Below are 226828 nucleotides of genomic sequence, written 5' to 3' on the forward strand. Positions count from 1 at the left end.
GAGCGAAGCGACGGGGGTTGATCTCGGGGCGAGCGAAGCGACGGGGGTTGATCTCGGGGCGAGCGAAGCGACGGGGGTTGATCTCGGGGCGAGCGAAGCGACGGGGGTTGATCTCGGGGCGAGCGGAGCGACGGGGGTTGATCTTGGGACCAGGACACCGCACGACCGCACCATCGTCTTGGAGGAGGTCACCGTCGTCGGCCGCGACGGTCCGGCACCGGACCGGCTGACCGCCCGCGCGATCCCCGGCGAGGTCACCGTGCTCACCGGGCCTAACGGCGCGGGCAAGTCCACCGCCTTCGACGTCATCCTCGGGCTCACCCCGGCCACCTCGGGCCGGGTGCTCATCGGGGACACCGACATCGCCGATGCCGATCCACAGACGTGGTGGCCCCAGGTGTCCTGGCTGCCGCAGCGACCGGTGCTGCTGCCCGGCACGGTGCGCGCCAACCTGGAACTGTTCGGACCGCTGACCGATCTGGAAAGCGCCTGCCGCGATGCGGGTTTCGACGAGGTGCTGGCCGCCCTGCCGGACGGCCTGGAGACCCGGCTCGGGCGCGACGGGGTGGGCCTGTCGCTGGGTCAGCGGCAGCGGTTGGGGTTGGCCCGCGCGCTGGGTTCGGCAGCCGCGGTACTGCTGCTCGACGAGCCGACCGCACACCTGGATGCCGGCACCGAACGCCGGGTGCTGGCCGCGATCGGTGCGCGGGCGCAGGCGGGGGCGACGGTGCTGATGATCGGGCACCGCGCGCCGGTGCTGGCCGCGGCGGACCGCGTGGTCACCGTGGGAGGTGCCGCCCATGTCCCCTCGTGACGTGCTGCATCTGCTGCGTCCGCGCCTGCCGCGGCTGCTGCTGGCGGTGCTGTTCGGCACCCTGGCGTTGGGCAGTGCGCTGGCCCTGGCGACGGTGTCGGCCTGGCTGATCACCCGAGCCTGGCAGATGCCCCCGGTGCTGGACCTCACCGTCGCGGTGGTCGCGGTGCGTGCGCTGGGCATCTCACGCGGTGTGTTCAGCTACTGCGAACGACTGGCCATCCACGACACGGCCTTACGGTCGGCCGGCGCCGCCCGGGTCGGCTTGTACCGCCGGCTGACCGAGCTGCCGCCCGACACCGCGCTGCGCCTGCACAGCGGTGAATTGGTGGAGCGGGTCGGCAGCTCGGTGGACGAACTGGCCGATGTGCTGGTCCGGGCGGTGCTGCCCGCGTGTGTGGCCGTGCTGCTGTCGGGGGCGGCCGTGACGATCATCGCGCTGATCGCACCCGTGGCCGCAGTGGTGCTGGCCGGCTGCCTCGTGTTGGCCGGGGTGGTGGCGCCGTGGTTGGCGGGCCGGGCCGGCACATCGGCCGAGCGGCTGGCCGCGCAGCATCACAGCGCCAGGGACACCGCGGCGATGCTGGCCCTGGAGCACGCGGCCGAGTTGCGGGTGGGTGGGCGAATTACCGAGGTGATCGCCGAAGCCGAACGCCAACAACGGCATTGGGGCCGACAGCTGGACCGGGCCGCGACGCCCAACGCGCTGGCCGCCGCGGCATCCACCGCCGCCGTCGGGGCCGCGGTGCTCTCGGCGGCGGTGATCGGGATCAACCTGGCACCGGTCACCGCACCCACCACGCTGGCCATCCTGATGCTGGTGCCGCTGTCCGCATTCGAGGCGACGGCGGCATTGCCCGCGGCCGCGGTGGCGTTGGTGCGGGCCAGGATGGCCGCCCGGCGCATCGGTGAGATCACCGACGCGACCCCGGATGACCGCCGGCGGCCGGAAACACCGGAGGTGGTGCTCGATCCCGGCGAACGGCTGGCCGTGCTGGGGCCCAGCGGCAGCGGTAAGACCACCTTGTTGATGAAAATTGCCGGTGAGTATCCCGAAAATCCGCTGACCGCGGCATTTTTCGCCGAGGATGCGCACCTGTTCGACACCACGGTGCGGGATAACCTGCTGGTGGCGCGCGGTGATGCGACCGATCACGAGCTGCTGACCGCGCTGGACCGGGTGGGCTTGCGCGACTGGTTCACCGGTCTGCCCGACGGGCTGAACACCATCCTCACCGGCGGCGCGGCGGCGGTATCGGCCGGGCAGCGCCGGCGGCTGCTGCTGGCCCGCGCGCTGATATCGCAGTTTCCCGTGGTGCTGCTCGACGAGCCGACCGAGCATCTCGACGAAGCCGACAGCGACCGGTTATTGCACGGGCTGCTCACCCCCGGCGCCCTGTTCGGCCCCGAACGCACCGTCGTCGTCGCGACCCATCACCTGCCCGCGGACATCGCCTGTCCGGCAGTGCAGTTACGCGCCGGCGGGTACCCTGACCAGTCATGAGCTCCTTCGGGCCGTACGGCGAGCAATACCCAGGGCAGCAACCGGGCTCGTATCCACCGCCACCACCGCAGCCCTACGCCGGCTATCCGCCGCCGCCGCTGACGCCGCGTAACGGACTGGGCATCGCCGCGCTGATCCTCGCGGTGCTGGGACTGTTGTTCTCCTGGACCATCGCGGGCGGAATCATCCTGGGAGTGGTCGCGCTGATCATCGGTTTCCTGGCCCGGGGCCGCGTCAAGCGCGGCGAGGCCACCAACGGCGGGCTGGCCGTCTCGGGAATCGTGTTGGGCGCGTTGGCAATCGTGCTGGGTTTGGTGTTCATCCCGATCTGGATCGGGTTCTTCTCCCAGCTGGGCATCGGCGACTATGTGAGCTGCATGGAGCAGGCCGGCAACGACCGGGCCGCACAGGTGCAGTGCGAGAACAACTTCCGCGACAAGGTCGAAACCGATTACGGCGTGACGATCACGCCCAAGCCTTAGCTGCCCAGCGCCGGGCCGGCTGCAGACCGTCGAGCACAGCAGCGCCGCCGATCGAGGTGCTAGCGCGGCGGGAAGTACTTGATGATGCCTTCTTGCATCACCGTGGCCACGATCTGTCCGTCAGCGCGGAAGAAGTGCCCATTGCTCAGGCCCCGGGAGTCCGACGCCACCGGTGACGACGTCGCGTACAGCATCCAGTCGTCGAACCGCACCGATTGGTGGAACCACACGGTGTGGTTCATCGTCACCGCGAAGATCCGGTCGAATCCCCACGACAGCCCGTGCCGGGTGATGATCGGGTCGAGCACCGTGGTGTCCGACGAATACACCAGGGCCGCGGCGTGCAACACCGGATCGTCGGGCATCGGCCCGTCGGCGGTCAGCCACACCCGGTTGTGATCCAGCTGCCCGCCCTTGTCGCGCATCACCCACGCCGGGTCGTTGGTGTAGCGCCACTGAATGGGTTTGAGCGCGGCGACGAACAGCGGCACCGTCTCCTCGTATCCGACCAGCAGTTCGTCGATGGTGGGCAACGTGTCCGGGTGCGGCACATCGGGGAACTCGGCGTTGTGCTCCAGACCGCGGCCGCCGGCCAGATGCGATACCAGCGCGGTACCCAGCAGGGCGCCTTCCTGGGTGACATCGACCCGGCGGTTGGCGAACCGGCGCTCATCGCGCAGCCGAACCACGGTGAATTCCAGGTCTTTGGTCGGGTCGCCGCCGGCGATGAAATGCATCGACAACGTGGTCGGCGGCAGCCCGGCGGGCACGGTCCGGCCGGCGGCGACGAACGCCTGGGCCATCATCTGGCCGCCGAAGGTCCGGACCGGGTTGATGCTCGGGTGGGTTCCGGTGAACCTGTCCGGGTTCGCCCCGTCCGGGGTGAGGTCAAGGACCGTCAGCAGTTCCTGCAAGTGCTCTGCCGACAAAAGTCCCCCATTGGTCTGCGCGTGTGGCTACGCGTGGTCGTCCTCGCCGATCCGGTGCACGTGGATCAGGTTGGTCGAGCCTACTGTGCCGGGTGGGGCACCCGCGACGATGACCACCAGGTCACCGCGCTTGTACCGGCCCAACCCGAGCAGTGACTCGTCGACCTGTTTGATCATGTCGTCGGTGGTCGCCATGTGCGGGACGATGAATGTCTCGGTACCCCAGGTCAGCGCGAGCTGGCTGCGCACCTCGGGCAGCGGGGTGAAGGCCAGCAGCGGCAGCGGGGTGTGCAGCCGGGCCAGCCGGCGCACGGTGTCGCCGGACTGGGTGAACGCCACCAGCGCCTTGGCGTCCAGCCGTTCACCGATATCGCGTGCGGCGTAGGAGATGACGCCGCGCTTGGTCCGCGGTGTGTGGGTCAGCTGCGGAACAGCGGTCGAGTTGTCCTCCACGGCCGCGACGATGCGCGCCATGGTGCGCACCGTCTCCAACGGGTACTTGCCCACCGAGGTCTCCCCCGAGAGCATCACCGCGTCGGCACCGTCGAGCACGGCGTTGGCGACGTCGGACGCCTCGGCGCGGGTGGGCCGGGAGTGCTCGATCATCGACTCCAGCATCTGGGTGGCCACGATGACGGGTTTGGCGTTCTCCCTGGCCATCTGGATGGCCCGCTTCTGCACCAACGGCACCTCTTCGAGCGGCAGCTCCACACCGAGGTCACCGCGGGCCACCATGATGGCGTCGAAGGCGAGCACGATGGCCTCGAGGTTGTCCACGGCCTCGGGCTTCTCCAGCTTGGCGATCACCGGCACCCGGCGCCCCACCCGGTCCATCACCTCGTGCACCAGCTCGATATCGGCCGGAGAGCGCACGAAGGACAAGGCGACCAGGTCGACGCCCAGCTGCAGCGCGAACTCCAGGTCGGCGATGTCCTTCTCGCTCAACGCGGGCACCGAGACGTTCATGCCGGGCAGCGACAGGCCCTTGTTGTTGCTGACCCGGCCGCCCTCGGTGACGGTGCACACGACGTCGTTGCCGTCGACGTGTTCGACGACCAGTCCGACGTTGCCGTCGTCGACCAGGAGGCGGTCGCCCGGGGCGGCGTCGTTGGCCAGCTGCTTGTAGGTGGTGGACACCCGGTCGTGGGTGCCCATGAAGTCTTCGACGGTGATCCGGATCGTCTCACCGGCCTGCCACAGGGTGGCGCCGGTGGCGAACCGGCCCAGCCGGATCTTCGGTCCTTGCAGGTCGGCGAGCACGCCGACCGCGCGTCCGGCGGCATCCGATGCCGCCCGGACACGCCGGTAGTTGCCTTCGTGGTCGGAATGCTCACCGTGGCTGAAGTTCAGCCGGGCGACGTCCATGCCGGCTTCGACCAGGGCTTTCACCATCTCGTCGGTGCCGGTGGCGGGACCGAGGGTACAGACGATTTTTCCGCGTCTATTCACGTCTCGGAGCATAGTCATGATCGATTCAGAAGACCATTCAGAACGGATAGACCCGGGTCAGGCCGGGTCGCTCGAAATCGAGACGGCGCTAGACGGCGGCGAGCGGCAGCGTGCCCGGCCGCACCGGTGCCGGCAGGTCGGATTCGCCCATCAGGAACGCGTCCACCGCATGCGCGGCACTGCGCCCTTCGGCGATAGCCCACACGATCAACGAAGCGCCGCGGTGGGCGTCCCCACACACGAACACCCCGGGTGCATCGGTCTGCCAGTCCGAACCGCAGGACAGCGTGCCGCGTTTGGTCAGCGTCAGGTCCAGCCCGCCCAGGAGCGCCATGTGCTCGACGCCTTCGAAGCCGATGGCCAGCAGGGCCAGATCACACGGGATTTCCAGCGGCTCGCCGACCGGGGTGATGATCCGCCGCCCGTTGGCGTCGCGTTCGACCTTGACCTCGGCGATCTCCATGGCGCGCACGTTGCCGCGGCCGTCATCGACGAAGCGCTGCACGGCGACCTCGAAGCGGCGCGCGCCGCCCTCGGCGTGGGCGGGCGAGGTCCGCAGCACCAGCGGCCAGGTGGGCCACGGGCTCACGGACTCGTCGCGCAGTTCCGGTGGCGCCGGGTTGTAGTCCAGCTGGGTCACCGACAGCGCCCCCTGCCGGTGCGCGGTGCCCAGACAGTCCGCGCCGGTGTCGCCGCCGCCGATGATCACCACGTGCTTGCCGGCGGCCGACAGTTCGGAGGCGCCGTCGCCCTCGCATTCCTTGTTGGCCGGCACCAGGTGTTCCATCGCCAGGTGCACCCCGTTGAGGTGGCGGCCCTCGACATCGTTGTCGCGGGCACGCAGCGCACCCACGGCGAGCACCACCGCGTCGTACTGTTCACGCAGCCGCTCGACCGACAGGTCCACACCCACTTCGCAGTCGGTGACGAAACGCGTTCCCTCGGCTCGCATCTGGGTCAGCCGCTGGTTCAGCGTCGACTTCTCCAGCTTGTACTCCGGGATGCCGTACCGCATCAACCCGCCGATCCGGTCATCGCGTTCGTAGACGGTGACGTGATGGCCGGCGCGGGTGAGCTGCTGGGCCGCGGCCAGTCCCGCGGGACCCGAGCCGACAACGGCGACGCTCTTGCCCGTCGAGATCGCCGCGGGCTGCGGCTCGATGCTGCCGTCCAGCCAGGCCTGGTCGGCGATGGTCTGTTCGATCCGTTTGATGGTGACGCTGCCACCGGTCTGCTCGTCGGCGATGGACAGCACGCAGGCCGCCTCGCAGGGCGCCGGGCACAACCGGCCGGTGAACTCCGGGAAGTTGTTGGTGGCATGCAACCGGTCGATGGCCGCGTCCCAACGGCCTCGGCGCACCAGGTCGTTCCATTCCGGGATGAGGTTGCCCAACGGGCAGCCCGCGGTACCGGAGTGGCAGAACGGGATACCGCAGTCCATACAGCGGCGCGCCTGCTGGGACACCTCGGCGGCACGCTTGCGGGGCTCCTGGGACTCGTAGACCTCGCGCCAGTCGCCGACACGTTCGTCGACGGGGCGTTTGGCCGCCTCCCGTTTGACGACCTTCAGGAATCCGGTGGGATCAGCCACGGCTCGCCTCCATGATCGCGGTGTCCACGTCGCGCCCTTCGGCTTTCGCCATCCGGGTGGCCTGCAGGACACGCTGGTAATCGGTCGGCATGACCTTGGTGAACTGGGCGCTGCGCCGCGGCCAGTCCGAGAGCAGCGACCGCGCCACCGTGCTGTCGGTGTACTGCGCGTGCCGTGCGACGACGTCGTGCAGCCAGCTCAGGTCCTCGGGTTCCAGACGCTGCAATTCCACCATCTCGGTGTTCACCTTCGCCGGGTCCAGGCCCAGCACGAAGGCGATACCGCCGGACATGCCCGCGCCGATGTTGCGGCCGGTGTCCCCCAGCACCACCACCCGTCCGCCGGTCATGTACTCGCAGGCGTGGTCGCCCACGCCCTCCACCACCGCCAGCGCACCGGAGTTACGGGCGCAGAACCGTTCACCGGCCCGTCCACGCAGGAACACCTCACCGGACGTGGCGCCGAACACCAGCGTGTTGCCTGCGATGACATTGTCCTCCGGCAGGAACAGCACGTCGTCCGGTGGCCGGACGATCACCCGACCGCCCGAAAGACCCTTGCCCACATAGTCATTGGCGTCACCGATGAGTTCCAGGGTGATGCCGGGCGGCAGGAACGCGCCGATCGACTGTCCCGCCGAACCGGTGAGGGTGACGTGGATGGTGTCGTCGGGCAGCCCGGCGGCGCCGTAACGACGGGTCACCTCCGCGCCCAGCAGGGTGCCCACGGTGCGGTTGACGTTGCGCACCGGCAGTTCCAGCCGGACCGGATGGGCGTCTTCGAGCGCGCCTTCGGCCAGCTGGATCAGTGTCTGGTCCAGCGCTCGCTCCAGTCCGTGGTCCTGATCGCGCAAGCGGCGCCGCTGGGTCAGCTTGGCGCCGTGCGGATCGGTGGGGTGCGCGAAGATCGGGCTGAGGTCCAGACCGCGGCTCTTCCAGTGCGCGACACCGTCCGCGGTGTCGAGGACCTCGACGCGGCCGATCGCCTCGTCGAGGCTGCGGAAGCCGAGTTCGGCCAGATAGGTCCGGATGTCCTCGGCGATGAACCGGAAGAAATTCTCCACGAACTCCGGTTTGCCGTTGAATCGGGCCCGCAATTCCGGGTTCTGGGTGGCCACACCCACCGGGCAGGTGTCGAGGTGACAGACCCGCATCATGATGCAGCCGGCCACCACCAGCGGTGCGGTGGCGAACCCGTACTCCTCGGCGCCGAGCAGCGCGGCCACCATCACGTCCCGTGCGGTGCGCATACCACCGTCGCACTGCACGGTGATGCGGTCGCGTAACCCGTTGAGCACCAAGGTCTGCTGGGTGTCGGCCAGGCCGATCTCCCACGGCGCCCCCGCGTGCTTGAGGCTGGTCAGCGGCGCCGCACCGGTTCCGCCGTCGTACCCGGAGATCAGCACCACGTCGGCGTGCGCCTTGGACACCCCGGCGGCGACGGTGCCGACCCCGACCGAGCTGACCAGCTTCACGTGGATACGGGCCTGGTCGTTGGCGTTCTTGAGGTCGTGGATCAGCTGCGCCAGGTCCTCGATGGAGTAGATGTCGTGGTGCGGCGGCGGTGAGATGAGCCCGACGCCCGGCGTCGAGTGCCGGGTCTTGGCGATGTTCGGGTACACCTTGTAGCCCGGAAGCTGGCCGCCCTCACCCGGTTTGGCCCCCTGGGCCATCTTGATCTGGATGTCGGTGGCGTTCACCAGGTAGTCGCTGGTGACGCCGAACCGGCCCGAGGCCACCTGCTTGACGGCGCTGCGACGCTTCGGGTCGTAGAGCCGGTCGACGTCCTCCCCGCCCTCACCGGAATTGGAGCGACCGCCGATGTTGTTCATCGCGATGGCCATGGTCTCGTGCGCCTCGGCCGAGATGGATCCGTAGCTCATCGCACCGGTGTTGAACCGGGCCAGGATGGCGTCGACCGGTTCCACTTCCTCCAGGGCGACCGGTGGCCGGACCCCCTTCTTGAACTCGAAGAGCCCGCGCAGGGCGCCGCCCTCACGGTTGAGCCGGTTCACCTCCTCGGAGTACTTGGCGAAGATGTCCCGCCGTCCGGTCCGGGTCGAATGCTGCAGCAGGAAAACGACTTCCGGGGTGAACAGGTGCAATTCGCCGTCGCGGCGGAACTGGTACTCACCGCCCACCGACAGCCGGCGGTGAGCCCGCTCGGTGGGGTTCTCCGGGTAGGCCCGGCGATGCCGGAACCGCACCTCTTCGGCCAGCACGTCCAGTCCGACGCCGCCCAGCTGCATCGGGGTGCCGGTGAAGTACTCGTCGATGACCTCGCGGTCGATGCCGATGGCCTCGAAGGCTTGCGCGCCGGTGTAGGACGCGACGGTCGAGATGCCCATCTTGCTCATCACCTTCATGACGCCCTTACCGAGCGCCTTGAGGTAGTTGCGCACCGCCGCCGCCGGTTCGATACCGGTGAGCTCACCCTCGCGGATGAGGTCCTCGATCGATTCGAAGGCCAGGTACGGGTTGACCGCTGCCGCACCGAAACCGATCAGCATGGCGATGTGGTGGACCTCGCGGGCATCCCCGCTTTCCACCACCAGGGCCACACTGGTGCGCTCCTTGGTGCGCACCAGGTGATGATGGACCGCCGACACGGCCAACAACGACGGGATGGGCGCCTTGCGGTGATCGGAATCGCGATCCGAGATCACCAGGGTGCGGGCACCTTTGGCGATGGCGTCGCAGGCCCGGGCCCGCAGGTCCTCCAATGCCTCGGCCAGCCCCTCACCACCGCGCTCCACGTCGTAGAGGGCCCGCAGCACCGCCGTGCGCAATCCAGGCTGCTCACCGTCGTCGTTGATGTGCACGATCTTGTTCAGCTCGTCGTTGTCGAGCACCGGCCAGCTCAGCATGATCTGGCGCGCCGACGCCGCAGTGGGTTCCAGCAGGTTCTGCTCGGGCCCCATGACGCGCCCCATGGACGTCACCACGGCCTCCCGGATCGCATCCAGCGGCGGATTGGTGACCTGCGCGAACAGTTCCACGAAGTAGTCGTAGAGGGACCTGGACCGCTGCGACAGCACGGCCGTCGGGGTGTCGGTGCCCATCGAACCGAGCGGCTCGGCCCCGGAGGCGGCCATCGGGGTCAGCAGCAGGCGCAGCTCTTCCTCGGTGTAGCCGAACGACACCTGCCGGCGCACCACGGATTCGTGATTGGGTTGCACCCGAGCCCGATCCGGCAGGGTCTTGAGATCCAGCAGACCGGCGTGCAGCCATTCGTCGTACGCCTCGGCGGAGGCGAGCTGATCTTTGATCTCGTCATCGGAGACGATACGGCCGGCGGCCGTGTCGACCAGGAACATCTTGCCCGGTTCCAGCCGCCCCTTGGCCACCACCTCGCCGCTCGGCACGTCCAGCACGCCGCTCTCGCTGGCCAGGATGATGCGGTCGTCGATGGTGCGCCACCAGCGTCCCGGCCGTAAACCGTTGCGGTCCAACACCGCACCGACGACGGTGCCGTCGGTGAAGGTGACACAGGCCGGCCCGTCCCACGGCTCCATCAGCGAGGCGTGGAACTGCCAGAAGGCCCGTCGCTGCGGGCTCATCGTGGTGTTGTTCTCCCAGGCCTCGGGGATCATCATCAGCACGGCGTGCGGCAGGCTGCGCCCGCCGAGGTGCAGCAGTTCGAGCACCTGGTCGAACGACGCCGAATCCGAGCCTTCGTTGGCGCAGATGGGCGAAAGGCGGCTCAGGTCACCGGGAATGAGCGAGCTGGCCAGTTTGGCCTCGCGGGCGTGCATCCGGTTGCGGTTGCCGCGGACGGTGTTGATCTCACCGTTGTGCGCGACGAACCGGAACGGGTGCGCCAGCGGCCACGACGGGAAGGTGTTGGTGGAAAAACGGCTGTGCACAATCGCGATGGCGCTGTTACAGCGCTCGTCGCGCAGATCGGGGAAGAACAGCGGCAGCTGCTTCTCGGTGAGCATGCCTTTGTAGGCCATGGTGCGGCTGGACAGCGTCGGGAAGTACACCTGCCCGGTTTCGGCCCGCTTGCGCAGCGGGTACACCCGGCGGTCCAGATCCAGGCCACCGATGCGGGCCCCCGGTGCGGCGACGAAAAGCTGCGCCATGTACGGCATGCAGCTGACCGCGCTCGCGCCGACATCGGCACCGGCAGGGTCGACCGGAACCTCGCGCCAGCCAAGGACGTTCAGGCCCTCCTCGACGGCGATCGCCTCGATGTCAGCTCTGGCGGTAGCGCGTTCGACGGGGTCCTGCGGCAGGAAGCAGATACCGGCGGCGAAGGTGTTCTCGCCCTTCTCGTTCGGCCCGGGGAGCTCGAAATCGACAACAGCCCTGAGCAATTCGACGGGAAGCTGGAGCAGTATCCCGGTGCCGTCACCCGTGTTGGGTTCGGCACCGACGGCACCGCGGTGCTCCAGGTTCTCCAACGCGTCCAGCGCATCCGTCACCAGGGCGTGCGAACGACGCCCCTGGATGTCGGCGATCATGGCGACGCCGCATGAATCGGATTCGTTGACCGGGTCGTAGAGACCCTGCGCGTCGGGGAGTGCCGAGAACAGCAACTGAGGTACCTCCGCAGTCTTGGAGATGATGTGCAGGGACTGCGTCGGCCCGAAAAGTCAGTGTATCAGCGCAGACACCCGTCTACCCAGCCGAAAGCGTGGGGACCAGCGGGAACCCCGGCCAGTTACGCACCACGGTCCAGACGGCGGCCGCCACGACGACCGTGACGGTGGCCGCAACCGGCATCAGCTGTTGGCCCCGTCGCCATCGCACCACCAGCCACGCCAGCAACAGGGGCAGACCGACCAGGAGGAAGACGTTGTCGACGACCGCGGCCCCGATATTGCCGGTGAGCAGATCATGGGTCATCCGCAGACCACCGCAGGCCGGGCAGTTCAGGCCGGTCAGCAGCTTGAATGGGCAGCCGGGGAACAGGAAGCCCGGCTTGTGCGGGTCGGCGAGACCGATATAGGCCAGACTGCCGGCCACGGCCACGCCGGTGCCGATGAGTACCGGCTTCGATGCCGACGGAACCTTAAGTTCCATCGCGAAGGGGGCGGCCCTGCGGGTCGCGGACCTTGTCGGTGAGCAGCAGGACAGCGTCGATGATGCCCCAGATGACCGCACCCAACCCGCAGGTGACCAGGCCGACCAGCAATTGGGCGATACCCAGGCCGGTGTAACCGAGGTAGATGCGGCCGATGCCGACCAATCCGAACAGGCCGAGCAACTGCAGCAGGCCGGCGACCACCTTGGATTTGTCCGAATAGGGCTCCCCGGTCAGCGGGTGCCGGCCGTAGGGCGCCGTCGGGTCGTAATAGGCACCCGGGGGCGGGTAGGGCGGGGGGTACTGCGGCGGATACTGCGCTCCTCCCGGCGGGGGCGGCGGGATCCTGCCCGGATCGACACCATAGGGCGGCTGCTCGGTCATGGATTCAGGATGCCAGAGATCGACTGGCCGATAGTGAAGTACGTGGGTTATGGGGCGATTGCCCGCCCCCGAGCGACTGTCGCGCGGCAACCGCTTGGTGTGCCGATGACGACCGGCCTCAGCCGTCGGCGGGTTTCACCGCCAGCACCGGCTTGCGGCACTCCAGCAGCAGCTGCTGAGACACACTGCCCAGCAACAGCTTTCCCACTGGATTACGGTGCCGGATGCCGATCACCAACAACTCGGCCGCCGGGCGGTCCATCGCGTCGAGCAGCTCGTCGACGGGGTCCGCCCCCACCGGCTGTGACACCTGGTAGCGCACGCCGGAGGCCGCGAGGTGCTCCTCCAGGTGGTGCAGCGCGCCGGACTGGGCGAAGCCGGGATCGGCCAAGGCCTCCCCCTTGGTCGCGTTGATCACCAGCACGTCGGCATCGCGCAGCCGGGCCTCGCGGAGGCCGTGCTCCAGCGCGGCCTGGCCGAATTGGTCCGCGGTGTAACCGATGACGATCATGCGTTGGCCTTCTCTTCCAGGTCACGATCCGCGCTGCCGGCGGGCTTGCGCACCAGGCGCAGGATCAACGGCAGCGCGATCAACAGCAGCATGCACACGTATACCGCGATGGCCACCGGCTCGGTGAACAGGTTGCCCCAGTCACCGCCGCCCAGCTGCAGGCTCTGGCGCAGCTGCCGCTCGATCCGCGGGCCCAGGATGACCCCGATGATCAGCGGCAGCACCGGCAGCCCGAACCGGCGCATCATCAACCCGAGTAGGCCGAACACCAGCAGCAGGGCCAGGTCCAGCGGCTGCACGTTGACGGCCAGCGCGCCGAGGGTGGCGAAGAACAGGATGCCGGCATACAGGTACGGCCGTGGGGTGCGCAGCAGCTTCGCCCACAGTGGGGCCAACGGCAGGTTGAGCACCAGCAGCAGGAAGTTGCCGATGAACAGGCTGGCGATCAGTGTCCAGATCAGCAGCGGTTCCTTCTCGAACAGCGTGGGTCCGGGCTGGATGCCGTAGGACACGAACGCCGTCAGCATCACCGCGGCGGTGGCGTTGGTCGGCAGGCCGAGCGACAGCATGGGCACCAAAGTGCCTGCCGCAGAGGCGTTGTTGGCCGCCTCCGGGCCGGCGACACCTTCGATGGCACCCTTGCCGAACTCCTCGGGATGTTTGCTCAGCTTCTTCTCGGTGATATAGGACAGGAACGTCGGCAGCTCCGCGCCGCCGGCGGGCAGGGCACCGAACGGGAAACCGTAGGCGGTGCCGCGCAGCCACGGCTTCCAGGACCGCTTCCAGTCCGACCGGCTCATCCACGGTCGTCCCACCGGGATCACGTCGGCGGGCCGGCGACGCAGATGCGCAGACACCCACAACGCCTCACCGAGTGCGAAGATGGCCACCGCGACGACCACGATGTCGATCCCGTCGGACAACAGCGGCAACCCGAAGGTGGCGCGCGGCTGTCCCGTCATGAAGTCGATCCCGATGATGCCGATGGCCAGCCCGAGCAGGAGTGAGATGGCTCCGCGCAGTTTCGATTCGCCCAGCACGGCGGTCACCGCGACCAGGGCGAACAGCATGATCGCCAGGTACGACGGGGCTCCGAGGGTGACCGCGAACCGGGACACCGCCGGGGCGAACGCGGCCAGCAGGACGGTGCCGATGGTGCCCGCGACGAACGACCCGATGGCGGCGGTGGCCAGGGCCTGCGCGGCGCGCCCGGCCTTGGCCATCTTGTTGCCCTCGATCGCGGTGATCACCGACGACGACTCACCGGGGGTGTTGAGCAGGATGGAGGTGGTCGACCCGCCGTACATGCCGCCGTAGAAGATGCCGGCGAACATGATGAACGCCGCGCTGGGGCTGACGTTGTAGGTGATGGGCAGCAGCAGCGCCACCGTCATGGCCGGGCCGATACCGGGCAGCACGCCGACGGCGGTACCCAGCAGCACGCCGATCATCGCGTACACCAGGTTCATCGGGGTGGCCGCCTCGGCGAACCCCTGCAACAGCCAGTTGAAGTTTTCCATCTACAGGATCCCGTCCAGAATGCCTGCGGGCAGCGGGATTCCGAGCCCGGAGTAGAACGCGTAGAAACTGCCGACCGCCAGCACCGTGCCGATCACCAGGTTGCGCACCCAATGCCGGCTGCCCAGAATCGTTGCCGCACCGGCGAACAGCAAGGCGCCGGTGATCGCCCAGCCCAGCGGCTCGACGGCGACGATGACGCCCACGAACAGCGCCACCAGCAACCCGACGGTGCGCCAGTCGGCAGGACTGTCCGGGTCGACGTCCTCGCCGCCCTCCATCTGCCCGACCGATCCGCGCTCGATCGCGATGCCCAGCGCGCCCGCGAGCAGGATCAGTCCGATGCCGATGACGATCGGAAAGAACTTCGGCCCCACCGGATCCACCTTGGCGAAACCGGCGGTCAGTCGCAGCGCGTCGACGATCAGGAACCCGCCGACGGCCACCATGACGACGCAGATCAGATATTGCGAGCGGTCGACGGTCTTCACAGCAGACCCAGCTCGGTCAGCGTCGTCGACACCCGGTGATCCTGGTCGGCGAGGAACTGTTCGAACGCCGGGCCGGTGAGGAACGCGTCACTCCAGCCGTTACGCACCAGCGCCTCCTTCCATTGGTCGGTGCCATGCAGGTCGGTCAGTGCCCGCACCATGGCGTCGCGGGCGTCGTCGGAGATTCCGGGCGGGGCGAGCACCCCGCGCCAGTTGGTGAAGGTCAGGTCGATCCCGGCCTCGGTGAGGGTGGGCGCGTCGATGCCCTCGACGCGTTCGGTGCCCGACACGGCCAGCACCCGCACCTGGCCGGCCTCGATCTGATCGACGTACTCCCCCAAACCCGAAGTGCCGACCGCGATCTTGCCGCCCAGCAGCGCGGTCAACAGATCACCGCCGCCGTCGTAGGTGATGTAGTTGACCCGTTTCGGGTCGACGCCGACGGCGCGGGCGGTCTCCATCGGGAACAGGTGATCGGGTCCGCCCGGCGACGATCCGCCGCCGACGGTCATCCGCGCCGGGTCGGCCTTCCAGGCGGCGACGAAATCGGCCATCGTCCGATACGGCGAATTGGCCGGGACCAGAATGCCTTCCTGCTCCTCCACCATCTTCGCCAGCGCGGTGGCATCCGAGGCTCGCGCGGTCGAACCGTTGGTGTAGGTCGCGCCGACCACCCCGAGCCCCATCATCATCATGAGGTCGTCGTTGCCTTTTTCGTTCATCAGGCGGGCCATGGCCACCGTGCCGCCCGCGCCGATCACGTTGAAAACCTCGACACGGCCGGTGATATCGGTGTCTTCCATGATCTTCACCGCGGTCCGCGCGGTCAGGTCGTATCCGCCGCCGGGGCTGTTGGGCACCATCATCCGCAGCCGGTGCAGCCCGGTGGTCTGCTCACCGCGGGTCACCCCACAGGCCGTCAACAGCAGCGCCGCCACCAGCAGCACGGCCAGTCCCGCTCTGGAACGCACGGTCATCCCCCATCGTCGATGTGATGTTCGGCAATACTGGACCCATCGGGTGACGTGGGTCACGCATGAGTTCGCAAAGGAAGTTGTGGTCGTTAAGTTCACGAAGCCGCCGTTCAAGGGCAGAAGTCTGGCCGGCCAGTTCCTGCTGTTCCAGCTGCTGGTGGTGGCGGTGGTGCTGATCGCGGTGGCCGCGGTATCGGTGGCCCAGTCCATCCGGGAGTTCCGCGATGTCCGCGGCCAGCGGATGATCGCGGTCGCCGAGAACGTGGCGTCCACCCCGATCGTGCGGGACCGCGTCGAAAAGCACTGGACCGACCCGTTCATGGGCCAGGTCCTGGCGCCCGACGTGGACCGCGCCGTGGCGCTGTCCGGAGCGGGCCTGGCCGAGATCCTGGACCCGGCCGGGGTGGTGCGGGTGTCCTCGGATCCCGACCGGATCGGTGCTCGCATGGACCTGAACATCAGCCTGGCCGACGAGGGTCGGGCATGGTTCGGCGACGGCGATATCGCCGGTGTGCGAAACCTGATCGGTCAGGTGCCGATCCTGGCCGCCAGCGGCGCGGTGCTGGGCATCGTCTCGGTCAGCGAGCGCTACCCCACCGTGTGGGAGCTGCTCGGCGGCGCCGGCGAACGGCTACTGCTCTACCTGGGACTCGGGGCGGTGCTGGGGCTGGCCGCGTCCTGGCTGCTGTCCCGCCGGATCAAGCGCCACACCCGCGGGCTGGAGGTCACCGAGATCGCGGGACTGGCCGACCATCGAGAAGCGTTGCTGCACAGCATCCGTGAGGGTGTGGTGGCCGTCAACCCCGACGGGGTGGTCACCGTGCTCAACGACAGCGCCCAGGAACTCCTCGGACTGGACGCCGACGCGGTGGGCCGACGGGTCGACGAACTGGGACTGGGACAAGCCGTGGTCGACTTCCTGATGTCGGGTGAGGAGGGCCACGACGCGATCATCGCCACCGGCAGCCATGTGCTGGCGCTGAACCGGCGGGCCGCCAACAGCCAGGGCAGGCGCATCGGTACCGTCACCACCATGCGTGACAGCACCGAATTGGCGGCGCTGCAAGCGCAGTTGTCCTCGCATCGCAGCGTCACCGACACCCTGCGTGCACAGACCCACGAATTCGCCAATCAGCTGCACACCATCTCCGGACTGGTGCAGCTCGGCGAGTACGACGCCGTGCACGAACTCGTCGGTACCCTGACCCGTCGCCGTGCCGAGATCAACGATGCTGTCACCCAACGAGTTTCCGATCCGGCGGTGGCCGCGCTGCTGATCGCCAAGACGTCACTGGCCGCCGAGAACGGGGTCACCCTGGTGCTGGACCCGCACAGCCGGCTGCGGGCACTGCCGCCGGCCACGGCCACCGACGTGATCACCTTGCTGGGCAACCTGATCGACAACGCCGTGGACGCCTCGGTGGGCGCGCCGCGGGCCGAGGTGCACGTGACCGTGCGCGACGACGACGGCCTGACCATCACCGTCACCGATTCCGGGCCGGGGGTGCCACCGCACCTGCGCGAATCGCTGTTCGCACGAGGGGTGACCTCCAAACCTGACGTCCCCGGCGGCCGCGGTATCGGGCTGGCCCTGGTCCGGCTGGTCACCACCCAGCACGGCGGGCACGTCGAGATCGAGGACGCGCCCGGCGGCGGCGCGTCGTTCGTGGTGCGGCTGGCCCATGCGTGACGTGCTGATCGTCGACGACGATTTCATGGTCGCCGAGATTCACCGCCGGTTCGTCGAGCGGATCGACGGTTTCCGGCCGGTCGGGGTGGCCCGCACCGGCGCCGAGGCGTTGGACGCCGCCGCAGAGCTGCGGCCGGATCTGATCCTGCTGGACGTGTACCTGCCCGATATGTCGGGCCTGGCGGTGTTGCACCGGTTGCGCGCGGAGGGCAACCGGGTCGGCGTCATCATGATCACCGCGGCCAGGGAGCTGGACACGGTGCGCGGCGCGCTGGACGGCGGCGCGGCCGACTACCTGATCAAACCGTTCGAATTCGACCAGCTGCGCGCCAAACTCGCGGGGTTCGCGGCCCGCGCCGAAGCACTGGCCGCCGACGGCGGTGCCGACCAGTCGATGATCGACGCGTTGTTCAGCGGTGCCGCCCCCGTCCCGACGGCCGTGCTACCGAAAGGCCTCGGCGCCGAAACCGGTCAGCTGGTGCTCGACGCGGTGCGCACCGCCGACGAGGTGTCCGCCGCCGAGTGCGCCGATCTGGTGGGCATCTCCAGGGTCAGCGCCCGTCGTTATCTGGAGCACTACCTGAGCACCGGCCTGCTGGAACTGCGCCTGCAGTACGGCGCGGGCCGCCCCGAACGCCGCTACCGCAGCGCCGATCAGCGATCGAACCCCGGATAGCCCGACCACCGATAGGATCCCCGCATGGTGCGGCGATGTCTGGCGCTCGCCCTGGCGCTGGTGGTCGCCGGCTGCGCGCCCACGATCCAACCGGCCGCACCCGAGGCCGGCGGTGCGCAGGCCGACGCCATCATGCGGATCGTGCGCGACACGATGACCGAGGCGCACCTCAAAGCGGTGATCGTGCGGGTGACCGTCGGCGGCAGGGAAGTGCTCACGAAGGCGGTCGGCGAGTCGATGACCGGTGTCCCGGCCACTCCTGCCATGCATTTCCGCAATGGCGCCGTGGCGATCTCGTACGTGGCGACACTGCTACTCATCCTCGTCGAGGAGAAAAAAGTCGGCCTCGACGACAAGCTGGCCACCTGGCTACCAGACGTTCCGCATGCCGACCGCGTCACCCTGCGCCAGCTTGCCCAGATGACCTCCGGTTACGTCGACTACGTCATCGGCAACACCGCCATGAACGAGGCTCTGTACGCAAATCCGTTCCGGCATTGGACAGCCCGGGAACTGCTGGATTTCTCGGTGCACCAGCCGCTGCTCTACGAGCCAGGCACCAACTGGAATTACGCCCACACCAATTACGTGTTGCTCGGGCTGGCGCTGGAGAAGGCCACTGGGATGGACATGCCGACACTGTTGTCCGAGAAAGTGCTTCGCCCACTGGGTTTGACCAGCACCGCCGACGCCGACACCCCGGCCATCCCGGCCCCGGTGCTGCACGCGTTCAGTTCCGAGCGCCGAGCGGCCCTCCAGATTCCCGCGGGCACCGCGTTCTACGAGGACACCACCTTCTGGGATCCGTCCTGGACCCTCACGCACGGCGCCATCCAGACCTCGAACATCTACGACCTGGAGGCCACCGCCGTCGGGATCGGCTCGGGTCGACTGCTGTCCACCGACTCCTACCGGGCGATGGTGTCCACCGCGCTGCGCGGCACCACCCACGCCCAACCGGGCTGCACGACGTGCGCGGCGATGAACGACGGCTACACCTACGGACTGGGCCTGGTGATCTCGGGGAACTGGCTGATGCAGAACCCGATGTTCGCCGGCTACGCGGCCACCGAGGCGTACTTGCCGGCACGCAAGATCGCCGTCGCCGTCGCGGTCACCTTCGCCCCCGACGCGTTCGACGATCAGGGCGACTACCGCAACGAAGCCGAGACACTGTTCCGCAGGATCGGTGCCGAACTGGCACCCGGGGATGCGCCGCCGGTGCCACCGGCGAAATAATGACGCGGTGGCATCCAAGGTCCTCTTCCTCTACAACGAACACCTGGCTTCCGAGGCCCTGCTCGGTGAGGCGTTCACCGAGCAGGGTTTCGACGTGCACACCTTCGAGGTGGTGCCGGCGGAGCGGATCGAGGACCCCGCCTGCGAGGTGAGCTTCCCCGCCGCTGCCGACTACGACGTCATCGTCCCGTTGGGGGCGCGGTGGCCGGTCTACGACGAAGCGCTGCGCCGCACCTGGGTGGGCGCGGAGACCCAGTTGTTGCACGACGCCGCCGATGCCGGGGTTGGCGTGCTCGGCGTGTGCTTCGGCGGCCAATTGATCGCGCAGGCGTTCGGTGGCTCGGTGTCGCGGGCGCCGGTGGCCGAGATCGGTTGGACCGATATCAGCACCGACCGACCCGACCTGGTGCCGGCCGGCCCGTGGTTCGAATGGCATTTCGACCGCTGGACGTTGCCGCCCGGCGCGATCGAGGTCGCCAGGACCGCCAACGCATCACAGGCATTCGTGCTGGGCCGCGCCCTGGCGCTGCAGTTCCACCCCGAGATCGATCACGGACTGCTGGCCTTGTGGCTGGCCGGTGACCGCGACGGGGAGGTGATCGGCCACGGCCTCGACCATGACGAAATACTTTTCCGCACGGCGCAATTGAAGGACGACACGGTAGCGCGGGTGCGCACTCTGGTCGACGGGTTCCTCACCGAGGTGGCCCGTCAGCCGTGCCCCAGTTCATGAGCCAGCGCCGCCTCGATACCGGGGCGGCGGAACCGGTGCCCCAGCTCGAGCAGCACACCGGGGCGCACCCGCTGGTCGGCCTCGGCGAGCTCACGCACGCCCTGTTCGCCCAGCAGGAGCCGGGGACCGAACGACGGCACCGGCAGCAGCGTCGGGCGGTGCAGTACCCGGCCCAGCGCGGCGGTGTACTCGGCGTTGGTCACCGGTTCGGGCGCCACGGCGTTCACCGGCCCGGTGAGCCGCTCGTCGTAGAGTGCGCGGTGGTAGACGTCGAGCAGGTCGTCCAGGCCGATCCACGACAACCATTGCGCGCCGCTGCCCAACCGGCCGCCGAGCCCCGCCGCGAACAGTGGCCGTAGCAGCCGCAGCGTACCGCCGGCGGCCGATTGCACCACGCCGGTGCGGATATTGACCACGCGCAGGCCCGCCGCCGCGGCCGGGCCGGTCGCGGCCTCCCAGTCGGCCACCACGTCGGCCAGGAAACCGGCACCGCGGCCGCTGCTTTCGTCCAGCTCGACCGAGCCGCGGTCATACCCGTAGAACCCGACCGCCGAGGCGGCGACGAACACCTTCGGTCCGCCGTCAAGGGTCCGGCCGGCCAGCTCGGCCAACGCCCGCGTCGGCTCGATCCGGCTGTCCCGGATGGCCTTTCGATGTTCGGCCGTGAAGCGCCCCGCAATGGATTCACCCGCCAGGTGCACCACCGCGTCCACACCGGCCAGCAGTCCGGGATCCGGCGACGACGGATCCCATTGCCGCTCTTGCGGTCCGGTCGCGCAACGGCGCACCAACCGGATCACCCGGTGGCCACCGGTGGACAGGAACGCCGTCAGCGCCGACCCGACCAGGCCACCGGCGCCGGTGACGGCGACGGTCAGCGAACCCAGGCCCGCCGCGGTGGCATCACGGTGGGCCGCCAGGTCGTCGGCGAGTTGGGCGTGCCGGTAGACGAACATCGGCCGCAGCGCCGCAGCGGGCACCACGGTGTCGACCCGGTCGAATACCCGCGTCGAACCCGGTCCGGCCGAGGCGAACTCGTGCGTATGCCGCCACTGCCCGACCACCCGGGCCGGCCAGGACCGCGGCCCGTCGGAGTCCAGGGCGTCGACGAAGCGGTGCGGCGGGTCATAGGCGGCCGGGTCGTGGCGCGCCACCCAGCGCAGTCCGCCCGGCAAACCCAGCACCGCCCGGCCGTCGGCCAGTGACGATGTCTCGGAGACCACCGTCATGGGTTGCCACGGCGGCACCAGCCGCCGCATGGCGCCCGGGCGGGTGTGCCAGTCGAAGACGACGTCGAGCGGATGGTCGACCACGCTGTGGTACTCGATGCCCATCGTGATTGCCCCCTTCGCTGTCGGGGTATCTGGTCCTACGCTGGTGCTGTCCCCATCGAAACTACCGCGATGAAAAAGGTTCTCCGCCGCCGAACCGGATTGGGCAGGTTCGCCGACCGCCGCGATGCCGGCCGGGCCCTGGCCGGACTCCTTGCGTCCTACCGGGGACGCACCGATGTGCTGGTGCTGGGGCTGGCCCGGGGCGGGATCCCGGTGGGCTGGGAGGTAGCCGCTGCCCTGCACGCCCCGTTCGACGCGTTTCTGGTGCGCAAGCTCGGGGCGCCGGACTGGCCCGAGCTCGCGATGGGAGCGCTGGCCGGCGGCGGCGGGCTGGTGCTCAACACGGACGTGATACGCAGCCTGGACGTCAGTGACAGCCAACTTCAGGCGACGATCCGGGCCGAGACCGCCGAGCTGCGCCGCCGGGAGCGCGTGTACCGCGGTGACCGGCCGCCACCGGAGCTGGCGGGCCGCACGGTGATCCTGGTGGACGACGGGGTCGCGACCGGTGCCAGCATGTTCGCTGCCGTGCGCGGCGTGCGGGCAGCCGGATGCGAATCGGTGGTGGTGGCCGTGCCGGTGGGTGCGGAATCGACCTGCCGCGCGCTGCGCGCCGAGGCGGACGCCGTGCTGTGTGTATGCACCCCGCCGGATTTCAGCGCTGTCGGCCAGCTGTACGACGATTTCCGGCAGACCGGCGACGACGAAGTGCGCCAGCTGCTGGCGACCCCGACCTAGCTCTTGGGCTCCACGTCACTCTTGGTGTCGGCATCGCTCGCTGTGTCGGCGGCGCCGTGCTCTGCGTCAGTGGATTCTGCCTCGGTCGCCAGACCCGACTCCGCTTCCGCCTCGACGGCTTCCGGAGCCTCGGCCGTCTCCTCGTCCGGGTAATCCTGAACCGCCGTCTCGGCTTCCTGGCCGGTGGCGTCGCCGTCGGTCACGGCGTCATCGTCGGCGTCGTCGGCGTTACGGCGCGACCGGTCCCGCAACGCATCGACGATGAGCAGCAGCACACCGATCACGCTGGCACCGATACAGACCCAGGCAATCAGCTCGTTGCTGGTGACGACGGCGGCCACCAATGCAGCCAGGCCGATGACGGCAAGGACGAGCGCGATGATCAACATTGATCGAACTTAGCCGGTTGTCGGACCGGTCAGTTGTTTCCGCGGTTGAACTGGTTGAAGCCGCCGGAATCGTTGGCCGCACCGGTATCCACCGGGGCGGCCGAACCACGCTGGCCGAGCTCCTCGAGCTGCGATTCCAGGTAGGTCTTCAGACGGGTGCGGTACTCGCGCTCGAAGGTGCGCAGTTGCTCGAGGCGACCTTCCAGGACCGTGCGCTGCTGGTTGATGGTGCCCATGATCTCGGAGTGCTTGCGCTCGGCGTCGGCCTGCAGGGCGTCGGCCTTCTCCTGGGCCTGACGCAGCTGCGTCTCGGACCGGGTCTGGGCGTCCGACAACAGCGCATCGGCGCGCTGGCGGGCGTCGGCGACCGTGGTCTCCGCGGTGTGGCGCGCCTCGCTGACCAGGGCGTCGGCCTGGGCACGGGCGTCGGAGAGCAGCTTCTCGGACTCCGCCTTGGCCGAGCTGGTGAGCCGGTCGGCGGTGTCCTGGGCCAGGCTGAGCACCTTGGCGGCCCGCACGTGGTGGTCTTCTGAGACCGGAGCGGCCGGCGCCTGGACGACGGGCTGCGGCGCCTCGTAGACCGGCTGCTGCACCACGGGCTCCGGCTCGGGCTCGGGCTGGTAGGCGGGGATGGACTGGGTGGGCTGGGCACCGCCCGCGCGGGCGCCGGCCAGCTCCTGGTCGAGCTCGGACACCCGCTGACGCAGGTCGGCGTTCTCCTCGATGAGCCTGGTGAGCTCGTTCTCCACCAGGTCGAGGAACGCGTCGACCTCGTCCTCGTTGTAGCCGCGTTTACCGATGGGCGGCTTACTGAATGCGACGTTGTGAACGTCGGCTGGTGTGAGCGGCATCGTCTGCCCCCTTGAAGTCTGGACCGTCAACCGGTTTCAAAGTGTAAAGCGTAGGTACGAGTAACTGGCGTCCATCCTGTCACAGCAGACCCGGCGGTTGCAGAGGAGGTTGATAATTAAGAGCTAATTTCAATCTTCTCCGCTGGTAGCCGGCCTGCCAGGGGGTTGCGGACGGGCCTCAGCCGGCCGATCCGGCCGCGGCCCCGAAGGCCAGCTGCATGCCGATGAAGGCGACCAGCAACAGCACCATGATGGACAGGTCGAAGCGCACCGCACCGATGGTCAGTTGCGGAATCAGTCGACGCAGCAGCTTCACCGGCGGGTCCGTGACGGACAGGATGAGCTCGAGGATCACCACCGTGACCCCCTTGGGGTGCCAGTCCCGGCTGAACGACCGGATGAACTCCACGACCACGCGGGCGATCAGCAGGAGCCAGAACACGAACAGCGCGAAACCCAGGATTTCGAAGAACAGCGCCAACTGAAGCCGACCTCACTACGGCGGAAACACGATTGCGAACCGATGGGAGCGGGACCCTCGGAAAACCCCACGAAAAGGTCATGGAAAGCCCCTGCGAAATCAGCCTACCCGGCAGCTGCCGGGCGCCCGCTCCTACTGGTAGGAGTAGAAGCCGGCCTCGGCGATCCGGCGCCGCTCCTCGGCCGTCACGTCGACATCGGCCGGCGAGAGCAAAAACACCTTGGTGGCCACCTTGTCGAACGAGCCACGCAGGGCGAACGCCAGCCCGGCCGCGAAATCGACGAGGCGCTTGGCGTCCGCGTTGTCCATCGACACCAGATCCATGATCACCGGCGTGCCGTCGCGGAACCGCTCACCGATGGTGCGGGCCTCGCTGTAGTCCTTGGGGCGCAGCGTGGTGATCTTGGCCAACGGGCTGCCGGCCTCGAACAGCTCGGCCATCCGGCGCGGCTCCATGGCCAGCGCACCACGGGTGGCGGCGGCGGGGAACCGCGGCGCGGGACGGTCGAACTCGCGCGGGGCGCGCAACCGGCCTTCGAATCGCGGTGAGTCGTATCCGCCGCGGTAGCCACCCGGCGCCATGTCCATCTCGCGCTCGTATTCGCGCGGGCCGCGATCGTCGAACGCGCGACTGTCGCGGTGCTCCCGGCCGTAACCCTCGTCCTCGAAGCGGTCCTCGGCGCCGCGGCGGGCGTAGCTGCGCGCGGGCCGCTCGTCGTCGTAGTAGTCGTCCTCGTAGTCGTCCATCGGCGCCATACCGAAGTAGGCCTTGACCTTGTGCAGTGTGCTCATCGCCTGCCCCTTCTGCTGCTGATGTCTGTGGTGTCTGTGATGAAGATGTGACTGGAGTGACTACTCAGGGTGACGTTAGCGGGCGTTGCCCCATCAACGCGGTACCGACACGCACACACGTCGATCCGTGTCGCACAGCTATCTCCATATCCCCGGACATGCCCGCCGACAGGCCCAGCCGGTGGGCGAACGACCGCTGCACGCGGTCACGCTCGGCGGCCAGTTGGGCAAATGCGTCTTCGGCATCCCAGCCCAACGGCGGAATGCCCATCAGCCCAGCGAATTCCAGCGCGTCGATGGCATCGGCGGCGGCACCCAGTTCCAGCACCTGGTCGGGCGCGCCGATCGGAATCCCACCGCGGGCGGGGTCGCCGTCCAGGCTGATCTGCAGGTAGATCCGCAGCGGCTCGGTGCGCCGGCCCGCCGCCATCTCCTGTTCTGCCGCACCGCCGAGTGCCGCGATCAGCCGGGCGCTGTCCACCGAATGCGCCGCGTAGGCCCAGCGGGCCACCGCGCGGGCCTTGTTGCGCTGGATGCTGCCGATCATGTGCCAGCGGATCCGCTCGCCGGGGAACTGCGCGGCCACGGTGTCGACCTTCTTGGCCGCCTCCTGCTCACGCGATTCGCCGAAGTCATTGCAGCCCAACCGATGCAGGATCACCACATCGGAGGCTGGGAAGAATTTGGTGACCGGCAGCAATTCGATATCGCGGACATCGCGGCCGGCCGCCTCGGCGGCGGCGGACAGCCGCGCCCGAACCGCGGCCAGTGATCCGGCCAATTCCACGTCGCGATGCGTCTGGTCGGTCATTCCATCCACACCAACGACGCCAGCCGGCCGGTGGGTGCCCCGCGTCGATGACTGAACAGCTGACGGTCCTCGACGGTGCAGCGCGGGTCGATATCGATGGCGGTGATCCCCAATGTGGTGAGTTGTCTGGCGATTCCGGCCCGGATGTCCAGACCGGGGGTGCCCTTGGCGGTGGTGGTGCGACTACCCGGCAGGGCGGCCTCGACATCGTCGGCCATGGCGGCGGGCACCTCGTAGTTGCGGCCGCTGACCGCCGGCCCGAGCAGCACCGAGATATCGGCGACCGTGGCGCCCAGGCCGACCATGGCTTCCACGGTGCGCGCGACGATGCCGCGTTGGGCGCCGACCCGGCCGGCGTGCGCCGCACCGATGACGCCGGCGCGCGCGTCGGCCAGCAGCACCGGGACGCAGTCGGCGGACAGCACCGCCAGGGCCAACCGCCGCGTGGTGGTCACCAACGCGTCGGTGTCGTCGACCGGCGAACCCGGGTCGCCGTCGACCACCACGACATGGTCGGAATGGACCTGATTCATCCAGACGACGGCCTCGGCGCCGATGGCGTCGGCCAACCGCGTGCGGTTGGCCGACACCGCTGCCGGATCGTCGCCGACGTGGTCGCCGAGATTGAAGGAGTCATACGGTGGCCGCGAGACACCGCCCCCGCGGGTGGTGGTGACCCGCCGAACCCGTACGGGCACGGTGTCTAGTGGCGCATGAACGGCGGCACGTCGACGTCGTCATCAGAGATGCCGCCGTCATCGGGACCACCGATTCGGACTGTGGCGCCGTTGGTGTGCCCGGCGGGAACGCTGACCGCGTCGGCCGGTTCGAACACCGAGGACCGCACGTTGCCCGACGCTCCGGGCGCAATCGTCTGCGCGCCACCGGTGACCGGCTTGCGACTGGGGGTGACGCTGTCGAATCCGGCGGCGATGACGGTGACCCGCACCTCGTCGCCCAGTGAGTCGTCGATGACGGTGCCGAAGATGATGTTGGCGTCGGCGTGGGCGGCCTCCTGCACCAGCGAGGCGGCCTCGTTGATCTCGAACAGGCCCAGGTCGCTGCCGCCGGCCACCGACAGCAGCACGCCCTGGGCGCCCTCCATCGAGGCTTCCAGCAGCGGCGAGTTGATGGCGATCTCGGCGGCCTTGAGCGCACGGCCGTCGCCGCGGGCCGACCCGATGCCCATCAGCGCGGTGCCCGCGCCACTCATCACACCCTTGACGTCGGCGAAGTCGACGTTGATCAGACCCGGGGTGGTGATCAGGTCGGTGATTCCCTGCACGCCGTTGAGCAGGACCTCGTCGGCGCTGCGGAAGGCGTCCATCAGCGAAACGGCGGCATCGCCCATCTGCAGCAGCCGGTCGTTGGGGATGACGATCAGGGTGTCGCAGCTCTCGCGCAGCGACTGGATGCCGTTCTCGGCCTGGTTGGAGCGGCGCTTGCCCTCGAAGGAGAACGGCCGGGTGACCACGCCGACGGTCAGCGCGCCGAGCTTGCGGGCGATGGACGCCACCACCGGCGCGCCGCCGGTGCCGGTGCCGCCGCCCTCACCGGCGGTGACGAACACCATGTCGGCGCCGCGCAGCAGTTCCTCGATATCGTCCTTGGCGTCTTCGGCGGCCTTGCGGCCCACCTCGGGGTCCGCACCGGCACCCAAGCCCCGGGTGGAGTCCCTGCCGACGTCGAGCTTGACGTCGGCATCGCTCATCAGCAGCGCCTGCGCGTCGGTGTTGATGGCGATGAACTCCACGCCCTTGAGGCCGTGCTCGATCATTCGGTTGACGGCATTGACGCCGCCGCCGCCGATGCCGACCACCTTGATGACGGCGAGGTAGTTATGCGGGGGGGTCATCGGTTGCCTTCCTCCCAGAATGTCCGTGGGTCCTGTGGCGAAAAACCCTCAACCTCAACCATAGGTTTAAAGTTATGTCAAGTAGTTCCGCGCAAACAGAACGGTAGGGCGACGATGCCGTATCGCGCGTCAGGCGCGCCGGGGTGTCGCTCGGGTTTTATTTCACCGTCGGCAGATCCGGGCTGGACACGTCGTAGGTGCGTCCCGGCTGGGTGAGCAGCGCCGCGAGCTTGAGCGCCTTCTCCTCGGTGCGATCGTTGGTGCCCCACACCACCGTCCGACCGTCGATCAGGGTCAGCGTGATCGCGGCGACCGACGGTGCGGCGATCCGGCTGACCTGTCCGGCCACCTCCGGCGGCAGCGAGGTGAGCACCTGCAGCGCCGCCTTGGTGGCGGGATCCTTCGGGCCGGGAGTGTCGGTGTCCAGATAGGCCAGCCCCGGTGGCGGCGGCCCGGTGAAGAAGTCGACGCCGTCCTTGTCATAGAGGTGCGGGCCGTCCGGAAAGTCCTTGACCACCAGCGGTACCCGTTCCACTACGGTGATCCGCAACGTCGACGGATACTCGCGCTGCACCCGCGCGCTGGCCACCCGACGCAGCGTGGCCACCCGCTCGGCCACCGCATCGGTGTCGACCTGGAGCAGCGGGGTGCCCGCCGGAACAGCTGCCGCGGCGCCGACCTCATCCTCGGTCAGCACGCTCAGCCCGGTGATCACCGTCGCCCGCACCGACATGACCGGTGTGAAGTACAGCACCAGGCCCAGACCCACCACGACCACCGACAGCAATGCCGTCCACATGAGCAACTTCAGGCCCCGGATGACGCGGCGGGGCGGCGCAGGCCGTTGCGGCTCGGCGCGGCCCGCGACCTTCCGCTTGGCCTCCCGGCGCGCCTGTTCGATGGCCATGGCGCGGGCCTGCGCGGCCCGGCGTTCCTCCCGTTCCCGCCGCGCCCGACGCCGCGGACCCTCGAAATCCTGCGCCGAATCCGGCGCCGAAGCAGCTGCTGCCTCGGCGCTGTCGGGAGCCGGCGGGGTGTCCGCCGGCTCCGCGGCCTCGGCGGTGTCGGTCTCGTGTTCGGGCTCGGTCATCACCACACCGGCCTGCGCTGCAAGGCGTCGAGAATCTCGCGACCGAGCAGGGTGACGTCACCGGCGCCCATGGTGACCACCACGTCACCGGCTGCGGCCAGCTGCGCCACCCGGTCCGCGACCGCCGAGAAGTCCGGGACATAGTGCACCGGCGCACTGACGTGCTCGACGATGCTGCGCCCGCTGACGCCCGCGATCGGCTGCTCGCGGGCGGCGTACACGTCCAGCACGATCACCTCGTCGGCGGCGCTCAGCGCGGTACCGAACTCGCGCGCGAAAGTCTGTGTCCGCGAATACAGGTGGGGTTGGAACACCACGATGGCCCGGCCCTTCGATTCCCGGGCCAGGGTGTGCACCGCCGACAGCGCGGCCGCCACCTTGGTCGGGTGATGTGCGTAATCGTCGAAAACCCGCACCCCGGCCGCCGTCCCGACCAGTTCGAAGCGCCGCCGCACCCCCTCGAACGCCGCAAGGGCTTCCAGCACGACATCCGATTGGGCGCCGGCTTCGATCGCGGCCAGCAGCGCCGCCAGTGCGTTGAGTGCCATGTGCCGGCCGGGCACCGCGAGCCGCATGGTGCGCGGGGCGGCCTCCCCCGCCAACCGCACGGTGGCGACCGCGGTGGTGCCGTGCTGTTCCCAGTCCAGCAGTTCACCGGCCAACTCCGGCCGGCCCGCCACGTCGCCTCGGCTGCCATAGCGCAGTACCCGGATCCCCAGCGCCGCAGTGCGTTCGGCGAAGGCGGCGGCACCCGGGTCGTCGACGCAGACCACCACGGCCCCACCCGGTTGCAGGCGCTCCATGAACGCGTCGAACACGTCGACATAGGCCTGTTCGCTGCCGAAGAAATCCAGGTGGTCGGCTTCGATATTGGTCACCACCGCGATATCCGGTCGGTACTCGACCAGCGAGCCGTCGCTCTCGTCGGCCTCGGCGACGAAATACGGGCCGCTGCCGTGATGAGCGTTGGTGCCCGCCGCGCCCAACTCACCCCCGACCGCGAACGACGGATCGAATCCGCAGTGCTGCAGCGCGACGATGAGCATCGACGTGGTGGTGGTCTTGCCGGCCGTGCCGGTGACCATCAGCGTCTTGTCGCCGGCCATCAGCTTGGCCAACACCACCGGGCGCAGGATGATCGGGATACCCCGGCGGCGAGCTTCCACCAGTTCGGGATTGGTCTTCGGGATGGCCGCGTGCGTGGTCACCACCGCGGTGGGGCCGCCCTCGAGCATGTCCAGCGCCGCCGCGTCGTGACCGATCCGGATCTCGGCGCCGCGGGCGCGCAGGGCCGCGACACCCCTCGACTCCTTGGCGTCCGACCCTGACACCTGGCCACCGCGGTCCAGCAGGATCCTGGCGATCCCGGACATGCCGGCGCCGCCGATGCCGACCATGTGCACCCGGGCCAGCTCGGGCGGGAGTTCTTTCATCGCAAGCTCTTCCGACCGGCGCGACCCTGCCGGGCCACTTCCAGCGCCACCTCGGCCACGCTCCGGGCGGCGTCGCGATGGCCGGCCAGCGCCGCGGCGGAGGTCATCCGGCCGAGCCGCTCGGCATCGGTGAGCAGCGGGACGACCTGGTCGGCGATGAATCCACCGGACAGGTCGGCGTCGTCGACGAGCAGGCCGCCACCGGCCGACACCACCGGCAGTGCGTTGAGGCGTTGCTCACCGTTGCCGATCGGCAGTGGGACGTACACCGCGGGCAGCCCGACCGCGGTGACCTCGGCCACCGTCATCGCACCGGACCGGCAGATCGCCAGATCGGCCGCGGCATACGCCAGGTCCATCCGGTCCAGGTAGGGCACCGCGACATACCGGCCGGTCCCGCTCAGCTCGGGCAGGTCGACGGTGTTCTTCGGGCCGTGTGCGTGCAGCACCGAAATACCCTTGCCGACAAGTTCTTTGGCCGCAGCAACGACGGCGCGGTTGATCGACTGAGCTCCCTGGGAGCCACCGAAGACCAGCAGCACCACGGCATCGTCGTCGAATCCGAAGGTGGCGCGGGCCTGCGCACGCAGCGCCGCGCGGTCCAGGGTGGTGATGCTCGCCCGCACCGGCACCCCGACCACCTCGACATGCCGCAAGCCGGGCTCGGGGACCGCGGAGAGCACCCGCCGGGCCGACCTGGCGCCGACCCGGTTGGCCAGGCCGGCGCTGGCGTTGGCCTCGTGGATGACCACCGGCACCCGGCCCCGGCGCAGCCCGGGTCGAGCCGCCAGGTACGCAGGCAGCGCGACGTACCCGCCGAACCCGATGACGACATCGGCGGCGATCTCGTCGAAGACCGCCCGGGTCTGCCGGATGGCGGTGCGCACCCGCCACGGCAACCGAACCAGGTCTCCCGACGGTTTGCGCGGTAACGGCACCGGCGTGATCAGCCGCAGGTCATAGCCGCGTTCGGGCACCAGCCGCGTCTCCAGACCGCGGGCCGTGCCCAGCGCAGTGATCCGGACGTCGGGCTCCAGTTCGGTGAGGGCATCGGCGACGGCCATCGCGGGTTCCACATGCCCCGCCGTCCCGCCTCCGGCGAGAACGACCGATATCCCCGAACTGCTCACCCGTAACGCTGACCTTCCAATGCGCGGGCGCGGCGGCCCTGCTGACGTTGTCCACCGGCGCCGGCACGGCCGGACGTGGCCGGCTGGCCGGAGCGCTGGCCGCCTCCATGATGCCTTGCGCGTCGTCCCGCCCTGTCGGCCGGATGCTCGGTTTTACGCCCGGAGCCGATGGCCGCTTTGGCCGGCGCCTTGGGCGCGGCCTTCTGCGGTTTGCGGGCCGGCTTGTCGGCCTTGGCACGCATCCGGTCCTTGGCGATGTCGATGCGGGGCGGAACATAGGGCTCCGGCAGCGGCAGGCGCAGTATCCGGTTGACCCTGTCGTCGCGGCCGGCCCGCAGCGCGGCCACCGCCTCGGGTTCGTGGCGCGCCGCGTTGGTGATCACGCCGAGAATGAAAAGCGTTGTGGCCGTTGATGTTCCACCGGCAGAGATGAGAGGCAACTGCAGGCCGGTGACCGGCAGCAAGCCGATCACGTAGCCGACGTTGATGAACGCCTGCCCCAGCACCCACAGCGTCACGGTCGCAGTCAACAGCCGCAGGAACGGATCGGCCGACCGACGGGCGATACGCATGCCGGTGTAGGCGAACAGCCCGAACAGGCACAGCAGCCCGGCGGCGCCGATATAGCCGAGTTCCTCCCCGATGATGGCGAAGATGAAGTCGTTGTGCGCGTTCGGCAGATAGTTCCACTTGGCCGTCCCCTGCCCGAGGCCGTCACCGAATACGCCGCCGTTGGCCAAGGCGTAGCGGGCCTGGCGCGACTGGTAACCCGAGCCCATGGCGTCGGCGCCCGGGTTCAGCCAGGACTGCACCCGGTCGGAGCGGTAGCCGCGGGACATCGCCAGGACGGCGGCGGCGACCACGGCCGCGGCCAGTGAGCTGACGAAGACCCGCAGCGGCAGGCCCGCATACCAGAGCAGACCGAGCAGGATGATCGCCAGTGACACCGTCTGCCCGAGGTCGGGCTGCAGCACGATCAGGGTGGCCGCGAGCAGCGCGGCAGGCACCAGCGGCACGAGCATCTCGCGCAGCGAGGCCTGCTCCATGCGCCGGGCCGCCAGCAGATGCGCGCCCCAGATGGCGAAGGCGATCTTGCACAGCTCCGAGGGCTGCATGGAGAAACCGGCGACGACGAACCAGCCGCGCGAACCGTTGGAGTAGGTGCCGATGCCGGGCACCAGCACCAGCGCGATCAGGAAGACGGTGAAGGCGAAGGCCGGCAGGGCCAGCCGGCGCATCAGAGCGACCCGCATCCGCAAGGCGATGTAGAAGGCCACCAGGCCGACGCAGGTCCAGAGCACCTGCTTGCCGAAGATGGTCCACGGCGAACCGCCCTCGTCGTAGGAGTGCACCCCGGAGGCAGACAGCACCATGGTCAGGCCGAGGGTGATCAGCAGCCCGGTGACCGCGATGATCAGGTGGAACGACGTCATCGGCCGGCCCAGCCACATCCCGAACCTGGTCCGCGGCTCACCCTTGAGGGGCGTTTCTTTCGCGTCTTTCGCGGTGTCGGCCGGCTCGGGGCTCACGTTCGCGTCGGCTTTGCTGGAACGCCGCAGCCTTGACCGCACCGCGGTCAGCAAGCCGACCTCCGGCAATTCACACAAGTCACAGGTGTAACACCCGCCCCACTAGTCCCCTGCACCCCAGGATCTTCCCCCGGGTCGCCCTGCCGGACGGGGACATCGGTGGCGTGTCGCGATAACGATCGGGCAGCAAACGCCCTGAGCTCCCGCGGCGCCTACGCGCCGACTTCACCTCAAGCGCGGCGCCTACGCGCCGACGGAACCTGAAGCGCGGCGCCTACGCGCCGACGGCACTCAGCCATTCGCCGTAGAACAGCGCCACACCCAGCCCGCACGAGATCGCGGTGAGCAGCCAGAACCGGATGATCACCGTGGTCTCCGCCCAGCCCACCAGCTCGAAATGGTGGTGGAACGGCGCCATCCGGAACACCCGGCGGCCCGTCGTGCGGAACGCCAGGATCTGCACGACCACCGAGGTGACCTCGGCCACGAACAGCGCGCCCAACACCACCGCCAGCATCTCGGTGCGGCTGGTCACCGACAGGCCCGCGATGATGCCGCCCAGCGCCAGCGAACCGGTGTCACCCATGAAGATTTTCGCCGGAGCGGCGTTCCACCACAGGAATCCGACACATGCCCCGGCGGTGGCGGCGGCCACCAACGCCAGGTCCAGCGGATCGCGCACGTTGTAACAGCCGAGTCCGGGACTGGTCGCGCAGGCGTTGCGGTACTGCCAGAACGTGATCAAGACGTACGCGGCGCTGACCATCGCCATGGCGCCGGCGGCCAGCCCGTCGAGGCCATCGGTGAAGTTCACCGCGTTCGACCAGGCGCTGACGAGCACCACGACGAACACCACGAACACCAGCGGCGCCAGCGTCACGGTCGCGATCTCCCGGACATAGGACAACCCGGCACTGCCAGGGGTCAGCCCGTCACCGTTGCGGAAATGCAGCACCAGTGCGCCGAACAGGATGGCCGCGCCCAGCTGGCCGACCGTCTTGGCGGTCTTGTTCAGGCCCAGGTTGCGGGAGCGACGGATCTTGATCAGGTCATCGACGAAGCCCACCACGCCCAGCGCGGTGGCCAGACCCAGCACCAGCAGCCCGGATGCCGACGGCCCCTCACCGCCGAAGGCCAGTCCCACCAGGTGGGTGCCCAGATACCCGGCCCAGATGCCCGCGACGATGGCGACGCCGCCCATCGACGGCGTGCCGCGCTTCTTGTGGTGACTGGCCGGGCCGTCCTCACGGATCTCGTGTCCGAAGCCGCGCCGGGTGAACAAGCGGATCAGGGCTGGGGTCAGCATGATCGACACCGCGAGGGCGATGGCGACCGCGATCAGGATCTGTTTCATGCTTCGGGCCCGGTACCCGTGTCGCCACGCTGCTGCCCATCGGCAGCCAGGGCGTCCGCCAGCGCGCCCAGCCCGGCCGAGTTGGAGGCCTTCACCAGCACCACATCACCGTCGGCGAGTTCGGCGCGCAGTAACTCCAGTGCGGCGTCGGCGTCGGGGACCAGGACGGACTCACTGCCCCACGACCCCTCCATCACCGCCCCCTGGTGCATCGCACGCATCGTTCTCCCTGCTCCGACAACAATCAGTCGAGAGACATCTAAGCGCACCACCAGCCGACCGATGCGATCGTGTTCGGTTATCGCGTCATCCCCCAGCTCGGCCATCTCGCCGAGCACCGCCCAGCTGCGCCTGCGCTCACTCGCCGAACGCGCCATCCAGGCCAGCGCCTTGAGCCCCGCGGCCATCGAGTCCGGGTTGGCGTTGTAGGCGTCGTTGATGACCGTGACCCCGTCGGCCCGCGTGCTCACCTGCATCCGCCGCGCCGACACCGGGGCGGCCCCGGCCAGGGTGTCGGCCACCTGCGCCAGGGTGGCGCCGCATTCGAGCGCCACGGCCGCGGCCGCCAGCGCGTTGGACACCTGGTGCTCGCCGTGCACGGCGAGCGCGATATCGACTTCTTGGTTGCCGGCATGCAGGGTGAACCGTGGCCTGGCCACCTCGTCCAGGGTCACCGGCCCGGCCCACACATCGGCGCCGGCGGCCCGCGACACCCGGACCACCCGCGCGGCGGTGACATCGGCCATCGCCGCCACGGCGGGATCGTCGGCGTTGAGGACCACCACCCCGGACGCCGGGACCGATTGCGGCAGTTCCGATTTCGTGGCCGCGATCACCTCGCGTGAGCCGAACTCGCCTAAATGCGCGGTACCCACGTTGAGCACCACCCCGATCGACGGCGTCGCGATGGCGGCCAGCGCGGCGATATTGCCGGGATGACGCGCCGACATCTCCAGGATGAGGAAGTCGGTATCGGCGGTGGCGCGCAGCACCGTCCAGGGATGCCCCAACTCGTTGTTGAACGACCCCGGCGGGGCGATCACCTGCCCCAGCGGGGCCAGCACCGCGGCGAGCAGATCCTTGGTCGAGGTCTTGCCCGACGACCCGGTCACCCCGATGATCCGCAGCTTGCCGGCGGTCAGCTCGGCGGCCACCGCGGCGGCCAGCCGGCCCAGCGCGGCCAGCACCGCGGCACCCGACCCGTCGGCGTCATGTTCCAGTGCTCCCGAGGAGTTGTCCGGGTTCTCGGCGGGCGGCACCACGATGGCAGGCACCCCGACCGGCCGGGCCGCCAGCACCGCCACCGCCCCGGCGGCCACCGCCGCCGGCGCGAAATCATGACCGTCGGTCCGCGCGCCGGGCAGCGCCAGGAACAACCCACCGTCGGCGACCGCCCGGGAATCGAACTCGACGGTCCCGGTGACCCGGGTCTGCTCGGCATCGGCGCGGCTGATGCCGGACAGCTCGCCGCCGACGATATCGGCGATCTGTGCCACGGTCAGCGGGATCATGCGTCCTGCCTCAGCTTCTCCAGCGCGGCCGCCAACTCCTCGCGGTCGTCGAACGGACGAGTGTGCCCGGCGGCGGTCTGGCCCGACTCATGCCCCTTGCCCGCGATCAGCACGATGTCACCGGGACGGGCCCAGGCCACCGCATGGTCGATGGCGGCCCGCCGGTCACCGATCTCCACCACCTCGGCGGGCAACCCGACCGTTCCGACGAGCACGGCCGACCGGATGGCGGCCGGATCCTCGTCGCGCGGGTTGTCATCGGTGACGACCACCAGGTCGGCCAGTTCGGCGGCCACCCGCCCCATCGGTTCCCGCTTGCCGGGATCACGGTTGCCGCCGGCACCGAACACCACCGCCAGCCGACCCGCCGTCTGCGGCCGCAGCGTCTGCAGCACCGCCTCCAGCGCGCCCGGCTTGTGGGCGTAGTCGACCAGCGCCAGGAAATCCTGGCCGCGGTCGATGGCCTGCATCCGGCCCGGCACCGCGGCGGCGCGCAGGCCGGGGGCGCTCTGCTCCGGGGACACCCCGACCGCGTCGAGCAGCGCCAGCGCCAACAAGGCGTTGGCCACGTTGTAGCGGCCGGGCAGCCCGATGCGCAGCCGGTGGTGCACACCCGCCGGGTCGACGGCGACGAATTCCTGCGTGCCCTGGCCGATCGACTGCGCGTCCTCGATGCGCCAGTCGGCCTCGACGCCGGTGATACTGACCCGGACCGGATCCACCGAGCGGGCGGCGATCTCCCGGCCCCACTCGTCGTCGACGCACACGACCGCGCGGGCAGCGTGGGTGGGCGAGTTCGGCTCGAACAAGCGGGCCTTGGCGTTCAGGTAATCGGCCATGGTCGGGTGGAAGTCCAGATGATCACGGGACAGGTTGGTGAAGCCGCCCACCTCGAACGCCACGCCGTCCACGCGGCCCTGGGCCAGCGCGTGGCTGGACACCTCCATGACGACGGTGTCGACCCCCTGCTCGGCCATGAGCGCGAACAGCGCCTGGAGGTCGGGTGCTTCCGGGGTGGTCAGGCTGCTCGGCTGGTCCCGCCCGTCGATCCGGATGCCGACGGTGCCGATCAGCCCGGCCACCCGCCCGGCCGCGCGCAGCCCGGCCTCCACCAGGAAGGTGGTGGTCGTCTTGCCGGAGGTGCCGGTGATGCCGATGACACGCAGCTTGCGGGTGGGATCGCCGTACACGGCGGCGGCCACCTCGCCGAGCACGCCGCGTGGGTGCGGATGCACCAGCACGTCGGCGGTATGACCGTCGGGCAGCAGGGCCAGCCCGGCCGGGTCGGTGAGAATCGCCACCGCGCCGGCGGCGAGCGCGTCGGCGGCATGCCGGGCGCCGTGCACCCGGGACCCGGGCAGGGCGGCGAACAGGTCACCCGGCACGACGTCCTGGCTGCTCAGGGTGACACCGGTGACCCGGGTTCCTGCGGCGTGCGCGCCGCCGGCGCCGATGTGCGCGGCCAGCGTTGCGAGCAGTTCGCCGGTGGGATGCGAGGGACGCAGTTTCATGGCCTTGCCACAGTACCGGTCGGGTTCATCGCCGGCGGTCGGCGTGAGCCGCGCTCAATCGGCCTGCAGGATCAGCGGCGGTCCCGGATCCGGCGACAGCGGCACGTTCTCCCGCTGCAGCAGCCACGCGGCGATGTGATGGAACAGCGGCGCCATCGTGTTACCGGGTTGGCCGTCGGCCGTGCGGTGCGGGTTGTCAGCCATGATGCCGACGACGTAGCGCGGATCGTCCGACGGCGCCATGCCGGCGAAGGTGATCCAGTAGTGGTCGTCGTAGTAGCAGCCGCACGCCGGGTTGATCTGCTGGGCGGTGCCGGTCTTGCCGGCGATCTGATACCCCTCGACCGCCGCCGCCGAACCGGTACCCTGCTGGATGCCGCGCGGGTCCTTCTGCACCACGGCGCGCAACATGTTGCGCACGGTCTGCGCGGTCTGCGCGGAGACCACCCGGATCCCTTCCGGCCGCGGTTCGTCGGCCCGGCTGCCGTCGGCGGCGATCACGGACTTGATGATCCGCGGCGGGATGCGCACCCCGTCGTTGGCGATTGCCTGGTACATGCCGGCCATCTGCAACAAGGTCATCGAAAGGCCCTGTCCGATGGGCAGGTTCGCAAACGAGCTGCCCGACCACTGGTCGATGGGCGGGACCAGACCCGAGCTCTCCCCCGGCAGGCCGACGTTGGTGCGCTGGCCGAGACCGAACTTGCTGAGCATGTCGTAGAAGCGCTCCGGCCCGACCCGCTGCGCCAACATCAGCGTGCCGACGTTGGAGGACTTTCCGAACACGCCGGTGGTGGTGTACGGCATCACGCCGTGCGCCCAGGCGTCGCGCACGGTGACTCCACCCATGTCGATCGATCCCGGAACCTGCAGCACCTCATCGGGATTGGTCAGCCCGAGCTCGATCGCAGTGGACGCGGTGATGATCTTGTTGACCGATCCCGGCTCGAACGGCGAGGACACCGACGGATTGCCCATCTGCCGGCTGCCCTGGCGGCCGAGGTCCTGGCTCGGGTCGAACGTGTTGTCGTTCGACATCGCCAGCACCTCACCGGTTTTCGCGTCCAGGACGACAGCCGACACGTTGTTGGCGCCGGAGGCTTCCTTGGCCATCTGGACCTGCTGCTGGACGTAGTACTGGATGTCGTCGTCGAGCGTGAGCTGCACCGTCGAACCGTTGACGGCATCGTGCTTGTTGCGCATGCTGCCCGGGATCATCACGCCGTCGGATCCCCGGTCATAGGTGACCGACCCGTCGGTGCCGGCCAGTTTGGCGTCGTAGGAGTCCTCCAAGCCGAGCAGGCCGTGGCCGTCCCAGTCGATGCCGCCGACGATGTTGGCCGCCAGCGATCCGCCCGGATACTGCCGGATGTCCTGCCGTTCGGTGCCCACCTCGCGGAACTTGGTGGTGATGGCGTCGGCGACGGCCGGGTCCACGGCGCGCGCGAGGTACACGAACGAGTCCTTGCCGGACAGCTTCTTCAGCAGCGTGGCCGCATCGGGTTTGTTGTTGAGCCGGGTGGCAACCTCGGTGGCGATGGCGCGCAGCCGCTGGTCCGGGTCCGGCGCCTCGGGGTCGGCGGCCTTGGCCTCTTCCAATTGCTTGCGCACCTTGACCGGCTGGAAGGTCAGGGCCCGGGCCTCGATGGTGAAGGCCAGCTTGTCGTCGTTGCGGTCGACGATGCTGCCGCGCACCGCTTTCTGCACGTCGGTGACCTTGAGCTGCCCGAGCGCCTCGGCGCGCAGCCCGGCGGCGTTGGAGATCTGCAGGTTGAACAGCTGCGCCGCGGCCACCACGAGCACCAGGAAGATGACCACGTTGCCGACCCGGTGCCGGAAGACGAACGACGAACTGCGCGAACTGCCGTCGTTACCGCCCACAAGCGGCTGACGGATCCGCCGTTCGGTGGCCGAGTGTTCGCCGGTGGCGGCAGCCGTGCGTCGCTTGACGGGTTGGGCGGCGGGCTTCTTCTTCTTGCCGATCATGCGGGGGCGCCCAACGGGACCACCGGGGCGGGCTGTTCGACGCCGCCGACCGGGCCCGGCTGCGCGGGTAGCGGTGCCGGCAGGTGCGGTGCGCCGTCAACCGCTGCCGGCGGAACGGCCTCCGGCGCGATGGGCGCTGCGGCGGGTGCAGGGGCTGCGGCGGGTGCGGGAGCCGGGGCCATCTGGGGCACCGCCTCCGGCGTGCCGGGCAGTGCCGGCACCGCCGCCTGCGGGGCGGCCACCAGCGGGGCCGCGGGCGCCGCGGTGGCGGGCGAGGGCAGCCGGACCACCACTTCCCGCGGGTCCACCACTCGGGGCCCGGGCGGGGCGGGCGCGGCGGCCGGGTTCTGTCCTGCCGGGGCGGCAGCCGGGTTGGCCGGCTGGTTGGGCCGGTTGGTCACAGCAGGTGCCGGGCTGTCATCGGGCAGCGGGGCGTTCAACGGTGGCGGGGGCACCCCCTCGGCCGGTTTGGGCGTGCCGACCACCATCCAGTTGCCGGTCGGGTCCTGCACCAGGTGCGCGGTGTCGCGGGACGGGATCATGCCCAGGTTCCGGGCGGCCTCCGCCAGCGCCGGGGCGGCCTGGGCCTCCAGCACGTCGCGCTCGAGTGCTTCCTTCTGCTGCAGCAGCGCCTGATTCAGCTCACGGGCATGGCCCAACTGGTACGACCGCTCGGCGGCGTCGGTGGACAGCCACAAAGTCATGCCCAGCCCGATACCCAGCGCGCCGATCACCAGCACCACGAACGGCACCCGCGCCACCATGGCGCGCGGGTTCAGCTCGATCGAGGCCAGCCGGGTGATCAGCCGCTCGCGCAGTGGGGGCCGAACAATCTTGGGCGCCTTGGCTTTCCGCGCCTTGGCTCGCGCCTTGGCCTGCTTGGCACTCTTGGCCATGGTCGGCGCGGGCGAGCTGCGTGGGATCGGGCTGGTGTGCGGCGCCGACCGCTGCGGACGGTGGGTGCGCGGCTCGGCCGCCGGTCGCCGCGGGCTGCGGCGACGGGCGGCGGGCTCCGGCTGCCGTTTACCGGCCCCCTCGACCTTCTTCCCGGGGACCTTCTTCCCGGGCTTCTCGGGGTTGCCCCGCCGGCGCCCATCGGCGCTGGGCACCGGTGCGGATCGCTTGACCTTCATGAGTCATCCTTTCCGGCAACCTTTTCCAGAGCACGCAGTCGGACCGACGCGCTGCGCGGGTTCCGATCGATTTCGGCGGCGTCGGCCTGCTCGGCCCCGCGGGTCAACGCGACGAATTCGGCCTCGTAGCCGGGCAGTTCGACCGGCAGCCCCGGCGGTGTCCGGGAGGTCGTGGCCGCGGTGAACAGGCGTTTGACGATTCGGTCCTCCAGCGACTGGTAGGCCATCACCGCGATGCGGCCGCCGCCGGCCAACGCGTCCAGCGCGGCCGGTATGGCGGCGCCGAGCGAGTCGAGCTCGGCGTTGACGGCGACGCGCAGGGCCTGGAACGTGCGCTTGGCCGGGTGACCGCCGGTGCGCCGGGTGGCCGCCGGGATGGCCTCGTACAGCAGCTCGACGAGTTCTGAGGTGGTGCGCAGCGGGGCTCGCTCCCGGCGCCGCACGATACGTCCGGCGATGCGGCCGGCGAATTTCTCCTCGCCGTACTCGCGCAGGATGCGGGCCAGCGCCTTCTCGTCGTAAGTGTTGAGGATCTCGGCCGCGGTCAGGGCGGAGTCGGGATCCATCCGCATGTCCAGCGGGGCGTCCTGGGCGTAGGAGAAACCGCGGTCGGCGCGGTCGAGCTGCATGGACGACACGCCCAGGTCGAAGAGCGCGGCGTCCACCGTGGGTTCGGCCCGGTCGGCCCAGTATCCGTCGTAGCGGGTACGCACGAACGTCATCCGGTCACCGAACGGCGCGAGCCGTGCGGTGGCGATCGCCAGGGCGTTCGGGTCACGGTCCAGCCCGATCACCCGCAGGCCGGGGAATTCGGTGAGGAAGCGTTCGGAGTGTCCGCCCGCGCCGAGGGTGGCGTCCACCAGCACGGCGCCGGTGCCGTCGGCATGCTTGCGGGTCAGGGCCGGGGCCAGCAGTTCGACGCAGCGGTCGATCAGGACCGGGACGTGGCCGTACTCGGACAAGGCGACTCCCCTGTGGTGGTGATGCCGAGCCCCTGCAGCGAGGTCTCTGACCGAAGTGGACCTGGCGTCGGGGAAGTACGCCAGGGCCGGTTCGGGCAGAGGCCACGCTGCACGGGCATCCTGATCAGAGAATGTCGCGAAGAGTGTCATCGCTGGCCGCGGAGAAAGTCTCTTCGTGGGCGTCCTGGTATTCCTGCCACGCTTGCGCGTCCCAGATCTCCAGGAAGCGAATCGAACCGGTCACCACGCACTCCCGGGAGAGGTTGGCGTAGCGCCGGTGTTCGGCGGACAGGGTGATCCGGCCCTGCGCGTCGGGGTGCTGCTCGTCGGTGCCGGCTGCCAGGTTGCGGACGTATGCGCGCTCCTGCGGGCTGCCCCGCCGAGCCTTGTCGTCCAGCTCGATGATCATCGACTCGAATTCGGCGCGGGGATAGACAGCAAGGCTGCGGTCTTGACTCTTGGTGACCATCAACCCTCCTGCCAGTGCGTCGCGGAATTTGGCGGGCAACGTCAGTCGCCCCTTGTCGTCGAGTTTGGGCGTGTAGGTGCCGAGAAACATCTCGCCACCTCCCGCTGCTCCGGAGCCCCGGCCGCTCCGTTGTCAGCCACTTTACCCCACAATCCCCCACCAAGCGCCATTTGCTACCACAAAATTGGTGGCGCGCCCCACCATGCCCCGCTGGATTGCCGGAAGCTCGGCCCGACGGCACCGTCAGCACCGCACAGCCCGCCGAGAAGACGCAGGTCAGGCCGTATCGCCGCAGATGGCAGCGCGGTGGGGGAAAGTGGGGCGCGAAGACACGGGCCGACCCGGCCAGCCCCACCCGAGCGGACACGCCGCAACAAAAAAGGGGCAGTTCCTTACGGAACTGCCCCTGAGCCGAACGGTGTCACTCGTCGAAGCGACGCCGGAAACGGTCTTCCATTCGAGCGGTGAACGAGCCGCCGCCGGCCTTGCCGCGCTTACTGCGCGACGGTCCACCCGAGGGAGCGGACTTGTCGACGGGGCCGGCCACCCGCGGTCCGGTCACCGCGAACACGACGCCGCCGAACATCAGGATGAAGCCGATCACCGACAGGACCGGGAAGCTGCCGATCATGGTGGCCTTGAACGCCACGCCCGACACCAACAGCGCCAGACCGATGACGAACAGTGCCGCACCCTGGAGACGACGCCGGGTCGACGGAGCGCGCAAGGTGCCACCCCGGACGCTGGACGCGAACTTGGGGTCTTCGGCATACAGCGCACTCTCGATCTGGTCGAGCATGCGCTGCTCATGATCGGAGAGTGGCATCCGTCCCTCCTCAGGATCGATGCAGCGTCGTTGCAGCCGCGGCCATGTCGTCAGAGTCTTACGTCCGCACGTACGGACGCTTAATAACCATGATACGAGGTCGATCTGACCCGTACCACCTACTTGGCCCACGATTGTGCGGTGCGCGCCCTATGACGTCCGCCACGAAACCCCTCCCGGCCGGCGAACCGGGACCGCATCCGATAATGAAGAGGTCCGAACGCACGGATCCGACACGCATAACCGAAGGGCACCCGTTGGCGACGTATCTGGTGGATCTGTCGCCTGCCGCGATGCAGCGGCGACTGAACGAGGCGCTCACGGTCTACGTCGACGCCATGCGCTATCCGCGCGGCACCGAGGGCCAGCGCGCCGCGATGTGGCTGGAGCACAGCCGGCGCCCGGGCTGGAAAGGCGTCGCCGTGATCGACACCGGCGACACCGGTCCAACCGTCGGCACCGACACCGACGCCGATGGAATTGTCGGCTCCGCCGACACCGATGGAATTGTCGGCTCCGCCGACGGTGACCTGGTCGGCATCGCCTACGGCTATTGCGGTGCGCCCGACCAGTGGTGGCAGCAGCAGGTGGTGCAGGGGCTGCGCCGTGTCGGCACCGACCAGGCCCACGTCGCCGCCCTGATGTCGAGCTACTTCGAGCTCACCGAGCTGCACATCCACCCCCGCGCCCAGGGCCGCGGGCTGGGCGAGGCGCTGCTGCGCAGGCTGCTGTCCGGCCGGGCCGAGACCCACGTGCTGCTGTCCACACCCGAGATCAACGGCGAGGCCAACCGGGCCTGGCGGCTCTACCGCCGCCTCGGGTTCACCGATGTGATTCGCGACTACCACTTCGCGGGGGATCCGCGCGCGTTCGCGATCCTGGGCCGGTCACTGCCGCTCGACGGCCCCGATCTGGCACGATGACCGGGTGCCGCGCCGCCTCCGAGCCCTGGTCCTGCTGCTGCTGATCCTCACGCCGCTGGCCGTCGGCTGCGTACGGGTGCGCACCTCGATCACGGTCTCCCCCGACGACCGGGTGTCCGGACAGATCGTGGCCGCGGCCAAGGCCCGCAACGCCGACGACAAAGGTCCGCAGCTGCTGAACACGCTGCCGTTCAGCAACAAGGTGGCCATTTCGGAGTACAACCGCGGCGATTACGTCGGCTCGCAGGCTGTGTTCTCCGATCTCACCTTCGCCGAGCTGCCGCAGCTGGCCAACATGAACCGCGACGCCGCCGGGGTGGACATCTCCCTGCGCCGCGCCGGCGAGCTGGTGATCCTGGAGGGCCGGGTCGACCTGACGACGTTGAACGATCCCGATGCCGACGTCTCGATGAGCGTGTCGTTCCCCGGCGAGGTCACCTCGACCAACGGCGACCAGGTGTCCAGCGACGTCGTCGAATGGAAACTCAAGCCGGGCGTGGTGACCACCATGAACGCCCAAGCCCGCTACACCGACCCCAGCGCCCGGTCGTTCACCGGCGCGGCCATCTGGCTGACCATCGGATCGTTCGTCGTGGCCGGGATCATCGGCGCGGTCGCCTGGATGGCCCGCGACCAATCACCCAAGGTGGGCGATGCGAGCTGACCGGCTACCTACGCTTTAGGCTGAAAGCCGTCGAGGCCGAATTCGGGGCAGGAGAAAGGGGCGCCCGCTGACCGTGGAAACAGCGGCACCATCAGCAGTGCAACTGGTCGACGCCGTGCTCGCCCAGTTGCGTACCTACCTGTCCGAGCGACGGCAGGACTGCGCATACATCGGCCCGGAATACGCCGAGCTGACCGCAGCACTCGAGGAATTCGTGCTGCGCGGCGGCAAACGGATCAGACCGTTGTTCGCCTACTGGGGCTGGCGCGCGGTGGCGGGCCAGGACCGCGACCCCGCTGTCGACGACGCCAAGGCGTTGCGGCTGTTCTCGGCGCTGGAATTGCTGCACGCCTGCGCACTGGTGCACGACGATGTCATCGACGCGTCGGCGACCAGGCGCGGCCTGCCGACCGTGCACCGGCATTTCACCGAGCTGCACCGCGACCGGAACTGGCACGGTTCCAGCGAACAGTTCGGGCTGTCGGCCGCCATCCTGCTCGGTGACCTGTCGCTGGTGTGGGCCGACGATATCGTCGCCACCGCCGACCTGTCCGTGCAGGCGCACGCCCGGGTGCAGAAGGTCTGGTCGGATATCCGCACCGAAGTGCTCGGCGGGCAGTTCCTGGACATCGTGGCCGAATCCAGCGGGGCCGACTCGGTGGCCTCGGCGATGACCGTCAACACCTACAAGACCGCGTCGTACACGGTGTCACGGCCACTGCAGCTGGGTGCGGCCGCTGCCGCCGACCGTCCGGATGTGCAGGCCATCTTCCACCAGGTGGGCACCGATCTGGGAGTGGCCTTCCAGCTGCGCGACGACGTGCTCGGAGTGTTCGGCGATCCCGCCGTCACCGGCAAGCCGTCCGGCGACGACCTGCGCTCCGGCAAGCGAACCGTGCTGCTGGCCGAGGCCGTCGAGCTGGCCGAGAAATCCGATCCGGTGGCCGCCAAACTGCTGCGAACCTCGATCGGGACGGACCTGTCCGATGCCCAGGTCCGCGAACTGTGCCTGGTCATCGAGGCGGTGGGCGCGCTGGCCGCGGTCGAGGACCGCATCGACACCCTCAACCGCCGCGCGCTCGACGCGCTGGGTGCCGCACCGATCGACCCGCACGCCAAGATCGGCCTTGCCGAGCTGGCGGGCCTGGCGTCCAACCGGTCCGCCTAGGAGCATGACCACCCCGACGGCGATCCCGGCGCACGACGGCCCGGCCGGCGTACTGCGCCGGCAACTGGCTCGACTGGGAGCGTTCGCGACCTCACCCGAGGCCGGCCCGGCCCGGATGGGTTTTCTGGGCGCCGTGATGATCACCGCGGGCGGTCTCGGCGCCGGCAGTACCCGGCTGCACGATCCGCTGCTGGAATCGCTGCATCTGTCCTGGCTGCGGTTCGGGCACGGCCTGGTGCTCTCGTCGGTGCTGCTGTGGGGCGGCGTCGCGCTGATGCTCATCGCCTGGCTGGGCCTGGGCCGGCGGGTGATCGACCGGTCGGGCGGTGTGTCGGAGTACACCATGCTGGCCACCACGGCGTTCTGGCTGACGCCGCTACTGCTGAGCGTGCCGGTGTTCAGCCGCGACACGTATTCCTACCTGGCCCAGGGCGCCCTGCTGCGCGACGGTTTCGATCCCTACGTCGTCGGCCCCGTCGACAACCCGAACTCGTTGCTGGACAACGTCTCCCCCATCTGGACCACCACCACCGCGCCGTACGGGCCGGCCTTCATCCTGGTGGCCAAATTCGTCACGCTGATCGTCGGCAACCACGTGGTCGAGGGCACCATGCTGCTGCGGTTGTGCATGCTGCCGGGCCTGGCCCTGCTGATCTGGGCCGCTCCCCGGGTGGCACGCCATGTCGGCGCCAACGGTGCAGTGGCGCTGTGGATCTGCGTGCTCAACCCGCTGGTGATCATCCACCTGATGGGTGGCGTGCACAACGAGATGCTGATGGTCGGACTGATGATGGCCGCCATCGCCCTGACCTTCGGCGGCCGCCCGGTGTGGGGGGTGAGCCTGATCGCCATCGCCGTGGCGGTGAAGGCCACCGCGGGCATCGCGTTGCCGTTCATGGTGTGGGTGTGGACCCGGCAGCTGCGCGAGCGGCACCACCACGGCCCGGTGAAGGCGTTCGCCATGGCGACGGCCGCCTCGGCGGCGATCTTCGTGGCCGTGTTCGCGGTGCTGTCGTGGCTGGCCGGGGTGGGGCTGGGCTGGCTGACGGCGCTGGCCGGGTCGGTGAAGATCATCAACTGGCTGACCATCCCGACGGCGGTCGCCAACGTCATCAACACCGTTGGCGGACTGTTCGTCACGGTGAACTTCTACGCCGTGCTGGACATCACCCGGATCATCGGCGTCGCCGTGATCGCCATCAGCCTGCCGCTGCTGTGGTGGCGGTTCCGGCACGACGACCGGGAGGCGCTCACCGGTATCGCCCTGGCGATGCTCGTCGTGGTGCTGTTCGTGCCCGCGGCGCTGCCCTGGTACTACACCTGGCCGCTGGCGGTGCTGTCGGCACTCGCCCAGTCGCGGGCCGCGATCGCGCTGATCGCCGGCTTCTCGACGTGGATCATGGTGATCTTCAAACCCGACGGCTCGCACGGCATGTACTCGTGGATCCACGTCGGCCTGGCCACCGCGTGCGCGGTCGGCGCCTGGTACCTGCTGGCGAAGGCGCCCGAAGGCACCCGTCAGTAAGCCACGACGGCGGAGCCGTCAATAGGCCACGACGGCGGAGCCGTCAGTAGGCCACGACGGCCGAGCCGTCAGTAGGCCATCGCCTGAGCCCGCCGGATGACCTCGCGCGCCTGATGTGAGTGCAGCGCGTCAACCGGCCGGGCGTTGGTCTGCCGCTCGGTGCTGCCGTCGCGGCTGATGGTAAGCGACGGATCCGGGGCGAACAACCACCGGATGATCTCGGTCTCGTGGTAACCGCCGTCCTGCAGCACCACCAGCAATCCGGGCAGCGGTTTGACGACGTGCCCGGTGTCGTCGAAGAAGATCTTGGGCACCACCACCGCCCCGTTGCGCCGGACACCCACCAGATGACCGTCGCGCAGCTGTTGCTGCACCTTGGTCACCGGGATGCGGAGAAGGGCCGACACCTCGGCCAGGTCATAAACGGATTCTTCGGGGTCCAAGACGTCGTCGGCCGCCGGAATGCTGCTCACCGCACTGAGTCTAAGGCTGCGAGCACCTCTCGTACCATGTGTTCGGTGGACACCTACCAGCGCGCGGACCCGCTCGTCGGCACGGTGCTGGACCGCCGCTACCGGGTGGACGCGCCGATTGCCTCCGGTGGCATGTCCACGGTGTACCGCGGGCTCGACATCCGGCTGGACCGGCCGGTCGCGCTGAAGGTGATGGATTCCCGCTACGCCGGGGACCAACAGTTCCTGACCCGGTTCGAGCGTGAGGCCAAGGCGGTGGCGCGGCTGAAGCACCCGGCCCTGGTGGCCGTGTACGACCAGGGCGGTGGCGGGCTCGGCGAGCCGGCGCCGTTCCTGGTGATGGAACTCATCGAGGGTGGGACGCTGCGCGAGCTGCTCAACGAACGCGGCCCGATGCCGCCGCACGCGGTGGCCGCGGTGCTCGCCCCGCTGTGCAGCGGGCTGGCGGTGGCGCACGCCGCAGGGCTGGTGCACCGCGACATCAAGCCGGAGAACGTGCTGATCTCCGACGACGGCGAGGTCAAGATCGCCGACTTCGGTCTGGTGCGTGCCGTCGCCGAAGCCGGAATCACCTCGACCAGCGTCATTCTGGGCACCGCGGCGTACCTGTCCCCCGAACAGGTCGGCACCGGGGAAGCCACCCCGCGCAGCGACGTGTACGCCGTCGGCGTGCTGACCTACGAGCTACTCACCGGGCGTACGCCGTTCACCGGCGACACCGCGCTGTCGGTGGCCTATCAGCGGATGGACCAGGATGTGCCACCGCCGAGCGCCGGGATCGCCGGGGTGCCGCGGCAATTCGACGATCTGGTGGCCCGGGCCACCGACCGCGACCCGGCGGCACGGTATGCCGACGCCGGGGAACTGGCCGACGCGCTGGCCGACGCCATCGACGAACTCGGGCTGCCTCCGTTCCGGGTGCCCGCGCCCCGGCAGTCTGCCCAACACCGGGCGGCCACCCTGTTCCACAGTCGGGTATTCGACAACCGGGCGGGCACCGAGCGGGTGCCCAATCCCACCCGGGAGTACGGGGCCGACTTCGCCCAGGACCTCGACAGCGCGCTGGCCGAGCCGGAGACCGAGCCCGAATACTCGCCGGTGCCAGAGCAATTCGCCGGAATCGGCTTCGACGAGTTCGACTGGGCGCGGCAGCGGGCCAGGCGCACTTTGGCGTGCTGGGTGCTGGTGCTGCTCATCCTGACCGGGTTGATCGCGACCGGCGCCTGGACCCTGGGCAACAACCTGCCCGGGTTGTTGCACTGACCCTGCAGGCTAGCCGCGGAGCATTTCGGCGACCAGGAACGCCAACTCCAGCGACTGCTGGGTGTTCAGCCGCGGATCGCAGGCCGTCTCGTACCGACCGGCCAGATCGTCGTCGGAGATGTCCTGCGCGCCGCCAAGACATTCGGTGACGTTCTCCCCGGTGATCTCCACGTGGATGCCGCCCGGGTGGGTGCCCAGCGCGTGGTGCACCTCGAAGAAGCCCTGCACCTCGTCGACGATGCGGTCGAAGTGCCGGGTCTTGTACCCCGTGGAGGACTCGTGGGTGTTGCCGTGCATCGGATCGCACTGCCAGATCACCTGATGCCCGGAGGCCTGCACCTTCTCGATGATCGGCGGCAGCGCGTCGCGCACCTTCTGATTGCCCATCCGGCTGACCAGGGTGAGCCGGCCCGCCTCGTTGTGCGGGTCGAGGCGCTCGACGTACTCGACGGCCAGCTCGGGCGAGGTGGTGGGGCCGATCTTGATTCCGATCGGGTTGGCGATGGTCTCCACGAACGCGATGTGCGCGCCGTCCAGCTGCCGGGTGCGCTCGCCGATCCAGACATAGTGCGCGGACAGGTCGTACAGCCGCGGCTCGTCGAACTCGTTGGACAACCGCAGCAGGGCCCGCTCGTAGTCGAGCACCAGAGCCTCGTGGCTGGCGAAGATCTCGGCGGTCTGCAGGTTGCGGTCGTCGACCCCGCACGCGCTCATGAAGCGCAGCCCGCGGTCGATCTCGCCGGCCAGCGCCTCATACCGCGCCCCGGCCGGCGAGTTGGCGACGAACTCGCGGTTCCAGTCGTGCACCTTCTGCAGCGACGCCATCCCCGACGAGGTCAGCGCGCGCACCAAGTTCATCGCGGCGCTGGCATTCGCATACGCCCGGACCAGCCGCGACGGGTCGTGGTCGCGCACCGCGGCGTCCGGGGCGAATCCGTTGACCATGTCGCCGCGGTAGGACTTCAACCCCAGCGCATCGATATCGGACGAGCGCGGCTTGGCGTACTGACCCGCGATCCTGGCGACCTTGACCACCGGCAGGCTGGCCCCGTAGGTCAGCACGACCGCCATCTGCAGCAGGGTGCGGATATTGGCCCGGATGTGCGGTTCGGTGTTGTCGACGAACGTCTCGGCGCAGTCGCCACCCTGCAGCAGGAAGGCCTCACCGCGGGCGACCGCCGCCAGCTGGACCTTCAACTTCTCGATCTCGCTCGGGACGGTGATCGGCGGCACGCTCTCCAGCACCGTCCGCATCGCCTTGGCCTGGCCGGCGTCCCAGCTGGGCTGCTGCAACGCCGGCTTGGCCAGCGCGGCGTCGAGCCGGTGGCGCAGGTCCTCGGGGAGCGGCGGCAGATCCGGCAGCTGGTCGATGGGTACGTCGACGGTCCAGTTCACCGCTCTATGGTAACCGCGCCACCGGGCCGATTTGACCGGCCATACCCGCAGCTCAGGCCCGTACCGCCCAGTCCCCTTCCCGCTCGTCGGCGGCCATCAGCCGGTACCGGCGCAGGTTGTGCCGCGCGTCGACCAGGGCGTCGTGCGAATCGGTGGGCCGCGGAGGCATCCGCGGGTTGCCGAGGTGCTCCCAGAGTTGGCGCAGCTCCCTGGTGAAGCGTGGCATCGCCGGCGGCAGGTCGGTCATCGGGCCCCACAGCTGACACAGCACCACGTGGTCGTAGGCGCCCACCCAGGCCCACAGCTCGATCGGCTCGTCACCGTCGATATCGAAGAAGTCCTCCAGCTCGGCCCGGATCTGCCTGCGCGAGCGCCACAGCTTCGACGACGGCGACGGCAGCTTGGGCAGCACGTTCTTGCGCACCCAGCTGCCGGCCCGGTCCGGGTCGAATTCGGTTGATATCGCGTAGTATTCGCGACCGTCCTCGGCCACCACCCCGATCGAGATGAGTTCGATGGTGCGGCCGTTGTCGATGAACTCGGTGTCGTAGAAATAGCGCATGTCAGTGGCCCCCCTTACTTGCCAGCGGCGCTGCGGGCGCTGGCGCGGCATGGATCTCGCGATCCAGTTCCTCGTTGACCAACACGTCGTCCGGGAAGTGCGGTTCACCGGCGACCACGTGCTGCACCCACAGCTTGGCCTGGACCACCGGCCGGCGCAGCCGCCGCTCGCGCTCCAGCGCCTTGTGCATCTTGCGGGGCCGGCTGGTGTAGCGCCAGCGCGCCCACGGCGCGTGCGGGCGGGACAACCGGATCGCGCCGAGGAACAGCAGCGGCGTGATGAACATGCCGACCAGACCGGTCCACACCTTGCCCTTGAGTAGCACCACCACGGCCAGCGCCAGCGTCAGCACGGCCATCGCGATGACGGCAGTCCGCGCCTCCCAGGTGTCGTCGGCCCGCCAGATCCCGATATCGAAGAAGGACAGCGGGTTGAATCCCAGCACCAGCAGCCCGGCCACCGCGATGGCGACGAACACCGCGTCCACCGAGGTGCGGCCGTCCTCGGCCCAGTACACGTCCTGCAGGTGCAGGATCAGCGCGAACTCGTCGAGCACCAGCGCCGCGCCGATCCCGAAGAACACCGCGGCCACCGTGAATTCCGGCACACCACCGTTTACCGCGAGGGTCACCATGGACACTCCGGAAACCATCACCAGGATCACCCCGATGACCGCGTGGTGCAGGTGGACGCCGCCGCCGACCGAGAGATTGCGCGGTTGCCACCACTTGCGCGGCGCGTCGCCGGCCGGGTGGCTGCGGATGTACCGGACGATGAGGCGGGTCAGGAAGAACGTGAGGATGAATGCGATCAGGCAGCACAACAGCGGCAGGCGATCGCCGGTGACGAAGTCGAGCTGGACGCGCGGGTGCACGGTCGAGAAGATACGCCGACCAGCAACCGGAATGTGTCACCAGGCGTCCTGCGCCGGCCGGCGCGCCGGGCCACACGGATAGGCTGGTCGACGAAATGAGCACTCAGGCGGGTTTACGGACGACCGTGGCATGGCGGTTGTTCCAGCTGCTGACCCTGGCGGGCCTGGCCTGGGCCGGCTGGCGGCTGCTCGGCCACCCCCCGTACCGAATCGATATCGACGTCTATCGGATGGGCGGCCAGGCCTGGTTGGACGGCACCCCGCTGTATGCCGACAGCACCAAGTTCCAGACCCAGGCCGGCCTCGACCTGCCGTTCACCTACCCGCCGCTGGCGGCGATCGCATTCGCCCCGTTTGCCTGGCTCACCCTGCCCGCCGCCAGCGCGGCGATCACCGTGACCACGCTGGTGCTGCTGATCATCTCGGTGACGATCGTGTTGACCCGGCTGCGGGTCGCGGCCACCTGGCAGCAGCGCGCCTGGCTGGCCGCAGCCCTGGTCGCCCCGGCCGTCGTGTTCCTGGAGCCGATCCGGTCCAACTTCGCGTTCGGTCAGATCAACGTGGTGTTGATGACGCTGGTGATCGCCGACTGCGTGCCCAAGCGCACGCCGTGGCCGCGCGGTCTGCTGCTCGGCCTGGCGATCGCCGTCAAACTGACCCCCGCGGTGTTCCTGCTGTACTTCCTGCTGCGCCGCGACGTGCGTGCGGTGGCGGTGACGGCGATATCAGCGGTCACCGCGACGCTGGTGGGCTTCGTGCTGGCGTGGCGGGATTCGTGCGAGTACTGGACCGAGACGCTGCGCGACACCAACCGCATCGGCACCGCGACGCTGAACACCAACCAGAACATCTCGGGCACCCTGGCCCGGCTGGGTCTTGGCGAGGAGCAGCGTTTCCTGCCCTGGGCGGTGGCCTGCTGCCTGGTGCTCGCATTGACCGGCTGGGCGGTGCACCGGCTGCTGCAGCGCGGCGGCGACCCGGCCGACGGTGGCGAGCCGGTGCTCGCGCTGATCTGCGTGGCGATGTTCGGGCTGGCGGTGTCGCCGGTGTCGTGGTCGCACCACTGGGTGTGGATGATGCCGGCGGTGATCGTCACCGCCGTGGTCGGGTACCGCCGACGCCGCCTGGCGCTGGTGCTGGTGAGCGCGGCCGGGCTGGCGCTGATGGTGTGGACGCCGATCACGCTGCTGCCCGAACACCACGAGACCGCGGCCTCGCTGTGGCGCAAGCTGGCCGGCGGTTCCTATCTGTGGTGGGCGCTGATCGTCATCGCGGTGGCCGGCGCGAGCGCACCGGCGGCGAGCGGCGCGCTCGGCGGCAAGGCGCCCAAAGCCGCCAAGGCCGTGGATACGACCGCGGCGGCGGCGACCTGACCCGGTGAGCTAACCGGCCTTGGCCACCGGAGCGGGGGTCTTGCCCTCTTTGACGTCGGCCGCGTACAGGTCGACGTACTCCTGACCGGACAACCGCATCAGTTCGTACATCACCTCGTCGATCACGGCACGCTCGATGAACCGGTTACCGGCCAGCCCCTCGAACCGACTGAAGTCCATGGGCTTGCCGAAGCGCACCTGCACCCGGCCGAAATGCCACATCTTGTCGCCCGGCGGGTTGACCACGTCGGTTCCGATCATCGCGACGGGAATCACCGGGATGCCGCTTTCCAGCGCGATCCGGGCCAGACCGGTCTTGCCCTTGTAGAGCCGACCGTCCGGCGAACGGGTGCCCTCGGGGTACATCCCGAGCAATTTGCCCTGGGAGAGGATGCGCTGGGCGGTCTGCAGGGCAGCCTGGGCCGAGTCGGCGTCGGTGCGGTCGATGGGCACCTGGCCGGTGGACGAGTAGAAGAACTTGGTGAGCTTGCCCTTGATCCCGGTGCCGGTGAAGTACTCGGCCTTGGCCAGGAAGGTGATCCGGCGCCGCACCACCAGCGGCAGGTAGAAGCTGTCCGCGACGGCCAGGTGGTTGCTGGCCAGGATGACCGGGCCCGAATCCGGAACGTATTCCAGCCCTTCGACTTTGGGCCTGCCGAGCAAACGCAGCAGGGGGCCCATCAAGATGTATTTGTAGAACCAGAAAAACACGTTGCCTCCCGCGCCGCACGCCTTGACAGCGTTCCGCGACAACTTTACCCACGCATTGTTACGACGACCACATGGCAGGTGCCGGGGAATCAACCCCGGGGGCGAGCGCAGCGACGGGGAACCAGCCCCGGGGGCGAGCGCAGCGACGGGGAACCGGCCCAGCCGATCAGTCCTCGACGTCGACCCGGATGGATTCGTAGCGGCCGGGCGCCTTGGGGGGCTGCTCACCGTCGGCGGGGGGTGGCGGCGTGGAGCCCGGCGGCGACGGCGGTCCGGCAGAGTCGGGGTCGCCGACGACGGCGCGCACGATGGCCAGCAGCGCGATGCTGTGCTCGGCGATGACCGACAACAGCGGATGCTGTTCACCGGCGACCAGGGCGGCCAGCGCGCACACCGGGCACCAGACCTGCTGGCATCTGCCCTCACCGGCGCCTGCGGATGCGGCCCGGGCCGCGGCCAACCGCACCGCGGGGTCGAGCCGGTCCAGGATGGCCTGCGCTAGCTGCCGCAGTTCGGGGCTCACGTCCGCATGCCGCCGCCGGGCGGCGTCGGGATCTGGGCCTTCCCCTGTCACTCCGGCCATACCTTTCGATCGGGGCGGAATCGCACCGTGAGTTCAGTACCCCGCAATTGCGCGTCCATGACGATGCAGCGCCGCAAAACCGACGCCAACCGGACGCGGCGGCGCATCCCGCCGGAGCCGATGATCAGATCGTCGTCGACCCGGCCCAGTGTCAACGAGCCGGGGTCAACCTGCGGCAACTGTATCCGCATCCGGTAGACCGCTTCGAGCCCAGTTCCCGATTCGCGGTCCACCACCGGCTTGAGCGGACCGGGCGGCGGCGCCCCATCGCGCCGCCGGGACTGGGCGAGCAGCTCGGCCAGCGCCTTGGGGCCGATGGGCTCGCCGGCCAGGTGCGGCACGAGCACCAGCTGCACATCGCCGATCGCGGTGTCCAGCTGCTCGAGCACGGTGCGCTGCTCGGCGATCCGCTCGGTGTACCAGTCGAACGCCGGGTGCTCCGGCAGATTGGTGTACTCGTACGAATCGTCTTGGATCAGCACCTGGTTGACCAGTAACTCGGCCACCCGCACCCCCATCAGCGTCAGCGAGCCGATGGTGCGGATCGCCTCGGCCGCCACCACTCGCTCCGGGGTGAGCACCAGGTGCGCGCTGACCCGTTCGGCATCGGCGAGCAGCGCCGACAGCGCGTCGGTGCCGTCGGCGATCCGTTCCAGCAGCGCCACCACCGCCGCCGATGCGGCATCGCCGCCGCGCATCGACAGCCGACGGTGCCGAGGCCAGATCCGCTCCAGGTACAGCCCGAACGTCGCGGGCAGGGTGAGCATGCGCAGCGCGTCGGCGGTGGACGCGCAGTCGACCACCACGTGATCCCAGTGGCCGGAGTCGGCCAGCTCCCCCACCTCGTGCAGGCCGAGCACCTCCTGGACGCCCGGCATGGCCGAAAGTTCTTCCGGGGCAACATCACCCAGATCAGACTCGGGGAAACGTTCGGCCAGCGGACCGGCCACGTCGCGCCACTGATGCTCCAGCACGGCCAGCGTGTCCAAGGCCAGCGCGTCCAGGAAGCCGGTGTCGACATCGGCCAGCACCCGGGTCGGCACCCTGGTGCCGGTCGGTGCGACCGGCACCCCGAGCACGTCGCCGGTGGAGTGCGCCTGGTCGGTCGACACGATCAGCACCCGCTGACCGCTGCGCGCTTCGCGCACCGCGGTGGCGGTCGCCAACGTCGACTTGCCTACCCCGCCCTTCCCGACGAACAGGCTGATGCGGGCGGGGGCGGACACTTGCTCGCCATTCAGCTCACACCCACCTCGACTCGCTTCTTGAGGTCCTTGAGCGCGGTGTCGGTGAGCCGGCGTTCGGCCTTGCGCTTGAGCAGGCCGATCATCGGGATGAGCAGGTCGACGGACAGTTCGTACGTGACGTCCGTTCCAGAACCCTTGGGCGACAATCGATATGCGCCCTCCAAGCCGCGCAGCAGCGAGCTCGACACCAACGTCCAGGTCACCGATCTACGGTCGCCCGGCCACTGGTAGGACAACACCATGGTGTCCTTGAGCACGGCCGCGTCCAACACCAGGCGCGCCGTCTTGGGGTTACCCGCGGGGTCGGCGTCGAGCACCTCGGCTTCCCTGTACTCGGCCACCCATTCCGGATACGAGCCGATATCGGCGATCACGTCCATCACCGTCGAGGGATCGGCATCGATGTAGATCGTCTGCGCCGTCTTCTCCGCCACGCCCAGAAATGTACCCGCACCGCCGAACGCCCTGCTCGCTATCAGGACAGCCGCGATACCCCGACCGGCCGGTGCTGCTCGAGGCGGGTCTTGACCTCGAACGCCATCCGCTTGCCCGCCACCCGGCGGGTGTGGTTCAGCTTGGCCAGGTCCAGCCGGGCCAGGTCGTGCGCGCTGGCACCGGACGGCTCGGCGTGCAGGAAATAGTGCAGGATGACCCCGTCCATCATGGTCTCCAGCCACACCTCCATGGTTCCGGTGAGTGCGCCGGCGACGGTCCAGCGCACCCCGGCCGGGCCGCGGTCCTCGACGACCGTCAGGCGCAGATCCGGCCACCACCGCCGCCAGCTCGCCGGGTCGCCCACCGCGCGTCCGACCTCGGCAGGATCCGCGCATACGAACGTCTCGTCGGAGATCTGCACGCTGTTCATGGCTGTCAGCATCACACACGCGGTACCGCCGGTCCGACGGGGGCGACTAGGCTGACCGGCGGATGCCGGAAGTCATCCGTCACCAGCATTGACGAGGGGCCAGAATCGTGCGTGAGTACAGCGTTGCCGCAACGTTCCAGATCGGTGAGTCCGACACCGTCGTCGACGCCGTATACGCGCACGAGGCCCAGGATCCCGGCCACGTCATCTTCCAGCGTCAGGTCGACGGCCGCTGGACCGATATCACCTGCGCCCAGGCCGCCGAGCAGATCCGTTCCGCGGCCCTGGGTTTGATCGCCGAGGGCGTACAGCCCGGCGATCGGGTGGCCATCCTGTCGGCCACCCGCTACGAGTGGCCCATCATCGACTTCGCCATCCTGTCCGCCGGCGCGGTGACCGTGCCGATCTACGAGACCAGCTCGGCCGAGCAGATCCGCCACGTGCTGGCCGATTCGTCGGCCGTGCTGGTGATCGCCGAAACCGATGCGCATGCCGACCGGGTGGAGCAGCTGCGCGATCAGGTGCCGCAGGTGCGCAAGGTGCTGCGCATCGCGGGGACCGGTCCGGCGGCGCTGGACGCACTGGCCGAGGCGGGTAAGGGCATCGACGCCGCCGAGTTGGAAAACCGACGCTCCGGCATAAGGTCGGCCGATCCGGCCACCCTGATCTACACCTCGGGAACCACCGGTCTGCCCAAGGGCTGCCAGCTGACACACGCCAACCTGCTCTCCGAGATCCACGGCGCCAAGGCCAGCTTCCCCGATCTGTTGGTCAAAGGTGAGCGGCTGCTGGTGTTCCTCCCCCTGGCCCACGTGCTGGCCCGGGCGCTGACCGTCGCCGCCTTCACCAACAAGGTCACCCTCGGGTTCACCAGCGATATCAAGAATCTGGTCCCGACATTCGGGGTGTTCAAGCCGACGCTGGTGGTGTCGGTGCCGCGGGTGTTCGAGAAGGTGTACAACACCGCCGAGCAGAACGCCGTCGACGGCGGGAAGGGCAAGATCTTCGACCTGGCCGCCACCACCGCGATCGAGTACAGCCAGGCGCTCGACAAGGGGGGACCCGGCCTGGTGCTCAAGGTCAAGCACGCGGTGTTCGACCGGCTGGTCTACGGCAAGCTGCGCGCCGCGCTCGGCGGTGCCTGCCGCGCCGCGATCTCCGGCGGTGCTCCGCTGGGTGCCCGGCTGGGCCACTTCTATCGCGGTGTCGGCCTGACCATCTACGAGGGCTACGGCCTCACCGAGACCAGCGCGGCCATCACCGCCAACCAGATCGGCGCGCTCAAGGTCGGCTCGGTAGGAAAGTTGTTGCCGGGCAACAGCATGCGTCTCGGTCCCGATGACGAACTGCTGGTCAAGGGCGGTGTGGTGTTCGGCGGCTACTGGCGCAACGACGAAGCGACCAAGGAAGCCTTCACCGATGGCTGGTTCCACACCGGCGATCTCGGCGCGATCGACGACGACGGGTTCCTGACCATCGTCGGGCGCAAGAAGGAGATCATCGTCACCGCCGGCGGCAAGAACGTCGCCCCGGCCGTGCTGGAGGACCGGCTGCGGGCGCACCCGCTGATCAGCCAGGCGATGTGTGTCGGTGACCAGCAGCCCTATATCGCGGCGCTGATCACCATCGACCCGGAGGCCTTCCCCGGCTGGAAGCAGCGCAACAGCAAGGATGCCGCCGCCACGGTGGCCGACCTGGCCACCGACCCGGATCTGCTCGCCGAGGTGGAGCTGGCGGTCAAGGACGCCAATCAGGTGGTGTCCAAGGCCGAGGCGATCCGCAAATTCCGGATCCTGCCTGTCGATTTCACCGAGGACACCGGCGAGCTGACCCCGACGCTGAAGGTGAAGCGCAAGGTGGTGGCGCAGAAGTTCGCCGCCGATATCGACGCGCTGTACGCCTAACTCCCCTCGGCGCTCGCCGCCGCGCCGCTGAGCAGTCGGTGCAGTCGCGCCCCCTGGGCGCTCCACTGCCAGTTCCGCACGGTCCACTGCCGGCCGGCCGCGCCCATTGCCGCGGCCGCGTCCGGGTCGGCCAACACACCGCTGACCGCGGCGGCGACCGCGCCGACATCGGTCCCGTCGACGACGATGCCGGTCTCCCCGTCGCGCACCGTTTCCGGTGCCCCGCCGGAGCGCCCGGCGACCACCGGCACACCGCACGCCGAGGCCTCCAGGAACACGATGCCCAGCCCCTCGACGTCCAGGCCGGCGCCCCTGGTGCGGCACGGCATGGCGAACACGTCACCCATCGCGTGATAGGCGGGCAGCTCCGCACCCGGCACACCGCCGGTGAACACCACATGCTCGGCCACCCCGGCCTGGTGGGCCAGCTTGTGCAACGTGTCGCGGTAGGGTCCGCCGCCGACCACCACGAGGGCAGTGCCCGGCACCGCGGCGCGGATGGCGGGCAGCGCGCGGATCAGCATGTCCTGGCCCTTGCGCGGCACCAGCCGCGACAGGCATACCACCACCGGCCGCTCCCCCAACCCGTGCCGGGTCCGCAACGCGGCGCGCGCGGCCGGGTCGGGGGTGAACCGGTCCACGTCGACCCCGGGCGACAGCCGCTCCAGGTGGGCCCGCGGCCCGAACGCCGAGGCGAACCGGCCGCGGGTGTAACTGCTGACATAGGTGACGATGTCGGTCTCGTTGCCGATGCGCCGCAACGCGTTTCGGGCCAGCGGCAGCATCGACCAGCCCACCTCGTGGCCGTGCGTGCTGGCCATCACCCGGGACGCGCCCGCGGCCCTGGCCAGCGGGGCCAGCAGCGCCAGCGGGGCCGCCGCACCGAACCAGACGGTTTCGATGCCGTGTTCGGCGATCAGCGCGCGCATCCGGTTGGCCACCGACGGCTCGGGCAGCATCAGGGTGGTCGGATGGCGCACCAGCCGGTAGCCGGCGGCCGCGGCATTCTCGTCGTAAGCCGCGCACTCCTTCCATTTCGGCGCGTAGACGGTCAGCTCGTGCCCGCCGTGGGCCAGCAGTTGCCCGACGAAGGCCTCCAGGTAGGACTGGATACCACCGCGGCGCGGCGGAAAGTCGTTGGTTACCAGCAGCACCCGGGTCATCGCGCCAAGGCTATCCGCTCATCCAGTTCCGCCAGCCGGCCAGTACCTGGTCCAGGTCGGCGCCCAGGGTGTCCCGGACCGCGTCCGCCACGTCGGGGTGGCCGGGCTCGCTGGCCCGTAGATACAGTCGCTTGAGCGTGGCGGCGCCGTAGCGGGTGGCGACATAGCGGGCGAACCACCAGGCCCGGTCGTAGGCGGCCGAGCGTGCCTCGCCCACACTGTCCAGGTCGGCATCGGTGGGCAGCCGCGCGAGTGCCGCCGCGGCGGCGGGGCCGGGCAGCGGGGCCGGCGGCCGGCCCACGAAGTCGGCCACCCCCTCGGCCAGCCAGCGTGGGGCATCGGCGGCGGTGTGCGCCCGTGCCGCGTAGTGAAACAGTTCGTGGCGCACCACGATTCGCAGCGAGGCCGGACTCATGGCGGCTGCCCCCGGCGCGAACACGATGCCGTCGGCGGTGGTGGCGGCCGCGATATCGGGACCGTCGAAACCCAGCACGCGGAACTGTTGGTCGGTCTCGGTGGCGACCACGACGATGTCCCTGGGCCAGTCCGGTCCCCAGAACGCGGTGACGGCCGCCGCGGCGTCGCCGAGCTCGGCGGCGATCCGGTCCAGCAGCGGCTGGGTGCGCGGCCCGCCGAGGCTGCGCAGGCGTGCGGTGCGGCCGTCCGGCAGGGGCAGCGAGCGGGTCTGCGCCGATTCGACCGAGGACGAGGTCACCGAGGAGGTCGAGTCGGTGCGGGTGGGCGCGACGCCGGCTTGCTGGCAGCCGGCCAGCAGTGCCGTGGCCACCAGGGTCAGCGCGACCCGCGCGAGATCAGTAACGGCGGACTTCAGTAACGGCGGACGTTGTAGATCGGCGCGTTGTTGACGGGCGCGATCCGCACCGGCACACCGAAGGTGGATGCGTGCACCATCATGCCGTCACCGATGTAGATGCCGACGTGCGAGGCGTCGGAGTAGTACGAGATGACGTCACCGGGCTGCATCTGATCGGTGGACACCGGCTGGCCGCCGGCGGCCTGCGCGTAGCTGGAGTGCGGCAGTGAGATGCCGGCCTGCTGGAACGCCCACTTGACCAGACCGGAGCAGTCGAACGCGCCGGGCCCTTCGGCGCCCCACGAGTACGGCGAGCCGATCCGGGTGAGCGCGGCCTGCACGGCAGCCATGCCTTCACTGGTCCCCCCGGGCGCCGGAACAGCGCCGTCGGGCGGCGGTGCGACGTCACCGGGCGGGATGGCCTCCGGAGGCGCGGCGAGCACGGCCGGATCCTGCCCCGGCAACGCCGCCGGGGGCGGCGCGTCGGCCGGAGCGGGCGCAGCGGGCGCCGGCGGGATGGCGGCCAGCGCCTCGCGCTGGGCCGGGGTCAGCACCTGGTACTGCGACTTGACGACGGCGATCTGCACCTGCAGTTTGCTTTGCTTGGACTGCAGATCGGCGCGCACCGCGGCGGCCTGCTCGGCGGCCGTCTTGGCGTCGGCGGCCGACTGCGCCGAGGCCGTCTCGGCCTGAGCGGCGCGCAAACTGGTGGTCCGGAAGTTCTGCATCTGCGACGACATCTCGGTGGCCATCACCCGCTGCACGGCAAGCTGATCGATCAACCCCTGCGGCGAGGCGGCGGTCAGCATGGCGTCGAGACCATCGGTACGGCCGCCCATATATTGGGCGGCGGCAACCTTGTTGACCGAGCTCTGGAATGTTGCCAGCTGCTGCTTGGCCGCTTCGGCGTCTGCGAGGTCGGACGCGTGCTTGGCTTCCGCGGCACGCTGCGCTGCCAGCTTGTTGTCCAAATCCAGCTCGGCCGCGTGCATGGCTTCGGTGGTCTCCTCAGCCTGTCGCGACAGCTCGTTGAGCTTTGCCAGTGCGTCATCGGCCGGGTCGGCGTGCACGCCGCCGGCGAGTGCGCCGCCGAGGAGCACCATGCTCGCTATCACACCGGCCAGGGGTCGCTTGACGCCACGCTTCGGTCGGTCTGTGCGATCAGGCCTCAAGGTTTCGCGTCCTTAAACTGCTTACGAGCCGGCTCGAACTCAATTAGGTCTCAGATAGGTTACGAAACGGCATCGGGCTTGTCCAACAGGAGACGCAAATTTAACAGCCGATCCGGATGAATTTTTGCCTCCGCGGAAGTGTGCGTGTCATCACGCCACACCTGTTGTACCACCTCGGTTCTCCGCGCGCCTGATCGGGACCAACCGCAGCCGCGGGGCCAACCCGGCGTCGGCCAACACTTCCAGGGCCCGGCGCTCGTCATCCAGCAAACTCTCCGGAACTCCGAGGAGCACGCTGACCACGCAGTCCTGGCATCCCGGTCCGCGCACCGCGCAGTCGTCGCAGTCGATCACCACCGTGCCGGTGTCGATGTCGGGTTCCCGAGAATCATCGGCGGGTCGTTGTCGTCGTTGTCCATATGTCACGTCAGGTCCTCTCTGATCTGTCAGTGCCCGCACCGTAACGAGGGCCACCGACAGATCCCGGCGCTGTCGGTAGCGCGGGTTACCGTCACCGACGTGTCGCAGCTGAGCTTCGCCGATGTCGAGCCGCTCGCCGACATCGCGCTGGCCGACACCACCTTCGTCGTCGTCGACCTGGAGACCACCGGTGGCCGGGCTACCGGGGACGGCCATGACGCCGTCACCGAGATCGGCGCGGTCAAGGTGCGCGGCGGCGTCGTGCTCGGCGAGCTGGCCACCCTGGTGGACCCGGGCCGCGCCATCCCGCCCCAGATCGTCCAGTTGACCGGAATCACCTCGGCGATGGTGCACGACGCACCGCGGATCGACAGCGTGCTGCCGGCGTTCCTGGAGTTCGCCCGCGGCGCGGTGCTGGTCGCCCACAACGCCGGGTTCGACATCGGATTCCTGCGTGCCGCCACCGAGCGACTCGGGCTGACCTGGCCACGGCCGCCGGTGCTGTGCACGGTTCGGTTGGCCCGCCGGGTGCTCACCCGTGACGAGGCGCCCAGCGTCCGGCTTTCCGCACTCGCGCAGCTGTTCGGCGCGGCCACCACGCCCACCCACCGCGCGCTCGACGATGCCCGCGCCACCGTCGATGTGCTGCACGGACTCATCGAACGGGTCGGCAACCAGGGCGTGCGCACCTACCCGGAGCTGCGGTCCTACCTCCCGGACAAAACCGCACCGCAGCGCCGCAAGCGGCACCTGGCCGCCGGTATCCCCGGCCGGCCAGGGGTGTACCTGTTCCGCGGGCCCGGCGACGAGGTGCTCTACATCGGCACCGCCGTGGATCTGCACCGCCGGGTCAGCCAGTACTTCACCGGCGCCGACCCACGCACCCGGATGAAAGAGATGGTGGCCCTGGCCACCCGGGTCGACCACGTCGAGTGCGCGCACGAACTGGAGGCGGGAGTACGCGAACTACGGCTGCTGGCCGCGCACGCGCCGCCGTACAACCGGCGTTCCCGGTTTCCGCGCCGCCATTGGTGGATCGTGCTGACCGAGGAGGCGTTCCCGCGGTTCTCGGTGGTGCGGGCCCCGCGCAGTGAGCGGGCACTGGGCCCGTTCAGCGCCCGGGCGGACGCCGTCGCGGCGGCCGAGATCCTGAGCCGCGGAACGGGTGTGCGCACGTGTACGGCACGGTTGTCACGCACCGCGCGGCACGCCTGCGATCACCACGAACTGGCGCCGTGTCCGGCCCCGCGCGGGGCCGACGCCGCCGGATACGCCGCGGCCCCGCAGGCCGCCGCCGCACTCATCGCCGGCGCGGACAGTGCGGCATTCGGCACGGTGCTGGCTCAGATCGAGGCGCTGGCCGCCGCGCACCGCTACGAGAGCGCCGCCCGGCTGCGCGACCACACCGCCGACACGGTGGAGGCGGTGTGCCGCGGTCAGCGGTTGCAGGCGCTGGCCGCCGTCGACGAACTCGTCGCGGCCCGCCCCGACGGGCGCGGCGGCTGGGAGCTGGCGGTCATCCGGCACGGGCAGCTGGCCTCGGCCGGCTGTGCGCGCCGCGGGGTGCCGCCCATGCCCGTGGTGGACGCGATTTGCGCTGCGGCGCAGACGATCCTGCCGGAGCCCGCGCCGCTGGGCGGGGCGCTCGTCGAAGAGACCGGGTTGATCATGCGTTGGCTGGCCGGGCCCGGCGTGCGCATCGTGCGGGCCGACCGGGGCTACGCCAGTCCGATCGGGTCGGCCGCGCGGTGGGCCGGCTGGGCCGCGCACGCCCGGTCGGCCCGGCTTGCCGCCCGACAGCACGACGGCGCCGAACTCACCGATGACCGTTTCGGCATCGACCCACCGCCGCGAAAGGCCTACCCACCTAGGCTTTCTGGGTGAACTGAACCCACTTGGCCAGCAGCTGCTCGGCGGCACCGGAGTCGATCGCCTCGGTGGCGCGGCGCAACCCGGACTCCCAGGCCGGCACCCACTGGGCGTCGCCGGAGAGCCCGGCGTGGGCCACCATCGCGCCGGCCGCGTTGAGCACCACCGCGTCGCGGACCGGACCTTGGGCGCCGCCCAGCACCGCGCGTACCGATGCGGCATTGGCCTCGGCGTCACCGCCGATCAGCTCGCTCAGGTCGGCTCGCTTGAACCCGAACGCGGCCGGGTCCAGCGTGAGCCGCTCCACGGTGCCGGCCTGCACCCGCCAGATGGTGCTGGTCGTCGTCGTGGTCAGCTCGTCGAGACCGTCGTCGCCGTGCACCACCAGCACGCTGGATCCCCGCGCGGCGAACACACCGGCCATCACCTCGGCCAGGTCACCCCAGGCGCAACCGATCAAGCCGGCCCGCGGAGAGGCCGGGTTGGTCAGCGGGCCAAGCAGATTGAAGACGGTCGGGACGCCGATCTCGCGGCGCACCACCGACGCGTGCCGATAGGACGGATGGAACTGCGGGGCGAAGGCGAATCCGATCCCGACCTCGCCGAGGCTGCGGGCGACATCCTCGGGACCGAGGTCGATCCGCACGCCGAGGGCTTCCAGGGTGTCGGCACCACCCGACAGCGACGACGCCGCCCGGTTGCCGTGCTTGATCACGGGTACCCCCGCCGCGGCCACCACGATCGAGGCCATGGTGGATAGGTTCACCGTATTGGAGCCGTCGCCGCCGGTGCCGACGATATCGACGGCCGCGTTGCCGACCGCGTCGGCGGGCAGCCGGCGGGCGTGCTTGAGCATCGCGTCGGCCAGCTCGCGTACCTCGGCGGAGTTGGGTCGCTTCATCTTCATCGCGACGGCGAAACCGGAGATCTGAGCGGGCGTCGCCGCACCGGTCATGATCTGGTCCATCGCCCAGGCCGCCTGCCCCCGCAGCAGATCCTGGTGTGTCGTCAGCAGGCCGAGAATCTGCGGCCAGGTGGATACGTCGGCGGAGGGTTCGGCGAGAGGCACCAGGTGATGTTATCGCCTGGCCGGGGGCACCCCGGCGGCCCGATCACGGCCGGATCGGCACCCGATCGCGACACAACCTCGACCAAATCGGAACCCGGGTGGAGTTAATCAACTACAAAGCGTCATACTTGCACCTGTGACGAGCGCTGTAGGGACTTCCGGAACCGCGATCACGTCTCGCGTACATTCGCTGAACAGGCCGAATATGGTCAGTGTCGGCACCATCGTGTGGCTTTCCAGTGAGCTGATGTTCTTCGCTGGGCTGTTCGCGATGTACTTCACCGCGCGAGCCCAAGCACACGGCGTCTGGCCGCCGCCCCCCACGGAGCTCAACCTGTGGCTGGCCGTGCCGGTGACCGCCGTGCTGATCGCCTCGTCGTTCACCTGCCAGATGGGCGTGTTCGCCGCCGAGCGCGGTGACGTCTTCGGCCTGCGCCGGTGGTATGTCATCACGTTCCTGATGGGCGCGTTCTTCGTCGGCGGCCAGGGCTACGAGTACTTCCACCTCGTCGAGCACGGCACGACCATCCCCGGCAGCGCCTACGGTTCGGTCTTCTACCTGGCGACCGGCTTCCACGGGTTGCACGTCATCGGCGGTCTCGTCGCCTTCATCTTCTTGCTCGCGCGTACCCGCATGAGCAAGTTCACGCCGGCCCAGGCCACCGCAGCGATCGTCGTGTCCTACTACTGGCACTTCGTCGACATCGTGTGGATCGCCCTGTTCGCCGTCATCTACTTCGTTCGGTGATCCAGTCGATGAGAAGGGGTTCGATGACCACCAAGTCTCGCCGTCGGTTGCACCGGCGCCTGTCAGCGGCGGTGCTGCTGCTGATCGGCCTCGGTGCTGCGGGGGCCGTCGCGGCCACGCTGACCCCCACCCCCCAGGTGGCGGTCGCCGACGAGTCGTCCTCGGCGCTGCTGCGCACCGGCAAGCAGCTGTTCGACACCTCGTGTGTCAGCTGCCACGGCGCCAACCTGCAGGGCGTGCCCGACCGCGGCCCGAGCCTCATCGGCGCGGGCGAGGCGGCGGTCTACTTCCAGGTGTCGACCGGACGTATGCCGGCGATGCGCGGTGAGGCCCAGGCCCCGCGCAAGGATCCGGTCTTCGACGAGCACCAGATCGACGCGCTCGGCGCCTACGTGCAGGCCAACGGCGGCGGCCCCGTCGTGCCGCGAGATGCCAACGGGCACATCGCCGATCAGTCGCTGCTGTCCGGCGACGTGGCCCGCGGTGGCGACCTGTTCCGGCTGAACTGCGCGTCCTGCCACAACTTCACCGGCAAGGGCGGCGCACTGTCCTCGGGTAAGTACGCGCCCGATCTCGGTGAGGCGGCCAAGGTGCCCGCGCAGGTCTACAGCGCGATGCTCACCGGCCCGCAGAACATGCCGAAGTTCTCCGACCGTCAGCTCTCCCCGCAGGAGAAGGTCGACATCGTCAGCTATGTGCGGGAAGCGGCGGCCACCCCCAGCCCCGGCGGCTACGGCCTCGGCGGGTTCGGCCCGGCGCCTGAAGGTATGGCTGTCTGGATCATCGGGATGGTTGCCGCGATCGGTATCGCGATGTGGATCGGAGCACGTGCATGAGCGGTGACATCAAGGGCACCGATACCCCCGGGCAGACCGGCGTCCCCGGTCAGCCGACCGATGCCGAACTGGCGACCATGTCGCGCGAGGAGCTGCTCGAACTCGGCGGCAAGCTCGACGGTGTCGAGATCGTCTACAAGGAGCCGCGCTGGCCCATCGAAGGCACCAAGGCCGAGAAGCGGGCCGCGCGGACCGTCGCGTACTGGCTGCTGCTGGGCGGGTTCTCCGGCCTGGCGCTGCTGCTGGTCTTCCTGTTCTGGCCCTGGGAGTACAAGCCCTACGGCTCCGAGGGTGAATGGCTCTACTCGCTGGCCACCCCGCTGTACGGTCTGACGTTCGGGCTGTCCATCCTGGCCATCGGCGTCGGCGCGGTGCTGTACCAGAAGAAGTTCATCCCCGAAGAGATCGCCATCCAGGACCGCCACGACGGCCGGTCGCCTGAGCTGCACCGCAAGACCATCGCGGCCCAGCTGGGTGACGCGCTGGATTCCTCGACCATCAAGCGGCGCAAGCTGATCGGGCTGTCCCTGGGCATCGGGCTCGGCGCCTTCGGGCTGGGCACGGCGGTCGCCTTCCTCGGTGGTCTGATCAAGAACCCGTGGAAGCCGGTGGTGCAGACCGCCGAAGGTAAGAAGGCCGTGCTGTGGACCTCGGGCTGGACGCCCCGGTTCACCGGCGAGACCATCTACCTGGCCCGCGCAACCGGCCTGCCGGGTGAGTCGCCGTTCGTCAAGATGCGCCCGGAGGACATCGACGCCGGCGGTATGGAGACCGTGTTCCCGTGGCGCGAGTCCGACGGTGACGGCACCACGGTGGAGTCCTCGCACAAGCTGGCCGAGATCGCCATGGGGGTGCGCAACCCGGTGATGCTCATCCGCATCAAGCCCAACGACATGGGCCGGGTGGTCAAGCGGCAGGGTCAGGAGAGCTTCAACTTCGGTGAGCTGTTCGCCTACACCAAGGTCTGCTCGCACCTGGGCTGCCCCTCGTCGCTGTACGAGCAGCAGACCTACCGGATCCTGTGCCCCTGCCACCAGTCGCAGTTCGACGCGCTGCACTTCGCCCGCCCGATCTTCGGTCCGGCCGCTCGTGCCCTGGCGCAGTTGCCCATTACCATCGACAAGGACGGCTATCTGGTCGCCAACGGCGACTTCATCGAACCCGTCGGACCGGCATTCTGGGAGCGCAAATCATGAGCCCTGACCTTGCCAAGCTCGCCGCCCACCAAGGCGATGCGATCGACTCACGGTTCCACCCGTCGGCCGCGGCTCGCCGTCAGCTGAACAAGGTGTTCCCCACCCACTGGTCGTTCCTGTTGGGTGAGATCGCGCTGTACAGCTTCATCGTGCTGCTGCTCACCGGTGTGTACCTGACGCTGTTCTTCGATCCGTCGATGGCCGAGGTCACCTACAACGGCGTGTACCAGCCGCTGCGCGGTGTGCAGATGTCGCGGGCCTACGAGACGGCACTGGACATCAGCTTCGAGGTACGCGGTGGCCTGTTCGTCCGGCAGGTGCACCACTGGGCGGCCCTGCTGTTCGCGGCGTCGATCATGGTGCACCTGGCCCGCATCTTCTTCACCGGCGCCTTCCGGCGTCCGCGTGAAGCGAACTGGGTGATCGGCTCGCTGCTGTTGATCCTGGCCATGTTCGAGGGGTTCTTCGGTTACTCGTTGCCCGACGACCTGCTGTCTGGCACCGGCGTCCGCGCCGCCCTGTCCGGCATCACGATGGGTATCCCGGTCATCGGCACCTGGATGCACTGGGCGCTGTTCGGCGGGGACTTCCCCGGCGACATCTTCATCCCGCGCATCTACGCCCTGCACATCCTGCTCATCCCGGGCATCATCCTGGCGCTGATCGCGGCGCACATGATGATCCTGTGGTTCCAGAAGCACACCCAGTTCCCCGGCCCGGGCCGGACCGAGAACAACGTGGTCGGCGTGCGCGTCATGCCGGTGTTCGCGGTGAAGTCGGGTGCGTTCTTCGCCATCATCACCGGCATCCTGGGCCTGATGGGCGGCCTGCTGCAGATCAACCCGATCTGGGTGCTGGGGCCCTACAAGCCCTCGCAGGTGTCGGCCGGTAGCCAGCCCGACTTCTACATGATGTGGACCGACGGCCTGATCCGTCTGTTCCCGCCGTGGGAGATCTACATCGGCAACCACACCATCCCGCAGCCCTTCTGGATCGCCATGGGCATGGGTCTGGTCTTCGGTCTGCTGATCGCGTGGCCGTTCCTGGAGAAGAAGTTCACCGGCGACGACGCGCACCACAACCTGCTGCAGCGTCCGCGCGACGCACCGGTCCGGACGGCCATCGGCGCGATGGCGGTGTCGTTCTACATCCTGCTGACGTTTGCCTGCATGAACGACATCATCGCGCTGAAGTTCCACATCTCGCTCAACGCGACGACGTGGATCGGCCGCATCGGCATGGTGGTGCTGCCCGCGATCGTCTACTACATCACCTACCGGTGGGCGATCAGCCTGCAGCGCAGCGACCGGGCGGTGCTGGAGCACGGTATCGAGACGGGCATCATCAAGCGCCTGCCGCAGGGTGCCTACATCGAGCTGCACCAGCCGCTCGGCCCGGTGGACGAGCACGGCCACCCGATTCCGCTGGAATACCAGGGCGCGGCCCTGCCCAAGCGGATGAACAAGCTGGGCTCCGGCGGCGCGCCGGGTTCGGGGAGCTTCCTGTTCCCGGATCCCGTCGAGCAGCACGACGCGCTGACCGAGGCGGCCCACGCCGCCGAGCACAAGGCGCTGACTGCTCTGCGCGAGCGCCAGGACAGCACCAACGGTTCCAACGGGCACAACTAGTTCGAAACCGCGAAAGGGCCCGCACAGCGAAAGCTGTGCGGGCCCTTTCGTTTTGCTCCAGTCGGCGCCGCCACTCCCCTCCCCCGGCAGACAATCCCGGCACCACCCGAATGTGGGTGCTATGCACGTCGAGACGCGGGAAGGTGTGCACCGGGCCCACACTCGGGTACGGGCGTGGTCGCTGCCCGGCTCCGCCGGACCGGACGAATGTGGGTCGAGACACGAGAAAGCGGGCAGAGGGCCCACACTCACGAAGCGGCCGTAGCCCGAGCGGTGACCAGAAGGCGCGCCGCTAGACGCTGGCGGGCCCGGTCACCGCGTGCAGCTCACGCAGGTAGAACCACGGCACCGCGGCCATCCCGACCGTGATCAGGCCGGCCACGCCGTACGCCACCCAGGCAGTGGTATCGCTGCCGGTGGCCATCAGATAGGTGCCGATACCGACGGCGAGCACCCCGGCGCCCACCGCACAGCCGATGCCCGTGGTGCATCGCAGGTACACCTCGTCGACGATCGCGGGCAGCGACGGGCGGCGCCCCTCGGACGCGGTCGACACCGTGCCCGCCCGACGCCGGCCCCCGGGCTGACCCGTGATGGCGGCGATATCGTCGGCGGCCGAGCCGCTGCTGCCGGCGACCCCGCGCTGGGGCCGTTGGCTGCTGTCCCTGCGGGCCCGGATGAGCAACGGGATGGCCGCAGCGATGACGGCCGCGGACACCCCGATCACGGTGTAGAGCACCCACGGCGTGTCCGAGCCGGACAGCTCGGCACGTACCGAACCGCGTCCGCTGCTCAAGTCGACCAGCGCGACGGTGGCCGCCACCCCGGCACCCAGGGCGAGCAGCCAGACGCCGGCGCACACACCCAGCAGGATGCGGTCCAGGTTCTCCGGGCCGGACAATCGTCTCTCGTCGCGCATCAGCAGCTCGTCTGGGCGGCATTGCCGGTGTTGGAGGACAACACCGTGCCGTCACTGGTCGTGATGGAACAGTTCAACCGGCTCACCAGGAACAGGCTGGAGGCTTGCACCGAACCGACCTCGGACTGCGAGATCGGCGTGACCGTCAGCGACCACGGGATGTACACGTTGCGCTGGGTCCGGCTGCGGCCGGACGCGTCGATATAGGTGACGGTGATGATGTCGCCGGGCGCCTTGGTGCCGGTCACCGAGTAGGTCACCTGCCGGGGCCCGGGGGGCGCGGTGCTCGTCGGGGGCGGCGGGGGTGCCGTCGTGGTGGCCGGTGGCGGCGCCTCGGTGGTCGCCGGCGGTGGCGGTGGTGGGGGCGGCTCCTGGGTCACCGTGACCGTCTCCGGCGGCGGTGGTGGCGGCGCCTCGGTGGTCGGTGGCGGCGGCTCAGGGCTGGGCGGCGGAGGCGGTGTGGTGGTGGTGGTGATCTCGTCCTGCACCGGCGGCGCCGACGTGGTGGTGCTGGTCGACGGCGTGGCCAGATTGGTGTTGTCGGTGCGGGTCACCAGAACCGCGACCGAAGCGACCAGTGCGACAGCCGCGATGATGGCGACGACGCCGACGACCCAGGGCCACCGAGGCGGGGCGTCGGGGCTGTCGTCGACCGCGGGATCGTAGCTGTCGTAGTCGTACAACGCCGGATCCGGCGGAACGTACGGCGCGCTGACGAACTGTTCGGATTCCGGTGCCGAATACGCCCGCGAATGGATGTCCGTCTCACCGGTGCTCGGTGCCGGGTCGTCGCCCGCACCGGGTTTGTCCGGTCCTGAAGGCCCGCTCATCTCCAACTAACCCTCGGCCTGTCCGTCTCGAATGCTGCCTCGGCAACACTACCCAACCAGGTGCGCGAGCGGATCAGGCGACGCGGCACGTCAGAGAACTGACGCATGGTTGTGACCTGGGCGCGGTCAGTGCTTCTCGGGGCCGATGTAGTACTCGAAGACCAGGCCACCCGCGGTGAACAGCACGAAGCAGATGCCGGCCACGATCAGCCACGGTAGCCACAGCGCGGCACCGACGGCCGCCGTCGAGAAGGACAGCGCGATCAGCACCGGCCACCAGCTGTGCGGGCTGAAGAAGCCCAGTTCGCCGGCGCCGTCACTGATTTCGGCGTCCTCGTAGTCCTCGGGCCGGGTGTCCAGGCGCCGGGCGACGAATCGGAAGAAGGTACCGGTGATCAAGGTCAGACCGGTGGTCAGCACCAGTGCCACCGTGCCCGCCCACTCGATGCCGCCGGTGGCGAACAGCGCGGTGAGCACGCCGTACACCACCGCGGCCAGGGCGAAGAAGGCCGTCAGGAATTCGAACAACCGCGCTTCGATATGCATGAGTGGTCCTTACTTGCTCGCCTGCACGGGCACGCCGACCTGCTCGCCGCGCCGGGTGTCGAACGGATGAGTGGTGACCGCCACCGGAGACTGGTTGATCGCCTGCAGCGCTTCGGCATTGGTCTTACCGGCGATGCGCTGCTGCAGGTAGGCCTTGAAGTCGTTGGGCTCCACGACGCGCACCTCGAAGTTCATCATCGAGTGGTACGTGCCGCACATCTCGGTGCAGCGACCGACGAAGGCGCCGGTCTCCTGAATCTCGCTGACCTGGAAGACGTTGTCGGAGTTGTTCGCCTTCGGGTCGGGCATCACGTCACGCTTGAACAGGAACTCCGGCACCCAGAACCCGTGGATCACGTCTGCCGAGGCGATCTGGAATTCGATGCGCTTGCCCTTGGGCAGCACCAGGACCGGGATCTCGGTGGACGTGCCGAGGGTCTCCACCTTGTCGAAGTTCAGGTAGGTGCGATCCTCGGGGTTGAGGCCACGGATGGCGCCGACGCGCTCCTCGCCGTGCTCGTCCACGCCCTCGGGCTTGGACGTCATGGCGGCCTTCTTCTCCGGGTCCGCGCCGTCGTAGCTGAAGGTGCCGTCGCCGAACGCGATCTTCTGGTAACCGAACTTCCAGTTCCACTGGAAGGCGGTGACGTCGATGACGACCTCGGGGTTGGGGTCCTTGTGCAGCATCCGTTCCTGCACCACGACGGTGAAGTAGAACAGCACCGAGATGATGAGGAACGGCACCACGGTCAGCACCAGTTCCAGCGGCATGTTGTAGCCGAACTGACGCGGCAGCTCGGTGTCGGTGGCCTTCTTCCGGTGGAAGGCGCTGGCCCAGAAGATGAGGGCCCAGACGATGGCGCCGACGACGAACGAGGCGATCACCGACCACACCCACAAGTCGCGGTTGAGCTTGCCTTCTGGCGTGATTCCGGTGGGCCAACCGAGGCCGAACACCTCCTGCCAACTGCACCCGCTGAGCAGGACCGTCAGCCCGCCCAGGACCAGTGACAACGCCACCAACTTGTACCCGCGAGCGGTCACGTTGGCGCCTCCTATAGAAGTCGGTGGACCGCCGTGCGGTCGGTCGGCTCTGTATGTACTACGCAGCGTAGACCACCGGTGCGCGAACCCGCGAAGCGACCTGCCAACTCGGGCTTGACCCAGGTTGTTCGGCATACTGGCCCGGTGTGCGGACTGCTGGCCTACCTGACTGACCCGTCCGTTGAGATCTCCCCGGCACTGGTCGACGCGGTGTCCGGAGCCTCGCATCTGATGCGCCACCGAGGTCCCGACGAACCGGGCACCTGGTCCGACGACGACGTGGTGCTCGGCTTCAACCGGCTGTCGATCATCGACATCGCCCACAGCCACCAACCGCTGCGCTGGGGACCCGAGGACGCCCCGCAGCGCTATGCGCTGGTGTTCAACGGCGAGATTTACAACTACCTCGAGCTGAGGGAGGCATTGCGCGACGAGTTCGGCGCGGTGTTCCACACCGAGGGCGACGGTGAGGCGATCGTCGCCGGATTCCACTACTGGGGCACCGAGGTGCTGTCCCGGCTGCGCGGCATGTTCGCCTTCGCGCTGTGGGACACCCAGACCCGCGAGTTGATCTGTGCGCGCGACCCGTTCGGCATCAAACCGCTGTACCTGGCCAGCGGCCCGGGCGGCACCGTGCTGGGCAGCGAGAAGAAATGCCTGGTCGAGCTGGCGCCGACGGCCGGACTGGACCTGGACATCGACGAGCGCGCGGTACAGCACTACACGGTGCTGCAGTACGTCCCCGAACCCGAGACTCTGCAGCGCGGCGTGCGCCGGCTCGAATCGGGCAGCTACGCCAGGATCCGGCCGGGCCAGGCCCCGGTGGTGACCCGCTATTTCCGTCCCACGTTCGCCCCGGTGCCGTTCATTGCCGGCCAAGAGCAGGCCCGCTACGACGAGATCACCGCCGTGCTCGAGGATTCGGTCGCCAAACACATGCGCGCCGATGTCACCGTCGGGGCGTTCCTGTCCGGCGGTATCGATTCGACCGCGATCGCCGCGCTGGCGATGCGGCACAACCCGCGGCTGATCACCTTCACCACCGGGTTCGAACGCGAGGGCTTCTCCGAGGTGGACGTCGCCGTGGCATCCGCCGAGGCCATCGGCGCGCGGCACGTGACCAAGGTGGTCAGCCAGGAAGAGTTCGTCGCCGCACTGCCCGAGATCGTCTGGTATCTCGACGAGCCGGTGGCCGACCCGGCGCTGGTGCCGCTGTTCTTCATCGCCCGCGAGGCCCGCAAACACGTCAAGGTGGTGCTGAGCGGCGAGGGCGCCGACGAACTCTTCGGCGGTTACACGATCTACCGGGAACCGTTGTCGCTCAAGCCTTTCGACTACCTACCCCGGCCGGTGCGGCGCTCACTGGGCAAGGCCGCCAAACCGCTGCCCGAAGGTATGCGCGGCAAGAGCCTGCTGCACCGCGGGTCGCTGACGCTGGAAGAGCGCTACTACGGCAATGCGCGCAGCTTCTCCGACGCCCAGCTGCGCGCGGTGCTGGCCAAGTTCAACCCGGAGTGGACGCACACCGACGTCACCGCGCCGTTGTATGCCGCGTCGCAGGGCACCGACCCGGTGGCCCGCATGCAGCACATCGACCTGTTCACCTGGTTGCGCGGCGACATCCTGGTCAAGGCCGACAAGATGACCATGGCCAACTCACTGGAGCTGCGGGTGCCGTTCCTGGACCCCGAGGTGTTCGCGGTGGCGTCCCGGCTGCCGTACGAGCAGAAGATCACCCGCACCACCACCAAGTACGCGTTGCGCCGCGCACTGGAGCCGATCGTGCCCGCGCACGTGCTGCACCGCGCGAAGCTGGGCTTCCCGGTGCCGATCCGGCACTGGTTGCGGGCCGGCGAGCTGCTGGATTGGGCGTACGCGACGGTGGCCGCCTCGCAGACCGGCGAGCTGATCGACCTGGCCGCGGTGCGGACCATGCTCGACGAGCACCGAGCCGGCGAGGCCGATCACAGCCGCCGGTTGTGGACGGTGCTGATCTTCATGCTGTGGCACGCCATCTTCGTGGAGGGCAGCGTCACCCCGCAGATCGCCGAACCCACCTACCCCGTCCAGCTCTGATCCGCCCAATTGACCAAACGGGCGCGAAAGTGCGAGTAACTCGCGCCCGTTCGTCGATCTCGGCGGAAGATCAGGCCAGCGCCGAGGCAATCTCCGCGGCCGCGTCGGCACCGTAGGCATCGCCGAGGCGCACCAGTGCGGTCTCGCGGTCCCACGTCCACTCCTGCGGACCGGTGGCCTCCAGCACCAACACCGCCACCAATGAGGCCAGTTGAGCCGAGCGCTCCAGGCTCAGCCCGGCGGAACGGCCGGTGAGGAATCCTGCGCGGAAGGCGTCGCCGATGCCGGTCGGATCGGCCTGATGGGTCTCGGGGACGACGTCGACGTGCACGAACGTTCCGTCGGAGGACACCAGGTCCACCCCCTTGGCGCCCAGCGTGGTGACCCGCAGGCCGATCTGGCGCATCACCTGCGCTTCGCTCAGGCCGGACTTCTGCAGCAGCAGGTCCCACTCGTAGTCGTTGGTGAACAGGTAGGTGGCGCCGTCGATGAGGCCGCGGATCTCGTCGCCGTTGAGCCGGGCCAGTTGCTGGCTCGGGTCGGCCGCGAAGGCCAGCCCCAGGCTGCGGCACTCCTGCGTGTGGGCGAACATGGCTTCCGGGTCATTGGCGCCGACGATCACCAATTCCGGTGTGCCCGTACGGCTTACGACGTCAGTCAGCTTGATGTTCCGCGCCTCGGACATGGCGCCCGGGTAGAAGGAGGCGATCTGGGCCATGTCCTCGTCGGTGGTGCAGACGAACCGGGCGGTATAGGACTGATCGGAGATCAGCACGTTGTCACAGTTGACGCCGTGGTCGGTGAGCCAGCGCCGGTAGTCGGTGAAGTCCGAGCCGGCGGCGCCGACCAGGGCCGCCTTGCCGCCGAGCACCCCGATGGCGAAGGCCATGTTGCCGGCCACCCCGCCGCGGTGGATGACCAGATCGTCGACCAGAAAGCTCAGCGACACCTTCTGCAAGTGCTCGGGCAGCAGCTGCTCGGAGAACTTGCCAGGAAACTTCATCAGATGGTCGGTCGCAATGGAACCGGTCACCGCAATGGTCACGAGTCGCCCTTCATTTTCATTAACGAATCTAAGTAGCGTACGGGTGTGTGCCAGGGGCATATCCGTCCCGGTGCGCTAGCCTGCCTGAAAGTCCACCGGCCAGTCCAAGCCTAGACACCGAAACGTAGCCGATGTCCTATCCGCCTCCGGGCCCACCGCAGCAATTCCCCCCGCACCAGGTCTCCGCCGCGTACCCGGGCATGCTTCCGCCACCGGTGCAGTATCCCAAGCGCAGGCGCTGGCCGCTGGTCGCGGCGATCGTGGGCGTCCTCGTGGTGATCGCGGCCGTGGCCGGGATCGTCCTGGTCGGGGGCCGCCACGACATCCGGCAGCCGATCACCGCGGCCACCGCGAAACCGGCCATCCAGCAGTTCCTCGACGCGCTGGCCGACGGGGACGAACAGACCATCGCCCGGCACACCCTCTGCGGGCTCTACGACGCGGTGAAGAACCGGGATGCCGACCTGGCGCTGGCCGATATGAGCGGCGACGCGTTCCGCAAGCAGTACAAGCGCGTCGAGGTGACCTCGATCGACAAGATCGTCTACCTGTCACCCAACCAGGCGCAGGTGCTGTTCAGCATGAAAGGGACACCCGCCCCGTCGGGGCGGATGCCCTCATCAACATCCTCGGGTGGCGAGCGCCAGGCCGTCGCCCAACTGCTCGCCCAAGACAACCAGGTCCTGGTCTGCAGCTACGTGCAGCGCACCGATCAGATCAATTGAACGAGTCGCCGCAGGCGCAGGAGCCGGTGGCGTTCGGGTTGTCGATGGTGAAACCCTGCTTCTCGATGGTGTCGACGAAGTCGATGGTGGCGCCCTGGACATACGGCGCGCTCATCCGGTCCACGGTCAGCGCCACGCCACCGAAATCGGCGGTCAGGTCACCGTCGAGGGTGCGGTCGTCGAAGAACAGGTTGTAACGCAGGCCGGCGCAGCCACCCGGCTGCACGGCGATGCGCAACGCCAGGTCGTCGCGGCCCTCCTGGTCGAGCAGCGCCTTGGCCTTGGCGGCGGCCGCGTCGGTCAGCACCACACCGTGGGTTTCGGTGGTGGTGTCGTCCTGAACAGTCATTGCTTCTCCTGAGTGCTGGTCACGCAATCGCGATGTAATCAACGGTACCTTGTCCGGGCGCTATTCCCGACTCTCACGGCCAACCGCGGGCGGTGCGCTCGGCCAATCCGGTCAGCTGGTTGGCGGCATCGGCGATGGCGCGTTCCACGGACCTGGCGTACTCGGTGATCGAGTGGGCGGCGGTGATACCGGCTCCGGTGAGCGCATCGGGCCCCAGCGTCACCTGACCTGCCAGCACCAGCACCGGCGTACCGCGGCGCCGGGCGCCGGCGGCCAGCGCGCTGACCACCTTTCCGTGCAGCGACTGGTCGTCGAACCTGCCCTCGCCGGTGATGACGAGGTCGGCGGCGGCGATGTCGTCGGCCAGGTGGGTGTGCTCGGCGATCACGGCGGCCCCGGATTCCCGGCGGCCGCCGAGCGCCAGCAGGGCCGCCCCGATACCGCCGGCCGCGCCGGCCCCCGGTCGATCGGCGATGCCGGGGCCGAGTTCGGCCGCCCACTCGGTGAGCCGGCGTTCCAGCACCTGCACGGTTTCCGGGTCCGCGCCCTTCTGCGGGCCGAACACCGCCGCGGCACCCATCGGACCCAGCAGCGGGTGCTCGACATCGCTGGCGGCGATCAGGTCGACACCGGCCAGCCGTTCCCGCGCCGACGCCAAGCTCGACCGACCGTCACTGCCCGCGGGCGCAGCCAGCGCCTCCACCAGGCCCCGTCCTCCGTCGGTGCAGCTGCTGCCGCCCAGCCCGACGGCGATCCGTTTTGCCCCGGCATCCAGCGCCGCGGCGATCAGCTCGCCGACTCCCCTGCTGTGCGCCGCCAGCGCGGTCCGTACCGTCGGCGGTCCGCCCAGCAGGGTCAACCCGCAGGCCTGCGCGCATTCCAGATAGGCGGTCTCACCGTCGAGTACCCAGTGCGCGGTCACCGCCTCGTCCAGCGGCCCGCTCACCCGCGCGGTCCGTAGCCCGCCCAGTCTGCTGGCCAGCACCTCCACGAACCCCGGACCGCCGTCGGACTGCGGGGCCAGGGTGAGGTTGTCACCGGCGCGTGCTCGCCCCCAGCCCGCCGCGATGGCCTCGGCGGCCTGCACCGCGGTCAGGCTGTCACCGAAGCAGTCCGGGGCCACCAGCACACGCATCCGGCCAGCGTAGGGTGTGCGATCCGGAGCCGCATTCCAAGCAATTGCGCAGCGGAAGTACCCTGTGGGCGTGAATCTGCTGGGCCGTAAGAAGGACAATCCGCAACCCGAGGACGCCGACACCTCGGCTGCCGCACCGGCGACTGCCGCCGGTGACACCGGACTGACCGCGCCCAAGGGCCGGCCCACCCCCAAACGCAGCGAGGCCAGCCGCAAGCGCGGGCCGGTCGCCCCCGCGCCGCTGACCGCCGCCGAGGCCCGCAAGCGCCGCAAGGAGCTGGCCGCGTCCAAGCCGAAGCTGACCCGCGAGGAGCGCAAGGCCGAGAAGGTGGCCCGGCGCGCGGCCATGACCGAGCGCCGTGAGCGGATGATGGCCGGTGACGACGCCTACCTGCTGCCCCGTGACAAGGGCCCGGTGCGCCGGTACGCCCGCGATATCGTCGACTCCCGCCGCAACCTGCTCGGCCTGTTCATGCCGGTGGCGCTGGCCCTGGTGCTGATCACGCTGGCGGTGCCCGCGGTCGAGGTGCAGCGCTGGGTGTCCTACGGGATGCCGGTGCTGCTGGTGGTGATGGCCATCGACGGTGTGCTGGTGGGCCGCCGGGTGAACCGGATGGTCGACGAGAAGTTCCCGTCGAACACCGAGAGCGGATTCAAGCTCGGCTTCTACGCCGCCAGCCGCGCTTCGCAGCTGCGCCGGATGCGCGCGCCGCGACCGATGGTCAACCGCGGCGACGACGTCTGACACGCGTGCGGGTACTGGTCCTCGGGGGGATCCGTTCGGGCAAATCGCAGTGGGCCGAGGCCGATATCGCCGCAGGCGTGGGCACCGCCCCGGTCCGCTATCTGGCCACCGGCCGCACCGACACCGGTGACCCGCAGTGGTCCCGCCGCGTCGACGCCCACCGCAGCCGCCGGCCCGCCCAGTGGTCCACCGTCGAAACCCCCGATGTCGCAGGCGCATTGCGCGCCGACACCCGCACCGCGACGCTGGTCGACGATATCGGCGGCTGGCTGACTGCGGCGATGGACCGGCGCCACGCCTGGACCGGCGGGTCGGTGTGCGCCGACGTCGACGAACTCTGCGCGGCAGTCACAGGATTCGATGGGAAGCTGACGCTGGTGAGCCCCGAGGTCGGGCTCACCGTGGTGCCCGCGACCGCGGGCGGTCGGCTGTTCGCCGACGAACTGGGCACGCTGAACCAGCGGTTGGCGGCGCAGTGCGACCGAGTGGTGCTGGTGATCGCGGGCCAGCCTCTAGTGGTGAAGGAGCCGACCAGGTGACCGCTTTCCCCGGGATCGTCGCACCCGATGCGGACGTGCTGCGGGCGGCGCAGGCCCGCCAGAACACCCTCACCAAACCACCGGGGGCGCTGGGCCGGCTGGAAGACCTGTCGGTGTGGGTGGCGTCGTGTCAGGGTGTCTGCCCGCCACGGCAGTTCGCGCGCGCCCGGATCGTCGTGTTCGCCGGGGACCACGGGGTGACCGCGTCCGGTGTGTCGGCTTTCCCAGCCGAGGTCACCCCGCAGATGGTGGCCAATTTCGCGGCCGGCGGCGCGGCCATCAACGTCATCGGCGACGTGGCGGGCGCCTCGGTGCGCGTCGCGGATATCGCCGTGGATGCAGAACCGCTGAGCCCGGCGATCGGCGCGCACAAGGTGCGCCGCAGCAGCGGCAACATCGCGGTCGAGGACGCGCTGAGCGCCGAGGACACCGCGGCGGCCATCCAAGCCGGCCGCACCATCGCCGACGAGGAGGTCGACGGCGGCGCCGACCTGCTCATCGCGGGCGATATGGGCATCGGAAACACCACCGCCGCAACCACATTGATCGCCGCGGCGACACGGTCGGAACCGGTTGCGGTGGTCGGGCGCGGCACCGGCATCGACGACGCCGGCTGGGCCCGCAAGGTGTCGGCCATTCGGGATGCGCTCTACCGGGCCCGCGGTGTCACCGCCGACCCGGAGGCGCTGCTGCGGGTGTGCGGCGGCGCCGATCTCGCCGCGATGGCCGGGTTCCTGGCCCAGGCGGCGGTGCGGCGCACGCCGGTGCTGCTGGACGGCGTGGTGGTCACCGCGGCCGCGCTGATCGCCGACCTGCTGGCTCCCGGCGCTCGGGCGTGGTGGCAGGCCGGGCACCGCTCGACCGAGCCCGCGCACACGCTGGCCCTGGACCATCTGGGTCTGGTGCCGATCGTCGATCTGGGCATGCGGTTGGGCGAAGGCACCGGCGCGGCGGTGGCCCTACCGATCGTGCGTGCCGCGGTCGCGACGCTGGCGTCGATGTCCACCTTCGACGAAGCTCACGTATCCGGCGCGTGATCGGTTCGCTCGCTTCGGCTTTCGCGTTCGGCACGGTGCTGCCGATCCGAACGAGTCACGCGTTCGGCCGGGGTGCGCTGACCGCCCTGCCGGTGGTCGGCGCCGCACTGGGCGTGCTGACGGCCCTCACCGTCTGGGGCGCGTCGCAGTGCTACGGCGCCGGAGCGTTGCCCGGGGTGCTCGCGGTGGCCGTGCTGTTGTTGGGCACCCGCGGCCTGCACATCGACGGGCTGTCGGACACCGTCGACGGGCTGGGCTGTTACGGCCCGCCCGAGCGCGCGCTGGCCGTGATGCGCGGCGGTACCGCGGGCCCGTTCGGGGTGGCGGCGGTGGTAGTGGCAATCGTGCTGCAGGGCTTGGCTTTCGGCGCGGCCGACGGCGCCGCCGTGGTGATCGCGGTGACGGCTGGCCGGGTGGCCATCGTGATGACCTGTCGGCGCGGGGTGCCCGCCGCGCCGGGCAGCACGCTGGGCGCGTTGGTCGCCGGTTCGCAACCCCGGTGGGTGGTGGCCGGCTGGGCACTGGTCCTGGCCGCGGCCGCGGTGCCGGCCACCGCACTGCCGTGGCTGGGCCCGGTCGTGGTGCTGACGGCGCTGACGGTCACCGCGGTGCTGGTGGCCCACTGCGTGCGCCGGTTCGGCGGTATCACCGGTGACGTGCTGGGCGCGGCCTGCGAGGTGACCACCACGCTGGTCGCCCTGGGCCTCGCGGCGGCGTGAGTACAGTTGGAGTGGTGATTGCGCTGGGTGACCACTTCGCCCGCACGCTGCCGGAACTGTCCATCGCCTGGCAGGCCCAAGCCCCCGACGCTCCGACACTGCTGGTGCTCAACGAACCGCTCGCCGCCGACCTGGGCCTGGATGCCCAGTGGCTGCGCAGCGACGCCGGACTGGGTTTCCTGACCGGCACCGCGCTGCCCGACGGCGCCGCGCCGGTGGCACAGGCCTACGCCGGTCATCAGTTCGGCGGCCTGGTGCCCCGCCTCGGCGACGGCCGCGCGTTGCTGCTCGGTGAGCTTCCCGACGGCCGCGACCTGCACCTCAAGGGGTCGGGCCGGACCCCGTTCGCCCGTGGCGGTGACGGCCTGGCCGCGGTCGGTCCGATGCTGCGCGAGTACGTGATCAGTGCGGCGATGCACGCCCTGGGCATCCCGACCACCCGCGCGTTGGCGGTGGTGGCGACCGGGACGACGGTGCATCGGGAGACCCCGCAACCGGGCGCGGTGCTGGCCCGGGTGGCCCGCAGCCATCTGCGCGTCGGCAGTTTCCAGTACGCGGCGCTGACCGGTGACGCCGAGCTGGTACGGCGGCTGGCCGACTACGCCATCGCCCGCCACCACCCCCAGGCGGCCACCGCCGCCAACCCGTATCTGGCGCTGCTGGAGGCGGTGATCGCGGTGCAGGCGGCGCTGATCGCGCGGTGGATGGCCGTCGGGTTCATCCACGGCGTGATGAACACCGACAACATGACCATCTCCGGCGAGACCATCGACTACGGGCCGTGCGCGTTCATGGAGGCCTACGACCAGGAGACGGTGTTCAGTTCGATCGACAGCTGGGGCCGCTACGCCTATGGCAACCAGCCGGCGGTGGCCGCGTGGAACCTGGCTCGGTTCGCCGAGACGCTGCTCCCGCTCATCGACCCCGACACCGACCGCGCGATCGGCACGGCCACCGACGCGCTGGGCACCTTCAAGGACCACTACGAGCGCGAGTTCGACGCCAGGATGAGCGCCAAACTCGGTGTGGCACAGACAGATCCGCAGCTGGTTGCCGAACTGCTCACCCTGCTGCAGGCGCACCGTCCGGATGTCACCTCGTTCTTCCGCGGGCTGAGCCGCGGCACGGTCCCCGACGGGTTCGGCGACTGGGCGCGCCGGTGGCGGGAACGGGACCCGGACACCGCGGCGATGGACCGGGTCAACCCGATCTACATCCCGCGCAATCACCTGGTCGAGGAGGCGCTGGCGGCGGCCACCGCCGGGGATCCGGGTCCGGTGCGGGACCTGGTTGCCGCGGTGCGGGAGCCGTTCACCGAGCGTCCCGGCCTGGCCCGCTACGCCGAGCCGGCCCCGGCCGAGTTCGCCGCGTGCTACCGGACATTCTGCGGCACCTGACCACCCGTCGTCCGGGACCCGCGGTACCGCATAATGCAGGGATGCCTACGCCCGGGACGACCACGCCCACCATGCGCGCCGTGACCTGCCACGCCGGCACCCTCGACGTCGCCGACCTGCCGGCCCCGCGGCCGGCCAAGGGCCAAGTCGTCATCGACGTCGCCCGGGCCGGGATCTGTGGCTCGGACCTGCATGCGCGCCTGCACGCCGACGAGCTCAAGGGCGTGATGGACGAGATCGGGTATCCGGATTTCATCACCAGCGCCGCCACCGTCGTGCTGGGGCACGAGTTCTGCGGTGAGATCGCCGAACGCGGGAAGGGCACCCCGCGGGCGTTGAAGGTCGGCACGCCGGTGGCGGTGTTCCCGATGCTGCGCTCCCACGGCGGCGTGCACATGACCGGGTTGTCGCCGCTGGCGCCCGGCGGGTTCGCCGAACAGACGCTGGCCGAGGCATCGATGGCGTTCGCCGTGCCCAACGGGCTGTCGATGGATATCGCGGCCCTGACCGAACCGATGGCGGTCGCGCTGCACGCCGTGCGCCGCAGCGACATCTCGCGCCGCGACACCGCGGTCGTCATCGGCTGCGGTCCGCTGGGCCTGGCCGTCATCTGTCACCTCAAGGCCAGGGGTGTCGGCACGATCGTCGCCAGCGACTTCTCCCCCGGCCGGCGGGCGCTGGCACGACGCTGCGGCGCCGACGTGGTGGTCGACCCGGCGGTCGACTCCCCCTACGACGCCGCCGCGGCCAAGGGCATGATCACCGAGGCGCCTGCCCTGTTCGAGCTCGCCGTCGGGTCAATGGAGAAACTGCGCAAGGTGCCCGGCTGGGTGCACCTGTACCGTCTGGTCGACTCACTCGGCGGGGCGAATCCCAAGCGCCCCATCATCTTCGAGTGTGTCGGCGTGCCGGGGATGATCGACGGCGTCATCGCCGCGGCGCCGCTGGGCACCCGGGTGGTGGTCGTCGGGTTGTGCATGGGTGAGGACAAGCTGCGCCCGTCGATGGCCATCGGCAAGGAGATCGACCTGCGGTTCGTGTTCGGCTACACCCCGCTGGAGTTCCGCGACACCCTGCACATGCTGGCCGACGGCACCCTCGACGCCGCGCCGCTGATCACCGGCACCGTCGGACTCGACGGTGTGGCAACGGCTTTCGACGAACTGGGCGACCCGGAAAAGCACGCCAAGATCCTGGTCGATCCGCGCAGCACCGCCACCGCACCGGTCTAGCCGAGTTTGGCCATCCAGCCGTGCGTGTCGGCGAAGGTGCCGCGCTGGATCCCGGTCAGGGTGTCGCGCAACGCCATCGTCACCTCACCGGGCTGTCCGTCGGCGATGGTGAATTCGCCGTCGCGGTGCTTGACGTGCGAGACCGGGGTGATCACCGCGGCGGTGCCGCACGCGAACACCTCGGTGATCTCACCGGCGACGGCCTTCTTCTGCCATTCCTCGACGTCGATCTTGCGCTCCTCGACCGCGAAACCCGCGTCGGTTGCCAACTGCAGCAACGAATCCCGGGTGATGCCGGGCAGCAGCGAACCGGACAGCTCCGGGGTCACCAGCCGGGCCGTTCCGCCGCTGCCGAACACGAAGAACAGGTTCATCCCGCCCATCTCTTCGACATAGCGGCGTTCGATGGCATCCAGCCACACCACCTGATCGCACCCCTGGTCGGCGGCCTGCGCCTGCGCCAGCAGCGACGCCGCGTAGTTGCCGCCGAACTTCGCGGCACCCGTGCCGCCCGGCGAGGCGCGCACGTACTCGTGCGACAACCACACGCTGACCGGCTTGATCCCACCCTTGAAGTACGCGCCGGCCGGTGAGCCGATCACCAGGTAGCGGTAGGCGTTGGCGGGCCGCACCCCCAGCCCGGGCTCGGTGGCGATGACGAACGGCCGCAGGTACAGCGATTCCTCGCCGCCGGCCGGCGGCACCCACTGGTGGTCGACGGCGATCAACTGCCGCAGCGATTCCAGGAAGATGTCGGTGGGCAGCTCCGGGATGGCCAGCCGGCGCGCGGAGGCCTGCAACCGCGCCGCGTTGGCCTCGGGCCGGAACGACACCACCGAGCCGTCGGCCCAGCGGTAGGCCTTGAGGCCCTCGAAGATCTCCTGCCCGTAGTGCAGCACGATCGCCGACGGGTCCAGCTCCAGCGGCCCGTACGGCAGCACCGCCGCGTTGTGCCAGCCGTCGGCCACGCTGTAGTCGATGGAGACCATGTGGTCGGTGTGATAGCGGCCGAATCCGGGATCGGCCAGGATGCCGGCCCGTACCTCGTCGCTTGCCGGTGACGTGTTGCGGGCAAGCGTGAATTCGAGGGGACCGTCTGTCATGGTGTGAATTGTATAACCCGGTGGCTAGCCCTTTTCGCGCGCCGACCGCGCGTTATCGGGTGCGCGCCGGCACGAACGGCGGCGCGACGACTTCGCATTCCAGCGGGCGGCCGCGGACGTCGACGACGACGGTCTGCCCGTCGGCCACCCCGGCCGCGGTGTCGATCAGCGCCAGCGCGATGCCGACCTTCAACGTGGGCGAGAACGTTCCGGACGTAGTGACGCCGATGGCCTGATCCCCCGGAGCCAGCACCGTCAAGTCGGCCCGCAGCACCCCGCGGCCCAGCGCCTTGAGCCCGCGCAGGGTCCGCCGCGGGCCGGCCTGCTTCTCGGCCAGCAGCGCGTCGCGGCCCCAGAAGGCCTCTTTCTTCCATCCGACCGCCCAGCCGGCCCTGGCCTGTACGGGTGAGATGTCCAACGACAGTTCGTGGCCGTGCAGCGGGTAGCCCATCTCGGTGCGCAGCGTGTCGCGGGCGCCCAGGCCGGCCGGCTCCCCGCCGGCGGCGCGCACCTGCTCCAGCAGCGCATCCCACACCACGCCGGCGCGATCCCATTCGGGCAGCAACTCGTACCCGTGCTCACCGGTGTAGCCGGTGCGGCACACCCGGACCGCCACGCCCGCGTAGTCCGCGTCGGCATAGCCCATGTAGTCCATCTCGGTCGGCAGCCCGAGCGCGCCGAGCACGTCGGCCGCTTTGGGGCCCTGTACCGCCAGCACCGCGTAGGACCGGTGCTCGTCGGTGATGGTCAGTCCGGGCGGCGCGTGCCGCTGCAGTTCGGCGACCACGGCGGCGGTGTTGGCCGCGTTGGGCACCAGGAAGATCTCGTCGTCGGCCACGTAGTAGGCGATCAGGTCGTCGATCACCCCGCCAGATTCGTTGCAGCACAACGTGTATTGCGCCTTGCCCGGGCCGATCCTGGTCAGGTCGTTGGTCAGCGCCGAGTTGACGTAGGCCGCCGCCCCCGGGCCGCGCACCAGCGCCTTGCCCAGATGGCTGACGTCGAATAGCCCGACGGTGCTGCGGGTCGCGTTGTGTTCGGCGACGGTGCCCGCATAGGACACCGGCATCAGCCACCCGCCGAACTCGGCGAAGCTGGCACCGAGCGCGCGGTGGCGATCCTCCAATGGGCCCTGCAGCACTGTCTCACTCACAATCCCCCACCCTAGAGGGGATCGCGCTGGCACACTTGCACGGTGGTCGATTTCGACGCCCTCGAGGCAGCGGGAATCGCCGATGCGCGCCGGCGCGCCCCGCTGATCGAATATCTGGACGGGCTCGGGTTCACCGCCGCCGAGATGGTGGAGGCCGAGGGCAGGGGCCGGCTGTTCGGCTTGGCAGGCGATGTCCTGCAGTGGTCCGGACCGCCCGAATACTGCCTGGCCGACGCCGCCGCCGAGATCGGGGTGCCGCTGGCCGATGTCGAGCGTGCCTGGGCAGCGCTGGGCCTGACCGTCACCGACTGCTCCACCAAATCGCTGAGCCGCGCCGACGTGGAGGCGCTGCGGACGTGGGCCGAGATGCGGCTGGTGGTCGGCGATGTCGCCGCCACCGGCTTGCTGCGGGTCATCGGGTCGGGGATGGCGCGGTTGGCCGAGGCGGAGTCCTCGATGATGCGGGCCACCTCCCCTGACGTCCAGATCGAGGTCAGTCACGACGAGTTCGCCACCGCTCGGGCATACCGGGAGGCGGTCTCCTACCTGCCGCGCATCGGCGCGACGATCGACGCGGTGCACCGCCAGCATCTGATGAGCGCGCGCACCTATTTCGAGCATGTCGTGCGGGGTGGGTCGCCGACGGTGGTGTGCGGCATCGGTTTTGCCGATCTGTCCGGGTTCACCGCCCTGACCCAACTGCTCAGCGCCGCCGAACTGACGGACCTGCTCAACGATTTCGTGTCCACCGCGGCCGATGTCGTGCACGGCGCCAACGGCCGGGTGGTGAAGTTCATCGGCGACGCGGTGATGTGGGTGAGTTCCACCCCGGAGTTGCTGATGGACGCTGCCATCGCCCTGGTCGGCAACACCAGGGCCCAAGCGGCGGGGCTGCGGGTGCGGGCCGGTCTGGGTTATGGCGAGGTGCTGGCGATCAGCGGTGACTACTTCGGCAACCCGGTCAATCTGGCGGCCCGGCTGGTCGCCAGCGCCGAGCCGGGCCAGATCCTGGTGTCATCCGCACTGCACGCCGAACTGCCCCGCCACGATTTCGCGCCGTCGCGCTCGTTCACCCTGAAAGGTTTCGACGCACCGGTCACGGCGCATCCGCTGCTGTGTCTCTAGGGTGGAACATCGTGAGCAGCGCATCCGGATACCAGGCCCCGTCCGTCACCCTCAGCTCGTCCCTGCCCCGCCGGGGCACCGCCGATGCCGTCCTCGTCGTCGGCGTGGTGTCCGGCGACGACGGACCGCGCGTGCTGGGCGAGCACCTCGACGCCGCCGCCGTGGCCGCCATCGAGTCGGGGCTGCAGGCCCTGGGCGGCACCGGCGGCGAGGGCCAGCAGCACCGACTGGTCATCGCCGAGCTGCCGGTGGCCAGCGTGCTGACCGTCGGGCTGGGCGAGGATCGCGACGTGTGGCCCGCCGACAACCTGCGCCGGGCGGCCGGCAACGCGGCCCGCGCGCTGGACAAGGTCGCCACGGTGGTCACCACACTGACCGCCCTGGACCTGGAGGCGGTGATCGAAGGCCTCATCCTGGGCGCCTACCGGTTCACCGAATTCCGCAGCGACAAGACCGCACCCAAGGACAAGGGGCTGTCCAAGATCGTCGCGCTGGCCGCAGACACCAAGGCAGCCACCAAAGCCGCCCTGCAGCGCGCGGTGGACATCGCCACTGCGGTGGCGACCGCCCGCGATTTCGTCAACACCCCGCCAAGTCACCTCTTTCCCGCCGAATTCGCCAAGCGTGCAAAGGCTTTGGGCGAGGAAGCCGGCCTCACGGTCGAGGTGCTGGACGACAAGGCGCTGGCCAAGGCCGGCTACGGCGGCATCATCGGCGTGGGCCAGGGCTCGTCGCGGCTGCCGCGGCTGGTGCGGCTGACGCACAAGGGGGCGGGCCGCAGAGGCAAAAAGGTGGCGCTGGTGGGCAAGGGCATCACCTTCGACACCGGCGGCATCTCCATCAAGCCGGCCGCCAACATGCACCACATGACCTCCGACATGGGCGGGGCGGCCGCGGTGATCGCCACCGTCGTGCTGGCCGCCAAGCAGAACCTGCCCATCGACGTCGTCGCCACGGTGCCGATGGCCGAGAACATGCCGTCGGCCACCGCGCAGCGGCCCGGTGACGTGCTGACCCAGTACGGCGGGATCACCGTCGAGGTGCTCAACACCGACGCCGAGGGCCGGCTCATCCTGGCCGACGCCATCGTGCGCGCGTGCGAGGACGATCCCGACTACCTGATCGAGACCTCCACCCTGACCGGTGCGCAGACCGTCGCCCTGGGTGCCCGCACCCCCGGCGTGATGGGCAGCGACGAGTTCCGCGACCGGGTCGCCGAACTATCCCAGGAGGTCGGCGAGAACGCCTGGCCGATGCCGCTGCCGGAGGAACTCAAGGACGATCTCAAATCGACGGTGGCCGACCTGGCCAACGTCAGTGCGTCCCGCTACGCGGGCATGCTGGTGGCCGGGGTGTTCCTGCGTGAGTTCGTCGCCGAGGGTGTCGAGTGGGCTCATATCGACGTCGCCGCGCCGGCCTACAACACCGGTGGGCCCTGGGGGTACACCACCAAGGGTGGCACCGGGGTGCCGACCAGGACGATGTTCGCCGTCCTGGAAGATATCGCCCGCAACGGCTAGAGCAGTCGGCCCCGGGCGGCCCGGCGCAGCACCGCCGGCGCCACCCGGGCCAAACCGTACGCCAGATGCGCCTCGGCGGTCACCGGCGCGACCGCCTTGTCACCGCGCACCGCGGCGACGACAGCCCGGGCCACCTTCTCGGGACCATAGCCGCGAGCGGCGAACGCCCTCTTGGCCTGTGCCCGTTTGACGTCCAGCCCCTGGCGCTTGGCGGCGGGCACGTCGAAGCGGGTGCGGTCCACGATGCCGGTCTTGACGACGCCGGGGCACAGCGTCGTCACACCGATTGCGGCCGAATGCAATTCGGCGCGCAGACAGTCGGAGAACATGAACACCGCGGCCTTGCTGGTGGCGTAGGCGTTCACGGCGGCAATGGGCGTGAACGCCGCCATCGAGGCGACGTTCACGATGTGGCCGCCGGTGCCCCGCGCCACCATCGCGGGCGTGAATGCCCTGCAGCAGTTCACGACTCCGCCGAAATTGATGTCCAGCACCCTGTCGTACTGGTCGGGCGGGGTGTCCAGGAAATAGCCGCCGTGCCCGACACCGGCGTTGTTCACCAGGATGTCGGGGACACCGTGCGCGCCGCATACCTGCTCGGCGAAGCGGGCCACCGCTTCGGCATCGGCGACATCCAGCTGGTAGGCGTGCGCCGTCCCACCCGCGGCGGCGATCAACCGGGCGGTCCGTTCGGCACCGGCCAGATCGATATCGCTGACCACCACTTCGGCTCCCTGCGAAGCGAATTCCAGCGCGGTGGCCCGGCCGATCCCGTCACCGGCCCCGGTCACCGACACCAGCGTGTGGGCGAACGGCGGCCTGCTGTCACCGACCCGGGCCCTGGCCAGCTCGCGGGCCGCCGGCTGCCCGTCCAGGTGGTCGACGAGTTCGGTGACCGCTCTCGCCACGACCTGCGGGTGCGACATCGGGGACCAGTGCCCGGCCTTGAGATCGCGCCGCCACAGCGTCGGCACCCACTGCGCAACGGCGTCGAACACGTAGGGCCGGACGAACGGGTCGTCGGTGTTGACGATCAGCTGCACCGGCACCCCGACGTAATGGTCGGTGCGGCCGGTGGACAGGCTGCGGAAATAGTTGGCGGGGTACACCTTCATGCTGCGGGCGGCGTCGCGGGCGAACCCGTCGGCGTGGTGGATCGACTCGGGCGTTATACCGTCGCGCAGCAACTGGCGTCGCATGGCGCCGCGGGCGAAGGCGAACCGGATGGCCGCCGGGGCGAGCACCGGGGTGGAGAACGCGCCCATGTACGCCAGCCGGGCCAGACCGTCGACGGCCCTGGCGAAGGCCTTGGGCCGGTACGGGCGTTTCAGCCCTGTGACGGCGAACCGGTGCAGGTGGTCGGCACTCGGCCCGGACACCGAGGTGAATGACGCCACCCGCGTGGTGGATTCGGCGCGGGCGAGGTATTCCCACACACCCACCGAACCCCAGTCGTGGGCCAGCACGTGCACGGGGGCGTCGGGGCTGACTGCCGCGCTGACGGCGGCGAAGTCGTCGGCATAGTGGGCCATGGTGTACGCCGAAACCGGTGCGGGCGCATCGGATCCGCCGACCCCGCGATTGTCGTACCGGATCACCCGGAACCGGTCGGCCAGCAGCGGCACGACGCCGTCCCACAACACATGCGAGTCGGGCCAGCCGTGCACCAGCACGACGGTGGGCCCGTCGGGGTTGCCCTCCTCGTACACGGCGATGCCGGTGCCGTCGGCACTGTGCACGTGATGCCGGCGCTCGGGCGCCTCACTCGTCGAGTTCACTGCGCAGCGCCCGTTGCCGTTCGATGCGACGACGGGCGTCGTAGTCGCGCATCCGTTGCGGATAGCCGACCTTCTGCACGTCGTAGACCGGGATGTCGAGCTGGCGGTTCAACCGCCGGGCGCCGGCGTAACCGCCGGTACGGCGCCGGGTCCACTCACCGTCGGCGGCCACCAGCACCACGGTCACATCGGTGACGGTGGTCTTGGGTTCGACGAATGCCTCGACGCCGTGATGGGTCGCCACCCACTGCCGCAGGTAATCCAAGTCGGCGGCGGAGCGCGACCCGCCGCCCGAGCCACGCCATTTATCGAAAAGTCCCACGCGGCGTAACTCCTCTCTTTGTCACCTTCGATGGTGCCAGAGCGACGAGTCCGGACGTCTGCGACGACCGAGCGCAGCGGACGTGACAGGATGGGTGTTGCATCGCATTGCCCCGTGACGTCGACTGCTCGAGGAGTCAAAACCAATGGCCATCTCCGTCCAGATGCCCGCACTCGGTGAGAGCGTGACCGAAGGGACCGTCACGCGGTGGCTCAAACAAGAAGGGGACACCGTCGAGGTCGACGAGCCGCTGCTGGAGGTGTCCACCGACAAGGTCGACACCGAGATCCCGGCGCCGGCCTCGGGCGTGCTGACGAAGATCATCGCCGCCGAGGACGATGTCGTCGAGGTCGGTGGCGATCTGGCGCTGATCGGTGAGGCCGGTGAGTCCGCCCCGACCGGCGATACCGCGCCCGCCGAGGAAGCCGAGCCCGAACCCGAGCCCGAGCCGGTCGCCGAAGAGGCCCAGCCGGAGCCCGAGCCCGAGCCGGAGAAGCCTGCAGCCGCCGCGAGCGGCGAATCCACGTCCGCCGCGAGCGGCGAATCCACGTCCGTGAAGATGCCCGAGCTCGGCGAGAGCGTCACCGAGGGCACCGTCACCCGGTGGCTGAAGAAGGTCGGCGACACCGTCGCGGTCGACGAGCCGCTGGTCGAGGTGTCCACCGACAAGGTCGACACCGAGATCCCGTCCCCGGTGGCCGGCGTGCTGGTGGCCATCACCGCCGAGGAGGACGACGTGGTCGCCGTCGGCGGCGAGCTGGCCAAGATCGGCGCCGAGGGCGCCGCATCTGCCCCCGAACCCAAGCCCGCGCCGGCCCCGGAACCCAAGCCCGAACCCAAACCCGAGCCGGTGGCAGCCACCCCGCCACCGCCGCCCGCGCCCGCTCCCCCGGCTCCGGCCCCGAAGCCCGCACCGGCCGCCGCCCAGAGCGACGATGCCGGCTCGGATGCCAGCCCGTACGTCACCCCGCTGGTGCGCAAGCTCGCCGCCGACAACGGCGTCGACTTGGCATCCGTCACCGGCACCGGAGTCGGTGGCCGGATCCGCAAGCAGGATGTGCTCGCCGCCGCGGAGGCCAAAAAGGCTCCCGCACCCGCCGCCCCCGCGGCAGCGGCCCCGGCCGCCAAGGCCCCCCAGCCTGCCGCCGCCACCCCGGCGCCGGCATTGGCGCATCTGCGTGGCACCACCCAGAAGGCCAACCGGATCCGCCAGATCACGGCGAAGAAGACTCGCGAAAGCCTGCAAACCACAGCGCAATTGACGCAGACGCACGAGGTCGACCTGACCAAGATCGTGGCGCTGCGGGCCAAGGCGAAGAAGAGCTTCGCCGAGCGCGAAGGCGTCAACCTGACCTTCCTGCCGTTCTTCGCCGTCGCCGTCGTCGACGCGCTCAAGGCGCACCCGAACGTCAACGCCAGCTACAACGAGGAAACCAAGGAGATCACCTACTACGACGCCGAGCACCTCGGCTTCGCGGTCGACACCGAACAGGGTCTGCTCTCCCCCGTCGTCCACAACGCCGGTGACCTGTCGCTGGCCGGGCTGGCCCGGGCCATCGCCGATATCGCCGCCCGCGCCCGCTCGGGCAACCTCAAGCCCGACGAGCTGTCCGGTGGCACCTTCACCATCACCAACATCGGCAGCCAGGGCGCCCTGTTCGACACCCCGATCCTGGTGCCGCCGCAGGCCGCCATGCTGGGCACCGGCGCCATCGTCAAGCGCCCGCGCGTCGTGGTCGACGAGAACGGTAACGAGTCGATCGGCGTGCGTTCCGTCGCCTACCTGCCGCTGACCTACGACCACCGCCTCATCGACGGCGCCGACGCCGGCCGCTTCCTCACCACCATCAAGCGGCGGCTTGAAGAGGGTGCGTTCGAGGCCGACCTGGGTCTCTAATGCCGATGCAGGGGCCCGGCGTGATCGCGATCGCCGGGTCATCGGGGCTCATCGGATCGGCGTTGACGACGGCGTTGCGTGCCGCCGATCACCGGGTGATCCGCATCGTGCGCCGCGCACCGGGCAACGCCGACGAGCTGTTCTGGAACCCGGCTACCGGTGACTTCGACATCGACGGGTTGGTCGGTGTCGACGCCGTGGTGAACCTGTGCGGCGTGAACGTCGGCTCGCGGCGCTGGTCGGGGTCCTTCAAGCAGAGCCTGCGGGACAGCCGGATCGGGCCTACCGAGGTGCTGGCCGGCGCCGTCGCCGACGCGCAGGTCCCGGTCCTGCTCAACGCCAGCGCCGTCGGGTTCTACGGTGACACCCGCAACAAGGTCGCCGACGAGACCGCGCCCCAGGGTCAGGGTTTCCTGGCGCAGTTGTGCGCGGACTGGGAGGCGGCCACCGAGCCCGCCGTCGAGGGCGGGGCGCGCGTCGTACTGGCCCGCACCGGCCTGGTGCTGTCCCCGTCCGGCGGGGTGCTCGGCCGGCTGCGGCCGCTGTTCAGCCTGGGTCTGGGGGCCCGGCTCGGCAATGGCCGTCAGTACTTCCCGTGGATCACGCTGGAAGACCAGGTGCGGGCCCTGCTGTTCGCCATCACCCATGACGAGCTGACCGGTCCGGTCAACTTCACCGGACCCGCGCCGGTGACCAACGGTGCGTTCACCACCGCGCTGGGCCGGGCGCTCAACCGTCCGACGCCGATGATCGTTCCGGGTATCGCGTTGCGCGCGGTGCTCGGCGAGTTCGCCGACGAGGGCCTGCTGTTCGGGCAGCGCGCCATCCCGGCGGCACTGGAACGAGCCGGATTCCGGTTCCACCACAACACCGTCGGCGAGGCCCTGGCGTATGCCACCCGCACCGCCCCGGCCGGGTAACTTGGCTGCTATGTCGTCCATCCGATCGTCGACCGCACCGCTTGAGATCAGGCAGCTGGGGACGATCGACTACGCCGAGGCGTGGGCGCTGCAGCGCGAGATCGCCGATGCCCGGGTGGCCGGCGGGCCCGACACCCTGTTGCTGCTGGAGCATCCGGCGGTGTACACCGCCGGCAAGCGCACCCTTCCCGAAGAGCGCCCGACCGACGGCACCCCGGTGGTGGACACCGACCGCGGCGGCAAGATCACCTGGCACGGACCCGGTCAGCTGGTCGGCTATCCGATCATCGGCTTGACCGAGCCGCTCGACGTCGTGAATTTCGTTCGGCGCCTTGAGGAAGCACTCATCACGGTGTGCGCGGACCTCGGCGTCGAGGCGGGCCGGGTCGAGGGCCGGTCCGGCGTATGGGTGCCGGGCACCCCGGCCCGCAAGGTCGGGGCCATCGGCATCCGGGTCGCCCGCGGGGTGACGTTGCACGGCTTCGCGCTGAACTGCGATTGCGACCTCGGCGCGTTCGGCGGCATCATCCCCTGCGGCATCTCCGATGCGGGCGTCACCTCGCTGAGCGCCGAGCTGGGGCGTCGGGTCGAGGTGAAAGATGTCACTGACGCCGTCGCCGATGCGGTGGCAGGCGCTTTGGATGGACATATCCGCGTAGCATTACCGTCGTGAGCATTCCGGAGGGCAGCAGCGTAGCGACCGGGGGAACGGCGCAGCCCGAAGGCCGCAAGTTACTGCGCCTCGAGGTGCGCAATGCCGAGACCCCCATCGAGCGCAAACCGCCGTGGATCAAGACGCGGCTGCGCACCGGCCCGGAGTACACCGAACTGAAGAACCTGGTGCGCCGCGAGGGTTTGCACACGGTGTGCGAAGAGGCCGGCTGCCCCAACATCTACGAGTGCTGGGAAGACCGCGAAGCCACCTTCCTCATCGGTGGTGAGCAGTGCACCCGCCGCTGCGATTTCTGCCAGATCGATACCGGTAAACCCGCCGAACTCGACCGCGACGAGCCGCGCCGGGTCGCCGAGAGCGTGCAGGCGATGGGGCTGCGGTACTCCACGGTCACCGGGGTGGCCCGCGACGACCTGCCCGATGGTGGGGCCTGGTTGTACGCCGAGACCGTCCGCCAGATCCATGCGCTGAACCCGAATACCGGGGTGGAGTTGCTGGCCCCGGATTTCAACGCGATCCCCGAACAGCTCGAAGAGGTGTTCGCCTCCCGCCCAGAGGTGTTCGCGCACAACGTCGAAACCGTGCCGCGGATCTTCAAGCGGATCCGCCCGGCATTCCGCTACCAGCGCAGCCTCGATGTGATCACCGCCGCGCGGCACTACGGACTGGTCACCAAGTCCAACCTGATCCTGGGTATGGGTGAGACCATCGACGAGGTCCGTTACGCGCTGGCCGACCTGCACGAGGCCGGCTGCGACATCGTCACCATCACCCAGTACCTGCGTCCGTCCCCGCGCCACCATCCGGTGGAGCGATGGGTGCACCCGGACGAGTTCGTCGAGTTGTCGGCCTTCGCCGAGAGCCTCGGCTTTGCCGGTGTGCTGGCCGGACCCTTGGTGCGGTCCTCTTACCGCGCGGGCCGGTTGTACGAGCAGGCGGCGCGCGTGCGTCCGCCTGTTTCCTGAGCCGTATCCTCAGGGCTATGGCGAAATCGCGTACCCCCGCCCAGAGCAAGGCCGCCAAGGCTGAGGCCAAAGCCGCCCGCAAGGCGGCGTCCAAGCAGCGTCGCAGTCAGCTGTGGCAGGCGTTCCAGATCCAGCGTAAAGAGGACAGCCGCCTACTGCCCTACATGGTCGGCGCGTTCGTGCTGATCGTGGCGGCGTCGGTGGCGCTGGGGCTGTTCGCCGGCGGCTTCACCGCCTACATGCTGATACCGCTGGGCGTCGTGCTGGGTGCCCTCGTCGCATTCATCATCTTCGGCAGGCGCGCGCAGAAGTCGGTGTACCGCAAAGCCGAGGGGCAGACGGGTGCGGCGGCGTGGGCGCTGGACAACATGCGCGGCAAGTGGCGGGTCACCCCCGGCGTCGCGGCGACCGGGAACTTCGACGCCGTGCATCGGGTGATCGGCCGTCCCGGCGTCATCTTCGTCGCCGAGGGATCGCCGTCGCGCGTCAAACCACTGCTGGCTCAGGAGAAGAAGCGCACCGCCCGGCTGGTGGGCGAGGTGCCGATCTACGACATCGTGGTCGGCAACGGTGAGGGCGAGGTGCCGCTGTCCAAGCTGGAACGGCACCTGATGAAACTGCCGGCGAATATCAACGCCAAGCAGATGGATGCCCTGGAATCCAAGCTGGTGGCCTTGGGCTCCAAGGTCGGGCCGGCGGCCATGCCGAAGGGCCCCCTGCCCAACGCCGGCAAGATGAAGGGTATGCAGCGTACGGTCCGCCGCCGGTAACTTTCCCCGCGAACGTCGACTACTGCTCGAAAACTCCTGCTTAGTTCGCGCACGCCTTCACGTTCGGCGGCGTAGGGAACCGGACTCGGCGTGCGTGCGTCAGTGCAGGCATGGAGTGGCCATTTCTCGGTACCGAGGCCGTCGCCGCTGGGGCGGTCAATCGATATCAGCTGGCGACGCGCCACGACCAGCTGTTCCGCAACGTCTACGTGCCGAAAGGCGCCGAGCCGTCACCGGTCGACAAGGCCGTCGGCGCCTGGCTCTGGTCGGGCCGGCGCGCTATCCCGGCCGGTTTGTCCGCCGCAGCGCTGCATGGAGCCGAGTGGATCGATCCGACATCACCCGCCGAACTGAACCAACCGAGCCGGTTCAAGACCACGGGAATCCTGTTGCACAGCGACACTCTGGCGCCGGAGGAGATCTGCCGAGTGGGCGGCATCCCCGTCACCACGCCGGCGCGGACGGCGTATGACCTGGGCCGGCGTCCGGGTACCACGACGGCGGTCATCCGGTTGGATGCGTTGATGCAGGCCACCGGGCTGAAGCCGGCGGACATCGCGCTGACCGCCGACCGGCACCGCGGCGCGCGCGGGATCATCGACCTGCGCGCGGCCATCGAACTGTCCGACCCCGGCGCCGAATCACCTCAGGAGACGCGGACGCGGCTGGTGCTCACCTCGGTTGGGTTGCGCCCGACGCATACCCAGATCGAGGTGTACGACGGGTTCGGGTTCGTCGCGCGGATCGACATGGGGTGGCCGGCGTGGCAGGTCGGCGTCGAATACGACGGGACACAGCATTGGACCGATGCCCGGGTACGCAACCGCGACATCGATCGCCAGGCCGAACTGGAACGGCTGGGCTGGCGGATCATCCGGGTGAACGCCGACCTGTTGCGGCACCGTCCCGCCGTGTTGATCGGCCGGGTACGGGCGGCGCTGCTCTGCGCCGGCGCCAACGTCAACTCGTGCGCGACATCCGGGCGAAAACTCGCGCGGTAGTCGACGTTCGCGGGGAAGGAGTCAGCGGCGGACGACGGCGGTGGCCGTCGCCCGGTCCTGCAGGCCGCGCAGATCGGTGTCGGTGAACAACGGCGGCACCACCAGCGCGATCAGCAGGCCGCGCCCCACGGCCCGGCCCAGTCCCACATAGTCGCGACGGCCGTCGACCGGGACGACCATCAGCCCCATCGCCAATTGCCCCGGACTGAAACCGAACAGCCGCACCGACAGCACGCCGAGCACGAACCACACCACGAGCACGGCGGTGGACAGCGAGGCCATCGAGATCCAGCCGAACGTCATGCCGAGGGCGGCCAGTCCGTATCCGATCAGCCAGTCGATGAACAACGCGGCGGTGCGGCGGCCGAACCGGGCGACGGAGCCGGGCCCGTTTTCGGGCATGCCCAACCGCTGCCCTGGATACTCTCCGGTCTCATACCCTGGCTCCGGTCCGGACAGCCAGGACGCGATGTCGCGCGCCATGCGCCCAAGCATAGAGTGCACCCGATTGCGTAACGTCCACGCAACATATGGTTGATCGGGGGGCAACATCATTTCCCTAGCGTCACCGGCGGGTAACCAGTCAAAGGAGATCACTCAGTGGCAGAAAAGACAGCGGACGACCTCTTCAAGCTGATCAAGGACGAGAACGTCGAGTACGTGGACATCCGTTTCTGCGATCTGCCCGGTGTCGTCCAGCACTTCTCGATCCCGGCATCGGCCTTCGACGAGAGCGTGTTCGAAGACGGCCTGGCGTTCGACGGCTCGTCGGTCCGCGGCTTCCAGTCGATCCACGAATCCGACATGATGCTGCTGCCGGATCCCGACACGGCACGCATCGACCCGTTCCGGGCTGCCAAGACGCTGAACCTCAACTTCTTCGTCCACGACCCGTTCACCCGCGAGGCCTACTCCCGCGACCCGCGCAACGTGGCCCGTAAGGCCGAGAACTACCTGGCCAGCACCGGCATCGCCGACACCGCTTACTTCGGCGCCGAGGCCGAGTTCTACATCTTCGACTCGGTGAGCTTCGACTCGAAGATCAACGGCACCTTCTACGAGGTCGACTCCGAGTCGGGCTGGTGGAACAGCGGGGAGCCCTTCGAGGCCGACGGCTCGGCCAACCGCGGCTACAAGGTGCGGCCCAAGGGCGGCTACTTCCCCGTCGCTCCGTACGACCACTATGTGGACCTGCGCGACGAGATGTCCACCAACCTGCAGAACGCCGGTTTCACCCTGGAGCGCGGCCACCACGAGGTCGGCACCGCCGGGCAGGCCGAGATCAACTACAAGTTCAACACCATGCTGGCCGCCGCCGACGATGTGCTGCTGTTCAAGTACATCATCAAGAACACGGCGTGGGCGAACGGCAAGACGGTCACCTTCATGCCGAAGCCGCTGTTCGGTGACAACGGCTCGGGCATGCACGTGCACCAGTCGCTGTGGAAGGACGGCAAGCCGCTGTTCCACGACGAGTCGGGCTACGCCGGCCTGTCGGATCTGGCCCGCCACTACATCGGCGGCATCCTGCACCACGCCCCGTCGCTGCTGGCGTTCACCAACCCGACGGTGAACTCCTACAAGCGTCTGGTGCCGGGCTACGAGGCCCCGATCAACCTGGTGTACAGCCAGCGCAACCGGTCGGCCTGTGTCCGTATCCCGATCACCGGCAACAACCCGAAGGCCAAGCGCCTCGAGTTCCGCTGCCCGGACAGCTCGGGTAACCCCTACCTGGCGTTCGCGGCCATGCTGATGGCCGGTATCGACGGCATCAAGAAGAAGATCGAGCCGCAGGCCCCGGTCGACAAGGACCTGTACGAGTTGCCGCCGGACGAGGCCGCCAACATCCCGCAGGCCCCCACCTCGCTGGCCGCCGTGATCGACCGCCTGGAAGAGGATCACGACTACCTCACCGAGGGTGGCGTGTTCACCGAGGACCTGATCGAGACGTGGATCAGCTACAAGCGGGAGAACGAGATCCTGCCCGTGCAGATCCGCCCTCACCCGTACGAGTTCTCGCTGTACTACGACGTCTAAGTCGGCTTAGTCGGCACCGCGACGGGGCCCCGGGATTTTCCCAGGGGCCCCGTTTGCGTCTGCACTCGATGTTCTCCTGCCGTAGGCTCACGGACCTGTGAACCTCGACGAATTCTGTTCGTCCGACCAGTGGAGCATGCTCATCGCTGCGGCTGAGCACTCCAAACTCGCTGCCGCACTGGGCGGCTTCCTCATCACCGCGATCGCGTTGTACCTCAAGGGCGATGTGCGAGAGAGCGTGCACACCCTCGCCCTGTTCTCCTCGGCGGTACTGGTCTTGGTTCTCAGCGCCTTCGTATCCGGCACCGTCGTCGGCACGGTGGTGCCCGAAGGCGCTCAACGCGACGGGATCTGCGCCATCGCCTGGGCTCAGGGCGCGCTGGCCACCAGCATGCTGGCGGCCGGCACGGCGGCATTGTTCGGGGGTCTTGGCTGGCTGCTGGCCGGACATGCTGTCGAGAAGCTGGCCGCACCGGAGGCCGCGCCGTCGAACGGCTACCGGTTCCTGACCGGGCTCGGCAGCTGGCTCACCTTCGCCGCAGCGCTGACCACGACCCTGCTGCTGAGCGAAACATCAATCGACTACCTGCATTTCGCGTTTCACGGCCGGCCCGAACGATGGCTCGTCGGGCTCGTCGTGCTCGGCGCGGCAGCGGTGGTGCTGACGTCGTTCGTCCTCGTGTTACGCGCCCCCGGTGAACAATCGTCGTTGGGCGCCCTGAAGGTGGCCACGGTGTGCGTCGTCGTGCTGGGCGTGGGCGCGTCCTGGCTGTCGATGACGCTGGCCCGGTTCCCGAAGGACTGGCTGACCTCCCCCGCGCCACCGATCGTCCTCATGGTGCTTGCCCTGACCTTCGCCCTGCCGGCCGTGATCGCCGGCGCGATCTGCTTTTCCGCGCCCAGCGCACGCGGGATGTGAACCGGCCGGCGACCGGGAGGGTCCACCGGACGGTCCATGTTTTGTAGGGTCGACCCTATGGACAACCTGAATACTCGCTTGGAAGCATTCGCGCCGACGGTGTTGAGTCTGGTCCGTATCGTGTTTGGTTTTCTGTTCACGGCTTTCGGCACCTCGAAGCTGTTCGACTGGCCCATCGCGATGGGCATTCCTACGGGTAACTGGCCGGCCTGGTACGCCGGTCTGATCGAGTTCGTGGGTGGCCTGCTGATCATGACGGGACTGTTCACCCGCATCGCCGCGTTCGTCGCCTCGGGCGCGATGGCGGTCGCCTACTTCTGGCAGCACCAGCCGCTGGCCTTGTGGCCCATCGTGGATCCGCAGTACGGCGGTAACGGCGGTCTGCCGGCGATCCTGTTCTGCTTCGTCTTCTTCTTGCTGGTGTTCACCGGCGGCGGGCCGTACGCGCTCGACGCGCTGCGCAACCGGACACCCCAACCGTCCAAATAACCGGACTGTAGTCCTAATATTTGTCGCATGGCATCGCCTGATCTTGAAACCAAACTGACGTCTCTTACCCCGATCGTGCTGTCGGTGTTCCGCATCATCGTCAGCCTGGTGCTCCTCACCCACGGCGGGGCCCACCTGTTCGGATGGCCGGCAGACATGCAGGCACCCGTCGGCAACTGGCCGTTCTGGTACGGAGGTGTTCTCGAACTCATCACCGGCGTCCTACTGCTGGTCGGGCTGTTCACCCGCGGTGCGGCCTTCCTCGCATCGGGCGCAATGGCTTTCGCGTACTTCAGCCAGCACGCTCCGGAGAGTTTCTGGCCGCTGATCAACAACGGCGAGTCGGCGCTGCTGTTGTGCTTTGGCTTCTTCCTGCTGGTCTTCACCGGCGGCGGCACGCTGGCCGTCGACGCGGTAGTCAAATGCAAGGGCTGAACTCAGCGCGCTTCCCGAGTGCGACGGACTCGAAGCGCCGAACCCAGTCGTAGAGATAACCGGACCGTAGTCCTATTATGGGCGGCATGCCATCGCCTCAGATTGACGCCAAGCTCAATGGACTCGCACCGGTCGTGCTGTCGGTCTTCCGGATCGTGTTCGGCCTGCTACTCACCGTGCACGGAACGTCGAAGCTGTTCGCCTGGCCGATCCCACCGGGTGCCGGTGGCGCGGTTCCCGTAGGCACCTGGCCGTTCTGGTACGCCGGCGTCCTCGAGCTGGTGCTGGGCCTGCTGCTGATCGCCGGCCTGTTCACCCGAGTGGCCGCGTTCATCGCCTCCGGCGAGATGGCGTTCGCGTATTTCACCCAGCATCAGCCCACGGCGCTGTGGCCCATCGAGAACGGCGGCGAACTGGCCGTGCTGTACTGCTTCGGCTTCTTCCTGCTGGTCTTCACCGGCGGGGGCGCACTGGCCGTCGACGCGGCACTCAAGCGCAAGGGCTGAGCTCAGCCCGCTTCCCGACGAGTTTGCGGACGGCCACCGCCGGTGGTCCGTCCAGCCGCCGCAGCCGGTCGTGCGCGTCGCCGCTGATCACCTCGAATAGCAAACCTGTCAACCGGCTGTATCGGTCGGGAGCGGCGTTGCCGCAATCGGGTACTAAACGCGCCTTACGCGTGCGTCAAAGGCTATCGTCACCCCATGAACGACGCACGGATCTGCGGCCACGCCCGATATGTGGGCCGGATCGGTGCGCTCGCGGTCGCCCTCGGCATCGGGGTGGGCCTGACCGCCCTGCCGGCGGTGGCCTGGGCCGAGCCCGACACCTCGTCGGCCGAGACGTCCGGCACCGGCACGGCCGGCACCGCGGGTACCCCCGATACCGGGAGCACCACTGCGGCCGAACCGCAGACCGCGGCGGCGACGGTCACCGCCGCGGAGATCAAGTCCGACACCGAGCAGAAGTCCGACAAGCCCACCACCAAGAAGAACCGAAAAGCGGCGCCGCGCAGCAGTACCCGCACCGCAAAGAAGGCCGCACCGAGCACCGAACCGCAGACCACCAGCACGGCCACTGCGCCGGCGGCCAAAGCCGCGACCAGCACGGCTGCGGCGGCCGCCCCCGCCACCGCACCATCCGCTCCCACCGTGACTGCCGCGGTCAGTTCCGTTGTGCAGCAACCGGCTCCGACGCTCGCGCCCAGGCCCACGACGCCTCCCCTGGTCAAAGCCGTCCAAACCTTCCTCACCGCACTCACCGCCCCATTCCTCGGCGGCGGGTCGGTTCCCCACCTCGAGTTCCCCGGCCTGTGGGTGCTGATGGCCGCCGCCCGCCGTGAACTCGGGCTCTCCGATACCCCCGTCGATACCACCGCCCGCAGCACCGAGACCCAGACGGTCAGCGCGTTGAGCCTCACCGCAGCCGCCACCGCCACGGTCACCAACCAGCCGCCACAACCCGGCACCACCACGCTGGGCAACCCGGATCCCACCACCGGTGCGGTCACCGGTCAGGTGCACGCCACCGACCCCGAGGGCAAGGCGGTGACCTTTGCGTTGGTCACCCCGCCGACGCTGGGCACCGTCAAGTTCAGCTCCACCGGCGCCTTCACCTACACCCCGACCGCCGCGCAGCGCGTCCAAGCCGGCCTCGGTTCGGTTCCCGACGCGGTGTTCCGCGTGACCGCCTATGACGGCAGCACCGCCAAGGTGCCGTTCGACGTCTCGGTGCCGATCGACCCGACCCCGGTACAACTGCTCAGCCCGGTCGGCGCCGGCCAGTCCACCGCCGTCGCGGCCACCAATACCCGGGCCTACCTCACCAACTCCGCGGCCGGCACGCTGACGGTGGTCAACACCCTCGACGGCACCGTCGTCACCACCATCACGGTCGGCACCAACCCCACAGCGGTCGCGGTCCGGCCGGACGGCAAGTACGTCTACGTCGCCGACACCGCGGGCAAGACCATCTCGGTGATCGATGCGGCCACCAATACCGTCAAGCGCACGATCGGCACCAGCGCCACCCCGACCAGCCTGGCCATCAGCCCCTCCGGCGGAACCCTGTTCATCGGCAACGCCACCGGCAAGGTCGCCAAGTTCAGCACATCGACCAATTCGATCACCGGCTGGATCAGCAATACCGTCGGCGCCACGTCGGTGGTCCTCAGCCCCGACGGCAAGAAGCTCTACGCCACCACACCGGCGGGGGTGGCGGTGTACACGACCTCGTCCTGGACCAATTCTGCGAAAGTTCTTGCCATACCGGGGACTTCACCTACCGCCGTGGCGGCAGGCACGGACGGGTCACGGCTGTACGTGGTGACCGACGGCAGCACCGTCAAGGTGCTGGAAACCGCCAAGTACACGGTGGTGGACCAATTCCAGACCACCGCGCCGGTGCGGGCGGCGACGGTCAACAAGGACGGCTCGCTGCTGCTGGTCACCGCGACCACCGGCGAGGTGACGGTCTACAACGCCAAGACCAACGCCCTACTCACCACGCTCGACACCGGCGACACCGTGAGCGGAATCGCCGCCAGTCCCGACGGCATGCAGCTCTACACTGCCGGCGGTAGCGCCATGCGGGTGGTGTCCCTGGTACCCACCAACACCAAACCCGTTGCGGACAAACCGATCACCACATCCAGCGCGGTCACCGGCGTGGTCAGCGGTTCCACCGGGGTCACCGACGCCGACGCCGATCCGCTCAAGATCACCGTGCTCAGCGCACCGGTGCGCGGCAAGGTCACCTTCAGCAGCGACGGCACGTTCACCTACACCCCCACCGCCGCCGCACGGCACAAGGCGGCAGCCGACACCGCGCCGTCCACCGATCTGTCCGACAGCTTCACCTTCACCGTCGACGACGGTCGCCGCGGGGTGGTGCAGCAGACCATCACCGTCACCGTGGTCCCGGCCAACAAGGTGCCGACGGTGAAAACAACTGTGGGTAAAGCTAATTCTTCGACCGGTGTGATCACCGGGTCGGTGAAGGGCACCGACGGCGACGCCGACCGGATCTACTACGAGGGCACCGTATCGACACTGCAGGGCACCGCGGTGGTCAAGGCCGACGGCACCTTCACCTACACCCCGACGATCACCGCGCGGCACGCGGCCGCCGCGGTCACCGGACCCACCCACGACACCTTCACCGTCACCGTCGACGACGGCCACGGCGCGGTGCTCCAGGTGCCGGTCACCGTCAACGTGTTGCCCCGCAACACCGCCCCGACGGCGGCCACCGTGAGCACCCCGGCGGTCAGCGCCTACACCGGCCGGGTGACCGGCCGGCTCACCACCACCGACGCCGACGGCGACACCCTCACCTACACCTCCGCCGGCCCAGCCAAGGGCACGGTGGTGCTCAACCCCGACGGTTCGTTCAGCTACACCCCGTCCGCGGCCGCCCGGGCGGCGGGCACCAGTACCGACACCTTCGCCGTCACGATCAGCGACGGGCACGGCGGCAGCCGGGCCGTCACCGTGACCGTCGCGGTGACCGCCTCCACCCCGGGCAACGACCTGCCCGTGGCCGCGACCAATGCCTATGTGGCGACGGTCGATTCGTCGACGGGCGTGGTCACCGGCCAGGTGAACGCCACCGACAGCACGGCCCTGACCTATCTGCTCAACTCCACCATCGCGAGCACCGTCGGGTCGGTAGTGGTCAATGGCGACGGCACCTTCACCTTCACGCCGAGCACCGCCGCCCGGTATCACTCGTGGTTCACCCCGCAGGCGGACGTGGCGACCTTCACCGTCGCCGCGTACGACGGCCGAGACGGCATCCCGGTCGATGTGGCCGTGCCGATCACCGCCCTGCACCCCGACGCCGACGGCACCCTGACCCTCGCCGAACTGAAAACCCTGGCCGGCACCGGGGATGTCGATGTCAGCAAGAACGCCAATGGCACCGTGCGCAATATCGACGGCACGTTCACCGTCGCGACGGTATCGGACGCGGCGTCGGCGGCCGCGGTGCTCAACAAGGTCGCCGCACTGCTGGGCGCTCCCGCCGGTTTCGCCGACGCGTCGCGGATCGCGGTGTCCAGCAACGCTTTCGGCGGCGACGTGTTCTATCGGCTCACCCAACGAGTCGGCGGGCTGGAGGTGCTGGGCAGCGAGGTGGTGCTGGCCACCGACAGCACCGGCCGGGTGACCGGGCTGGTGAGCAACTACGACTCCGCGCTCGGCAGCGTCAACACCACGCCCACCCCGTCGCTCGGGCACGCCGCCGACGCCGAGGCCATCGTCCGCAACGACCTGCTGACCGGCCTGGCCGGCACCCCCAGCCAGGCCACCAAGGACGCCTTCCTGGCCACCCTGCAGCTGACCACCGATCTGGTGATCTACGACCAGGATGTCAGCGAGAACCTGAACACCCTGGCCCGGTTCCACCCGGCCGCGCTGGCCTGGCGGGTGGTGGTCGACTCGGCCCCGGACAGTCCCTACCCGTCCGAGGGCGTCACCTATTTCATCTACGCCAACGGCAGCAACGCCGGCACCATCTTCTCCGAATTCTCCAGTGCGCAACAGGCGTTGAGCCCGCTACGGTCCAGCGGCACCGACCTGCTCGGCGCCACCCGCACCGTCGGCGCCGGTAATACCGGGTCCGCGCTGGTGCTCAGCGACCCGACCCGCAATATCACCACCTACACCACCACCTACGTCAGCAGTGGCTGGCCCGGGCAGCCCAGCATCCCCGGCACCACCGTCACCTACACCACCAGCTGGGGCACGGCCGCGGTATCGGCGCAGGCCAACATGGCCCGCGTGTACGACTATTACTCGACGGTGCTGGGCCGGACCTCCTTCGACGACAACGGCGCGCCCATCGTGCTCAGCATCGACTACAACCCGAGCGGATCGGCGGCAGCGGGTTGGCGCAACGCGGCGTGGAACGGCTCGGAGTTGGTGTTCGGCGACTCCGGCGCCACCCAGGCCGCCCTGGATCTGGTCGGGCACGAATACACTCACGCGGTCATCCAATACGTCAACGGACTTGCCTATCTCGGTGAGTCCGGCGCGCTGAACGAAGGCTACGCCGACATCATGGGCGCCCTCATCGAGAACAAAACCGGGAGCGGCCGTTGGCTTTTCGCCGAAGACGCGGCCGGCAACCCGTATCGCAGCATGCAGGACCCGTCGGCGTACGGTCAGCCCGAGACGTACGGCGGCCGCTACGTGGATCCCTGCGGGTGCCACGACAACACCACCGACGACTTCGACTACGTGCACAGCAACAGCGGGATCCTGACCTTCGCCGCGTACAAGATGATGGACGCCACCAAGAACGAGGTGTCCGGCGAGCAGTGGGCGCGGGTGTTCTACGAGTCGCTGTATCGCATGCCGTCCACGGCCCGGTTCGTCGACGCCCGCTACGCGGTGATCGCCAGCGCCCGGGCCAACGGATTCACCGCGAGCCAGATCGCGGCGATCAAGACGGCCTTCGACGCGGTCGGCGTGACAGCCTCGGCGCTGTGAGCCCGGCTAGTCCCCGAACACCTTGCGCACCACGGCTTTCGCCCGCCGGGTGACGCGCAGATAGTTGTCCAGGAACTCCCCGCCGTCGCCGTTGGCCCACCCGGACGCCAGGGCGACGGCGTTGAGTTGCCGGCCGGGACCGGGCAGTTGGTCGGTCGGCTTGCCGCGCACCAGCACCAGCGCGTTACGCGCCCGGGTGGCGGTCAGCCAGGCCTGGCGCAGCTGATCGACGTCACCTTCGGCGATCAATTCGGCGGCGCCGATCGCGTTCAGCGTCTGCAGCGTGGAGGTGTTGTGCAGCGCCGGAATCTTGTCGGCGAACCGCAGTTGCAGCAGCTGCACCGTCCACTCCACATCGGCCAGCCCGCCGCGGCCCAGCTTGGTGTGGGTGTTCGGGTCGGCACCGCGCGGCAGCCGTTCGGCGTCCACCCGCGCCTTGATCCGCCGGATCTCCTGCACGGTCTCCGGCGAGATACCACCCTCGGGGTAGCGGGTCTTGTCGATCATCTGCAGGAACCGCTCCCCCAGCTCGGGGTCGCCGGCCACCTTGTGCGCCCGCAGCAGGGCCTGCACCTCCCACGGCTGGGCCCACTGCGCGTAATACGCCTCGTACGAGGACAGGGTGCGCACCAGCGGGCCGTTGCGGCCTTCCGGGCGGAGGTTGGTGTCCACCTCCAGCGGCGGATCCGAGCTCGGCATCCCCAGCAGGCTGCGCACCTGTTCGGCGACCCCGACCGACCAGCGCACCGCGGCTGATTCCTCGACGCCGTGCACCGGCTCGCACACGAACAGCACATCGGCGTCGGACCCGTAGCCCAGTTCGCCGCCACCGAGCCGGCCCATCCCGATCACCGCGATCCGAGCCGGTGGGCCGCCCTGCGGTGACCGGTCGCGAATCACCGCGTCCAGCGCGCACTGCAGCACCGCCACCCAGATACTGGTCAGCGCGTGGCACACGTCGGTGACATCGAGCATGCCGAGCAGATCGGCGGACGCCACCCTGGCCAGTTCGCGGCGGCGCAGGGTGCGCGCCGCGGCGATGGCCCGGGCCGGGTCGGCGTGCCGGGCGGCCGACGCGACCAGGGCGCGTGCCACGCTGTCCGGGTCCACCTCCAGCAGCTTGGGCCCCTGTGGTCCGTCCGCGTACAACTGGATCACCTCGGGCGCCCGCATCAGCAGGTTCGGCACATAGGCCGACGTGCCGAGCACCCGCATCAGCCGTTTGGCCACCGCGCCCTCGTCGCGCAGGGTGGACAGGTACCACCGCAGATCGCCCAGTTCCTCGCTGATCCGGCGGTAGGACAGCAGCCCAGCATCCGGGTCGGGGGTGTCCGAGAGCCAATCCAACAGCGTGGGCAGCAGTACCTTCTGCACCTGGCCGCGCCGGCCGCCCTCGCTGGACAACGCCGCCAGGTGGGTCAGCGCGCTCTGCGGGCCTTCGTAACCCAGCGCGGCGAGCTGACGCTCGGCGGCCTCGGTGCTCATCACGTCGAAGCCTTGGTTGCCAACCGATTCCAGCAACGGCTGGTAGAAGAGCTTGGCGTGCAGCCGCGACACTCGCAGGCTCTGGCGCCGGAGTTCCTCGCGCAGCACCCCGGCGGCGTCATGGCGGCCGTCGGGCCGGATGTGCGCGGCGCGGGCCAGCCAGCGCATCGCCTCCTCGTCGTCGTCCTCGGGCAGCAGGTGGGTGCGTTTGAGGCGCTGTAATTGCAGCCGGTGTTCCAGCAGGCGCAGGAACTCGTAGGAGGCGGTCATATTCGCGGCGTCGTCCCGGCCGATGTACCCGCCCGATCCGAGTGCGGCCAGGGCATCCACCGTCGACGACACGTGCAGCGACTCGTCGTTGCGGCCGTGTACCAGCTGTAGCAACTGCACCGCGAACTCGACATCGCGCAGGCCCCCGGTGCCGAGTTTGAGTTCGCGGGAGCGCACGCCGGCGGGTACCAGTTCTTCCACCCGGCGCCGCATCGCCTGCACGTCGGGCACGAAATCCTCACGCTCACAAGCGGTCCAGACCATCGGCATGAGCGCGGCGATGTACTGCGCGCCGAGGTCGGCATCGCCGACGGCGGCGCGTGCCTTGAGCAGCGCCTGGAACTCCCAGGTCTTGGCCCAGCGCTCGTAGTAGGCGATATGCGATTCGAGGGTGCGCACCAGCTGGCCGCGTTTGCCCTCCGGGCGCAGGGCCGCATCCACCTCGAAGAAGGTGTCGCTGGCAAAGCGCATCATCTCCCCGGCCACCCGCGTGGTGACGGCGTCCGCGGTCTCACCGACGAAGATGACGTCCACATCGCTGACGTAATTGAGTTCGCGCGCACCGCATTTGCCCATCGCGATGACGGCGAGTGTGGGCGCAGGGGTGTCGGTACCGCACACCGTGTTGGTCGCCACCGCCAGCGCAGCGGCCAGGGCGGCGTCGGCCAGGTCGGACAGGTGCGCGCCGACGGTGCTGAACTCCAGCACCGGTTCGTTCTCGACGGTGGGCGCCAGGTCCAGTCCGGCCAGCACCAGCAGCCGGTCCCGGTAGAGGGCGCGCAGCGAGGCCTGCACCGACCGGGTGTCGGTGGTGCTGCACGCGACCGCGACGAATTCGTCGCGCAGTTGGGCGGCGCTGGGCAGGGTGCCCTGGCCGGTCAGCAGATGCCAGGACTGCGGCCGGGCCACCAGGTGATCACCGAGTGCCAGCGATCCGCCGACCACCGAGAACAACCGGCCGCGCAGCGCCTTGTCCTTGAGCAGCGCCCGGTTCAGCTCATCCCAGCCGTCACCCAGTTCGTCGGCCAGCCGCACCATCGTCAGCAGCGCGGCGTCGGCGTCGGGCGCCCGCGACAGCGACCACAACAGTTCGACGTACTCGTCGGTGTTCCAGCCCAGCCGGTCCAGCCGGTCGCGCGCCGGCGCGTCGACGAGGCCGAGCCGTCCTACGCTGGGCAGCTTCGGGCGCTGGGTGGCTGGTTTTGGCACCCAACGAGGCTACCTGGGGCGAGCGAAGCGACGGGGATCGGCTTCCTGGGGCGAGCGAAGCGACGGGGACCTGGCTACAGCGACAAGTAGTTCTTCAGCTCGAACGGGGTGACGGTGCTGCGGTAGCTCTCCCACTCGGTGCGCTTGTTGCGCAGGAAGTAGTCGAAGACGTGCTCCCCCAACGCTTCCGCGACCAGTTCGGAGTGCTCCATCTCGGCCAGCGCCACGCCGAGGCTGCCGGGCAGCTCCTTGTATCCCATGGCGCGGCGTTCTTCGGCGGTCAGGCTCCACACGTTGTCCTCGGCCTGTGGGCCCAGGGTGTAGCCCTTCTCGACCCCACGCAGGCCGGCGGCCAGCAGGACCGCGAACGCCAGGTACGGGTTGCAGGCCGAATCGGGACTGCGCACCTCGACACGACGGCTGGACGCCTTGCGCGGGGTGTACATGGGCACCCGCACCAGGGCCGACCGGTTGGCCGCGCCCCAGGACGCCGCCGTCGGCGCCTCGCCGCCGTGCACCAGCCGTTTGTAGGAGTTGACCCACTGATTGGTGACGGCGCTGATCTCGCTGGCGTGCTCGAGGATGCCTGCGATGAACGACTTGGCGACATCGGAGAGTTGCAGCGGGTCGTCGGGGCTGTGGAAGGCGTTGGTGTCACCCTCGAACAGGCTCATGTGGGTGTGCATGGCCGAGCCGGGATATTCGCTGAACGGCTTGGGCATGAACGACGCCCGCACACCGTCGGCCAGCGCGACCTCCTTGACGACGTAGCGGAACGTCATCACGTTGTCGGCCATGGACAGGGCGTCGGCGTAGCGCAGGTCGATCTCCTGCTGGCCGGGCGCGCCCTCGTGGTGACTGAACTCCACCGAGATGCCCATCTGCTCCAGCGCATCGATGGCATGCCTGCGGAAGTTGGGTGCGGCGTCGTGCACGGCCTGGTCGAAGTAGCCGCCGTTATCGGCGGGCACCGGTACCGAGCCGTCATCCTGGCCCGGCTTGAGCAGGAAGAACTCGATCTCGGGATGCACATAGCAGGAGAAGCCGAGGTCGCTGGCCTTGGCCAGCTGGCGGCGCAGCACGTGCCGGGAATCCGCCCAGGACGGCGACCCGTCGGGCATGGTGATATCGCAGAACATCCGCGCCGAGTAGTGCTTACCGGCGCTCGTCGTCCACGGCAGTACCTGGAAGGTGGACGGGTCGGGGCGCGCCACGGTGTCCGATTCGGAGACCCGGGCGAAGCCCTCGATCGAGGAACCGTCGAAGCCGATGCCCTCTTCGAATGCGCCTTCCAGCTCGGCCGGCGCGATCGCCACCGACTTCAGGTATCCGAGGACGTCGGTGAACCACAGCCGCACGAACCGGATATCGCGTTCCTCCAGCGTGCGCAGCACAAATTCCTTCTGGCGGTCCATGAGCGAAGCCTAGGCAGCGGCTGTTAAATCCGTGTTACACACGTGTCGCGGTTTGGTCGGCGGGGCTCAGCAGCGCAGGCCGGCCGGCGGTGGGGTCAGGCCGACCAGGAAGTTCACCACCGCCGTGTCGACGCAGGCGTCGCCGTTGAAGACGACGGTGTGTTGCGTGCCCTCGAAGGTGATCAGCGAGGCGTTCAGTTCACGGGCCAGGTCGACCCCGGCCTGGTACGGCGTGGCCGGGTCGTGGGTGGTGGACACCACCACCGCCTTCCCGGTGCTCAGCGGCGACGCCTGGTGCGGCACGGTGGTCGCCGGGACCGGCCACAACGCGCACATGTCGCGGGGTGCGTAACCGGTGAAGGTGCCATACTCCATGAACGGCGCGGCGGCCCGCGCCCGCCGGTCGGCCTCGGCCCACACCGCGGGGTCGGTCGGGTACGGCGCGTCCACGCACCGAATCGCGGCGAACGCATCCTGCTGGTTGCCGTAGTGGCCGTTCTCGTCGCGGTGCCAGTAGTCGTCGGCCAACGTCAGCAGGTCGCCGGCGTCGGTGCCGCGGGCCAGGCCGAGCAGCCCGCTGGTGAGGTACTTCCAGTACCGCTGGGTGTAGAGGGCGTTGGCGGTGCCGGTGATGGCGTCGGCGTAGCCGAGTCCGCGCGGGTCCGAGGTGCCGCCGGGGCGCTGCACCAGCGGGTCGATCAGTTGGTGGTAGCGGGCCGAGAACTGGGCGGGGTCGGTGCCCAGCGGGCAATCCGGAGAGCGCGCGCAGTCGGTGGCGTAGTCGGTGAACGCCTCCTGGAAGCCGGCCAGCTGGTTGATGTTCTCACTGATCGGATCCGATCCGGGGTCGACGGCGCCGTCGAGCACCATGGCCCGGACCCGGTCGGGATAGCGGTCGGCGTAGGTGGCACCGAGTTCGGTGCCGTAGGAGAACCCGAGATAGTTGATCTGCTCGTCACCGAGCGCGGCCCGCACCACGTCCATGTCCCTGGCCGCCGACGCGGTTCCGACGGTGGCCAGGAATTCACGGCCCATCCGGTCCAGGCAGGATTGGGCGAACTGCCGGTAGACGTCTTCGATATGGGCCACCCCGGCGGGGCTGTAGTCGGCCAGCGGCTCGCGCCGGTAGGCGTCGAATTCGGCGTCGGTGCGGCACCGCAGTTGCGGTGTCGAATAGCCGACGCCGCGCGGGTCGAAGCCCACCAGGTCGAAACTCTGCCGGATGGCCGTGCCGTCCAACGCGGCCGCCATGCCGGCCACGGTGTCCACCGCCGACGCGCCAGGACCGCCCGGGTTCACCATCAGCGTGCCGATGCGCTGCCCGGTGGCGGGCACCCGGATGACGGCCAATTGCGCTTGCGCCCCTTGGGCATCGCCTTGGGCATCTGGCGCATCCCAGTTGACGGGCACCGGCACGTCGGCGCATTGGGCGCTCGGCAGCGCCTGGGTCACCAGCGGACTGGCCGCGAAGAACCGCTGACAACTGCCCCACACCGCAGGACGGCCGTAGCTCGACTCCGGTTCGGCCTGCGCGGGTGCGCACAACACGCCAGCCGTGATGGGGAGGGCCAGCAGCACCGCGACAATCCTGCCCGCCAGCCACATGGCGCTCATGTTCGCACAGCGAATCGGCGGGGTCTTGGCGGGTGTCGGTGCGGTGACGATCAGCAATCAGACAGTGATGTGGCCGTTATCTCTAGCACCGGGCCCCTGGCGGCGGCACCACCACGTCCACAAGGTATTTCGCGGCGATATCGTCCACGCACGTGTTGCCCTGGAACACCACGGTGTGCTGAGTGCCCTCGAACGTCAGCAACGCCCCGCCGAGCTGCTTGGCCAGGTCCACCCCGGCCTGGTACGGGGTGGCCGGGTCGTTGGTGGTGGACACCACCAGCGTCGGCGGCAGGCCCGACACCTTGAGCTGATGCGGCGTGGAGGTCGGCGGCACCGGCCAGAACGCACAGGTGCCCAGCGGGGCGTGTCCGGTGAAGTCGCCGTAGCTCATGAACGGGGCGACCTCGCGGGCCCGGCGGTCCTCGTCGACGACGGTGGCGCGGTCGGTGATCGGCGGCTCGTCGACACAGTTCACCGCGACCCGCACATCGGTCGAGTTGTTGTAGTGACCGTCGGCGTCGCGGCCCATGTACAGGTCGGCCAGCGCCAGCATGGTGTCGCCACGGCCGTTCTTCAGCTCGGTCAGCCCCTTGGTGAGGTGGCGCCACAGGTTCGGCGAGTACAGCGGCAGGATGGTGCCCACGATGGCGTCGCTGTAGCTCAGGCCGCGGGGGTCCTTGGTCGGGGCGGGCTTGTCCACCAGGGGGTTCACCAGCGAGTGGTACACGTCCACGGCCTTGGCCGGGTCGGTGCCCAGCGGGCAGTCCGGGTTGGTGGCGCAGTCGGCGGCGTAGTTGTCGAAGGCGGTCTGGAACGCCTTGGCCTGGCGGATGTCGGCCTCCACCGGATCGGCGTTCGGGTCCACCGCGCCGTCGAGGATCATCGCGCGCACCTTGTCGGGGAACAGTTCGGCGTAGGTGCCACCGATGCGGGTGCCGTAGGAGTAGCCGAGGTAGGTCAGCTTGTCGTCCCCGACGGCCTGCCGCATGGCGTCCAGATCCTTTGCCACACTGACGGTCCCGACGTTCTCCAGGAATTCGTCGCCCATCTTCTGCTGGCAGCGCGCCACGAAGTCCTTGGTCTCGGACTCGATGTGGGCCACCCCTTCGGGGCTGTAGTCCACCTGCGGGTCGGCCCGCAACCGGTCGTTGTCCTCGTCGGAGTTGCACCACAGCGCCGGTTTGGAGGAGCCGACGCCGCGCGGGTCGAAGCCGACCAGGTCGAAGCGCTGGCGCACCGACTCGGGCAGGGTGCCCACCAGCGACACCGCCGACTCGACACCGGACTCCCCCGGCCCGCCCGGGTTGATGAACAGGGTGCCGACCTTCTGCCCGGTGGCCTTGAAGCGAATCATCGCCAGTTGCGCGACATCACCGTCGGGCTTGTCGTAGTTCACCGGCACCGAGATGAAGCCGCACTCGGCGCCCGACGGGATCCGCGACTCACCGGAGGACGCCTTGCACGGCGCCCACTGCACCGGACTGCCGGGGCGCGGCGCGGAGATGACCGCTCGCCCGTCGACGACATTGCTGCATGCTGTGACGACGAGCAGCACCGAGGCGGCCGCGAGAATGCCGCGCGTGAACTTCATGGCTGACCATGCTGCCATGGGTCCCCATCGGGGCTGGTGAGGCTACCCCGTGGCGTCCAGCAACTCGTCGAGGGCGACCGCGAAATCGTCGGCCATATCCCACAGGTCAGGCAGCAATTCCGGGCAGGAGATGATGCCGACGTCGAGCTTGCCGTTGAGCGACATGACGGTGATGTTCAGTCCCGAGCCGTGGAAGATCGGGCCCAGCGGGTACATCGATTTGACCTCGCAGCCGAGCAGGTACAGCGGGACCTGCGGACCCGGCACGTTGGAGACCACCAAGTTGTGCACGGGCACCGCCGCCGACAGGTTGCTGCGGGCGTAGACGCGCATCGCGATGCCGAACACCGCCGGGGCGGCGAACTGCGACCAGTCCTGCAGCAGGGTCGCCCCGATCGCCGAACTATGTTGTTTGGCAACGGAATTGGCCGATGCAATGGCCATCAACCGCTCGCCCGCATCGTCGATGTTGGTGTGCAGGGACGAGAACATCCCCGACACCTGGTTGCGGCCGGGCCGGTCGGACTTGTCGTGCACCGAGACCGGGATCATCGCCACCAACGTGGAATCGGGCAGTTCGCCGCGATCGAGCAGGAAGCGCCGCAGCACGCCGGACACCAGCGCCATCACCACGTCGTTGACCTTGACCCCGAAGTGGGCCCGCACCTTCTTGATGTCGTCGAGATCCAGCTCGGCGAAGGCGATGTTGCGGTGCCCGGTGACATTCGCGTTGAACGCCGTCTTGGGGGCAGCGAACGGCGCGGCCATGGTGAGGCCCTTGGTGGCCCGGCGCGCGGTGTCGATGACGGTCGAGACGGTGGAGGGCAGTACGTTCATCAGCTTCAGCGGGCGGGTGGCGAATCTGATGGCGCCGTTGACCGCGATCTCCAGTTCGGACGCACTACCCGCACCGGGAACCGGGTCCGGCGGCGGCGCGTCGGGTTCGGTGCTGCACAGCGTGGACATCAGGTTGGCGCCGGTGACCCCGTCGACGGCGGAGTGGTGCACCTTGGTCATCAACGCCAGCTTGCCGCCGGCGTGCGCGTCGGTGCCCGCAACGTTCTCGATGACCCACATCTCCCACAGCGGGCGGCTGCGGTCCAGCGGCAGCGACGCGATGTGCCCGCAGATCTCGGCGAGTTCGGCGCGCCCACCAGGGGCAGGCAGCCCGATCCGGTGCAGGTGGCGCTGGACGTCAAATTCGTTGTCCTCCACCCACACCGGGTGATCCGGATTGAATCTGCTGTCGGCGAGTTTCGCCCGGAATTCGGGCATCGCCTTGACCCGCATGGCGAGCTCGTCGCGTAACCGGTCGAAGGTGTAGCCGCCGGGCACCGTCGAGGTGTCGAGCTCCAGGATGGAACACACATGCAAGGGCTGCGCTGCGGTTTCGAGGTACAGGAAGCTGGCGTCGAGTCCGCTCAGTCTTTGCATGACGCCGATGGTAGGTGGGGACTGCGGTGATGTGAGGAAATCCACTCAACCCGTCATTCACGTTCGCGATCTCGGGTGGCACACTGGCTGTGTCAGACGACCCGGGGACCGAGCAACGGCCTCGAGGATCAACCCGACAACACATATCGAGGGACAATGATGTCTGAGCAGTCGGTCTATGGTGCGACCAGCACGAGCACTGCCACCCCGCGGACCAAGGTCCGCACCCATCACCTGCAGAAGTGGAAGGCCGAAGGCCACAAGTGGGCCATGCTCACCGCCTACGACTTCTCCACCGCCCGCATCTTCGACGACGCCGGCATCCCGGTGCTGCTGGTCGGGGATTCGGCCGCCAATGTCGTCTACGGCTATGACACGACGGTGCGGGTCACCGTCGACGAGCTGATCCCCCTGGTGAGCGCCGTCGTGCGCGGAGCCGAACATGCCCTGGTGGTGGCGGATCTGCCATTCGGCAGCTACGAGTCCAGCCCGGCGCAGGCCCTCGCGACGGCGACGCGGTTCATGAAGGAAACCGGCGCTCACGCGGTGAAGTTGGAGGGCGGCGAGCGCGTGGCCGAGCAGATCGCCACCCTGACCCAGGCCGGTATCCCGGTCATCGCCCATATCGGCTTCACCCCGCAAAGCGTCAACAGCCTGGGCGGTTACCGCGTCCAGGGCCGTGGCGACGCCGGCGATCAGACCATCCACGACGCGATCGCGGTGGCCGAGGCCGGTGCGGTGGCGGTGGTGCTGGAGATGGTGCCCGCCGAGCTGGCCACCCAGATCACCGGCAAGCTGACCATCCCCACCGTCGGCATCGGCGCCGGTCCCAACTGCGATGCGCAGGTGCTGGTGTGGCAGGACATGGCCGGACTGACGTCGGGCAAGACCGCCAAGTTCGTCAAGAAGTTCGCCCAGATCGGCGACGTATTGCGCAGTGCTGCAACGCAATACGCCGACGAGGTGGCTGCCGGGGTGTTCCCGGCACAGGAGCACTCCTACTAGGAAAATTCCGGGGCACGCTTGCCGAGGAACGCCGCGATGCCTTCTTTCCCGTCCGGAGCGGAGGCATTCGCGGCGATATGGCGCGCCTCGTGCTCCAGCTGGGTCTCATAGCCCGCGGAGTAGGTACTCAGCAGCAGCTTCTTGACCGAGGCGTAGGAGCCGCGCGCACCGGCAGCCACCTTGGCCGCCAGCGCTTCCAGCCACTGGGGCAGCTCGGCGTCGGGCACCACCTCGGTGACCAGACCCCACGCCAGCGCCTCGGGAGCCTTGAGCACCCGGTTGGTGATCATCAGGTCCTGCGTGCGGCGCAGTCCGATCAGGCGTGGGAGCACATAGGACGCACCGCCGTCGGGGCTCAGACCGGCCTTGGTGTAGGCCATGGTGAACGACGCCGATTCGGCAGCCAGCACCAGGTCCCCCGAGACGCCCAGCGAGAAGCCGGCGCCGGCGGCCACGCCGTTCACGGCGGTGATCAGCACGGCGTCCATCCGGGCGAAGGTCGACATCGCGCGGTGCAGGTCGTCGGCGATGCCCTTGACGAACACTCCCGGATCCGGCGCGGCGGCCATGGCCTTGAGATCGCCGCCCGCGCAGAAGAACCGGCCGGCGCCGGTCAGGGTGACCACCTTGGTGCCCGGGCTGTCGCACAGCGCGGCCGCGGCGGCCAGGTCGCGGGTCATCGCGTCGTTCATCCCGTTCGCCGCGTCCGGCCGGTTCAGCACGATGCTGGTGACGGGCCCGGACTGGGTAAACGTCAGCGTCTCGAATTCGCTCATGCCCAAACGGTATTACGTCGCCGCTGCGGTCTGTAATGCGAGTCGGGTTTCGGCGGTGGCCCGCAGCGCCGCGAAATCACCGTCGTACCCCAGGGTGCGCAACGCGCCGTCGGCGCTGATCCACGGTTGGTCCGGTGGGCAGGCCCCGTCGTCGGACCGGCGATTGATGGCCGATTCGGCAAGCCGGAATGGCAGATCATCGGCGTCGGCGGGGCCTGCGCACTCGGCGATCACCGTCGCAGCCAGGCCGCGGTAACGCTCGCGTAGTTCGGCCCGCCGGCGGCGGAACTGTCCGAACCGGTCCACCCGGAGCTCGGGCAGCAGGTACAGCGCGCCCAGGTTCCATCGACTGCGGCACAGCTGGGCGACGTCGGCGACGATCAGCGTGTACAGCTGCCCTGCGGCCGGGCCGCCCTCGCTGTCGAGTTCGGCGGCCAGCCGCAGTGGTGACTCCACCGTGCCGGCCAGCAGGGCGTCCAGGATGTCGTCCTTGGTGGCGAAGTGGTGATAGAGCGAGGCCTGGCGCATACCGACGGCGTCGGCGATCCGCCGGGTGGAGGTGTTGGCGTATCCGTGTTCGGTGAACAGTTCTGCCGCGGCGTCGAGGATCTCATCACGCGGCGTATGCCCTGGCCTGCGCGGTTGCTCCAACCTCGGACGTCCACGGCCATCGGTGCTCATCGGGCCATTGTGACACCGGACCTAATTTCTATCAGTTGATAGAAATTGTCACCTGGCCGTAACAATGCCGTCACGAGCACGGAATGCGCACCCTTAAAACTTTCAAGTGACAGTTAAGGAGGCCCGGCAGATGGCAGGAACGAGTTCGACCGAGGGCGCGCGGTCCCATGCCCGCGCCCAGGCCGCCACGGCGGCGCTGCGCGTACCACCCACCCCGGACGGGGTGACCGAGCTGCGCTGGGCCGAGGTCGTCCCGGCGGGTTCCTATGCCACCGCGGTGCTCGGCCGCGGAACCCGGCTGCGGCTGATCGACCCCGCCGGCGGCGCCTGTGCTCACCTGCTGCTGTTCCGCGCCGACGCCCCGTGGGAGCGGCTCAACGTGGCCGACACCGTCAAGGTGCCCTGGCAGGCGTACCTCGGCACCGGCCATCCCCTGCTGTCCGATCAGGGCCGGGTGCTGGCCACCGTCGTCGCCGACACCTCGGGCCATCACGACACCCTGTGCGGACCGACCCCGGCCGGGCAGGCGCAGCTACTGCTGGGCGTGCATAAGCACGGACTGGACATCCGCGATGTGGCACCGTCGGTGTCCTTCTTCAAGGGCACCCATGTGCAGGCGGACGGCGGTATCGCCTTCACCGGCACGGCGGGACCAGGCGGTTCGGTCGACCTGCTGGTGCATCTGCCGGTGGTCGTCGTGGTGTCCAACAGCGCGCACCCGCTCGACCCCGAACCCGCAGTGACCGATCTGGACGTGCTGGCCTGGCGTGCCGACGACCAGTTGCACACTCCCGTCAACGACGAGCCCGAATACCTGCGCGCCCTGTTCAACACCGAAAGCACCTGGGCCGCTGCACGAAACGGAGACATCTGATGACCACGTTCGAGGTGGCCGCGCGCGCACCCTGGTCGGCCATCGTGCCCGCAGGCCACACCCTGCAGATCGTCGACCTGCACGGCAACCAGGCCGTGGACACCCTGTTCTACGGCGTCACGCAGGGCCGCCCCGACCCGGCATTGCGCTACAACGCCCAGACAACCGTTGCCGCCCAACGCAATATCTTCCTGTCGACAGGTTCGGTGCTGCGCGCCTCGGACGGCACGGCGTTGATGACCATCGTGGCCGACGAGGTCGGCAACCACGACACCATCGCCGGTGCCTGCTCCAAGGAGTCCAACACACTGCGCTACGGCCACCACACCGTGCACCAGCACGCCTGCGCCGAGAACTTCCTCGCCGAGGCCACCCGCTGGGGCATGGGCAAGCGTGACATCGTCTCCAACGTCAACTTCTTCATGTACGTGCCGGTTGAGGACGACGGCACCCTGGGCATCGTGGACGGCCTGTCGGCGCCGGGCAAGTCGCTGACGTTGCGCGCCGAAATCGACACGCTGGTACTGGTATCCAACTGCCCGCAGATCAACAACCCGTGCAACGGTTTCAACCCGACACCGGTGCAGATGGTGATCGCGTGAGCACGTGCGTCGTCGAGGTGCTACGCCCCGGCATGCTCACCACGGTGCAGGACTGGCCCGGCCGAATCGGCTTCTGGCACATCGGCGTTCCTCCCTCCGGACCGATGGACGACCTGTCGTTCCGGATCGGGAACCGGGTGCTGGGCAACGCCGAAGGCCTGGCCGGCCTGGAATGCACCCGCAGCGGGCCCGCGCTGCGCTTCCCCGACGGCGGCCGGGTATGCGTAACGGGCGCACCGGTGCCGGTGACGGTGGACGGTATCCGGGTGCCGCAATGGCAGTCGGTGACCGTGCCCGCCGGTGGTGTGCTCGACGTCGGCACGCTGTCCGGGCCGGGTATGCGGTGCTACGTGCTGGTGGCCGGTGGCCTGGTGGAGCCCGAATACCTGGACAGCACAGCGACATTCACCCTCGGATCCTTCGGCGGACACGATGGCCGGGCGCTGCGCGCCGGTGACGCGCTGCAGGCGGACACCGATCCGGGACCACACCACGACCGGCCCGAGCGCGACGCCAGGGCCGCCATCGACGAACAGCCCAGCATCGGGCACCGCTGGGAAATCGCGGTCACCGAGGGACCGCACGGCGCACCAGAGTTCTTCACCCGCGCCGATATCGACACCATCATCGGCACCGATTACACGGTGCACTTCAACTCCGACCGCACCGGTGTCCGGCTGGAAGGGCCCAAACCGCAGTGGGCCCGCACCGACGGCGGTGAGGCCGGCCTGCACCCGTCCAATATCCACGACAACGCCTACTGCGTGGGCGCGCTCGACTTCACCGGTGACACCCCTATCCTGCTCGGCCCCGACGGCCCGAGCCTGGGTGGCTTCGTCTGCCCCGTCACCGTCGTCGGCGGCGATCGCTGGAAACTGGGCCAACTCGCACCCGGCGACACGGTGCGATTCGTCCCGGTGCGCGCCGACCGGGCGCCCTCGCTGCGCAGCATCGACATGGACCGTCGGGCCTCGATGCCGTGGGTGCAATCCAGCGGCGGCGACGGCGATGACGGTGTGCTGAGGCGGTTCAGCGCCGCCGACGGCACCGAGGTGACGATGCGCCGCGCCGGGGACGGTGGTGTGCTCGTCGAATACGGACAGATGGTGCTCGACCTGGTGCTGCGGGCCCGCGTACACGTGCTCTACGAACACCTGCTGGCCCAGGCCGTCCCGGGGGTGACCGAGCTGACGCCGGGGGTGCGCTCCCTGCAGGTGCAGTTCGACCCCGCCGTGCTGTCCATGGCCGAGGTGGTCGACCTGATCGCCCGAACCGACGAAAGCCTGCCCGCCTCCACCGAACTGGTCGTGCCCAGCCGGACCGTTCGGCTCCCGCTGTCCTGGGATGATCCGGCCACCCGCGAGGCCATCCAGCGGTACATGCACGGGGTGCGGGCCGATGCGCCGTGGTGCCCGTGGAATATCGAGTTCATCCGTCGCATCAACGGCCTGGCGGACGTGGCACAGGTCTACGACATCGTGTTCGACGCCGAGTATCTGGTGCTGGGCCTGGGTGACGTGTACCTGGGCGCGCCGGTGGCCACTCCCCTGGATCCGCGCCATCGGCTGGTCACCACCAAGTACAACCCGGCCCGCACCTGGACCCCGGAGAACGCCGTCGGGATCGGCGGGGCCTATATGTGCGTCTACGGTATGGAAGGCCCGGGCGGTTACCAGTTCGTCGGGCGCACCACCCAGGTGTGGAATCACCGGCATCCGGCCGACTCGCGATCCTTCGAACCGGGCACGCCGTGGTTGCTGCGGTACTTCGACCGGATCAGCTTCTACCCGGTGAGTGCGGACGAGCTGCTCGATCTGCGTGCGGACATGGCGGCCGGGCGCGGGCAGGTGCAGATCGCCGACGGCACGTTCGACCTCGGTGACTACCGCGGGTTCCTGGCCGCCCACGCGGACTCGATCGCGAGCTTCCGTGCGCAGCAAGCCGCGGCGTTCGGCGCCGAGCGGCAGGCCTGGGATCGCGCCGGCGAGTTCCGGCGAGCGGGCTGAGCCGTTTGTTCACCTGGATGTGGGAACCTGTTCACGACTTTCGACAGTGACTTCGTCCAGACAAAGGTGAAAATGCCTGCTGCCAAGCCCAAGACCGCCCGCTACACCGAGGTGGAGCGCAAGTTCGACGTGCTGGAGACCACGGTGTCCCCATCGTTCGAGGGGCTTGCGGTGGTGACGCGGGTCCAGCATTCGCCGACCCAGACGTTGGAGGCGGTCTACTACGACACCGCCGGCTATGACCTGGCCGCACGCAAGATCACGCTGCGCCGGCGCACCGGGGGCAGCGACGCCGGCTGGCACGTGAAACTGCCCACCACCGCCGCCGACACCCGCACCGAGGTGCGGGCCGCGCTGGCCGACGCGGTGCCCGACGAGATCCGCGACGTGGTGGCCGCGATCGTGCGGGACCGTCCCCTGCAGGCGGTGGCCCGGATCACGACGCAGCGCTCGGTGTCGCTGTTGTTCGGTGCCGACGGAACCCCGCTCGCGGAGTTCTGCGACGACACCGTGACGGCGTCGGCGCTGCGCCCGGACAGCGAACCGCAGGCGTGGCGGGAATGGGAACTGGAGCTGGTCGGCGGCGGTTCGCCGGAGGTGCTGGAGCGGTTGGCCAACCGCCTGTTGGACGCCGGGGCGGCTCCGGCCGGGCACGGTTCGAAACTGGCCAAGGTGCTCGACGTGGCGGCTCCCGAGCCGGCGCCGGTCTCGGCGGACCCGGTGCATCGGGCCATCGCCGAGAATGTCGCCGCCCTGTTGGAGTGGGACCGCGCCGTGCGCGCCGACGCGTGGGATGCGGTGCACCAGATGCGGGTCACCACCCGCAAGATCCGCAGCCTGCTGGCCGAGGAATCGGGCCCCGAGAACGCCTGGGTGCTGGACGAACTCAAACAACTGGCCGCGGTGCTGGGCGTGGCCCGCGACGCGGAGGTGCTCGCCGACAAGTATCAGCGCGCCCTGGACTCGCTGCCCACCGATCTGGTGCGCGGCCCGGTGCACGGGCGACTGGTCGAGGGCGCCAAGCAGAAGTACAAGGCCGGCTGGCGCCGGTCGGTGGCCGCGATGCGTTCCGAGCGGTACTTCCGGTTGCTCGACGCGCTGGATGCCGTGGTCGCCGCCGCCCCCGCGGCCGCCGGTGGCGCGGAGTCGCAGCCCGTCACCGTGGCGAGTGCCTACCGCAAGGTGAAGAAGGCGGCCAAGGCGGCCGAGGCCGAGGGCACCGACGAGGCGCTGCACCGGATCCGCAAGCGCGCCAAGCAACTTCGTTATACCGCTGCGGCACACGGTGACACCGCGGTGGCCAACAGCGCCAAGACCATCCAGACGGTGCTCGGCGATCACCAGGACAGTGTGGTCAGCCGCACCCACCTGCTGGCGCAGGCCGAGGCCGCGCACGCCGCCGGCGAGGACACCTTCACCTACGGCCTGCTGTATCAGATGGAGGCCGAGGTCGCGCTCTACGCCGAAGACGAGGTCGGCGCCGCGCTCAAGGCGCTGCGCAAGGCCGTGCGCAAGTAGAGGGCGGACGAGCTGGCCTGTAAGCCGGATTCTGGCCGGCATCATCGGCCGGAAGATCGCGATCAACAGCCAACGAGGGGGCTCGTGCACGTCGAGGTCTCCGGAAGTATCGAACTGGCCGTATCACTCGTCAGCTGACACGCTGCACACAGGGCCCGTCCCCAAGCGTGTCGGGGTCCACTAACTTGCGAACATCGACCCGTGGTGCATAGACCTCTATGGACCGATGCCAGCTTGCCTAGCCTCCAAATCCAGTGCCTTACGTGCCGCCTTCTCACGCTTCTGTGTCAGCCGGGGCGGCTCGTCGCCGAAATAAAAGATCGAGCCGACACCCGACAACATCAGAAGCAATCCGAAAGCCATCACTAGTCCGAATGGGATCCACCAGCCCCACCCGTAATTGACTGCGAGATACGCCAAACCCCAGCCGATCCCTACCGTAACCAGTGCAAGGAATACCATCGTGCAGACCGCAGCCGCGTCGATGTGGCGTTCGGCACGCTGCTTTTGACGGTACGAGTGCTGCTGAAGTTGGTCCAGGATAAGCGCCTCCATATGAGGCTTTGCGGAATCGGGAAGCTTGCTTAGCAACTCTGCGTTTCGTTCGATCTTGCGCAGGAGTCTGCCGTCCGAACCGAGGTAGACTTTTCCGGCGAACCCCAAGATCAAATTGACTGCAGCAGTCAACACCGCTGGAAGAAATCCTGTTCCCCCACCCATAAGGGTGACAGTATGTCGCACACCAAATCTAGCAGTGGCAGGCGCGCCGTAAGTCGATGAGCAATCGACCTTCCGGTCGGTGTTCCGATCCGTTCGGGTCGAGCGTTGCTCCTAGATTTCTTTTTTCCGTGCATGATTGCCGCTCAACGACACATCACGCGTAATTCCCCATGTCGTTATCGACCATTGCGTATTCAACCAAATAACTACCATGTCTAGCCGCACGGCCCAGTTCGGCTGGTAGGGAACAAACCGGCTGCCATGCTCTTTGCTGAAGACGGCACCCAGCGGTCGAGACAGAGGTGCTGCGGTTCCGACAACTCACATGGGCCCCTACGCCCGTCCCGCCAACTCTTCGGCCCGGACATCTCTGCGGCGTTCGATCAGTTGGCGTAAGTGAGGACCGGGTTCGGCGCAAACCAAAGACGGGCGGCGATGGTGCCCTACCCGTGTGGTTCGCTGTTGGGGGGCAGAGAGGCTTCCCCGCCTAGCCACTTGGCCAGCTGCCGTTGCGCTTTGCGACGTTGGCGCCGGTTCCGGCGAGACTCCGCGGGAGTAACGCGGTCGTTGGCTGTCTTCACCAGTGTGGAAACGGCGACACGCAACTGGTCCGAACGCTCTCCGAGCCGAGAAACGAATTGCTCAGCCGCGTCAGCGCTCGCAATTTGCCCGATCCCCGTCCCGCCGTCAAACCGGGCGAAGGCGGCAGCAACGACGACCAACTCTTGCCAACAACGCACGTCGACCACACTCAGGGATCCAACCTCTAACGCGCGGCGCATCCCTAATAATGCTGTTGCGTAAGCGGTTTCGACCTCATGTATCTGCATGCTGATTGCTGGCAGATTGTTAGCCCGATCCTGCCGAATTTCGTCGATTAGGTCCGTCAGTACGCGACGCCAGTTAAGGACGCGCAACTGTAGCTCATGAGCCGCGGCGAGGATGTCACCGATCGCCTGCCGTTGCGGCGCCCGGTTTGCGTCTTGCATCCGTCGGTGCTCGCGCCACCAGGTGAACGCGTAGGTGAGCAAGCTACCGACAGCGCCGCTGACGAATAGTTGCCAGATAGGTGTCACGGGGTCCCCCTTCGACGGCTGCGCACCAACAGCGCCGCCGGCGCCGTCAGACTTGCCGGCCACATAAGCAGGGCCGGAAGGTCATGATTCCGCCCCTCAGGTACCCCGGTATAGCTTCCGGTCTCGACCCGGACGCGCAGCATCCGCGTGTAGCCGCGTATCCATAACTTCGCCAGCACCAGCGATTCGCCGCCGGCGTACGGGGTGGGATCGCCGGGAGCAGCAAGCGAACCCGCGTACAGCGCGAACCTGTACTCAGCGCGCTTCGTCACCCGCCAAGGATGCGGCCGCGCGAGCCCAGTCCGGCGCATGCCACGCCGACGGCCGGGACAGCGACGACAACGGGGACCCAGGCGTCGCCGCGGCCGACCGGCGCTCACTTGCTCGACGTCGCCGCGATTGCGTCCCGTATCCCTCGGCAGTACTTCATCCGGACGCTAACAGCAGTCCGAGCGCGAGAGCGGGCCGCGTACGCTGTCTGCGTTCTCCTGTTCCACACGCGCACGGATCGCAGCGACACCGCAGTTCAGCGGCTCGGGGCGGACGAGTTGGCCTGTAAGCCGGATTCTGTCCCTCACCAAGTGAGGGAGCGACCATCCATCTGGACACACCGTCGCCGGGTGCCTCAAGCGGCCTACCCGCAGGCTCGGGCGAGCAGCCCTCGAACGCTTGCGCAGCCGCAACCAGGTTGCGGCCTTCTTGGCCTTGCTTCGGGTGGGGTTTGCCTAGCCACCCCGGTCACCCGGGGTGCTGGTGCGCTCTTACCGCACCGTTTCACCCTTACCCCCTGCCCCGATGGGACAGAAGGCGGTCTGTTCTCTGTGGCACTTTCCCGCGAGTCACCTCGGATTGCCGTTAGCAATCACCCTGCTCTGTGAAGTCCGGACTTTCCTCGACACCCAGGCACACCTGAGCGCCGCGGTCGCCCGGCCAACTCGTCCGCGCCGATCACCGTACCCTTTTCTGCGTTTACGGCGGTAACTCTGCGCCGCGGTTGAGGGCGCGCTCGTGCGCGATGCGATACGCGCGTGCCTGGGCCCGGGTACGGGTCCTGGTCGGCATCGCCTGTCCGCGGGTGGCCGTCGGCGGCGGCGCGGTGGTGGAGGCGAGTTCGGCGGTGGGCGCGGCCATCGCCGGGAAGAACAGCGCCCCATCGGGTTTGGTCTTGTAGATGCGCCCGGCCGGGGAGATCACCGTGACACTGCCGTCGGGGCCCTGGGTGTCGGTCCAGCCCGGACAGAAGGTCTTCACGAGGTGATGGACCCGGCAATAGAGCTTGGTGTTGGACGGGTGGGTGGGCCCGTACGGCCACGGGGTGGTGTGGTCGATATCGGACCGGTCGGCCGGCACATCGCAGCCGGGCCACCGGCAGGTCAGGTCGCGGCAGCGCACGAAATCGGCCAGCTTGACCGACGGCCGATAGCCCGGCTCGGCGGTCAGGGCCGCCGCGTCGGCGACCGGCCGGCACCGCGCCTGCGGCGCCATGGCGCGCACCTGCTCGGCGGGAACGGTCCCGTACCCGGGCACCAGACCCGGGGTGTCGCCGGTGCCGTCGAGGGTCGACTGTTCGGCCACCACATGGATGACGATGCCAGCGGCCGGGGCGTCGGCGTCCTTGGCGGGGCACTCCGGTGATCCACACAGACAGGACAGCCGCGTGCCGCCCTCGCTCAACACCCGCAACGCATCCGCTCGGCGCTGGGCGAACGTCCGCGGGTCCGCGCTGCATACGGTGCCGGCGATCTGGTTGAGGCGCTTGTCCACCACCGCGGCATCGGCGGCGTCGATCGATCCGTAGACGTCGGACAGCCCGTTGCCCGCGGGCTGAAACTCGATATGGCGGTCGAGGCGGCGCTGTTTGGCGACCCGGACCGCCTCGGGATCGACATCGTGCACCATCCAGTCGACCTGTTCGGCAACCCAATCCCGGGAGCAAGCGCACCAGCCGGGTGCCGCGGCGGCCAACTGTTCGTCGAGGACGGCCAGCACGTCGGGATCGGTGATCAAGGCCGTGCGCGCGACGACCGCGGTGAAATGTCCGTACTCCACGTCCCCGGCCAGGAACACCTCGGCCAGCCGCGGCAACCGCTCGATCAATGTCTGCCCGTGCGCCATCTCGGTGGAGGCACGCTTACGTCCGATACCCAGGTCGGCGGCCACCTCGATGGCGACCATCTCCCAGTCGTCGACCACCCAGTCCTCGTGGGTATTGCCCAGCTCGACCATCCGCTCTCGCGCGTAATGCCCCAGTTCGATCAGGCGCCGCGCGGTCGCGGCACGCTCGGCCCGCAACGCCTCGCGGGCGGTGTCGAGGTGCCGAATCGATTCGAACATATGTGCTAGTTTACCCGTCCGAGGTGACACGTCGCCGCACCAATGTCACTCACCACGCCGGCGCGCGATGCGGACCGTCACCCGCGGCAGCCGCTGCCCGGGGGACCGCACCACCGCGTAGTCCCACGCCAGTCCCTCACCGAGTTGCCAGCGCCGCCAGCGGGCCACCACGCACATCGCAGCGCCCACCGCGGTGCCCGCGAGCGCGCCGACGGTCGGCTGCCCGCCATACCAGAACGCGATGACCACCGCGCTCGCCACGATCGCGCAGCTCGCGTACAACGTGTTGCCGCCGAAGATCTGCGGGATCCGCAGCACGAACAGGTCGCGCAGCGCGCCGCCACCGACCGCGGTGATGGTGCCCAAGAGCAACGCCGGTAACCAACCCAAACCCAGCGACAGAGTCTTCTGCGTACCGACCGTCGCCCAGCAGCCCAGCGCCAGCGCGTCGATCACCAGGAACGAGACGTTCCACGTCCGGCCCCGCACCGGCAGGACGAAAGCGACCACGGCTCCCCCGATGGCGGTCAGGGCGTACAGCGAGTCGGTGAGCGCCACCGGAGGGCCGTGCTGCAACAGGGTGTCCCGGATGATGCCGCCGCCCAAGCCGGACAGCAGCGCCAACGCCGCGAAACCGACGGGGTCCAAACGCTTGTCGCGGGCGACCATGCCGCCGAGGATCGCGTTGGTGAAGACACCGGACAGGTCGAGGACACGGAACAGTTCGCCGAACACGCCTGAGGGTATCTACGATCGGCGCCGCAACACCATCACATTGTCGATCAGACGCCCGACCTGTCCGTCCGGGCCGATCGCCTCACGCTCCACCGGTTCGGCGCGCAGCCGCTCCCACTCGGGCCCCAGGTCCAGTCCGGCCAGCACCTCGTCGACGCTCGGGAACGGATAGTCCTTGTGATTCGACCAGGGCGGCGCGGCACCGTGATCGACGATCACCAACCGGCCGCCCGGGGCGACCGCGGCCGCCGCCTTGCGCAGCACGGCAGTGCGATCCAGCGGGACCATGGAATGCAGGAACTGCGCTGACACCAGATCGAACTCACCGGACGGGAAACTCTCGTCGAGGTTGTGCCGCTGAAAATCGATGCGCTCCAACAGGTCTCCCGCGTCGTCGGCGGCCCGCGCCAAGGCGACGCCGGAGATGTCGGTGGCGGTCACCTGCCAGCCCTTGCTGGCCAGCCAGATCGCGTCGGCACCCTCACCGCACCCGAGATCCAGCGCACGACCGGGCGACAGCGACTCGGCGACCTCGGCCAGCCGCACGTTCACCCGCCCGCTCCAGACCCGTTTGCGCTCAACGTAATGCCGGTTCCAGTGCTGTTCGGCTGTGGAATCGAACACCGGCCACGGGAGTCCCGGCAGCCCGACATCCTCGCCCATCAGGCTCTGCATCACCGCGGCACCGGCCATGGAGCCCGATGCGACGGCCGCCGAGACCTGCGGCATCCCGACGCAGAGGTCCCCGGCGGCGAACACGCCGGGCACCGAGGTGCGCTGCATAGGGTCGACGGCGACGGCATCGACGGCCACCGGTGACGGCGGCGCCAGTGCCAGCCCCAGGTGCGCCACCAGGTCGCTGCGCTGCCGCAATCCGACGGCGGCCAACAGGCCACGGCGCGGCAGCTGCCCGCCGTCGGCGAACACGACAGCGCTCAATTCGCCTGCTTCCGAGCGCAACTCGGCGACCTGACGTTCGTCGACCTTGATCCCGGCGCCCGCCAGCAGGTCCAGCTCCTCGGCGCCCAGCCCGGCCGGCCCGTTCGACAGCACGACGATGTCGTCGGTCCAACCGCGCAGCAGCAGCGCGACGTGCACGGCCCGCTCCCCCTGCGCCAGTACAGCCAGCGGCTGATCACGCGCCTCCCAGCCGTGACAGAACGGGCAGTGGAACACCGACCGGCCCCACAGCTCGGCCATTCCGGGAATCTCCGGCATCTCATAGCGCATGCCGGCGGCCAGCAGCAGCCGACGCGCCCGTTCTCGGCGACCATCCGCCAGGGTCAGCACGAACCCCGCATCGTCGCGCACGGCGGTGACCACCGTGCCCGACCGCACCTCCACACTCGGATAAGCCTGCAGCTCGGCCCGTCCCATCTCGTACAGCTCAGCCGGCGGACGACCGTCATGGCCGAGCAGCCCACCGATCCCATGTGCGGCCAAATTGCTCTGTGCACCCTGATCCACGACCAGGGTGCGGCGGCGGGCCCGGCCCAGCACGAGCCCGGCGCTCAACCCCGCCGCGCCGCCGCCGACGATGATGCAATCCCATGTGACGTCCATGCCATCGAGCTTGCCGAGGATGGCCGGCGGATGCCAAGCTGATTTGCCATGCAGGCAAACTCGGTGGACGAGACCGTCCGAAGGCGACTGCGCGACCTGCGCAACCAGCAGGGTCTGACCTTGCAGGATGTCGCGGACCGGGCCAGCATCGACGTGTCGACGCTGAGCCGGCTGGAGTCGGGCAAGCGGCGGCTGGCACTGGACCACCTCCCCCGGCTGGCCGCGGCCCTGGCGGTCAGCACCGACGAACTGCTGCGCGAGCCGGAGTCCGCAGACCCGCGCGTGCGGGGCAGTTCGCACACCCGGCACGGGGTCACGTACTGGCCGCTGACCCGAAACGGGCCCACCGGTGGGCGGCATACCTACAAGGTGCGGGTCAGCGCGCGGCGCAACAAGCCGCCCGCGGAGTTACCGGTCCACGAGGGTCAGGACTGGATGTACGTGCTGTCCGGCCGATTGCGGTTGATCCTCGGCGAGCGGGACTTCACCATCGAACCCGGTGAGGCCGTGGAGTTTTCGACGTGGACGCCGCACTGGTTCGGCACCGTGGACGGGCCGACCGAGGCGATCATGATCTTCGACGTCCATGGCGAGCGGATGCACCTGCACAGTTCATGACGCCGACGCCAGGGCCATTACCGCGCCTTGCGCGGTTGCATGGCGGCCAGCGCCCTGTCCATGGCATCGCTGATGATGGTCACGTCGCCGTGAATTCGTGCCAGCAACATCGAGCCTTGCAACGTGGCCAGAACGGAGCGACTCAGACTCTCGGGATCGGCCCCGGGGGATAACTGCCCGCGGTCGCGCATCGTTCGGAGGCCGGTAGCCAGCAACGATTCCCACCGCCCGAACGCGCGGGCAAGACTCTCGGCATAGGTCTCGTCACCCTTCAGTTCGGCCGCCAACGATCCCAGCGGGCACGCGAAAGGACCTCCGGGAGCGCGGTGCATGTCGACGATCTGGTCGACCCACCTTCGCAGTCCGACCCACGAATCCACCCGGTGGATCTCCGGTTGGCAAGCCAGTACCAGCTCGAGCTGTCGATCGATAACCGCACGAACCAATTCGGCCTTACCGGAGAAGTAGTGGTACAGCTGGGACTTACCACAGCCCGCGGATGCCAGCACATCGTCCAGGCTCGTTGCGGCGACGCCATTCGCGTAGATCGCGGCGGCGGCCGCGTCGACAATCGCCGCGCGACTACGACGACCCCGCTCGGTGGCCGGTAGCTCCGATCGCCCCGGCGGACGTGTTGTCGACATTGCTCGAAGATATCGCGTCGCGGTGCTCCGATCGGGAAAGCGTGCCGCCGACCCGAGGAATGACGAAACGCTGACATTGCGAGCTGGGGTGGCCGATTTGAGCGACGAGCGCCGACATGCGACGTAAATTGTCCTGAACAGTACAGTTTGCACCCGAGGACTTCGCTCCCGGGATGACCGAAACGAGCCTCCATGTCAATTCGCGTCGGCATGAAATTCCCGATCGACGTTGAAGTCGATTCCCTGGATGGGCCAGTCACCATCTCTCAATTGTTGGGCGCAGGACCGGTGATCGTCGCATTCCACCGAATGTGGTGTCCGTTCTGCCAGCAGGCAGCTCGCGACCTCGTCGCCGTGAGCGACCAGCTGGAAGAAATCGGCGCAGCCGTCGTGTTGGTCTACCGCGAAGATGTTGCACAAGTCGCCACGTCGTGTCACGACCGCGGGATGCCGTTTCATTGCGTCAGCGACGCTGCTCGCTCACTGGAGACTGCCGCCGACGTCGGTCGGTTCTCACGCGTCCGCTATCTGGCCTTCTCGCCTGCGAGACTCTTCCGCGCCCTGCGCAGCGGCAGCCGCATCGGGGTCGGTTCGGACTTCCTGCAGGGTCGCGGGACGTTCGTACTGGACCGCAACGGACGCGTTGTGTACGCGCACCGAAGTGTGACCGCAGCCGACCTCCCGAGCATTGCCGACGTCGTCACCGCTGTTCACGCCGCAGCACAGGTGAACTCATAATTGTACTTTTCAGTACACAAGATGAAAGAAGAGGGCATCACATGTTTGAATCCGACCGGGCTGCAGAACTTCTCGAGGTGTTCGCAGCAGAACAGCTTGCCCTGGAACGCTCCGGGCTACCGGGATCGCTTGCCGCACCTGGAATTCGAGTGCCTACCGTGTCGCTGTTGCACGTCGATGGAACGCAGGTGGCATCCGATGATCTGTTCGCGAACGGCCCCACCGTCGTCGTCTTCTATCGTGGCTCCTGGTGCCCCTACTGCAATATGGCACTACGGGCCTACGAGCGAGATCTGTTGCCGGCGTTGCGAGCCAGAGGCGTGCAACTCGTCGCCGTCAGCCCGCAGACACCGGATGGGTCGGTCGCCAGTCGCGATAACAACGAACTGAGCTTCACCGTCGCGTCTGACCCGGGCAATCAACTCGCTGCAGCACTCGGCATTCTCACCGCGCCGAGCACCGAAGCGCTCGACGCCCAGATCTCCCTCGGGCTGGATCTTCGCGAGGTGAACGCCGACGGCACCGTCGGACTACCGATGCCGACCGTGGCGATCATCGACACAGAGCGCGTCCTGCGTTGGATCGACGTTCAGCCGAATTACGCGAAACGAACCGAACCCCAGCAGATTCTCGATGCCGTCATCCAGATCACCCAGACACCAGACGCGGCGGACTCGACACCCGGCCTCGAATCGGTCACGTCACGGATGAGCGAACTGGCACAGACTCTCGGAGTCAAATCCTGCCTGGTGATGCGTTCCGAACCCGGTTCCATGGTGGTGGCCGCAACGGCCGGTGTGGGAGCCAGTTTCTATCGCGTCGGAGACGCCGGCCAGAAAGCCGCGACGGGCGATTCCGAGACGCCACTGTACTGCGAGCGGGTCGTGGACAGCGGCGACGAGGTATTCATTCGTGACTCACGCAATGACGAGGTATTCGCGGGCAATGCGGACGAAGTCGAATTCGGTCTGACCAACTACTTCGGCCTCCCGGTACGGAACGCCGCGGGCGAAGTCGTCGGCACCGTGTGCGTGCTCGACGACTCCGGCCGCGACTACGACGATCGAGCCAGAGGCGAACTCGAGGCGCTTCGGTCCGACGTGGAGGCGATCCTCACTCACGATCCGTCGGCCTTGTTCGGCTGAGACTGCCCAACCGTGGAATCAGAGCGGATTTCGGCCGGCGAGGGCCACCAGCCGTGCAGTTGGGCTCGCGCCCGGCCCAACCTCGACCTCGTCACCGAACAGACCGCTCGGCCGAAGACTTGGAACGAGCTGCGCCCCAACGGCTTCTGCGAGCGAAGCTTCGGAATCGGTGAATTCTACTTCCGCACCTACGGCGGTAGCGAGATCCCAGCTATGGATCAGGGTCGAATACGTGATGATCCCGACGGCCGAGGCGGCCGGCATCTCTCCTATGACTGTGCTGACCGATCGCCCCCAGTCGGCGATCGAGGCCCATGCTCGGTGCGAGCGAGCTACCGCCCGTTCAGTCACACCCAGCGGGTCGGAGCCCAAGATATCCGTTCCACTGAAGAGTTCCTGCTCGGTCGGGCCGCCCCCACCGTCCACGGCCGCGGAAAACGCATCGATCGAAGCAATCGTATGACTGACCAGTGATCGCACGTTCCAGTCCGCACAAGGGCTGGGGAGGCCAAAGTCGGCCGGCGCGAGCGCGCCGACCAAGGCCACCAGTCGACGGTCGGCCTGGTGCAGCAATTCGAGTGACGACATCCGGACTCCATATCTAACGGTAATTGTTGCGGTTTGCCGTTAGTTTGTATCGCACTGACCTAACGGTGTCAACACTGCGATATCGTTAGTGCGATGAGAGCGACGTCGAGGCTGGACAGCGCGCAGGCTTTGGGCTTCCCGGTTGCCGACGAACCTCTCGCCGTGGATCTGGCCGACACTCTGATTACGGTGACCGACCCCAGCACAGATCTGCTTCCCGATGAGGCCACCTGCCGGTCCTGGTGGAACCTTCAGCACGACCGCCTGCCCGCGGGCTGCGGGATCCCGACACGTTCGGCGACGGTAGCGCTCAGGCACGCCGTCCGGGATATCCTCGACGCCCAGCTCGACGGCCGCGCTCCGGATCGGGCGAGCATCGATCGGATAAACCTGACCGCTGCCGCCGTCGTTTCAACGCGCCAGCTTGCGCTGACCGAAAACGGCTGGGCCGCAACGACCGTCTTGGCAGCAACCCATCGGCAGGGTCACGAATTGGCGTTGGCAGCGGTTGCCGACAGCCTCATCGACGTCCTGGCCGGAGCAGACCAGCAGCGGCTGCGACGATGCGCGAACCCCGCCTGCAGCATGCTCTTCCTGGCTCACGACGCCCGGCGGAGATACTGCACGCAGAACATCTGCGGCAATCGGGTACGGGCGGCGCGGCACTATCACCGCAACCGCCCGACGTGATAGACCTACCCGGGCAGGTACGCCGTCTGATTGACCAGACGCACCGAGGCCAGCCCGTCCGGGTAGAACTCGGCCACGCTCAGCGACGCCAGATCCAGGTGCAACCGGTAGAGGATTCCGGCGTTGCCGTCCAAGGCAAGTCGCAGCAGTGTCTTGATCGGCGTCACGTGCGATACCAGCAGCACCGTCGACCCGGCATGCTCGGCGACGATCCGATCCTTGGCGCTGCGCACCCGCCGCGCGACGGCGTCGAAACTCTCGCCGTCGGGCGGTGTGACGCTGGTGTCGCGTAGCCAGCGTCCGTGCAAGTCCGGATCCCGTTGGGCCGCTTCCCCGAACGTCAGGCCCTCCCAGGCTCCGAAATCGGTCTCGATGAGATCGTCGTCGACGGTGACGTCCAGACCCAGCACCTTCGCGGCCGCGGCCGCGGTCTCATAAGCCCGTTGCAGCGGTGAGGAGATGACGGCTGCCACGCCGCCCTGCTCGCCGACGTAGCGCGCCGCCGCGTCGGCCTGGGTGCGGCCGAGTTCGGTCAGCGGCGGGTTGCCGCGGCCCGAGTAGCGGCGATGCACCGACAGCTCGGTCTGGCCGTGCCTCAGCAGCAGCAGTCGGGTGGGTTCGCCGCGGGCACCGGTCCAGCCGGGCGCCGCCGGCTTCTCGGCGGGCGGATCCAGCGCCGCGTCCATCGCCTCGTTGGCCAACCGGTCGGCGTGCGAATTGCGGTCCCGGGGAATCCATTCGTAGCTCACCGAGGTGAATCGCCGCGCCGCCTGGCCGGCCTCGCGGTGCAGCTCCAGCAGGTCGGGGTGTTTGACGCGCCACCGGCCCGACATCTGCTCGACCACCAGTTTGGAGTCCATGAACACCGCCACCTCGGTGGCACCGACCTCGGCGGCCGCCTCCAACCCTGCGATCAGTCCGCGGTATTCGGCAACGTTGTTGGTCGCCAGCCCGATGGACTGCTTGCGTTCGGCCAGCATCGTCGACCGGTCGGCGCTGAACACGACCGCCCCGTAGCCGGCCGGCCCCGGATTGCCGCGGGAGCCGCCGTCGGCTTCTACGACGACCTTCACGGCCTGATCCGCAACAGGATCGCCCCGCACTCCGGGCAGCGCAGCACGTCGTCGTCGTCAGCGGCGGAGATGCGGGCCATCTCACCGCGGTCGATCTCGATGCGGCAGGCACCGCAGCGCTTGCCCTGCAACAGGCCGGCGCCCGGACCGCCCTTGGCGCGCTGCTTCTCGTACATGGCGACCAAGTCGGGTTCCAACGTGGATGTCAGCTCGGTGCGACGCAGGGCACCGACCTGGCGGGCCTGGTCGATGGCGACCAGGGCTTCATCGCGTGCCCGCTGGGCGGCCGACAACTCGTTCTGCAGCGCGTCGATACGGGCGAGCTGCTCGGACTGCTGGGCCTGCAACGCTTCCCGGCGCTCCATGATCTCCAGCATCGAATCCTCCAGCGCGGACTGGCGGCGTTGCAGCGTTTCTAGTTCGTGCTGCAACTCCGCGAGCTGCTTGGGGTTCACCGACCCACCGTCTAGCAGAGCCCGGTCCCGGTCCTCGCGCTGCCGGACCCCGTCGATCTCGCTCTCCAGCTTGGCCACCTGGCCGTCCAGGTCCTCCACGGCGATGCCCAGCACGGCGAGCTGATCATTGGCGGCGCGGTGCTCGGCCTGTACCTTGTCGAGTTCCTGCTGTTCGGCCAGGTTACGGGCCCGGTGCTCGACCCGGCCCAGCTCCGCATCCAGCTCAGCCAGGGTCAGCAGCGAACGCTGTTGGGTGAGTGCAGCTTTCATCACAGATGTCCTTCATCGATATTCCAAGGATCGGTGCGCACCGTGCTCACGCGCACCGGAAGTTCCTGCCCGAAACGATCGGCGAGCAGCGCGGCCGCCTGGCTGCACCAGGGGTATTCACTGGCCCAGTGCGCCACGTCCACCAAGGCGGTGCCGTGCTTGCGGCGATGCTCGTCGGCCGGATGGTGGCGCAGGTCCGCCGTCAGGTAGACCTGGGCGTCGGTGCGAGCCACCACGTCCAGCAGCGAATCTCCCGCTCCCCCGCAGACGGCCACCCGGGACACCAGCGCTTCCGGGTCACCGGCCGCCCGTACACCCCACGAGGTCGCCGGCAGCCTGTTTCGCACGCGAGAAACGAAGGCCGCCAACGATTCCGGCTCGGGCAGGGTGGCGATGCGGCCGATCCCGACACCGGACGGCAACGGCGCCAAAGCGAACACGTCGAAGGCGGGCTCCTCGTAGGGATGTGCTGCGCGCAGCGCCGCCAGGACCGCCGCGCGGCGCGCCGCCGGCGCGATCACCTCGACGCGATCCTCGGCCACCTGCTCCACCGTGCCCACCGTGCCGATGGCCGGGATGGCACCGTCGAGCGGCAGGAACTGCCCGGTGCCGCCGACACTCCAGCTGCAGCAGGAGTAGTCGCCGATCTGCCCGGCACCGGCCGCGAACAGCGAAACCCGCAGGCTCTCAGCATCACCCGCCGGAACGAAGACCACCCATTTGTCCAGATCGGCGCGGGCCTCGGCCGGCGCCAGCACGTCGGACACCTCCAGACCGAGCGCCGAGGCCAGGGCATCGGAGACGCCGGGCGACGCGGCGTCGGCATTGGTGTGCGCGGTGAACAGCGACCGGCCCGACCGGATCAGCCGGTGGATCAACGCCCCCTTCGCGGTGCTGGCCGCCACGGTGTCGACACCGCGCAGCAGCAGCGGATGGTGCGCCAGCAGCAGCCCGCCGTCGGGGACCTCGTCGACCACTTCGGCGGTGGCGTCCACCGCGACGGTCACCGAGGTCACCGGTTCGGACGGGTCCCCGCACACCAACCCCACCGAGTCCCAATCATGGGCCAAGGCAGGTGGATACGCGGTATCGAGCACCTCGATCACATCGGACAGTCGCACGCTCAACGCAGGCCCTCCACCAGCAGCGGCCACTCCGGACGCACCGCGGCCCGCAGATACTCACCGTCCAGTCCCACGAACGTATCGCAGCGACGCACCGCGATTCCCTTGGCGTCCAACTTCTTCCGGGTCAACTCGGCGTCGGCGACGCGCAGCAGCACGAACGGGGCGTGGCCGTCGACCACCTCGACACCGGCCGCGCGCAGTCCGGCCACCATCTCGGCGCGCAGCGCCGCCAGCCGTTGCGCACCGGCCTGGGCCTCGGCCACCGCCTCGGGCGCGCAGCATGCCGTCACGGCTTCCAGCTGCAGCGTGCCCAAGGGCCAGTGCGCGCGCCGAGCCGTCATCCGTTCCAGCACCTCCGGCACCCCCAGCGCGTAACCGACCCGCAGGCCCGCCAGCGCCCATGTCTTGGTCAGACTGCGCAGCACCAGCACATCGGGCAGCGCCAGCGCGGCCATCGACTCCGGTTCGCCGGGGATCGCATCGGCGAACGCCTCGTCCACCACCACGATGCGGCCCGGGCGGCGCAGCGCCAGGATCTGGTCGACCGGGTGCAGCACCGAGGTGGGATTGGTCGGGTTGCCGACGACCACCAGGTCGGCGGCCTCGGGCACGCGGACGTCGGACAGGGTGAACGGCGGCGCCAACACGACGTGCTCGACAGGGATACCCGCGGCACTCAGCACGGCCTCGGGTTCGGTGAACGACGGCGCGATCAGCGCGGCGAGTCTGGGAGCCAGGTTGGGCAGCAGCGCGAACCCCTCGGCCCCGCCGGCCAGCAGCGCGACCTCGTCGACGCCGCGCCGGTGCCGCTCGGCGACCGCCCGCACGGCTCGATCGGTGTCGGCCGCGGACGGATAGTGGCCCAGCTCACCCAGGCGCGCGCTCAGCCTTTTCACCAGCCAGGACGGCGGTCCAGACCCGCGGACGTTCACGGCGAAATCCAGCATCCCGGGCTCGACGGCCTGATCGCCGTGATAGCGCGCCGCCTGCCGAACCCCATGAACCACAGCACGACAGTAGTGCGCCGCCCGGGAGCACAGGTACATCGGCGACAATATGAGGGTGACACGTCTGCCCCAGCTGGTGCTCTTCGACCTCGACGGAACCCTCACCGACTCTGCCGACGGGATCGTCGCCAGCTTCCGGTACGCGCTGGACACCGTCGGCGTCCCGGTGCCGGACGGAGACCTGGCCGGCCGGATCGTCGGGCCGCCGATGCATCACACGCTGTCCACGATGGGTCTGGGCGACCGCGTCGACGAGGCCATCACCGCCTACCGCGCCGACTACACCACCCGCGGCTGGGCGATGAACAGCCTGTTCGACGGCATCCCGGACCTGCTGGCCGATCTGCGCGCCGCGGGCGTGCGGCTGGCCGTCGCCACGTCGAAGGCGGAGATCACCGCCAAGCGCATCCTGGCCCACTTCGGCCTGGACGGCTATTTCGAGGTGATCGCCGGCGCGAGTTCGGACGGCACCCGCGCCGCCAAGGCCGACGTGGTCGCCCACGCACTGGCACAGTTGAGCCCGCTGCCCGAGCGGGTGCTGATGATCGGTGACCGTTCCCATGACGTGGAGGGCGCCGGTCAGCACGGCATCAACACCGTCGTCGTCGGCTGGGGTTACGGCGGCGCCGATTTCGACGGACCCGACGCCCCGGCCCCGCTGCACCGGGTGGAGACCATGGCGGATCTGCGGGAGGTGCTGGGTGTCTAGCGCCCTGCACATCACGTTCATCTGCTCGGGCAATATCTGCCGGTCCCCGATGGCCGAGAAGATGTTCGCCCATCAGATCGCCGAACGCGGCCTGGCCGACGTGGTGTTGGTGACCAGTGCGGGCACCGGCGGCTGGCATGCCGGCGAGCCTGCCGACCACCGCACCAACCAAGTGCTGCGCCAGCACGGTTACCCGACCTCGCATCGGGCCACCCAGATCGACGAACACCATCTGGCCGCCGACATGGTGATCGCGATGGGCCGCAACCACGCCCGGATGCTCAAGGACATGGGGGTGCCCGCCGAGCGGCTTCGGATGATGCGATCGTTCGATCCGCGTTCGGCGGCCTACGCCCTCGACGTCGAGGACCCGTACTACGGATCGCTGCCCGACTTCCAGGATGTGTTCGACGTCATCGACGCGTCGCTGGCCGGGCTGCACGAATGGGTCGACAAGAGGCTGGCCGAGCAATGAAGCGCTGGGCGTTCCTGATCCGGCCGCAGTGGCTGGCGTTGTTCGTCGTGGTGCTGGCGTTCGCCTGGTTGTGTTTCACGGTGCTGGCCCCGTGGCAACTGGGCAAGAACACCAGGACCTCGCGGGAGAACTCGCAGATCGCCGCGTCGCTGTCCGCCGACCCGGTGCCATTGACCAGCGTTCTGCCCCACCAGGATTCGTCGGCCCCGGATCAGCAGTGGCACCGGGTGACGGCCACCGGGCGGTATCTGCCCGAGGCGCAGGTGGTGGCCCGGCTGCGGTCGGTCGACGGTGACCCGGCGTATGAGGTGTTGACCCCGTTCGCGGTCGACCATGGGCCGACGGTGCTGGTAGATCGGGGTTACGTCAAACCGGAACAGGGCACGGCGCTGCCGGGGTTCGCCGCTCCGCCGGGCGGGACGGTGAGCATCGAGGCACGGCTGCGCGATGCCGAGCCCGTCGCGCTGGGTAAGGAACCGTTCCGGGCCGACGGTGCGCAGCAGGTGTATTCGATCAACCCGGGCCAGGTGTCACAGGTGACCGGTGTGCCGTTGGCCGGGTCCTACTTGCAATTGGTGGACAAGCAGCCCGGCGGCCTCGGCGTCATCCCGCTGCCCCATCTGGACGCCGGGCCGTTCCTGTCCTATGGCATCCAGTGGATCGCCTTCGGCATCATCGCGCCGATCGGCCTGGGGTACTTCATCGTCGCCGAGGTGAAGGCCCGCCGGCGGGAAAAGGCCGCGGCCCCCGAGACGCCGGACGCTACGCCGCAGACCGCCGAGGAGAAGCTCGCCGACCGGTACGGGCGGCGACGCTGACCGCGACTGCGGTGGCCAGCGCCTGTACCCCGCGGGACAGCCGGACGGCGCGCCGCAGATCGTGCACCCGCGGCGGTGGGCCGTCGCCGAGCGTGGGACGCATCTCCAGTCGGTGCGCGTACTGAGTCGCCCCGCCCAACTGCACACCCAGCGCGCCGGCGAAGGACGCCTCGGCTACCCCGGCATTCGGGCTGGGATGTTTCTTGGCGTCACGCCGCCAAGCCCGCCAGGTAGCCGAAGGCGCCCCGGAGGCCGCGACGGCGCACAGCCCGGTCACCCGCGCCCCGACGTAGTTGACCGTGTCGTCGAAACGCGCTGCCGCCCAACCGAATCGCTCGTACCGCGGCGAATGGTGCCCGATCATCGCGTCGAGGGTGTTGGCGCCGCGATACACCAGCAATCCGGGCACCCCGGCCACCGCGCCCCACAGAATCGGAGCGACCTGCGCATCGGAGGTGTTCTCGGCCACCGATTCCAGCGCGGCGCGCGCCAGGCCGTCGGCGTCCAGCGCCGCGGGGTCGCGGCCGCACAGCGACGGCAGCAGATCCCTGGCCCCGTCGACATCCGCGCTGCCGAGCCGGTCGGCCATCTGCGCGCCGGTGCGGGCCAGTGAGGTGCCGCCCAGCACCACCCAGGTGCTGACCGTGGTGACGGTGAAGGTCCATACCGGCCCGCGCCGCGCCGCGACTTTCTCGGCGACGACGCCGATCGCGGCCAGCCCGCCCAACAACATGGCCGTGTGCGCGACGCCGGCCGCCCTGCTGTCGGCGTACGTCCGTTTCTCCAGCGTGGCGGCGAGCGTCCCGAACGCGGCCACCGGGTGGGCGCGCTGGGGATCGGCCCACCACAGGTCGGCGAAATAGCCGGCGGCCAGGCCGGCCGCACGGGCAGTGTGTCCAGACACGACGGGCAGCATAATTGCCTCGTCGGTTCCCGCGCCCGCACGCCTCACAAGGTGCTGTACTCACGACATGAGACTGGGACCACCGCGGCGCCCGCGCCGCGTCATCGACCTTCTCAACCCGGTCGCCGCGCTGGCCCCGGCGGCCAACGTCATCATGCAGCTGTCACTGCCGGGCGTGGGCTACGGCGTGGTGGAGAGCCCGGTCGACAGCGGCAATGTCTACCTGCACCCGTTCAAGAGGGCCCGCACCACGGGCACCTACCTCGCGGCGGCCACCTGCGGCACCGATGCCGATCGGGCGCTGATCCGCTCCGAGGTGGACCGCGTGCACGCCCGCGTCCGGTCCACCGAGTCGAGCCCCGTGCGCTACAACGCTTTCGACCCGAAGCTGCAGCTGTGGGTGGCGGCGTGTCTGTACCGGTATTTCGTCGACCAGCACGAGTTCCTGTACGGACCACTCGACGACGACTCCGCCGACGCCGTCTATGCCGATGCCCGAACCTTGGGCACCACATTGCAGGTGCGTGCCGAGATGTGGCCGCCGGACCGGGCGGCTTTCGACGAGTACTGGAAGCGGACCCTCGACGACCTGCGGGTCGACGAGCCGGTGCGTGCGCACCTGTACGGGGTGGCGTCGGTGGCGTTCTTGCCGTCGCCGCTGCGGCAATTGGCCGGGCCGCCGATGTTGTTCGCCACCAAGGGTTTTCTGCCCAGTTCGTTCCGGGCGCTGATGAAGCTGGACTGGACTCCGGACGACCAGCGCCGGTTCGCCCTGTTGCTGGTCGGGTTGCGCGCCGCCGACCGGATCGTGCCGCGGGAGGTCTGGACGTTCGGCTACCGGCTGTACCTGTGGGATATGCGGGTGCGGGCGCGGCTGGGAAAACCGGTGGTGTGAAAGGGGAAAGTCATGTCATTTCCGGCACTGAACCATGTGGCGGTCACGGTGCACGATATCGGCGTCAGCGGGCCGTGGTACCGCGCGTTGATCGGATTCGACCCGCTGCTCGACGAGCAGACCGACGCCGGTTTCCGGCATCTGGTGTGGGTGTTGGACGGCGGCACGCTGTTCGGCATCCACCAGCACGAGCGCGGAATCGAGCCGGGTGAGTTCACCGAATTCCGGGCCGGGCTGGACCATGTCGGGTTCGGCTGCGCGTCGCGCGCGGAGTTGCAGACGTGGGTCAGCAAGCTCGATGAGCTCGGTATCGCCCACGGTGGCATCGTCGACGCACACTACGGGTCGGGCCTGAGTTTCCGGGACCCGGACGGTATCGCGTTGGAGTTCTTCGCGCCGCCGGAGTGATCAGCTTCGGGTCTGGTCGGCCGGCTGGGTCGTGGCGATGAACTCGTCGAGCAGCTCGATCACCCGGGCCGGCTGCTCGACCTGGGCGAAATGGCCCACGCCGGGCAAGACTTCGAGTCGGCAGTCCGGCCGGGCGTCCAACGCCGAGTAAGCGTGCTCGACCGGGATGATGCTGTCTTCGTCGCCCCAGATGGCCAGCACGGGCAGTCCTTCGCGCAGGTTCAGCCGGTTGAGCGCGCTGACGGACTGACCGCGGTAGTCGACCACCGACCGCAGGGTGCGCAGGAACGCCTCACGGGTCTCGCGGTCGCTGAAGGAGGAGTAGGCGTTCCAGATCTCCGCGCCGCGCGGCGATCGTAGACCGGCCGAACTCAACCATGAGCGCACCGCGTTTCCGGCGCGCAGCACCGGGCTTGGCGCGATCACCGGCATGATGAGCTCGGCGCCGGGGGCGGCCAGCAGCCGCAAGATCCAGCCGACGTCGGGACCGAGGCCGCCACTGCTGATCAGCGCGAGGCGGCGGCAGTAGTCGGGATGCTGATAGAGGAACTGCATGGCCACGCCGCCGCCCAGCGAATGCCCGACCACCGTGGCCGACGGCACGCCGAGCTCGTCGAGCAGATCGCGCAGGCCGACGGCGAACGCGCCCAGCGAGTAGTCGGTGCGGGGCTTAGACGACTGCCCGTGCCCAAGCAGGTCCGGTGCGATGACCCGGTACTTCTTGGCCAGTTGCGGAAGGATGTCGCGCCAGGTGTGCGCACTGCCGGCCATGCCGTGGATCAGCAAGAGAACTTCGTCGCCTTCGCCCTCGTCGAGGACGGCCTGACGGGCGCCGTGGATGTCGATGAACTTGGTTTCAGCCATAGGCAGCTCCTGTTCGCTCCACCCCAACCCTACTGATCGGTAAGTTGCGTGGGCAACACGTACGCACGCCTCCGGCAGCACCGGTCGAACGTGTGTTCTAATAGCCGTCATGACGATGACCGTAGACACTCTTGCCCCGCCTGCCGCTACGTCGCCGCAACCCGAGCCGGCCATCGAGCCCGCTCCGAAGAAGGCGGCCAAGCGGAAGGCCAAGACGCTGGAGCTGACCCTCACCGTCACCGGTACCGCAGACGGCGAGTGGCGCGCCGAACTCAAGCAGGGCGGCACCTACCTGGCCCGCGACCTCGCCGTGGCCGCAGCCGCGGTATCCCGCGCCGCCAAGGAACTGCACGAAGATCTGGCCACCCCGATCGACGAGGTCATCGAAGAGGCGCGCGTCCAGCAGGCCGCGAAGGTGGCGGCGTTGGAGGCCGAGTTGGAGGCGGCTCGGCGGGCGCTGGCGGAGTTGGACTGAGCCCGGCGTCAGGCTCGGACACGCTGCCTCATACGAGGTTCGCGCGTATAGTCCCCCACATCACAAGTCAATACGCCGTCGACACGCAGCGGGAGAACCTCCCCATCGGAGGCGCCGTAGGAGCAATCTCCTCCCCGAGAAACTCTCAGGCCCAATACCGTTGCGTCGAGGCAACTCTGGAGAACAGTGTCGGTGAGCCACACCGGGCACTTGCCGAAGGTGAAAGCGCGGCAACGCGTCAAACTCTCAGGTAACAGGACAGAGCGGGGAGGTGTCACCACTCGAAGCCCACCCCTCGTGGACTCGACGAATCGGAGTCACCTCGTGCCCTCTCGAAACCGGCTCACCACAAGCCATCTCAGAGCTGAGCGCTCATGACCATCAGCGTTTTCGACCTCTTCACGGTGGGCATCGGCCCCTCCAGCTCGCACACCGTGGGGCCCATGCGCGCCGCAGCGCAGTTCGTCACCGACCTCGCCGGCCGTGCGTCGTTGACCGAAGTGACCGAAGTACGCGTCGCGGTATTCGGGTCCCTGGCCGCCACCGGCGCCGGACACCGCACCTTCCCGGCGATCCTGCTCGGCTTGGAAGGACTGTGGCCCGACACCGTCGAACCGGATCACGCCGAGCGACGGCTGGCCCAGATGCGCACCGAAGGCACCATCACACTCGGTGGCATCACCAGAATCGCCTTGACCGAATCCGACTTCGACCTGCACCCGGAAACCGTGCTGCCGCGCCACCCCAACGCCATGACCCTCACCGCATACGAGTCACCCGGGCACCCGCTGTACGCCGAGACGTACTACTCGGTGGGCGGCGGTTTCATCGTCACCGGGGACCAACCCCCTGACCGATCCGATGTCGCGCCGCCACCGGGGTCCTTTCACAGCGCCGCCGAGCTGCTGGCATTGGCCGATCAACTTGACTGCCGCATCAGCGAGGTGATGCTGCGCTACGAGCTCACCTCCCGCACGCGTGACCAGGTCCACCACGATCTTCTGCACCTGCGGGATGTGATGGTCGCGTGTGCGCAACGCGGCATCAGCCAGCAGGGGTATCTGCCAGGCAATCTGCGGGTGCCGCGGCGCGCACACGAGTGGCACAGCCGGCTGGCCGCCGAAGACCCCGAGCGCGACGTCGCCTTCGCCGAGGATTGGGTCAATCTGATCGCCCTGGCCGTCAACGAGGAAAACGCCTCCGGCGGGCGCATCGTCACCGCACCCACCAACGGTGCGGCCGGCATCATCCCCGCCGTGCTGCACTACGCCACGCACTACACCCGGGCGGGCATGGCCGATCCCGACGACACCGCCATCCGCTTCCTGCTGACGGCCGGGGCGATCGGCTCGCTCTACAAAGAGCGTGCCTCCATCTCCGGAGCCGAGGTGGGATGCCAGGGCGAAGTGGGGTCCGCAGCCTCGATGGCCGCCGGCGCCCTGGCCGAGATCCTCGGCGGCACAACGCGTCAAGTCGAGAATGCCGCCGAGATCGCGATGGAGCACAGCTTGGGACTGACCTGCGATCCCATCGGCGGCCTGGTGCAGATCCCCTGCATCGAACGCAACGCGATCTCGGCGGGCAAGGCCATCAACGCCGCCCGGATGGCCCTGCGCGGCGACGGCACCCACCGCGTCTCCCTGGACCAGGTGATCGAAACGATGCGGACCACGGGCATGGACATGAGCAACAAGTACAAAGAAACCGCCACCGGCGGCCTTGCCGTCAACGTCGCGGTCAACGTCGTCGAATGCTGATCAGAGTGGGCGCGGACGGTATCGAACCGCCGACCGCTGGTGTGTAAAACCAGAGCTCTACCACTGAGCTACGCGCCCCGTCGCAGGCACGCTACACGCCCGCGCTGGTCAGTACTAAATCCGCAGCGCCGCCAGCGCGTCCCGCCAGACCGCGGCGTCACGCATCTCACCTGGCTGTTTGCACTCGGCGAACCGGATGATGCCGGACCGGTCGATCGCGAAGGTGCCGCGGTCGGCGAAACCGGACTCGGCGTTGAACACGCCGTACGCCGACGCGACCGCACCGTGCGGCCAGAAGTCGGACAACAAGTCGAACGTGAAGCCGCTCTGCTGCGCCCACACCTTGTGTGTCGGCGGCGGCCCCACCGAGATGGCCAGGGTGACGGTGTCGGGCGTGTCGTACACGTCGGGATGCGCCTGGATCTCCCCCAGCTCACCCGCGCAGATCGGGGTGAACGCCAATGGGAAGAACACCAGCAGCACGCTGCGGTCCCGCAGCCCCGACAAGGTCACCGGCCGGCCGTGCTGGTTTTTCAGGGTGAAGTCCGGCGCGGGCGCGCCGACCTCGATCACTCAGCGCCGACCGGCGGCTTTGGATTTCGGCTGCACCAACCGGCTGGCGATCCAGTCACCCAGATTCGCCGACGAGGTCTGCATCAGACCGGCGGTCGGCGCCGACTCGGCGATCTCGGCGGGCTGGACGTGCCCGGGCTTACCCGTCTTGGGCGTGACCACCCAGATGACGCCGTCGTCGGCCAGCGGGGTGATGGCGTCCATCAGCCGGTCCACCAGATCACCGTCGTCGTCGCGCCACCACAACAACACCACGTCGACGACCTCATCGGAGTCCTCGTCGAGGAGTTCGCCACCACAGGCGTCCTCGATATCGGCCCGGATATCGTCGTCGGTGTCTTCGTCCCACCCCAATTCCTGGACGACCTGATCCTTCTCGATGCCCAGTTTGCGGGCGTAGTTCGGGTCAGAGTCCGTCCCCGCGGCGACCACCGTCAGTCCTCCTTAAGCCGTTTCGAGTGCGCTCGGCCTATATTCGCACGCCGGAGGCCCGAGGCCGAGTCTTGGCGGCAAGGTTTATCGATATGCCGCATCGCACATGTCCAGCGCAGCCGTCTTTGCGTCGTTCAGCTTGCCCACCGCATCGTTGAAGGCATCGGGCCCCACATCACCGGCAATTGCCGAGGCCACCGCCCGTGCGGCGCTCACCCACTCGGTCAGCGCGCCCTTCAGCGCCGGGCCCAGCGGGTCGGACAGACTGCGCTCCACCAGATCGGCGCTGTGGTTGAGCGCGTCGATGGCCGGTTGCGCGGCGCCCGCCACGTCACCGTTCTCGTTGTACGCGCCGACGTAGGTGTTCACCGCCGTGATGGAGTCCACGCTGCTGGAGCTCAGCGCCTCACACGAGGTGTGGATCGCGCCGGTGGTGATCGACTTCTGCCGCTCCGACTCCTTCGAGCTGGAGCTCTCCGCCGATTCGGCCGCCGACGCCGACACCGAGGCCCGGTAGACGGGCGCGTCGGCCTTGTTCACCGTGGCGGTACCGCTGGTCTCGCTGGTGCACCCGACGACGATCATCCCGAGCACGGCCAGCCAACCCACGACCAGGGCGCCGACACGTACCCGCATCAGCGCCGCAGACCCCCAACCACTGTTCAGCATTGCTGCCAGACGTTACCGGTTCGGACCAGCGATCGCCGGATCATTTGGTTACTCAGCAGTAGGACACCCTGCTCGGTGATCTGCGGCACGATAGAGGCACGATAGTGATCGCCACAAGCACCGCACTACGAAGCACCGTTAACCAAGGAGCCGCAGTTGACCACCGAGTTCGCGCGCCAAGACCTGGCCCAAAACTCCGGTAACGCAGGCGAACCCGACCGGGTCCGAGTGATCCGCGAAGGCGTTGCCTCCTATCTACCAGACATCGATCCAGACGAAACGGCCGAATGGCTGGAGTCGTTCGACGACATGCTCGAACGGCACGGATCCGCCCGCGCGCGCTATCTGATGTTGCGCCTGCTGGAGCGATCACGGGAGAAGCGCGTCGCCATCCCCGCCCTGACGTCCACCGACTACGTCAACACCATCCCCACCGAACTGGAACCCTGGTTCCCCGGCGACGAAGATGTCGAGCGGCGCTACCGGGCCTGGATCCGCTGGAACGCGGCCATCATGGTGCACCGTGCGCAGCGACCGGGAGTCGGTGTGGGCGGCCACATTTCGACCTACGCGTCGTCGGCGTCGCTGTACGAAGTCGGGTTCAACCACTTCTTCCGCGGCAAATCCCATCCCGGCGGCGGCGACCAGATCTTCATCCAGGGGCACGCCTCCCCCGGCATCTACGCCCGCGCCTTCCTCGAGGGCCGGCTGACGGCCAACCAGTTGGACGGCTTCCGCCAAGAGCACAGCCACGCCGGCGGCGGTCTGCCCTCCTACCCGCACCCCCGCCTGATGCCCGACTTCTGGGAGTTCCCCACGGTGTCGATGGGCCTGGGCCCGATGAACGCCATCTACCAGGCCCGGTTCAACCACTACCTGCACGACCGCGGGATCAAGGACACCTCCGATCAGCACGTGTGGGCCTTCCTGGGCGACGGCGAGATGGACGAGCCGGAGAGCCGCGGCCTGATCCAGGTGGCCGCCAACGAGGCACTGGACAACCTGACCTTCGTGGTGAACTGCAACCTGCAGCGCCTGGACGGTCCGGTGCGCGGCAACGGCAAGATCATCCAGGAACTGGAATCGTTCTTCCGCGGCGCCGGCTGGAACGTCATCAAGGTGGTGTGGGGCCGCGAGTGGGACGCGCTGCTGCACGCCGACCGCGACGGCGCCCTGGTGAACCTGATGAACACCACCCCCGACGGGGACTACCAGACCTACAAGGCCAACGACGGCGCCTACGTGCGCGACCACTTCTTCGGCCGCGACCCGCGCACCAAGGCGCTGGTGGAACCGATGACCGACACCGAGATCTGGAATCTCAAGCGGGGCGGCCACGACTACCGCAAACTCTATGCCGCCTACCGGGCCGCGATGGAGCACAAGGGTCAGCCGACGATCATCCTGGCCAAGACCATCAAGGGCTACACCCTCGGCCAGCACTTCGAGGGCCGCAACGCCACGCACCAGATGAAAAAACTTGCGCTGCAAGACCTCAAGGGCTTCCGTGACGTCACGCGGGTGCCGATCAGCGATGCCCAGCTCGAAGAGAACCCGTACCTGCCGCCGTACTACCACCCCGGGCCCAACGCCCCGGAGATCCGCTACCTGCTGGATCGCCGGCGCACCCTGGGCGGATTCGTCCCCGAACGCCGCACCAGGACCAAAGCGCTGAGCCTGCCGGGCAGCGACACCTACAAGCCGCTGAAGAAGGGCTCTGGCACCCAGGCCGTGGCCACCACCATGGCGACCGTGCGCACCTTCAAGGAACTGTTGCGGGACAAGGAAATCGGGCCCCGACTGGTCCCGATCATCCCGGACGAGGCACGCACCTTCGGCATGGACTCGTGGTTCCCCAGCCTGAAGATCTACAACCGCAACGGGCAGCTCTACACCGCGGTGGATTCCGAATTGATGTTGGCCTACAAGGAATCTGAGATCGGCCAGATCCTGCACGAGGGCATCAACGAGGCGGGGTCGACGTCGTCGTTCACCGCCGTCGGGACGTCCTACGCCACCCACAACGTGCCCATGATCCCGATCTACATCTTCTATTCGATGTTCGGGTTCCAGCGCACCGGTGACGGACTGTGGGCAGCCGCCGACCAGATGGCCAAGGGCTTCGTGCTCGGCGCCACCGCCGGACGCACCACGCTGACCGGTGAGGGGCTGCAGCACGCCGACGGGCATTCGCTGCTGCTCGCCTCGACCAACCCGGCCGCCGTCACCTACGACCCGGCGTTCGCCTACGAGATCGCCTACATCATCGAGAGCGGCCTCAAGCGGATGTACGGCGAGGACCCGGAGAACGTCTTCTTCTACATCACGATCTACAACGAGCCGTATGTCCAGCCCGCCGAACCGGCGAACTTCGATCCCGAAGGCCTGCTCAAGGGCATGTACCGGTACCGGGCGGCCACCGAGAAGCGCACCAGCACGGCGCAGATCCTGGCCTCGGGTGTCGCCATGCCCGAGGCCCTGCGCGCGGCCGACCTGCTGGCCGCCGAATGGGATGTGGCCGCCGACGTCTGGTCGGTGACCAGCTGGGGCGAGCTCAACCGCGACGGCGTGGCGGTGGAGAAGCAGCGGCTGCGCCATCCCGACCAGCCGGCCCCGACCGCCTACGTCACCCAGGCGCTGGCGCAGACGGCCGGCCCCGTCGTCGCGGTGTCGGACTGGATGCGGGCAGTGCCCGAGCAGATCCGCCCCTGGGTGCCCGGCACCTACGTCACGCTGGGCACCGACGGGTTCGGCTTCTCCGACACCCGCCCGGCCGCCCGGCGGTACTTCAACACCGATGCCGAGTCGGTGGTGGTGGCGGTGCTGGAGGCGCTGGCCCGCGACGGTGAAATCGATCCGTCGGTGGCCATCGCGGCGGCCAAGCAGTACCGCATCGACGACGTGGCCGCGGCCGAGGTGTCGTTCGTCGACACCGGCAGCGCCTAGACCGGTTGTTTGTGCGGTGTCATACGCCTCGCCCGGCGCGTTGCGTGTGACACCGCACAAACCGCGGGGCGTCTCTTACAAAGCACCGGCGTAGATTTTAGAGATGCCCGACAAACGCACCGTCCCGCCGCCGTCCACGCTGGGCGTGCTGCAGACGGTGCCGGATTCCGCCTTGCGCCGGCTCAAGCAGTATTCGGGCCGGCTCGCCACCGAGGCCGTGCACGCGCTGGAAGAGCGCCTACCGTTCTTCGCCGACCTGGAAGCTTCCCAACGGGCCAGCGTGCACCTGGTGGTGCAGACCGCGGTGGTCAACTTCGTCGAGTGGATGCGTGACCCCACCAGCGACGTCAGCTACACCGCCCAGGCCTTCGACGTCGTCCCGCAAGATCTGCGCCGGCGGATCGCGCTGCGGCACACCGTCGAGATGGTGCGGGTCACCATGGAGTTCTTCGAAGAGGTGGTGCCGCTACTGGCCCGCACCGACGAACAACTCAGCGCGCTGACCGCGGGCATCCTGCGCTACAGCCGGGACCTGGCGTTCGCGGCCGCCACCGCCTACGCCGACGCCGCCGAGGCCCGCGGGGCCTGGGACACCCGGATGGAGGCCAATATCGTCGACGCCGTGGTCCGCGGGGATACCGGCCCGGCCCTGCAATCCCAGGCGGCGGCATTGAACTGGGACGCGACTGCGCCGGCGACGGTGATCGTGGGCTATCCGCACCCGGACCGGATCGACCTGGCCAGCGGCGACGTGCACGACGTGGCGCTACGCAACGGCCGCACCGCCCTGTCCGACGTGCACGGCACCTGGCTGGTGACCATCGTGTCCGGATCGCTGTCGCCCACCGACCGGTTCCTGGCCGACCTGATGAGCGTGTTCGCCGACGGCCCGGTGGTGATCGGCCCGACCGCGCCGACTCTAACCACCTTGTACCGCAGCGCATCCGAGGCGATTTCGGGCATGCGCGCGGTCACCGGATGGGGCGGTGCGCCGCGACCGGTGTCGTCCCGGGAACTGCTGCCCGAGCGGGCGCTGATGGGCGACGCACTGGCCCTCACCGCCCTGGAAACCGAGGTGATGCGGCCGCTGGCCGACGCCGGCCCCGCGCTGACCGAAACGCTGGACGCCTACCTGGATTCCGGGGGCGCGATCGAAGCGTGTGCCCGTCAATTGTTCGTTCATCCAAACACCGTGCGCTACCGGCTCAAACGGATCGCCGACTTCACCGGTCGGGATCCGACGGTGCCCCGCGATGCCTACGTTCTGCGGGTCGCCACCACGGTCGGCCGACTGCGGCGTGACGCAGGCCACTTCACGGGGTCAATCAGCAGTACAACGTGGCCGCAGGGCAGCCATTTCGCGAACGTGGCGAGCCAGATTCCGACGTGACAGATCGCGAAGTGGTCTCGGTAGGGTCGCATCACGTGCTCTTTTGTAGAAACTCCACAAAAGAATAAGACAAGGTTCATAATCTCTTACACGGCGCGGAGACGAGTCCACAGTGTTTTCTTAATCCCGTGCTTGCATTGCTCGCTCCCGGACAGGGATCCCAGACCCCCGGCATGCTCTCCGCGTGGCTCGAGCTGCCCGGCGCGGCCGAGCGCCTCGCCGCGTGGTCGGAGATCGCCGGGCTGGACCTGGCCCGGCTGGGCACCACCGCCACCGCCGAGGAGATCACCGACACCGCGGTGACCCAGCCTCTGGTCGTGGCCGCCACGCTGCTGGCCCACGAGGAGCTGGCCAAGCGCAACCTGATCACCGAAGAGACCGCCGTTGCCGGTCACTCGGTCGGTGAGATCGCCGCGTACGCAATCGCCGGTGTCATCTCCCCCGACGACGCGATCAAACTGGCCGCCACCCGCGGCGCCGAGATGGCCAAGGCCTGTGCGCTGGAGCCCACCGGGATGGCCGCCGTGCTCGGTGGCGACGAGGGCGAGGTACTCGCCCGCCTGGAATCGCTGGACCTGATCCCGGCCAACCGCAACGCCGCCGGCCAGATCGTGGCCGCCGGTGCGATCGCCGCGCTGGAGAAGCTGGCCGAGGATCCGCCGGCCAAGGCCCGGGTCCGGGTGCTGGCCACCGCCGGCGCCTTCCATACCCACTACATGGCCCCCGCCGCCGAGGGCTACGCCGCCGCGGCCGCGCAGGTGCCGACCGCCGAACCGACCGCGACGCTGCTGTCCAACGCCGACGGCAAGCCCGTCGCCGATGCGGCCGACGCGATGACCAAGCTGGTTGCGCAGATGACCCGGCCCGTGCGCTGGGACCTGTGCAACGAGACCCTGCGGGGTCTGCAGGTGAGGGCGATCGTCGAGTTCCCGCCCGCCGGGACGCTCGTCGGTATCGCCAAACGAGAGCTGAAGGGCACACCGACACATGCGGTGAAGGCCCCCTCAGACCTGGACGGGCTCGCCGAGCTCTGACCGGTTGTTCCAACCCGAAGTCGTTCCACCCGACACTCCGACCGCCGGAGTGAAGTAACCAAAGAATAGAAGGAGCCATCGTGGCCGCCAGTCAAGAAGAAATCATCGCCGGCCTCGCCGAGATCATCGAAGAGGTCACCGGCATCGAGCCGTCCGAGGTGACGATGGAGAAGAGCTTCGTCGACGACCTGGACATCGACTCGCTGTCGATGGTCGAGATCGCTGTCCAGACCGAGGACAAGTACGGCGTGAAGATCCCGGACGAGGACCTGGCCGGTCTGCGCACCGTCGGTGACGTCGTCTCCTACATCCAGAAGCTCGAGGAAGAGAACCCCGAGGCCGCTGCCGCACTGCGCGATAAGTTCGGCAAGTGACCCGACCTTCCACTGCTAACGGCGGTTTCCCCAGCGTTGTGGTGACCGCCGTTACGGCAACTACTTCCATCGCTGCGGACATCGAGAGCACGTGGAAGGGCCTGCTGGCCGGCGAGAGCGGCATCCGGGTCCTCGAAGACGATTTCGTCACCAAGTGGGACCTTCCGGTGCGTATCGGCGGCCATCTCGTCGAGAACCTCGACGAGAAGATGTCCCGGCTGGAGCTGCGCCGGATGTCCTATGTGCAGCGGATGGCCAAGTACATCGGCAACCAGTTGTGGGACAGCACCGGCCGGCCGGAGGTCGATCCCGACCGGTTCTCGGTCGTGATCGGCACCGGTCTGGGCGGCGGCGAGAAGATCGTCGAAACCTACGACGCGATGAACGAGGGCGGCCCCCGCAAGGTGTCGCCGCTGGCCGTGCAGATGATCATGCCCAACGGCGCGGCCGCCGTCGTCGGCCTCGAACTCGGGGCCCGCGCCGGTGTCATCACGCCGGTCTCGGCCTGTTCGTCGGGCTCGGAGGCCATCGCACACGCGTGGCGTCAGATCGTCATGGGTGACGCCGATATCGCCGTGTGCGGCGGTGTCGAGGGCGGTATCGAGGCGCTGCCGATCGCGGCGTTCTCGATGATGCGTGCCATGTCGACCCGCAACGACGACCCGGCCGGCGCGTCGCGTCCGTTCGACAAGGACCGCGACGGGTTCGTGTTCGGCGAGGCCGGTGCCGTGATGGTCATCGAGACCGAGGAGCACGCCAAGGCCCGTGGCGCCAAGCCGCTGGCTCGGCTGCTCGGTGCCGGTATCACCTCGGATGCCTTCCACATGGTGGCCCCGGCCCCCGATGGCATCCGAGCCGGTGCGGCCATCAAGCGGGCGCTGGAGACGGCGGGTCTGTCTGCCAAGGACATCGACCACGTCAACGCGCACGCCACGGCCACCCCGATCGGTGACACCGCGGAGGCCAACGCCCTGCGCGTCGCCGGGGTGGAACAGGCCGCGGTGTACGCACCCAAGTCGGCACTGGGTCACTCGATCGGCGCCGTCGGCGCCCTGGAGTCGATCCTGACGGTGCTCGCCCTGCGCGACGGTGTCATCCCGCCGACGCTTAACTACGAGACGCCCGACCCCGAGATCGATCTCGATGTCGTTGCGGGCGAGCCTCGATACGGCGAATACCAGTACGCCATCAACAACTCGTTCGGGTTCGGTGGCCACAATGTGGCCCTGGCCTTCGGGCGGTACTGAGGTACGGGAAGGAACATCTCGGCAATGGCGGGAGTCACCGGCATCTCGACGGGGAACGGTCTGCCCAACGTCGTCGTCACGGGCATTGCGATGTCGACGGCGTTGGCAACCGATGCTGAAGGCACCTGGAAGAAGCTGCTCAATGGGGAGAGTGGCATCCGTAAGCTCGACGACCCGTTCGTCGAGCAGTACGACCTTCCGGTCCGCATCGGTGGACATCTCCACGAGGATTTTGAAGACGACCTGACACGTGTCGAGAAGAGGCGCCTGTCCTACCTCCAGAAGATGGCGACGGTCCTGGGCCGTCGCGTCTGGGACAACGCGGGTGCACCTGAGGTGGATCCCCGCCGGCTGATGGTTTCCGTCGGCACCGGGCTGGGGTCCACCGAGGAACTCCTGTTCGCCTATGACGGGATGCGCGAGCGCGGCCTCAGAGCCGTCTCGCCGCTCGTCGTGCAGATGTACATGCCGAACGGGGCTGCGGCCGCCATCGGACTCGAGCGCAAGGCCAGGGCCGGGGTCAGCACCCTGGTCTCGGCCTGCGCCTCGGGTTCGGAGGCGATCGCCAACGCCTGGCGCAATATCGTGCTGGGCGAGGCCGACATCGCCATCACCGGCGGTGTCGAGACCAAGATCGAGGCGGTGCCGATCGCCGGTTTCGCCCAGATGCGCATCGTGCTGTCCACCAGCAACGACGATCCGGAAGGCGCCTGTCGACCGTTCGACAAGGACCGCAATGGCTTCGTCTTCGGTGAGGGCGGCGCGCTGCTGGTCATCGAGACCGAGGAGCACGCCAAGGCCCGCGGCGCCAACATCCTGGCCCGCATCATGGGCGCCAGCGTCACCTCCGACGGATACCACATCGTCGCGCCGGACCCCAACGGCGAGCAGGCCGGATATGCCATGACCCGGGCGATTCAGCTGGCGGGGCTGCAGCCGTCGGATATCGACCACATCAACGCCCACGCCACCGGCACCAACGTCGGCGACGTGGCCGAGGGCCAGGCCATCAACAATGCGATGGGTGGCCACCGGCCCGCGGTGTACGCACCCAAGTCGGCGCTGGGGCACTCGGTCGGCGCGGTCGGCGCGGTGGAATCCATCCTGACGGTGCTCGCCTTGCGCGATGGCGTGATACCGCCCACTCTGAATCTGAAGAACCTGGATCCGGAGATCGACCTCGACGTGGTGGCCGGTGAACCGCGCTACGGCGACTACCAGTACGCAATCAACAATTCGTTCGGCTTCGGCGGGCACAACGTCGCACTCGTCTTCGGCAAGTACTGACCCGCTCACCGCGGAGATCAAGGAGAACACCAGATGACAACCATGGCCCCCGAGGCGGCTGCCGAATCCCTTGATCCCCGCGACCCGCTGCTGCGGTTGTCGACGTTCTTCGACAACGGCACCGTGGAGCTGCTGCACGAGCGGGACAAGTCCGGGGTGCTGGCCGCCGCGGGCACCGTCAACGGGGTGCGCACCGTAGCGTTCTGCACCGACGGCACCGTCATGGGCGGCGCGATGGGCGTCGAGGGTTGCGCGCACATCGTCAACGCGTACGACGTAGCCATCGAGGAGCAGTCCCCGATCGTCGGCATCTGGCACTCCGGTGGTGCGCGGTTGGCCGAGGGGGTCAAGGCGCTGCACGCGGTCGGGCTGGTGTTCGAGGCGATGATCCGGGCTTCCGGTTACATCCCGCAGATCTCGGTGGTGGTCGGCTTCGCCGCCGGCGGCGCCGCCTACGGGCCGGCCCTGACCGACGTCATCGTGATGGCGCCGGACAGCAAGGTCTTCGTGACGGGCCCCGACGTGGTGCGCAGCGTCACCGGTGAGGACGTCGACATGGTGTCCCTCGGTGGCCCCGAGGCCCACCACAAGAAGTCCGGCGTGTGCCACATCGTCGCCGACGACGAGCTCGATGCCTACGAGCGGGGCCGCCGTCTGGTCGGATTGTTCTGCCAGCAGGGCCATTTCGACCGCAGCAAGGCCGAGGCCGGCGACGTCGACCTCAAGGCCCTGATGCCCGAGTCCGCACGCCGTGCCTACGACGTGCACCCGATCGTGGAGGCGCTGCTGGACGACGACTCGCCGTTCGACGAGTTCCAGTCCCGCTGGGCCCCGTCCATCGTGGTGGGTCTCGGCCGGCTGGCCGGGCGGACCGTCGGCGTGATCGCCAACAACCCGTTGCGGTTGGGCGGCTGCCTGAACTCCGAAAGTGCCGAGAAGTCGGCGCGTTTCGTGCGGCTGTGCGACGCCTTCGGCATCCCGCTGGTCGTGGTGGTGGACGTGCCCGGTTACCTGCCCGGTGTGGATCAGGAATGGGGTGGCGTGGTGCGCCGCGGCGCCAAGCTGCTGCACGCCTTCGGTGAGGCCACCGTTCCGCGTGTCACGCTGGTGACCCGCAAGATCTACGGCGGCGCGTACATCGCCATGAACTCCCGCTCGCTGAACGCCACCAAGGTGTTCGCCTGGCCGGACGCCGAGGTCGCCGTGATGGGCGCCAAGGCCGCCGTGGGCATCCTGCACAAGCGCAAGCTGGCCGCCGCAGCCGATCACGAGCGCGACGCGCTGCACGAAGAACTGGCCGCCGAGCACGAGCGGATCGCCGGTGGGGTGGACTCCGCGATCGAGATCGGTGTGGTCGACGAGAAGATCGACCCGGCGCACACCCGCAGCAAGATCACGCAGGCGCTGGCCGAGGCGCCGCAGCGGCGTGGCCGGCACAAGAACATCCCGCTGTAAACAACCGCGTCAACGAATGGCCTGGGGTTCGCCCCGGGCCATTCGTCGTCTGGCGATGAGTTTCACGCCCCAGGCCGGTCTAACCCGCCATGGTGCAACTGCTCAAGGTCCAGAACTTCAACGTGTCCCAAGACGGCTTCGGCGCGGGCGTCGGCCAGAGCTTCGAGCGTCCGTTCGGCCACGCCGATCCAGCCACGATGTTCAGCTGGTGCGGAGCCACCGCGAGCTGGCCCAACCGCACCGAACCGGGTGGCAGCCGTGGCCTCGACGACTACCTCACCAGGGATTTCCACCACAACATCGGCGCTGAGATCATGGGCCGCAACAAGTTCAGCCCGCACCGTGGGCCTTGGACGGGCGAGGCCGCCCAGTGGACGGGGTGGTGGGGTGACGAGCCGCCGTTCCACACCCCGGTGTTCGTGATGACGCACCATGAACGCCCGTCGTTCACGCTGGGCGACACCACGTTTCACTTCGTCAGCGGTGACCCCGCGACCGTCCTGGCCCAGGCTCGCGAGGCCGCCGGCGGCAAGGATGTCCGGCTCGGCGGCGGGGCCAGCACCGTCCGGGCCTTCCTGGACGCCGACCTCGTCGACACGTTGCACGTGGCGGTCTCGCCCGTCACGCTGGGCGCCGGGTCACGCCTGTGGGAGAGTCCCGACGAGCTGCTGGACAGGTTTCACTGCGATATCGTCCCCAGCTCCAGTGGGGTCACCCATCACCTGTTCTGGCGGCGCTAGTGCACCTCGGCGACGAACTCCGCAGCCACCTCGGCCACCCGCGCCCGGTCGTCGGGGACCAGGCCGATGCGGGTCCGCCGATCCAGGAGGTCCTCGGCGGTCATCGCCCCCTCGTGGGTGACGGCGAACTCGAACTCCGCGCGCAGCACGTCGATACCGTCGGCGACCGGCTCGGCAGAGCGCGCACAGTTCGCCCTGGCAAGCACCTGCACGGCCTCGGCCCCGTACCGTGCCACCAGTGAATCGGGCAGTCCCACAACGATTTCCCGGGTCGCGCCGACCAGCGGGAGATTGCGGGTGCGGCAGGGCGCCGCGGTGATCCCGCGCAGGGCGACGGCTCGGTCCAGCACATCCTCGGCCATGTAGCGGTACTCGGTGAGCTTGCCGCCGATGACGCTGAGCACCCCCGACGGCGACTCGGTGACGGCGTGCTCCCGGGACACGTCGGCCGTCCGCCCGGTTCCGGTGTCGATCAGCGGTCGCAGCCCGGCGTAGGCGCCGCGCACGTCACCGGGGCCCAGTTCGGTCTGCAGCGCGGTGTTCACGGTGTCCAACAGGAACGCCACCTCCTGCGGGGTCGCCTGCGGCACATCGGGTATCGGGCCCGGCGCCTCTTCGTCGGTGAGCCCCAGGTACACCCGGCCCAGCTGTTCGGGCATCGCGAACACGAACCGGTTCACCTCACCAGGGATCGGGATCGTCAGCGCGGCAGTGGGATTGCCGAACGCTGCCGCGTCGAACACCAGGTGGGTGCCGCGGCTGGGTCGCAACCTGATCGAGGAATCCACCTCGCCAGCCCAGACACCGGAAGCGTTGATGACGGCCCCCGCGGTGACGTCGAAGGACTCCCCGGTCAGTTCGTCGGTCAGCGTGACCGTGGTGCCGGTGGCCGCCGATGCCGCCACCCGGGTGAGGATGACCGCCCCGTGCCCGGCGGCGGTGCGCGCCACCGCGGTGACCAGGCGGGCATCGTCGATCAATTGCCCGTCATAGGCCAGGAATCCGCCGTCCAGACCGGCGCGGCGCACCGTCGGCGCCAGCGCGATCGCCCGGGCGGCATCCACCCGGCGTGACCTCGGCAGGATGGTGGCCGGGGTGCCGGCCAGTTTGCGCAGCCCGTCCCCGGCGACGAAGCCCGTGCGCACCAACGCGCGTGCGGACCGGCTCATCGACGGTAGCAGCGGTACCAGCTGCGGCATGGCCTTCACCAGATGAGGTGCGTTGCGCGACATCAGGATCCCGCGTTCGATCGCGCTGCGCCGGGCGATGCCGACGTTGCCGGTGGCCAGGTACCGCAGCCCGCCGTGCACCAGTTTGGAGCTCCACCGGCTGGTGCCGAAGGCCAGGTCGTGCTTCTCGACCAGTGCGACGGACAGACCCCGGCTAGCCGCGTCCAGCGCGATACCGGCCCCGGTGATACCACCGCCGATCACGACGATGTCGACCCGGCCGGCGTCGGCCAGCGCGGCGAGTTCGCGTCGCCGGCGGGCGGCATTGAGGGCAGTCGTCATGGTTTGAGGTATCCGTTCAGCGCGTTGTCGAGTTCGACGGCCAGGGCATCGGCGTCCAGGATGGGCGCGACCATCTGGGCGGACTGCACCGCCGACTGGGTGATCAGCAGGCACATGGCGGCCAGCTGCCGCGGGTCACCGGGCCGCACACTGCCGTGCTCCTGAGCGAGCTTGAGCTGACCGGCGAGCGCGTCGATCAGGACCTGCTGACTGGTGCCCAACCGTTCGGCGATGTAGACCATGGCCAGGTCCGGCGCGGTGTGCAGTACCGACATCACGATGTCGTCGTGGCGCAGCCGTTCGGCCACCGCGACCATGCGCTGCACCAGGGCCGCCCGCCCGTCGCCGCGCTCCCCCACTTCCGTCAGCACGCGGACGATCCGGGCGGTCAGCAATGCAGCCAGGATCGAGCGGGTGTCCGGCCAGCGCCGGTACACCGTCGGACGACTCACACCCGCCCGCCGGGCGATTTCAGCCAGCGTCACCCGGTCGATGCCGTAGGCCAGCACGCAGCTCGCAGCCGCATCGAGGATGCGATCCTCGAGAGCGTCGTCGTTACTGATTGACACCATGTGTAATACTGTAACGCATGACTGGATCGGACGTGACGCTCTTACCCCCGATGAAGTGGAATGCCTGGGGTGATCCCACGGCCGCCAAGCCGCTGTCCGACGGCATCCGCACCCTGCTCAAGCAGGCGTTGGGCATCGACGAGTCCGGCATCCCCGACATCACCGCCGAACAGGTGACCCTGCAGCCGTCGCGGCTCTCCGACACCGCACGCGACACGTTGGCCGGCATCGTCGGCGCCGAGTACTGCCGCGTCGACGACCTCGACCGGCTGCTGCGGGCCGGCGGCAAGTCGACGCTGGATCTGTTGCGGCGCAAGGATACCGGTGCGCAGGATGCGCCGGACGCGGTGCTGCTGCCGGGCACCGAGGACGAGATCGCAGCCATCCTGGCGGCCTGCGTCAGGCACCGGATCGCCGTCGTCCCATTCGGTGGGGGCACCAGCGTGGTCGGCGGGCTGGACCCGGCGCGCGGCGACTGCACCGCGGTCGTGTCGCTGGACCTGCGCCGCCTGAACCGGCTGCTGAACCTCGACGAGGTGTCCGGGGAGGCCGTACTCGAGGCTGGGGTGACCGGGCCCGACGCCGAGCGCCTGTTGGGCGAGAAGGGGTTCTCGCTCGGTCATTTCCCGCAGAGCTTCCAGTTCGCCACCATCGGCGGCTTCGCGGCCACCCGGTCGTCGGGACAGGATTCCGCGGGCTACGGCCGCTTCGACGATATGGTCCGCGGCCTGCGCGCCGTGACGCCGGCCGGGATTCTCGATCTGGGTCGTGCGCCGGCCTCGGCGGCCGGACCCGATCTGCGTCAGCTGCTGATGGGGTCCGAGGGGGTGTTCGGCGTGATCACCGCCGTGCGGGTCCGCGTGCACCCGGTCCCGGAATCGACGCGCTACGAGGCCTGGTCGTTCCCCGATTTCCCGACGGGCGCGGCCGCATTGCGGGCGGTCACCCAGACCGGCACCGGCCCGACGGTGATCCGGCTCTCCGACGAAGTGGAGACCGGGATCAACCTGGCCACCACCGAGAGCATCGGTGAGCAGAGCATCACCGGCGGGTGCCTGGCGATCACCGCATTCGAAGGGTCGGCCGCGCACACCGCGAGCCGGCACGCCGAGACCGCCGCCGTATTGGCCGCCCAGGGCGGCACGTCGCTGGGCGAGGCGCCGGCACGGGCGTGGGAGCACGGCCGGTTCGGCGCGCCCTACCTGCGAGACTCACTGCTGACGGCCGGAGCACTGTGCGAGACACTGGAAACGGCGACCTCGTGGTCGAACATCGCCGCCGTCAAGGCAGCCGTGACCGCGGCCCTGACCGACTCCCTCGCCGAATCCGGCACGCCAGCGCTGGTGATGTGCCACATTTCGCACGTGTATCCCACCGGCGCGTCGTTGTACTTCACCGTGGTGGCCGCCCAGCGCGGCAACCCGATCGACCAGTGGAACAAGGCCAAGGCCGCCGCGTCGGAGGCCATGGTGCGCACCGGGGCGACCATCACCCATCACCATGCGGTCGGCGCCGACCACCGGCCGTGGATGCGCGCCGAGATCGGCGACCTGGGCGTCGAGGTGTTGCGCGCAGTGAAGGCCGTGCTCGACCCCACCGGAATCCTCAACCCCGGCAAGCTGATTCCGTGAAGCGGATCTCGGTCCTGACCAACCCCGCATCCGGGCACGGCAACGCGCCGCACGCCGCCGAGCGGGCCATCGCGCGATTCCAGCAGCGTGGGATCGACGTGTGCGAGGTGGTCGGCGCCGATGCCGCACAAGCCCGCCGGCTGGTCGACGAGGAACTCGCGCGCGGCACCGATGCCCTGGTGGTGGTCGGCGGCGACGGCATCATCTCGGTGGCATTGCAGGCGCTGGCGCTGGGAGATGTCCCGCTGGGCATCATCCCCGCCGGCACCGGTAACGATCACGCCCGTGAATTCGGGATTCCCACCGGAGATCCGGAGGCGGCGGCCGACGTGGTGGTCGACGGCCGCACCCAGTCCGTCGATCTGGGCCGCATCGTCGACGCCAACGGCGCGGTCACCTGGTTCGGCACGGTGATGGCTGCCGGGTTCGATTCGCTGGTCAGCGATCGCACCAACCGGATGCGCTGGCCGCACGGGCGGATGCGGTACAACGTCGCCATGGTCGCCGAGCTGTCCAAATTGCGGTTGCTGCCCTTCCGGCTGACGTTCGACGACGAGCCGGAGATATCCACGGAGATCACCCTGGCCGCGTTCGGCAATACCCGCAGCTACGGCGGCGGCATGCTGATCTGCCCCGGCGCCGACCCGACCGACGGCCTGCTCGACGTGACGATGGTGCATTCGGCGTCGCGCAGCAAGCTGATCCGGCTGTTCCCCACGGTGTTCAAGGGCACGCACGTCAACCTGCCGGAGGTGACCACCAAGCGGGCGGCGCGGGTCGTCGTCGACTCCCCCGGCCTCAACGCCTATGCCGACGGTGAGTTCGCCCGCCCGCTGCCGGTGACGGTCTCGGCAGTGCCGCGGGCGTTGACGTTGTTACGCAAGTAGTTTCGGCCTAGGCGCGGGGTGCGGAACCGATGGCGCCCAGCGGGGTGACGGAGGGAGCACACATCATGACGCGCGCCGTGCGGATCGTCATCATCGGCGCCGGGATGGCCGGCATCGCCGCCGCCCACACGTTCCGGCAGGCCGGTTTCACCGATTTCACCGTGGTGGAGAAAGGATCCGACGTCGGCGGCGTCTGGCATTGGAACCGCTATCCCGGCCTCACCTGCGATGTGCCATCGCAGATCTACCAATTCGGGTTCGCGCCGAAGCCGGACTGGAGCCACCTGTGGGCATCCGGCGCCGATATCCAGCGCTACCACCGCGACGTCGTCGACCACCTCGGCCTGACACCACATCTGCGGCTGAACACCGAGATCACCGCCGCCCAGTACGGCGACGGCGAATGGACCCTGAGCACCGCGGGCGGCGACACCCTGACCGCCGACTTCCTGGTCTGCGCCACCGGCGTCCTGCACCACCCGTTCATTCCGGACATCCCCGGCATGGATCGCTTCCAGGGACCCGTCCTGCACACCGCACGGTGGGATCCCGACGTACGTACCAGCGACCGGCGCATCGCGGTGATCGGCACGGGATCGACCGGGGTACAGGTCGTTTCGGCGCTGCAGCCCGAAGCCGACACGGTGCTGCACTTCGCCAGGTCACCGCAATGGATTCTGTGGGCGCCGATGTGGATGCGCCAACCGCGGGCGCTCTCGGCGGCGCTGCGGCGTTGGCCGGTCCTACACGCGTTCACCTTCGACCGCCTGCAGTGGATGTCGAACATCCTCGCCGACGTCGTCACCAAACCGTCCTGGCGACGCGGCCTGGTACAGGCCTATGCCCGGCTGAGCCTACGAGCACAGATCCGCGATCCAGACTTGCGCGCGAAACTGACACCCGACTATCAGCCACTGTGCAAACGTCAGGTGGTTTCGGGCAGCTACTACCGTGCCATCACCCGGCCCAACGTGCGGCTGGTCACCGAACCGATCACCGAGATGACCGCGACCGGTATCAGAACCGCCGACGGCACGCAGCACGACGTCGACGTGGTGGTGCTGGCCACCGGTTTCCACGCCCACAACTACATGCGGCCGATGTCGATCGTCGGCCGGGGCGGCGTCACGCTCGACGAAGCCTGGGTGAAGGGGCCACGCGCCTACCGGATGACCGCCATTCCGGGCTTTCCGAACCTGTTCACGGTGCTCGGTCCGAACTCGCCCACCGGGTCGATCCCGCTGCAGTACTCGGCCGAGGCCACCGCACGCTATATCGTGCACTGGCTCAAGCGGTTTCGTGACGGAGAGATCGACGAGGTGGAGGTCACCGACGAGGCCACCACCGAATTCAACGCCGCGGTGGCCGAGGCCCTCGGCCCGACGGTGTGGAGCACCGGCTGCAACTCCTGGTATCGCACCGAGGACGGCACCGTCGACCTGTGGCCGTTCGACCGCGCCACGCTCACCCGGATGCTGGCCGAGCCCGACCCGGCCCACTACCGGGTGACTAGCCGACACCCCTGTTGAGCCAGGTCATCTCCCCGGTGTCGCCGCCACCGCGGTAAGGCTCCAGCGACTCGTCCCAGGCGGTGCCCAGCACCGTGTCCAACTCGGCGGCGAGCGTGTCCGCGCCCGAGGCCATCAGGGTGCGCAGCCGCTGCTCGCCGACCATCACGTCACCGTTGGCGCTCATCGCTCCGCTCCACAGACCCAGCTGCGGGGTGTGACACCACCGGTGACCGTCCACGCCCTCACTGGGGTCCTCGGTCACCTCGAAGCGCAGCACCGACCACGAACGCAGCGCGTTGGCCAGCTGCGCGCCGGTACCGACCGGCCCGACCCAATTCGTGACAGCACGCAGCTGCCCCGGCATGGCCGGTTGGGGCGTCCATTTCAGGTTCGCCCGCGCCGACAGGGTCGACGAAAGCGCCCACTCCACGTGTGGGCATACCGCCGCGGGCGAGGCGTGAACGTAAACCACGCCAGTCGTCGCATCGGCGAACTGGTTCAACGCACGCATCATCTGCTCCTTCGGCTCCACGAGGGACGTCTTCCCCAACGACCTGGCGTTACCGAATAGATGCAGTTGTTTCGTGCGTGTCTATTGTGCCTTGTGGGACCAGTGTTGCGCTAGTCTGAGCCGAATTCTCTCAGGACCTCATCAGAGATCGCCGGCCACAGCGGATACGTCCACTCCCCGAAATCCCGGTCGGTCAGCACCACGAGCGCCACGTCAGCGACGGGATCGACCCACAGAAACGTCCCCGACTGGCCGAAATGCCCGAACGTACGCGGCGAGTTGAGCGCGCCCGTCCAATGCGGGGACTTGCCGTCCCTGATCTCGAAACCGAGCCCCCAGTCGTTCGGGCGTTGCGAACCGAACCCCGGCAGCACCCCGGCCAGGCCGGGGAACTGCACCGACACCGCCTCGGCGTGCATCTGCGGCGAGACCAACCTCGGGCTCAGCAGTTCACCGGCGAAAGCGCTGAGGTCGGACACGGTGGACCGACCGCCGTACCCGGCGGCGTCGGCGCCGCCGACCAGGTCGGAGTCCGCCATCCCGAGCGGCTCGAGCACCGCTTCGCGCAGATATCCGCCGAACTCGATGCCCGCCGCCTCCTGCAGCGCCGCGGCGAGCAGGGTGAAGCCGTAGTTGGAGTAGATCCGCCGGGCGCCGGGCGCCGCCATCTGTTGAGCGGACTGCATCGCCACGCCCGACGCGTGCGCCAAGAGGTGGCGGACCGTCGCACCGGGCGGACCCGCCGGCGTGTCCAGTTCGAAGACGCCCTCCTCGACGGCGACCTGTGCGGCGCGGGCGACCAGCGGCTTGGTCACCGAGGCCAGCCGGAACACGCGCCCGATATCGCCATGGGTGGCCAGCACGCCGGCTTCCCCGATCACCGCCGCTGCTGCGGTATCGACCGGCCAGTCCGACAGCACATCGAGGGCGCTCACGGGCGCCAATCTAGCTGGGGAGAACTACCGCCGTGCCAGCAGATCGTCGAGCAGCGCGACGACCGCGGCATCCACCTCCGCAACCACCCGGCGCAGCTCCCCGAGCCGGGCACGCGCCGGAGCCAGGCCGGCATGGGACCGCAGCACGTCCACGATCGCCCGGTAGGTCGCGGCGTCGGTCGCCTCGGCCCACCGCAACGCGGACTCCGACCAGGCGCGGAGACGGTCGGCATCGGCGGCCGACATCAGCGCGCGCCGGTATACATCGGCCGCCCACTCCATCGGCACACGTTCGTCCAGCTTCGGCAGCAGCGCGTCGTCGAGCGCGGCGTAGCCTTCGGCGAACCGCTGCCGCGCCAGCGCGGTGATCCCCTCGGCGGCGCGCGCCAGGGCGGTCAGGGCCGGGTCGCCCACCCGTGCGGCGATGCCACGCAAGTCGGCCGCGGCAGGGCCGTCGGGCGCGAGAACCACACCGAGATAGGCGACATAACCGTGCGCCGCGCTCTCCGCCGTCCCGCGGAGTAACAACGCGGCGCGATCAGCCCAGCTCCGGGCCACCGCCACATGCCCTCGGGCCGACCAGGCCAGCCCGAGTTCGGCCGCCTTGACCGCTGCCTGCACCGGATCGGTGCGCACCAGCAAGGTGTGCACGCGTTCGTTGATCCGGACGGCCTCGCGGCCGTGGCCCAACCGCCAGGCCGCGGTGGCATAGGCGGCCAGGTCGTCGGTGGCCAACCGCTGCACGGCCTCGACACGCGCGAACGTCTCGTACGTGGTACGCCAGTCGCTGCGCCGGTACGCCGAGCGCGCAACGACGACAAGTTCGATTCCGTGGTCAACTGACACCAACACCATGAATCACGGTAGCGCGCCAGGCGCCGCCGGACATTTGTTTGGACACCATTCCATCTTTTGGTCGAGGCATTAGGTTGTACGCATGCCTCAGACAGTGCGCGGTGTGATTTCCCGGTCGAAGAAGCAGCCCGTCGAGTTGGTCGACATTGTGATCCCCGATCCCGGTCCGGGTGAGGTGGTGGTCGACATCATCGCGTGCGGGGTGTGCCACACCGATCTGACGTACCGTGAGGGCGGGATCAACGACGAGTACCCGTTCCTGTTGGGTCATGAGGCCGCCGGCACGGTGGAAGCCATCGGCGACGGTGTCACCCATGTCGCGCCCGGTGATTTCGTGATCCTGAACTGGCGGGCGGTGTGCGGGGAATGCCGGGCCTGCAAGCGTGGCCGCCCGCAGCTGTGTTTCGACACCTTCAACGCCACGCAGAAGATGACGTTGACCGACGGCACGGAGTTGACCCCGGCGCTGGGGATCGGTGCGTTCGCCGATAAGACCCTGGTGCATCAGGGTCAGTGCACGAAGGTCGATCCCGAGGCCGACCCGGCGGTGGCCGGTCTGCTCGGTTGCGGGGTGATGGCCGGGATCGGGGCGGCGATCAACACCGGCGCGGTGGGCCGTGATGACACCGTCGCGGTGATCGGCTGCGGCGGGGTCGGTGATGCCGCGATCGCCGGGGCGGCCCTGGTCGGGGCCAAGACGATCATCGCCGTGGACACCGACAACCGGAAACTGGACTGGGCCCGCGGGTTCGGGGCCACCCACACCATCAACGCCAAGGAACTCGACCCAGTCGAGACCATCCAGGATCTGACCGACGGGTTCGGGGCCGACGTGGTGATCGACGCGGTCGGGCGTCCTGAAACCTGGAAGCAGGCCTTCTATGCCCGCGACCTGGCCGGCACCGTGGTGCTCGTCGGTGTCCCCACCCCCGATATGACCCTGGAGATGCCGTTGGTGGACTTCTTCTCCCGCGGCGGAGCGCTCAAGTCGTCCTGGTATGGCGACTGCCTACCCGAGCGTGACTTCCCCACCCTCATCTCGCTGTACCGGCAGGGCCGGTTGCCGCTGGAGAAGTTCGTCTCCGAACGCATCGGCCTGGACGGGATCGAGGACGCCTTCCACAAGATGCACGCCGGTGAGGTGCTGCGCTCGGTGGTGATCCTGTGAGTGTGCAGCGCGTGGTCACCAGCGGCACCTTCTCCCTCGACGGCGGCACCTGGGATGTCGACAACAACATCTGGCTCGTCGGCGACGACAACGAGGTGATCGTCTTCGACGCCGCGCACACCGCCGCCCCGATCGTCGAGGCTGTGGGTGGGCGTCATGTCGTGGCTGTCATCTGCACCCACGGCCACAACGACCACATCACCGTCGCTCCCGAGCTCGCCGCGACCCTGGATGCCCCGGTGTTCCTGCACCCGGCCGACGAGATGTTGTGGCGAGAGATCCACCCCGACACCGACTTCCGCAGTGTGGAGGACGGGCTGGTGCTCAGCGCCGGCGGTATCGAGGTGCACGCCCTGCACACCCCCGGGCATTCGCCGGGCTCGGTGTGCTGGTCGGCCCCCGCACTGAACGCCGTGATCTCCGGGGACACCCTGTTCCACGGCGGGCCCGGCGCCACCGGCCGCTCCTACTCCAGCTTCCCGACCATCCTGGAATCCATCTCCACCAAACTGGGCACCCTGCCCGACGAAACCGTCGTCTACACCGGCCACGGCGACACCACCACCATCGGCGGCGAACTGGTGCACTACGACGAGTGGGTGGCGCGCGGCCACTGACGTAGCGCTGCGAGGAACGAGCAGCGCGGAGGGCTGTGGCCCAATAGCCCGGCCACTAGGTTGTGATCACGCTGAGCCAGTCCCTACCGCCGGGGCAGCGCCGCATCGATAGTCGTGCCATGACGACATCAGGTGGACGTACCGCGGCAATCATCGGCGCCGGCCAGACCGGCGTCAGCGCGGCGCTGGGGTTGCTGGACAAGGGTTTCGACGTGACCCTGTTCAGCGATCTGGATCAGGCCCGGCTGCGGGACGGTGTCCCGGCGACGGGTACGGCGCTGATCCTCGGCGAGGCGCAGCGCGCCGAGGAGAGCCTGGGGCTGAACACATATCTGGCGACGGCGCCGCTGTCGACGGGCGAGAGTGTGCGGGTTGTCGACGGTGGTGCCGAGGCGATCGCCTTCGACGGCTGGTTCGACGGATTCCGCGGAATCGCCGTGGACACCCGGCTCAAGGCCGACGACCGCCTGACGTTGTTCCAGCAGCGCGGCGGCCGGTTCGTGGTCCAGCCGGTGGACCCGCAGGGGCTGGACCGCATCGCCGCCGAGGCCGACCTGACCCTGGTGGCGACGGGGCGCGGCGGATTGTCCACCCTGTTCCCCGTCGACACCGCCCGCACGGCGTACGACAAGCCGCAGCGCCGACTGCTGGCGTTCACCGCGACCGGCCTGTCGCACGGTCCGGAGGTGTTCGCTCACCGTGGCCCGGCGGGTGGCGCGCACAACACGTTGTCGGTGGTGTCCGATCAGGGCGAGGTGTTCTGGGGCCCGTACCTGCACAAGGACGCCGGGCCGACGTGGGCCTTCCTCGGCTGGGCCAAGCCGGGCAGCGAATGGGAACGCCGGTTCGCCAGCGTCACCAGCGCCGAGTCGGCCCTTGCCGTGGCCGTCGAGTTGCATCGCGATTACCTCGATTGGGACCTCCCCGAAGTGCTGGAACTCCGCGTCATCGAAGAGGATCCGCATTCGTGGTTGACCGGTGCGGTCACCCAGGTGGTGCGCGCCGGTGTCGGGCACACCGCGAGTGGGCATCCGGTGGCGGCGCTCGGCGATACCGCGGTGGCCTACGATCCGATCGCCGGCCAGGGCGCCCAAGGTGGGCTGATCCAGGCGGCCCGCCTGGTCCACAAGGCCGGTGCGCATCACGGACCGTTCGATACCGCTTGGCTCACAGCGGCTTTCGAAGACTTCTACGACCACCGCGCCCGCGCTGCGCAGCGGGTGACCCGGCTATTCCTCGGCGACCCCGATTTCGCGGCGTACGGCGGACAGTTCTTCGCCGCGGCCAGCGGCAGCGCGCGATTCGCGTCCAAACTGGTCGGGCTGCTCGACGATCCGCGGCCGTTCGAGGCGGTGACGTCGGAGGATGCCGCCAAGGCGTTGATCACCGAATTCGCCGGCGAGCCGGCCGACGAACTGCTGGGCCGGTTCGTCCCGGCGGGAACATTCGCGCGCTCCCCGCTGCGAAGCGGCGCCGCGGCCTGATCAGGATCCCAGCAGCCGGCGTTTCTCGGCATCGAATTCGGCCTGTGTGAGGGCACCGGAATCACGCAGCGCGGCAAGTGTTTTCAATTGCTGGATCCGGATACCGTCATCGGTCGGGGTGAAGCTGGGCCCGGCATCGATGGTGAAGGTGGGCATCAGGCCCACCGGTGTCGGCCGGCGGCGCACCTTGGCCGCCCACACCCGCGCGATGATCAGGTCGACGACCGCCACACCGAACACCGCGGCCAGCCACCACGGCAGGTTGGGCACCGGGCTGCCGTGCCCGAAGGCCAGCCGCGGGCTGATGAAGGCGCTGACGTTGCCCTCGGTGCTGATGCGGTAGTCACCCTCTTCGGCGATGTGGGCGATCCACACCCGCACCCGCGCATCGTTGTTGACGGTGGTGGTGCTGCCGATGGCTTCGGTGATCTCGGGCTCGGCAACGCCCGCCGGCGGGTCGGCGCGCCACCGCAGGTTCGGGATGGGCAACCCTCCCCCGTTCGTGCTGCCGATGATCTGGGTGTGGAAGCTGACATTCACCTCACCGGCCGGCAGGTGCACCGTGCCGCGTCCCGGGATCGGCACCTCGCCGTAGGCGTTGTATTGGTCGAAGACGAAGGCGTTGAGCATCAGCGCCACGACGAATCCGACACCCGAGACGATCATCGTCACCACCGCGATGACGGTGAGGAATCTGGGCGCTGTCGACCGGCTCACAGGCGCAGTCTGTCACGCCGACGGTGTGGAAACACCTGGTGGAGCGCATCGTGCGAAAAATTTCGGCGCGGACTGAACCCTTGGCAAGCCTCGCCCGTCGTTCCTGCTGACCGCGCCACACGGCGCTGAAGAAGGGAACGACCGTGACCTTGCACCCGATGCTTCCCGCGGACACGACAACCGCTGAACCGCAGGTATGGCGATTCGACGAGTTCGTGCTGGATCTGCCGCGATTCGAACTGCGCCGCAACGACGTCGCCATCCCGATGGAACCCCAGGTGTTCGACGTGTTGATCCAGTTGGTCAGCCATCACCAGCGCGTGGTCACCAAGAACGAACTGTTCGACTCGGTGTGGGGTGGCCGGTTCGTCGGCGAGGCGGCGCTCACCAGCCGCATCAAGGCCGTCCGGCGCGCCCTCGGCGACGACGGGGACACGCAGCGCTACATCCGGACGGTGCGTGGCCGCGGCTACCAATTCGTCGGCGTCCTCGTGACCGAGGCCGAGCAGCCCCCGACGAGCCCGGTGCACACCACGGCGCCGGGAGCCGGTCACCTCATTTTCTGCGGCTCCGCCGCCCGGCCGGGCATCCGGATCGCGGCGCGCTGGGGCACCCGTCACCACCGGCGGCAGTCACGTCGCTCCTTCAACGGCCCGCCCAGGTAGCCATGTCCCGCGCCGCCGCCCGGCCGGGTGCGCCAGAATCGTGACATGACGAGGACGCGCCGCACCGGTCGCACGCCCACCAACGGAGGAAACCGCCCGTCATGACAGCCTCCGGTCCGTCCGGGCCGCACGATGGTGCCGCCGACTTGCTCCGCGGCATCCACGACGAACATGGCGCCGCGCTGCAGCGTTATGTCCTGCGCCTCACCCGCGGCGACCGTGAGTTCGCCGAGGATGTGGTGCAGGAGTCGCTGCTTCGGCTATGGCAGAAACCCGACATCCTGACCACCGGGTCCATCGATTCGGTACGGGCATGGCTGTACACCGTGGCCCGCAATCTCGTGATCGACGATCGCCGCAGCCACCGCTTCAAACGGGAACTGCGCACGGATACCGTCCCCGAGCAGCGCGCCCCCGACACCCTCGGGCCGGCGGTCGACTCGTGGGTCGTCGCCGACGCCTTGCGGTCTCTGAGCAGTGAGCACCGCACCGTCCTGGTGCGGGCGCACTATCTGGGCGAGACCGCCGTCGAAATCGGCCGCCACGAGAACATCCCGACGGGGACGGTCAAATCCCGGCTGCACTACGCGGTCCGCGCGCTGCGCGTTGCCCTGGAAGAAAGGGGGGTGGTGCAATGAGTGCCGCCGACCACAACCCACCCGAGCGGGATCTGTCCGAGTGGGACGCCGCCTATCTGCTGGGCGCCCTCACCCCGGAAGAGACCGTCGCCTACGAGCGCTATCTGGCCGAGCACCCCGATGACGAGGCCGGCCTGAATGCGTTGGCCGGCCTGCCCGCGATCATGGACGCCCTGCCGCCGCAGGAGGCGCTGGCGCTGCTCGACGAGGATGCCGAACCCGCACCCAACCTGGTGACGCTGGCCGCGGCAGCCCGCAACCGTCAGCGCCGGACCCAGCGGATCCGGGTGGCCACCGGTATCGCTTCTGCCGCCGCATGTCTCATCATCGGCGGCTTCGTCGGCCAGCTGATCCTGGGCCCGCAGCAGCCGACTGGTCCCGCGCTGCAGGCCATGGGCTCCGGGCAGCGTGCCGGGGTGACCGCAGCGCTGGCGGTATCGGCCGAATCGTGGGGTACCCGGCTGGATTGGCAGTGCGAGTACACCAAGGACTGGGCCACCACCGTGTCAAGGTACGACCTGGTGATCACCACCAAGGACGGCCGGGAATCGACCATCGCATCATGGAGCCCCGCGGGGAATGCGGCGTCGAACCTGGCCGCCGCCACCGCCATTCCCGCCGCCGACATCCGCACGGTCGACATCCGGGTCGCCGACACCACGGTGCCGTTGGCGGTGACCACGCTGAACTAGCGGGCCGAGCTGTCCGCCCCAGCGCACTCACACCTCGCCGGACAGCTTCGTGGACTACCGTTTTCATCGTGTCCAGTTCGACGTCCGGTTCGAGGGCCGGTTCCAGCCGCGAATCCAGTGTGGTGGTGCGACCGATCCCACCGGGCAGTGGGTTCTACACCGCCGGTTCGCGGTTGCAGGCGGCCGGACTGAAACGCGCCATCGAACTCTTCGAGCAGACCGCGCAGGCGGTGCCCATCCCGTCGGCTCCCCGACCGGTAGTCATCGCCGACTACGGTGCGGCCAACGGGCACAATTCGCTGCTGCCGATCTCCGCGGCCATCGGGGTGTTGCGGAAGCGGACCCGGCCCGAGCAGTCGATCCTGGTGACCCACACCGACGTTCCGGACAATGACTTCAGCGAGCTGTTCCGCGTGCTCGACGAGGATCCGGACAGCTATCTGAAGAAGGACCACGGAACCTACGCCTCGGCGGTCGGTCGGTCCTTCTATACCCAGATCATCCCGTCCAACAGTGTGAACCTGGGCTGGTCGGCCTGGGCGGTGCCGTGGCTGGGCCGGCTGCCGTGCCCGGTACCCGATCACATCCATGCCTCGTTCAGCGCCGACGCCGCAGTGCGGGCCGCCCACGACAAGCAGGCGGCATTCGACTGGCATGAGTTCGTGGCATTCCGTGGTCGCGAGCTGTGCCCGGGTGGCCGCGCAGTGGTGACCACCATGGCCCTCTCCGATGACGGCGATTTCGGCTATCGGCCAGTGCTGCAGGCGGTGATGGCCGAACTGACCGAGCTGGTGGCCCGTGGCGTGATCACCGAAGCCGAGCTGGTGCGGATGAACCTGCCGATCGTCGGGCGGCGCAAGAGCGACTTCCTGGCGCCGTTCGCCCCGTCCGGCAGGCTGGAACAGCTCAGCGTCGAACATCTCGAGGTTTTCGACGCCGAGGACCGGTTCTGGCAGCGTTACCAATCGGACCGGGATGCAAGGTATTTCGGTTCGGAATGGGCTGCCTTTGTCCGGGCTGCGGTGTTCCCGACGCTGGCGGCGGAGCTACCGGACGACCGGCGTACCCGGTTCTGCGATGAGCTCGAGGCCGGGGTGGCGGCCCGGCTGGCCGCCGACCCGCAGCAGATCCGGATCCCGCTGGCACTGGTCGTGCTGCACAAGCGGCCGAAGGCGTTTTAGCCCCAGGCCGGAATCGCCGCGTCGATGAGGTGCGGGCCGGGTTGGCGCACCGCGGCCCGGAACTGCTCGGCGAGTTCCTCGGCCGTCGTCGCTCGGCTGGCGGGTACGCCGAAACCTGTTGCGATGGCGACGAAGTCGATATCCGGGCTACCCAAATCCAACAGCGAGCGGGACTGCGGGCCGGTCGCGGCCGAGCCGACCCGCGCCAGTTCCAGCTGCAGAATGGCGTAGGCGTGGTTGTTCAGGATCACCACGGTGATGTCGAGCTGCTCGCGTGCCATCGTCCACAGCGCCGAAATGGTGTACAGCGCACTGCCATCCGCCTGCAACGCGATGACCGGCCGATCGGGCGCCGCGACCGCGGCACCCACCGCGACGGGTAACCCCTGACCGATCGCACCACCGGTCAGCGTCAGTACCTCGTGCAGCGGAGAGGCGGCCGTGGCGGCCGGCAGCAGCACCCCGCTGGTGTTGGCCTCGTCCACGATCACGGCCCGTTCGGGCAGCAGCGCCCCGATCACCTCCACCCAGTTCGCGACGGTGAGCGGGCCCGAGGGTAACGCCCGAGGAGCTGCGGCGGCCGGCGGTACCGGTGGTGCGGCCAACGCGTCGACCAGCCGGTGTAGGTCGGCCGGCTCCACTGTGTGGATCTGCGTGCCGAGCGGCACCAGCCCGCTCGGCTTGCCCGGATAGGCGAAGAAGGCGACCGGCGACCGGGCACCGACCAGAACCAGATGCGAGATACCGGCCAGTTGCTGCTCGGCTTGTTCACCGAGGTAGGCCAGCCGCTCGATGGGCGGGACACCGGCTCCGCGGGACAACCGGGCGGGGAACGTCTCCACCAGCGCCCTGGCGCCCACCGAAGCCGAAATGCGCGCGGCCGCAGTAAGTCCCGCCGCGTCGGTGGCGGCTCCACCGAGAAGCAGGACGCTACTGGCACCGTGCGAGCGCAGCAGCTCGACCACGGGCGCGAGGTCGGCGGGGGCTTCCTCGCCGGCGTCCGGCGGCGCGGGCTCCACCCCGGCGGTGTCCTCGGTGGCGCTCCAGGAGTAGTCGGCGGGCAGGATCACGGTGGAAACCCGGCCGGGCGGACCGACCGCGGCGGTGATGGCCTCGTCCACCGAGAGGGCCAGTGCCGATGCGGTCGCGGGCCGCACGACCACACCGTCGGGCCAGCCGGCCAGGGCCTCGATATCGGATTGCAGGGGTGCGTCGAACTCTGCGTGGTAGGTGGCATGGTCGCCGACGATGTTGACGACCGGGCTGTGCGCGCGCCGCGCATTGTGCAGATTGGCCAGACCGTTGGCCAGTCCGGGCCCCAGGTGCAGCAGCGTGGCCGCGGGGGTTCCCGCGATCCGGGCGTAGCCGTCGGCGGCACCGGTGGCCACCCCCTCGAACAGGCACAGCACCGCGCGCATCGCCGGGGTGTGGTCCAGGGCGGCCACGAAATGCATCTCGGACGTGCCCGGATTGGCGAAACAGATATCGACTCCGCGGGCCAGTAGACGGCCGATCACCACATCGGCACCGGTGCTCATGAGCCCCACCCTAGTGCGGAAGCTGTTGCCCTGGTTGCGGGATGAACGGCGGCAGGCCGGGAATGGTGGGGATCGGCGGGATGGTGGGAATCGGCGGGATCAGCGGCGGCGGGGTCGTCGGCGTCTCGCTGGTGGGCTCCGGGGACGGTGGCGGCGCCTCGCTGGTCGGCGCAGGTGCTTCGGTAGTCGACGCCGGCGCTTCGGGGGCCGGTGGTGCCGGGGCCTCCGTGGCGGGCGCCTGGCGGGTGACGGTCCTGGTCTGCGGTGGCGCCTCGGTCACCGGGGCAGGCGCCTCGGCCGGAGCGGGCTGTTGCGGGACGGCCGACGGGGTCGCCGGATTGGCTGTCGCCGTGGTGGTCTGCGAGGTGGGTGTTGCGGATTGATCGGTGCGCATCACAAATACGGCTGCGGCGACGCACACCGCCAGCACGACGGCGGCCCCCGAGCCGATCAGCAGGGCGGGCCGCCGGTACCAGGGAGTCGGTTCTGGCTCCGGTTCGTCCCGATCGGTGAACTGGACCTGCGGCCGGGCGTCGAGACCGGCGAAGCTGTGGGAGGGGTCGGCGTCGATGGGATGGTCCGCCACGAACGGTTCGGCGCCGGGCACCTCGTCGGTATCCTGCGACCAGGCCAGGGCGCGGAAGGTGCTCGACATCGCCGGGTCCGGCGAGGGCAAGTTGGCCGGGTCCGGCGAGGGCAGGTTGGCCGGGTCCGGCGAGGGCAGGTTGGCCGGGGCGATCGTGGTGGCGCCCTCGTCGGCGGCGGGCCGTGCGGCCCTGACGCCCGCGCCGATGGCCGCGGCGAGTTCAGGCTGCGGCAGGGTCACCACCGGCACCCGGAACTGCTCGGACAGGGCCGCCGTCACCGCGGGGATGCGGGCACCACCGCCCACGGAGGCCACCGCCGCCAGGTCGGCCACTCGAATGCCACTGCTCTGCAACGTATCCCGCAGCACGACGAGATAATCACCGAGCGGGGCGCGCAGCATCGCATCCAGATCGTCGCGGGTGACCCGCACCTCGGTGCGATGGCCGGGGAGGTCCACCGGCACCGCGGCCGCGGTCGCAGCGGAGAGCCGCTCCTTGGCGACCCGGCACTCGGCCCGCAATCTGGTCAGCGATCCGATCGCCGAGGTTCCGGCAGCATCGGCCGCCCCGGGAACCCCGGCGAGCACCTGGGCCAGCAGCGCCTGGTCGATCATCGCGCCGGACAATTCGGCGTAGCGCACGGTGGGGGCGATGGGCTGGTAGCCGTTGGCCGCGTCGGCCACCGTGATGCTGGTGCCGGAGCCGCCGAAGTCACACAGCACGACGATGCCGCGGGCCGGCAACCCCGGATTGTCGCTCAACGCCGCCAGCGCGGTGACCGCGTCGGAAAGCAGTGGCGCACTGTGCAGTTGCTGGTCGGCGGCCAGCGCCGCGCGCACCGCCGCCACCTGGCGGGGGTGCCAGTGTGCGGGGTGACTGATACCGGTGTGCGTCCCGCGCGGAACGGCGCCGTACAGTGCCCGCAGCGCCTCGACGAGCAGCGCCTCGGGCCGATGGGTGGTGCCGTCGTCGGCGACCAGGCCGACCGGATCGCCGACACGATCCACGAAGTCGGTGAACACCAAACCCGATGCACGCGTCAGCACCGCCGGCCGCGTCACCGCGGCCCGGCCCACCGTCACGGCCGCCAGATTGGTGGCACCAATCGACAGCCCTACCGACTCTGTCATCACACCCGCCTTCAGCAACCCTATCGGGTTATCCATCTGAATTTGCCGGGCGGACGTTACTAGCGGATGGTGCCGGCACCCGGGATCAGCGGAAGGTCCAGCGCGGTGACCCAACCCGGGGGCAGATCGTTGACCGCGGGCACGGCGTTCAGCGCCCGCAGACCGGTTGCCAGGCAACCCGCTGCCGCGGCGTCGCGGCCGGAGCCGTCGGTGAACCGGAAGGCGGTCTCCTGGGAGATGCTCGGGGTGCCCTCGATATCGACGCGGTACACGTCGTTGTCGTTGCCGGTCGGCCAGTCCGGCGCCGCGTCCAGACCGATCCGGTTGACGTGTTCCAGCTGGATGCGGGTGTCGTCGCGGTACCGGCCGTTGATGGTGAACCGGACGGCCGCCACATGGCCGGCCGGGATGATCCCTTTGGCCGACTTGCGGTCCTCCGGTGTCACCCACTTCTCCCAGGTGGTGGTGATCTCGTCGAGGGTGATCCCGGCCGCATGCGCGATCATCGGCACGGTGGCACCCCAGGACATCACCAGGATGTCGCGGTGCTCCAGCAGCGGCCGGTACTCCGGCGGCTTGCCGATGCCCATCTCGAATTCATAGTCGCCGGTGTAGTTGGTGTAGTCGAGCAACTCCGAGGCCCGCACCCGACGCACCTCCGAGCACAGACCCATCAGGGTCATCGGGAACAGGTCGTTGGCGAATCCGGGGTCGATCCCGGTGGTGAAACACGACGCTCCCCCGGCGGCGCAGGCCTCGTCGATCGGGGTGGTCCAGGACGGCGGGTTGAGCGACATGTGCGGCCACACCCACGGCGTCATCGCCGTCGAGCAGACGTCGATGCCGGCCCGCAGGAAGCGGGTGATGAGGTCGATGTTGGCGTCGGCCTGGGCGGCGGTGGGGCCGTAGTGCACCAGGGCGTCGGGTTTCAGCGCGATCAGGGCGTCGATGTCGTCGGTGGCGGTCAGTCCGATGGGAGCGTCCAGGCCGCAGAGGTCGCCGACATCGCGGCCCACCTTCTCGGGGTTGTTGACGCCCACGCCGACGAGTTCGAACAGTGGGTGTTTGACGATCTCGGCGATCACCATGGTTCCGACGAATCCGGTCCCCCACACCACTATTCGTTTCATGTCGTGCTGTCCCTTTCCCGGCTGCGGTGCAGCGCCCGGATCTCGTCGCGCAGTTCTTCGATCTGCCGTGCCGTGGCGGCCCGGTTGGCGTCGTCCTCCTCGGCGACCCGTTCGACGATCCACGATGCGAGCGTCGCGGTGACGACGCCCAGCAGACTGATCCCGGCGATCATCAGCGCCACCGCGATCAGCCGGCCGCCGAAGGTCACCGGGGTCAGGTCGCCGTAGCCGACGGTGGTCACGGTACTGATGGCCCACCACAGCGCGTCGCCGAATGACGTGATCTGGGCACCCGGTGCGTGGCGTTCGACGTCGAGCACCGCCAGCGAGGCGGCGTAGACGATGGTCACCACACCGCCTGCGGTGTAGGTGGCGACGCGGCCCCGGATGCTGTGCCCGACGACGCGCTGCAGCACCTCCAGCACCACCGCCAGGCTGAGTAGGCGCAGTGGGCGCAGCATCGGCAGCGCCACGATGGCCAGGTCGAGCAGATTGCGCAGGAACCACCGACCACGAGGCTTGGCGAGATACAGCCGGACCAGGTAATCCGCGACGAACACCAGGTACAGCCCCACCATGACGACGTGCAGCACGGCGTCGCCGAAACCACGCGGCTGGGCCAGCACCCGGACCGAATAGCAGGCCAGGAACACCAACGCGACGGCGGCCAGCAGCCACTCGGTCCGCTGCTCGAACCGCTGCAGCCGGGTTTGATCGGTCATCAAGCGGTGAGGATAACTCCGGCGCGGATCAGAAGCAGCGGCGCAGTCCGCCCGGCTCACAAATCAGCGGGTACTGCTCGACCGGGATCGGCAGCGGCCCCTGGTAGGACAAGGTGAAGGGTTTCTTGTCCAGGGTCGCGGGCAGTCCGCACACCTGGTTGTGCGAGACGATGCGGGTACCGCTCAACGTGTTGCTGTCGAACCGGAAGGTTTCCATCAGCGCCTCGGTGCTGCCGTCGGGGCACGTCAAGCCGTCCACCGAACTGATGTTGTAGGCCCACAGACCGTCGGTCAGCACCGCGTCCCCGCCTTTGGCGACCGCGTTCGGGGTCGAGCTGACGTGCAGGCGGCACGCCACGGGGTCGTGGATCTCGGCGCGCAGGTCACCCACCACCGGCACGCAGGAGGGGTAGATCGACCACGTCGCATCCGGCAGGCCCTCCTGATGGAAGGTGTAGACGCCCTGCATCACCTGCTGGTCCGCGCGCGCCGGGCCGGCAAAGGCCACCAGCGCCGCGGTCGTCACCAGCACACCGAAGAATGCGGAAAAGTACTTCCTCACCGTCGCAGTATTACAGGGCGCTTCGGACACGTCCCGGGTTTGTGCCGTGAGAGAGTCAGCCGCATGACTGCACTGGACGGCAAAGTGGCGTTGGTGACCGGGGCGTCCTCCGGTTTGGGCGCGGCGACGGCGAAGGTGTTCGCCGAACGAGGTGCGACGGTGTTCGGTATCGCGCGCGATACCGACCGGCTCGCCGAGGTGTTCGCCGACGTGCCCGGCGGGCGGTACGCCTCAGTGGACATCGGTTCGGCCGCGGCCTGCCGTCAGGCCGTCTCCGACTGTGTGGCGGCGTTCGGCCGGCTGGACGTGCTGGCCAATGTGGCCGGCTTCCATCAGATGCGCCGCACCATCACGCTGACCGACGCCGAATGGGAGCACGATCTGGCGGTCAACCTGAGCGGACCGTTCTACCTGTGCCGGGCCGCGCTGCCACACCTGCTGCAGACCGGCGGCAATATCGTCAACGTCGCGTCCGTGGCCGGTGTCGAGGGCGAGGTCTACTCGGCGGGTTACTGCGCCGCCAAGCACGGGTTGGTCGGGCTGACGCGGGCGCTGGCGGTGGAGTTCACCAAGGAGAAGGTGCGGATCAACGCGGTGTGCCCGGGCGGGATGCTGACCCCGCAGGTGACCGACTTTGCCGCCCCCGACGATGCGGATTGGGAGCTGATCATGCGGATCGCCGCACCGCGCGGTTTCATGGATCCCGTCGACGTCGCCAAGACCATCGCGTTTCTGGCCAGTGCGGACGCGGCGGCCATCCACGGTGCGGTGTACCGCGTCGACAACGGGAAGGGTGCGGACTAATGGACACCATTGCGCGCGAAGATCATTCGATCGCCACGGTGGGCAGCGTAGCCGTCGAGCAATCGGTGGCCACGGTGGGCAGCGCGGGGGTCGCCGGTTCGATCGGCACCCTCGGCAGCGCCGGGGTGGCCGGTTCCATCGCCACGACGAACAGCGCGGGCGTGGCCGGCTCCGTCGCCACCGGTGCCAGCGCCGGTGTGGCGGGCAGTATCGCCGTGTTCGGCAGCGCCTTCACCGTCCTGTGTGTGGCCCTCGTCGGCTGCGCGTGCTGCCTGGCCTGCATGGCCTGCCAGAAATGCCGGGCCTGCGTCGGCTGCGTCGCGTGCACCGACTGTGTGGGTTGCGTCGGTTGCGTCAACTGCTCGGGGCTGCGCGGCGCGGTCGGCTTGCGCGATGTGCACGCCTGACCGCTACATCCCGCGCCGGCGGCCCATCAGCACCACCAGGCCCACCGCGCCGAGGCTGAGCAGCGAGCAGGCCACCGCCGCCGCGATCAGATAGATCTGATTGCGGTCCAACCCATTCGGCGCATCGGTGGCGTTGTCGGCGACGAGCTGCATCCGGTAGTCGCCAGGCAACGGCGCCTCGCGCGGTTCGTCGAGGCCGGGGAACTGCTGGGTGCGGTGCACCTCGAATTGCCGCTCGCCCGTGCCATTTTGCGTCCAGACGCCCCAGGCCGGGGTGACACCGTCGAGCAGGACCTTGCGCTCGCCGTACCGGGTGTCCTCGCCGACATCGACGATCCGCTGCACGCGGAACGGTTCGTACACCGCGCGTGAGTAGCGCACCTGGACGGGCACGTTGTCATATCGCCACACCGGCGGCGGAGGCGGCGGGAGCGGCACCCCGACCGCGGGGATGAAGCCACCACCGAAGAAGCTGCCGACGGCGACGTTGACGGCCGTGTTGAGCGCGTTGACCACCACGGCGGTGAAGCTGTAGGCGGCCAACTCGGCGGCGTACAGCACCACCCGTTGCAGCGGGTTGATGGTCACGATCCGCGGCGAATTCTGGTACACGTACACGACGCGGACCGGGTCTCGGTACGGGTTGACGATGATCGGGCGGTAGTACTCGTCGTATTGCACCCACTCCGGCCGCCACTGCCGCACCGTGCGGTCCCAGTCCAGTCCCCTGGCGCGGAAGTCGGGCCGGTCGAAGTCGCGGTACTGGCGATCGTCGCGATGAGTCACGTTGAGCGACACCGCGAGTGCGGCGATGTCCTGTTGAGGCGCGGGCTCGGGCTGCTGCGCGATGGGCTTGGCGTTGCGCGCCAGTTCGACATCCGGTTCGGGCGCATCCAGCGTCTGCGGACGCACCGTCTCGATGGGTCGGGCCGCCTTGATGGCGGTCGACGCCGTCTCGGTTCCGGAGGGCACATCGGTGACGGTGGGGGTGGCGGCCGCCTCCGCGGTCGGGGCAGCCAGGCTCGACGGAGTGGTCGGGTCCAGCGCGGGTGTCTTGCCGGCCGCCTCAACCGGCGGTGCCGTGGACGGTGGCGTGCTGGGGTCGACCGGGGGTTCGGTCGTCGCGGCGGCTGCCGGTGCCGATGTGGTGGCCGCGGGCGCCGATGTGGGGGCAGCCGTGGTCGGTTCGGCGGCCTTGGTGGTCGTGGTCGGTTCGGCGACCTTGGTGGTTGTCGTCTTCGGGGCTGCCGTGTTGGTGGTCGACGGCGCCGGGGCGGTCGTTGCGGGCGGTGCTGTTGCGGTGGTGGTCTTGGGCGCCGGTGGAGTGGGCGCCTCGACGGTCGGCTCGGCCGTCGGTGACGCCGCCGTCGGTGACGTTGCCGTCGGTGACGCGACGGGCTTGGGCTGCGGGGCCGGGGCTTGGGTCGGCACCACCGGCTCCGGCAGCGGCGCCGGCTTGGGATCCGGTTGCGCTGCGGCCGTGGGCTCCGGTTTCGGTGCGGCCGTGGGCAACTCCGCCGCGGATTTCGGGGCCTGCGACTGCGGAGCCGCCGGTTCCGGCGCCTCGACCACCGTCGTCGTCGGAGCCGACGGATCGGCTTTGGTGTTCGGCGACGCCGCGGCGGGGGCCAGTCCCGAGATCAACGCGGTCAACGAGATGACCAGGCTCGACGCCACACCGGCGACCATATTTCGGCGGGGGAACAGTTCACGCGTTGCACGCACGGTGCATCCACTCCTTTGACGGTCCAAGGAGCGTGGCATCCAGCCACTGCTGCCAAGTTGCAGCCATCTCCCCCGACACTGGCCCCGGGCCAGCAGCTGTCTCGCATGGTTCATCGCCACAACGCCGGAGGCGTTACAACTGCCTGAGCGCCGGAGGCGTTACAACGGCTTGAGCGCCGGAGGCGTTACAACGGCTTGAGCGCCGGAGGCGTTACAACGGCTTGAGCGCCGGAGGCGTTACAGGTGTCCCGACGCCGGAGGCGCGGACCGGGTGCCTTTAAGGTCGAACCGTGAACCGGCTGGACCGCTTCTTCGATATCAGCGCCCGTGGCTCGAGCGTCGCCGCCGAGTTGCGTGGCGGCGTCGTCACCTTCATCGCGATGGCCTACATCATCGTGCTGAACCCGATCATCCTGTCCGGCGGCGCCGACGTCACCGGCGCCAAACTGGGCTTCACCCAGGTGTCGGCGGTCACCTCGCTGGCCGCGGGAGTGATGACCATCCTGTTCGGGGTGATCGCCCGGTTGCCGTTCGCGTTCGCGGCCGGCCTGGGTATCAACTCGTTCCTGGCGTCCTCGGTGGTGGGTTCGCTCACCTGGCCCGAGGCGATGGGCCTGGTGGTGATCAACGGTCTGATCATCGTGTTACTCGCGGTCACCGGGCTGCGCAGGCTGATCTTCGACGCTGTGCCGATGCCGTTGAAACTGGCGATCACCGCGGGAATCGGCTTGTTCATCCTGTTCATCGGGTTGGTCGACGCCGGGTTCGTGGCGTCCACCGGTGGGCCGTCGCCGCCGGTGGGTCTGGGCGGGCATGGCGCCGGTTCGATCACCAGCATCCCGACCGTGGTGTTCGTCTTCACGCTGCTGGTGACCGGCGTCCTGGTGGCCCGGAAGGTGCGCGGCGGCATCCTCATCGGACTGATCATCGGCACGGTGGTGGCCGTCGGCATCGAGGCCATCTGGCATCTCGGGTCGGCCCAGGAGAAACCCGGCGGCTGGGGTCTGTCGGTGCCCACCCTGCAGGGGGCACCGTTCGCGGTGCCGGATCTGTCCCTGGTGGGCGCGTTCAGTCTGGACAGTTTCGGCAGGATCGGCATCCTGGCGGCCGTCATGCTGGTGTTCACCCTGGTGTTCACCAACTTCTTCGATGCGATGGGCACTTTCACCGGTCTGTCCCGGCAGGCCGGGGTCGCCGACGCACAGGGCAACTTCCCGAGGCTGCAGTCCGCGTTGGTCGTCGAGGGCGCCGGAGCGGTGGTCGGCGGCGCGGTGTCGGCCTCGTCCAACACCGTCTTCATCGAGTCCGGCACCGGGATCGGGGAAGGCGCCCGCACGGGGCTGGCCAGCCTGGTCACCGGCGGATTGTTCCTCGCCGCAATGTTTCTCACACCGCTGGCGGCCATCGTGCCCTCGGAGGTGGCGGCCGCGGCGCTGGTCATCGTCGGCGCCATGATGGCCTCGCACCTGCGCGAGATCGACCTTGCCGATTTCTCGATCGCGCTGCCGGTGGTGCTCACCGTGGCGGTCATGCCGCTGAGCTATTCGATCGCCAACGGTATCGGCGTCGGATTCATCTCGTGGGCGGTGGTGCGGACGGCGGCGGGCAAGGGCCGCGAGATCAGCCCGCTGTTGTGGATCGTCGCTGCCGGCTTCCTGCTCTACTTCGCCCGCGGTTGGATCGACTCGCTGATCGGGGTCTGACGATCGGGTGTTGAGGCACCGTTACCGGCATCGAAGATCCGCTCCGCCGACGGCTTTTCGGGCCTATGCTGCCCGGCATGCCCGACTTCGCACCGTCCCTGGCCCCTGAGTTGGCGGACGTTCCGTCCGCCGAAGGTGCACTGCCCGGCCCGGCCGACCTTGCCGGACGGCCCTATGCGCTGCCGGTGGATATCCTCGGCGAACTGTACGGGCCGATTTTCTATGCCGACTACAGCGGCTTCCGCAAGCTCTACGTATGCGCACCGGAGCTGGTCGAGGAGCTCTGCGACGAGGCGCGGTTCGCCAAGAATCTGACCCCGTCGCTGGCCAGGGTACGTCCGTTGGCCGGTGACGGATTGTTCACCGCGTTCCATGGGGAGCCGAATTGGCAAACGGCACACGATATTCTGCTGCCCGGCTTCAGCTATGCCGGGCTGCGCAACTATCACTCCGCGATGCTCGACATCAACTGCCAGATGATCGAGCGCTGGGATGCCCACGCCGGCCGGCAACCCGTCGACGTATCGGATGATCTCCAGAAGCTCGCGATGGACACGGTCGCGCTGGCCGGCTTCGGGGCCCGGTTCCAGTCCTACGATTACGACGGCCTGGCTCCCATCCCGCAGAGTTTCACCGACGCCCTCGGCGAACTCGGAAAAGCGGAGACGACACCGCGATTCGAGGCCGAGCTGGCGACGTTGACGGCATACTTCGACGAGCTCATCGCCGGGCATCGAGCGGGCCGCGAAGACGGTGCCGACGATCTGCTGTATCTGATGCTCGGCGGGCCGGGTCTGGACGAGGCGAATATTCACAACCAGATCATGACGTTCCTGATCGCCGGTCAACTGACCACCTCGGAGCTGATGCCCAATACCCTTTACAACTTGGTGCACCACCCCGCGGTCCTGGCCCGGGTGCGGGCCGAGGCCGACAGCATCTTCGGCGCCGACGATGATCACCTGCCCGACTATGACGACATCGGCAAGTTCGCCTTCTTGCGGCAGGTGATCAACGAGACGTTGCGATTGTCCCCGCCGGTTCTCAGCTTCGACCGGATGGCGTTGGCAGACACCGTGATCGGCGGCGCCTACCCGATCAAGCGAGGCGAGGCGGTCACCGTGCTGACGGGTGCCCTGCACCGGCATCCGGCGTGGGGTGACAACGTCGAGTTGTTCGATCCGGAGCGCTTCGAGCCGGACACCGCGGCCGCACGCTCGACGGCGTTGTTCAAACCCTTCGGCACCGGCGCACGGTCGTGTATCGGCCGGCAGTTCGCGCTGCACGAGGCGACGATGGCCATCGCCCGAATCGTGCACTGTTACCGGCTTCTCGACACCGATCATTACGTGTTGCGCTGGGACGGCCCGCTGAGCCGCCGCCCGGCCGGCTTCCGCCTGGACCTCCAACGTCGCACCGCCGCCGATCGGACGGTCGTCGCGCCGAAGGCGGCCGTCGCCAACCAGGCAGCGACTACCCCGGTGCGCGCCATGAAGCCCGGTACCACCTTGGCCATCCTGCACGGCTCGAATCTGGGCACCTGCCGCGCGCTGGCCAAGCAACTGGCCGAGGAGGCCGGTGATATCGGCTGTGCCGCAACGGTCGGGCCGCTCGACGACGCCGCCGGCAACCTTCCCGAGGTCGATGCCGTGGTGATCGTGGCGTCGTCCTACAACGGGCAGCCGACCGATGACGCACGCGAATTCGTTTCCTGGCTCACGGCTGCGGAGGCCACCCTGAACGGCAGCCCGTTGTTCGCGGTGCTCGGTGTCGGTGACCACAACTGGGCGGACACCTATCAGGCGGTGCCGAGACGGATCGACGAGCGTCTAGCCGAACTGGGCGGCACCCGCCTGGTTCCGCTCGCGGCGGCGGACACCTCCGGCGACCTGACCGGAACGCTGGAAGATTTCTCGGCGGCACTGTGGTCGGCGTTGTCCGAGCGGTTCGGCGATCCCGACGCGGTCGCCGTGACCGATACCGAGGAACCGCTCTACGATCTGCACCTCATCGTCGGCCCCCTGACCGCCGCCATCGACAGCCGGTTCGCCGTGGCACCGATGACCGTGCTGGAGAACACTGAACTGGTCAGCGATCAGAATGCGCTGGGACAGGCCAAGCATTTCGTCCGCATCGCCCTACCCGACGGCGTCGAGTACCACACCGGGGATCATCTGACCGTCCTGGCGGACAACCCGCCCGAACTGGTCGACATGGTGCTCGAACAACTCGAAATCGATCCCGCCCTGCGGCTGTCGATCAACCCACGCCGCACATCGCGGCGGCTCATCGCCCTCGACCGCGAGGTCAGTGTCCGGGAGCTGCTGACCCATTTCGTCGAACTGCGCAAACCCGCGACGCGCAGCCAGCTGCGCCGCCTTGCTGCGGTGAATCCCTGCGTCCCGGAGCGACAGCGGCTCGAGGCCCTGGCCGAGTCGGCCGATCCGTGTCTGCTCAGCCCCATCGAATGCCTGCTGGAATTCCCGGCGTGCGCGGTCACCGGAGCTGATCTGCTGGAGCTGCTGGAACCGATGACCCCGCGGCATTACTCCATCGCCTCGTCCTCGCTGCTGTCCCCGAAGGTGGTCGCGCTGGTCGTCAGCGTGCTCGACGCGCCGGCACGCTCCGGGCGCGGACTGTTCAAGGGCGTGGCATCCAACCACCTGGCCGCGCTGGGCCCGGGAGCGCAGATCCGCGCGCGGGTCGACCAGGCCCGGCAGGCGTTTCGGGCCGGCGCCGACCCGGCGAAGAACGTCATCCTGGTCAGTGCCGGGACCGGTGTCGCACCGTTCCGCGGCTTTCTCGGGGACCGGCTGGCGGCGCGCCAGAACGGCGCCCCGTACGCGCCGGCGTTGTGTTTCTTCGGTATTCGCGATCCCGATGTCGACTACATCTTCCGCGACCAGTTCGAACTCGCCGAGGATCTGGGGATCGTGCGGATGCGGCCGGCCTTCTCCAGGGCACCGCAGAACGGCGTCCGGTACGTCCAGGAGCGGATCACCGCGGATGCCGACGACGTGTGGGCGCTGCTCGGCGACCCGACCAAGGACACCCATGTCTACGTCTGCGGGGACGGCGCCAGGATGGCCCCGTCGGTGCGGCAGGCGTTCCTCGACATCTACCGGGCCCGAACCGGGGCCGACGAGAGTCAGGCCCGCGACTGGCTGATCGGCCTTGTCGAAGCGGACCGCTATGTCGAGGATGTCTGGGCGGGCTGACGCGGGCGCGGAGCGGGCGCAGGCCCGGTGAGCAAGTGCGCCAGCACGGGGGTCAACCAGTCGATCAGCTCGGCGTCGGTCATGTCGACCAGCGGGGGCGTGCCCAGAATGTAGCGCGACACCGCGACGCCGAGTAACTGCGCGCCGACGAGCGCGGCCCGCTCGGCCGGCCGGTCGGGCACCACGGCGGCCAGCGCGGGTGCCACTTGTGCGGCGAACACGCCGAGCAAGGTGTCGGCGGCCATCCGGTGGGTGGCCGCGGCGCGCAGCAGCGGCAGGAAGGACCCGTCCGGCCCCCAGACCTCGACGAACAGCGGGACGAGCACCCCCGCGATGTCCTCTGGGGCGACGCCGGACAGATCGGGAAAGGCGATCTCCAGCCGGGAGGCCGCGGCGAACAGCCCGGCCTTGCTGCCGAAGTAGTGCATGACCAGTGCCGGGTCGACGCCGGCGACGGTGGCCACCGAACGGATCGTGGTGCGCTCGAACCCATGCTGCCCGAACTGCGTCAGGGCAGCGGCCAGGATTGCGGCCCGGGTGGCTTCCCCGTCGCGCGGTTTCGTCGCCATGCCGACCAGCGTATTCAACAACTGTTGACATGAGCAAGTGACGGGCCTAGCGTCGAGTTCAACAGTTGTTGAACTCGACCAGTGGAAGGATCGGCCATGACCGTCACCGTCATCCAGATCGGCCTCGACCCGGACGTCATCGACGTCACCTCCCCCGACTTCGCCCGGTTCCCCGGGCTGACGAGGGAGAAGCTGCGTGCCGCCAACGACGACAACATCGCGGGACTGCGGGCCGCGGGCTACCGGGTGGACAACTGCCTCATCCCGTTCGGGGACGCCGGAGCGGCCAAAGCCCGGAAGTGGCTGGAGTCCGCCCGCTACGACGCGGTGCTCATCGGGGCCGGCGTGCGGCTGGTCACCGGTAACACCGAATTGTTCGAAGCCATCGTCAATACCGCACACGCCACCCAGCCCGGTTGCCGGTTCGTCTTCAACGCCGATGCCGTCGCCACTCCGGACGACATCCGCCGGTGGTACCCGAATCCGGAGGCGGTGACCCGATGACCACGACGACCCCTACGACCGATGTGATCGTCGTCGGCGCCGGGCCCACCGGGCTGACCGCCGCCGGCGATCTGGCGCGGGCGGGCCGCACGGTCACCGTGCTGGAACGCCGGCCCGCCCCCAATCCGGCCAGCCGCGCCTTCGCCACCATGGCCCGGACCTTGGAGGTACTCGACGCGCGCGGATTGGCCGACGATCTGCTGGCCCACGCGCACCGAACCCCCGGGGTGACGGTCTTCGGCGGCGCCCGCATCGACCTCACCCATCTCGACTCGGCTTATCCGTTCGCGATGATCACCCCGCAGACCAATGTCGATGCGGCCCTTGCCCGTTACGCCGTCGAGCAGGGCGCCGACGTCCGGCGTGGATTCGAGATCACCGATCTGGCCCAGGACGGCGACGGTGTCACCGTCGTCGCGCGATCCCGCGCCGACGGCAGCCGCCACAGCTGGCGCTGCGCGTACCTGATCGGAGCAGACGGCGCACACAGCGCCGTGCGGACCCTTGTCGGCGCCGAGTTCCCGGGCAAGACGGTGCTGTCCTCCATCGTGCTGGCCGATGTCAAACTCGCCGCCGGACCGGCCGGTGACGGGCTGACCCTGCGCAGCACACGCGACGTGTTCGCGTTCCTGGCCCCCTATGGGCGCACCGACCCCGACGGCGCCTGGTATCGCGCCATGGTGTGGGACCGGGCGCGCCAGGTGCCCGACGACGCGCCTGTCGACGCGAGTGCGATCGCCGATGTGCTGACCAGGGCGTCCGGCGCCGATCCGGGCCTGCTGGAGATCGGCTGGCATTCCCGATTTCATTGCGACGAAAGGCAAGTCGCGCAGTACCGGCACGGTCGGGTGTTCCTGGCTGGCGACGCCGCGCACGTGCACTCCCCCATGGGCGGGCAGGGCATGAACACCGGTATCCAGGACGCGGTGAACCTGGCCTGGAAACTCGATGCCGTGCTCGGCGGCGCGCCCGAGCATGTGCTGGACACCTACCAGAGCGAACGACACCCGATCGGTGAACGGGTGCTGCGGCAGTCCGGACTGATGGCGCGTGGGGTGACCCTGCATCCGCGCCTGGCCCGCGCACTACGCAATCTCGTTGTGCCGCGCCTGCTTCGGATACCGGCCGTGCGAGACGCCGTGGCGGGCAGCTTCTCCGGGACCGGGCTGCGGTACGGACGCGGCGGGCAGGTCGGCACGTGCGCCGTGCACATCCCGCTGACCGAGAGCCGGCTCACCGTCGTGCAGCGCACGCCCGGTTTCGTGCTGGTCCGCGAGCATGGCACGGCACCGGTCGACGCGCCCGGCCTGCTGCAGGCCGAACGCGCCGACGACGGACCTGCGGTACTGGTGCGCCCGGACGGCTATGTGGCGTGGACCGGATCATCGTCTGATCAGCATGGCTGGCGAGCCTGCCTGTCCTGGTGGAGCGCACCGGCTTCGGTGGTGAGCCGGGGCTGAACGAGAAACGAGCGCCGTCCGACCGTAGCTCACCACCGCGGCACGTCATCTGGTACGAAAGAGGCGACCTCTACGCCATCAGGAGAGTGCCAGCACGTGTCCGCCCCAACCTCGGTGACGGACGCGTCCCCGCCCCAGCAGAAGCGCACCGGTATCCCGAAATGGATCCGAACCCTCGCCATCCCGGTGATCATCGGCTGGATTGCGCTGGTCGCCGTACTCAGCGTGACGGTGCCGCCGCTGGAGGTGGTCGGGCAGATGCGCTCGGTGTCGATGAGCGCGCAAACCGCGCCGTCGGTGATCGCGATGAAGCGGGTGGGTCAGGTCTTCGACGAGTTCAAATCCGACAGTTCGGTGATGATCGTGCTGGAAGGCCAGAACAAGCTGGGGCCCGACACACACCACTTCTACAACGCCATGGTCGACCGACTGGAGGCCGACCCCCAGCACGTCGAACACGTGCAGGACTTCTGGGGCGACCCACTCACCGAAGCAGGGGCGCAGAGCCCCGACGGTAAAGCCGCCTACGTCCAGGTCTACCTGGCCGGCAACATGGGCGAGTCGCTGGCCAACGAGTCGGTGGAAGCGGCCAAGAAACTGGTCGAGGCGGTGCCGCCGCCACCGGGGGTCAAGGTGTACGTCACCGGGCCCTCGGCGTTGGCCGCCGATCAGCAGATCGCCGGTGACCGCAGCGTCCGGATGATCGAGATGGTCACGTTCGTCGTGATCATCACCATGCTGCTGCTGGTGTACCGCTCCATCGCCACGGTGCTCATCGTGCTGCTGATGGTGGTACTGGAGCTGTCCGCGGCCCGGGGCGTGGTGGCCTTCCTCGGCTACCACGACCTGATCGGGCTATCCACCTTCGCGACCCAGCTGCTGGTCACGCTGGCCATCGCGGCCTCCACCGACTACGCCATCTTCCTCATCGGCCGGTACCAGGAAGCCCGAAGTCTCGGCGAAGACAAGGAGTCGGCCTACTACACGATGTTCCACGGCACCGCGCACGTGGTGCTGGCCTCGGGCATGACCATCGCCGGGGCGATGCTGTGCCTGCATTTCACCAAACTGCCGTACTTCCAGACCCTCGGCATCCCGATGGCGGTCGGCATGACGGTGGCCGTCGTCGCGGCGCTGACCCTCGGGCCCGCGGTGATCGCCGTGGCCAGCCGGTTCCGCAGACTGCTGGAACCCCGGCGCGCCATGCGTATTCGGGGCTGGCGCAAGATCGGGGCGCTGATCGTGCGCTGGCCCGGCCCGGTGCTGCTGGCCACCGTCGCGCTGTCACTGGTCGGCCTGCTCACGTTGCCCGGCTACCGCACCAATTACAACGACCGCAACTACCTGCCCGCCGATCTGCCCGCCAACGAGGGCTACGCCGCGGCCGAACGGCACTTCTCGGTGGCCCGGATGAACCCGGAACTGCTGCTCATCGAGTCCGACCACGACCTGCGCAATTCGGCGGACTTCCTGGTGATCGACAAGATCGCCAAGGCGGTCTTCCGGGTTCCCGGGATCGGCAGCGTGCAGGCCATCACCCGTCCCGACGGTAAGCCGCTGAAGTTCAGCACCATCCCGGCTCAAATGAGCATGGGCGGCACGGCGCAGCAGATGAACGAGAAGTACATGGAAGACATGTTCGCCACCATGCTCAAGCAGGCCGGTGACATGGACACCACCATCGGCACGATGAACCGGATGATCGAGCTGATGACCGCGATGAGCGCGACGACGCACAGCATGGTCGGCAAGAGCTCCCAGATGGCCGTCGATATCGCCGAACTACGAGACCACATCGCCGATTTCGACGATTTCCTGCGCCCGATCCGCAACTACTTGTACTGGGAACCGCACTGCTACGACATCCCGGTGTGCTTTTCCATGCGGTCGGTGTTCGACGCGCTGGACGGTATCGACACCACCACCGACCAGTTCCAGAACCTGTTGCCGGACCTGCACCGCCTCGACGAACTGATGCCGCAGATGCTGGCCACGCTGCCGGCGCAGATCTCCACCATGGAGTCCTCGCGGGACATGATGCTGCGGATGTACCAGACGCAGAAGGGTATTCAGGACCAGGCCAACGAGATGCAGGCCAACCAGTCCGCGATGGGTGATGCCTTCAACAACTCCAAGAACGACGACACGTTCTACCTGCCGCCGGATACCTTCAACAACGCCGACTTCAAGCGGGGCATGAAGAACTTCATCTCCCCCGACGGAAAATCGGTGCGCTTCATCATCTCTCACGATGGTGACCCGTTGACCGCCGACGGCATCAAACTGATCGACGACATCAAGGCGGCGGCCAAGGAGGCCGTGAAGGGCACTCCGCTGGAGGGGTCCAGGATCTATGTCGGCGGTATCGCCGCGGCGTTCAAGGACATGCAGGAAGGCAATAACTACGACCTGCTGATCGCCGGTATCGCCGCGCTGACACTGATCTTCGTCATCATGCTGATCATCACCCGCAGCCTGATCGCCGCCGCCGTCATCGTCGGCACCGTCGTGGTGTCGCTGGGCACATCGTTCGGGTTGTCAATCCTGTTGTGGCAGCACATCCTCGGCATCGAACTGCACTTCATGGTGATGGCGATGACGGTGATCGTGCTGCTGGCCGTCGGTGCCGACTACAACCTGCTGTTGGTGGCGCGGATGAAAGAAGAACTGCACGGCGGTATCAGGACCGGGATCATCAGGGCCATGGGTGGCAGCGGTTCGGTGGTCACCGCGGCCGGACTGGTGTTCGCATTCACCATGATGTCGATGGTGGCCAGCGAGATGACCGTGGTGGCGCAGGTCGGCTCGACGATCGGGCTGGGTCTGCTGTTCGACACGCTGGTGATCCGGTCGTTCATGACACCGTCCATTGCCGCGCTGATGGGCAAGTGGTTCTGGTGGCCGCAGGTGGTCCGCCAGCGCCCGGCCCGCAGCCTGCCGCCGTGGAAGACCCGCCCGACCCCGGAAGGTGCGGACGTCTGAGCATCCAGTGACGTTGTCGTCAAAACCGAGCGGCGAACGCCGTCGCACCCCACAATCGTCACTACCATCACACGCGCAGGCGGGGCTGCCCAAGAAGGAGATCGTCATGAGTGCCCGTACCACCTCAGTTTTGTTCGCCGCCGGGGTCGCCACCGCCGCAGCACTATTTCCCCTGAGCAGCGCCCCCGTGGCGGGTGCGGACGTGTGCGCCGGCGCCGACGGCAGGCACTTCGCCGCCGGCGGCTGCACCGATATCGCGGGCGATGTCGCGACGGGTGCGGCCATCGCCGCGGCACATGTCCCCTACGTCCCCGGCGAGGTGCCCTGTTACACCGTCGAAGGGGTGCCGTATTTCACCCCGCCCGGGGATCCGTGCTGACGAAGAGCCCGTCGAGCACGCGGCGCCGGCCGGCGGCGGCCGCCGTCTTGCGTGACGCGGTGTTCAACCGGTCGATGGTCCCGATCAACCACTGATCGGGGTCACGGCCGGGTTCAGCGGCCCAGGCAGCCTGGCCGGCGGCGGCGAACCCGTGACCGCGGTGCTCCGCGCACACGACTTCCTCGTTGACGACATCCCCGCTGATCCAATCGATCCGCCCGGGCACCACCGCCAGTAATCCGACCACCCCAGCCGTGGTGTGCAGGGCACGCAGCTGTCCCAGCGCATGCCATTCCTGCAGATCAGCTGCGCTCGCGGGTGAGATGTTGCGGGCGAGCGCTGGGTCGTCGACACCGAGCCGCTCATATCGGCGTGCCACCATGCGTTCGGCATCCTCGACGCGGTCGAAGCGGCGCAGCCAGACCCCGGCACCGGCCGCCCGGACATCCCGGTACCGGGCGGCGAAGACACTTTCGTCGAGCAGCACACCGGTACCCGTGACCCGTCCCGGTGCGGCCCGGATACGGAGAAACGGCGGAGCGAACATCGCCCACTCGGCACGCACGCAGGCGCGTAACGCGTTCAGATCCGTGAAGTCGTGCACGATGATTTCCACGAACGGCCGGGTGATGTCACGTCCGTAGAAGCGAATTCCGCCGAGCAGTTTCCCGGCGGCGGACCGGATGCGACGGTGCAGGTAGTCCGCGGGCCGCACCGGCAGGTCGATGTGGTCGGCGAACTCCCGCGCGAAGCCCATATCGCTGGTGCGGTCCACCTGCTGGGCGAACCATCGCTCCACCATCGCCGCTCCGCGCGGTCCGTAGAGGGTGTCGGCCAGCGCGAGTTCGTCGCGCAGCGAGGGCCACTCGGCGGCAAGAGACATCGACGGCAAGTAAAGCCCGGCCGCCGTCACGCGACAACCGAATTTCGAGGTGCAGATGAGGGTGTTTGTGGTGGCCACCAGGCGGGAACCCGCGCCACTGTGCCCGTCTCCGACTTCGCCGCAGCCCCTTTCCAAGCGGCCTCCGCACTACGACACGCCCGGATCTTCCACCCCGTCGGGGTGCTGGCGCACGCCACCATCGCGCGGGTGGCCGCGACTGGCGACGGGCTGCCGGTAGCCGACTCCGACAACGTCGAGGCCAGGCTGTCGAAGGGCATCGGCACCCCGGGTCCGCTTCCGGACGTCATCGGGCTGGCTCTGCGTCTGCCGCCGGAGCCGTTCGCGCCGACCCCGTGGGACATCCTGCTGGCCTCGGCCGGCTCGGGACCACTGACCCGGATCGCCGGGTTACGTCCGGTGACGAAGTGGACCGGATCCACCATGACCACGTTGATGCCGCTGCGATACCAGGACCAGAACTGGTGGGTGCGGGCGCGAATGTCCACCCACATCGACGGTTTCGGGGTATCCACCGACGCCGTGCGCCGGCAGCTGCGTACCGGCCCGCTGGAGTTCGACATCGACCAGGCCTGCGGCACGGCGCCGTTCGCGCCGCTGGCCCGGCTGACACTGCGCCGCGTGATCACGCCGTCGCATGACGTGTCGTTCGACCCCGTCCTGCACACCGCACCCGACGTCGCGTTGGCGCCGGGCTGGTTGAGCGGGCTGCGCGCGCAGGCATATGCGCGCAGCCGGCGCGGCCGGCACGCGTCGTGAAGTAGCCGTCGTTTCAATGCATCCGTCGCGGGTATGCCGAGTCCGACCCGACTAGGAGGATCTATGGATGCGTTGACTTTCCTTCGCGCCGAACATAAGAGCGTGTTGGGCATGCTCGAAGTACTCGACGGCGCGCCCCGCGGCGACGGCGCCACCGAGAGCGGGTTGGACACCATGGTGACGAACCTGATCATCGCCGAATCGCAGCACGAGGCCATCGAGGAGCAGCTGTTCTGGCCGGCGGTCCGCAAGGCGCTCGACGATGGGGACGCGTTGGCCGAGCATGCCGTGCAGCAGGAGGCCGCGGCCAAGCACCTGTTGCAGCGTCTGGAAGACGGCTCCCCCGGCGACGCCGACTACCAAGACGCCCTGACCGAATTCGTCAGGGCCGCACGCGAACACATCCAATACGAGCAGGACGTCGTGTGGCCGCGGTTCTCGGCCGCGGTCGATGATGCCGAACTGGCCAGGCTGGGTGAACGGCTGGAAGCGGCCAAGAAGGTGGCGCCCACCCGCCCGCATCCCGACACGCCCTCGGATGCGGTGACGCAGAAGACCATGGGCACAGCCGCCGCCGTCGTCGACCATGTCCGGGATGCGTTCAGCGGGCGCGACGAGAAGAACCCGCCGGATCCGGCTCCGAACTGAAGCCCACACGACAACGGGGCCGGCCATAAGGCCGGCCCCCTCGCCGTGTCGAGTGCTCGTCACGTCATGGCGGTGTGCTGCTCATGCGTGAAGGGCTTCTCGCTGTTCACCGCGGGCCCACCGTCCGGGTTGAGTTCCGCACCCTTATTCTCGCGGGCGGAGCTTCCCAGCCACTCGTCGGCAGGAGACTTGATGTACTTCCACTTCATGCCCTCGGGCCACGGACCCTGCCCCTGGTTCCACGGGCCGCGCACATCACCGTCGCCGTTGGACATGTTGAACGCCACGTTCTGGAAGCGGTCATCGCCGGCCAACGTGCCCGGCGGGAAGTTCACCGGCAGCTCGTTGAGCGCGGCCGTGAACTGTTGGTAATGCGCCACTTCCCGCGTCATCAGGAAGGTCAGCGTGTCCTGGACCCCGGGGTCATCGGTGAACTGCTTGAGATATTCGTAGACGATCTTGGCCCGTGACTCGGCGGCCAGGTTGCTGCGCAGGTCCACCGACGGGTCACCGTTGGCGTTGACGTAGGAACCCGACCATGGCACGCCGACGGAGTTGCTGACATCCGGGCCACCACCGGTCAGCGCGAAGTACAACGGGTTGACCGCCACTTGGTGCATCGCCTGTTCCCTGCCGTCGGCGCTCGCCACGGTCGGCATCCAGTCACACCGCTCGTTGGCGAGCTTGAGGTCGTCGTTGAGACCGTCGAGCAGCATGGTGATCATCGAGCCGACCATCTCCAGGTGGCTGAGCTCCTCGGTGGCGATATCCATGAACAGGTCGTACATCTTGGGGTTCTTCTGACGCAGCACGAAGGCCTGGGTGAAGTACTGCATGGCGGCCTTCAGTTCGCCGTTCGCCCCGCCGAACTGTTCCTGCAGAATCGTGGCGAACCTTGGGTCCGGCGCGCTCACCCGGACGTCGAATTGCAGGTCTTTGTTGTGCACGAACATGAGGCTCCTTGGGCTGGGCAGGAATACGTCCGGCCCGCATACCCCGGCTCAGTGCGGCCAAACTCGCTCAGAACCGGTGGATGAACGTCAGCGCGGTGTCCGCGACCTCCCGCCACCCGCTGTCGATGGTCAACGAATGCCCGCGCCCGGGGATTTCGACGAACTCGGTGACGTTGGGGTTTTTCTTGTAGAGCTTGTAATTGGCGTTGGCGATCGCCCGCGGCACGGTGTGGTCGAATTCGCCGGAGATGATCAGCAGCGGACCACGATCGGGGTTCGTGGTGTCCACCTTGGTCTCGGACGCCGGATTGAAGTTGGCCACGGCCGCCTGGAACAACGGCTTGCCCGCCCCGGCCACCGAGTACCGCTCGTAGAGCCGAGTCGCCTCGTCCTCGGACACCGCATTGCCGAACGCGTAGCGGAATTGCTTGGGCGTCAACGCAATCGACCGTCCGTAGTTCAGCGGGTTGCTGAGTACCGGGAAGGACGACCGCAGTGCCGACCATGGGAGCGGGAGCACCCCGCGGAACGGTGCGGGATCGATCGCAACGGCGACCTCGGCCAGGCCCATGCCGGCGAGTTTCTGGGTGATGAGGCCACCGAACGAGTGCCCGACGATGATCGGTTTGCGGTCCAACGCGCGGATGATGTCGGCGTAGTGCTCGGTGATGGCGTCGACACCCTTGCCCGCGAAGACCGACGGGTCGCGGCGGGCCTCGGCGGTGCCGGCCGGGTCGTCGGGCCAGCCCGGCGCCAGGGTGACGAAGCCGTTCTGCTCGAACAACGCGCGCCAGCTGTCCCAGCTGTCCGGCAGCAGCCACAATCCGTGGACGAAGACGACGGGTCGGGCGCCGGAGCGGTTAGCCGCGTCGATCTCGGCTTGTTCGCATGCGGTGATGGTGGTCATGGGGTGCTCCTCCGGTTGGTAGAACGATCGTTCTTTCTACGTCGATAACCACCCGGGCGGCCGATCTGTTCCCGAGTAGAAGAACGAACGTTCTGGCCAGCGGTATCGTCGTGGTCATGGCCCCTACTGCGCCGGCGTCGGCACCCCGCGAACGGCTGCTGCGCACCGCCACCGACCTCTTCTATCGCGAGGGCATCCACTCCGTCGGCGTCGACCGCATCCTGGCCGAGGCCGGTGTCACCCGGGCCACCATGTACCGGCACTTCAAGGGCAAAGAAGACCTGGTCGAGGCCTATCTGGCCGTCGAAGACCAGACCATCCGCGGGTATTTCACCGCCGCCGAGGCCGCCGCCGGAGCCGATACCGACCTGCTCGAACTCGTCATCGACGGGATCGCCGAGGACGTTGCGCGCTACCACACCCGCGGATGCCCGTTCATCAATGCCGCCGCCGAGTATCCCGACCCGGACAGCCCCATCCGTCGGCTCATCACCGAACATCGCCGCTGGTTTCGGGCCGCTCTGGAACAGGCCGCGGCCGGACACGCCGATGCCCGGGAGATCGCGGCCTCGCTCGCGCTGCTGCGCGACGCGGCGCTGGTGGGCGGCTACCTCGACGGAATCGAGTACGCCAAGCCCGCCTTCGTGCGCGCCGCTCGGCAGGCGGCCGGCCTACCGACCAGGTCCGAGCCCGGCGGGGTGTAGCGACTCGTCATTTCGGGTACGCGATCGTATGCGTGAGCCGTCGATCTTCCCGGAGCGGAGGTACCCGCCCGGCACGCGCCAGCCACCGGTGGCGCGGCTGTGGGTGGCTGTCGTGGTCACTGTGGCGTTCGTCGTAGCGCTGGGGATCGTGGTGCTGTCCTGACGCGGCGACCATACTGGTCGGGTGACGACCGCCGCGAGCATCATCCCGTGGGTCATCGTCGCCGTGACGGTGGCCGCGCTGATCACCATGACCGTGTTGTTAATCGTGGCGCGACGCCAGCTGGCGGGCACCCGCCACGAGCTGGAGCGGCTACGCCGCGAGCAGCCGCGCCGGCGCCGGCCTCGTGGGCTCGCCCCGATGGCCATCAAGACGGTGTGGCAGACCGCGGACTCCTTGATCAACAACGGTGTGCTGGTCACCGTCCGCAACTCGATCGAGGACCTGGCCGGCTGGGCGCAGGTGGAGCGACCCGACCTGGCCCGGCTCACCGCCGACGGCCAGGTGGTCATTCTGTTCTCCGACATCGAAGGTTCCACCGAACGCAATGACGCGCTCGGCGACCGCGAGTGGGTGAAACTGCTTGAGCGACACAACAAACTGTTCTACAAGCAGGTCGAGAAGCACGGCGGTCACGTGGTCAAGACCAGGGCGACGGATTCATGATCGCCTTCGCCGCCGCCGACGAGGCGGTCCGGTGCAGCCTCGACGTCCAGCGGGCGCTGCGCGAGGCCCCCGAGCGCTGGGACGACATCCGGGTGCGCATCGGCATCCACATGGGCACATCGGTGCGCCGCGGGGACGATCTGTTCGGCCGCAATGTCGCGATGGCGGCCCGCGTGGCGGGATTGGCCGCCGGCGGCGAGGTGCTGATCAGCGAACCGGTGCACGACGCGGTGCAGGGTCTGCCCGGTGTCGGGTTCGGGCCGCCGCGCGACGTGGAGCTCAAGGGCTTGCAGGGCAGGCACACCGTCTACCCCGTGACGATCGAGGACGCACCGGCCGCGCTGCCACGCCGGCCGGAACCGTTACCGGGTGGCAGGTAGAGCGGACCTGAGTCGCCATTCACCTCGAACGGGCGATGGGAGCGAAAACCGTTGCGGCAGCGCAGTCCTTGCCAGTCAACGAGGGGCGTGCTATATAAAAAATGTCTCGTTGACATCGATCGTCGACATGCCGCACTCAGCTCTTCGGAACCATCGTGGAGGTGACTATGACGCAGCAGTCCATCGCACCCGGCGCCAACGCTTGTGTCGGCGGGCGGTGCACCCCCACCTGAGCTGCCGATCTTCCGGCGCTCGAGACCTCGTCCCGCGTCACGCGGGTGCTGTGGATCATGTGAACAGGAAAGGAGGCATATCAGAGCGCGACCCATAGTGGTAGCAGCACGACCCGCCCCTGGACCGTCGATGTCAGCGGGGCGGGCGTCTGCCATGTTGAGCTCTCTGGTCAGCGAACATGTTCGACAGCAAGGAGATAGCCATGGTGACGGCCTTTCCGCTCGACGCAGAACCAGCCGACGTCGCCGAGCAGGCGACCCCGGTGATCGTCGACGATGCCGATGACCGCGGCGCCAGGTTTACGCTCCCGATGGAAGTGGACCCGGCCGACTACTGGCACCAGCGCGATGTGGTGGTGCTGCCCGACGATGAGTACCCGACGCATGTCGAGCTGGAGGACATCGCGTAGCCCCCGGCGCGCTGCATATCCGCTGGGAGTTGCCTGACGCAAAGGCCTTTGACAGCCTCTGCTTAAGTTGGCCGCTGATCATCGCGTCATGGCGACGCAATCCCCGCAGTGGTTGGCAACGGCGCGTCTGTTGCGGCGCAGCGGATTCGGGACCACCGGTCCCGCGGTCGACGCCGCCGTCGGTCAACCAAACTTTCTCGTCGCGGCTTTCGACGCCGATCCCGCCGCTGATCAAGGCGTCCAGGCAACCCCGCTGCCCGCCTTCACCACCCCGGCACCCCTGCCGAAGAGCGCCGGCACCGACACACGCAAGGCCCGCAACCGGCAGTTGTCCGATCAGTTGAACACCCTGTCCGCGTGGTGGCTGCACCGGATGGTCGCCGTGAAACAACCGCTGCACGAGAAGCTCACGCTGTTATGGCACAACCACTTCGCCACGTCGGCGGCCAAGGTGCGCGACGCGGCAATGATGGCCGAACAGAACGAGAAGTTACGCGCGGGCGCCTTGGGCGACTTCCGGTCGCTGGCCTACGCCATGCTCACCGACCCCGCGATGCTGCGCTGGTTGGACGGTCAACAGAACACCAGCAAAGCGGCCAACGAGAACCTCTCGCGCGAGTTCATGGAGTTGTTCGCCCTCGGCCATGGCAACGGGTACACCGAAGCCGACGTGCGTGAAGGGGCGCGGGCGCTCACCGGGTGGGTCATCGGCAAGGATGGGCAGGCCGGCCTGGTCGCCAAACGGCATGACGCTGCAGACAAGACGGTGCTGGGGATGACCGGCCCGCTGGACGCCTCGTCGTTCTGCGACGCGGTGTTGGCTGCCCCGGCATCGGGTCGCTTCGTCGCCGGGCGATTGTGGCAGCAGTTGGCATCGGACAATCCGCCCTCGGATGCCACGCTGTCCCGCTTGGTCGACGCCTACGGCGACGGTCGCGACCTCAAGGCGTTGACCTTGGCCGTGCTGAACGATCCGGAATTCGGCTCACAACCGTCATCGGTGGTGAACACCCCGGTCGAGTGGACCGTCGGATTGGTCCGGGCGCTCAACGTGCCCGTCGCGGACAAGGGCAACACCGACCTGGCCATGAGAACCATGAAGACGCTGGGACAGCAGCCCTTCTATCCGCCCGACGTGGGTGGCTGGCCGCGCGGCCAGGCGTGGTTGTCCACCGCCGGCGCCGGCATCCGGCTCAAAGCCGCGACCGCGTTGGCGCGCAAAGGCGACGTGTCGGTCGTCGCGCAGGCCGCACCGGCCGACCGCATCGACGCCGCCGGTTACCTGCTGGGCATCGGGGAGTGGACCGATCACAGCGCCGCGGCGCTGCGGCCCTTGATCACCCGGCCACCCGAACTGGTGGCCGCGGCCGCCAACACACCCGAGAACCTGACGTCGTAGAAGGTGCACATGGTGGAGTTGAACCGGCGAAAGTTCCTGTTCGCGAGTACTGGGTTGACCGCGGCCGGACTGCTGACGGCCGGGGTGTTCGGGCTGCCCGAGCTGTTACAGGCCGCCCGCGATCGGCCACTGACGCCCGGGTCGGGCATCTTGGTGCTGGTGACCTTGTACGGCGGAAACGACGGCGTCAACACCCTGATCCCGTACGCCGATTCCGCCTATCACCAGGCGCGACCGGAATTGGCTTATGCCGCTTCAGATGTGCTGCACCTCGACGACCAGCTGGGTCTGAACCCCGGTATGCCCGGCCTGGCCGGGCTGTGGCGGTCCGGTGAGTTGGCCATCATCCGTGGTGTCGGTTATCCCAAACCCGACCACAGCCATTTCCGGTCCATGGACATCTGGCAAACGGCCTCACCGGACGAACCCGTCTCGACGGGGTGGATCGGCCGGTGGCTCGATGCCACCGGCGACGATCCGCTGCGGGCGGTGAACATCGGTACGGTGCTGCCACCCCTGGCCGTCGGTGAGAAGTGCACGGCCGCAGCGGTCTCCGTCGGCGGTGACAGCACCATCGCCTCCTTCGAGCACGCCGTGAACGCGCTCGGCGTTGCCGATCCACGGGACACCCCGGCCATGGCGATGGTGCGTGAGTCCTACCGATCCGCGCTGACCGCGGATCACTCCCTGCAACCGGCGACGCACCACGAGCACACCGCTGCCCACAAGGACGCGACGACCGACAACGTCCTGGCCGACCAACTGGCCGTCGTCGCCCACTGCATCTCGGCCGGTGTGCCCACCCGCGTGTACACCGTCAGTCTCGGCGGCTTCGACACCCACGCCGACGAACGCGATACCCAGCAGCGCCTGTTGGGCAAGCTCGACACGGCCGTCACGAGCTTCCTCAAACAGATGGCGACCGATCCGCACGGCAAAGATGTTGTTTTGATGACCTATTCGGAGTTCGGCCGCCGTGTCCGCGCCAACGCGTCACAAGGCACCGATCACGGCACGGCCGGACCGATGTTCGTTGCGGGCGTCCCCGTGCATGGTGGCTTCTATGGTGACGAGCCCTCGCTGACCGACCTGGACAACGGCGATCTGAAGGTCACCACGGATTTCCGCGACGTGTACCACGAGGTGTTGACCCGCACCCTCGGTGCCGATCCTGGCCCGGTGGTCGGCGCAGGTCGCAAAGACGTCGGTTTCCTGGCCGGGTAGCCGCGGCTATTTACTCGTCTTTACTCGTCGGCTCGGCCGAACTCCGCGATGTTGAACCCGCTGACTCCTTCTTGGGGCCATGCGGCAGGCTGGGCGTTGACCGCACCGGGATGCCGGCGTCGGTCTTTTGTTGCTTCTGTGCATCCTGTTTGGTCGTTGTCGACGCGGCCTGCGACGTATCGGCCTCAGCCGTGGCCACCGTGGGGCGGCGCTTGTCCGAACGATCGGTCTGCGGGCGCAACCACCGGTCGATAGCGGTGGTGTTGATGCCCAGCTTCCGCAGCGGTTGGGTGATCGGCAGGCTGGGCTTCGGACGCACCGGCCTGTCGGCGTCACTGTCATCGGTAGCTGGTTGCGGCGCAGCCTCTTTGGCGGTTTTCGGCGTGGCCTCGGCCGGTCGCGGAGCCGGTTCGGCCTGCGTCGTGTCGGAATCGGCTGCGACCACGGTGGGGCGCCGCTTGTAGGAATGATCGATCTGGGGACGTAACCAGCGGTCGACAAGGGTGGTGTCGAGGCCGACGTCCCGCAGCGGCTGCGTAATCGGCAGGCCCTCCGTCGGGACCACGTAATGCGTGGTGGTGCCGCCGGCGGCATTGACCGAGACAGTCTTCAAGGTGCCGGGGGTGTCCGGGTCGGCAGCCGCACCGTAGAAGGGATGCACGTAGGCGACACCCATCACCGCATTGAGCACCGACAGTGTGGTGGGACGGTCCGGCCAGTCCGACAGGCCGTCGTACTCGCGGACGATCTCGGTGGTCGCATACGGGGTCGGCAAGATGCCAGGGGGCACCGACAACCACAGCAGGGGGTTCTTGGCTACGATCCCGCCGGTGGAGTTCATCGGATCACCGAACGTCACGAACGCCAGGTCCGCACGCGGACGGGCAGGGGTGATCTGCAGCGCGAGTGACTGTTTGACGTAGTCGAGCACGATGGCGCCCTGGCTGACCCCGGCCAGGGTGATCTTGATGCCGTCGGGCACCGCGTCCAGATGTGTCTTCACCCCGCTGGCGCCGATCGCCGAGTCCAGGGCGAAGAGCAGTCCGGCGGGATAGCCCACGCCGGTGATCGGTCCGGCGCCCTCCAGATAACCGTCGGCCAGGCCAAGCGCTTCCTGTGCCGTCGGGACCGTACTGCACAGACAGGTGCCCTGCAGGTAGAAAGCGACAACGTCAGGAGGCGTATCGGCAGCCCGGGCGGGTGCAACGCCGACCGCGAGTGCGAACACCGCAACGAAACCCAGGATGCTGAGGCGCTTCTCGGTCCCCACGGCGCCACCTTTCACAGTGGTACGGCAGTACAAGAGCTGTCGGCTCACAACATAACGGAGTGGACGTCGCGGTGCCCGGTACCGGATGCACGTCACAGCGCTGACCGCCATCGCCAGATTCACGCTGATTCCGACCAGTGCTTGGGGCGCCGGTGGTCGTTAGCGTCCGGCGCATGTCTGTCACGGATGAACTGTTGGCCAACAACGCGGAATACGCCAAGACCTTCGACGGCCCGTTACCGCTTCCGCCGAGCAAGCATGTTGCGGTGCTCGCGTGCATGGATGCCCGCTTGGACGTCTACCGCATCCTCGGGCTCGGTGACGGCGAGGCACATGTCATCCGCAATGCCGGTGGAGTGGTGACCGACGACGAGATCAGATCCCTGGCCATCAGCCAGCGCCTACTCGGCACCAAGGAGATCATCCTTATCCACCACACCGACTGCGGCATGCTGACATTCACCGACGACGAGTTCAAGCGCGGCATCCAAGATGAAACCGGCATCAAACCCGCTTGGGGCGCAGAGGCTTTCGACGATCTGGCCGAGGATGTGCGTCAGTCACTGCGCCGGATCGAGGCCAGCCCCTTCGTCACCAGGCACGAGTCGTTGCGCGGCTTCATCTTCGACGTGGCAACCGGCCGGCTCGACGAGGTCATCCTCTGACTGCACGCGGAATACGGTGCAAATGGAGGTCAAGATGTAGGGTCTTCAAGACCGGTGTGCTTGGCAGGACCAGTGTGGTGTTCAACTGGTTCACCGGCCCCGGACGTGTCGGCATCCAGTCGATGTACGTGCACTTGCCGACCAGTGACTGAGCGCAGAATCCTGATCGCTGGGCATTGACCACGTAGCTCAGCGACGTCCCGCCAGCGCGAGCAGCCGATCAGCGGGTGCAGCAGAACGAGGCGTTGTGGCTGGGCCGAACAGGCCAAGCGACCGAAGTTCGTCGATGGTCGAGGCGATTTCCAGCAGAAGGTAGGACGCGAGAACGTCAGACGGTTCCCACTGGCGCCCGAGCCCGTCACACAGATCCTTGGCGTGCAGGGTGAGATCCATGACGCGCATGTTCAGCAACGTCATCCCCGACCGCGCACCCGCCCGATGATCGACCATCGCGCCAAGGTCGGCAACGGCGGCAACGTCGCGCAACATCTGTTCGTACCGCCAGAATTGTGCAACCACATCGCTGCCGATGTAGTCGTTGTTTCGTGTCAGTGCGGTGGCGGCGGCGTCCGCGCCGTCGAGCAGCATCGCATATCGGTGTCCTCCTCCTGCAACATGATTGACCAGATCGGCGATCGTCCACCCGTCGCACCCGCTGGGCTTGTCAAAATCGCCTGGCGCGACAGCGGCAAGAGCATCGACCCACAACTGCTCAGATTGATTAAAGGCCTCATCGATCTCCACGAGCGTCACGCTACAGCCACGCCGCGCGACCGAGGTGAAGACCCAGGTCAATCACCCGTTCTTGACATTGTGCTGTGAGATAGCTTGCCGTGGAGTAGTTCTCGTCGAGTGCCGGCTCGCTGGCCAACCGGCGTCACTCGTCACGGGAGCAGCCACTTGACCCTGGTTGCTCCACCGAGGTTCCTGACGCAGCTGTCGACCATGCCGTTGATGTTCCAGTTGGTCGCCGCCTGCCACCACCAACCGGTGAGGCTGTTCGCATCGGCCGAATCCATTGAGCCGAGAGGTGAAATGTCCCAGTTGTAATCCCGAGACCCCGGTGTGAACGTGCCGTTGAGGTGGCCCTGCGTCGCCCAGGCGTAGGCGGTGCCGCTTTGCGCCTTGACCACAATCGCCAGGGCGACGTTGTAATTGCCGGCTCCTGAGTCGTGGAAATGTCCCGAGAATCCGCTTCCTCCAGCGCCATAGACGTCCAGAGCTCCCCATCCGCCGACCGGCACGCCCGAATGGAAGACGATCGGCCCGGTATTCAGCGTGATGTGACCGTGCCTGCGCGTGACGAACTGGCTCGGCTCACCGGAGTCACTGTCCGCCGATAATGCGGATCCCCCACCGAGCAAGGCGGCGCCCTCGCTGGTGACCTGCAGTTCAATCATTTCTTCTACTTCGTTGACGCTCATGGTGACTCCTCCTGGTGAGTAGGCATGCGGTTCGGTATGCATCGGACGGTAGAAGAGGCGGCCGACGTCGCAGCGAGTAACTGACTACTCGACTTTCCAATGACGCTTGTGGGACAGGCCGTTTCGGGCGCAATGTTTTGACTCCTCCAGTTGATGAGCAGCGACGCTTCGGCGGCGGGCAGCGAAGGCTTGGTGCAGCAGTCCTGCCAGCCCGCGTCCACATGCGTGGATGCGTCGGCCGCGTACGGGAAAGTCTCAGCTCGTGAAGGTCGGTACGGTTTTTGGGTATGCATTTTGTAGGCTATAAGCCTATGATTCGCATACCGGAGGTGAATGATGGCAAGGCAGCGCAGCACGGCGGTCCCCGCCGGCCTCGCCGCGCGCCCACTGCGCACCTTCCGCACCGGGCAGGCCGAGGAAATCTACGCGTACCCCGGCCCCGAGATCGCGCGGCTCCACGAACACGGCCTGCTCCACCGCCTGGCCCACGGTTACTACGTCGTGATCCCGCAAGAAATGCTGGGCCGCAAATGGATGCCCGATCTAGAAGCCGCCGCCGCCGGAATCGCCACCACGGTCTACGGCCATGACGACATCGTCGTCATGGGACTCAGCGCCGCGCGCCTGCACGGCGCAATCCCCCGCGCTCTGGCAACCGCCATCGTGGCAGTACCGCGCCAACACCGCCCCATCACACTCATCGACCGACCGGCGGTCGTACGGTTCGTCAAACGCAACACCGCAGAACTCGACGCCGAACGCGTCCGCACTGACCTCGGCCCCACACTGGCAACGACGCCCGAACAAACCATCCTCGACCTCGCACACCGTTCCACCCTCGGCGACAGCGCAACCGACGTCCCCGCCGCCGTCAAAGCCCTCTACGCACGAGCGGATCCAGACCGTTTGCGCCAGCTCGCCACCGAACAACGCCGCCTGGCCTCCCTGCGCCGGGCGGAAGACTGGGCCGGGATCGATCATGGATCCTGACGAACGCGACTCGGTCGCAACGCAGTTCGGCGCATCCGCCGAACAAGTCGAGCGCGACCACCTCATCTCCCACCTCCTCGCGTTCCTCAGCCGTGAGTTCGGCGACCGAGTCCACTTCATCGGCGGCACCGCCCTGGCCCGCACCTACCTCCCCGACGGACGTCTCAGTGAGGACATCGACCTCATCGCCGTCGGCAGCCGCAGAGAGGTAGCCAACGAGCTCGACGCCACACTCCCCCGCGCCGTCGCGCGCACCCACGGCAGGCTAACCGTGGAACCCGCCCTCAGCGCTACCGCAGACACCCTGCCGGTGCTGTTGCAACCGTCGGACGGACGCTCGGTCCGCCTTCAATTGCTCTCCGCACGTGAGCGGGTCGTCTGGCCGACGGAACGCCGCGCCCTGTTCCAGCGCTATGCGGACGCTCCCGCCGCCAAGATGCTCGTACCCACGCTTCCTTCGTTCGCGGCGTCAAAGACGGCGACATGGACGGACCGGCACGCAGCCCGCGACCTATGGGACCTTTGGGCCCTGAGCCGCCTCGGCGCCATCGACGCGGACGCCGCCGCGCTGTTTCGCCGATACGGACCGACCAACAAGGCGCCGACACGGCGCATGTTCGACCGGGTCCTGCCGGACGCCGAGTGGCAGGCGCAGCTGGCCGGACAGACCCGCCTGAACATCTCCGCAGCCGAAGCGCTCGCCGCCGTGCGCGAGGCCTGGCGACATGCCGTACGACCCGCCCAGACCTTCATAAACGGTGAATAGACGATGCGTTCAAGACGCAGATCTTGAAGAAAAATCACGCTCTAACGTGGGGCGGGCGGGGCTCGAACCCGCGACCAAGGGATTATGAGTCCCCGGCTCTAACCAACTGAGCTACCGCCCCTGTCGCGCATCGGCGCGACAGGCATCTTCGCACGTGGTGAGGCCACGGGCGATGAGTGGGTTCCGCACCGACGGCGCCACTAGCAACGGACGTGCGCTGCCAGCCTCTACGCGGCGCACAACGGTCCCGCCAAAGCACGAGAACCGGGGAATCGTGGCGAATACAGCACATTCACACTATCCCTGCTCACAGTCATATCAGCCGGAAGGCAGCAAGGAACACGAGCTGAACCGCCGCAGGCGCTGTATACAATCGCTGTAGATCGTATCCAGGGAGCAGCTATGGGAAATGAGAACGCCGCAAGCCGCGTGGCGTCGGTGCTGCGGGCCGAGATTCTGCAGGGCGACCTGGCGCCGGGGGCGCGGCTATCCCAGCAGTGCACAGCCGAACGCTTCGGCGTCAGCCGCATCCCCGTGCGGGACGCCCTGGCCGTTCTCGCCGGGGAGGGCCTGGTCCAGCCGAGCACCAATGCCACCGCCGTGGTCACTGGCATGTCCGTCGCTGAACTCCAAGAGCTCTACGAATTACGCCAGGCCGTCGAGCCCGTCGCCACCGAGCTCGCCGTGCCGAATGTCGGCCGCGCAGACATCCTTTCGATGCGCCACCACATCGACGTCATGCGGAAGGAAACCGACGCCCGCCGCTGGCTGAGTGCCAACACGGCCTTCCATGCATCGGTGTACCGCCGGGCGAATCGACCCCGGATGATCGAACTCGTCGAACAGCTCCGCTGCCTGACCGACCGTTACATGTACTTCCACCTCGAAATCGTGGGCCAGACCGAGCACCTCGACACCGAACACCTGAAGATTCTGGACGCCGTCGAACGCGGCGACGGGCCTCTGGCGGGCCAGCTCACCCGCGAGCACCTGGCCTCCTCACACGACTTCATCCTCACCCACATGCTCGAGATACAGGGTGCCGCCGGCGTTGACGGCACCGACGCCGCTACCGGCCCCAGCCGACAGAGCTAGTCAGGTGGTCACCATTCACGTCACCGACGTTGCTCATGGCAGCGCCGCGTACCCACCGGACCGGTCCACCGTGGTCGCAGCCCTGCAGTCACTGCCCCCCTTGCACCGAGACCTGATCCGTCGGGCCCACTTCGACCGGTGCACCACCGCGGAAATCGCCGACGATCTTCGCCTGCCGGAATCGGTGGTCAAATGCGAACTGCACTGCGCCCTGCGCGATCTGCTCCGGTTGGTCCGATCCGGCGCGGCGTGAACCTCGCGTCAGAGGCTGCGCAACCTGACGAGTCGGTCGGCCATCACCCGCTGCGATACCGCCGCCTGTTCGGCGAACGCCTCGAATGCATGCGGGCAGCCCGGCAGCACCCGCAGTTCGGTGGGAACACCAGCGTCGATCAGGCGGCGCGCATAGTCGATGTTCTCGTTACGGAAGATGTCCAGATCGCCGACGTCGATGTAGGTGTCGGGCAACCCGGCCAGATCGGTTGCCCGCGCCGGCGCCGCGTACGGCGACACGTCGGGACCGCCCGCCGCGGCACCGAGCAGTGCACCCCACCCGGTCCGGTTGTCCTCGTAGTTCCACACCAGATACTCCGGGGGCAGTTGAGGATCCGGTTCCACCGTCCGGTCGTCGAGCATCGGGTAGATCAGGATCTGCTGGGCCAGTGCCGGTCCGCCCCGATCACGAGCCAGCAGGGCGACCCCGGCGGCCAAACCGCCGCCGGCACTGTCCCCCATCACCGCGATCCGCGCCGGATCGATGCCTAGTTCGGCACTGTGCTCGGCCAGCCACACCAGACCGGTGTAGCAGTCCTCGACCGGCGTGGGGTGCGAATGTTCCGGAGCGACGCGGTAATCGACGAGCAGCATCGACGCGCCACTGTCGGCCGCATACGCCCGCATCGCGACGTCGTACACGGGCTGCATCGGCAGGATCATGCCGCCCCCGTGCAGATACACCACAGCAGCACCGGACGGTGACGCGCCCGCGAACCAGGCCATGCCGATCTCGGCACCGTCATGACCAGTCGCGGTGTAGTCGGTGCGTTCGACCCCCGGCGGCGGTGTCCGGGTATCGGTAAGCCGCTGGAACAGTTCGGCGCTGTTGGCGCGGCGAGTGGCCACATCGCCCACCGGGGGCGGCGCCGCGTCTGCGCCGACGAACCGGCTGAGACCGTCGAGCACCTGCGGATCGATCGTCAGCGCCATGCGGGCATCCTAGCCGGTCACCGGCGCGCCACCGCGACGGCTCGCCAGCGATAGCCCGAAAGCGAAGGGTCAACGACACCAATCGAATTCCCGCATACACTGCGGCTCATGAGCGCGCCCCGCGGTGACAAGCCGTCCCGCACACCCGTCATCGCAGTGCTCGTCGCCGTGGGCCTGGCGGTGATCGCCGCGGCGGTGGTGTTCGGCGTGCGTCGGATGCAGGATCGCCCCACCGTCGCGACGTCAGAGCCCACCACGACAGCAGCGACACCGTCCGGCGAGCTCTCCCCTGCCGAGCTGGCCGAGTACGACCAGCGCCTGATCACCACGCTGCGCTCCAAGGGTCTCGCCATCGAGAACCCGCCCATGACGGCACGCGACGCGCATCTGCTCTGCGCGCGCCTGCAACACGGCCAATCGGTCGAGCAAGCGAAACGCGATTACGCCCAGGTGATCCAGGGCGACACCACCGTCGCCGACGTATTCGTGTCGACGGTGATGTCGATCTACCCCAGTTGTCCCTGACGGCGGACGATCGAGGGTGGCTCTGGCAGTACCTGTACCGTCAGGGTCTCCCCGATGGCCGACCCGCCTGCCAGCCTGGTCATGATGAGAGACAACGAATTCACCGACCACACCGACCTTTTCGGTCTGCACGGGAAGTACGCACTGGTCACGGGTGGCACCAGGGGCATCGGTCTGATGATCGCCCGTGGACTGGCCCAGGCGGGCGCCCGCGTTGTGATCAGTTCACGCGATACGCACGCGTGTACGCAAGCACAGCAACATTTGTCGGGATTCGGTGACGTTCGCGCGATCCCCGCGGACCTGTCCCGTCATGACGAATGTCTGCGCCTTGCCGACCTCGTGACGTCCAGCTCGAAGCGACTGGACATCCTCGTCAACAATGCCGGAGTGATGTGGCGCGAGCCACTGGCGACCTTCCCGGACGAGGCGTGGGAAACGGTGCTCGGACTCAACCTCAAGTCGCCGTTCTGGCTCGTTCAGGCGCTGCTGCCCGCGCTTCGCGAAGCCGGCACCGCCGATGATCCCGCGCGGATCATCAACATCGGCAGCATCGCCGCCATCCACGTCGCCCAAGCACCCAACTACTCGTACGCCAGCAGCAAGGCGGCGCTGCATCAACTCACCAGGGTGCTGGCCAGAGAACTGGGACCGCAGCACATCACGGTGAACGCGGTCGCGCCGGGAGTGTTCCCATCGCAGATGATGTCGTCCACCCTCGATGCCATCGGTGACACGATCGCGGCGGCCGCACCGCTACGCCGGCTCGGCCGTGCCGACGACATGGCCGGGACCGCCGTCTTTCTCGCCAGCCGGGCCGGGTCTTACCTCACGGGCGCCATCATCCCGGTCGACGGCGGCGTAGCGACGACCGCAACGGGCACCCCCTGAGGAGACCGTCGCGATGTCGGGGTACCCGCAGTGCCTCCCTCGAACGGCTGGACGCGCCTACGGTGAAGACATGGCCACGCTGGATCTACGCACCGAGATCCGCAGCTTTCTCACCTCACGTCGCGCCCGTATCACACCGGCACAGGCGGGCCTGAACGCCTACGGCGGCCACCGTCGGGTGAAAGGGCTGCGCCGAGAAGAGGTGGCGCTGCTGGCAGGAATATCGGTCGACTACTACGTGCGCATGGAGCGCGGCAGCCTCGCCGGCGCCTCCGACGGTGTGCTCGACGCGCTGGCAGCTGCCCTCCAACTCGACGAGGCCGAGCGCGACCACCTCTTCCAGCTGGCACGCCAATCCGGGGGGCCCAGCCGGCGACATCGGCACAAGGCCGCCGTGACGGTGCGCCCTCCGCTGCAACAGGTACTCGACGCCATCACCGACGCGCCGGCCTGGATTCGTAACAGCCGATACGACGTGCTCGCGATGAATCGCTTGGCCCGCGCGCTGTACGCACCGATGCTGGCCGACCCACGTCGACCCGCGAACACCGCTCGGTTCGTCTATCTGCGCCCCGAGACGGCCCAGAAATTTCTTGTCGACTACCACCAGATCGCCAGGGACGCGGCCGCCAAGCTCCGGATGGAAGCCGGCCGCAACCCGCACGACGAGGACCTGATTGCCCTGATCGGCGAATTATCGACGTGCAGTGAACTATTCCGGCAGAGGTGGGCATCGCAGGATGTCCGGTTGCTTCGGTCCGGGCGTAAGCGATTGCACCATCCGGTCGTGGGCCAACTCGACCTGGACGTCGAGTCTCTCCAGCTGCCCGACGAACCCACTCTGCACCTCAACGTGTACACCGCAGCCGCGGGCACGCCGACCGCGGACGGTCTCGCGTTATTGGCGTCGTGGGCGGCCACCCAACAAATGTCGGCGACGGTGTGAGATTGCCCGCAGGCGACGATTCTGATGCCGGTGTCCGAGTGCGGCAATGCCAGACTGGTTTACATGACCGTTACATGGGAATGGTCCTGAGCAGTGACCACACGACACCGCCCCTTGTCGGCATGGCTGCGATGCCTCGTCGGCACTCACCCGCTGTCGCGTCGGAGCGACCGCATCCAGGCGCGCGTGCTGGCGCTCGCCGTCATGATGGCCCTCGTCGCGATCCCCATGTGTGTCAGCCCGGCCCGCGCCTATCAGGCTGAGGTGCTCAGCCGCAGCGAAACGCAGCTCCGCACCCTGCGGCCCGTTGATGCCGTCGTGCTTCCGCCGGCTGCATCCGCCTCGCCGTCCCGCACGCCGAGCGCTGCACGGGTCGTGCGCGTGCAGTGGAAATCCGCCTTCGTCGAGCGAACCGCCGATGTGCAGACCCGTGCCATCGCCCGGCCCGGTGATCACATCCGCATCTGGCTGAACGCGCACGGCGATCCGACCGCGGCGCCGTTGTCACCTTCCGATGCCACCGGCCAGGCCGTCGCGTACGGCATCGCGATCTGGCTGTCGATTACCGTCGCCTGCGCCGTCCTCTACCTGCTGATGCGGCGCATGCTCGACCGCGGCCGTCTCGCCGCGTGGGAGCACGAATGGCGACGGGTCAGCGACGGCGGTTGGGCTAACCGGGACCGCTGACGCGGGTTGCCGTCGACCCACCGACGGCAGAGCTCACCACCTCACGGCGGCATTCCGCCGCACTCACCGCCCCGGGATCGGCAAACGAGACCGACGTCGCGGGCGGCATCACGCGCACTGTCAAACGTGAACCTTTGCGCACGCCTGTGCCTGGATTGATGTCAGGGACGCAATGATCCAGTTCACTCCAGCCCTTGTTTATGGCCTGGGTCACATGGTAGAACCATCTCTGTCAGATGTGACGGTGATGGAACGGATGTGACGATGGTTGCAGAGCGGGTCCGCGAGGACCTCGTGAAAGCGGCTCGGATGTACTTCCTGGACGGTTCCTCGCAGCAGGAGATCGCCTCGGTGCTCGGGACCAGCCGGTCCAACGTCTCCCGGATGCTGGCCGCCGCTCGGGAACAGGGCATCGTCGAGATCCGCATCATCGACGGCACCGAGCGCAGCGACACCCTCGAAGCCGAACTCAAACAGCGCTTCGGTCTGCACGACTGCCAGGTGGCCGCCCATACCCCCGGTTCCACACCCGCCCAAACGGTTTCGAAGCTGTCCTCGCAGTGGCTCCTGGACAACATCCAGGATGGCCAACGCCTGGCGCTGTCGTGGGGCACCGCCCTGCAGGCGATGGTGTGGTCGATCACCGCCAGTCGGCAGTACGACGTGGAGGTGGTCCAACTCGTCGGCGGCCTTTCGGCGGTCGACGCCGGGGTCACCGGTCAGGAACTGGTGCGGGAGTTGGCAACTCGGCTCGGAGCCCGGTATCGCTACCTGCACGCGCCGGCACTGGTCGCCAACCTCACCGCGGTCGAGGCCTTCCTCAGTGAACGCTCCGTATCCGGCGCCCTGGACGCCGCAAAGTCCGCCGATATCGCCTTCGTCGGCGTCGGCACCTACGGGGACAGCTCCTCGGCGGCGATCATCGACGCGATGGCGCTGAGCCCAGAAGATCGCGCCGAACTGGACACCATGTCCCCCGCTGGCGATATCTGCGCCCGCTACTACGACATCAACGGTGTGCCGGTGCCCTCTCGCGCGGTGCACGACCACGTCATCGCCGTCGACCTCGACGACTTACGCCGGGTGCCGATGGTGGTGGGCGTGACGTCCGGGCGAGTGAAGGCGCCCGGTCTGGTCGGCGCGCTCCGCGGTGGTCACCTCGACGTCTTGATCTGCGACGAAGCCGCCGCCCGCGCGGCGCTGGCCCTCGACGCCGCGACCCCTCGACTCGGTACGGAAGGACTGTGACCTCGATGATGACGTTCACCCTGATATTCGCCGGCCTGTGGGCCACCCAGATGCTGATGAGCTGGTGGCAGTCCAAGCGATTCCTCACCGACATCGCCGCCCTGCGCAGCAACGGCGTCGTGTTCATCGGTCGCGGCAAGCGGCGCGGCCTGCGCGCCTACGCCGCACTGGCGCTGCGCGACGGTGTGGTGACCGACTCGCGAATCCTCAACGGCTACACCGTGTTCTCCCGCGCCAAGGCATGCCCGGAGTTGACCGGGATGTCGGTCGGCGAGCTGGCCGAGGGCACCGTCGGCGGGCTCGATCGCCGCACCGCCCAGGCTGCGACGCACGCGGCAACGCTGTACGTCGAGCACCACGCCCGGAAGCGGAAAGCTGCCGCGGCCTGAACCCGGCAACTTCCTCTCATCCCCCTACCCATCACTTTCAGACAGGAACGACATGTCCATTGCCCTTGGGCTGACTCTGCTTGCAGAGGAAGCACCGGCGCCACCCAGTGGCTTCAACGGAGTGCTGGCGGGTTGGGCCGAAGCATTCATCGGCATCTTCAAAGCGGGCGCCGAGACGTTCGTCGGGCTGGTCACCGGCATCATCCCGCTGCTGATCGTCCTACTCACCGCCGTCAACGCCCTCATCCGGCTGATCGGTACCGAACGGATCGAGAAAGTCGGTGTCATCGCCGGGCGGCCAGGCATCCAGTACCTTCCACTGCGTTATCTGGTGCTGCCCGTTCTGTCGATGTTCTTCCTGACCAACCCGATGGCCTACACCATGGGACGGTTTCTGCCGGAGCGCCGGAAAGCGGCGTTCTACGACGCGGCCGTGAGCTTCTGCCATCCGATCACCGCGATCTTCCCGCACGCCAACGCCGGTGAGTACTTCGTCTATGCCGGGATCGCCGCGGGCATCACCAAACTGAACCTGCCGGTGGCCGATCTCGCGGTCCGCTACTTCTACGTCGGCCTGATCGTCATCCTGCTGCGCGGCATCGTGACCGACCTCATGGTCGGCATCTTGACCCGACGTAAGGAACGCCAGCACGGCTCCCCCACCACCGCCGCCCCTTCCCCGGCATAAGGACCAACGACCATGAGCGAAATCACCGCAGACGCCACCGATCAGGGCAAAGCCACGGCCTCCGCGAAGACCCGGGGAGCCTTCGACAAGATCGCCGGCGGACTCACCGGGCTCGGCCGGGCAGTGGGCAACGTCGTCAACGTGTTCTACCAGTCCGGCCGCGAGACCATCGACACCGTCATCAAGAATGTGTTGCCGTTCATCGCCTTCATTGCGTTCCTCATCGGCTTCATCCAGGCCACCGGGATCGGTGACTTCATCGCCAAACACCTGGCACCGCTGGCGTCGGGACTTCCCGGCCTGCTGCTGATCTCGGTCATCGTCTGCCTGCCCTTCCTGTCCCCGGTGCTGGGCCCCGGCGCGGTCATCGCCCAGGTGATCGGCACCCTGCTCGGTGTGCAGATCGGCCTCGGCAACATCGCGCCGCAGTACGCGCTGCCCGCGCTGTTCGCCATCGACGGCCAGGTGGGCTGCGACTTCATCCCGGTCGGCCTCTCGCTGGGCGAGGCCGAACCCGAGACCGTCGAGATCGGGGTGCCTGCCGTGCTGTTCTCCCGCATGATCACCGGCCCCGCGGCCGTCGTCATCGCGTACTTCGCCAGCTTCGGCCTGTACTCGTAACCCCCACCGCCAGAAAGGAAACGACTTATGACCGATTACAAAGCAGTAAAGGTCACCAAAGGCCGCAACGGATGGGGAGGCCCGCTGGTCATCAAGCCCACCGACGACCGTCCGCTGATCTACTCGGTGACCGGCGGCGGCATCCACCCGGTGGCCCAACGCATCGCCGAACTCACCGGCGGTGAGGCTTTTGACGGGTTTCGCAGCTCGGCCCCGTTCGACAAGGTGGCCGTTGCCGTGATCGACTGTGGCGGCACCGCTCGCATCGGGGTCTACCCGATGAAGAACGTCCTGACCATCGATATCAACGCCGCCACCCCATCGGGACCGCTGGCCAACTTCATCAAGGAAACCAACTTCGTCTCGCACGTCGGCACCGGCGAGATCGAAGCGATCGACCAGTGACCGATGTGCGGGCGCAGATCGTGCGCTACTCCACCACCGTGACCCAGATCGGTTCCCTGGTACCGGATTTCGCCGAGCAGGGCATGCTGATCTTCTTCGGCGAGAACGCTCCGGTCGAACTGCACGATATGAGCGTCCTGCACCGACCCGAGGTCGCCGTCGGGGGGCTCACCGTCGGGGACGTGCTCATCCTCGACGACCATGAGTTCCCCATCCTCGCCGTCGGTCATGTCGCCAACCAGAATCTGGTCAACCTCGGCCATATCGACCTGAAATTCAACGGTGAAACCTCACCACCCCTGGGCGGCGACGTCTGCCTACCGAACATCACCCCGCCGAGATTGCTCCCCGGCAGCACATTCCGTGTGGTGACACGAACACCCACCGCCTAGACCACCCCCAAAAGGAGTTCCCGTGAGTTACACCGAACGTCTCATCGCCCGCCAGGACGAGCTGGGCCGCCCCATCCGCGTCGGACTGGTCGGCGCCGGTCAGATGGGTCTGGGTTTCATCGCCCAGGTGGGCCGCATCGCCGGTATGCAGATCGCCGCGGTAGCCGATGTCGTTCCCGGCCGTGCCGCCGACGCGCTACGCAAAGCCGGCGCTGACCCGCAAACCGGAAGCGAAATAACACAACTCGCGCAGGCCATCGAAGCCGGCGGCACCGTCGCCGTCGAGGACGCCGCGCTGCTGACCGCACTGCCCGTCGACATCCTGGTCGACGCGTCCGGTGTCCCCGAGGTCGGAGCGCAGGTCGCCTTCAGCGGTCTGCTCGCCGGCAAGGACATCGCCCTGCTCAACGTCGAATGCGACGTCACCATCGGCTACCTGCTGTCCTCGATCGCCAAGCAAACCGGGCGCATCTACAGCGTCTGCCGCGGTGACGAACCCGCCGAGGCTAAGCGGCTGGTCGACTTCGCCCGCGACCTGGCTTTCGAGGTGGTGTGCGCGGGCAAGGGCAAGAACAACCCGTTGAATCCCCATGCCACACCCCAGGAATTGACCGCCGAAGCCAACAGCAAGCACATGAACCCGAAGATGCTGTGCAGCTTCGTCGACGGCTCCAAGGCCATGATCGAGATGGCGGCGCTGGCCAACGCCACCGGCCTGGAGGTCAGCACCCGCGGAATGTACGGACCGCGTTCGAGCATCGACGAGCTGTCCACCACGTTCCGCACCACCGACGACGGCGGCGTGCTGGACCGGGCGGGCGTCGTCGACTACTGCACCGGCGACGTCGCCCCGGGCGTGTTCGCGATCGTGCGGACCCCGGACGACATCGTCGCCGACGAGATGACCTACCTCAAGATGGGACCGGGTCCGTACTTCACCCTGTACCGGCCGTACCACCTGGCCAGCATCGAAGCACCCCTGACCATCGCCGAGGCTGTCCTGGACCGCAAGCCCAGCCTGGCACCCTCGCATTGGAACGCCGAAGTTGTCGCCGGCGCCAAACGCGACCTCAAAGCCGGTGACACGATCGACGGCATCGGCGGCACCACGGTATACGGCGTCATCGAATCAGCGCAGGCGACAAAGGATCAGGGCCTGGTGCCGCTCGGCCTGCTCGAAGGAGCCACGCTGCTGCGCGACGTCCCCGCCGACGCCGTGATCACCGCCGACGACGTCGAACTGCGCCCCGGCACCACCATCGCCGCGCTGCGGCAGTTGCAGGACAAGCTGCTGGCCGGTGTTCCACTGCCCATCGCGATCGCCGGTGGCGCGCATGTCGCCTGACACCTCGACCCTCGATGTGAAAGGCAACCTCGTGACCACCGAATCAGATACGGCCGCAACGCGACTGGCCGACGATGGCGCCCTGTCGCGGCGGGTGCTGACCACCATGTGGGAGATCCGCCGGTTCGAAGAGGCCGTCGACGATCTGTTCGCCCGCGGCCTGATGCACGGCACCATGCACCTGTCGATCGGGCAGGAAGCCGTCGCCACCGGTGCCTGCTTGGCACTGACCCGCCACGACCTGATCACCTCGACCCACCGGGGGCACGGCCACTGCATTGCCAAGGGCGCCAAGCTCGACCGGATGATGGCCGAGCTGCTGGCCAAGGAAACCGGCTACTGCCGGGGCCGGGGCGGGTCCATGCACATCGCCGATGTCGACACCGGCAACCTAGGCGCCAACGGCATCGTCGGCGGCGGCATCCCCATCGCCGCCGGCGCAGCGCTGGCCCAGAAGTTGCGCAACACCACCAACGTCGCCGTCAGCTTCTTCGGCGACGGCGCCACCAACGAGGGCGCCTTCCACGAGGGCCTCAATCTGGCTGCGGTGTGGGCGCTACCCGCGGTGTTCATCTGCGAGAACAACGGTTACGGCATGTCCATGTCGAGCGCGCGGTCGATGGCCGTCCCACGGGTCAGTGACCGGGCAGCGGCCTACGGGATGCCCGGGGTCACGGTGGACGGCAACGACGTCCAAGAAGTCTTCGACGCCGTCAGCGAGGCCGTCGCCCGCGCCCGGGCCGGCCGCGGGCCGACGCTGGTCGAGGCCGTCACCTACCGCTACAAGGGACATTCCAAGAGCGATCAGAACCTTTACCGCACCCGCGAGGAGATCGACGCGTGGCGGGCCAAGGACCCGATCGGCCGGTTCGAGGCCGCCGCGCTCGACCACGGCACGCTGTCCCAAGACGATATCGAGGCGGTGCGCACCCACGCTCGCGATGCCATCCGCGCGGCGATCAAAGCCGGTAACGAGGCCGCCCCATCCCGCGCCGACGAATTGCTCTCCGGCGTGTACGCACCAGTGCAGGAGTCAGCGTGAGCACGTCCACCACCATCGAAATCGACGCCCCCGGCGGCGCGGGTGTCACCGAGATGTCCTACTCCGACGCCGTCCGGGACGCCCTGAGCATCGCCATGACCGAGGACGAACGGGTGTTCATCCTGGGTGAGGACATCGGCATCTACGGCGGTGCCTTCGGTGTCACCAAGGGGCTGCTGGAGAAATTCGGGGCCGAACGGATCCGCGACACCCCGATCTCCGAGCTCGGCATCGTCGGTGCGGCGGTGGGCGCAGCCATGTGCGGCATGCGTCCGGTAGTGGAGATCCAGTTCTCCGACTTCACCAACCAGGCGATGGACCAAATCGTCAACCAGGCAGCCAAGATCCACTTCATGCTCGGCGGCGCGGCCAGTGTGCCCATGGTGCTGCGCGCCCCGTCCGGATCCGGAACCGGTGCGGCAGCCCAGCATTCGCAGTCGCTGGAAGCCTGGTTCGCCCACGTCCCCGGCCTGAAGGTGGCGCTGCCGGCCACCGCCGCCGACGCCAAGGGTCTGCTCCTGGCCGCGATCGACGACCCGAACCCCGTCATCGTGCTCGAACACAAGCTGCTGTATCGCACCAGCGGTCCGGTGCCCGCCGGGAATGAGCGGATCCCGTTGGGCAAGGCTGCCATTCGACACGAGGGCGACGACCTGACGATCGTGGCCACCGGGGTGATGGTCGGCAAGTCGGTGCAGGCCGCGCAGACGCTGGCCGCCGAGGGTATCGGGATCACCGTCGTGGACCCACGCACCCTGGTGCCGTTCGACGAGCACACCGTGCTGGATGCGGTGCGGGCCACCGGCCGGGTGCTCCTGGTACAGGAGGCGCCGATGACCGGCGGCTTCGTCGGGGAGATCGCCGCCCGGATCGCCGGCTCCGACGCCATCTACAGCCTGCTGGTTCCGATCAAGCGGCTGTGCGGCCTGGACGCGCCGATCCCCTACGCACCGGAGCTGGAGAAGGCCAGCGTGCCGCAGGTCGACGACATCATCACCGCGGCACGAGATCTCGTGAGGACGAGCTGATGCGCGACGTTCCCTTGGTGATGCCCAAGATGTCGATGACGATGACGGAGGGCACCTTCCTGGTGTGGCGCCGGGAACCCGGCGAAGTCGTCAAAGTCGGCGACGTGCTGTGCGAGGTGGCCAGCGACAAGGTCGACATGGAGGTCGAGTCACCGGTCGAGGGCACGCTGTCCCGACTGATCGCCCAACCCGACCAGGTACTGGGTGTCGGCGAACCCCTGGCCTATATCACCAGCGACGCCGACGATCTGCTCGACGGGCTGTTCGACGGGTCTGACGACGGCCCGGCACCCGCGCCGCAACCCGAACTGGTGACCGCACGCGCCGCGGCCCCGGCGGCCACTCCGCCGTCGCGTCGCGGACCGCGCCCGGCCGTACCGTTCGCCCGGCGCCGGGCAAGCGAATTGCACGTGGACATCGACACGGTGGCCGGCTCCGGCCCTGACGGACTGATCACCGTCGGCGATGTCGAGACGGCCGCGCGCAACGCCAGCGGCAGCGCGACTGCACCCGCGATATCGACGGCACCGGCCGACAGCGGCGCCCAGGACGCGTTCGGTGAAACGACAACGGAACGCCTCAGCCGCATCAACAGGGTCTCGGCGGCCGCACTCACCCAGTCCTGGACGACGATCCCGCACGTCACGCAGCACGACACCGCCGATATCACCGACCTCGACGCCTACCGGCGCGAACTCGATGCGGCGGCCAAGCTGGACGGCAACCGGGTCACCCTGCTGGCATTCCTGCTCAAGGCCGTGGTGTGCGCCCTCAAAGCCCATCCGCGGGTGAACAGCTCGCTGACGGCAACGCAGGATGCGTTGGTGCTCAAGCACTATTACCACCTTGGCGTGGCGGTCGATACCCCGCACGGACTGGTGGTGCCGGTGATCAGGGACGTCGACGGCAAGGGCATCACCGAGTTGAGCCGGGAGCTGGCCGACGTGTCGGCACGGGCTCGGGACGGAAAGCTTTCCGGTGCCGACATCGGCGGGGCCACGTTCACGGTGTCCAGCCTCGGCGGCATCGGCGGCACCGCTTTCACCCCGATCGTGAACAGTCCCGAAGCCGCGATCCTCGGGGTGTCCAAGAGCCGGACCGAGCCGGTATGGGAAGGCGCACAATTCGTTCCTCGACTGATGTTGCCGTTGAGTCTGTCCTACGACCACCGCATCATCGACGGCGCCCTGGCGGCGCGGTTCACCAGCCATCTGGGCCACCTGCTCGCTGACGTGCGCCGCCTGCTGCTCTGACCGTTCGCTGGCCCGGCTCAGAACCTTGACAAGGAGAACCACCATGTCCGGCCTGGACGACACGTTCGACGTCGATCTGATCGTGCTCGGCGGGGGCAGCGGCGGCTACGCCGCCGCCTTGCGCGCCGCCGAACTCGGCATGCGCGTGGCGGTCATCGAGAAGGACAAGCTCGGCGGCACCTGCTTGCACCGCGGCTGCATCCCCACCAAGGCGCTGCTGCAGACCGCCGACGTCGTCGAGACCGTCCGGGAGTCAGCCCGATTCGGCGTGCGCGCGAGCCTGGACCACATCGACACCGGCGCGGTGGCCACCTACCGCGACGGTGTCGTCAATGCGCTGTTCCGCGGCCTGTCCGGGCTGGTCGCCGGCCGCGGCATCGAACTGATCACCGGCACCGGTCGACTGGTCTCACCGACCGCGGTGGCGGTCGCGTTGCCCGACGGTGGCCAGCGCACCGTGTCCGCTGCCCATATCGTCATCGCCACCGGGTCGGTGCCCCGCCACATCCCCGGGATCACCGCCGACGGGCAACGGATCATCACCAGCGACGAAGCACTGACTCTCGAGGCGATCCCGCGCAGCGCCATCGTGCTCGGCGGCGGGGCCATCGGGTGCGAATTCGCCACGGTGTGGCACTCGTTCGGGGCGGCGGTGACGATCGTCGAAGCCCTCCCGCATCTGGTTCCGCTGGAAGAGCAGGCCGCCAGCGCGGCGCTGGAGAAAGCGTTCACCCGCCAAGGCATTTCGCTGCGACTCGGAGCCAGGGTCACCGATGCCAGCACCTCGGCCGAGGGGGTCACCGTGACCCTCGACGACGGATCCACCCTGGCGGCCGAGCTGGTGCTGGTGGCGATCGGCCGGACGCCGGTCACCGAGGGCATCGGACTGGACAGCGTCGGTCTGGAAAACGACCGCGGGTACCTCAAGGTCGACGAGCACTGCCGCACGTCGGTACCGTCCATCTTCGCCGTCGGCGATGTGATTCCCACCTTGCAGTTGGCGCACGTCGGGTTCGCCGAAGGGATCCTGGTGGCCGAAACGCTGGCCGGCCTGAACCCGGCGCCCATCGACTACCTGGGCGTCCCGCGGGTCACCTACTCCCATCCGGAGGTGGCCTCGGTGGGGATGACCAGCGCCGTGGCCACCGAGCGCGGCTACGAGGTCGAGGACGCCGTGTACGACCTCGCCGGCAACGGCAAAGCCCGGATTCTGGGATCGTCGGGCATCGTCAAAGTCGTGGCCGCCAAGGGCGGTCCCGTGCTCGGCGTGCACATGGTCGGCAAACGCGTCGGCGAACTGATCTCCGAAGCCCAGCTGATCGTCAACTGGGATGCCCGTCCCGACGAGGTGGCCCAGCACATCCACGCCCATCCGACCCTGTCGGAGGCCGTCGGGGAAGCGCACCTGGCGCTGGCCGGCAAACCGCTGCACAGCCATAGTTGATCACCACACCTGAAAGGGATTTCATGCCGAACAAAACCGTCTCCGTCGGCTCATCGGTCGGGTTGCACGCCAGGCCCGCGGCCATCATCGCCGAGGCAGCCGCCAAGGCCGGCGGCACGGTGACCCTGTCGCGCGACGGGGGTGACCCCGTCGATGCGGGCTCGGCCCTGATGATCATGACGTTGGGCGCCGGTCCCGGCACCGAGGTCACCGTCACCGCCGATGACGACGACACGGTCAACCTGATCGCCGACCTGGTGGCGCGCGACCTCGACGCCTGACCGGGCACCGCCCGCGCGTTCGGCTAGCATGCTGGAACCGGAGCGAGCGGGAGGAGGTGCGCGGTGGCGAATCAGAAATTCGGCAACGTCGGGTCGCCGCATGCGCGGCTGCCCCGGTGGCACAGCACCACCGCTTCCCGTAGCCACGGCCGCCAGCAACCGGACTGGGCACTCGTCGTGCCGCTCCCGGCCTCGCTGACCACCAACCGGGAGCTGTTGTTCACCCGCTTCGGCGATACCGTGCCGCTGGTGCAATGCCTGCAGAGCCGGATCGTGGCCGGACGTTCCGACGCCGACGCTGTCATCGCCGTGGCCGAAGCGCTGCATGCCGATGTCAAGGCCGTGCTGGCGGCCCATGACGTGACGGTCAAGGTGACCTCGGTACCCGGTGCGGCGACGCGGGAGGAATGCCTGTCAGCTGCCGTGGCCCAGGTCGACGACACGGTGGAATACGTTCTGGTGCATGATATTAGGCGGCCGCTGGCGTCCACTGACCTCGCCGACCGGGTGTTGGACGGATTGCGCGCAGGCAACGCTGTCGTCGTTCCCGCGCTGGCGATGGTCGACAGCGTCAAAACCGTCGACGCGGCCGGCGCGGTGACCGAAACCGTCGACCGCTCGCGCCTGCGTTCGGCGCAGTACCCACGCGGTTTTCACCGCGCGCATCTGACCACCATGCTCGCCGGCGTCGCGGCCACCGATGACTTCGACGAACTCACCCTGGCACGCCGCGCCGGGGTGGCGCCCGCCGTCATTGACGGGGATCCCGATGCGTTCATCCTCGACATCCCGCGCGATATCGAACTGGCCGACGCGATCCTCGGCTGCCGTCTGGCCCAGCAACGCTGAGCGGGTCAGCCCCGCAGTACCGTGACGATCTCGCGGAGGATCTTCACCGGTTGACTCAGCACCGCGCCGGGCAGCGCCACCAACGTCTGTACGGGATGGCGGCGCAGCCGGTTGACCCACCGGCCCGGTTTGGACAACACGCGCAGCTCCAGATCGTGGATGTAGGCGTGCCGCAGGTCATGTTCGGGATGATGCCGCTGCGCGCCACAGTTGCCGCACTCGGTGGACACCAGTAACCGCCCGGCATACCGCAGGGTGTGCTCGGATTCCAAACCGCACTCGCTGCACCGTAATTGCGCTAACTCACGTCCCTCCATCGGCGACCTTTCAACTCGTCACTTGAGCCGGTGATGGGCGTCGGCGAGCAACCGCTCGGCCAGAAACAGATCCTGGGAGAAGGTCACTTTCATGTTCCTCGGGTCCCCCTGAAAACACCGGACCTCGATATCGGCGAACTTCTCCACGCTCGAGGAGGTGTCGGTGCCCTCGAACTGTTCGGCGTCGGCGTCGCGATATGCCTGCAGCAGCGGCAGCGCCTGAAACGCCTGCGGTGTCTGCACCCGGACGTGGCGATCCTCGGGGCGCAGGTCACCGAGATTCCCGGCCTCGTCCATGGTCACCAGATCGCGGACCTCCACCCCGGGCACCGCGCCGCCGAACTGACGAGCCACCGTGATCGCCGAACGCATCATGCCCGGCCCTGCCAACGGGCGGGCAGCGTCGTGGATGAGGACGATGTCGACCGCCCCCGATTCGATGTCATCGGCCAGGTATTGCAAAGCGCGGTACTCGGATTGGTGCCGCGACGAGCCGCCGTCGATGATCTCCACCGCAAGATCGGGCACCTCACGGTCGAGGGTGCCGGTGGCGCGCGCGCGGTCATCGGCCCGGATCACCAGGATGGTGCGCACCAGTTCGGGAACCTCGGCGATCGAACCCAACGACCACGACAGCATCCGGCGCCCCGCCAGGGGCAGATAGGCCTTGTTGCGGTCGGCGCCCATCCGGGTGCCGCTGCCGGCCGCGAGGATGACGGCCACCGCGCCCGGTCGCGACGTTCTCACCACCGATCCACCCTAGACCACCGGCGGATCCCGGTGCGGGGCATCATTGCGCTTGGCTCACCGAGGACATGTGGAAATCCGGGATCCGCAACGACGGCATGGTGGCCCGGGTGGCCCAATCACCCCATTCCCGCGGCAGGGTCGGCTCGCTGACCCCCGCCTCGGTGGCCCGGCGCAGCAAGTCCAGCGGGCTTTCGTTGAACCGGAAGTTGTTGACGGCGGCGGTCACCTCACCGTCCTCTATCAAGTACACCCCGTCACGGGTGAGGCCGGTCAGCAACAGCACCGCCGGGTCGACGGTGCGGATGTACCACAACGTGGTCAGCAGCAGACCGCGCTCGGTCGAGGCGATCATGTCGGCCAGCTCTGCCGTGCCGCCGGTCATCAACAGGTTCTCCGCCGGAACCGCCACCGGCACACCGAATTCGGCCGCGGCCGAACGCGGGTAAGCCAACGCGTTGATCACCCCGTCCCGCACCCAGTCCACCCGGCCGATGTCCAGCCCGTTGTCGAAGGCCGACACTCGTTCCGAGGAACTCGGTACCGCGACGAAGGGCCGGCATTCCTGGCCGGCAGCGCGCGGGTCGGAGTACAGCGTCAGCGGCAGGTCAGTCAGCTTCTCCCCCACCCGGGTGCCGCCGGGCGCCGACAGCGCGGTGCGGCCCTCCTGCGCGCCGCGGCCGTCCATGCTCCAGCCCAGATAGATCAGCATGTCGGCCACCGTCGACGGCGGCATCAGCGTCTCGTACCGCCCGGCCGGCAACTCGACCGTCTTGGCTGCCCAGCCCAACCGCAGCGAAAGTTCTTCCAGCAGAGCATCGGTGGGGACATCGACGTAATCGGCCGTACCCACCCCGACCCACGAGCTGCCTGCACCGCGCTTGGCGTTGATCTCCACCGAACCGGTCGGCTGGGTGTAGCGACGCCGCACACCGGCCGACGTCGCGACGAACGTGGTCTCCAGCACGTGCCGCGCGTACCCGTACAGCGTGTCCGGCCCGCGGAAACCATGCCCCAAACTCGTTGCCACATCGGCGAACACGTCAGCACCGGTGACCGGCACGTCGGCGTCCCAGTCGGCGGGTCCGGCGTCGGCGGGCAGTGCAGGCGCGGCGTCGCTGGCCGCCGGCGCCGCCTGGGCCGCGTCCTGGGAGGCCGCCACCAATCCGGCGATGGCGGACGGATCGACCTCGGCCGACGTGACCGAACCCACGTGCGCGTCGTTGCCGCGGCGCACCACCGAGATCACCGTGGTGGTGCGTCCGCGGGATTCCCCGTTGGTGGTCATGGAATTGCCGGCCCACCGCAGCGACGCGTCGGACCGGTCGGTGACGATGACGGTGGTCTCGTCGGCCTTGCCGCGCTGGGCCGCTTCGGCCAGCACCGCGTCGACGACGTGCTGGGGGCTGATCATGCGCGGCCGCCTTCTGCTTGGGTGTTCAACACATTCACGCCACGGAACAGGGCCGACGGACAGCCGTGGCTGACCGCGGCCACCTGGCCGGGCTGCGCCTTGCCGCAGTTGAACGCTCCGCCCAGCCGCCACGTCGACGGCCCACCGACGGCCTCCATCGAACCCCAGAAGTCGGTGGTGGTGGCCTGGTAGGCGACATCGCGCAGCTGGCCGTCCAGCCGGCCGTCGGTGATCTTGAAGAACCGTTGACCGGTGAACTGGAAGTTGTAGCGCTGCATGTCGATCGACCAGGATTTGTCGCCGACGATGTAGACACCGTTGTCCACCCTGGCGATCAGATCGGCGGTGCTCAGGTCTTCGGGGCCCGGTTGCAGGGACACATTGGCCATCCGCTGGATCGGCACATGGTGCGGTGAATCCGCATACGAGCAGCCGTTGGAACGCGCCACACCGAGGCGCGGCGCGAACACCCGGTCCAGCTGGTAGCCGACGAAGATGCCGTCACGCACCAGATCCCAGCTCTGCGCGCGGACCCCCTCGTCGTCGAAACCGATGGTGGCCAACCCGTGTTCGACCGTGCGGTCGGCGGTCACGTTCATCACCGGTGAGCCGTAAGTCATGGTGCCCAGCTTGTCCGGGGTGGCGAACGAGGTGCCGGCGTACGCGGCCTCGTATCCGATCGCCCGGTCGTATTCGGTGGCGTGCCCGATCGATTCGTGGATGGTCAGCCACAGGTTGGACGGGTCAATCACCAGGTCCGTGGGTCCGGCCGTGACGCTGGGCGCCTTGACCTTCTCGGCCAGCAGCGCCGGCAGTTCGGCCAGCTCGGTGGTCCAGTCCCACACGGCGTCGTCGACCACTGCCTCCCACCCGCGCGCCGTCGGCGGAGCCAGCGTCCGCATGGTCTCGAAGGTGCCCGCCGCGGTGTCCACGGTGACGGCCTCCAGTTGCGGTTGCACCCGGACCCGCTGCTGGGTGGTCGAGGTGCCGAAGGTATCGGCGTAGAAGCTCTGCTCCTTGACCGCCTCCAGATGCGCCGAGACATGGTCGACGCCATCGGCCGCGAGCAGCCGCTGGGAGTAGTCGGCCAGCCGGGCGATCTTGTCCGACGCCGACACCGCAAACGGGTCGATCACATAGTCGGACACCCAGTGCAGGTCGGTGTAGACCGGCTCGGCGGCCAGCTCGATGCGCTCGGCGTTCAGCGGTGCCAGTGTGGTGGCCACCGCGACCGCCCGGCGGGCGGTGTCGGCCGCGGTGCGCGCGTCGAGTTCGGCATGTGAGGCAAAGCCCCAGGTGCCGTCCACGATCACCCGCACCGCCAGCCCGACATCGCGCTCCACCACCGAGGATTCCAGCTCCCCGTCGCGTAGCGCGATCGCCTCGGTGGTGATGCGGTGAATGCGCAGGTCGGCATAGCTGGCGCCGGCCGCGCGGGCCGCCGTCAGGGCGGCGTCGGCGAGCGCCTGCCGAGGCAACGCCAGGAAGTCCGGATCGATACTTCGAGCGGTCACGGCTTCCTACCGTAGCGGCAGGGCCGTCAGCCCATGTGTAACCCGTAGGGCACCGCCGCCAGCAGCGTCACCGCCTGGGTGTGCCCGGTGGGCAGTTGGTACTCCCGCCGTTCACCGGGCCGGGCACCGCTGATCGCTTCTCCCAGCGGTGATTTCGCGGAGTACACCTCGATGTCGCCGTAGTACGCACCCCGGACACCGAGCAGGAACGTCTCGGTGTCGCCGTTGTCCTCGTAGCGCACGGTGAGCACCATGCCCAGTTCGGCGACGCCGTCATCGGGCGGGTCCACCCCGACGACGGCGTTGGAGAGCATGTCGTGGATCTGCTGGATGCGTCCCTGCTGGGCGCGCCGCACCGCGACGGCATTGCTGTCGGGGGCGTCGCTGTCGTCGTCGAGGGCGTCGAAGGTGCTCCACCCCCGCAGCACGGCCAACTCGTGCAGCAGCCGTTCGTGGGCTTCCGGCGTGAGCCATACCGGCGTGGCGGCGGTCATCGGATATCTCCTCCTTCATCGGTGTTTGTCGTCAGGGGCGGGTCAGTGCTCTCCGCCCCTGACGACGGGGATAAGTGGGCCCCCCGGGGTCATACGGCCATCATGGAGGGCTGCAGCGGGGCCAACGCTGAGATATCCGACAAAAGAAAGATGCAGGTTTGTCGAGTTAGAACAATCAGTCCGGGTCGGCGGTCGCGAGTTCGATCATCATCGCCAGCCGCCTGCCAGGGTCGTCGAGGTCGACGGTGGTCACCTCGGCCATCTTGCGCAGCCGATAGCGGATCGTGTTCTCGTGCACCCCCAGCTCGGCCCCGGCGCGTGCCGGGTCGCCCTGGGCCGCCAGCCATACCCGCAACGTGGTGACATACGGGGTGCCGTGCAGGCGGTCGTGATCGATCAGTTCGGCGACGGGGCCGCGCC

Annotated in this window: 218 protein-coding genes, 2 tRNA genes, 1 other RNA gene, 3 pseudogenes and 1 riboswitch (1 of these 225 cut by a window edge); of the genes and pseudogenes, 114 read left to right on the plus strand and 110 right to left on the minus strand. The window is 68.6% G+C overall.

Features of this window, described 5'->3' with window-relative positions:
• The 3 genes from SBI67_RS15075 to SBI67_RS15085 all read left to right on the plus strand — a co-directional run.
• Window positions 1–814 (plus strand): ATP-binding cassette domain-containing protein (locus SBI67_RS15075; protein ID WP_318981352.1); only part of this gene is annotated, 814 nt, incomplete at its 5' end.
• Window positions 801–2318, plus strand: a complete 1518-nt coding sequence (locus SBI67_RS15080) for an ATP-binding cassette domain-containing protein (RefSeq protein WP_318981353.1) — start codon at window positions 801–803, stop codon at window positions 2316–2318. The genes SBI67_RS15075 and SBI67_RS15080, both read left to right, overlap by 14 nt.
• Window positions 2315–2800 carry a DUF4190 domain-containing protein gene (locus SBI67_RS15085; protein ID WP_318981354.1) on the plus strand — a complete coding sequence of 162 codons (486 nt, stop codon included), beginning with the start codon at window positions 2315–2317 and terminating at the stop codon, window positions 2798–2800. The genes SBI67_RS15080 and SBI67_RS15085 overlap by 4 nt, the downstream gene beginning before the upstream one ends.
• A gap of 59 nt (window positions 2801–2859) precedes the next feature.
• Here SBI67_RS15085 and SBI67_RS15090 read toward each other — a convergent pair whose 3' ends face one another.
• The 10 genes from SBI67_RS15090 to SBI67_RS15135 all read right to left on the minus strand — a co-directional run bounded on the left by SBI67_RS15090 (window position 2860) and on the right by SBI67_RS15135 (window position 15678).
• On the minus strand, window positions 2860–3729 hold the full coding sequence (locus SBI67_RS15090; protein WP_318981355.1) for an acyl-CoA thioesterase II: 870 nt from the start codon (window positions 3727–3729) through the stop codon (window positions 2860–2862).
• Between the two features lie 27 nt (window positions 3730–3756).
• Complete coding sequence (pyk, locus tag SBI67_RS15095) at window positions 3757–5178, minus strand: pyruvate kinase (protein ID WP_318981356.1); 1422 nt, start codon at window positions 5176–5178, stop codon at window positions 3757–3759.
• A gap of 88 nt (window positions 5179–5266) precedes the next feature.
• The gene (locus SBI67_RS15100; protein WP_318981357.1) at window positions 5267–6769 is read right to left on the minus strand and encodes a glutamate synthase subunit beta; all 1503 of its coding nucleotides are present in this window, start codon (window positions 6767–6769) and stop codon (window positions 5267–5269) included.
• Entirely contained in the window at window positions 6762–11309 is a 4548-nt protein-coding gene (gene gltB, locus SBI67_RS15105) for a glutamate synthase large subunit (RefSeq protein WP_318981358.1), read from the minus strand. The genes SBI67_RS15100 and gltB overlap by 8 nt, the downstream gene beginning before the upstream one ends.
• An 82-nt stretch (window positions 11310–11391) precedes the next feature.
• Window positions 11392–11796: a DUF2752 domain-containing protein gene (locus SBI67_RS15110; RefSeq protein WP_318981359.1), complete on the minus strand. Its 405-nt coding sequence runs from the start codon at window positions 11794–11796 to the stop codon at window positions 11392–11394.
• Window positions 11786–12181 (minus strand): NINE protein, encoded by a 396-nt coding sequence (locus SBI67_RS15115; RefSeq protein ID WP_318981360.1) that lies wholly within the window; start codon window positions 12179–12181, stop codon window positions 11786–11788. The genes SBI67_RS15110 and SBI67_RS15115 overlap by 11 nt, the downstream gene beginning before the upstream one ends.
• Before the next feature lie 118 nt (window positions 12182–12299).
• The gene (locus tag SBI67_RS15120; protein WP_318981361.1) at window positions 12300–12692 is read right to left on the minus strand and encodes a universal stress protein; all 393 of its coding nucleotides are present in this window, start codon (window positions 12690–12692) and stop codon (window positions 12300–12302) included.
• Window positions 12689–14212 (minus strand): tripartite tricarboxylate transporter permease, encoded by a 1524-nt coding sequence (locus SBI67_RS15125; protein ID WP_318981362.1) that lies wholly within the window; start codon window positions 14210–14212, stop codon window positions 12689–12691. Before SBI67_RS15125 ends, SBI67_RS15120 begins: the two co-directional genes overlap by 4 nt.
• A complete protein-coding gene (locus tag SBI67_RS15130; protein ID WP_318981946.1) occupies window positions 14213–14659 on the minus strand; it encodes a tripartite tricarboxylate transporter TctB family protein in 447 nt (148 codons plus the stop codon).
• 38 nt (window positions 14660–14697) lie between these two features.
• Complete coding sequence (locus tag SBI67_RS15135) at window positions 14698–15678, minus strand: Bug family tripartite tricarboxylate transporter substrate binding protein (protein WP_318981363.1); 981 nt, start codon at window positions 15676–15678, stop codon at window positions 14698–14700.
• A gap of 79 nt (window positions 15679–15757) precedes the next feature.
• Here SBI67_RS15135 and SBI67_RS15140 point away from each other — a divergent pair, with 79 nt between their 5' ends.
• Genes SBI67_RS15140 through SBI67_RS15155 form a run of 4 tightly spaced genes read left to right on the plus strand, consistent with a single transcriptional unit; the run spans window position 15758 to window position 20013 of the window.
• A complete protein-coding gene (locus SBI67_RS15140; protein ID WP_318981364.1) occupies window positions 15758–17365 on the plus strand; it encodes a sensor histidine kinase in 1608 nt (535 codons plus the stop codon).
• Complete coding sequence (locus SBI67_RS15145; RefSeq protein ID WP_318981365.1) at window positions 17358–18041, plus strand: response regulator; 684 nt, start codon at window positions 17358–17360, stop codon at window positions 18039–18041. Before SBI67_RS15140 ends, SBI67_RS15145 begins: the two co-directional genes overlap by 8 nt.
• Before the next feature lie 24 nt (window positions 18042–18065).
• Complete coding sequence (locus SBI67_RS15150; protein WP_318981366.1) at window positions 18066–19280, plus strand: serine hydrolase domain-containing protein; 1215 nt, start codon at window positions 18066–18068, stop codon at window positions 19278–19280.
• Between the two features lie 7 nt (window positions 19281–19287).
• On the plus strand, window positions 19288–20013 hold the full coding sequence (locus SBI67_RS15155; RefSeq protein WP_318981367.1) for a type 1 glutamine amidotransferase: 726 nt from the start codon (window positions 19288–19290) through the stop codon (window positions 20011–20013).
• Here SBI67_RS15155 and SBI67_RS15160 read toward each other — a convergent pair.
• The gene (locus tag SBI67_RS15160; RefSeq protein WP_318981368.1) at window positions 19992–21347 is read right to left on the minus strand and encodes a TIGR01777 family oxidoreductase; all 1356 of its coding nucleotides are present in this window, start codon (window positions 21345–21347) and stop codon (window positions 19992–19994) included. The genes SBI67_RS15155 and SBI67_RS15160 overlap by 22 nt on opposite strands.
• Before the next feature lie 69 nt (window positions 21348–21416).
• Here SBI67_RS15160 and SBI67_RS15165 point away from each other — a divergent pair, with 69 nt between their 5' ends.
• Window positions 21417–22085, plus strand: coding sequence for a phosphoribosyltransferase (locus tag SBI67_RS15165; RefSeq protein WP_318981369.1), 669 nt, complete (start codon window positions 21417–21419; stop codon window positions 22083–22085).
• On the opposite strand, the gene SBI67_RS15170 is transcribed toward SBI67_RS15165, so the two are convergent.
• The 19 genes from SBI67_RS15170 to SBI67_RS15260 all read right to left on the minus strand — a co-directional run bounded on the left by SBI67_RS15170 (window position 22082) and on the right by SBI67_RS15260 (window position 42198).
• Window positions 22082–22474 (minus strand): hypothetical protein, encoded by a 393-nt coding sequence (locus SBI67_RS15170; RefSeq protein WP_318981370.1) that lies wholly within the window; start codon window positions 22472–22474, stop codon window positions 22082–22084. The two genes, SBI67_RS15165 and SBI67_RS15170, sit on opposite strands and share 4 nt — an antisense overlap.
• Window positions 22475–22503: 29 nt before the next feature.
• Window positions 22504–23325, minus strand: coding sequence for a DivIVA-like cell division protein Wag31 (gene wag31 / locus SBI67_RS15175; RefSeq protein ID WP_318981371.1), 822 nt, complete (start codon window positions 23323–23325; stop codon window positions 22504–22506).
• Window positions 23326–23503: 178 nt separating this feature from the next.
• Entirely contained in the window at window positions 23504–23806 is a 303-nt protein-coding gene (locus SBI67_RS15180; RefSeq protein ID WP_090353839.1) for a YggT family protein, read from the minus strand.
• 132 nt (window positions 23807–23938) lie between these two features.
• A complete protein-coding gene (locus tag SBI67_RS15185) occupies window positions 23939–24598 on the minus strand; it encodes a cell division protein SepF (protein ID WP_318981372.1) in 660 nt (219 codons plus the stop codon).
• A 64-nt stretch (window positions 24599–24662) separates the two neighbouring features.
• Complete coding sequence (locus SBI67_RS15190) at window positions 24663–25409, minus strand: YggS family pyridoxal phosphate-dependent enzyme (RefSeq protein ID WP_318981373.1); 747 nt, start codon at window positions 25407–25409, stop codon at window positions 24663–24665.
• Complete coding sequence (gene pgeF, locus SBI67_RS15195; protein WP_318981374.1) at window positions 25406–26107, minus strand: peptidoglycan editing factor PgeF; 702 nt, start codon at window positions 26105–26107, stop codon at window positions 25406–25408. The genes SBI67_RS15190 and pgeF overlap by 4 nt, the downstream gene beginning before the upstream one ends.
• A 5-nt stretch (window positions 26108–26112) precedes the next feature.
• A complete protein-coding gene (gene ftsZ, locus SBI67_RS15200; protein ID WP_266048326.1) occupies window positions 26113–27264 on the minus strand; it encodes a cell division protein FtsZ in 1152 nt (383 codons plus the stop codon).
• A gap of 157 nt (window positions 27265–27421) precedes the next feature.
• Window positions 27422–28354, minus strand: a complete 933-nt coding sequence (locus SBI67_RS15205; RefSeq protein ID WP_318981375.1) for a cell division protein FtsQ/DivIB — start codon at window positions 28352–28354, stop codon at window positions 27422–27424.
• Window positions 28354–29787, minus strand: a complete 1434-nt coding sequence (gene murC, locus SBI67_RS15210; protein WP_318981376.1) for a UDP-N-acetylmuramate--L-alanine ligase — start codon at window positions 29785–29787, stop codon at window positions 28354–28356. Before murC ends, SBI67_RS15205 begins: the two co-directional genes overlap by 1 nt.
• Window positions 29784–30851 carry an undecaprenyldiphospho-muramoylpentapeptide beta-N-acetylglucosaminyltransferase gene (murG, locus tag SBI67_RS15215; protein WP_413232518.1) on the minus strand — a complete coding sequence of 356 codons (1068 nt, stop codon included), beginning with the start codon at window positions 30849–30851 and terminating at the stop codon, window positions 29784–29786. The genes murC and murG overlap by 4 nt, the downstream gene beginning before the upstream one ends.
• Window positions 30852–30913: 62 nt before the next feature.
• Window positions 30914–32497: a putative lipid II flippase FtsW gene (ftsW, locus tag SBI67_RS15220; RefSeq protein ID WP_413232519.1), complete on the minus strand. Its 1584-nt coding sequence runs from the start codon at window positions 32495–32497 to the stop codon at window positions 30914–30916.
• A gap of 223 nt (window positions 32498–32720) precedes the next feature.
• Window positions 32721–33800 carry a phospho-N-acetylmuramoyl-pentapeptide-transferase gene (mraY, locus tag SBI67_RS15225; protein WP_266048330.1) on the minus strand — a complete coding sequence of 360 codons (1080 nt, stop codon included), beginning with the start codon at window positions 33798–33800 and terminating at the stop codon, window positions 32721–32723.
• Window positions 33797–35311: a UDP-N-acetylmuramoyl-tripeptide--D-alanyl-D-alanine ligase gene (locus SBI67_RS15230; RefSeq protein ID WP_318981379.1), complete on the minus strand. Its 1515-nt coding sequence runs from the start codon at window positions 35309–35311 to the stop codon at window positions 33797–33799. The genes mraY and SBI67_RS15230 overlap by 4 nt, the downstream gene beginning before the upstream one ends.
• The gene (locus SBI67_RS15235) at window positions 35308–36822 is read right to left on the minus strand and encodes a UDP-N-acetylmuramoyl-L-alanyl-D-glutamate--2,6-diaminopimelate ligase (RefSeq protein WP_318981380.1); all 1515 of its coding nucleotides are present in this window, start codon (window positions 36820–36822) and stop codon (window positions 35308–35310) included. The genes SBI67_RS15230 and SBI67_RS15235 overlap by 4 nt, the downstream gene beginning before the upstream one ends.
• 54 nt (window positions 36823–36876) lie before the next feature.
• Window positions 36877–38808, minus strand: coding sequence for a peptidoglycan D,D-transpeptidase FtsI family protein (locus SBI67_RS15240; RefSeq protein ID WP_318981381.1), 1932 nt, complete (start codon window positions 38806–38808; stop codon window positions 36877–36879).
• The gene (ftsL, locus tag SBI67_RS15245; protein ID WP_318981382.1) at window positions 38805–39941 is read right to left on the minus strand and encodes a cell division protein FtsL; all 1137 of its coding nucleotides are present in this window, start codon (window positions 39939–39941) and stop codon (window positions 38805–38807) included. The genes SBI67_RS15240 and ftsL overlap by 4 nt, the downstream gene beginning before the upstream one ends.
• Window positions 39938–41053 carry a 16S rRNA (cytosine(1402)-N(4))-methyltransferase RsmH gene (gene rsmH / locus SBI67_RS15250; protein ID WP_318981383.1) on the minus strand — a complete coding sequence of 372 codons (1116 nt, stop codon included), beginning with the start codon at window positions 41051–41053 and terminating at the stop codon, window positions 39938–39940. Before rsmH ends, ftsL begins: the two co-directional genes overlap by 4 nt.
• The gene (locus SBI67_RS15255) at window positions 41028–41462 is read right to left on the minus strand and encodes a division/cell wall cluster transcriptional repressor MraZ (protein ID WP_318981384.1); all 435 of its coding nucleotides are present in this window, start codon (window positions 41460–41462) and stop codon (window positions 41028–41030) included. The genes rsmH and SBI67_RS15255 overlap by 26 nt, the downstream gene beginning before the upstream one ends.
• Window positions 41463–41793: 331 nt before the next feature.
• Window positions 41794–42198 carry an SCO2097 family morphological protein gene (locus SBI67_RS15260; RefSeq protein ID WP_318981385.1) on the minus strand — a complete coding sequence of 135 codons (405 nt, stop codon included), beginning with the start codon at window positions 42196–42198 and terminating at the stop codon, window positions 41794–41796.
• Between the two features lie 257 nt (window positions 42199–42455).
• Between SBI67_RS15260 and SBI67_RS15265 the strand changes: the two genes are divergently transcribed.
• From SBI67_RS15265 to SBI67_RS15280, 4 genes are all read left to right on the plus strand, one after another.
• Entirely contained in the window at window positions 42456–43121 is a 666-nt protein-coding gene (locus SBI67_RS15265; protein WP_318981947.1) for a GNAT family N-acetyltransferase, read from the plus strand.
• Between the two features lie 4 nt (window positions 43122–43125).
• Window positions 43126–43785 carry an LppM family (lipo)protein gene (locus tag SBI67_RS15270; RefSeq protein WP_318981386.1) on the plus strand — a complete coding sequence of 220 codons (660 nt, stop codon included), beginning with the start codon at window positions 43126–43128 and terminating at the stop codon, window positions 43783–43785.
• 73 nt (window positions 43786–43858) lie between these two features.
• A complete protein-coding gene (idsA2, locus tag SBI67_RS15275) occupies window positions 43859–44953 on the plus strand; it encodes a bifunctional (2E,6E)-farnesyl/geranyl diphosphate synthase (protein ID WP_318981387.1) in 1095 nt (364 codons plus the stop codon).
• A gap of 4 nt (window positions 44954–44957) precedes the next feature.
• The gene (locus tag SBI67_RS15280) at window positions 44958–46478 is read left to right on the plus strand and encodes an alpha-(1->6)-mannopyranosyltransferase A (RefSeq protein ID WP_318981388.1); all 1521 of its coding nucleotides are present in this window, start codon (window positions 44958–44960) and stop codon (window positions 46476–46478) included.
• A gap of 68 nt (window positions 46479–46546) precedes the next feature.
• On the opposite strand, the gene SBI67_RS15285 is transcribed toward SBI67_RS15280, so the two are convergent.
• Window positions 46547–46951, minus strand: a complete 405-nt coding sequence (locus SBI67_RS15285; protein WP_318981389.1) for an Rv2175c family DNA-binding protein — start codon at window positions 46949–46951, stop codon at window positions 46547–46549.
• Window positions 46952–46987: 36 nt separating this feature from the next.
• On the opposite strand from SBI67_RS15285, the gene SBI67_RS15290 reads away from it, so the two are divergent.
• Entirely contained in the window at window positions 46988–48214 is a 1227-nt protein-coding gene (locus SBI67_RS15290; RefSeq protein WP_318981390.1) for a protein kinase domain-containing protein, read from the plus strand.
• A 9-nt stretch (window positions 48215–48223) separates the two neighbouring features.
• Here the strand turns inward: SBI67_RS15290 and SBI67_RS15295 are convergent, their stop codons facing one another.
• Genes SBI67_RS15295 through SBI67_RS15305 form a run of 3 tightly spaced genes read right to left on the minus strand, consistent with a single transcriptional unit; the run spans window position 48224 to window position 51045 of the window.
• Window positions 48224–49609: a class II 3-deoxy-7-phosphoheptulonate synthase gene (locus tag SBI67_RS15295; RefSeq protein ID WP_318981391.1), complete on the minus strand. Its 1386-nt coding sequence runs from the start codon at window positions 49607–49609 to the stop codon at window positions 48224–48226.
• A 52-nt stretch (window positions 49610–49661) separates the two neighbouring features.
• The gene (locus tag SBI67_RS15300; RefSeq protein ID WP_318981392.1) at window positions 49662–50171 is read right to left on the minus strand and encodes a polyadenylate-specific 3'-exoribonuclease AS; all 510 of its coding nucleotides are present in this window, start codon (window positions 50169–50171) and stop codon (window positions 49662–49664) included.
• Window position 50172: 1 nt separating this feature from the next.
• On the minus strand, window positions 50173–51045 hold the full coding sequence (locus tag SBI67_RS15305; protein WP_266048346.1) for a hypothetical protein: 873 nt from the start codon (window positions 51043–51045) through the stop codon (window positions 50173–50175).
• Between the two features lie 95 nt (window positions 51046–51140).
• Between SBI67_RS15305 and SBI67_RS15310 the strand changes: the two genes are divergently transcribed.
• A complete protein-coding gene (locus SBI67_RS15310; RefSeq protein ID WP_318981393.1) occupies window positions 51141–52418 on the plus strand; it encodes a glycosyltransferase 87 family protein in 1278 nt (425 codons plus the stop codon).
• 9 nt (window positions 52419–52427) lie between these two features.
• Here the strand turns inward: SBI67_RS15310 and SBI67_RS15315 are convergent, their stop codons facing one another.
• From SBI67_RS15315 to SBI67_RS15335, 5 genes are all read right to left on the minus strand, one after another.
• Window positions 52428–53099 carry a lysophospholipid acyltransferase family protein gene (locus SBI67_RS15315; RefSeq protein WP_413232520.1) on the minus strand — a complete coding sequence of 224 codons (672 nt, stop codon included), beginning with the start codon at window positions 53097–53099 and terminating at the stop codon, window positions 52428–52430.
• Window positions 53100–53295: 196 nt separating this feature from the next.
• Window positions 53296–53712, minus strand: a complete 417-nt coding sequence (locus SBI67_RS15320) for a hypothetical protein (RefSeq protein WP_413232492.1) — start codon at window positions 53710–53712, stop codon at window positions 53296–53298.
• A complete protein-coding gene (locus SBI67_RS15325) occupies window positions 53700–54938 on the minus strand; it encodes an ArsA family ATPase (RefSeq protein ID WP_318981396.1) in 1239 nt (412 codons plus the stop codon). Before SBI67_RS15325 ends, SBI67_RS15320 begins: the two co-directional genes overlap by 13 nt.
• An 11-nt stretch (window positions 54939–54949) precedes the next feature.
• The gene (locus SBI67_RS15330) at window positions 54950–55393 is read right to left on the minus strand and encodes an SRPBCC family protein (RefSeq protein ID WP_318981397.1); all 444 of its coding nucleotides are present in this window, start codon (window positions 55391–55393) and stop codon (window positions 54950–54952) included.
• A 41-nt stretch (window positions 55394–55434) separates the two neighbouring features.
• On the minus strand, window positions 55435–55824 hold the full coding sequence (locus SBI67_RS15335) for a polyketide cyclase / dehydrase and lipid transport (RefSeq protein WP_266048352.1): 390 nt from the start codon (window positions 55822–55824) through the stop codon (window positions 55435–55437).
• 107 nt (window positions 55825–55931) lie between these two features.
• Between SBI67_RS15335 and SBI67_RS15340 the strand changes: the two genes are divergently transcribed.
• On the plus strand, window positions 55932–57728 hold the full coding sequence (locus tag SBI67_RS15340) for an AMP-dependent synthetase/ligase (protein ID WP_318981398.1): 1797 nt from the start codon (window positions 55932–55934) through the stop codon (window positions 57726–57728).
• Here the strand turns inward: SBI67_RS15340 and SBI67_RS15345 are convergent.
• The 4 genes from SBI67_RS15345 to SBI67_RS15360 form a co-directional block, all read right to left on the minus strand.
• Window positions 57725–58891 (minus strand): glycosyltransferase family 4 protein, encoded by a 1167-nt coding sequence (locus SBI67_RS15345; protein WP_318981399.1) that lies wholly within the window; start codon window positions 58889–58891, stop codon window positions 57725–57727. The genes SBI67_RS15340 and SBI67_RS15345 overlap by 4 nt on opposite strands.
• A 10-nt stretch (window positions 58892–58901) precedes the next feature.
• Window positions 58902–59678, minus strand: a complete 777-nt coding sequence (locus SBI67_RS15350; RefSeq protein WP_318981400.1) for a peptidase — start codon at window positions 59676–59678, stop codon at window positions 58902–58904.
• A 41-nt stretch (window positions 59679–59719) separates the two neighbouring features.
• On the minus strand, window positions 59720–60877 hold the full coding sequence (gene ripC / locus SBI67_RS15355; RefSeq protein ID WP_413232493.1) for a peptidoglycan hydrolase RipC: 1158 nt from the start codon (window positions 60875–60877) through the stop codon (window positions 59720–59722).
• A gap of 150 nt (window positions 60878–61027) precedes the next feature.
• Window positions 61028–61249, minus strand: coding sequence for a hypothetical protein (locus SBI67_RS15360; protein WP_318981948.1), 222 nt, complete (start codon window positions 61247–61249; stop codon window positions 61028–61030).
• 147 nt (window positions 61250–61396) lie between these two features.
• Here SBI67_RS15360 and SBI67_RS15365 point away from each other — a divergent pair, with 147 nt between their 5' ends.
• Window positions 61397–63181 (plus strand): DEDD exonuclease domain-containing protein, encoded by a 1785-nt coding sequence (locus SBI67_RS15365; protein WP_318981402.1) that lies wholly within the window; start codon window positions 61397–61399, stop codon window positions 63179–63181.
• Here SBI67_RS15365 and trpD read toward each other — a convergent pair.
• Entirely contained in the window at window positions 63165–64235 is a 1071-nt protein-coding gene (trpD, locus tag SBI67_RS15370) for an anthranilate phosphoribosyltransferase (RefSeq protein WP_318981403.1), read from the minus strand. The genes SBI67_RS15365 and trpD overlap by 17 nt on opposite strands.
• A gap of 136 nt (window positions 64236–64371) precedes the next feature.
• Between trpD and ctaE the strand changes: the two genes are divergently transcribed.
• Genes ctaE through qcrB form a run of 4 tightly spaced genes read left to right on the plus strand, consistent with a single transcriptional unit; the run spans window position 64372 to window position 68643 of the window.
• Window positions 64372–64983: an aa3-type cytochrome oxidase subunit III gene (gene ctaE, locus SBI67_RS15375; RefSeq protein ID WP_266048357.1), complete on the plus strand. Its 612-nt coding sequence runs from the start codon at window positions 64372–64374 to the stop codon at window positions 64981–64983.
• Between the two features lie 23 nt (window positions 64984–65006).
• The gene (gene qcrC / locus SBI67_RS15380; RefSeq protein ID WP_318981404.1) at window positions 65007–65819 is read left to right on the plus strand and encodes a cytochrome bc1 complex diheme cytochrome c subunit; all 813 of its coding nucleotides are present in this window, start codon (window positions 65007–65009) and stop codon (window positions 65817–65819) included.
• Window positions 65816–67015 (plus strand): cytochrome bc1 complex Rieske iron-sulfur subunit, encoded by a 1200-nt coding sequence (qcrA, locus tag SBI67_RS15385; protein ID WP_318981405.1) that lies wholly within the window; start codon window positions 65816–65818, stop codon window positions 67013–67015. Before qcrC ends, qcrA begins: the two co-directional genes overlap by 4 nt.
• A complete protein-coding gene (qcrB, locus tag SBI67_RS15390; protein WP_318981406.1) occupies window positions 67012–68643 on the plus strand; it encodes a cytochrome bc1 complex cytochrome b subunit in 1632 nt (543 codons plus the stop codon). The genes qcrA and qcrB overlap by 4 nt, the downstream gene beginning before the upstream one ends.
• Window positions 68644–68935: 292 nt before the next feature.
• On the opposite strand, the gene SBI67_RS15395 is transcribed toward qcrB, so the two are convergent.
• From SBI67_RS15395 to ctaC, 4 genes are all read right to left on the minus strand, one after another.
• Window positions 68936–69562: a DUF2561 family protein gene (locus SBI67_RS15395; RefSeq protein WP_318981407.1), complete on the minus strand. Its 627-nt coding sequence runs from the start codon at window positions 69560–69562 to the stop codon at window positions 68936–68938.
• Window positions 69562–70392 carry an MmpS family transport accessory protein gene (locus tag SBI67_RS15400; protein ID WP_318981408.1) on the minus strand — a complete coding sequence of 277 codons (831 nt, stop codon included), beginning with the start codon at window positions 70390–70392 and terminating at the stop codon, window positions 69562–69564. The genes SBI67_RS15395 and SBI67_RS15400 overlap by 1 nt, the downstream gene beginning before the upstream one ends.
• 126 nt (window positions 70393–70518) lie before the next feature.
• Entirely contained in the window at window positions 70519–70938 is a 420-nt protein-coding gene (locus tag SBI67_RS15405; RefSeq protein WP_024454298.1) for a cytochrome c oxidase subunit 4, read from the minus strand.
• A gap of 9 nt (window positions 70939–70947) precedes the next feature.
• On the minus strand, window positions 70948–72048 hold the full coding sequence (gene ctaC / locus SBI67_RS15410; RefSeq protein ID WP_413232521.1) for an aa3-type cytochrome oxidase subunit II: 1101 nt from the start codon (window positions 72046–72048) through the stop codon (window positions 70948–70950).
• A gap of 78 nt (window positions 72049–72126) precedes the next feature.
• Here ctaC and asnB point away from each other — a divergent pair, with 78 nt between their 5' ends.
• Complete coding sequence (gene asnB / locus SBI67_RS15415) at window positions 72127–74058, plus strand: asparagine synthase (glutamine-hydrolyzing) (protein ID WP_318981409.1); 1932 nt, start codon at window positions 72127–72129, stop codon at window positions 74056–74058.
• A gap of 70 nt (window positions 74059–74128) precedes the next feature.
• On the opposite strand, the gene SBI67_RS15420 is transcribed toward asnB, so the two are convergent.
• Window positions 74129–75103: a carbohydrate kinase family protein gene (locus SBI67_RS15420; protein ID WP_318981410.1), complete on the minus strand. Its 975-nt coding sequence runs from the start codon at window positions 75101–75103 to the stop codon at window positions 74129–74131.
• A 131-nt stretch (window positions 75104–75234) separates the two neighbouring features.
• On the opposite strand from SBI67_RS15420, the gene SBI67_RS15425 reads away from it, so the two are divergent.
• Window positions 75235–75828 (plus strand): Rv0361 family membrane protein, encoded by a 594-nt coding sequence (locus SBI67_RS15425; RefSeq protein ID WP_318981411.1) that lies wholly within the window; start codon window positions 75235–75237, stop codon window positions 75826–75828.
• Here the strand turns inward: SBI67_RS15425 and SBI67_RS15430 are convergent.
• Window positions 75821–76177, minus strand: coding sequence for a HesB/IscA family protein (locus SBI67_RS15430; RefSeq protein WP_024454294.1), 357 nt, complete (start codon window positions 76175–76177; stop codon window positions 75821–75823). The genes SBI67_RS15425 and SBI67_RS15430 overlap by 8 nt on opposite strands.
• Window positions 76178–76250: 73 nt before the next feature.
• The gene (locus SBI67_RS15435; RefSeq protein ID WP_318981412.1) at window positions 76251–77312 is read right to left on the minus strand and encodes a glycerate kinase family protein; all 1062 of its coding nucleotides are present in this window, start codon (window positions 77310–77312) and stop codon (window positions 76251–76253) included.
• A 70-nt stretch (window positions 77313–77382) separates the two neighbouring features.
• Here SBI67_RS15435 and SBI67_RS15440 point away from each other — a divergent pair, with 70 nt between their 5' ends.
• The 6 genes from SBI67_RS15440 to SBI67_RS15465 all read left to right on the plus strand — a co-directional run bounded on the left by SBI67_RS15440 (window position 77383) and on the right by SBI67_RS15465 (window position 82981).
• Complete coding sequence (locus SBI67_RS15440) at window positions 77383–78057, plus strand: DUF3043 domain-containing protein (RefSeq protein WP_318981413.1); 675 nt, start codon at window positions 77383–77385, stop codon at window positions 78055–78057.
• A 5-nt stretch (window positions 78058–78062) separates the two neighbouring features.
• A complete protein-coding gene (locus SBI67_RS15445; protein ID WP_318981414.1) occupies window positions 78063–78596 on the plus strand; it encodes a bifunctional adenosylcobinamide kinase/adenosylcobinamide-phosphate guanylyltransferase in 534 nt (177 codons plus the stop codon).
• The gene (gene cobT, locus SBI67_RS15450; RefSeq protein ID WP_318981415.1) at window positions 78593–79633 is read left to right on the plus strand and encodes a nicotinate-nucleotide--dimethylbenzimidazole phosphoribosyltransferase; all 1041 of its coding nucleotides are present in this window, start codon (window positions 78593–78595) and stop codon (window positions 79631–79633) included. Before SBI67_RS15445 ends, cobT begins: the two co-directional genes overlap by 4 nt.
• The gene (locus SBI67_RS15455) at window positions 79630–80352 is read left to right on the plus strand and encodes an adenosylcobinamide-GDP ribazoletransferase (RefSeq protein ID WP_318981416.1); all 723 of its coding nucleotides are present in this window, start codon (window positions 79630–79632) and stop codon (window positions 80350–80352) included. Before cobT ends, SBI67_RS15455 begins: the two co-directional genes overlap by 4 nt.
• 11 nt (window positions 80353–80363) lie before the next feature.
• A complete protein-coding gene (locus tag SBI67_RS15460) occupies window positions 80364–81749 on the plus strand; it encodes a protein adenylyltransferase SelO (protein ID WP_318981949.1) in 1386 nt (461 codons plus the stop codon).
• Between the two features lie 71 nt (window positions 81750–81820).
• Window positions 81821–82981: a zinc-binding dehydrogenase gene (locus SBI67_RS15465; RefSeq protein WP_318981950.1), complete on the plus strand. Its 1161-nt coding sequence runs from the start codon at window positions 81821–81823 to the stop codon at window positions 82979–82981.
• Here SBI67_RS15465 and SBI67_RS15470 read toward each other — a convergent pair.
• Both SBI67_RS15470 and gcvT read right to left on the minus strand, forming a co-directional pair.
• Entirely contained in the window at window positions 82978–84084 is a 1107-nt protein-coding gene (locus SBI67_RS15470) for a branched-chain amino acid aminotransferase (protein ID WP_318981417.1), read from the minus strand. The genes SBI67_RS15465 and SBI67_RS15470 overlap by 4 nt on opposite strands.
• Before the next feature lie 52 nt (window positions 84085–84136).
• Window positions 84137–85237 (minus strand): glycine cleavage system aminomethyltransferase GcvT, encoded by a 1101-nt coding sequence (gcvT, locus tag SBI67_RS15475; RefSeq protein WP_318981418.1) that lies wholly within the window; start codon window positions 85235–85237, stop codon window positions 84137–84139.
• A 42-nt stretch (window positions 85238–85279) separates the two neighbouring features.
• Between gcvT and SBI67_RS15480 the strand changes: the two genes are divergently transcribed.
• Both SBI67_RS15480 and SBI67_RS15485 read left to right on the plus strand, forming a co-directional pair.
• On the plus strand, window positions 85280–86362 hold the full coding sequence (locus SBI67_RS15480; RefSeq protein WP_318981419.1) for an adenylate/guanylate cyclase domain-containing protein: 1083 nt from the start codon (window positions 85280–85282) through the stop codon (window positions 86360–86362).
• An 11-nt stretch (window positions 86363–86373) separates the two neighbouring features.
• A complete protein-coding gene (locus SBI67_RS15485; protein WP_318981420.1) occupies window positions 86374–87882 on the plus strand; it encodes a leucyl aminopeptidase in 1509 nt (502 codons plus the stop codon).
• On the opposite strand, the gene SBI67_RS15490 is transcribed toward SBI67_RS15485, so the two are convergent.
• Both SBI67_RS15490 and SBI67_RS15495 read right to left on the minus strand, forming a co-directional pair.
• Window positions 87879–89660, minus strand: a complete 1782-nt coding sequence (locus SBI67_RS15490) for an SDR family oxidoreductase (protein WP_318981421.1) — start codon at window positions 89658–89660, stop codon at window positions 87879–87881. The genes SBI67_RS15485 and SBI67_RS15490 overlap by 4 nt on opposite strands.
• A complete protein-coding gene (locus SBI67_RS15495; RefSeq protein WP_318981422.1) occupies window positions 89644–89982 on the minus strand; it encodes an oxidoreductase in 339 nt (112 codons plus the stop codon). The genes SBI67_RS15490 and SBI67_RS15495 overlap by 17 nt, the downstream gene beginning before the upstream one ends.
• A 145-nt stretch (window positions 89983–90127) precedes the next feature.
• On the opposite strand from SBI67_RS15495, the gene sucB reads away from it, so the two are divergent.
• From sucB to SBI67_RS15525, 6 genes are all read left to right on the plus strand, one after another.
• Window positions 90128–91879, plus strand: coding sequence for a 2-oxoglutarate dehydrogenase, E2 component, dihydrolipoamide succinyltransferase (gene sucB / locus SBI67_RS15500; RefSeq protein ID WP_318981423.1), 1752 nt, complete (start codon window positions 90128–90130; stop codon window positions 91877–91879).
• A complete protein-coding gene (locus SBI67_RS15505) occupies window positions 91879–92799 on the plus strand; it encodes a TIGR01777 family oxidoreductase (RefSeq protein ID WP_413232494.1) in 921 nt (306 codons plus the stop codon). The genes sucB and SBI67_RS15505 overlap by 1 nt, the downstream gene beginning before the upstream one ends.
• A gap of 10 nt (window positions 92800–92809) precedes the next feature.
• Window positions 92810–93472, plus strand: coding sequence for a lipoyl(octanoyl) transferase LipB (gene lipB, locus SBI67_RS15510; RefSeq protein WP_318981424.1), 663 nt, complete (start codon window positions 92810–92812; stop codon window positions 93470–93472).
• Window positions 93469–94437, plus strand: a complete 969-nt coding sequence (lipA, locus tag SBI67_RS15515) for a lipoyl synthase (RefSeq protein WP_413232495.1) — start codon at window positions 93469–93471, stop codon at window positions 94435–94437. The genes lipB and lipA overlap by 4 nt, the downstream gene beginning before the upstream one ends.
• A gap of 17 nt (window positions 94438–94454) precedes the next feature.
• Window positions 94455–95207 (plus strand): DUF4191 domain-containing protein, encoded by a 753-nt coding sequence (locus tag SBI67_RS15520; RefSeq protein ID WP_318981425.1) that lies wholly within the window; start codon window positions 94455–94457, stop codon window positions 95205–95207.
• A gap of 110 nt (window positions 95208–95317) precedes the next feature.
• Window positions 95318–96208, plus strand: coding sequence for a PDDEXK-like endonuclease domain-containing protein (locus SBI67_RS15525; RefSeq protein ID WP_318981426.1), 891 nt, complete (start codon window positions 95318–95320; stop codon window positions 96206–96208).
• Window positions 96209–96229: 21 nt separating this feature from the next.
• Here the strand turns inward: SBI67_RS15525 and SBI67_RS15530 are convergent, their stop codons facing one another.
• The gene (locus tag SBI67_RS15530) at window positions 96230–96691 is read right to left on the minus strand and encodes an RDD family protein (protein ID WP_318981427.1); all 462 of its coding nucleotides are present in this window, start codon (window positions 96689–96691) and stop codon (window positions 96230–96232) included.
• A 117-nt stretch (window positions 96692–96808) separates the two neighbouring features.
• Between SBI67_RS15530 and glnA (SBI67_RS15535) the strand changes: the two genes are divergently transcribed.
• The 6 genes from glnA (SBI67_RS15535) to SBI67_RS15560 all read left to right on the plus strand — a co-directional run bounded on the left by glnA (SBI67_RS15535) (window position 96809) and on the right by SBI67_RS15560 (window position 105577).
• On the plus strand, window positions 96809–98245 hold the full coding sequence (gene glnA, locus SBI67_RS15535) for a type I glutamate--ammonia ligase (RefSeq protein ID WP_266048141.1): 1437 nt from the start codon (window positions 96809–96811) through the stop codon (window positions 98243–98245).
• Between the two features lie 97 nt (window positions 98246–98342).
• Window positions 98343–99164, plus strand: coding sequence for a hypothetical protein (locus SBI67_RS15540; RefSeq protein ID WP_318981428.1), 822 nt, complete (start codon window positions 98343–98345; stop codon window positions 99162–99164).
• Window positions 99165–99221: 57 nt separating this feature from the next.
• Entirely contained in the window at window positions 99222–99653 is a 432-nt protein-coding gene (locus SBI67_RS15545; protein WP_318981429.1) for a DoxX family protein, read from the plus strand.
• A gap of 27 nt (window positions 99654–99680) precedes the next feature.
• Complete coding sequence (locus SBI67_RS15550) at window positions 99681–100088, plus strand: DoxX family protein (RefSeq protein WP_318981430.1); 408 nt, start codon at window positions 99681–99683, stop codon at window positions 100086–100088.
• Between the two features lie 77 nt (window positions 100089–100165).
• Window positions 100166–100594 carry a DoxX family protein gene (locus SBI67_RS15555; RefSeq protein WP_413232496.1) on the plus strand — a complete coding sequence of 143 codons (429 nt, stop codon included), beginning with the start codon at window positions 100166–100168 and terminating at the stop codon, window positions 100592–100594.
• A gap of 195 nt (window positions 100595–100789) precedes the next feature.
• The gene (locus SBI67_RS15560) at window positions 100790–105577 is read left to right on the plus strand and encodes a cadherin-like domain-containing protein (RefSeq protein WP_318981432.1); all 4788 of its coding nucleotides are present in this window, start codon (window positions 100790–100792) and stop codon (window positions 105575–105577) included.
• A 6-nt stretch (window positions 105578–105583) separates the two neighbouring features.
• Here the strand turns inward: SBI67_RS15560 and SBI67_RS15565 are convergent, their stop codons facing one another.
• From SBI67_RS15565 to SBI67_RS15585, 5 genes are all read right to left on the minus strand, one after another.
• The gene (locus SBI67_RS15565) at window positions 105584–108541 is read right to left on the minus strand and encodes a bifunctional [glutamine synthetase] adenylyltransferase/[glutamine synthetase]-adenylyl-L-tyrosine phosphorylase (protein WP_318981433.1); all 2958 of its coding nucleotides are present in this window, start codon (window positions 108539–108541) and stop codon (window positions 105584–105586) included.
• 74 nt (window positions 108542–108615) lie between these two features.
• Window positions 108616–109956: a type I glutamate--ammonia ligase gene (glnA, locus tag SBI67_RS15570; protein WP_318981434.1), complete on the minus strand. Its 1341-nt coding sequence runs from the start codon at window positions 109954–109956 to the stop codon at window positions 108616–108618.
• A gap of 66 nt (window positions 109957–110022) precedes the next feature.
• Window positions 110023–111570 carry an alpha/beta hydrolase gene (locus SBI67_RS15575; RefSeq protein ID WP_318981435.1) on the minus strand — a complete coding sequence of 516 codons (1548 nt, stop codon included), beginning with the start codon at window positions 111568–111570 and terminating at the stop codon, window positions 110023–110025.
• Window positions 111571–111652: 82 nt separating this feature from the next.
• The gene (locus tag SBI67_RS15580) at window positions 111653–113161 is read right to left on the minus strand and encodes an alpha/beta hydrolase (protein WP_318981436.1); all 1509 of its coding nucleotides are present in this window, start codon (window positions 113159–113161) and stop codon (window positions 111653–111655) included.
• 42 nt (window positions 113162–113203) lie between these two features.
• Window positions 113204–114595 carry a WS/DGAT/MGAT family O-acyltransferase gene (locus SBI67_RS15585; protein WP_318981437.1) on the minus strand — a complete coding sequence of 464 codons (1392 nt, stop codon included), beginning with the start codon at window positions 114593–114595 and terminating at the stop codon, window positions 113204–113206.
• 159 nt (window positions 114596–114754) lie between these two features.
• Here SBI67_RS15585 and panB point away from each other — a divergent pair, with 159 nt between their 5' ends.
• The gene (gene panB / locus SBI67_RS15590) at window positions 114755–115600 is read left to right on the plus strand and encodes a 3-methyl-2-oxobutanoate hydroxymethyltransferase (RefSeq protein WP_318981953.1); all 846 of its coding nucleotides are present in this window, start codon (window positions 114755–114757) and stop codon (window positions 115598–115600) included.
• On the opposite strand, the gene SBI67_RS15595 is transcribed toward panB, so the two are convergent.
• Both SBI67_RS15595 and SBI67_RS15600 read right to left on the minus strand, forming a co-directional pair.
• A complete protein-coding gene (locus tag SBI67_RS15595) occupies window positions 115597–116376 on the minus strand; it encodes an enoyl-CoA hydratase/isomerase family protein (RefSeq protein WP_318981438.1) in 780 nt (259 codons plus the stop codon). The two genes, panB and SBI67_RS15595, sit on opposite strands and share 4 nt — an antisense overlap.
• A 12-nt stretch (window positions 116377–116388) precedes the next feature.
• Window positions 116389–117057 carry a TetR/AcrR family transcriptional regulator gene (locus SBI67_RS15600; protein WP_318981439.1) on the minus strand — a complete coding sequence of 223 codons (669 nt, stop codon included), beginning with the start codon at window positions 117055–117057 and terminating at the stop codon, window positions 116389–116391.
• Window positions 117058–117187: 130 nt separating this feature from the next.
• Between SBI67_RS15600 and SBI67_RS15605 the strand changes: the two genes are divergently transcribed.
• The 4 genes from SBI67_RS15605 (at window position 117188) to SBI67_RS15620 (ending at window position 122057) form a co-directional block, all read left to right on the plus strand.
• Window positions 117188–117931, plus strand: a complete 744-nt coding sequence (locus tag SBI67_RS15605; protein ID WP_318981440.1) for a DUF1989 domain-containing protein — start codon at window positions 117188–117190, stop codon at window positions 117929–117931.
• On the plus strand, window positions 117931–118533 hold the full coding sequence (locus tag SBI67_RS15610) for an urea amidolyase associated protein UAAP2 (protein WP_266048127.1): 603 nt from the start codon (window positions 117931–117933) through the stop codon (window positions 118531–118533). The genes SBI67_RS15605 and SBI67_RS15610 overlap by 1 nt, the downstream gene beginning before the upstream one ends.
• A gap of 32 nt (window positions 118534–118565) precedes the next feature.
• Window positions 118566–120539 (plus strand): 5-oxoprolinase/urea amidolyase family protein, encoded by a 1974-nt coding sequence (locus tag SBI67_RS15615; RefSeq protein WP_413232522.1) that lies wholly within the window; start codon window positions 118566–118568, stop codon window positions 120537–120539.
• A gap of 72 nt (window positions 120540–120611) precedes the next feature.
• Complete coding sequence (locus SBI67_RS15620) at window positions 120612–122057, plus strand: CYTH and CHAD domain-containing protein (RefSeq protein WP_318981442.1); 1446 nt, start codon at window positions 120612–120614, stop codon at window positions 122055–122057.
• Window positions 122058–122273: 216 nt separating this feature from the next.
• On the opposite strand, the gene SBI67_RS15625 is transcribed toward SBI67_RS15620, so the two are convergent.
• The 8 genes and pseudogenes from SBI67_RS15625 to SBI67_RS15660 form a co-directional block, all read right to left on the minus strand.
• Window positions 122274–122777 carry a hypothetical protein gene (locus SBI67_RS15625; protein ID WP_318981443.1) on the minus strand — a complete coding sequence of 168 codons (504 nt, stop codon included), beginning with the start codon at window positions 122775–122777 and terminating at the stop codon, window positions 122274–122276.
• 443 nt (window positions 122778–123220) lie between these two features.
• The gene (locus tag SBI67_RS15630) at window positions 123221–123853 is read right to left on the minus strand and encodes a hypothetical protein (protein WP_318981444.1); all 633 of its coding nucleotides are present in this window, start codon (window positions 123851–123853) and stop codon (window positions 123221–123223) included.
• Window positions 123850–124125, minus strand: coding sequence for a ribosome modulation factor (locus SBI67_RS15635; protein ID WP_318981445.1), 276 nt, complete (start codon window positions 124123–124125; stop codon window positions 123850–123852). Before SBI67_RS15635 ends, SBI67_RS15630 begins: the two co-directional genes overlap by 4 nt.
• A 268-nt stretch (window positions 124126–124393) precedes the next feature.
• Window positions 124394–124791, minus strand: an RNA gene (gene rnpB, locus SBI67_RS15640) — RNase P RNA component class A.
• Window positions 124792–124822: 31 nt separating this feature from the next.
• Window positions 124823–126187, minus strand: a complete 1365-nt coding sequence (locus SBI67_RS15645) for an HNH endonuclease signature motif containing protein (RefSeq protein WP_318981446.1) — start codon at window positions 126185–126187, stop codon at window positions 124823–124825.
• A gap of 45 nt (window positions 126188–126232) precedes the next feature.
• Window positions 126233–126922 carry a trimeric intracellular cation channel family protein gene (locus SBI67_RS15650; RefSeq protein WP_318981447.1) on the minus strand — a complete coding sequence of 230 codons (690 nt, stop codon included), beginning with the start codon at window positions 126920–126922 and terminating at the stop codon, window positions 126233–126235.
• Window positions 126923–126934: 12 nt separating this feature from the next.
• Complete coding sequence (locus tag SBI67_RS15655; protein WP_318981954.1) at window positions 126935–127585, minus strand: class I SAM-dependent methyltransferase; 651 nt, start codon at window positions 127583–127585, stop codon at window positions 126935–126937.
• A gap of 45 nt (window positions 127586–127630) precedes the next feature.
• Window positions 127631–128485, minus strand: a pseudogene (locus tag SBI67_RS15660) (NAD(P)/FAD-dependent oxidoreductase); the annotation flags it as partial.
• Window positions 128486–128533: 48 nt separating this feature from the next.
• Between SBI67_RS15660 and SBI67_RS15665 the strand changes: the two are divergent.
• Window positions 128534–129103 carry a type II toxin-antitoxin system RelB family anti-toxin gene (locus tag SBI67_RS15665; protein ID WP_318981448.1) on the plus strand — a complete coding sequence of 190 codons (570 nt, stop codon included), beginning with the start codon at window positions 128534–128536 and terminating at the stop codon, window positions 129101–129103.
• 17 nt (window positions 129104–129120) lie between these two features.
• Here SBI67_RS15665 and SBI67_RS15670 read toward each other — a convergent pair whose 3' ends face one another.
• A complete protein-coding gene (locus SBI67_RS15670; protein ID WP_318981449.1) occupies window positions 129121–129747 on the minus strand; it encodes a TetR/AcrR family transcriptional regulator in 627 nt (208 codons plus the stop codon).
• Between the two features lie 192 nt (window positions 129748–129939).
• On the opposite strand from SBI67_RS15670, the gene SBI67_RS15675 reads away from it, so the two are divergent.
• A complete protein-coding gene (locus SBI67_RS15675) occupies window positions 129940–130485 on the plus strand; it encodes a peroxiredoxin-like family protein (protein ID WP_318981450.1) in 546 nt (181 codons plus the stop codon).
• A 41-nt stretch (window positions 130486–130526) separates the two neighbouring features.
• On the plus strand, window positions 130527–131630 hold the full coding sequence (locus tag SBI67_RS15680; RefSeq protein WP_318981451.1) for a redoxin domain-containing protein: 1104 nt from the start codon (window positions 130527–130529) through the stop codon (window positions 131628–131630).
• 18 nt (window positions 131631–131648) lie between these two features.
• Here SBI67_RS15680 and SBI67_RS15685 read toward each other — a convergent pair whose 3' ends face one another.
• Window positions 131649–132218: a TIGR03086 family metal-binding protein gene (locus SBI67_RS15685; RefSeq protein WP_318981452.1), complete on the minus strand. Its 570-nt coding sequence runs from the start codon at window positions 132216–132218 to the stop codon at window positions 131649–131651.
• A 162-nt stretch (window positions 132219–132380) separates the two neighbouring features.
• On the opposite strand from SBI67_RS15685, the gene SBI67_RS15690 reads away from it, so the two are divergent.
• Window positions 132381–132908 carry a CGNR zinc finger domain-containing protein gene (locus SBI67_RS15690; protein WP_318981453.1) on the plus strand — a complete coding sequence of 176 codons (528 nt, stop codon included), beginning with the start codon at window positions 132381–132383 and terminating at the stop codon, window positions 132906–132908.
• 5 nt (window positions 132909–132913) lie between these two features.
• Here SBI67_RS15690 and SBI67_RS15695 read toward each other — a convergent pair whose 3' ends face one another.
• From SBI67_RS15695 to cobC, 4 genes are read right to left on the minus strand one after another with little or no spacing between them, the layout of a single operon-like run.
• On the minus strand, window positions 132914–133981 hold the full coding sequence (locus tag SBI67_RS15695; protein ID WP_318981454.1) for a bifunctional RNase H/acid phosphatase: 1068 nt from the start codon (window positions 133979–133981) through the stop codon (window positions 132914–132916).
• Window positions 133978–134706, minus strand: a complete 729-nt coding sequence (locus SBI67_RS15700; protein ID WP_318981455.1) for a zinc ribbon domain-containing protein — start codon at window positions 134704–134706, stop codon at window positions 133978–133980. Before SBI67_RS15700 ends, SBI67_RS15695 begins: the two co-directional genes overlap by 4 nt.
• Window positions 134706–135833 (minus strand): Nif3-like dinuclear metal center hexameric protein, encoded by a 1128-nt coding sequence (locus tag SBI67_RS15705; RefSeq protein ID WP_318981456.1) that lies wholly within the window; start codon window positions 135831–135833, stop codon window positions 134706–134708. Before SBI67_RS15705 ends, SBI67_RS15700 begins: the two co-directional genes overlap by 1 nt.
• Window positions 135830–136879, minus strand: coding sequence for an Rv2231c family histidinol phosphate aminotransferase CobC (gene cobC, locus SBI67_RS15710; protein WP_318981457.1), 1050 nt, complete (start codon window positions 136877–136879; stop codon window positions 135830–135832). The genes SBI67_RS15705 and cobC overlap by 4 nt, the downstream gene beginning before the upstream one ends.
• Before the next feature lie 10 nt (window positions 136880–136889).
• Between cobC and SBI67_RS15715 the strand changes: the two genes are divergently transcribed.
• The 3 genes from SBI67_RS15715 to SBI67_RS15725 are packed head-to-tail and all read left to right on the plus strand — an operon-like array spanning window position 136890 to window position 138842.
• Entirely contained in the window at window positions 136890–137549 is a 660-nt protein-coding gene (locus tag SBI67_RS15715) for an HAD-IA family hydrolase (protein WP_318981458.1), read from the plus strand.
• A complete protein-coding gene (locus tag SBI67_RS15720; protein ID WP_318981459.1) occupies window positions 137542–138024 on the plus strand; it encodes a low molecular weight protein-tyrosine-phosphatase in 483 nt (160 codons plus the stop codon). Before SBI67_RS15715 ends, SBI67_RS15720 begins: the two co-directional genes overlap by 8 nt.
• Window positions 138021–138842, plus strand: a complete 822-nt coding sequence (locus tag SBI67_RS15725; RefSeq protein WP_318981460.1) for an SURF1 family cytochrome oxidase biogenesis protein — start codon at window positions 138021–138023, stop codon at window positions 138840–138842. Before SBI67_RS15720 ends, SBI67_RS15725 begins: the two co-directional genes overlap by 4 nt.
• On the opposite strand, the gene SBI67_RS15730 is transcribed toward SBI67_RS15725, so the two are convergent.
• Window positions 138787–139758, minus strand: a complete 972-nt coding sequence (locus SBI67_RS15730; protein WP_413232497.1) for a cobalamin biosynthesis protein — start codon at window positions 139756–139758, stop codon at window positions 138787–138789. The two genes, SBI67_RS15725 and SBI67_RS15730, sit on opposite strands and share 56 nt — an antisense overlap.
• A 55-nt stretch (window positions 139759–139813) precedes the next feature.
• Between SBI67_RS15730 and SBI67_RS15735 the strand changes: the two genes are divergently transcribed.
• Window positions 139814–140641, plus strand: a complete 828-nt coding sequence (locus SBI67_RS15735) for an oxygenase MpaB family protein (RefSeq protein WP_318981462.1) — start codon at window positions 139814–139816, stop codon at window positions 140639–140641.
• A gap of 12 nt (window positions 140642–140653) precedes the next feature.
• The gene (locus tag SBI67_RS15740; RefSeq protein ID WP_318981463.1) at window positions 140654–141049 is read left to right on the plus strand and encodes a VOC family protein; all 396 of its coding nucleotides are present in this window, start codon (window positions 140654–140656) and stop codon (window positions 141047–141049) included.
• On the opposite strand, the gene SBI67_RS15745 is transcribed toward SBI67_RS15740, so the two are convergent.
• Window positions 141050–141913 (minus strand): alpha/beta fold hydrolase, encoded by an 864-nt coding sequence (locus SBI67_RS15745; protein ID WP_318981464.1) that lies wholly within the window; start codon window positions 141911–141913, stop codon window positions 141050–141052. It lies immediately after the preceding gene.
• 109 nt (window positions 141914–142022) lie between these two features.
• Here SBI67_RS15745 and SBI67_RS15750 point away from each other — a divergent pair, with 109 nt between their 5' ends.
• Together SBI67_RS15750 and SBI67_RS15755 are read left to right on the plus strand one after the other, a co-directional pair.
• Complete coding sequence (locus SBI67_RS15750; protein WP_318981465.1) at window positions 142023–142388, plus strand: DUF6319 family protein; 366 nt, start codon at window positions 142023–142025, stop codon at window positions 142386–142388.
• A gap of 166 nt (window positions 142389–142554) precedes the next feature.
• Window positions 142555–142660, plus strand: a riboswitch (glycine riboswitch).
• Between the two features lie 102 nt (window positions 142661–142762).
• The gene (locus tag SBI67_RS15755; protein ID WP_318981466.1) at window positions 142763–144145 is read left to right on the plus strand and encodes an L-serine ammonia-lyase; all 1383 of its coding nucleotides are present in this window, start codon (window positions 142763–142765) and stop codon (window positions 144143–144145) included.
• Window positions 144146–144151: 6 nt separating this feature from the next.
• Here SBI67_RS15755 and SBI67_RS15760 read toward each other — a convergent pair.
• From SBI67_RS15760 to SBI67_RS15775, 4 genes are all read right to left on the minus strand, one after another.
• Window positions 144152–144223: transfer RNA gene (locus SBI67_RS15760), tRNA-Val, on the minus strand.
• 36 nt (window positions 144224–144259) lie between these two features.
• Window positions 144260–144718: a peroxiredoxin gene (locus tag SBI67_RS15765; protein WP_318981467.1), complete on the minus strand. Its 459-nt coding sequence runs from the start codon at window positions 144716–144718 to the stop codon at window positions 144260–144262.
• On the minus strand, window positions 144719–145150 hold the full coding sequence (locus SBI67_RS15770) for a DUF3052 domain-containing protein (protein ID WP_318981468.1): 432 nt from the start codon (window positions 145148–145150) through the stop codon (window positions 144719–144721).
• 84 nt (window positions 145151–145234) lie between these two features.
• The gene (locus SBI67_RS15775) at window positions 145235–145819 is read right to left on the minus strand and encodes an Rv2240c family protein (protein ID WP_318981469.1); all 585 of its coding nucleotides are present in this window, start codon (window positions 145817–145819) and stop codon (window positions 145235–145237) included.
• Window positions 145820–145975: 156 nt separating this feature from the next.
• Here SBI67_RS15775 and aceE point away from each other — a divergent pair, with 156 nt between their 5' ends.
• The 8 genes from aceE to SBI67_RS15815 all read left to right on the plus strand — a co-directional run bounded on the left by aceE (window position 145976) and on the right by SBI67_RS15815 (window position 156292).
• On the plus strand, window positions 145976–148765 hold the full coding sequence (aceE, locus tag SBI67_RS15780; RefSeq protein ID WP_318981470.1) for a pyruvate dehydrogenase (acetyl-transferring), homodimeric type: 2790 nt from the start codon (window positions 145976–145978) through the stop codon (window positions 148763–148765).
• A 103-nt stretch (window positions 148766–148868) separates the two neighbouring features.
• Window positions 148869–150155, plus strand: a complete 1287-nt coding sequence (locus tag SBI67_RS15785) for a PucR family transcriptional regulator (RefSeq protein ID WP_318981471.1) — start codon at window positions 148869–148871, stop codon at window positions 150153–150155.
• A 128-nt stretch (window positions 150156–150283) separates the two neighbouring features.
• Complete coding sequence (locus tag SBI67_RS15790) at window positions 150284–151189, plus strand: ACP S-malonyltransferase (RefSeq protein ID WP_318981472.1); 906 nt, start codon at window positions 150284–150286, stop codon at window positions 151187–151189.
• Between the two features lie 80 nt (window positions 151190–151269).
• Window positions 151270–151563, plus strand: coding sequence for a meromycolate extension acyl carrier protein AcpM (acpM, locus tag SBI67_RS15795; RefSeq protein ID WP_266048104.1), 294 nt, complete (start codon window positions 151270–151272; stop codon window positions 151561–151563).
• Entirely contained in the window at window positions 151560–152810 is a 1251-nt protein-coding gene (kasA, locus tag SBI67_RS15800) for a 3-oxoacyl-ACP synthase KasA (protein WP_318981473.1), read from the plus strand. Before acpM ends, kasA begins: the two co-directional genes overlap by 4 nt.
• Before the next feature lie 24 nt (window positions 152811–152834).
• A complete protein-coding gene (gene kasB / locus SBI67_RS15805) occupies window positions 152835–154097 on the plus strand; it encodes a 3-oxoacyl-ACP synthase KasB (RefSeq protein ID WP_318981474.1) in 1263 nt (420 codons plus the stop codon).
• Window positions 154098–154130: 33 nt separating this feature from the next.
• Window positions 154131–155552, plus strand: a complete 1422-nt coding sequence (locus SBI67_RS15810; RefSeq protein WP_318981475.1) for an acyl-CoA carboxylase subunit beta — start codon at window positions 154131–154133, stop codon at window positions 155550–155552.
• A gap of 89 nt (window positions 155553–155641) precedes the next feature.
• Entirely contained in the window at window positions 155642–156292 is a 651-nt protein-coding gene (locus SBI67_RS15815) for a dihydrofolate reductase family protein (RefSeq protein ID WP_318981476.1), read from the plus strand.
• On the opposite strand, the gene SBI67_RS15820 is transcribed toward SBI67_RS15815, so the two are convergent.
• Together SBI67_RS15820 and SBI67_RS15825 are read right to left on the minus strand one after the other, a co-directional pair.
• Window positions 156289–157803: a glycerol-3-phosphate dehydrogenase/oxidase gene (locus SBI67_RS15820; RefSeq protein WP_318981477.1), complete on the minus strand. Its 1515-nt coding sequence runs from the start codon at window positions 157801–157803 to the stop codon at window positions 156289–156291. The two genes, SBI67_RS15815 and SBI67_RS15820, sit on opposite strands and share 4 nt — an antisense overlap.
• Entirely contained in the window at window positions 157800–158375 is a 576-nt protein-coding gene (locus tag SBI67_RS15825; RefSeq protein WP_318981478.1) for a TetR/AcrR family transcriptional regulator, read from the minus strand. The genes SBI67_RS15820 and SBI67_RS15825 overlap by 4 nt, the downstream gene beginning before the upstream one ends.
• A gap of 50 nt (window positions 158376–158425) precedes the next feature.
• Here SBI67_RS15825 and SBI67_RS15830 point away from each other — a divergent pair, with 50 nt between their 5' ends.
• The 3 genes from SBI67_RS15830 (at window position 158426) to SBI67_RS15840 (ending at window position 162422) form a co-directional block, all read left to right on the plus strand.
• Window positions 158426–160006: an FAD-binding oxidoreductase gene (locus SBI67_RS15830; protein WP_318981955.1), complete on the plus strand. Its 1581-nt coding sequence runs from the start codon at window positions 158426–158428 to the stop codon at window positions 160004–160006.
• Window positions 160003–160893: a diacylglycerol kinase gene (locus tag SBI67_RS15835; protein ID WP_318981479.1), complete on the plus strand. Its 891-nt coding sequence runs from the start codon at window positions 160003–160005 to the stop codon at window positions 160891–160893. Before SBI67_RS15830 ends, SBI67_RS15835 begins: the two co-directional genes overlap by 4 nt.
• A 65-nt stretch (window positions 160894–160958) precedes the next feature.
• Entirely contained in the window at window positions 160959–162422 is a 1464-nt protein-coding gene (locus SBI67_RS15840; protein WP_318981480.1) for a flavin-containing monooxygenase, read from the plus strand.
• Here SBI67_RS15840 and SBI67_RS15845 read toward each other — a convergent pair.
• The 3 genes from SBI67_RS15845 to SBI67_RS15855 form a co-directional block, all read right to left on the minus strand.
• Window positions 162403–162915, minus strand: a complete 513-nt coding sequence (locus SBI67_RS15845) for a DUF3145 domain-containing protein (RefSeq protein ID WP_266048095.1) — start codon at window positions 162913–162915, stop codon at window positions 162403–162405. The genes SBI67_RS15840 and SBI67_RS15845 overlap by 20 nt on opposite strands.
• Window positions 162916–163025: 110 nt before the next feature.
• Window positions 163026–163850, minus strand: coding sequence for a serine hydrolase domain-containing protein (locus SBI67_RS15850; protein ID WP_318981481.1), 825 nt, complete (start codon window positions 163848–163850; stop codon window positions 163026–163028).
• A 24-nt stretch (window positions 163851–163874) separates the two neighbouring features.
• Window positions 163875–164705, minus strand: coding sequence for a chemotaxis protein CheY (locus SBI67_RS15855; RefSeq protein WP_413232498.1), 831 nt, complete (start codon window positions 164703–164705; stop codon window positions 163875–163877).
• Between the two features lie 82 nt (window positions 164706–164787).
• Here SBI67_RS15855 and SBI67_RS15860 point away from each other — a divergent pair, with 82 nt between their 5' ends.
• From SBI67_RS15860 to SBI67_RS15870, 3 genes are all read left to right on the plus strand, one after another.
• A complete protein-coding gene (locus SBI67_RS15860; RefSeq protein WP_318981483.1) occupies window positions 164788–165873 on the plus strand; it encodes an S-(hydroxymethyl)mycothiol dehydrogenase in 1086 nt (361 codons plus the stop codon).
• Window positions 165870–166490 (plus strand): MBL fold metallo-hydrolase, encoded by a 621-nt coding sequence (locus SBI67_RS15865; protein WP_318981484.1) that lies wholly within the window; start codon window positions 165870–165872, stop codon window positions 166488–166490. The genes SBI67_RS15860 and SBI67_RS15865 overlap by 4 nt, the downstream gene beginning before the upstream one ends.
• Window positions 166491–166609: 119 nt before the next feature.
• Window positions 166610–167974, plus strand: coding sequence for a styrene monooxygenase/indole monooxygenase family protein (locus SBI67_RS15870; protein WP_318981485.1), 1365 nt, complete (start codon window positions 166610–166612; stop codon window positions 167972–167974).
• Here the strand turns inward: SBI67_RS15870 and SBI67_RS15875 are convergent, their stop codons facing one another.
• Window positions 167975–168691, minus strand: coding sequence for an SHOCT domain-containing protein (locus SBI67_RS15875; protein ID WP_413232499.1), 717 nt, complete (start codon window positions 168689–168691; stop codon window positions 167975–167977). It lies immediately after the preceding gene.
• Between the two features lie 158 nt (window positions 168692–168849).
• On the opposite strand from SBI67_RS15875, the pseudogene SBI67_RS15880 reads away from it, so the two are divergent.
• From SBI67_RS15880 to SBI67_RS15895, 4 genes and pseudogenes are all read left to right on the plus strand, one after another.
• Window positions 168850–169290 (plus strand): annotated as a pseudogene (locus SBI67_RS15880) (winged helix-turn-helix domain-containing protein); the annotation flags it as partial.
• 167 nt (window positions 169291–169457) lie between these two features.
• The gene (locus SBI67_RS15885; protein WP_318981486.1) at window positions 169458–169994 is read left to right on the plus strand and encodes a sigma-70 family RNA polymerase sigma factor; all 537 of its coding nucleotides are present in this window, start codon (window positions 169458–169460) and stop codon (window positions 169992–169994) included.
• The gene (locus SBI67_RS15890) at window positions 169991–170686 is read left to right on the plus strand and encodes an anti-sigma factor family protein (protein ID WP_318981487.1); all 696 of its coding nucleotides are present in this window, start codon (window positions 169991–169993) and stop codon (window positions 170684–170686) included. Before SBI67_RS15885 ends, SBI67_RS15890 begins: the two co-directional genes overlap by 4 nt.
• 68 nt (window positions 170687–170754) lie before the next feature.
• Entirely contained in the window at window positions 170755–171867 is a 1113-nt protein-coding gene (locus SBI67_RS15895) for a class I SAM-dependent methyltransferase (protein ID WP_318981488.1), read from the plus strand.
• On the opposite strand, the gene SBI67_RS15900 is transcribed toward SBI67_RS15895, so the two are convergent.
• The 5 genes from SBI67_RS15900 to SBI67_RS15920 are packed head-to-tail and all read right to left on the minus strand — an operon-like array spanning window position 171864 to window position 177536.
• A complete protein-coding gene (locus tag SBI67_RS15900; protein WP_318981489.1) occupies window positions 171864–173405 on the minus strand; it encodes an acetolactate synthase large subunit in 1542 nt (513 codons plus the stop codon). The genes SBI67_RS15895 and SBI67_RS15900 overlap by 4 nt on opposite strands.
• 10 nt (window positions 173406–173415) lie before the next feature.
• Window positions 173416–175122: an Hsp70 family protein gene (locus SBI67_RS15905; RefSeq protein ID WP_318981490.1), complete on the minus strand. Its 1707-nt coding sequence runs from the start codon at window positions 175120–175122 to the stop codon at window positions 173416–173418.
• A 59-nt stretch (window positions 175123–175181) separates the two neighbouring features.
• Entirely contained in the window at window positions 175182–176252 is a 1071-nt protein-coding gene (locus SBI67_RS15910; RefSeq protein ID WP_318981491.1) for an NAD(P)H-dependent amine dehydrogenase family protein, read from the minus strand.
• Window positions 176249–176974 carry a potassium channel family protein gene (locus SBI67_RS15915; protein ID WP_318981492.1) on the minus strand — a complete coding sequence of 242 codons (726 nt, stop codon included), beginning with the start codon at window positions 176972–176974 and terminating at the stop codon, window positions 176249–176251. The genes SBI67_RS15910 and SBI67_RS15915 overlap by 4 nt, the downstream gene beginning before the upstream one ends.
• 28 nt (window positions 176975–177002) lie before the next feature.
• Entirely contained in the window at window positions 177003–177536 is a 534-nt protein-coding gene (locus SBI67_RS15920) for a hypothetical protein (RefSeq protein ID WP_318981493.1), read from the minus strand.
• Between the two features lie 63 nt (window positions 177537–177599).
• Between SBI67_RS15920 and SBI67_RS15925 the strand changes: the two genes are divergently transcribed.
• Both SBI67_RS15925 and SBI67_RS15930 read left to right on the plus strand, forming a co-directional pair.
• Complete coding sequence (locus tag SBI67_RS15925) at window positions 177600–178340, plus strand: SDR family NAD(P)-dependent oxidoreductase (RefSeq protein ID WP_318981494.1); 741 nt, start codon at window positions 177600–177602, stop codon at window positions 178338–178340.
• Window positions 178340–178747 (plus strand): hypothetical protein, encoded by a 408-nt coding sequence (locus SBI67_RS15930; RefSeq protein WP_318981495.1) that lies wholly within the window; start codon window positions 178340–178342, stop codon window positions 178745–178747. The genes SBI67_RS15925 and SBI67_RS15930 overlap by 1 nt, the downstream gene beginning before the upstream one ends.
• Window positions 178748–178750: 3 nt before the next feature.
• Here SBI67_RS15930 and SBI67_RS15935 read toward each other — a convergent pair whose 3' ends face one another.
• A complete protein-coding gene (locus SBI67_RS15935) occupies window positions 178751–180472 on the minus strand; it encodes a hypothetical protein (RefSeq protein ID WP_318981496.1) in 1722 nt (573 codons plus the stop codon).
• A 290-nt stretch (window positions 180473–180762) separates the two neighbouring features.
• On the opposite strand from SBI67_RS15935, the gene SBI67_RS15940 reads away from it, so the two are divergent.
• On the plus strand, window positions 180763–182175 hold the full coding sequence (locus SBI67_RS15940) for an NCS2 family permease (protein WP_318981497.1): 1413 nt from the start codon (window positions 180763–180765) through the stop codon (window positions 182173–182175).
• A 77-nt stretch (window positions 182176–182252) separates the two neighbouring features.
• On the plus strand, window positions 182253–185393 hold the full coding sequence (locus tag SBI67_RS15945) for a bifunctional cytochrome P450/NADPH--P450 reductase (protein ID WP_318981498.1): 3141 nt from the start codon (window positions 182253–182255) through the stop codon (window positions 185391–185393).
• On the opposite strand, the gene SBI67_RS15950 is transcribed toward SBI67_RS15945, so the two are convergent.
• Window positions 185366–185962: a TetR/AcrR family transcriptional regulator gene (locus tag SBI67_RS15950; RefSeq protein ID WP_318981499.1), complete on the minus strand. Its 597-nt coding sequence runs from the start codon at window positions 185960–185962 to the stop codon at window positions 185366–185368. The genes SBI67_RS15945 and SBI67_RS15950 overlap by 28 nt on opposite strands.
• Before the next feature lie 96 nt (window positions 185963–186058).
• On the opposite strand from SBI67_RS15950, the gene SBI67_RS15955 reads away from it, so the two are divergent.
• From SBI67_RS15955 to SBI67_RS15970, 4 genes are all read left to right on the plus strand, one after another.
• A complete protein-coding gene (locus tag SBI67_RS15955; protein ID WP_318981500.1) occupies window positions 186059–186466 on the plus strand; it encodes a hypothetical protein in 408 nt (135 codons plus the stop codon).
• Entirely contained in the window at window positions 186463–187926 is a 1464-nt protein-coding gene (locus SBI67_RS15960; RefSeq protein ID WP_318981501.1) for an FAD-dependent oxidoreductase, read from the plus strand. Before SBI67_RS15955 ends, SBI67_RS15960 begins: the two co-directional genes overlap by 4 nt.
• A gap of 96 nt (window positions 187927–188022) precedes the next feature.
• Window positions 188023–190908 (plus strand): MMPL/RND family transporter, encoded by a 2886-nt coding sequence (locus tag SBI67_RS15965; protein ID WP_318981502.1) that lies wholly within the window; start codon window positions 188023–188025, stop codon window positions 190906–190908.
• A gap of 106 nt (window positions 190909–191014) precedes the next feature.
• Entirely contained in the window at window positions 191015–191287 is a 273-nt protein-coding gene (locus SBI67_RS15970) for a hypothetical protein (protein WP_318981503.1), read from the plus strand.
• Here SBI67_RS15970 and SBI67_RS15975 read toward each other — a convergent pair.
• Window positions 191262–192170: a hypothetical protein gene (locus SBI67_RS15975; RefSeq protein WP_318981504.1), complete on the minus strand. Its 909-nt coding sequence runs from the start codon at window positions 192168–192170 to the stop codon at window positions 191262–191264. The genes SBI67_RS15970 and SBI67_RS15975 overlap by 26 nt on opposite strands.
• Window positions 192171–192269: 99 nt before the next feature.
• Between SBI67_RS15975 and SBI67_RS15980 the strand changes: the two genes are divergently transcribed.
• A complete protein-coding gene (locus SBI67_RS15980; protein ID WP_318981505.1) occupies window positions 192270–192947 on the plus strand; it encodes a phosphodiesterase in 678 nt (225 codons plus the stop codon).
• Between the two features lie 63 nt (window positions 192948–193010).
• Complete coding sequence (locus tag SBI67_RS15985) at window positions 193011–193595, plus strand: hemerythrin domain-containing protein (RefSeq protein WP_318981506.1); 585 nt, start codon at window positions 193011–193013, stop codon at window positions 193593–193595.
• A gap of 59 nt (window positions 193596–193654) precedes the next feature.
• On the opposite strand, the gene SBI67_RS15990 is transcribed toward SBI67_RS15985, so the two are convergent.
• Both SBI67_RS15990 and SBI67_RS15995 read right to left on the minus strand, forming a co-directional pair.
• The gene (locus SBI67_RS15990) at window positions 193655–194548 is read right to left on the minus strand and encodes a manganese catalase family protein (protein WP_318981507.1); all 894 of its coding nucleotides are present in this window, start codon (window positions 194546–194548) and stop codon (window positions 193655–193657) included.
• A gap of 67 nt (window positions 194549–194615) precedes the next feature.
• Window positions 194616–195455, minus strand: coding sequence for an alpha/beta hydrolase (locus SBI67_RS15995; RefSeq protein WP_318981508.1), 840 nt, complete (start codon window positions 195453–195455; stop codon window positions 194616–194618).
• A 116-nt stretch (window positions 195456–195571) separates the two neighbouring features.
• Between SBI67_RS15995 and SBI67_RS16000 the strand changes: the two genes are divergently transcribed.
• From SBI67_RS16000 to SBI67_RS16025, 6 genes and pseudogenes are all read left to right on the plus strand, one after another.
• Complete coding sequence (locus SBI67_RS16000; protein ID WP_318981509.1) at window positions 195572–196159, plus strand: TetR/AcrR family transcriptional regulator; 588 nt, start codon at window positions 195572–195574, stop codon at window positions 196157–196159.
• 28 nt (window positions 196160–196187) lie between these two features.
• Complete coding sequence (locus SBI67_RS16005) at window positions 196188–196322, plus strand: hypothetical protein (RefSeq protein ID WP_318981510.1); 135 nt, start codon at window positions 196188–196190, stop codon at window positions 196320–196322.
• A gap of 87 nt (window positions 196323–196409) precedes the next feature.
• Window positions 196410–197206: pseudogene (locus SBI67_RS16010) on the plus strand (adenylate/guanylate cyclase domain-containing protein).
• Between the two features lie 412 nt (window positions 197207–197618).
• Entirely contained in the window at window positions 197619–197849 is a 231-nt protein-coding gene (locus SBI67_RS16015; RefSeq protein ID WP_318981511.1) for a hypothetical protein, read from the plus strand.
• A gap of 88 nt (window positions 197850–197937) precedes the next feature.
• Window positions 197938–199248: a DUF1800 domain-containing protein gene (locus SBI67_RS16020; RefSeq protein ID WP_318981512.1), complete on the plus strand. Its 1311-nt coding sequence runs from the start codon at window positions 197938–197940 to the stop codon at window positions 199246–199248.
• Window positions 199249–199257: 9 nt separating this feature from the next.
• Window positions 199258–200472: a DUF1501 domain-containing protein gene (locus SBI67_RS16025; protein WP_318981513.1), complete on the plus strand. Its 1215-nt coding sequence runs from the start codon at window positions 199258–199260 to the stop codon at window positions 200470–200472.
• Between the two features lie 10 nt (window positions 200473–200482).
• Here SBI67_RS16025 and SBI67_RS16030 read toward each other — a convergent pair whose 3' ends face one another.
• Window positions 200483–201742 (minus strand): PE-PPE domain-containing protein, encoded by a 1260-nt coding sequence (locus tag SBI67_RS16030; protein ID WP_318981514.1) that lies wholly within the window; start codon window positions 201740–201742, stop codon window positions 200483–200485.
• Window positions 201743–201915: 173 nt separating this feature from the next.
• On the opposite strand from SBI67_RS16030, the gene SBI67_RS16035 reads away from it, so the two are divergent.
• The gene (locus SBI67_RS16035; RefSeq protein WP_318981515.1) at window positions 201916–202407 is read left to right on the plus strand and encodes a beta-class carbonic anhydrase; all 492 of its coding nucleotides are present in this window, start codon (window positions 201916–201918) and stop codon (window positions 202405–202407) included.
• Window positions 202408–202596: 189 nt separating this feature from the next.
• On the opposite strand, the gene SBI67_RS16040 is transcribed toward SBI67_RS16035, so the two are convergent.
• Both SBI67_RS16040 and SBI67_RS16045 read right to left on the minus strand, forming a co-directional pair.
• Window positions 202597–203151, minus strand: a complete 555-nt coding sequence (locus tag SBI67_RS16040) for a TIGR03086 family metal-binding protein (RefSeq protein WP_318981516.1) — start codon at window positions 203149–203151, stop codon at window positions 202597–202599.
• Between the two features lie 140 nt (window positions 203152–203291).
• A complete protein-coding gene (locus SBI67_RS16045; protein WP_318981517.1) occupies window positions 203292–203831 on the minus strand; it encodes a hypothetical protein in 540 nt (179 codons plus the stop codon).
• 336 nt (window positions 203832–204167) lie between these two features.
• On the opposite strand from SBI67_RS16045, the gene SBI67_RS16050 reads away from it, so the two are divergent.
• Both SBI67_RS16050 and SBI67_RS16055 read left to right on the plus strand, forming a co-directional pair.
• Window positions 204168–204821 (plus strand): type IV toxin-antitoxin system AbiEi family antitoxin domain-containing protein, encoded by a 654-nt coding sequence (locus tag SBI67_RS16050; RefSeq protein ID WP_318981518.1) that lies wholly within the window; start codon window positions 204168–204170, stop codon window positions 204819–204821.
• Window positions 204811–205587 (plus strand): nucleotidyl transferase AbiEii/AbiGii toxin family protein, encoded by a 777-nt coding sequence (locus SBI67_RS16055; RefSeq protein WP_318981519.1) that lies wholly within the window; start codon window positions 204811–204813, stop codon window positions 205585–205587. Before SBI67_RS16050 ends, SBI67_RS16055 begins: the two co-directional genes overlap by 11 nt.
• Before the next feature lie 47 nt (window positions 205588–205634).
• Here SBI67_RS16055 and SBI67_RS16060 read toward each other — a convergent pair.
• A tRNA-Ile gene (locus tag SBI67_RS16060) sits at window positions 205635–205708 on the minus strand.
• 281 nt (window positions 205709–205989) lie between these two features.
• On the opposite strand from SBI67_RS16060, the gene SBI67_RS16065 reads away from it, so the two are divergent.
• Both SBI67_RS16065 and SBI67_RS16070 read left to right on the plus strand, forming a co-directional pair.
• Window positions 205990–206682 (plus strand): GntR family transcriptional regulator, encoded by a 693-nt coding sequence (locus tag SBI67_RS16065; RefSeq protein ID WP_318981520.1) that lies wholly within the window; start codon window positions 205990–205992, stop codon window positions 206680–206682.
• A 4-nt stretch (window positions 206683–206686) separates the two neighbouring features.
• Window positions 206687–206935 (plus strand): sigma factor-like helix-turn-helix DNA-binding protein, encoded by a 249-nt coding sequence (locus SBI67_RS16070; RefSeq protein WP_318981521.1) that lies wholly within the window; start codon window positions 206687–206689, stop codon window positions 206933–206935.
• Between the two features lie 8 nt (window positions 206936–206943).
• On the opposite strand, the gene SBI67_RS16075 is transcribed toward SBI67_RS16070, so the two are convergent.
• Window positions 206944–207888 carry an alpha/beta hydrolase gene (locus SBI67_RS16075; protein ID WP_318981522.1) on the minus strand — a complete coding sequence of 315 codons (945 nt, stop codon included), beginning with the start codon at window positions 207886–207888 and terminating at the stop codon, window positions 206944–206946.
• A gap of 108 nt (window positions 207889–207996) precedes the next feature.
• Here SBI67_RS16075 and SBI67_RS16080 point away from each other — a divergent pair, with 108 nt between their 5' ends.
• The 17 genes from SBI67_RS16080 (at window position 207997) to SBI67_RS16160 (ending at window position 221922) form a co-directional block, all read left to right on the plus strand.
• The gene (locus SBI67_RS16080; protein ID WP_318981523.1) at window positions 207997–208413 is read left to right on the plus strand and encodes a DUF732 domain-containing protein; all 417 of its coding nucleotides are present in this window, start codon (window positions 207997–207999) and stop codon (window positions 208411–208413) included.
• An 84-nt stretch (window positions 208414–208497) separates the two neighbouring features.
• Entirely contained in the window at window positions 208498–209304 is an 807-nt protein-coding gene (locus tag SBI67_RS16085; protein WP_318981957.1) for an SDR family oxidoreductase, read from the plus strand.
• 70 nt (window positions 209305–209374) lie between these two features.
• Window positions 209375–210250: an MmyB family transcriptional regulator gene (locus SBI67_RS16090; protein WP_318981524.1), complete on the plus strand. Its 876-nt coding sequence runs from the start codon at window positions 209375–209377 to the stop codon at window positions 210248–210250.
• 93 nt (window positions 210251–210343) lie between these two features.
• The gene (locus SBI67_RS16095; RefSeq protein ID WP_318981525.1) at window positions 210344–210937 is read left to right on the plus strand and encodes an Rv1733c family protein; all 594 of its coding nucleotides are present in this window, start codon (window positions 210344–210346) and stop codon (window positions 210935–210937) included.
• Between the two features lie 264 nt (window positions 210938–211201).
• A complete protein-coding gene (locus SBI67_RS16100; RefSeq protein WP_318981958.1) occupies window positions 211202–212185 on the plus strand; it encodes a sugar-binding transcriptional regulator in 984 nt (327 codons plus the stop codon).
• A 5-nt stretch (window positions 212186–212190) separates the two neighbouring features.
• A complete protein-coding gene (locus SBI67_RS16105; RefSeq protein WP_318981959.1) occupies window positions 212191–212574 on the plus strand; it encodes a transcriptional regulator GutM in 384 nt (127 codons plus the stop codon).
• Window positions 212575–212626: 52 nt separating this feature from the next.
• Window positions 212627–213262 carry a PTS glucitol/sorbitol transporter subunit IIC gene (gene srlA / locus SBI67_RS16110; RefSeq protein WP_266046210.1) on the plus strand — a complete coding sequence of 212 codons (636 nt, stop codon included), beginning with the start codon at window positions 212627–212629 and terminating at the stop codon, window positions 213260–213262.
• A 12-nt stretch (window positions 213263–213274) separates the two neighbouring features.
• Entirely contained in the window at window positions 213275–213883 is a 609-nt protein-coding gene (locus SBI67_RS16115; RefSeq protein ID WP_266046209.1) for a PTS glucitol/sorbitol transporter subunit IIB, read from the plus strand.
• A 27-nt stretch (window positions 213884–213910) separates the two neighbouring features.
• Window positions 213911–214288 (plus strand): PTS glucitol/sorbitol transporter subunit IIB, encoded by a 378-nt coding sequence (locus SBI67_RS16120; RefSeq protein WP_062655321.1) that lies wholly within the window; start codon window positions 213911–213913, stop codon window positions 214286–214288.
• Complete coding sequence (locus SBI67_RS16125) at window positions 214285–214680, plus strand: PTS glucitol/sorbitol transporter subunit IIA (RefSeq protein ID WP_318981526.1); 396 nt, start codon at window positions 214285–214287, stop codon at window positions 214678–214680. The genes SBI67_RS16120 and SBI67_RS16125 overlap by 4 nt, the downstream gene beginning before the upstream one ends.
• A 22-nt stretch (window positions 214681–214702) precedes the next feature.
• Window positions 214703–216025, plus strand: a complete 1323-nt coding sequence (locus tag SBI67_RS16130) for an NAD(P)H-dependent oxidoreductase (RefSeq protein WP_318981527.1) — start codon at window positions 214703–214705, stop codon at window positions 216023–216025.
• A 31-nt stretch (window positions 216026–216056) separates the two neighbouring features.
• The gene (locus SBI67_RS16135) at window positions 216057–217067 is read left to right on the plus strand and encodes a thiamine pyrophosphate-dependent dehydrogenase E1 component subunit alpha (RefSeq protein ID WP_318981528.1); all 1011 of its coding nucleotides are present in this window, start codon (window positions 216057–216059) and stop codon (window positions 217065–217067) included.
• Complete coding sequence (locus SBI67_RS16140; protein WP_489685562.1) at window positions 217064–218095, plus strand: alpha-ketoacid dehydrogenase subunit beta; 1032 nt, start codon at window positions 217064–217066, stop codon at window positions 218093–218095. The genes SBI67_RS16135 and SBI67_RS16140 overlap by 4 nt, the downstream gene beginning before the upstream one ends.
• Window positions 218095–219348 carry a 2-oxo acid dehydrogenase subunit E2 gene (locus tag SBI67_RS16145; RefSeq protein WP_318981529.1) on the plus strand — a complete coding sequence of 418 codons (1254 nt, stop codon included), beginning with the start codon at window positions 218095–218097 and terminating at the stop codon, window positions 219346–219348. The genes SBI67_RS16140 and SBI67_RS16145 overlap by 1 nt, the downstream gene beginning before the upstream one ends.
• Before the next feature lie 43 nt (window positions 219349–219391).
• Window positions 219392–220792 (plus strand): dihydrolipoyl dehydrogenase, encoded by a 1401-nt coding sequence (gene lpdA / locus SBI67_RS16150; protein WP_318981530.1) that lies wholly within the window; start codon window positions 219392–219394, stop codon window positions 220790–220792.
• A gap of 23 nt (window positions 220793–220815) precedes the next feature.
• Window positions 220816–221073: an HPr family phosphocarrier protein gene (locus SBI67_RS16155; protein ID WP_266046202.1), complete on the plus strand. Its 258-nt coding sequence runs from the start codon at window positions 220816–220818 to the stop codon at window positions 221071–221073.
• 63 nt (window positions 221074–221136) lie between these two features.
• Window positions 221137–221922: an IspD/TarI family cytidylyltransferase gene (locus tag SBI67_RS16160; RefSeq protein ID WP_318981531.1), complete on the plus strand. Its 786-nt coding sequence runs from the start codon at window positions 221137–221139 to the stop codon at window positions 221920–221922.
• 5 nt (window positions 221923–221927) lie between these two features.
• On the opposite strand, the gene SBI67_RS16165 is transcribed toward SBI67_RS16160, so the two are convergent.
• From SBI67_RS16165 to SBI67_RS16190, 6 genes are all read right to left on the minus strand, one after another.
• Window positions 221928–222194 (minus strand): hypothetical protein, encoded by a 267-nt coding sequence (locus SBI67_RS16165; RefSeq protein ID WP_318981532.1) that lies wholly within the window; start codon window positions 222192–222194, stop codon window positions 221928–221930.
• Between the two features lie 63 nt (window positions 222195–222257).
• Window positions 222258–222989 (minus strand): IspD/TarI family cytidylyltransferase, encoded by a 732-nt coding sequence (locus tag SBI67_RS16170; RefSeq protein ID WP_318981533.1) that lies wholly within the window; start codon window positions 222987–222989, stop codon window positions 222258–222260.
• A gap of 40 nt (window positions 222990–223029) precedes the next feature.
• The gene (locus SBI67_RS16175) at window positions 223030–224400 is read right to left on the minus strand and encodes a metallopeptidase TldD-related protein (RefSeq protein WP_318981534.1); all 1371 of its coding nucleotides are present in this window, start codon (window positions 224398–224400) and stop codon (window positions 223030–223032) included.
• On the minus strand, window positions 224397–225914 hold the full coding sequence (locus SBI67_RS16180) for a TldD/PmbA family protein (RefSeq protein WP_318981535.1): 1518 nt from the start codon (window positions 225912–225914) through the stop codon (window positions 224397–224399). The genes SBI67_RS16175 and SBI67_RS16180 overlap by 4 nt, the downstream gene beginning before the upstream one ends.
• A gap of 26 nt (window positions 225915–225940) precedes the next feature.
• Window positions 225941–226408: a GreA/GreB family elongation factor gene (locus tag SBI67_RS16185; protein ID WP_318981536.1), complete on the minus strand. Its 468-nt coding sequence runs from the start codon at window positions 226406–226408 to the stop codon at window positions 225941–225943.
• A 175-nt stretch (window positions 226409–226583) separates the two neighbouring features.
• Window positions 226584–226828, minus strand: the final stretch of a protein-coding gene (locus tag SBI67_RS16190; RefSeq protein ID WP_318981537.1) for a PucR family transcriptional regulator. It continues 1264 nt past the right edge of the window; only the last 245 of its 1509 coding nucleotides appear in the window; its start codon lies off the right edge, out of view; the stop codon is at window positions 226584–226586.

Origin of the sequence: Mycolicibacterium chengduense (assembly GCF_033741155.1) — a bacterium.
Lineage (GTDB): Bacteria > Actinomycetota > Actinomycetes > Mycobacteriales > Mycobacteriaceae > Mycobacterium.

Excerpts from the sequence above, each read along its gene's own strand:
- SBI67_RS15675 (WP_318981450.1), top strand. The coding sequence starts at position 129,940 with ATGTCAATTCGCGTCGGCATGAAATTCCCGATCGACGTTGAAGTCGAT.
- SBI67_RS15235 (WP_318981380.1), bottom strand. The coding sequence starts at position 36,822 with ATGAAACTGCGTCCCTCGCATCCCACCGGCGAACTGCTCGCAACGCTG.
- SBI67_RS16145 (WP_318981529.1), top strand. The coding sequence starts at position 218,095 with ATGCGCGACGTTCCCTTGGTGATGCCCAAGATGTCGATGACGATGACG.
- SBI67_RS15585 (WP_318981437.1), bottom strand. The coding sequence starts at position 114,595 with ATGCAAAGACTGAGCGGACTCGACGCCAGCTTCCTGTACCTCGAAACC.
- SBI67_RS16100 (WP_318981958.1), top strand. The coding sequence starts at position 211,202 with ATGGTTGCAGAGCGGGTCCGCGAGGACCTCGTGAAAGCGGCTCGGATG.
- SBI67_RS16105 (WP_318981959.1), top strand. The coding sequence starts at position 212,191 with ATGATGACGTTCACCCTGATATTCGCCGGCCTGTGGGCCACCCAGATG.
- SBI67_RS15905 (WP_318981490.1), bottom strand. The coding sequence starts at position 175,122 with ATGACAGAGTCGGTAGGGCTGTCGATTGGTGCCACCAATCTGGCGGCC.
- cobC (WP_318981457.1), bottom strand. The coding sequence starts at position 136,879 with ATGTACCTGTGCTCCCGGGCGGCGCACTACTGTCGTGCTGTGGTTCAT.
- SBI67_RS15700 (WP_318981455.1), bottom strand. The coding sequence starts at position 134,706 with ATGAAAGCTGCACTCACCCAACAGCGTTCGCTGCTGACCCTGGCTGAG.
- SBI67_RS15995 (WP_318981508.1), bottom strand. The coding sequence starts at position 195,455 with ATGACCACCATCACCGCATGCGAACAAGCCGAGATCGACGCGGCTAAC.
- SBI67_RS16020 (WP_318981512.1), top strand. The coding sequence starts at position 197,938 with ATGGCGACGCAATCCCCGCAGTGGTTGGCAACGGCGCGTCTGTTGCGG.
- SBI67_RS15985 (WP_318981506.1), top strand. The coding sequence starts at position 193,011 with ATGGATGCGTTGACTTTCCTTCGCGCCGAACATAAGAGCGTGTTGGGC.
- SBI67_RS15465 (WP_318981950.1), top strand. The coding sequence starts at position 81,821 with ATGCGCGCCGTGACCTGCCACGCCGGCACCCTCGACGTCGCCGACCTG.
- SBI67_RS15755 (WP_318981466.1), top strand. The coding sequence starts at position 142,763 with ATGACCATCAGCGTTTTCGACCTCTTCACGGTGGGCATCGGCCCCTCC.
- SBI67_RS15930 (WP_318981495.1), top strand. The coding sequence starts at position 178,340 with ATGGACACCATTGCGCGCGAAGATCATTCGATCGCCACGGTGGGCAGC.
- SBI67_RS15815 (WP_318981476.1), top strand. The coding sequence starts at position 155,642 with ATGGTGCAACTGCTCAAGGTCCAGAACTTCAACGTGTCCCAAGACGGC.
- wag31 (WP_318981371.1), bottom strand. The coding sequence starts at position 23,325 with ATGCCGCTCACACCAGCCGACGTTCACAACGTCGCATTCAGTAAGCCG.
- SBI67_RS15975 (WP_318981504.1), bottom strand. The coding sequence starts at position 192,170 with ATGTCTCTTGCCGCCGAGTGGCCCTCGCTGCGCGACGAACTCGCGCTG.
- SBI67_RS15320 (WP_413232492.1), bottom strand. The coding sequence starts at position 53,712 with ATGGCCGGAGTGACAGGGGAAGGCCCAGATCCCGACGCCGCCCGGCGG.
- SBI67_RS15525 (WP_318981426.1), top strand. The coding sequence starts at position 95,318 with ATGGAGTGGCCATTTCTCGGTACCGAGGCCGTCGCCGCTGGGGCGGTC.
- ftsL (WP_318981382.1), bottom strand. The coding sequence starts at position 39,941 with ATGAAGGTCAAGCGATCCGCACCGGTGCCCAGCGCCGATGGGCGCCGG.
- SBI67_RS15165 (WP_318981369.1), top strand. The coding sequence starts at position 21,417 with ATGAAAAAGGTTCTCCGCCGCCGAACCGGATTGGGCAGGTTCGCCGAC.
- SBI67_RS15425 (WP_318981411.1), top strand. The coding sequence starts at position 75,235 with ATGTCCTATCCGCCTCCGGGCCCACCGCAGCAATTCCCCCCGCACCAG.
- SBI67_RS15595 (WP_318981438.1), bottom strand. The coding sequence starts at position 116,376 with ATGAGCGAATTCGAGACGCTGACGTTTACCCAGTCCGGGCCCGTCACC.
- SBI67_RS15830 (WP_318981955.1), top strand. The coding sequence starts at position 158,426 with ATGAAGTGGAATGCCTGGGGTGATCCCACGGCCGCCAAGCCGCTGTCC.
- SBI67_RS15280 (WP_318981388.1), top strand. The coding sequence starts at position 44,958 with ATGACCACCCCGACGGCGATCCCGGCGCACGACGGCCCGGCCGGCGTA.
- SBI67_RS15600 (WP_318981439.1), bottom strand. The coding sequence starts at position 117,057 with ATGAGCACCGATGGCCGTGGACGTCCGAGGTTGGAGCAACCGCGCAGG.
- SBI67_RS15190 (WP_318981373.1), bottom strand. The coding sequence starts at position 25,409 with ATGACCGACCAGACGCATCGCGACGTGGAATTGGCCGGATCACTGGCC.
- SBI67_RS15990 (WP_318981507.1), bottom strand. The coding sequence starts at position 194,548 with ATGTTCGTGCACAACAAAGACCTGCAATTCGACGTCCGGGTGAGCGCG.
- SBI67_RS15145 (WP_318981365.1), top strand. The coding sequence starts at position 17,358 with ATGCGTGACGTGCTGATCGTCGACGACGATTTCATGGTCGCCGAGATT.
- SBI67_RS15400 (WP_318981408.1), bottom strand. The coding sequence starts at position 70,392 with ATGAGCGGGCCTTCAGGACCGGACAAACCCGGTGCGGGCGACGACCCG.
- SBI67_RS16075 (WP_318981522.1), bottom strand. The coding sequence starts at position 207,888 with ATGGCGCTGACGATCGATCCGCAGGTGCTCGACGGTCTCAGCCGGTTC.
- murC (WP_318981376.1), bottom strand. The coding sequence starts at position 29,787 with ATGAAAGAACTCCCGCCCGAGCTGGCCCGGGTGCACATGGTCGGCATC.
- SBI67_RS15555 (WP_413232496.1), top strand. The coding sequence starts at position 100,166 with ATGGGCGGCATGCCATCGCCTCAGATTGACGCCAAGCTCAATGGACTC.
- rsmH (WP_318981383.1), bottom strand. The coding sequence starts at position 41,053 with ATGACACTCTTCGCGACATTCTCTGATCAGGATGCCCGTGCAGCGTGG.
- SBI67_RS16120 (WP_062655321.1), top strand. The coding sequence starts at position 213,911 with ATGACCGATTACAAAGCAGTAAAGGTCACCAAAGGCCGCAACGGATGG.
- SBI67_RS16065 (WP_318981520.1), top strand. The coding sequence starts at position 205,990 with ATGGGAAATGAGAACGCCGCAAGCCGCGTGGCGTCGGTGCTGCGGGCC.
- SBI67_RS15670 (WP_318981449.1), bottom strand. The coding sequence starts at position 129,747 with ATGTCGACAACACGTCCGCCGGGGCGATCGGAGCTACCGGCCACCGAG.
- SBI67_RS16185 (WP_318981536.1), bottom strand. The coding sequence starts at position 226,408 with ATGACCGCCGCCACGCCGGTATGGCTCACGCCGGAAGCCCACGAACGG.
- SBI67_RS15470 (WP_318981417.1), bottom strand. The coding sequence starts at position 84,084 with ATGACAGACGGTCCCCTCGAATTCACGCTTGCCCGCAACACGTCACCG.
- SBI67_RS16045 (WP_318981517.1), bottom strand. The coding sequence starts at position 203,831 with ATGAGCGTCAACGAAGTAGAAGAAATGATTGAACTGCAGGTCACCAGC.
- SBI67_RS15725 (WP_318981460.1), top strand. The coding sequence starts at position 138,021 with ATGAAGCGCTGGGCGTTCCTGATCCGGCCGCAGTGGCTGGCGTTGTTC.
- SBI67_RS15950 (WP_318981499.1), bottom strand. The coding sequence starts at position 185,962 with ATGGCGACGAAACCGCGCGACGGGGAAGCCACCCGGGCCGCAATCCTG.
- SBI67_RS16080 (WP_318981523.1), top strand. The coding sequence starts at position 207,997 with ATGAGCGCGCCCCGCGGTGACAAGCCGTCCCGCACACCCGTCATCGCA.
- SBI67_RS15345 (WP_318981399.1), bottom strand. The coding sequence starts at position 58,891 with ATGACCCGGGTGCTGCTGGTAACCAACGACTTTCCGCCGCGCCGCGGT.
- SBI67_RS15230 (WP_318981379.1), bottom strand. The coding sequence starts at position 35,311 with ATGATCCCGCTGACCGTGGCACAGATCGCCGATATCGTCGGCGGCGAG.
- SBI67_RS15685 (WP_318981452.1), bottom strand. The coding sequence starts at position 132,218 with ATGTCGTCACTCGAATTGCTGCACCAGGCCGACCGTCGACTGGTGGCC.
- SBI67_RS16035 (WP_318981515.1), top strand. The coding sequence starts at position 201,916 with ATGTCTGTCACGGATGAACTGTTGGCCAACAACGCGGAATACGCCAAG.
- SBI67_RS15625 (WP_318981443.1), bottom strand. The coding sequence starts at position 122,777 with ATGGGTGGGGGAACAGGATTTCTTCCAGCGGTGTTGACTGCTGCAGTC.
- SBI67_RS15845 (WP_266048095.1), bottom strand. The coding sequence starts at position 162,915 with ATGCGTGCGTTGAACCAGTTCGCCGATGCGACGACTGGCGTGGTTTAC.
- SBI67_RS15405 (WP_024454298.1), bottom strand. The coding sequence starts at position 70,938 with ATGCATATCGAAGCGCGGTTGTTCGAATTCCTGACGGCCTTCTTCGCC.
- SBI67_RS16085 (WP_318981957.1), top strand. The coding sequence starts at position 208,498 with ATGAGAGACAACGAATTCACCGACCACACCGACCTTTTCGGTCTGCAC.
- SBI67_RS15170 (WP_318981370.1), bottom strand. The coding sequence starts at position 22,474 with ATGTTGATCATCGCGCTCGTCCTTGCCGTCATCGGCCTGGCTGCATTG.
- SBI67_RS15430 (WP_024454294.1), bottom strand. The coding sequence starts at position 76,177 with ATGACTGTTCAGGACGACACCACCACCGAAACCCACGGTGTGGTGCTG.
- SBI67_RS15150 (WP_318981366.1), top strand. The coding sequence starts at position 18,066 with ATGGTGCGGCGATGTCTGGCGCTCGCCCTGGCGCTGGTGGTCGCCGGC.
- glnA (WP_318981434.1), bottom strand. The coding sequence starts at position 109,956 with ATGGACCGCCAGAAGGAATTTGTGCTGCGCACGCTGGAGGAACGCGAT.
- SBI67_RS15750 (WP_318981465.1), top strand. The coding sequence starts at position 142,023 with ATGACGATGACCGTAGACACTCTTGCCCCGCCTGCCGCTACGTCGCCG.
- SBI67_RS15130 (WP_318981946.1), bottom strand. The coding sequence starts at position 14,659 with ATGGTGGCCGTCGGCGGGTTCCTGATCGTCGACGCGCTGCGACTGACC.
- SBI67_RS16050 (WP_318981518.1), top strand. The coding sequence starts at position 204,168 with ATGGCAAGGCAGCGCAGCACGGCGGTCCCCGCCGGCCTCGCCGCGCGC.
- SBI67_RS15545 (WP_318981429.1), top strand. The coding sequence starts at position 99,222 with ATGGACAACCTGAATACTCGCTTGGAAGCATTCGCGCCGACGGTGTTG.
- SBI67_RS15680 (WP_318981451.1), top strand. The coding sequence starts at position 130,527 with ATGTTTGAATCCGACCGGGCTGCAGAACTTCTCGAGGTGTTCGCAGCA.
- SBI67_RS15715 (WP_318981458.1), top strand. The coding sequence starts at position 136,890 with ATGAGGGTGACACGTCTGCCCCAGCTGGTGCTCTTCGACCTCGACGGA.
- SBI67_RS15115 (WP_318981360.1), bottom strand. The coding sequence starts at position 12,181 with ATGACCGAGCAGCCGCCCTATGGTGTCGATCCGGGCAGGATCCCGCCG.
- SBI67_RS15730 (WP_413232497.1), bottom strand. The coding sequence starts at position 139,758 with ATGCTGCCCGTCGTGTCTGGACACACTGCCCGTGCGGCCGGCCTGGCC.
- SBI67_RS15300 (WP_318981392.1), bottom strand. The coding sequence starts at position 50,171 with ATGCGCTATTTCTACGACACCGAGTTCATCGACAACGGCCGCACCATC.
- SBI67_RS15310 (WP_318981393.1), top strand. The coding sequence starts at position 51,141 with ATGAGCACTCAGGCGGGTTTACGGACGACCGTGGCATGGCGGTTGTTC.
- SBI67_RS15745 (WP_318981464.1), bottom strand. The coding sequence starts at position 141,913 with ATGGCTGAAACCAAGTTCATCGACATCCACGGCGCCCGTCAGGCCGTC.
- SBI67_RS15885 (WP_318981486.1), top strand. The coding sequence starts at position 169,458 with ATGACAGCCTCCGGTCCGTCCGGGCCGCACGATGGTGCCGCCGACTTG.
- SBI67_RS15260 (WP_318981385.1), bottom strand. The coding sequence starts at position 42,198 with ATGCCACTCTCCGATCATGAGCAGCGCATGCTCGACCAGATCGAGAGT.
- SBI67_RS15655 (WP_318981954.1), bottom strand. The coding sequence starts at position 127,585 with ATGGGCGAGGATGTCGGGCTGCCGGGACTCCCGTGGCCGGTGTTCGAT.
- SBI67_RS15520 (WP_318981425.1), top strand. The coding sequence starts at position 94,455 with ATGGCGAAATCGCGTACCCCCGCCCAGAGCAAGGCCGCCAAGGCTGAG.
- SBI67_RS15615 (WP_413232522.1), top strand. The coding sequence starts at position 118,566 with ATGCTCACCACGGTGCAGGACTGGCCCGGCCGAATCGGCTTCTGGCAC.
- SBI67_RS15735 (WP_318981462.1), top strand. The coding sequence starts at position 139,814 with ATGAGACTGGGACCACCGCGGCGCCCGCGCCGCGTCATCGACCTTCTC.
- SBI67_RS15915 (WP_318981492.1), bottom strand. The coding sequence starts at position 176,974 with ATGACCGATCAAACCCGGCTGCAGCGGTTCGAGCAGCGGACCGAGTGG.
- SBI67_RS16090 (WP_318981524.1), top strand. The coding sequence starts at position 209,375 with ATGGCCACGCTGGATCTACGCACCGAGATCCGCAGCTTTCTCACCTCA.
- SBI67_RS15560 (WP_318981432.1), top strand. The coding sequence starts at position 100,790 with ATGAACGACGCACGGATCTGCGGCCACGCCCGATATGTGGGCCGGATC.
- SBI67_RS15125 (WP_318981362.1), bottom strand. The coding sequence starts at position 14,212 with ATGGAAAACTTCAACTGGCTGTTGCAGGGGTTCGCCGAGGCGGCCACC.
- kasB (WP_318981474.1), top strand. The coding sequence starts at position 152,835 with ATGGCGGGAGTCACCGGCATCTCGACGGGGAACGGTCTGCCCAACGTC.
- SBI67_RS16055 (WP_318981519.1), top strand. The coding sequence starts at position 204,811 with ATGGATCCTGACGAACGCGACTCGGTCGCAACGCAGTTCGGCGCATCC.
- SBI67_RS15580 (WP_318981436.1), bottom strand. The coding sequence starts at position 113,161 with ATGAAGTTCACGCGCGGCATTCTCGCGGCCGCCTCGGTGCTGCTCGTC.
- SBI67_RS15335 (WP_266048352.1), bottom strand. The coding sequence starts at position 55,824 with ATGAACAGCGTGCAGATCTCCGACGAGACGTTCGTATGCGCGGATCCT.
- SBI67_RS15205 (WP_318981375.1), bottom strand. The coding sequence starts at position 28,354 with ATGACCGAGCCCGAACACGAGACCGACACCGCCGAGGCCGCGGAGCCG.
- lpdA (WP_318981530.1), top strand. The coding sequence starts at position 219,392 with ATGTCCGGCCTGGACGACACGTTCGACGTCGATCTGATCGTGCTCGGC.
- SBI67_RS15785 (WP_318981471.1), top strand. The coding sequence starts at position 148,869 with ATGCCCGACAAACGCACCGTCCCGCCGCCGTCCACGCTGGGCGTGCTG.
- SBI67_RS15185 (WP_318981372.1), bottom strand. The coding sequence starts at position 24,598 with ATGAGCACACTGCACAAGGTCAAGGCCTACTTCGGTATGGCGCCGATG.
- SBI67_RS15110 (WP_318981359.1), bottom strand. The coding sequence starts at position 11,796 with ATGGAACTTAAGGTTCCGTCGGCATCGAAGCCGGTACTCATCGGCACC.
- SBI67_RS15240 (WP_318981381.1), bottom strand. The coding sequence starts at position 38,808 with ATGATCGGCAAGAAGAAGAAGCCCGCCGCCCAACCCGTCAAGCGACGC.
- SBI67_RS15860 (WP_318981483.1), top strand. The coding sequence starts at position 164,788 with ATGCCTCAGACAGTGCGCGGTGTGATTTCCCGGTCGAAGAAGCAGCCC.
- qcrC (WP_318981404.1), top strand. The coding sequence starts at position 65,007 with ATGACCACCAAGTCTCGCCGTCGGTTGCACCGGCGCCTGTCAGCGGCG.
- SBI67_RS15505 (WP_413232494.1), top strand. The coding sequence starts at position 91,879 with ATGCCGATGCAGGGGCCCGGCGTGATCGCGATCGCCGGGTCATCGGGG.
- SBI67_RS15315 (WP_413232520.1), bottom strand. The coding sequence starts at position 53,099 with ATGGGCCCCCTGCTGCGTTTGCTCGGCAGGCCCAAAGTCGAAGGGCTG.
- SBI67_RS16115 (WP_266046209.1), top strand. The coding sequence starts at position 213,275 with ATGAGCGAAATCACCGCAGACGCCACCGATCAGGGCAAAGCCACGGCC.
- SBI67_RS16025 (WP_318981513.1), top strand. The coding sequence starts at position 199,258 with ATGGTGGAGTTGAACCGGCGAAAGTTCCTGTTCGCGAGTACTGGGTTG.
- SBI67_RS15810 (WP_318981475.1), top strand. The coding sequence starts at position 154,131 with ATGACAACCATGGCCCCCGAGGCGGCTGCCGAATCCCTTGATCCCCGC.
- mraY (WP_266048330.1), bottom strand. The coding sequence starts at position 33,800 with ATGAAACAGATCCTGATCGCGGTCGCCATCGCCCTCGCGGTGTCGATC.
- SBI67_RS15955 (WP_318981500.1), top strand. The coding sequence starts at position 186,059 with ATGACCGTCACCGTCATCCAGATCGGCCTCGACCCGGACGTCATCGAC.
- SBI67_RS15825 (WP_318981478.1), bottom strand. The coding sequence starts at position 158,375 with ATGGTGTCAATCAGTAACGACGACGCTCTCGAGGATCGCATCCTCGAT.
- SBI67_RS16000 (WP_318981509.1), top strand. The coding sequence starts at position 195,572 with ATGGCCCCTACTGCGCCGGCGTCGGCACCCCGCGAACGGCTGCTGCGC.
- SBI67_RS16155 (WP_266046202.1), top strand. The coding sequence starts at position 220,816 with ATGCCGAACAAAACCGTCTCCGTCGGCTCATCGGTCGGGTTGCACGCC.
- SBI67_RS15775 (WP_318981469.1), bottom strand. The coding sequence starts at position 145,819 with ATGCTGAACAGTGGTTGGGGGTCTGCGGCGCTGATGCGGGTACGTGTC.
- SBI67_RS15255 (WP_318981384.1), bottom strand. The coding sequence starts at position 41,462 with ATGTTTCTCGGCACCTACACGCCCAAACTCGACGACAAGGGGCGACTG.
- SBI67_RS15610 (WP_266048127.1), top strand. The coding sequence starts at position 117,931 with ATGACCACGTTCGAGGTGGCCGCGCGCGCACCCTGGTCGGCCATCGTG.
- SBI67_RS15435 (WP_318981412.1), bottom strand. The coding sequence starts at position 77,312 with ATGCGTGTGCTGGTGGCCCCGGACTGCTTCGGTGACAGCCTGACCGCG.
- SBI67_RS15645 (WP_318981446.1), bottom strand. The coding sequence starts at position 126,187 with ATGTTCGAATCGATTCGGCACCTCGACACCGCCCGCGAGGCGTTGCGG.
- SBI67_RS15870 (WP_318981485.1), top strand. The coding sequence starts at position 166,610 with ATGACGACATCAGGTGGACGTACCGCGGCAATCATCGGCGCCGGCCAG.
- SBI67_RS15550 (WP_318981430.1), top strand. The coding sequence starts at position 99,681 with ATGGCATCGCCTGATCTTGAAACCAAACTGACGTCTCTTACCCCGATC.
- SBI67_RS15900 (WP_318981489.1), bottom strand. The coding sequence starts at position 173,405 with ATGAGCACCGGTGCCGATGTGGTGATCGGCCGTCTACTGGCCCGCGGA.
- SBI67_RS15855 (WP_413232498.1), bottom strand. The coding sequence starts at position 164,705 with ATGGTGTTGGTGTCAGTTGACCACGGAATCGAACTTGTCGTCGTTGCG.
- SBI67_RS15665 (WP_318981448.1), top strand. The coding sequence starts at position 128,534 with ATGCAGGCAAACTCGGTGGACGAGACCGTCCGAAGGCGACTGCGCGAC.
- SBI67_RS15160 (WP_318981368.1), bottom strand. The coding sequence starts at position 21,347 with ATGGGCATCGAGTACCACAGCGTGGTCGACCATCCGCTCGACGTCGTC.
- SBI67_RS15135 (WP_318981363.1), bottom strand. The coding sequence starts at position 15,678 with ATGACCGTGCGTTCCAGAGCGGGACTGGCCGTGCTGCTGGTGGCGGCG.
- murG (WP_413232518.1), bottom strand. The coding sequence starts at position 30,851 with ATGGCCGTCGCCGATGCCCTCACCGAACTGGAGCCCGACGTCCGGATC.
- SBI67_RS15085 (WP_318981354.1), top strand. The coding sequence starts at position 2,315 with ATGAGCTCCTTCGGGCCGTACGGCGAGCAATACCCAGGGCAGCAACCG.
- SBI67_RS15530 (WP_318981427.1), bottom strand. The coding sequence starts at position 96,691 with ATGGCGCGCGACATCGCGTCCTGGCTGTCCGGACCGGAGCCAGGGTAT.
- SBI67_RS16015 (WP_318981511.1), top strand. The coding sequence starts at position 197,619 with ATGTTCGACAGCAAGGAGATAGCCATGGTGACGGCCTTTCCGCTCGAC.
- SBI67_RS15120 (WP_318981361.1), bottom strand. The coding sequence starts at position 12,692 with ATGATCGTCATCGGTTACACCGCGGACCAATTCGGCCAGGCCGCGCTG.
- qcrA (WP_318981405.1), top strand. The coding sequence starts at position 65,816 with ATGAGCGGTGACATCAAGGGCACCGATACCCCCGGGCAGACCGGCGTC.
- SBI67_RS15840 (WP_318981480.1), top strand. The coding sequence starts at position 160,959 with ATGACGCGCGCCGTGCGGATCGTCATCATCGGCGCCGGGATGGCCGGC.
- SBI67_RS15605 (WP_318981440.1), top strand. The coding sequence starts at position 117,188 with ATGGCAGGAACGAGTTCGACCGAGGGCGCGCGGTCCCATGCCCGCGCC.
- SBI67_RS15395 (WP_318981407.1), bottom strand. The coding sequence starts at position 69,562 with ATGCGCGACGAGAGACGATTGTCCGGCCCGGAGAACCTGGACCGCATC.
- SBI67_RS15740 (WP_318981463.1), top strand. The coding sequence starts at position 140,654 with ATGTCATTTCCGGCACTGAACCATGTGGCGGTCACGGTGCACGATATC.
- SBI67_RS15290 (WP_318981390.1), top strand. The coding sequence starts at position 46,988 with ATGTGTTCGGTGGACACCTACCAGCGCGCGGACCCGCTCGTCGGCACG.
- panB (WP_318981953.1), top strand. The coding sequence starts at position 114,755 with ATGTCTGAGCAGTCGGTCTATGGTGCGACCAGCACGAGCACTGCCACC.
- SBI67_RS15575 (WP_318981435.1), bottom strand. The coding sequence starts at position 111,570 with ATGAGCGCCATGTGGCTGGCGGGCAGGATTGTCGCGGTGCTGCTGGCC.
- SBI67_RS15925 (WP_318981494.1), top strand. The coding sequence starts at position 177,600 with ATGACTGCACTGGACGGCAAAGTGGCGTTGGTGACCGGGGCGTCCTCC.
- SBI67_RS15890 (WP_318981487.1), top strand. The coding sequence starts at position 169,991 with ATGAGTGCCGCCGACCACAACCCACCCGAGCGGGATCTGTCCGAGTGG.
- sucB (WP_318981423.1), top strand. The coding sequence starts at position 90,128 with ATGGCCATCTCCGTCCAGATGCCCGCACTCGGTGAGAGCGTGACCGAA.
- qcrB (WP_318981406.1), top strand. The coding sequence starts at position 67,012 with ATGAGCCCTGACCTTGCCAAGCTCGCCGCCCACCAAGGCGATGCGATC.
- SBI67_RS15960 (WP_318981501.1), top strand. The coding sequence starts at position 186,463 with ATGACCACGACGACCCCTACGACCGATGTGATCGTCGTCGGCGCCGGG.
- SBI67_RS15945 (WP_318981498.1), top strand. The coding sequence starts at position 182,253 with ATGCCCGACTTCGCACCGTCCCTGGCCCCTGAGTTGGCGGACGTTCCG.
- SBI67_RS15820 (WP_318981477.1), bottom strand. The coding sequence starts at position 157,803 with ATGACGACTGCCCTCAATGCCGCCCGCCGGCGACGCGAACTCGCCGCG.
- SBI67_RS15620 (WP_318981442.1), top strand. The coding sequence starts at position 120,612 with ATGCCTGCTGCCAAGCCCAAGACCGCCCGCTACACCGAGGTGGAGCGC.
- SBI67_RS15910 (WP_318981491.1), bottom strand. The coding sequence starts at position 176,252 with ATGAAACGAATAGTGGTGTGGGGGACCGGATTCGTCGGAACCATGGTG.
- SBI67_RS16005 (WP_318981510.1), top strand. The coding sequence starts at position 196,188 with ATGCGTGAGCCGTCGATCTTCCCGGAGCGGAGGTACCCGCCCGGCACG.
- srlA (WP_266046210.1), top strand. The coding sequence starts at position 212,627 with ATGTCCATTGCCCTTGGGCTGACTCTGCTTGCAGAGGAAGCACCGGCG.
- SBI67_RS16175 (WP_318981534.1), bottom strand. The coding sequence starts at position 224,400 with ATGATCAGCCCCCAGCACGTCGTCGACGCGGTGCTGGCCGAAGCGGCC.
- SBI67_RS15970 (WP_318981503.1), top strand. The coding sequence starts at position 191,015 with ATGAGTGCCCGTACCACCTCAGTTTTGTTCGCCGCCGGGGTCGCCACC.
- lipB (WP_318981424.1), top strand. The coding sequence starts at position 92,810 with ATGTCGTCCATCCGATCGTCGACCGCACCGCTTGAGATCAGGCAGCTG.
- ftsZ (WP_266048326.1), bottom strand. The coding sequence starts at position 27,264 with ATGACCCCCCCGCATAACTACCTCGCCGTCATCAAGGTGGTCGGCATC.
- SBI67_RS15080 (WP_318981353.1), top strand. The coding sequence starts at position 801 with ATGTCCCCTCGTGACGTGCTGCATCTGCTGCGTCCGCGCCTGCCGCGG.